Raw genomic sequence first — 230,686 nt, 5'->3', positions numbered from 1 at the left:
AACCATAAGTGCAAGAAAGGACTCGCCGTGAGATTGATGATGCAAAGACTTTCCTCCATAAGAGTCTTTCAGCATAGGTGTTTTAGAAAACCCTTCATCCATCTCATCTATATTAGTTGCGACATTGTAAAAACTTTCGGCTCGTAGGAAAAAGCCGTCTTTATACCTTTTAAACGATTTTGAAAGCAATAGGTATTCAAATAAATCAGAATGCGTTTTTCGTGTTTGGAAATTAAAGTTTTTGGACCCACCCTCTGCGTTAAATCCCATTGCTACAGCAATTGCTTCTAAAAGAGTTGATTTACCCGAGCCATTTTCACCAACAAGAATCGTGACCTCTTTGGAAAAATCTATTTCATAAAGCTCTCGTACCGCAGGTATAGAGAATAGATAAGCGTCAAAAGAGAAGATTTTTTCTCGTTTGAGTTTTACTTTTTGTAAATACGGTAATGCATCCATTCGTTATTTTCCTAACGTTGAAACTATTTAAGTAATTCTCTATTTCTTTATTAAATGAGTACAGTGAAACTTGCCACTTCAAACACCTAAGAACGTTTAGTAGATTTCCTAAATGAAGTGGTTAAAACCGCTTAACTAATCTTTAGATACAACAACATCATTTAATAATTTTGGCGTCATCACCAAGGGATCTATATACCTATAAAATAGACTTTGTGCCTGTTGACGAACTTTTGGTTCATTATCTTGAAAGCCGTAAAATTTGAGCATTGCCATAAGTTGCTGATGAGTTAATTTTGTCGTTAATACACCTGATTCAATACATTTCAAAAAAGGCATTAAACTTTTCCCTGCACCTGCTATAGCAGCTTGCCTATGTAACTCACAAGCATTAATTGATGGTAATTCAGGCTTGTCATTTATAGCTTCTGCTACCAAGGCTTGCCAATGCATGGAGTTTTTATCACCATTTTCGACGGCCTGTTTAAAATACTTCCTGGCTTGGTCAAAATTTTCATTTTGATAGGCGTTAACCCCTAAAAATTGGTTTGCCGCCCAAAAACCTTGTTGAGCAGATGCCGCTATTAACTTTTGAATTTCCTGCTCTTCAGGATTAATTGCTGATCGTTTATCCTGTTTGAGAGTTAATGCCATAGCCAAATTAAACTGCGCTATTGAATTCTCTTGCTTAACCAGTGCCTTTAGAATTTCCTCAGCTTTATCAAAATCTTTTGGTACACCAATCCCTTCTATGTAACCCGTTGCTTGAAGTAATTGTGCTCTTATCTCAGCAGACCCATTTATTTTGTCTAAAGCCTTAAATTCAAACTCACTAAGATATTGCCGCAAAATTTTACTTGTTGGATTATCTGCAGTCGCAAAATTCTCAATTGAATTCAAATAATCATCAGGGGTGTGTGCCGCAATAGAAACGAAGGGTTTTGGTTTGGATGACGAGAAAAATCTTTCATACCAAGGAGCATTGATGTCACACACATTTTGACCTAAATGATTCACCAACATAGGTGCTTGTCTGACATCTTCATCAGTTACTATCAGTAAATTTGGATCTATGATGCCAGAGCACAGGTTTTGTCTGACATTGTCATCAACTAACCAACCCACACTCCAAAATAATAACCCACCAAAATTATCTACGATCATGATATCTTGATCGTCATCAAACAAAGCGCCAGATGTAAAATATCTTAAATTGTGTTTGCGCGCCAAGCACACCAAACTGCTGATAGAACAAATAACTAGCTTTTGTTCTCCTTGCGGAATCATATACATAACGCGATCATCGTTAAGAAAAGCCGTTTTTTCCGACGAACCAAAACGCCAACCATCTGGCTGTAATTGATTTTCATTTAGGTCAAATATGCCATATTCGGCATGCAAAACCAGGGTGTTATTGTTAGAACCCTGAATCAAAGCGAGCTTACCATTTGGCGAATAGGTTATGTAGTCGATAGTCCAAAAACGTTCATTTACAGCATCAATATTGACGGGATCACCATCGGGTAGATGAAATAGCTTTGCCCCCTTTCTTGGCCCACCTACAAATAAGTATTGTGAAGATGGGGTAAACGATAGGAGTTTGACGTTGCTAGCTGAATCAAGCTTAAACGTATTGAGTAAATTGCGATTTGCCAGCGACCAAAGCCTAACTTGACCATCTTCGGTGCCCGCAGCTATAAACTTACCATCTGGACTTACGGCTACTTTAGTGTAGGGTATGGTTTCAGGATCTGAAGACGTTAACAGTGCTATATTTTCCCCATCAATAGTATAAACGCCACCTTTGGTCGCTACCGCCATCACAACTTTGTCCGTGTTAGCTTTTGCAATATCAATTACTTCTGGAATATGCTCAATAGTAGAAAGTTTTTTATCACCAATGATGGGAACCTCAATTATTTCACCGTTATTTACGATAAATCGCACATTGTTTTTGTCGTCGGTAAAATACCCATCAAGAATTTTAAATTGCGAACGCATATGAGTTGGCAAGGTAAACAATGATTTAGATTCAAAAGGTTGAATGAGTCTTTCAGGCACTGATGTTTTTACCGGTAACCCCATAACACCAATGGAACCTTCATTTAATGCCAGTACAGCTGACCTATTATGATTGAATTGTAAGCTTTTAATAAATCCATTCACCATACCATTCAGTGGTGCTTTATGGACCAGATTATCGTAACCCTTTATGTCCCACACCATAACATTACCGTCACTGCCGTGTGATATAAGCTTGTCTTGAGCATTGGTGAGAATTAGCTTGTTCAGGCCCTGTCCGTTATGGGCTTGAATTTTAAGTAAAGGCTTATCATTGGACATTTTACTGTAAAGCCGAATGACGCCATTTTCAGACCCAATCAACACAGATTCATTACTTCCGGTATGACTCAACAGCGCTGGGACGTTGCCATCAGCAAAATCAACCTGCCAATGTTTAACCTTATTACCTGAGGTAAATTCATAAAAATGTAGCTCTTTGTCCTTGGATACAATGCCGGCCAAACCGCCCCTATCGTTAGCTTCTAATCCCAAAAAATTATAAATATCATCGACAGAAGTTTCTAATTTCCTTTCGCCACTGGGCAAATCAACATAGGCTATTTTATAAGCGTATTCGCTATATTCGTTACCCAAGCGTTCATGAATCATTAAGCCCTTGCCTGAAGGTGGTAAAGAAAAAGTGCTTATTGAAGAAGCATCTCCACCCAATGTAAGAAGATCCTTTTTTTCAACCACATCACGAATTCTTAGGGACTGTTTTGATCCATACTCTTTTAAGATGGGCAACACTGCAATATTTGTCGACCAAGGAACCCAAGCAACGTCCATACTACTAAATTTAGGGTTTGATAAGCGGTCAACTAATTTACCCGTTGCCAGCTCCCAAACTTGATATGAGCTCCAACCTCGAATTAACAAATATTGCCCGTTGTCGGAAAAGGAAGTCGTTAGAATTGTTTGCCCTATTGATGGCGTTTTAAAAATAACTTTACGTGCATCTAAATCTAAGATGTAAGTAACACCTTCGTCATCAAATAGACCTAACCAATTTCTCGTCGGGTGCCAGGTGACGCCCCGAATTTTCGCGCTTAATCCATGAGTAATGCGTTCAATTATTTTAAAATCGTTAAGATCAACTATCAGTATGTCGCCTTGTACGTCGAGCTCTACCATGGCGAGTTTGGTCCGTCCATGGCTTAGCGCAACATTCCCAATGAGTCTATCAGGACTATTTAATTGCATCGCATCCGGCATGCTATGCAAGGTTTTAACAAGTTCATCTTGAGACTTATTTGTTACTGGATCGAGTATTCCTTCTCTTGTGGCCACAACGCCAAACCTAAGCGCTCTATCGTATTGCCCTTTATCTTCATCATTGCCACTATCTACAGCAGCATTTTGTAACTCAGCCATTTGGCCAAAAAACTGAGCCTTATCACCATTAAACAAGCGAGTTTGGTAAGCCAAAATCACGGCATAAATCATTAGCACGGAAAATACTAATAAAGCCCAACCTATTAATTGTTTAGTTTTTCTGCGCTGTTCGCGTCGCCATAAATCGTCAAAGTCAATTTTTAACAGGCCAGCAGCCAAGCGCGTACAAGCCCTGCTTTTACCATCTTTCAGTAAATCAATGGCGAGTGGCTCAATGGGCATAATGCCCTCTTCTTCTTCATAAGCACGTAAGCTTGGTGGAAAACACTCGCTATTGGGGTCCGTAGAGTTGGGTTCACCAGAAACAATTATTGCGAAAATATTGTCTGCTCTACCGGTTTCTCTAAAGTGCCTAATTTCAGCATCCACCCACTCAGATTTTGCTGAATTAGGAGAACAAATGACTATTAAATTTTCTGAATTTATTAAGGCTTCTTTAAGTGCTGATGCAAGATCCGATGACGCTGACATTTCATCATCATCGCGGAAAAATTTGCCTAATCGTCTATTGCTTTGGATTTGAATAAGAGCGCCAGCAGGCACTCGGTATGACTCAAGCCAACTATGAATTTTTGCAGCCCAACGTTTATCCTTTTGCGAATAACTGATAAAAGCTTTATATTTCTTCTGCGGGTTTTCCATAATCAGTACTTCATTCCAATTAAAACGGTTGAGCTTATTTTAAAGTGTTAACCAATGGCTAATTACTCTCTAGCCTTCAAATAGCTGAATGTCGGCAAATTCTATTCGCCAACAGGCGGCTCCCAAAGTTCTACTTTGTTTCCTTCAGGGTCCATAAACCAACCGAATTTTCCGAATTCAGATTCGTCGGTTTCGTCTAATACATTGCAGCCTTCTGCGCGCAGCGCGCTCAATAATTGATTCAGATCCGCAACTCGATAGTTCACCATAAAAGAGGATTCACTAGGTGCAAAGTTCTCACCTTTACCAACCATCCACGCGGTTGAGCCAGCGTAGGGCTTGCCTTCACTATCAACCCATTTAAAGAATGTTCCACCCCAAACTTGTACATCAATGCCAAGATGCGTTTTATACCAATTTTGCAATACTTCGGGCGCTTTAGCTTTAATAAAAACGCCTCCTATTCCAGTTACTCTGGTCATGCCTTATTTCCTTATGTAATTAACTTTGGTTGAGGTTTGTTCAGGTAAACTTCACTTTCCATGTTGTTAACTTCAAATATTTGACGAGGAACTGTTGATAAACAAACGACCAACTTTTAAATTTACACGCTTAATTCAGATTTACAACTACCTAAAGTTTAATTTATGGACAATTTTATCCGTCATTTTAATGCTTACTAAATCACTTGTTACCAATTAGCGTAATCAACCCCTTAGCGAGTGTATGACGCCAGGCCAAATGAGAATGCCCACCTTTATATTCGTAATATTCAACTTTGTAGCCTTTAAGCTGAAGAATGTCCTTCAAGCGACGATTTGTTCCTACTGCGGCCAAACCAAGATCATACAAGCCAACATCGAGATAAAACTGGATATTTTGAGTTGGAGCATCTTTATAACCAGGAATTAAAACACCTTCAAATTCCGGATAAATAGGCCAATTCGACTTGTCAGACTTGGTGTAATAAAAGGAACCAGATTGAGAAAGCACGGAACCGATAAGTTCTGAGTGACGTAGCGCAGTGTATGCAGCGGTAAACCCTGCTCGGCTTGGCCCTGAAAGCACAATATGTTTATTGTCAGATGAAACGTTGAAATTACTTTTTGCCCATGGCAAAACCTCAAGGGCGATAAAATCTGCCATTCTATCATCAATCAGATCTTTTGAGCGATTACCTTGATTGTGAACAAACACTGCAATAGTGGGTGTAATTTTATCCTCATTGATCAGGTTATCTAAAATAGTTGGTAATGGCGTCCAACCTCGCCAAGCTGGAGCTTGTTCTGCATCTGCTGAAAAGTTTTGTCCATCCAATTGAATAACTAAGTTATGGGCATGCGCTGGGTTATAGTTAGCGGGCAAATACACTTCAAGCTTGCGCTTTTCATCCATGTATTCACTCTCGATGATGACCTCCTTAATAATCCCTTTGGCCACATTCTTATGATTAACGATATAGTTAGATAAAGGTGCTTGTGGCCCTATTACCGTTCCATCGTAAATATGCGCCATATCGGTTTGGTATAGTTGTTCCGTTCCTTCCACTTTTTTGCGTTTAAATTCATTTACGCCATAAGTGAAAAAGGCATCAGTTGGAATTTTTTGGACACAAAAATAAATGTCAGTGTTACCTATTTGTTTGAACCTCAAGCCATAAAAGTCAGGACCACCTGATTGCATAATGTAGTCGGTATCCTCACTCCCCTTGGCAAAATACGTCACGGTGGCTGTATTAGGAGCATCACTACTGACCTCGATAAGGTGTTTTTGATCAAGTGTGTTGTAAAATCTTAGTGCTGCATTGGGATCGTTTTGATGGTCCTGCCAAAGTTTATATAGGATCTGTGTTGGATACTCTGTTTTTGCGATTTTAATTTGCTCGGGAGTTGCGGCTTTGGCACTGAAATAAGTAAAACTTAGCGCTAAGAAGAATAAAATAACGATTTGCTTCATTTATAAGACTCGCCTTTTTTTAATTGATACAACATAGTTTCACATTTCTCGAAGTGATTTGATAATGCGAACGTTATCAAAAGGTGCTTGAGTGGTACTTGGCGACAGCCATATTGCTTGTATGCCAATTGCTAGCGCTGGAACAATATCTTTTTCATAGCTATCCCCCACCATGAAAACGCATTCGGGTGTAACATTGAGTTTATCTAATATGCTTCGCAAGAATTCCGGTGAACCTTTTGAGATGCCTAGATTAGCCTTACAAAAGTAGCCGCTAATAAAGCGGTCTAAGCCTACGCGTTCAAACGCTGCTTTGATGTCAGACTCTGATGATTCAGCCGCGCCAGTAGCAATATAAATTTTGTCATCTGACGACAAGCGTTGCAGTAACTCTTTTGCACCCTCTACCGCTTGAACTGTTTCCCAATCGCACATCTTTCCTTTGCCGTTTGGGAAATCAACCATTAGGGTGTCCCCCCAATCAAAAAGATAAACTTTCATTTCGTATTACATTCCTTTGTAACGCATCAAACCTATAGTATTTACAGGTTAAAGTTCTTAGCATTTATCCATTTTAACTACGTCAACGGGTATTTGTAACCATTGTTCGTATTGTTCAAATACGTGTGCAGTGTAAGGCTGTTGATAATGCAACGTCAGTGCATTTTCATCTTGCCACTGTTCATATAAAAAGAGTTTACCCTCTTCACTATTTTCATGTAGTTCGAACTGAATACATCCCGGCTCATCTCTGGTTTGATCAAGAATACCTAAAATAGCTTGTTTAGCATTTTCGAAGAATTGTTTTTTCGGCGTTATCGTTGCAAATACAAACATAAAAGTCCTTTGAATTATTTTAATCATCAATTACAACGACCGGTCAATGAGCTAATTTATTGTAAAAAACTAATTGAAAATCTATTCGCTGATTACAAATTTATATAGCGCGGCACTTTAGACTTTAACAAACGCACGAGTTCTAGTTGCATGCGCTCGTAGTTATCTGGAATCGAACCATATAATAATCATTGCGCCCCGATGCTGTCATTCGCCCCGCCACCAAACGAAGGTTTACTGGGTTTATTATTGTCATCATCATCTTGGCTTTTGATAAGTAGCCAAATTCCAATTGCGCCTAACAATGGAATTAACCAGACAAGTAATATTTGCAGTATTTTTTGTATTTGTTCTAAATCATCCCTTCGTATTAAAAGGACACTGACATAGAGATTTAATATGGTGAAAAAACCAATTACGACCCAATAAATCAACATCAATCAACTTCCTTGATTTGTCTACAGCACTATTACATAGGAACAAGTACTTAACTTTTTGGCGTTAATTTTCCAAATTCCCTATGGAAGCCCTAATTAAAGGCTCCCATCCATCATCGTTTCCTTAATCCACTTTTGAATAGGAAGTTCTGGCGAAATTTTCAATGACACCATATCTATTCGTTTGAGAAGCAGTTTATATGAGTTTTCTGAGGGTACAATTATAAATTAGTAGCGGTATGAAATACCGCAATGCATTGTCCCTTGGCTTAAAACACTAATTTAAGCGGAGCTGGCCGCTCTTACCAATTTTCGTCTTTAGGCTTTTGGTATGTAAACTTTCTACTTTTTAAGCATCCTACTAATTCTCTCCCAGGACCGTTTAGCATTTTCGATATCCTTTTGTGTTGGCATTGGAATTGGATTTTCTGGGTCCTCAAATTTTTTACGCATCAAAGTAAACTCCTCCAAGCCCAGATACATAGGGTCTAAATCGTTATAAATCCGCCCAATCTCGTGTTGCAACTCAAAATTACTGCTAAGCAATTCTTTCAGCATTGGAGTGTACAATTTCCTATCTTTGATCTCAGTAAGGAGACCTAGAACTCTAGATAAGTTCTCAATAGCCGTCAAATTACGGGCAACTTGTTCCAACATCCGTACTGCAATTTCCTTCTCCAAACTACCTCCTTGTTATGCAACATTAGTCCAGTCTCTGCCTGACGTAGGTGACGGCAAAGGCTTGTTATCAGTTTTGTAGAGGGCTATTGTATCTTCTATAACTAAGCAAAGTTCGTCAAAAACCTTTCTCTGATCATCTCCATGACAACCAGCAAGCATTCGTCCGGGACTAGAACCCACATAGCAATTGTCATCTTCTGACCATTCGACAATTTTTATATATCTATCCGAATCTTTCATTTTTTTGACTCCTCGATAGCGCGCTTATGCTCAAACTAACTAGTTAACATTACAGCATTCTTACCAGAGTTTGTGGACACTCTTTATGATGTACAGAGAATTTTTAATGCTCTTAAGCCCAACTCTATGCGTCATTTACTAAATTTGCTCCGCAAAACGGACAATAATTTATTGAAATCACGCTGTGGTAAGTGACTTGCCCTACGTAGTCAGCCTCTCCCAATTTCACTTCTTCTTCCACCGCATAATGAATACCGTGTATTTGCCATATATTAAGAGGTTCATCATTGGCTTTAACACAGTGAATTATGCGATCAAATTTAGGGAACTCATTCTCAACGCAAGTATGTTCGCGATCATATTCACTGTCGCTTGCTTCACCTAATTCAACTAAATCCATAAGTTCTATTCGCTCATTTATTCAAAATAAATTATAAACAGATAGTAGCCATATTATTGTGGCCTATCTGAGGAGGTCTGAAAATCCGTAAAATCCTCTTTTAATCTATTGAGTTGACTTTCCTATGCGGCTTCGTTTTCATAATGTATTTTCGTGGATTCTTAATTTCCACCACTTTTCCTCTTATGGACTCTAGAGGTAGCGTTCCCCAGTAGCGACTATCATTACTTTGGTTTCGGTTATCTCCTAACAGAAAATAGTGATTTTTTGGAATAACTACAGGTCCATAATCCATTTTTATTTTATCAAACTCATAAGGTTCATCTAAGTTTTGTCCATCTATCAAGATTACTCCATTTTTAATTTCTATAGTTTCCTCAACCCAATAATTCTTTTAGCTTGAAATAAATTGTTACTGGGAACTATATGGCCAACGATACCAAACCTCTGAATACGGTTGGTATCATAATAGTCTTCTTCAATTTTGATCTTGCCTCCAGACATAATCGTAGGTTCCATCGAAAATGTAGGCACTTCATACCAATCAAAACAACCACTAATAAGAAGTATTAAAAAAAGTATACTGGATTTCTTCATAATAACCTTGTTAGCCCCTCAAACGAGTGTGGAATGTAATAATTCATTTAGCTTGTCCATTTCGGCAATTCTTTGTGTTTTAGGGGAAGATCAGACAGAGAAATAAGAGCAATTAGTATTTTTTTCATTTGAATACATCCATTTAATCTTGTGGAAAGGGTTTAACGCCGCAAACGCCGATGGCGAAACCAATGCAGAGCGGATGTTTTGGCATCCGAGTGATTTGCCTTGTTTTACGCTTCCTGATATTGTGACAACATTATACGCATAACTTATACGCATTAACTGTTAGGAGCAAGCCATAATGCCTCAGCTTTATGATTTAAAAGCCCCCAAGAAACCAACAAACTTGAGTATAAACAGTGATTTACTAACTAAAGCTCGGAAAAATAAAATCAACCTTTCCGCAACTCTCGAACGCGCATTGGTCCATCAACTACGCCAAACTGAGCGCGAAAATTGGAAAAACGAAAACCGAGATGCCATTGAGGCGTTAAATGAGTTAACAGAAAAACATGGCCTTTTCTCTGACTCTTTCCGTGAGTTCTAATGAGTCAGTTTACGGTTTACTTAAACAAAGATAAGGCTACAAAGAAAACTTACCCTTATTTTTTGAATGTACAAAACGATTTACTCGACGAACTCAATTCAAGAGTTGTAATACCTTTTTCCTCACCAGGTTCAATAAAGCATAGAGATGCAAAAAAACTCTGCCCGATAATACAAATCAAGGGAAAAGATTATGTCCTTTTAACCCATCAAATAACAACTGTACCAGAATCATTTTTATCCTCAAAAGTAGATAATGTTAATGCTTTCAGATTTGAAGTAATTTCAGCAATCGATCTATTATTTACCGGCATATAACACCACAATAATGAGTTAGCAGAGTATGGTGTGACATTTGCGAATGCAAGTGGCATGGCATGCACTTATAATCTCCATTAATTGATTTGGTACCATAGTCGCTTGTTAGGTTGTATGCTTACTTAGCCCTATGAACTTGCCAAGTTGAATACCAAATAACCAGACAATAATTAAAACGACTATCTGAAAGATGATTAAGAAAAATCCTCCATATAGATAGCTTAAATACAAATCGCCATCGATAACTCCTGATATCAAGAATGAAAGCATCCACGTGGTATTTATAATCAATGCAATAACAGCTCTGGGATTCGGAAACATGCCTTTGAACAATAATAGAAAATATACAAAAAAGATTGCGGGAGTAGTAACGTTAGAAATGTAAATTAATTCGGTTCCCATTTTTCGTAACCTAATGCTTCAATAATGTCCTGCCCTGATAATCTCGATTAATTGACTTAACACCATAGTCACTTGTTATGTTCTGGCATTCAAAAACTCCTGTAAAAATGGCTCAATTACTTCATCAATCTTTTTTAACTCTTTTTTGGGGATGTGATTGAAGCTCTGTGTTTGAGAGACTCTACCTAAAACTGCCAATTCTCTGAGAAATTCCTTCGCTATTTCCTGCCTAGTAAACCCCCTAGACAATATATTTATATCTAATAGTGCGGCGTGTCCAAAAACAGGTCTGTCGAATCGTGACTTATTAAAATGAGTAGAGCTAAGGACTATTTTATTCACATTTCGATACCAGTGCTCAGGCACGAGCCCCAGAATATATTTTACGTCCTTAATGCTGAGTGAGTGATAAGGCTCGGTATTTAACTTAGCTTTAATTACTTTCAAGTTAACCCCTGAAGAACATAACGCTTCAACAATTATTTAGCAGGGTAAAGCAAGCGGGCATTTTGCGCGTCCTTGCGACAAAAGAGAGCGAATTTGACCCGTTTATTAGAAGCCATTTTTTGCATATGCTCTATCCCAGATTTCTTCAATGTACTCTTTGTTGCCATATTTCCTTATCTGTTTCGCAGACATGCTGGGAGTTAGACTATGAAACCATTCAACACCCTTGGTCGCCACTTCGGATGCTATTGTTTGGAGAATGCAACTTGGATCTTCTTCTCCATAATTTATATTCGCCGTATCGTAATGCCCCAAGTTACAGCTTCGGTATTTGTATACAATTTTCTTTTTAAACACCCCCCTTTGAAAGTTATCCAATTTCAAAGGATTTGCTTTGAATGGATACAAAGCAGGATGATCAACAAATTCAGTTATTTCTCTTTCTTCCAAATCAGGCAGAAATTCTTGCCGGACAACTAATAGATACTTGACCTGCTGAGTGATGTTAGACCATTTATCTTTAACTCTTAACAAGGCTAGACAATTGCCATTTTCTCTCAAATAAATGTGATCACCCTTCATTTGAAATCCGATTGCCGCTAATGGCTCAAATAACAGGTCTTGTACAAGCTCACGGTATTCTACAATATTCATATTGGCTTCTAACGCCTGCATTTACGGCAGTTTGTAGGTGTTAAAATCTGCGAAAATTGAACGAAGCGAAAAGCAGATTTTAAAAAGTGCAAAATGTCCGAAGGAGCGACAGCGAATGATAAAATTCCCTTGTTAGGGGCCATACGCTGTCTTCCTTCTAATGATAGGGACCACATATGATTTTGAGCTTGGCTCTTCGGAAGGGTGCCCAGTAAAGCTAATATGATAATCCAGCCTTAAATTACCAACTGTATCACAGATATCCCTAATGCTTTTTTCACCAGAAGCTGTCAAATCATGAACCATGAAGGAATCAGTAGAACAGATACAGTCAGGTGAAACTGCGACATCTTTAAACATCCATGGCTCCTCATTTGGAAAAGTTAGGTAGCACCTAATATCTTTCAAATAAGCCGTCAAAGAAAAGGATTCGGTTGACTCGATCAAAAGGTGACTCCTTAGGCGAATCGAAACTTTTCCATTCTTTTTCCGGTATTGCCTTACAGTGGTATCAGATAAACTAAGCATTCGATAAAGAGCCCCTAACAGCTTATTAGCAAACATCTTGCATATACACAAAGCAACTGCAAGTTCATCGCCAATATCCTTTTAGCCTAAATCATTGTTATACATCATTTAATTTTGCGTGGTCAACTTTAGTTTAGGTTTATTAGGGCTCGATTTCGCGAGTCTGTATTTAGCGGGTTTTCCCTCTAGGTAAACTAATTACTCTTAACTATCTGATTTCAATGAATAATAGCTTGAGTATATAGTGAGTAAAAAGTCTGCTTTTTTGTTTTATAGCGAGCCTATAATCGAAAGCTATTAAAACTTTTAAATCGACTATTATTGGTTATTAAAAATATCGGATTAATTGCGGGGAAAAATATTAACCTAGCTGAATATTAAGGAATAAAAGTAAAATAAGAGAGAGCAAATAAAACTAAGCTCACGGTGGAATGATACTGACCTGTGAGCCCATTTTAATAGTTTGATACTAGAACAAACTATTTCATTTCGTTAATTTCTACGCCAATTAAGCAAGTCTCGTCCTCACCGTCTTCGCAACGCACAACCTTTGCTTTTGCTTCAAGAGATGGGATCTGATCATTGTTTGATTCAATGGTAATATCTAACAATGCGCCGAGTTCTACTGTAGGTAGATCTAATTCCAAAGACATGCCTGTCGCACTAATATCGCGGCACACTGCCGACAAACTAGACACCGAAGGTTGATCTAACAATTTTACTTCACAAGGCGAGTTAACCATCATGCGATAAAAATTGCGTTTATCATCATACCCTAACATCGAGTTACCTCTTTATTTTTATATTCGCGTTAAACTTTATAGAGACATGCTCCTACTCTGTCAACTGCAATTTGTTAACAAAATTGAAACATTTCATCGTTAATTACACAAACTACTAATATTCTTCGAGTTTATTTTTTATTCTTTTCAATGATATTGGAAATTTGGTGCCTAATTGCTGGGCAAATAGGGACACCTTATATTCTTCAAGCATTTCCCGCGCTTCGTGCAATATTACGTTTGAAGCGCTGACTTTGCTTAAAGCTTTCTCCTTATCGAGTATAGCACTTTCTGCCTTATCTACCTCAAGTTGATTTAATCTATCACGACTTGGATCAACTTTTAGCTTTTCGGCCCTTTGTTTTAGCGCTTGTAGATATCGATTCCAGTCGTTTAACCGGCCTTGACAAAAATCCAAGACAAAGCCCTTATACACTAACTTTTCTACGTTATCTTTTATGTGCGCAATGCTATTAATCAGGTTTAAAGGAATATTGCCTTTACACAAAGATTGAATTTTATGCGCAGTTGACAGCCCGTCTTCAATGCCCGTTGCCACTTCTAAGGCTTTGTCGTTCAAATGCATTCGACAATGTTCTCGCATTTGCTCATATACTTGCTTAGTTCTAGCCTGATCCAACGGTTGAATTTCTTCGCATAACAAATATAAAGCCGCCAGGATTATATCGTCGATAAGCACTGATACATGGCCGAAGGGCGTGTAATATAAGCTAAGCTTGGTTTTGTTTGGCAATTTTTGTTGTAAGAACTTCACAGGCGATGGAATGTTGTTTTTTATCAGGTGTAAAACACCTTCTTTATGGGACTCTTGCGCAGCTCTTTCGCTGTCGAACAAGACTAAATCGACACTTTTATTGTTAACCTTTAACGCTGGATAACCTGTGATTTCAAAGCCCGCTTGCTTTCGTTTGTACACTGCCGGAATATCTTTAATGCTCCAGTCAGTTAAGCTACTTTGTTCTATGTTGTCAGTAGCTGCCACTTTTTCTAAGGTATGTTTGAGTTTATGTTGAAATTGTTTTTTCAATTCAACAAGGGATTTTGCAGAGCCCAAAATCTTGCCTTTTTCATCAATTGCAGCAAAGTTAAAGCGCAAATGAGAAGGCAATTGCGTGCTATCAAAGTCCTCCCCTGTTACCTTGGTGCCTGTCATCCTAAATAATTTTAGTGCTAAAGCGTCCACTAAGGCGACATCTTGCCCATTTTTATCTTTAGGGGAAATTTCACCCGCACAAGCATCGGCAAAATTTGGGGCAGGCACAAAACTGCGGCGTAAGGCTTTTGGTAGAGTTTTAATGTACTGCACAATCAACTCATGACGCATGCCCGGCACTAGCCAATCAAATCCTACATCTTTTACTTGATTGAGAATGGTAACAGGTACATGCAAGCACACACCGTCTATCGCTTCATTTGGTTCAAAATGATACGACAGTTTTAAAGTCAATCCATCTTGATGCCATACGTTTGGATAAGCACCTTCGGTGATTTCCTCGGCGGATTTTTTGAGTAAACTTTCATAAGAAAAATGCAATAACTCTGGTGACTTTTGTGATTTTATTCGCCACCACTTTTTAAAAGTTGCTTCATTTACAACGTCATGAGGAATGATATTGTCATAGAATTGACAAAGGGTTTCTTCGTCAACCAAGATATCTCGCCGGCGTGCTTTCTTTTCGAGTAATTCAACCGCTTCAATTTGTGCTTGGTTATGGGTTAAGAAGGCATATTTAAGTTTGGTATGACCGTAAACCAAGCCTTCTCGAATCATCAACTCTCTAGAAATCACCGGATCTATTTTGGAATATTCCACAAGTCGACGATTAACAATGGGTAACCCTAATAGAGTAACGGTTAAATAGGCTTTGGTCGCCCCTGCATCTTTACTCCAATGGGGTTCTGAATAAGACTTTTTGCTCAGGTGTTCACTGATAGACTCTAACCATGCCACATCAATTTTAGCCACTTGGCGGGCATACAATTTAGAAGTTTCCACTAATTCTGTGGCCATTAACCATTTAGGCTGCTGTTTAAATACACCAGAACCGGGGAAAATCATGAAGTTGGTATTGCGACAACCTAAATATTGTTTGTTTTTGTCTTTCATACCAATCTGCGAGAGCAAGCCTACAGCCACACTGCGATGCACAGCTTCATAATCAGCCGGTTGCTGATTTAATCTTAAATTAACCGCCACCAGAGTTTGCTTGATTTGGCTAACAATGTCTTGCCATTCTCGCATGCGCTGATAATGGATAAAGTTTTGTTTACACCATTTTCTTACTTGGTTGTTACTGGTGGTTTTTTGTTGTTCTTTAAACCCTAACCACAGATTTTGTAGACTGGATAAATCTGAATCTTTGTCGACAAATTGCGCGTGGGCTAGATCCGCCTTTTGTTGTTTATCCGTTGGGCGTTCTCTAGGGTCTTGTACGCTCAAGCCCGCAGCGATTATTGCGATTTCAGACACCGCATCGTATTTTTCAGATTCAATAAGCATACGTGCATAGCGCGGATCTAAGGGTAATTTCGCCATCCGCTGACCTATGGCCGTTAATTGTAATTGCCGTCCTTTGTGTGCCACAGCATTAAGTTCTTCGAGTAATTTAATGCCATCGTTTATTTGTCGTTGATCCGGTGGCTGAACAAACGGAAAGCGCTCAATTTCACCTAAACCTAAGGATAACATTTGCAGGATAACGCTTGATAAGTGAGTGCGTAAAATTTCAGGATCAGTGAATGCAGGTCTAGCGTTAAAATCGTCCTCAGAATACAGACGTATGGCAATACCATTAGATTGACGTCCACAACGACCAGAGCGCTGGTTAGCAGAGGCTTGTGAAATTGCTTCAATGGGTAAGCGTTGAATTTTACTTCTTGCACTGTATCTGGAAATTCTTGCTTCACCGGTATCTATAACATATTTGATACCAGGCACTGTTAAGGATGTTTCAGCCACATTGGTAGATAAAATAATATGTCGCTGGTTATGAGGTGCAAAAATACGCTGTTGTTCAGCGCTCGAAAGTCTGGCGTATAACGGCAATATCTGGGTGTTTCTATATTGACGTTTTCTAAGTGCGTCTTCTGTATCTCTGATATCACGTTCACCGGATAGAAATATCAAAATATCGCCCAGAGGTTCACGCATTAACTCATCAACGGCCTTAATGATCATGCTTTGTTGATCATTGTCGTCTTCTTCCACAGGATCATGGTAGCGAATTTCAACGGGATAAGTTCGACCGCTTACCTCGATAATAGGGGCATTGTTAAAGTGCTTCGCAAATCGCTCAGGATCTATGGTTGCTGAAGTAATAATCACTTTAAGATCAGGGCGTTTCGGCAATAAACGTTTTAAATAACCAATAAGAAAATCAATGTTTAAGCTTCTTTCATGGGCCTCATCTATGATGATGGTGTCATAAGCGTTTAGAAATCGATCTTGTTGAATTTCAGCAAGTAAGATCCCGTCGGTCATCAATTTAATGTAGGAGTTATCCCCGACTTGATCATTAAATCTAACTTTATACCCGACTTTTTCACCCAATTGCGTGTTTAACTCATCCGCAATGCGATCGGCAACGCTTCGTGCGGCTAGACGCCTTGGTTGGGTGTGCCCGATGTAGCCAGTGGTTCCCCGCCCTAACTCTAAACACATCTTTGGAATTTGAGTTGTTTTACCAGAGCCAGTTTCCCCTGCAATGATCACCACTTGATTGTCTTGAATCAGTTTTTGAATTTCTTCTCGGCGATTTGACACAGGAAGATCCGGATATTCTATATCCGGAATCAATTCTTGCTTGTTAGTAACTTTTGATTGGCTTTCTTGAATATCTAGCAGTAGTTTTTCAAGTGCCTCTTGTTCAATGTTTTTTTGCTGGCTTAGGGTTTGAAATCGTTTTTGAAACTTAAATCTATCTTTTACTCGGCATTTTTCTAATGCCTTTTTAATATTAAAATCTATCATTTATAAATGGCTACTACTCGTTTACCTTGCCCATCTATACTGGCTCTGTACATACCTGAAGTGTTAAATGGCATTGCCACATTTCCTTTAGCATCAAGCGCGATTATACCACCATCGCCGCCTACTGCTTTTAATTCTACGTTGATTACTTGGTTAGCCGCATCTTGTAGCGATAAATGTTGATATTTCATGCGCGCACAAATGTCAGACGCTACGTTATAGCGGATAAAAAATTCACCATGACCAGTAGCTGAAACACCACAAGAAGCGTTATCTGCAAAAGTTCCTGCTCCTATGATTGGAGAATCGCCCACTCGACCATAACGCTTAGCTGTCATGCCCCCTGTAGATGTACCTGCGACTATATTTCCTTGGGCATCCAATACAACAGCACCTACAGTGCCAAAGCGCATATCTGCACCCAATTTATCAACACCTATACTGGAAAGTTTATCTATGCGTTGCTTGGCTTTTTGCAAGGCGTCGAAACGACGCTGCGTATCAAACATTGTGTTATCTATTTTAGCTAATCCGTGCTCATGGGCAAAGGATTCAGCACCTTGTCCTGACAGCATCACATGAACAGATTTTTCCATCACTAAACGCGCAGCTAAAATGGGATTTTGAATGGTTTTCACGCCAGCAACAGCGCCGGCTTGACGCTCCTTTCCGTGCATTATGGAAGCATCTAGCTCATGTTCACCTTCATAGGTATACACAGCGCCAACGCCAGCGTTAAACAGAGGTGAGTTTTCTAAAATAGTAATGGTTGCAACTACTGCATCCAATCCTTCACCCTTGTCTTTTAACACCGCATAGCCTGCATCTAACGCCTGATTAAGTTTAGCGTAATAAGCGGCTTCAACTTCTTTGGTCATTTTATCTGGCGAAATAGTGCCAGCCCCGCCATGTAAAACTATGGCAATGGGTTGATTAGAATAAGCATTAAAACATACGAATAGAGCGGTAACGCAAATCGCGATTGAACGAAAAATAGCCTTCATAATACCCCCTAGTGAGAAAGGCTATACACTAAGGGGTTTTTGAATTAATGTCTATTGTCTTACACAAGTATAAGCTTTATCTTCTCGCCGCTATGGTTTGCCACTTACTAAGTTCAAGTTGCGGCACTGTGGACGACAATACATTGTGTTTGAAAGCGTCGAAGTCATCATATTCAAATTCAGTGTTCCCCTTGAGCTCATTGTACACTAATCTCAATTGCCGCATTGAGAAGAAAGGCGTAACTATGCTGCCATACCGGCCATTATCAAGGGAATCTGAGGTATAAAAGTCTTGTGTTTCTAACATGGTAATACCCTCATATAATAACTGCTTCTTTTTTCCTGAGAAATTATATTACTCTGAAAATCGTCTCGTTTATTATTCTAAAGTAGCATTAAAAATATAAAAATAATTACTATTTTTTCATTGCATTTTTCGATCTCAGGCCAGTTATCGCTTAGGCTAGGCTGTCAAAAGATTGACACTTTTTGCATATTTCAAATTGATATATAAATAACTTTTTATATTCCTTTGTAGGTTTATTAAAAAACTTACTAAATCGACAATTTAAGGGCTGGTAGAATGTGATCTATCATTTGAACTTAAAGGTCCGAAACGTTAGACTCCAAGCTGTTGAAATATAACGAGTCGCCATATGTCGCAAACTATTCTTTGGCATGATTACGAAACTTGGGGTACAAATCCTCAGTTGGATTTCCCCGCACAATTTGCTGCCATTAGGACAGATCTTAATTTAGAGGTTATTGGTAAACCCAGTAATTTCTTCTGCCAAATTCCAAATGATTACCTTCCCCACCCTGAAGCCTGCTTAGTAACGGGTATTACGCCGCAATTGAGCTTACAAAAAGGCTACATTGAAATGCAGTTTGCACAAAAAATTTATCAGGAAATGACAGTACCCAATACCTGTGTAGCCGGCTACAACAGTTTAAAATTTGATGATGAAGTCACTCGACATCTGTTATACCGCAATTTCTATCCTGTCTACGATAGAGAATACGCCCAAGGAAATTCTAGATGGGACATTATCGATCTAGTTAGAGCAGCCTATGCGTTAAGACCGGAAGGTATTGAATGGTGCTATTACGACGACGGCAAACCTTGTTTTAAACTTGACCAATTGAGTGTGGCAAATAACATTACCCATGCTAATGCACATGACGCACTTAGCGACGTTTATGCCACCATAGGAATGGCCAAAATTATTAAAGAGGTTCAACCCAAACTTTACGACTATTATTGGCAATGTCGGGACAAACATCAGGTCGCTTCCCATATCAATTTAGGCAGTTTTAAAAGTTTGGTATATATATCTGGATTTACCTCAGCAAATCAAGGTTGCTGTAGCATAATTTTGCCAATCGCTCAGCATCCAAGTAATCAAAATTCGGTCATTTGTGTTGACTTAACCAAACCTATAGATGGCTTGCTACCGTGCAATGCCGAGCAACTACAAGACTTGTTGTATAATTCACAAAGCAACAATCGACCTGGGGTTAACCTGGTTAAAATAAACCAGTGCCCTTTTGTTGCTCCTATGAATGTTTTATCTTCTACAAGAGCAGAAGAACTCGGCATTGATTTGAGTTTGTGTGAGTCAAGGAGACAGCAATTGGTGAATAATCCACAAGTGATGGAATTTCTCATGAGTTTCTTTGCCAATAAAGACTATACATCTGAAGACAGCAATGTGGATGCAATGCTTTATTCTAGAGGATTTCCATCCCCTGCCGATAAATTATGGATGATGAAAGTTAGACAGGCCGACCCAATGGAATTGGGTGCTTTAAGTGCACAAACAGATTCGTCATTAAATAAAAGACAATTATTTAAGTATCAAGGACGAAACTTTCCGTCGTCTTTTGATGACCAAATGCAACAACAGTGGCAACACTATCGTGTTGACAGGCTACAAAACGGAGATGGCTGCCTCTCTTTGCAAGCTTATGGTGAGAGAATTTATGAGTTGGCGCAGCAAAATAGCTCGAACGAAAGACATCTGGCTATTTTGAAACAACTGGAAAACTATTTAGCAACGATTTAACGCTGATAGGAGATGATGTGAAAGGCATAACATTTAGCACAATTAATGATAACAAAGAACTTCAGGCGACAGTTGATCCTTTGTTATGTGATGCTGATCTCTCCCCTACTATGTTCATTGATTTCATCAAGTCGTCTGAATTTTCAGATTTTAAAGTTCGCGCCCTTGAACTAGATGATCTCATCAATGCAATTTCAAATGCAAAAGATGAAGGTAATCTAGATACGATTAAAGGAGTCATTGGCGAGTTTAATACCACACCATACACAATTACCGTAGCTGAAGATAAAATGTCGGCTAAATTAGCGCTGACAAAACCACAGAGCGGTAATCTTCCTAGTGTAGACAAACTGGTTGACGCTTTTCATAACCAAGGCGTGAAACGCGGTATAAGTAAAAAATCTATTCTCCAATTATTAAATAAAGTCGCCGAAGATAAACCTGGCGTAGAGCATGCTGCCAATGTAGCCATGGGTCTGCCTCCTAGGCACGGCAAAAACTCTCGACTTTTTCCATTAGTACCTAATGCTATCGATCGGGTGTTACAACCTCAGTTTAAGCAGGGCGATAAAGTCGATATGCGCAACCTTGGTGAAATTATCTGTGTACAAGCAGGACAACCGATAGCTAAACGCTTACCACCGAGTAAAGGCCGAAACGGTTTTAATATTCACGGTGATATTGTGAAGCCCGATGAAGGTAAATGGATCGATATAAAACTAGGTCCCAATACCCAATTAGACGAACAAAATGAAAATTTAATTATTGCGGCAGTTTCTGGACAGCCGAAATTCATCGATGAGCAAATGTCTATTGATGATACCTTTGTTACCAAAGGGGTGAATGTAAAAACTGGCAATATCAATTTTGATGGCGCGGTAATCGTCAATGGTGACGTCACTGAGCAAATGCAAATCATATCTAAAGGTGATATTACCATTAATGGTTTTGTTGAATCAGCGCTTATTCGCGCTGGCGGTGACATTATCATTACACAAGGTGCTACCGGGAAAATGGATATTACTGACTGCCAAATCTATGCTAACGGCAGTGTTTTTATTCAACATGGCCAAGGTTTAGACATTATTGCCGGCAAAGACATTAACGTTGGACGTCAATTAGCCTATTCTCGAGTGAAATGCCAAGGCAAAATAACCGTTGGCAATCCAGATCATCCAAACGGTAGTTTATTTGCTTCAAAAATTAATGCATATAGTACCATTCGCGCAGGCATCGTAGGTGCGGTTTCAGGTTCAGCACTAGAAATCGATTTTAGCGAAGGATTTAACCGTTTACATGACCGCTTAGAATCTGTGCATGAATTACATACTGAATTGCGCAAAACCAATGCTGATCATGTTATTCACGCAAGTGCAATTCGCCCTAAAGTGATTCCAGTAAAATTATGGGATCGCATGAAGCTACTTGAAGACGCGCTCGAAAAAGAAAAAGAGCTTTTAGAGTGGTTAGATAAAATGGAAACAGAACTCAGAGAAAAGTTAGCGCAATACGAAACAGATGCTCGAGTACTTGCCTTTCAAGAACTTTATCCTGGGGTATTTGTTAAGCTGAATAAGAAAAATTGGAAAGCCGAAAAAGAATACTTAAAATCTCGGATCTTTTTGAAGAATGGAAAGTGGGAATACGAACCTATTATTTAGATTCGAATTCCCAATCCAAATCAAGTTACAGCATTTCTAGTGCTAATGCAGTGCCCTCACCGCCACCAATACAAAGCGCAGCAACACCTTTTTTCTTACCTTGTTGTTTCAAGGCATGTAATAAGGTAACAACAATACGCGCACCAGATGCACCTATTGGATGACCTAAAGCACAAGCGCCACCTTTGATGTTGACCTTAGCAGGATCTAATCCTAATTTTTTAATACCCAGCATGGTAACCATAGCAAAGGCTTCATTGATTTCGAATAAATCAACGTCATCTACTGACCAACCAGCTTTAGACAGCGCTTTTTCTATTGCGCCTACTGGCGCTACGGTGAAATCTTCAGGTTTTATAGCATTGGTCGCATGACTTACAATGCGTGCCATGGGCGTTAAACCTTTTTCTTTAGCTTTCGATTCAGACATAACAAGAAGCGCAGCAGCACCATCGGAAATAGAGCTAGAATTAGCGGCAGTTACTGTACCGTCTTTTTTAAACGCTGGTCGTAACTGAGGAATTTTATCAACGCGCGCACTGCCGGGGCCTTCATCGGTGTCTACCACGACGTCACCTTTTCTTGAAGATACAGTAACAGGGACAATTTCATCAGCAAATGCGCCACTATCAATAGCTGCTTGTGCCTTGGTCAACGAACTTATAGCAAATTCATCCATATCTTCTCTGGTCAGGCTTTCACCGTCAGCCGTAGCTTGAGCAAAACATCCCATAGCTTGACCGTCATAAGCGTTTTCCAGCCCATCGAGCATCATATGGTCAAACATCTGTCCATGCCCCATACGATAACCAGCTCTGGCTTTCGGTAACAAATAAGGTGCACCAGACATACTTTCCATACCACCGGCAATTACAGCTTCAGCGCTTCCAGCTTTAATTAAATCATGAGCAAGCATAATGGCTTTCATACCACTTCCACAGACTTTATTGATGGTCGTTGCCCCAACAGCAAGCGGTAAACCTGCACCTAAGGTTGCTTGACGCGCTGGCGCTTGTTTTAAACCAGCTGGCAGTACGCAGCCCATAATGACTTCATCAATACTGTCTTGTAAGTTGTCTGATAATACAGCTGATATTGCGGTTGCCCCCAATTCCGGTGAAGGAACGCTAGACAAACCTCCCATAAAACCGCCCATTGGAGTTCGTTTAGCCGCTACGATAACTACTGAATCACTCATGGTATTTCTTCCTATTCTTTATGCTTTTTGCAGTCTCACTATAAACCAACCTTATCACACAAGTATCTATACTTTAGTGGTATCAGTTGACAGATGTAAAAAAATTTACAAATATTTCACACATAACGTTTACGTTAACTTGACTTTACGTAAACGTAAAGAGCATTATTATCACATTGCAGTATAGATTGTAACTAGAGTGAATAAATGAAGATAGAAAAAGAACAATTCAGTATTGGTGAAATATCTAAACTTTTTGATTTAACCACCCGTTCTATCCGCTTTTATGAGGAGCAAGGCCTCATAGAGCCCAAAAGAAACGGGCAAACTCGTATCTATACTAACAAAGATAAAGTTCGTCTTAAGTTAATTCTACGAGGTAAACGATTAGGGTTTTCTTTGGCGGAAATTCGTAAATTATTTGAATTGTACGATACTAATCACAATTCAGCCGAACAACTTAAAACCATGCTTCAGCTTACTGAACATAAACGCGCGATACTGCAACAACAGCTAGATGATATTCAAATGTTAATGAATGAACTGGATGAAGTTGAAACACGCTGTCGTGAAGAGTTGAATGACATAACAAGAGGTACAAAATGATTCGAGCGTCCTACCCTAGTTTAAATTTTGGTTTAGGCGAAGAAGTCGACATGTTAAGAGAACATGTCAACAGTTTTGCCACTAATGAGATCGCCCCACTGGCAGAACAAGCCGATCACGATAATCAGTTCCCAAACCACCTTTGGCGCAAATTTGGCGACATGGGGCTGTTAGGCGTAACCGTTAGTGAAGAATTCGGTGGCTCTGATATGGGATATCTTGCTCACACAGTAGCCATGGAGGAAATTAGTCGAGCAAGTGCTGGTATTGGCTTAAGTTATGGCGCACACAGTAACCTATGTGTTAATCAATTATTCAAAAACGGGACCCAAGCACAAAAGCTACAATATTTGCCAAAGCTAGTGTCTGGTGAACATATAGGCGCCCTTGCTATGAGTGAGCCTAATGCTGGATCTGATGTGGTAAGCATGAAATTACGCGCCGAACAAAAAGGCGATAAATTTGTGCTTAACGGAAACAAGATGTGGATCACCAATGGACCAGATGCCAACGTTTTTATTATTTATGCGAAAACCGATGTAAACGCAGGTTCTAAAGGCATTACCGCTTTTATTGTAGAAAAAGAGTTTTCGGGATTCAGCCAAGCACAAAAACTGGATAAATTGGGTATGCGCTCCTCAAACACTTGTGAACTAGTGTTTGAAAACTGCGAAGTACCCGCTGAAAACGTGTTGGGAGAAGTTGGCGGCGGAGTCAAAGTACTAATGAGCGGCTTAGATTACGAACGATTAGTATTGTCAGGCGGTCCCTTAGGCATTATGCAGGCCTGTATGGATATTGTAGTTCCCTACATTCATGATCGCAGCCAGTTTGGCAAATCTATCGGCGAATTCCAGCTAGTTCAAGGCAAGATAGCCGATATGTATACCCAAATGAATGCCGCTCGCGCTTATGTTTATACAGTAGCTAAATCTTGTGATCGTGGAGAAACCACTCGTAAAGATGCTGCTGGGGCAATTCTTTATTCAGCCGAATTAGCCACCAAGATGGCTTTAGATGCTATCCAACTACTCGGTGGAAATGGATACATCAATGAGTATCCAACCGGCCGCTTGCTTAGAGACGCCAAGCTTTATGAAATCGGCGCTGGAACATCTGAGATTCGTCGCATGCTAATCGGTCGCGAATTATTCAATGAATCAATTTAACACAACATTCAATAGGTAATTTTGTGAGCGAAATTGTAACTAAAATTAATTCTCAAAGCGCCGAATTCAAAGAAAATCAAGCGCATATGCAAGCGCAAGTAGATGATCTCTATCAGGTCGTTGAAAAGATTTTACTAGGTGGCGGCGAGAAATATAACCAACGGCATCAAGAACGGGGCAAATTATTAGCCCGAGATCGTATTAATGTTTTGCTTGATGACGAATCGGCCTTTTTAGAAATTGGTCAATTAGCAGCCTGGGAAGTATATGAAGATGTTGTGCCTTGTGCCGGTGTGGTTGCTGGTATAGGTCAGGTGTCTGGGATTACCTGCATGATAGTCGCAAATGACGCGACAGTGAAAGGTGGCACCTATTATCCTCTAACGGTTAAAAAGCATTTGCGTGCACAAGCCATCGCTGAGCAGAATCATTTGCCATGTATCTATTTAGTTGATTCTGGTGGTGCTAACCTGCCGCGTCAAGATGAGGTTTTTCCAGATAAAGAACATTTTGGTCGCATATTCTTTAATCAAGCCAATATGTCATCAAAAAACATCCCGCAAATAGCCGTCGTTATGGGCAGTTGTACCGCAGGTGGTGCTTATGTGCCGGCTATGGCTGATGAATCTATTATTGTAAAAAACCAAGGCACTATATTTTTAGGTGGTCCGCCTCTTGTACAAGCGGCTACTGGGGAAGTGGTTAGCGCTGAGGAATTAGGTGGCGGTGACGTGCATTGTCGAACGTCAGGTGTAGTTGATCACTTGGCAAACAATGATCATCATGCATTGGAAATTGCCCGTCGTTCTGTAGCACAATTAAATCGTCAAACAACATTATCTGTTGTTAGGCGTGAATCACAACCTCCAAAATATCCTATTGACGATATTTACGGCGTAATCCCTAAAGACGGCAAAACGCCTTACGATGTTAGAGAAGTCATCGCAAGAGTCGTCGATAATAGTGAATTTGATGAATTCAAAGCCCTCTATGGCAGCACATTAGTCTGTGGTTTTGCCCATATTGATGGATTCCCTGTGGGTATCTTAGCGAATAACGGCATTTTATTTTCAGAATCTGCGCAAAAAGGCGCGCATTTTATTGAGCTATGTTGCCAACGTAAGATCCCGTTAATATTTTTGCAAAATATTACTGGTTTCATGGTAGGCAAACAATATGAAGCCGGTGGGATCGCTAAACATGGCGCAAAAATGGTAACAGCGGTAGCTTGTGCGAAAGTACCCAAAATAACAATTCTTATCGGAGGTAGCTTTGGCGCTGGCAATTATGGCATGTGCGGTAGAGCTTATGACCCCAGGTTCTTATTTATGTGGCCAAATGCCCGGATTTCCGTGATGGGCGGCGAACAAGCTGCAGGTGTACTAGCGCAAATCAAAAAATCCCAAGCAGAGAGAGCTGGTGAACAATTTACACCTGAACAGGAACAACAAATCAAGCAACCTGTCATAGACACCTACGAACAACAAGGTCATCCCTATTACGCTTCTGCACGACTATGGGACGATGGGGTAATTGATCCTAAAGACACAAGAAAAGTGCTTGCACTCTCATTAGCTGCGGCACTCAACGCACCAATAGAAGATACCCAGTTTGGTATCTTCCGTATGTAAGGAAGTTAAGCATGCAAAATATTGAATTTTCGATAGATAAAAAAGGCATTGCTAAGGTGATTTTAAATCGTCCTGAAATGCATAACGCATTTGACGACGTTACGATAAACGAGCTTATTGAAGCATTTAGTAGCCTAGATCAAAATCCAGATGTTCGAGTACTTATATTATCTGCCAAAGGAAAATCCTTCAGTGCAGGCGCAGACATAAACTGGATGAAACGCATGGCTAGCTATTCGGTAGAAGAAAACCAATCAGACGCCATGCAACTTTCTGTAATGTTAAATAAACTCTACAATCTCAATATCCCGACGATTGCCCGAGTACAGGGCGCCGCTTTTGGCGGTGCTGTAGGTCTGGTCGCCTGTTGTGATATTGCTGTCGGCAGCAAACTCAGTAAATTTTGTTTCAGCGAAGTCAAATTAGGCTTAATCCCTGCAACCATTTCTCCCTATGTAATTGATGCCATAGGGGCTAGAGAAGCCAAACGCTTGTTTATGACCGCTGAAGTCATTAGTAGCAGAAGAGCTAGACGCTTAGGTCTATTAAGTGAAACAGTGAGCGAAGATGAGTTAGATTCAACCATTGATAGCATTATTACTCACATCTTAAAAAATGGGCCTAAGGCTGTTGCAGCTGCAAAAAAACTGGTGTTAGATTTGGCAAATTCGCCTATCAATGAAGAGCTTATGTCAGCGACCAGTCAAAAAATCGCAGATATAAGGGTATCTGAAGAAGGACAACAAGGTCTGAGTGCGTTTTTAAATAAAAGCAAACCTAGCTGGATTGGCGCCCTATGATAAACACCTTATTAATTGCTAATCGTGGCGAAATAGCCTGCCGCGTTATTCGAACAGCAAAGCAACTAGGCATCAAAACAATTGCGGTCTATTCAGACGCAGATAAACACGCGTTGCACGTCAAAATGGCAGATGAAGCGATTCATCTTGGGCCTGCGCCTGCCACCGAAAGCTATTTGAAAGCAGAGTACATAATACAAAAAGCCAAAGAATCTGGTGTAGATGCCATTCATCCTGGCTATGGATTTTTATCTGAAAATGCCCATTTTGCTAAGCTCTGTGCTGACAATAATATCATTTTTGTTGGCCCTAGCGAAGATTCTATTATTGCAATGGGTTCTAAATCAGCAGCAAAACGCATCATGCAAGATGCAGGCGTGCCCCTAGTGCCAGGTTATCATGGAGATAACCAAGATGCTGACTTTTTGCATCAGCAAGCCCAAGACATTGGATATCCAGTGTTGTTAAAAGCGGCAGCTGGCGGCGGTGGCAAAGGCATGCGATTAGTTTGGCAAGACGATGAGTTTTTCGATGCGCTAGAAGCGGCTAAACGAGAAGCTAAAAACAGTTTTGGCGACGATTTGATGCTCGTTGAAAAATATCTAACTGAACCTCGCCATATTGAAATACAAGTATTTTGTGACAGTCATGGCAATGGCGTTTATTTATTTGAACGCGATTGTTCAGTCCAACGTCGTCATCAAAAAATCATAGAAGAAGCCCCTGCCCCCAATTTTCCTGAACAGCAAAGAAAAGCCATGGGGGAAGCCGCGCTGCGAGCTGCTAGTGCCATCAATTATACCGGTGCAGGTACCATTGAGTTCCTCTATGATAAAGACGGTAGTTTTTACTTCATGGAAATGAATACTAGGTTACAAGTAGAACACCCAGTGACTGAAATGATAACCGGTGAAGATTTGGTTGCTTGGCAGCTTATGATCGCCGATGGTCAGCCTCTACCTAAAGCTCAAGATGAGTTATCTATCTCTGGTCACGCCTTTGAAGCGCGCATTTATGCTGAAGATCCTGAGCATGATTTTTTACCTAGTACAGGTCTGCTCAAACACCTTAAAACGCCTACCACAACCAAACAGGTTCGTGTTGACACAGGTGTTGTTCAAGGCGATGAAGTCAGTATGTTTTACGATCCCATGATCGCAAAACTCATTGTACATGCTGATGACAGAGAAACCGCACTTAAACAACTGGTCAATGCCCTTGCCGCTTACGAAATCGCGGGGGTAAAAACGAACATTCCGTATTTAATCCAAGTTGCAAAATCTCAGCCCTTCAGCCAGGCACAATTAACGACAGATTTTATTTCTCGTCATGAATCCTTGCTTCAATCAACGGCTGAGTTAGATGTTCAGTATGTGATTGCGGCAGGTTTGGTAGCGTTAAATAAAAACGTGCAAAAACCTGAATCCTTGACTAGCAATCCTTTCGCGAAATATGCCGGTTATAGATTAAATCACTGCAAAAAGACCCCAATATCACTGTTGATTAAAGATAATCAAGTTGATCTGGTATTTGAACATCTCAACCAAGGGGCTTTTAAAGTTCAACTAAACCAAGAATCTTATGCAGTAAAGGTTGACATGCTTGCAGATAGCATGAATATCACACTAGGTACTGCAACCAAACGACTTGGCTTTTATTTTGATGCAACTACCGGATTAATTAGTCTATTTACCTATGACGGCACCTTGAGTTTTACGCTGCCGCAAAACGTCTTAAATCACGCCGAGGATAACGAACTCGTCAGCAATATACTAGCGCCTATGAATGGCACTATAGTGGATATTCTAGTATCCCCAGGTGACAGCGTAGAAAGCGGACAAACCTTGGCCATCATAGAAGCTATGAAAATGGAGCAAAGTTTGAAAGCCAGTGCTGATGCCAAAGTAGTGAATTGCTATTTTTCTGCCGGTGATAGAGTCGATGGTGGTGCTACTTTAATAGAGTTAGAGAGTCTAGATGATTAATAGAGCTGATTTACCTGAATTTGTAGAAATCGTTGAAGTAGGCCCAAGAGATGGCCTACAAAACGAAAAAAGTCTAGTCAGTGTTGAAGACAAAGTCGCCTTAGTCGATCAGTTATCTGCCACAGGGCTTAGCAAAATTGAAGTAGGTAGCTTTGTTTCGCCTAAGTGGGTACCTCAAATGGCCAATAGTGATCAGGTCCTCGCTCAAATAAAACGACACCAAAACATTTGCTATAGTGCCTTAACACCAAATTTAAGAGGCTTTGAAGATGCTGTTGATGCCAATGTGGACGAGGTTGCTGTTTTTGGTGCAGCATCTGAGAGTTTTACCCAAAAAAACATTAATTGCTCCATTGCAGAAAGCTTAGAACGCTTCTCACCGATTTTTACTGAGGCTAAAAAACGCAATATACCTGTTAGAGGCTATGTGAGTTGTGTCTTAGGCTGTCCTTATGAAGGGCAAATTTCACATCAGTCAGTGATTGATGTCTGCGACAGTCTGTTGAACATGGGTTGCTACCAAATATCCCTAGGCGATACCATAGGTGTGGGAACACCACTTGCGACCCAAGCTTTATTATCAGCGGTATTAAGTCGCTTCCCAAAAGAAAAAATTGCGATGCATTTTCATGACACATACGGACAGGCATTAGCCAATGTCTTAGCCAGTTTACAACAAGGTATAGCTTGTTTTGACGCTTCTGTTGCAGGTCTTGGGGGATGTCCATACGCCAAAGGTGCTTCAGGAAATTTAGCCACAGAAGATCTGATCTACATGTTAAACAACATGCAAATAAATACTGGGGTAGACTTAGATTTATTAATTGCAGCAGGTCAAGACATTAGCCAAAAATTACAAAGGTTGAATAATTCGAAAGTTGGCCAAGCCTGTTCTTCATAGCGCCTACCTGACAAGAACAGTGGTTATTTTTCATTTTTTAACCAAAAACTTAACACAAAACCGACCGCAAGTAGCGCCGTCATCAATGCTAGTGTTGTGCTTAACGCGTGAGTTGAAACCACTGAATAGAGCGCGCCTAGCACCAAAATGACAGCGCCAACAACGGTGTTTGCGCCTGCTACAAATTCAGTTCTGTTTTGCCCTTTTGCAATATCGACCACATAGACTTTTCTACCAGTGCGAATACCGTTATGGCCTATAGAAAGCACAAAATATAAAGCGATAATAAAATAATGATTAGCTAACAAAGCTTGTTCTGCAAACATACCGAACAACAGCACAGCGTTAGAGAGTAAGCAGATAACAGCGCCAATTTGCATGCTCAATTTAGCATTATTGTCAGATAAACTTCCCCAAAGATAGGAAGAAACAAAACCAGCTGCTGACTGGGTAATAATTAAATAAGCAAGAATATTGACCAGATCACCATCAAAAGCTAATACAAAAATTGGCGCTAGAAGCGCAGAATGGGCCAACAGACTTCTCACTAAGACAAACTGAGTGAAATTTTCAGACCAGAGTATTTTGATCTTATTTTCTTGAGTATCTACCTTGGTAGTTAACTTAGTTAGCACTATAGTAGCTGTTAATTGGCAAAATACCGCGATTCCGCCGACGATCAACACAGAGTTAGCGTCTTTCGTCATGCTTCCGTACATGGAAAGTAAGGCAACAGCGACAGAGATAGCACTGGAAATGGTACCTGCACTACCCAGTAACTTTCCTCTATTTCCTTTATCAATATGCACGCCTTGGATGTCTTTCATAATGAGTGACGTAAGTGCTCTAGCAAATGAAAAACAAGTTAGACTGAGTAACATTAATACGCCGGCCCAAATGGCATCTTGCACGAATATCACAGAGAGCATGCCTAAGCTGGAAAAAAATTGAAGATACATTCCCAGAATCCAGTATTTTTGTCGCTCTTCTACTTTGGACAGTAACTTTGAATAACCTATTTGTGGCAACAAGGCGCCAGCTTCTCTTAGTGGTACTAATAATTGCACCATCCAACTAGGTGCACCCACAGCACTTAATATGGTAGTTAAGGTTGTTTTGGGCGACAGCAGTAGATCAGCCGATTTTGAAGTAATAAGTGAAATGCCAATGCGATGAGATTTTTTAACGTTCAAAGTGGTATGTCTTTTGTTTTTTTTATCCTACGCGTATATACAGTATTAAGTTTGATTTTTTTGTTTTCATTACAGATGTTTAATAAGTTTTCACGGAAAGCTGGTAATCGTGGTTCTGTTTAGATAGTCTAACAATTACAGTCACTTTTGCGTGTAATACATAGCCATATGAATAATAGATATATTAGTAATTTAACGCGTGATACTTATGCCCTAGTACTTGCTGGTGGACGAGGCTCCCGACTTCATGAACTCACTAATTGGCGTGCAAAGCCTGCGCTCTATTTTGGTGGCAAATTTAGAATTATTGATTTCCCTTTATCAAACTGTATTAACAGCGGCATTCGAAACATTGGGGTGCTTACTCAATATAAAAGCCACTCATTGATACGCCATATTGTGCGCGGTTGGGGACATTTCAAAAAAGAACTGGGAGAATCTGTAGAGATCCTGCCAGCGTCCCAGCGTTTTTCAGAAGACTGGTATCAAGGTACAGCTGACGCGGTTTACCAAAATATTGATATTATTCGAGATGAATTACCTAAATACGTAATGATTTTATCTGGCGACCATATTTATAAAATGGACTATGGTCCAATGCTCGCAAGGCATGTGGAATCTGGAGCAAAGATGACAGTATCTTGTATGTCAGTACCTATAGAACAAGCAAGAGGTGCCTTTGGCGTATTAACAGTTGATCAGGACAATCGAGTAACGGATTTTGTCGAAAAACCTGATGATCCTCACCCACTGCATGACGACCCCAACTATTGTTTAGCATCCATGGGTAATTATGTGTTCGATACTGAATTTCTGTTCGAACAATTAAGACAAGACGCAACTCAACCAAGTTCAGCCCATGATTTTGGTAAAGATATTATTCCTCGCATCATTAATAATTTTGATGTATTCGCCTTTGATTTTAGAAAAAGTGCCAAAAATGACGCTTATTGGCGAGATGTTGGTACCTTGGATAGCTTCTGGGAAGCCAATATGGAGTTGGTTGCCCCGGTTCCTGAACTAAATCTATATGATAAAACCTGGCCAATATGGACTTATCAAGAGCAACTTCCGCCAGCAAAATTTGTTTGGGAAGAACATGACAGACGCGGTGAAGCATTGAATTCCGTGGTATCAGGCGGTTGCATAGTGTCTGGGGCAACCTTAAGACGCAGCATTTGTTTTAGTAACGTGAAAGTTAAATCTTACAGTCTGGTTGAAGAAACTGTTGTCTTACCTAGCGTTAAAATAGGTGAAAGATGTCAGATTAAAAAAGCCATTATCGATAGAGGCTGTCAGATTCCCGATGGCATGGTGATTGGGCATGATCACGATCAAGACAGAAGTCGAGGATTTAGAGTTTCTAGCGGTGGTGTTGTATTAATCACCCAAGAAATGATTGAAGCACTGCCAAAAGAGTAAAACCATTCTTGCCTAAGGCGATATCGCTATATCGCCTTAGATAATCTCCCATGATTTTAATGTTGAATTGATGCAGTCTGCAATTTTAAGCGGCTGTTCTAGAGGAAACATGTGTCCCCCATAGTTCAAAGGTAAATGCTCCATAGTGGGATTGCCCTTTAAAAATGGCGTACGCAACTTATCCACACAGACTTGGGTATATTTGCCGGTTACCAGTTTTGCCGGCACTTTTAATTTTCCATAATAGTTGTTCAGATTATCTGGAATTGTCCTAAAAATTTGACATTCAATGTTCGGATCAAAGGTGAGTCGTTTAATCGGCGGCGCTTCATGAATGACTGCATCAATATAATCATGAATACAGTCTTTATCCATATTCTGAAACAAAGCTCTAGATGAGAAGTATTCATATAAATTTGCTTCTATTGGCCACTCGCGTTTTCGATTTGCGGTTTTCCCAGCCGGTGTGATTTTATTAATAAATGGGCTTCTTTTTGCCATCCGAAATAAATATTTGGAAAATCCAGTTACCAGCGGAGGATCGAGCAATATGATGCTAGAAAATAATTCCGGCTTTTGGCAACTTGCAATGTAGGTAATAACCGCGCCAAAACTATGGCCTACGCCTATGACAGGTTGATTACTAGATGCCTGTATGAAATTGATCAATTCATCGACTTGATTCTGCCAGTGGTTATTAGGTGGAAACCTTGGATCATGTGCAAATTTATCGATGGCAATAATGTCGATTTGATCGTCTATTTGGCTAAATAGCTTTTTATAACTTGCAGCTGGAAAGCCATTCGCATGAGCAAAATGTAGTGTAAGTTTTGGCTTCATTTACTTCTTAATCTAATAAACTCTATGGGTGAGCATTTGTACCAACGCTTAAATGCTCGTCTAAAATTAGCAACATCGGAATATCCTAAAAGCTGCCCTACTTCCTGTACTGAATACTGATACGATAGCAATAACTGTTTTGATTTACTTGCTTGAAAATTATTGACCAAAGCACTGAAACTAGTCTGTTCTTTTAACAATTCTCTATGCAGAGTTCGCGAGCTAGTATTTAATAAGTGCGCAATTTCATTCAAAGATGGAATACTCGCACCTGACGATTGAGAAATTAAATGCCAAACTTTTTGTGTTGTTAGTGCCGTCTCTAGATACGCGCGTTTTTCAAATTCACATAGTTCAATTGCCTGTAAAAAGCGTTCAGATTTGATTTTCCGCGTATTAGAACGGCGTGAACTTATGTGAATATTCATCGCACAGAATGTTTGTTCGAAGTATAAATCAACACCTTTATAAAGCTTATCATTCTGATTTTTTGACGTTTTTTCAAAATCAAAAGCGATATATTTAATACTAAGCTCAGGGAACTTCTCTGTAAGTGTATGAAGATGCCTAATCAACATGCTAACGACGACTTGAATTACCAATTGATGGAAATCTTGCTGCCAATAAAAGTCATCAATAAGTAACCTATATTCGTTAGTTCTTTTAACTAAGGTTATTTCTATGCCTAGTAGTTTCACCGTCAAATACTGGCTTATGACATATAACCCTTGTTCTATTGACTGACAATGTTGCAAAGCATTATCGAAACCCTCATGTTCTGCGTTTAGCACTTTCTGTGTCAGTAATTGACCTAGTTCTGACAAAGGCATTTCATTAATAAGCGTTAGTAGTTGCTGTCTAGCCTTCACATCATCGAAAAGTGCACTATCTGTTGGGTAAACATCTTCTAATGTCCGACTACCAAAAGCACTTTTAGCACCAGTATGGCGCTCAAGTAACTCTATCAAGTGTGAAACCTTTACCACAGGAATATGTGATCTTGCCAATCTATTAACCTAAATAATGAACAACGAAAATTTGCTCTACTAGCAGACTAGATACAGTAGAGCTTTTTTAATTGTTTGGCAATAAATGACCCATATCCCCTTTTTATTACATCGCTTTTTGTTTTGCTTCAGAATTTGCCCAGTCTTGACGTATTTTTAAACTTGACCAGTAAAAGGTAAGAATAGAAAGTAAATACGGCACCGTTAATAACATCAAAGAAAATCGCAATGCTTCACTGCTGCCCATGCTTTCCGTGAAATAATCACTGGCCAAGCCTACGAAAGTTGGTCCGCCACCTAACGCAATAATATTTAGCACAAAGAAGAATAAGGCTGTCGACATAGCGCGGGCATTTACTGGCGCTAGGGTTTGTGCAATTGCAAAACAAGGTCCTAAATACATGCCACTAGTGAATAGCAGTATGGTTAATAGTGCTAATGTGATCCATGGGTTTGCCACGTAAAGCGAAGCGACAAAACAAGGTACACCTATAAGCATCGATATCGTTGGTAACCAAGCGTAACCACGTTTATCTTTTTTACCCCATTTATCAGCAATAACACCACCTAACCAAACGCCCAAAGCATAAGCGGTACCATTAATAATTCCGAAAGTAATGAGCAGGGTTTGAACCGGCATATCAGTATGAATGCGCACGAAGAAGTCGATAATCCAGGCGCCTATTGCATAGTTACCAAAAGAGCCGAACGAAATACCTAGACACATTCCCCACCAGGTAGGAATTCGAAGTAAAGTGGATACAGCTGTCGTAAACTTCATTTGCGCCGGACCGTTGCCAACACTTGTGCGTACGGTTTCTTTTACCGTAAATTTGACCAATAACGCTAACAATACGCCGGGTATACCCACCGCTATCATGACAGAACGCCAATCAGCACTTCCCCCTTGCAAGAAAAACGCTGCAGCCAAATAAGCTGCCATGATCCCAAAAGGAATACCTAAAGAATAAATGCCAAGTGCTTTTGCGCGTTCATGAGGCGCGAATAAATCGGATAACATGGAATGTGAAGGAGGACTACCGCCAGCTTCTCCAATACCAACACCAACGCGAGCCAAAGCTAGTTGGAAAAAGTTAGTTGCAACCCCTGATAAGGCTGTAAATCCGCTCCATAGCGCCAGTGAGACACTGACAATATTTACCCGACTATATCTGTCTGCTAACCAAGCAATTGGAATCCCGACGATAGTGTAAAGCAAAGCAAATGCAAAGCCTTTCAACCAACCTAACTGTGCATCTGACAAACCTAAGTCTGCTTGTATAAAGGGAGATAGAATCCCGATGATTTGTCGATCAATAAAATTAAAGGCATACACTAAGGTCAGTATAAACAACACATAATTTCGGTAAGCACCCGACGGTGTTTCACCTTGGCTAATGGTTTCTGTTGCTGATTGACTCATGCATTATCTCCGATCACTTCTCGTCAATATTATTTATTAGACAGTCTAACTTTGCTGCTTACACAGCCATCCATAAGCTTAAGGTAATGTACATTGTTAATATTGTTCCACTTTATGTGAATTATTTGTAAATATCATGGGAAATTATAGTTTCTACACACTACTGGTGAGTTGTCTCGCAGCTTTAAATATTTTACATTCCATTCTCATCGGACCAGAAATTTAAGTAGAAGCATAATGACCATAGACCAACTTTTTGCTGTAATTGATGCAGCCCCAAATAAGCACTCAGTAGAAATATCGGTGTCCAAAGATTGGTCACAAGGTCGCACTGTATATGGTGGCATAAGTGCTGCTCTGCTCTATTATGCTTGTAAATTGAATGTTGATTCTGCAAGGGTGCTCAGATCACTTACCACGAATTTTGTGGGGCCGTTATTGTCGGAACAAAACTTTACTATTACAGTGGAAGTTCTTCGTGAAGGAAAAAATGTATCTCAACTTCAGGCTCGCGCTATTCAAGAACAAAAAGTGGCCGTCGTGGTTCAAGCTTGTTTTGGTGAACAACGACAGTCAAAGATTGAAGTAAAGAATGAAGAAGTTCATAACTTACCCTTGCCGGAGAAATCTAATTTTATCCCGCAGATACCCAAAATAACGCCAAAATTCCTGCGCCATTTTGACTTATCCATAGAAAAAGGAGGAATTCCCTTCACAGGCAAAAAACAAGCGCAATATTATGGTTGGATGCGTTATAAAACTGCGCCGGCCGAAATCACTGATGCACACATCGTGGGGATTATAGATGCTTGGCCGCCAACGCTACTACAAATGTTAAAATGGCCGTCTCCCGCCAGTACCGTGAGTTGGAATTTGGAATTTATTCACCCTCATCGCCCTATCGGGCCTACGGATTGGTTTGCTTATAAAGCAGAAACACGACAAGCAGCGGGCGGTTATGGACACACCGAAGCCACCATTTGGGATAAAGACGGCGAAGTGATTGCCTTGTCGCGACAAACGGTAGCTGTATTTGACTGAACGTTCTCTAATGATCAACAAATAAATGCACAGTTTTTTCTGTTTCTGTACGTACTTTGTTGATAACACTGTCTATTTCTTCGGATGAAATATTCAAACTGGTGTAAAGAAATTCAGGTACAAAGAGCTCCAAATCATATAGATCTGGATAGGTAATAATCATCGAAAGCGTATAAGCCAGTTGCAATATTTGAATCTCTTGGGTTACGGCAGGCGATTCATCATGGTGTTGCATTGCGACTGTGCTAACGATGGAATCTGGCAATAACCATTTTTGTAACAATGAGGCAGAAATTTCCGCATAGCCAAAGCCTAACAGCTCCTGCTGCACTGTTTTAGGAAATTTTGTCGCGTTAAAACGTCCACAGTCACGCGCTAGAGTTGGATTAATGCGTAATACAGCAAGTTCACCAATATTATGAAACAACCCTGCCATGAAAAGTCTGGAGCCATCTTTTTCATGACATATTTTGGCTATTTCTCGACAGAACAATGCGCAGCTTAATGACTGAAACCAGTATTTTTTTACATCGATATATTTGTAATGTTCTTTGGTTAGTGAGTCTGACACCGCAAATGCTAAAGCAAATTCGTAAACTGAATTAACCCCAATGATTTGAATTGCTTTTTCCAGATCTTCAATCTTTCGCGAAAATCGATAAACAGCTGAATTTGCGAGTTTCAGTACATGAGCGGCTAACCCAGGATCTGAAGACACGACCCTAGCAATATCACGCATCTGCGCTGAGCCAGAGTCTGAAAGATGTTTTATCTTAGTTGCCGTTTCAGGAACCGCAAATAATTTTGATGCTCTGTTAGCATATTCAATTGCGTTCATAAGAACTTCGCCACTCCAATCCTTTTTTGTCAGCGCGATTTCAATAGCGCACTGAAGCGTTTTTCTAATTCATCATTTGTATCTTGCTTACCCTGCTCTCGCTTTTTTATCAATGCAGTCACTAAACGATTCGCAGGTACTGAAATATCAAACTTTGCCGCCTCATCCACCACTTTTCCGTTGATGAAATCAATCTCGGTTTTTTTCCCGTTTTTAAGATCCCAATACATGGATGTTCTAACTTTGGGGTCTATTGCTAGCATCTTTTGCGCAACAATATTAAATAACCAATTGGGCAAGCGTAATACCTTTGGTATCCATTTATTCGGCAAATTTGTAACTTTCGGTAGTTTTATTTTCTGTTTTTCGGTAATTTTTAGTAATTCATCCATCATTAACGCAATGATGAGTCGATATTTCTTGTTCTCCAACATGGCTTTTACTGGCATATCGACCAGTGCATTCATGGCATTGCCTAAATTTAATTGCAGTTTCGCCCATTGTAGAGCTGTCATATTATGGCTGATATCAACCGGTAACAAATCACAATCAAGTTGTCTTGCCAGCCAAATCACAGTATTTTCCATCGGCGCGGTAATTTCTAAGGTCATGTGCCCTTCTGAGCCTCTGAAAAAATCCCCAGGCGAATCAGAAACAACGTTAAACGGGATCATCGCGCGGATCACCTGATTTTGTGGAAACGCATTTTTGATAATTTTATGATTACCCACCCCATTTTGGCAGCAAATAATAATAGTGCTTTCATCCACTAATTGACTTAATTCATCGATTACTGTGGTTAAGGCGGTGCATTTAACCGTCAACCAAACAACATCCGCTTTTTCAACTGTGGTTTTCTGTTCAATCGACGTCATAAAATGAGGTAATTGAGGTACTGTATAATGATGTCCGGAATAGTCAGCAATTTTAAAATTGTGTTGTAGCTTAGAAAACAGTTCCTCTCTACCATACAGGGTCACTTGCTGTTTTGCTTTAATTAAACAAGCCCCTAGATAAGACCCTATTAGACCTGCGCCAAATACAATGTGATGAGCATCATGTTGTGGTATCTTTGGCATTTACCCTGAACTCCAGTAATTAAAAGGCGAAAAAGATTAATGGCTGACCAAAAGCAAATTGTATTTATTGGGTATGTTTGGCCAGAATCTCAAACCACAGCCGCAGGTCAAAACATTCTCAGCTATCTCAAGACATTTCTGGAAGATAACTGGGTCGTACATTTCTTTTGCGCCGCAGCAACAAGTCAATATTCTGATAACCTACTTAAACTTGGTATAAAAATTCAACAAGTTGAATTAAATAATGACAGTTTCAATAGTTTAATCAAGCAGATTTCACCACAAGTTGTCATCTTTGATCGTTTTCTAACAGAAGAACAATTTGGCTGGCGAGTTGCCCAACACAGTCCGCAAACAGTAAGAGTATTAGACTGTGAAGATTTGCATTTCCTACGCACTGGACGTAAAGATGCATTAAAAGACCTTCCCTTGCCCCGTTTTCAAACCAGTGACTTTGTGCTTTCACCGGCACATAAAAAATATCTATTAAATGACAAATGTTACCGAGAAATCGCCAGTATTTTGCGTTGTGATCTGAGCATTGTATTGTCGAGCTTCGAACGACAATTGTTAATTTCCGAATTTAATGTGCCAGATACCCAAATCAGTCATATACCCTTCATACGGGATATCAAAATAGCACCTTCGAGGGAGTTTTCTGAGCGCCAGCACTTAATATCTATTGGTAGTCTGTTGCATGAACCCAATGTGATTTCGACAGAAATCTTAATTGATTTGGTAATGCCTGTGATACGTAAACAAATCCCAGATGTAGAGTTGCATATTGTTGGGCGCTATGCTCCCCACAGAATTACCCAGCGTTTAAATGCCAAAAAAGGCATTTTGTTAAAAGACTATGTTGAAGATCATTTAGCTGAAATTTCGCAACATAGATTATTAGTCAGCCCACTGACCTTTGGGGCTGGAATTAAAGGTAAAATTATTGATAGTTTCGCCACCAACACGCCTTCAATTACCACGCCTATTGGCTCTGAAGGAATCGAAGTAAAACCTTGGCCGGGTGCAGTGGTAGATAATATTGATGCTTTTTGCCAAGCCATTATAGATCTTTACACAGACGAAGATGCGTGGAATAAAGCGGCAAGTGATTGTCTACAAGCCAAAACTGATAGTGGTGTGAACTTACAGCAAAACAAAATAAAATTACTTAATGACATCAAATACATTCAAGAGAATTTACAACAGCATCGCAGGCAACACTTCTTGCAGGCTTTATTAACCCATCAGAATTCTTATGCGTCTAAATATATGGGTCAGTGGATAACCGCTAAAAACAAACTTAAAGATTTGATGTCAGACGCTGAATGATTTGGTTTACCCCATTGCGCCGGCTTTCACTGAAATAATGCGCAAGGCCAATCTCTTGTAGAAACTGCACATAGTCTGACGGAGTAGAAAATTCGCCACTCTTGCTGATTAACAAGGTTAAAATCCCGCGAATGACTTTGCTGTCGGAATATGCTTGCCATCCCTGAATAATATCTTGCTTTAACCAAACCTTAGCTTCACAGCCAGAAATGTAATATGTATCTTGTCGATCATTTTCTTCAAGTATAGGTAACAGCTTGCTCATCAAGAGTAAACTTCTATGTTTTGCAGACCAGTCATTTGCTTTGTTAATCGCCTGAATATGCTCAGAAACACCCTGGCTATCGATGGCTACTTGCTCTCGATGTTGCTCTAACTCTTTGTCTTGATTATTTGTAAAGATAGTCTGTAATGCTATTTGTAACTTCTGCAAATCATCCTTGTTACTGTAACAAGCCAATGAAACTCGCAAGCAACCAGAAATACCAAGAGACGCAATCAAAGGCATGGCGCAATGTTGACCATAGCGTATAGCGACATTTTGTTGCCACAGACTAATTGCGATTTGATAGTTGTCTGCGTCTTCAAAATAAAAACTCAGCACGCCTACTGTTTGTTGTTCTATGTTTCCGAGCAATCGAATGTTAGGAAACTGACTTAGCATAGTCACCAACTCAATGTTTAATTGATGTTCATGAGATGCGATGCTTTGCATATTTGCCTGCAAAAACTCAACCGCAGATTTAAACGCCAAAATGCCGGTGATATTGGCGGTTCCTGCTTCAAACTTGGTCGGCGGCGGCATGGGGACATAATGCTGATAACTGACCTGAGAAACCATCTCTCCGCCAAGTTTGCTTGGTTTTAGCTGTTCCAACATAGCAAATTTTCCAAACAGAACGCCCACCCCTGTCGGGCCATACATTTTATGCGCACTAAAAACATAAAAATCGCAATTCAAATCGGAAACGTCCACCGACATATGCGCCACAGCTTGAGTACCGTCGATAACGCTAATGGCGTTAATAGAATGGGCTAGCGCACAGATATCTTTTACTGGAAATATATTGCCTAAAACGTTCGACACATGGGCACAGGCAACAAGGCATACATCTGGGGTGAAATACGATTGCCATTGGTCAAATGTACTAGCCGTAAATTCACCATTTGCTGTTAAAGGCAAAATTTTAATGGTGAGTTCCAATTCATTTGCTAATTGTTGCCACGGCAGCAGATTAGCGTGGTGCTCGGAAGCGCAAATTAATATGGTATCGCCATTTAGCATTTGTCGGTTTATGCCTCTGGCTACTAGGTTAATACTTTCAGTAGCGCCACTGGTAAATACAATTTCATTTTCATTGGCATTGATAAATGTAGCTAAGGTTCTACGAGTATCTTCTAGTTGCGCGGTTGCTTTATTTGCTAGGGCATAGTCGGCCCTGCCGACAGTGGCATATTCGTTAGATTGAAATTGCGTTTGAAATTCAATTACCGAAGCTAACTTTTGTGTAGTCGCTGCGTTATCGAGATAGCAAACAGATGAATTTTGTGAAAAAAATGGAAATTGAGATCGCACGACAGTTTTCAAACTTTTGGTATGTTGTCATTATACGTTGTCATTTTTTTCAAACAATTGCTTTTTAAGCACTGTCAGTAGAGCGCTAAATTGATACAATACTGGAAAAGATAATAAGTAAAATACAACAAATGAAAGTAATCTCCTTTAATATCAATGGCATTCGTGCTCGTTTACATCAACTACAAGCCATCATTGATAAACATGATCCTGACGTCATCGGGTTACAAGAAATCAAAGTGCATAATGATATGTTTCCGGTAGAAGATGTGGAAAAGCTTGGTTATAAAGTGTATTTCCATGGGCAAAAAGGACACTATGGTGTTGCTTATCTATGCAAAGAAACACCTAATAATGTGCAGTTAGGCTTTCCTACAGATACCGAAGAACATCAAAAACGCATGATTATTATTGACTACCCCACTCCAAACGGTAGCAGTATTCGTATGCTTAATGGATATTTCCCGCAAGGTGAAAGCCGCAAACATGAAACAAAATTTCCTTATAAAGCGCAGTTCTATGCGGATTTACAAAACTATTTAGAAAATGATTGCGACCCAGAACAACCGCTTCTCATTATGGGCGATTTCAACATTTCCCATACTGATCTGGATATTGGCATTGGCGAAGAAAACAAAAAACGCTGGTTAAGAACAGGCAAATGTAGCTTTTTACCTGAAGAAAGAGAATGGTTGAATAAGATTATGGATTGGGGATTGATCGACTCCTATCGGCAACTACATCCTTCGGTAGAAGACAAGTACAGCTGGTTTGACTATCGTTCGAAAGGCTTTAATGACAATCGAGGGCTTCGTATTGACTTGATTCTCACAACGCCATCGTTAAAAGATGCAATAGTGGAATCTGACATTGATTATGAATTACGCGGTATAGAAAAACCTTCTGATCATGCGCCTGTTTGGACAACATTTAAGGGTATTTAATTGAGCACTTTGCAAACAATAGCGCTCATTTTAGCCATTCTTATATTGGTCTTTGTTATTTCAAAAACCGACTTAAATGCTTTGGTATCAAGTAAACGCCTGCAACACAGAGTGTTTGGTACATCTACAGCGTTATTTGTACTTTGGCTATTTAAAGTCAGTATCCACGAAGGCCTAGTAATGCACTTTCTAGGCATTACTGCTTTTACTCTGATTCTAGGTTTTAGATGGGCGATAATTTCAGGCATTGCAGTGTTATTGTTAAGCACCGTTTTTGGATACGATAGCTTTGCAAAATTCGGTGTTAATGCACTATTGGGCGTAGTCGTGCCTGTTGCTCTAAGCTATGTATTTTATATGTTTAGTTTCCATAAATTACCAAAACATATATTTATCTATCTGTTTATTTGTGCTTTTTTTCCAGGGGCGTTAAGTATCGGATTGAAAATGGCCTTGATGAGTGGATATTACTTAGCTGAGGGTAGCTATACTTGGAACACTATAATGTATAACTACGCGCAAATGACGATTTTGCTTATGTTCCAAGAAGCTTTTTTTAACGGCATGATGATGACTTGTCTTATCGTGTATAAACCCGATTGGGTTTATACCTATAGCGATAAATTTTATTTAGACGGTAAGTAAATTACCGTCTTATTTCACTTGTAACATATCAAAAATATCAGCAAGTTCCGTTTTTCCCTCTCGAATTTCTTCTTTAGTCAACCCCGATAATTCATGTGGAAACACCAACCACTCATTACTTTCATGCACGAAATAATCAGGAATGATGCTAGTTTTATTGTTGGCAGGCTTATACCAAGGCGTAGCAATTCTTATATCTTTAGGCGCATTTAAACGCATGAGTACATGAATTTGATTGATCAGCGCCTCAATGGAACGACCTGAATCGAACACATCATCGACAATCAACAATTTATCGATAGCATTGGCATTTTCAACTAAATAATGAAGGCCATGTACCCGAATTTCTTTCGATTGTTGGTTTATTCCATAATACGAAGACGTTCGTACCGCAATGTGGTCGGTAGGCGTATTTTTATATTCAAAATATTCTTGAACAGCGATACCTATAGGCGCACCACCTCGCCAAATACCAATAATAAAATCAGGCCGATAACCGTCTTTGAACACTTTATCAGCTAGGACAAACGAATCACGCAAAAGTGAACTTGCATCAATATAGAACTTGTTCACAAACACCTCTTAACAAATAAATTAACAATATTGTAGCACTATTCAGCCGCCAGACCATTCGCTGGACGAATTTGTGCTGCTTTTCGCGCGGGATAAATCGAAGCGAGCGCACAAAGTATCATAGTCAGCAAAACTATGGATACGCATTGAATTAGACGAACATCTATAGGTAAACCTTGCCCGTTTTCTCCAAACGCCAATCCTGAATTAAACGCGTCTAACAATGGGTTTAGCCCAAAAACGCCGAGTATACCTAAAGCTGATCCTAAAAGCGCCCCTATTGCACCATTGAACACACCATTGAGTAAAAAAATCTGCATAATTTGATTTGGTAGCATGCCTTGGGTTTGTAAAATCGCAATGTCCTTGGTTTTTTCTGCAACTACCATGACCAAGGCAGACACAACGTTAAAGCCAGCGACTAGAATGACCAATCCTAACATCAAGGTCATCATATTTTTTTCCATTTTAACCGCATCAAACAATGCACCTTGTCGAGCCCGCCAAGTTTGTACTTGTGAATATTCTTGCTGCAGATATTCAGTGATAGTTTGATAGTCAAAAGCATCCTTAAGGTATAGTCGTGTATGCACTGCATCTTGTGGCTTTTGGCGAATTAGCCGTGCCGCATCCCGATAATCTACAATGACGACCTTGTCATCCATTTCGGACACCACATTAAATATACCACTGACCTGAAACAACCGCTGACTTGGTATACGTCCAAGCGGCGAATAAACACTTGCTTGGGGGCTAACCAATCGCAATTTATCGCCTATTGAAACGCCTAGTTGATTGGATAAAGCACTGCTGATTATTACATTATAAGAATTTGCGGTAAGGCTGGCATAGCGCCCTGCTACCATTTTTTGAGCAATAATTGAAAAAGGAGCATCAGTTTGCCCATCAACCCCTTGCATTATGACACCTTTGAGTTCATTTCTTGACTGCACTACCACTTCGTTTTCGATGTATGGAGCGGTAGCAATTAAGTTATCTTGGAACTCTGGAGAAATATTGACATCAGAACTATTCACTACAATGTGCGGTAAGATGCCGAGAATACGTGATTTTAATTGCCCTTCTAGGCCGTTCATTACCGACAATACTATGATCAAGGCCGCTATACCTAAGGCGATACCTGCGATGGAAAAGCGATTGATAAAAGCAACAAAGCTTTTTGAACTCCCAGATTTTGTATATCTTAACGCGATATACTGAGGTAACAACATGAATTACTTATCCATTTTTTAGACTAATACGTAAAGTTTACTATCATTTTCAGGTTAATGTATGAGAAAATTCACCCAGTGATTTACAATAGGAAATAATTTTGCATTCACTTGCCGACAAACAAGCACAATTTGCCTCGTTTTTTTTAATTCAACATCCGCTTCCCATTAATTTGATTCCAGTGGAAAAATCCACTGTTGACGTTGATATGCAAAGCTTCGAACGCGATATGCCTTATGCATTTAGAATAGCATCAGAAATGTCAGAGATAGAGTCAAGAGCCCTTAAGCCTTTTCGTAATATGGGTGAAAAATTTGAAGAACTGGTGGATTATCTACAATTACAAGCAAAAAAGATGGACTTAATGATGTCCTATATTTTGCAACAGCAAGATGATGAAAATTATCGCCTTTGTGCGCAAAAATTTGGCGGCGGCGGTATTTCAGTTATTTCAGATACCCCAGTGGAACAAGGTCAACCCGTCATTATCAAGATGTTTCTAGAAGAGGAATACGCGGCTGTTTTTACCTATGCTGAAGCGATTAATTGCGAAAAATCCGAGAATGACACTTACGTCACAGATTATTATTTCACTCACATTCGCGAAATTGATCAAGAATTATTAGTAAGAGCATCATTACATCTACAGACTAAACAGTTACGCAAAAACAAAGCCTCAAAAGCGGAATAACAAATAATAAATGAGTTTATTTAGTCCTCGATTACCTATCATCAATGAAACAAAAACTGCTGATTCTATTTATTGGACTCAGCTTGGTGGAAGCAGTAAAGCGCTAGCGATAGCAAATGCAGCCAAACAACACAAAGGCTCAATTCTGGTCATAACAAATGACAGTAGCCAAGCATATCAACTAGAAAAAGAAATCCGTTTTTTTTGCAAACAAAGTAAAACCGATGTTCATTTGTTTCCAGATTGGGAAACCCTAGCCTATGATGCATTTAGTCCCCATCAAGACATTGTTTCGAAACGTTTAGAAACCCTATATTTACTGTCTAAAAATCACCCTAGCATTTTTCTACTACCTGTAAATACAGTGTTGCAACGACTCGCGCCATTAGACTATGTCGGCAAGCATTTATTGTATTTAAATGTCGGCGAAAAGCTTATCCCTACTGAGTTTAGAAGAACCTTAGAGAACTCAGGTTATTTACATGTCAATCAGGTTATGGGTCATAGTGAGTTTAGCATTCGAGGTTCCATCATCGATTTATTTCCTATGGGCAGCGACCACCCTTTTAGGATAGATCTGTTCGACGATGAAATAGACTCAATTCATGTATTTGACCCCTCTAGCCAACGTAGTTTAGAAAAAATACAGCAGGTTAGATTACTGCCTGCAAGAGAATTCCCCACTGATAAAGAGTCCATTAGCGAATTTAGAATCAGGTTTTTAGATAAATTCCCAAACGCCCACAATAGCGACCAAGAATCGATTCTTTATCAAGCTAGTCGCGGCACCATGCCAGGCGGTATTGAGTATTACCTTCCGTTATTTTTTGAAAAAACCGCGACATTATTTGATTATTTACACCAAGACAGCTTGGTCATCTTTAGTGATAATCTAGAGCAGGTTGCGGAAAAATATTGGCTTGATGTTCAAAAACGCTACCAGCAATATCAATTTAATTTAGCGCGTCCTTTATTGCCGCCAGAAGATCTTTTCATCAATAAAGACGAGTTATTTAGTTCGTTAAAAAACACGTCTCGCATTCAAATCACAGATAAACAAGGCCGAGAATCTAAAGGCTATGCAGATTTTGCCTGCCAAACGGTTGAGAATATTGGCATAAATCTCACCGCTTCTAACCCTTATCAAGGAATTCAAGCGCGTGTAAAACAAGCGCTTTCGGAAAAGTCTTCTGTGTTATTTGTTGCAGAATCTACCGGTCACAAAGAGGCCTTGTTAGACATTCTATCTAAGGCATCGATAAAAGCGTCAAGTATTGAATTAAAGAATCTGGATCAACTGGAAGCTAAATCAATATCAATCGCGGTTGGCAGCGTTGAGGATAGCTTTGAATGTAAACTCAAACACAGCCCATTGTTGCTAGTCACGGAAAAACAGCTACTGGGTCATAAAGTTGCAAAACGAAGAAGCGCTAGAAAATCTAAGCAAGTTGATGAAAGTGCCATAATTCGTAACTTAGCCGAGCTAAGTGAAGGTTCACCTGTGGTGCATATTGAACACGGCGTCGGTCGCTTTTTGGGTATGCAAACCTTAGATGTTGCTGGGGTAACCACAGAATTTTTAACCATAGAATATGCCAAACAAGCCAAGCTATATGTTCCAGTGTCTTCATTGCACTTAATTAGTCGCTATAGTGGTGGTGATGTGGAGCATGCCCCCTTACATAATTTAGGCAATGACACTTGGAGCAAAGCGAAGAAAAAAGCGGCTGAGAAAGTACGAGACGTAGCGGCGCAACTGTTAGACATTTACGCTAAGCGTGCAGCCAAGCCTGGTTTTGCCTATCCCTTGGAATGGCAAGATTATCTAAATTTTAAAAATAGTTTCCCTTACCAAGAAACCGAAGATCAAGAACGCGCTATCAACGCAGTGATTCAAGATATGGGGACTGATAATGCCATGGATAGATTGGTCTGTGGTGACGTAGGTTTTGGTAAAACTGAAGTTGCTATGCGAGCGGCTTATATTGCAGCATCTTGTGGTAAACAGGTTGCTATCTTAGTACCTACTACGCTTCTTGCTCAACAACATTTTGATAACTTTAAAGACAGATTTTCGCAGTTTCCCTTTAAAATCGAAGTGATATCAAGGTTTATCAGCGCTAAAAAGCAAAAAGAGATAGTACAATCCCTCGCTGAGGGTAAAACAGACATTGTTGTAGGCACCCATAAACTGCTACAAAAAGACGTTAAATTTGCCGACTTAGGCCTAGTTATTATCGACGAAGAACATAGGTTTGGTGTTAGGCAAAAAGAACAATTTAAAGCCTTAAGATCAGATGTCGACATCTTAACCTTAACCGCTACCCCAATTCCTCGCACATTGAATATGGCCATGAGTGGCATGCGTGATCTGTCGATTATCGCCACACCGCCAGCCAAACGTCTTTCGATTAAAACCTTTGTTATTCAACGCAATAAAGAGGTGATCCGAGAAGCCATAATGCGGGAGATTTTACGCGGAGGACAAGTTTACTTCTTACACAATGAAGTCAAAACCATAGAAAAAACAGCCGCCGAAATCGAAGAAATTGTACCAGAAGCCCGTGTCGCAATTGGTCATGGCCAAATGCGTGAACGAGAACTGGAAAGTGTCATGAATGATTTTTATCATCAAAGATACAATGTGTTAGTTTGTTCAACCATAATTGAAACGGGTATAGATATCCCTACTGCAAATACTATAATTATGGACCGCGCTGACCATCTGGGACTAGCGCAAATGCACCAATTGAGAGGACGAGTTGGTCGTTCTCATCACCAAGCCTATGCCTATTTGCTTACTCCACATCCCAAACGCATGACAAAAGATGCCACCAAGCGATTAGAAGCAATCTCTTCATTGGAAGGTTTGGGCGCTGGTTTTGCCCTAGCTACCCATGATCTAGAAATTCGTGGTGCTGGAGAGCTTTTAGGTGACGAACAATCCGGACAAATCAATGCAATCGGGTTTTCCTTATACATGGATATGCTAGAAAAAGCCGTAGAAGCGTTAAAACAAGGGAAAGAACCTAGTTTAGCGGACACCCTAGTTGAACAGACAGAAATTGAATTACGTATTCCCGCATTGTTGCCAGAGGATTATATTGGGGATGTTAATATCCGATTGTCTATTTATAAGAAACTAGCAAGTTGTCAAAATCAAGATGACATCGATGAGTTGCAAATTGAATTAATTGACAGATTTGGACTTTTACCAGATGCTGCTAAAAACTTGATTAAAGTGACTTGTTTTAAACTTAGAGCAGGCAGTTTGGGTATAAAAAGAATAGAGTTTACCGAAATTGGTGGCGTTTTTGAATTTACGCAAAATACCACTGTAGACCCGGGGTATTTAATTCATCTAATTCAAAAGCATCCTTCACACTATAAATTTGAAGGCCCAGAAAAGCTACGCGTAACCAAGAAGAGCACATCAAGTGATGAAAGAGTTGCATCGGTTGAGGACTTGTTGAGTAAATTTGAAAAGGAATCAAATGGAAAATAAACTTTTTGCAGTGCGTTTGTTTACCCTGGTAATTAGCGCCGTTTTTTACATTTCCTCTACTGGATTTAATTTAGCATCCGCGCAGCAAGATGAAGAATGGTGGTTTGACGTTGAGATCGCAATATTCAAACGTAGCCAAACATCTAATTTAAATGAAGACTTTAGTGCTGGCAATTTTGATTTCCAACAAAATATTGCGACCGATTTACTTAGTTTACCCATATTACGTAATTTAAACCCGTTGCACGGCATTTATCTCGCTGTTCCTAGTTGTAATCCTAGCACTGAACCTGACACTCTTGTTGATGTGGAAGAATTAACCTTATTATCTCCACAACACAACGTACAACAAGCGTTAGATGACGCAGATACAATGACATTTGATAGACCTATTGATGAGATAGATTCAGCGGAACCAGAAACTACAGAAACAGCGAACATCCAAAATGAGACAGAGACAGAATTAGAACCCAAACAAAACTTAGCGTTATTTTCAATTCCCGAAGCTATTACCGATGACATATCCATAGGTTGTGTAGATGACTATGCAGTACAGGGTTTTGAATCAGTGCCTACCCGTGTCTTCAACAATCTCGCCTATGTCGTTGGACAAAACCTAACGGTTGGTGAGTCAGATTTACACATGCAGAAATACGTGGATCGCGTTTTTAAACAGCCCGATGTTAAACCTTTACTTTACACCATATGGCGACAACAGGTGGTGTTTGGAGAAGATAATGCAGATTTTATAAAGGTGTTTGCTGGCAATAAACTTAATTTATCTCCAGCAGATGAGGTTGCCACAGAAGTTGATGAAACTTTTTTAGAGGCTGAAGAGCAAAGCATAAGCACAGTTCTAAATGACATTGCTCAATCTTTGGAAAACGCGCCTGAAATCGATTGGTTAAGTCTAGAGGCTAAACAAGAGGATTTATCAACCGAGCAACAAGTGTATTTCAATGATTTTGAATTGTCCGGATTGTTTAAAGTCTATCTAGAGTACGTGGGTAGTATTCCCTATTTGAATATTACGGCTGAATTTAAACATTACAAAGTGGATATTGACAGTCAAGGTCAAGCCTATCTAGAAGTCTATCCGTTCAAACAGCGCCGCCGTATCATTAGCCGTCAAATACATTATTTTGATCATCCTGCGTTTGGAATTGTTGTTAGATTAAACCGATATACCCCACCTGTTAACCAAGTTGAAGGTTTGTCTGAATAATGAAAATTTACACTAAGCAAGGCGACGCCGGTCAAACCTCTGTTTACACCTCCCAAATACTGAAGGTAGACAAAGACCATGTCTTACTAGACACCTACGGCAGTTTTGATGAACTCAATGCAAATGTAGGCTTAGCGATTGCTCAACTAGTCACCGATGACAATAAGCATAAAATATTGGTTGAAACTTTAACCTTTATTCAAAATAGTATTTTTAACATTGGGTTTGCCTTATCTGACGAAGATAAATTAACCCAAGACATGATTGAAAGGCTCGAGTTTTGGATAGACGAAATGTCACAGCAACTAGCCCCCCTGACCTCTTTTATATTACCTGGAGGCTCTATAACGGCTGCCCAATTGCATGTATGTAGGACCATTGCTCGCAGAGCTGAAAGGCATTTAGTCAGTTTAAAAAAAAACCATTCGATAAATCCATTGGCACTAGCTTTCACCAACCGATTAAGTGATTACTTTTTTGTTGCTGCAAGGTTTGTCAACATGCAACAAAATAAACCAGACATAAAGGTAGCTACATGAAGGCACTTAAATGGATAAGCATAAGTATTCTGTTGTTAATCGTGCTGGCATTTACAACAGTGTATATGGGTTTGTGGTTAAGCCTACCCGATTTAGATAATGATTTAACAGCAACTCACATAGAAAAAGATGTGCGAATCTTAAGAGATGATTTAGGCACTGTCACCATAGAAGCTGAATCTATAAATGATGCAGCATTTGCTCTAGGATTCGCTCACGGCCAGGATAGATTATTTCAAATTGATTTATTAAGACGCAATGCCGCTGGTGAACTTTCAGAAATTATCGGTCAACGCGCAATTGAGCAAGACAAAAAACATAGGTTTCATCAATTTAGAAAACGTGCGTTTAACATTTTTAATGCTTTTTCAGCGTCTGAAAAGTCTTTGTTAGTGGCCTATGCTAATGGCGTTAATGCCGCCGCAGCTCAATATTCAGTTAAGCCTTTCGAATATTGGTTAACCTCTTCTGAATTTTCCCCTTGGCGACCTGAAGATTCGTTGTTGGTTTCATATTCTATGTATTTAGATTTGCAGCAAGGTCAAATCAATCGTGATTTTAACTTTACTGGTATCAGCCAATTAACCTCTCCTCACTTATTGGCGTTTTTTACTCAACCTAGTACTTATCAGGCGACAATGGATTTTAGTATTGAAAGGCTTTCAAGCACTCCTGAAATACCCATGCCGCCTCCATCTGAGGATAGCGTAACTTATTTGCCTTATGTCCCTGAAGAAGAGCCTGCTGATATTGGCAGTAATAATTGGGCAGTTAGCGGAAACCTTACTTCCAATGGGCAAGGTGCTTTGTTAAGTAACGATATGCACTTGGGGCTAAACGTGCCAGCGTTATGGTATAAAACACAGTTGAAGTATACGCAACAAGGTCAGGATATTCGCATTACAGGGGTTAGTCTGCCGGGTACACCTGGTGTTATTGTTGGCGCAACAGATAAGATTGCTTGGGGATTTACTAATTCAAACGTTGATAACGTGGATTGGGTAGCCTTGACTGATGACGACGCTATCAGAACTGAAATCGAAGCTATCTATGTTGCTGGGCAAAATCCCGTGCAATATGAAATAAAAATGAGCGATTTTGGTCCTGTGCGTTACATCGATAACAAACCTTTTGCATTAAAATGGGTGGCACATACTGATTACGCTGTAAATATGGGGTTTAGCCAGCTTCCGTTAGCCGCTAATGTGTATGAAGCATTAGAAACTGCAAAGTTGATTCGAATTCCTGTGCAAAACATGGTAATTGCTGATCACTTAGGAAATGTTGCATGGCAATTGACTGGGGCTATTACAGCTCGCACAACGCCATCCAAGGTTGCTATACCCTCTTCTGAATATAGTGCGTTATGGGATCGCAATGAAAACTCACCCGCGAATGTGATTAACCCAGCGCATGGCAGAGTCTGGTCAGCAAATGCCAGAGTAGTAAGTACCAAAGATTTGCCTCGATATGGGGATGGTGGTTACGCGCTAGGCGCGAGGCAACAACAAATCGCCGATCAATTAATGCAAGGCAACGGTTTTACTGAACAGGATTTTTATAACCTGCAATTGGATAATCGCGCGTTATTTTTAATGCCTTGGCATAATTTATTGTTACAGACGCTGCAACAAAACCCTCAGTTGTACGAACAAGACATAATAGAATTAGAAAATTGGCAAGCTTGTGCTTGTTCTGATTCGGCTGGATATAGTTTGGTGCGCATTTTTCGCAACCAAGTAATTAATGAAATTATTCAACCTATTCGAAGAAAAGTTGAGCCTTCTGGGATCGAAACCGGTGTTTTAATACGCTCCATAGAGTCTGCCATTTGGCAATTGTTACGAGAGCAACCCATGAACTGGCTAGATGATAAGTACGCTAACTATGATGAGATGCTAAAAGCCGCTTATCTTAAAGGTAAAGACAAATTAATCGACCGTTATTCTACACCAGATAAGCCGTCATTTAGTGATATTACTTGGGGTAAAGTAAACGCTTTAAAAGTTAGACACCCGTTTTCCAGCGCCCTAGGTCCATTAAGCGGTTTGGTTAATATGCCTGAATACCCAGGATTTGGCGATAGTTTTATGCCTGCCGTGCAATCAACTTCTTTTGGTGCTTCTGAAAGATTTATTGTGCAATTAGGCAATTTGGAAGATGCTATATTGACCATACCTGGCGGTCAATCTATGCACCCGTTATCTAAGTATTTTGACAGTAATTTCAGCGGTTATGTGGAGCAGCAATCTGTACCATTGTTACCGAGAACGACTGAACATCAAATTACCTTAAAAGCGCAATAGTTAATTCTGTTGCGCTTGCTGCATAAGCTGTTGCCACTGGCGTTTAGCCTCAGCTTCGGCGTCACCTTGAAAACCATTTTGTTTGAGTTTTTCCGTGGCGTTTGAAATTAGATTATCCCGCTGCTCGACTAAATCCTGACTTTTTCCATGCAAAGATTCAAAAGCTGGATAGTCCAGATAAACCTGTTCTACATCACCAAAGTTAAAAAACGCTTGTTCAAAGTCCCTTTGGTAATTTACTTTCATGCCTTGAAAAGACAAAAAGATGATACCTTGCTCCCCTTCAAGCAATTTTTTCTCTGATTCTAGCAAGTATACTTCGTCAGCGGCTTGCAATAACCTATCTTGCCATTGTTTTAAAAGCATCTGATCATTAGTCTCGGCCGCTGAGGCTAAACCATCTTTTACATCAGTGGCAGAAAGTAACTCAGACAAAGTTAACAATGGCTGTGCAGGTGTTTCCGACGGATTTAGTGTTTCTGGGGAAGACTCTTCAACTTGCTGACTGCAAGCAAAAACAACGAAAAAAGCGCACAATACTATTGTGCGCCTCAGAATACGATTTACAGCTTTAGTCATTTTGAGGTGGAATACTCTCAACTCGACTTTTCAGCTTTTGGCCTGGACGGAAAGTAACCACGCGCCTTGCTTTAATTGGAATGTCCTGACCAGTTTTTGGGTTGCGTCCTGGTCGTTCATTCTTAGTCCTCAAATCGAAGTTTCCAAACCCGGACAATTTCACCTGCTCTCCAGATTCTAAACAAACTTTGATTTCTTCAAAGAACAATTCAACTAAGTCCTTTGCATCCTTTTTATTGATGCCGAGCTTTTCGAACAAGTGTTCGGCCATTTCCGCTTTGGTTAATGCCATGTTGCCTAATCTCTCAATGTTGCACCGAAGTGTCCCTGTAGATGAGTAACAACCTTATCGACTGCCAGTTGGATTTCTTCATCTTCTAGAGTACGTTCACTACTTTGTAACCACAAAGATATTGCGATGCTTTTTTTACCATCCTCAATACCCTTACCTTGGTAGATATCAAATAAGTTTATGTCAACTATCTCTGATATGCCAATTTTTTTGATACTTTTTAATAGTTTACCTATTTCTAGCGATTCGTCTATAGTGAATGCAAGATCTCTTCGATTCATTGGGAATTTTGATACTTTAGTTGCCCATGGAAGTTTTCTCACATTTAACGCACTTTGCGCCACTTCAAACACAAATGTTCGACCATTTAAACCTAAGGTTTTTTCTAGTCTAGGGTGAATAGCGCCGACGAAGCCCACACATTTTCCGTCCACATAAATATCAGCGCTTTGTCCAGGATGTAAGGCGGACCTTTCCGATACTTGGTAATCAACGGATTCGTTGGCATCAGATACGTCAAACAATGCCTCAACAGCAGCTTTTACATCGTAAAAATCAACTGCTCTACTTGCTATAGTCCAGTGTTCTCCCGTCAGATTCCCCGTCATTACCCCTGCAATTACAGGAAATTGCTCAACACCCGACGGTTGAGTTTCATCAGGTATAAACACCAAACCGGTTTCAAATAATTTAATATTGGCTTGTTGTCGATTCTGATTGTATGAAAGCGCCTGCAACAAACCCTGCACAACTGTCATCCGCATTACTGACATATCAGAAGAAATTGGATGGGGTAAATGTAAACCATCAACCTCAGGCAGTAAGGCTTTTTGTATTTTCGGATCTACAAATGAATAGGTAATAGCTTCTTGAAAACCGGTATTTAATAGTACCTGCTTTAATTGCGATAGATTTACCGAAGTCTCAGGTGTATCCAGCATGTTCAAATGGGACAAAGGTGCCTGATTTGGAATATTATTATATCCATAAACACGAGCAACTTCTTCCACTAAATCTTCTTCAATCGCGATATCAAAACGGTAGTTGGGTGCCGTTGCCGTCCAACTTTCACCATCAAACTCACAGCTTAAACCGAGTCTATTCAAAATATCGGTAACCCTATTATCTTCGATGTCATGTCCAAGAATTCTTTTTAATCTTGCTTTTCGAAGACTTACTTTTGCGCGCTGGGGTAAATATTCTGCAGCTACGGCTTCAACAATTTCACCAACTTCTCCACCCACGATATCGACTAACAATGCCGTGGCTCTCTCCATAGCTTCACGTTGCAATGTGAAATCAACGCCACGTTCATAACGATGACTTGCATCTGTATGCAAACCATAAGCTCTGGCTTTACCTAACATAAGGTCAGGGTTGAAAAACGCCGATTCTAAAAAGATATTTTTCGTTTGTTCGGTAACACCAGACTCTAAACCACCAAAAATACCGGCCAGTGCCAAGGGTTTAGCTTCATCAGCTATGACTAAGGTGTCTTGTTGGATTTCAACAGTGGTTTCATCTAACAAGGTAATTTTTTCATTTTCGTTGGCCAAACGAACATGAATATCGCCAGATAGCTTGTCATCATCGAATGCATGCATAGGATGACCGAATTCCATTAGCACATAGTTGGTGACATCCACGATAGGATCTATGCTTCGAATTCCACTTCGACGCAACTTTTCTTTTAACCATAACGGACTAGGCTGGGTTAAATCGACATTTTTAATTGAGCGGCCAATGTAGCGAGCACAAGCTTCTGGCGCATCAAGGTGAATTCTTCGCGACGAGGATGTAGTTGACGCTATGGCATGCACTTCTGGATAGCAAACATCAAGTTGATTTAGCACTCCAATTTCTCTGGCAACACCTCTGATACCTAAACAGTCTGCTCTATTCGGAGTTAAATCAATTTCTATAATTTGATCATCTAACTGCAAATATTCTCTGATATCAGTGCCAATTGGTGCATCCTCAGGTAATTCAAGAATACCCGAGTGGTCTTCACCCATGCCCAATTCTGAAAAACTACATAACATACCAAAAGATGGCTGCCCTCGAAGTTTCGCTTTCTTAATTTTAAAATTACCAGGCAGAACAGCGCCGACTTTGGCTACAGCGACTTTCAGTCCTTGACGACAATTAGGTGCACCACAAACAATATCAAGTAATTCTTCTTCGCCAACATTGACTTTGGTTACTTGCAATTTATCAGCGTCTGGGTGTTGACCGCAGGCTACAACCTCTCCTACAACCACACCTGAAAAATCACCTGCGACAGCCTCAACGCCATCTACTTCTAAACCAGCCATGCTTAACTGTTCACACAATTCATTTGTGTTTAAGGCTGGATTTACCCATTCTCTTAACCAAGATTCACTAAATTTCATTCTTTACTTTCACTTATTTGAATTGCTTGAGGAAACGTACATCATTTTCGAAAAAAGCACGTAAATCGTTAACGCCATATCGCAACATGGTTAATCGTTCAACGCCCATTCCAAAAGCAAAACCTGTGTACTTCTCTGGATCAATATTGACTGCTTTCAACACGTTTGGATGCACCATTCCACAGCCTAATACTTCTAACCATTTACCGTCTTTACCCATCACATCAACTTCTGCAGAGGGCTCAGTAAAAGGAAAATAAGAAGGTCTGAACCTGACTTTCAAGTCTTCTTCAAAAAAGTGATGTAAGAAATCGTGTAAAATACCTTTTAACTCAGCAAAACTCACATCAGTGTCTACCATCAAGCCCTCTACTTGATGAAACATTGGGGTATGCGTTTGGTCGTAATCATTTCGATACACACGGCCTGGCGAAATAATCCGCAAAGGTGGTTTTTCGGTTTCCATGGTACGAATTTGAACACCAGAAGTTTGGGTTCTGAGCATTACATCTGGATTGAAGTAAAAGGTGTCGTGGTCCGCTCGAGCAGGATGGTTTTTAGGGATATTTAACGCATCAAAGTTGTGGAAACCGTCTTCCACTTCAGGACCTGATTTAACCGCAAAGCCTATATCACCGAAAAACTTTTCAATTCTGGCAATGGTGCGGCTAACCGGATGTAAATTACCTGCCTTAATCATTCGACTCGGCAAACTAATATCAATAGCCTCTTGGCTCAATTTTGCATTGAGTTCAGCATCTTTTAATGCTGTGACCTTATCGCCAATTAAACTTTGCACTTGCTGTTTAATTTTATTAATTTCTTGACCGGCTTTAGGGCGCTCTTCTGGCGATAATTGACCTAACCCTTTCATTAGATCAGTAATCTTACCTTTTTTGCCCATAAAAGTTACGCGCACATTGTCTAGTTCTGCAGCTGAATTCGCTTGTTCAACAGCCTCTTGTGCTTCTTTTAAGATTGCTTCGAGCTCCATCATGTCCTCATTTTTGAGCTATAGATTTGTCGATGACTTTCGACTAAGTGTTCCCCTGCTATATTTGCTGGATTTCAGCACTTTGACTGAACGAACTACCCTTTAACAAAAGCCCGTTAGTTTACATGAAAAAGTTGTTGGATTCTAAACAGAAATTGTAGTTTAACTGCGAATAAAGTTGATTTTTTTCGCTAAAACTCAAAATTTTCGAAGTATGTCGGTTAAAAAGGCTTTAAGACGCTTAATTTTAAGTTTTTAGATAAAATCAAGCGCCTATAGGAACGACATAAATTATATGGTGAAATTGCTAAATGCCTACCAAGTATGCTCTTTAGTTATTGGGTTAACTTTTCGTATTCTTGACATTCAGGCGTATTAACTTCTCCGTCGTCTTCCAAAAATTCCGAACAAGTTAAAGCTGATAACGAATCTAAACAGGCAATGGCTGCATCTTCAATTTCCGATGTAAAAGCATTATCAGCCCACTCATAAGTACTTCTGCATTGAGTTTTTATTTGATCTACCATCATTTTAAACATTTCAGGGGGTAAATCTGATTGTTCGATTTCAGGAATTACACATTGTTCAACTTTGTCACAAAGCTTATTGATACTTTCTTGAATGTCTTTGGCATCAATTTTTTGCGATAACGCACATAAAATGACTAAAAATGAAACTATAGCGATTTTTTTCATAGCACTTTCCTTGTGAAATTTTTAATACAATAAAAAGAGCTAGTAGAGTAGTAAAGCGAATCTAGAGTTGCAAGTTAAAAAATAAGCATATGATATGAATTTTTTGATTGTAAGCTAAGTTTTCCATACTTGGTCTTGTTTAGGACTTTTAATGTAACTAAACAGGATTTAAATAAATGAGTAAGTTTACAATATTTGATGCAACAACAGCCCCAGAAAAAGCCAAACCATTGTTGGAAAATTCTATCAAGGCATTTGGCATGATTCCAAATTTACATGGGGTTATGGCAGGTTCTCCTGAGTTATTGGAGGGTTATCAAGTACTCCATGACTTGGCACAAAAAACTGATTTTACCGTTGAACAACTTACTGTAGTTTGGCAATCAATTAACGTTTTTCACAACTGTCACTATTGCGTTCCAGCGCATACCGCTATTGCAACCAGTATGAAAGTGTCAAAAGAGGTTAATGAAGCCCTGCGTAATGAAACCCCCTTACCAACGGATGAATTAAATGTGTTAAGAGAAACCGTGCTTGAATTAGTGGTAAATCGCGGTGTGTTAAGTGATACCCAAAAACAAAGATTTTTAGATGCTGGTTTTAAACCTCGAAATATTTTGGATATTATTTTAATTCTTGGTCAAAAAGTGTTGAGCAATTACGTAAATCACGTAGCTGAGACACCTGTTGATAAACCTTTCCAATCTTTTGCATGGACAAAAGCTTAAAACGAAAAAAGACCGGAAGTTGATTCCGGTCTTTTTTTACGTATAAAAAAAGCGAGCTTCCTGCTCGCTTTTTTCAAAGAGCTTAATCTTTGTTAATAAAATCTAGCTTACGCTAGTGCGCCTTTTGCTGCATCCACTAAAGCAGTGAAAGCTGCTTTGTCGTGTACTGCGATGTCAGCCAATATTTTACGATCGATTTCAACAGAAGCTTTTTTCAAGCCGTTGATGAAACGAGAGTAGCTGATACCATTTTGACGTGCAGCAGCATTAATACGAGCAATCCATAATTGACGGAATTGACGTTTACGCTGACGACGGTCACGGTATGCATATTGACCAGCTTTTGTTACCGCTTGTACCGCTACGCGATACACACGACTACGTGCGCCGTAGTAACCTTTAGCCTGTTTTAATACTTTCTTATGACGTGCGCGGGCGATTGTACCGCGTTTTACTCTAGCCATTCTTTAGTCTCCTCAAGTTACTTATACGTAGGGCAACATACGTTGGATAAGAGCTGTATCACTAGTGTGAACTAACTTCTTACCACGTAAATGACGTTTACGCTTAGAACTCTTCTTGGTCAAAATGTGACGCAAGTGAGACTGTTTGCTCTTAAAGCGACCAGAGCCAGTCTTACGGAAGCGCTTAAGTGCTCCGCTGTTTGTTTTCATTTTAGGCATTGCTAAAACTCCGCATTTATTAAATTAAAACTGATAGTTGCAGACCAATCAGTTATGACATTATGCAGCAAGGTGACATTGAGTTGTGCAGACTCTTTGTACTTTAAAAAACCTTAACTACTTCTTACTTGGGGCGAGCACCATGATCATTTGGCGACCTTCCACTCTATTAGGGAAAGACTCCACAGTAGCAACGTCTTGCAAATCGTCTTTAACACGTGTTAGCAAGTCGATACCTATATCTTGATGCGCCATTTCACGTCCGCGGAAGCGAATTGTGACTTTGGCTTTATCACCACCTTCTAGAAAGCGACGCAGGTTGCGCAGTTTTACCTGGTAATCGCCTTCATCAGTGCCAGGGCGAAATTTAATCTCCTTGACCTGAATTTGCTTTTGTTTTTTCTTTTGCTCTTTCTGAGCCTTGCTCTTTTCAAACAAGAACTTCCCGTAGTCCATCACCTTACATACGGGCGGATTAGCATTAGGACTGACTTCTACTAAGTCAACGCCGGCTTCAACAGCTGATTCCAGTGCTTCTTCGATGGATACAACACCAACTTGTTCTCCATCTGCCTTTATTAAACGTACTTCTTTAACAGTAATTTCTTCGTTAATTCGAGCTTTATCGCTCTGAGCTTTAGTAGCGCCGCTTTTAATATGCTAATCCTCCAAGATTATTAAAAAAACAATGTAATTTCGCCGAATTTACAATATTCGTAAATTACAATGGGCGGTATTATACCGATTCTTTCAATTCATGCTATTGAATTTTTTTAGAATTTATATCTTCTGACACAAAATTAATAAATTCTTCTACTTTCATGACGCCTAAGTCAACCCCTTTTCGGGTTCTAACCGCTACTTGACCGGCCTCTTTCTCTTTGTCACCCACGACTAAAAGATAAGGCACTTTCTTCAATGTATGTTCACGAATCTTAAACCCAATCTTCTCATTTCGAACATCAGATTTAACACGAATGCCTTTACTTTTCAGTTGCTTATTAACATCAGCCACATAATCGGCTTGGCTATCGGTTATGTTAGCGATGACCACCTGTGTCGGTGCTAACCACGTTGGGAAAGCTCCCGCAAACTCTTCAGTTAAAATCCCAATGAAGCGTTCTAGTGAACCTAGTACAGCCCGGTGGATCATTACCGGCACTTTTCTTTCTCCATCTTCGTCCACATAGGTCGATCCCAATCGGTTGGGCATAGAGAAATCAAGTTGAACCGTTCCACATTGCCATGCACGGTCTAAGCAGTCGTACAAAGTAAACTCAATTTTAGGACCATAGAATGCGCCCTCACCCGGCTGATATTCAAATTCGATATCATTTGCTTTAAGTGCATCAGCCAATGCTTTTTCTGATTTATCCCAGACTTCGTCTGAGCCAACACGTTTTTCTGGACGGGTCGATAATTTAACCGCAATTTTTTCAAAGCCAAAAGTGCCATAAGTATCGTAAATCATCTTTATACATTTACTCACTTCGCTTAACACTTGAGACTCAGTACAGAAAACGTGGGCATCGTCTTGGGTAAACCCTCGCACTCGCATCAAACCATGTAATGACCCAGATGGCTCGTTTCGGTGACAACAACCAAACTCAGCCATTCTCAGCGGTAGATCCCGATATGATTTCAAACCCTGATTAAAAATTTGTACGTGACCTGGACAGTTCATAGGTTTGATTGCATATTCGCGCTTCTCAGATTCTGTGGTAAACATGTTTTCAGCATATTTGTCCCAGTGGCCTGACTTTTCCCACAAACTTCTATCCATCATCAATGGGCCTTTTACTTCATCATAGTCATATTCATGTAATTTATGACGAATAAAACGCTCCAACTCGGTATAGATTGTCCAGCCATCATTGTGCCAAAACACCATTCCAGGCGCTTCTTCTTGCCAATGAAATAAATCTAAAGTTTTACCAATTTTTCTGTGATCGCGTTTTTCAGCTTCTTCTAAGCGATTTAGATAAGCTTTTAATTGCTTTTTGTCTGCCCATGCAGTGCCGTAAATACGCTGCAACATTTTATTATTGCTGTCACCGCGCCAGTAAGCGCCTGCAACTTTCATTAATTTAAAATGTTGGCAAAATCGCATGTTTGGTACGTGTGGACCACGACACATGTCGATATATTCTTCATGATGATAAAGACCAGGTTTATCAGACTGTTCAATATTTTCATCTAAAATTTGAACTTTGTAATCTTCTCCACGATCGACAAAAGTTTCTCTAGCTTCTGCCCAACTGACTACTTTTTTCACCACATCATAATTGGTTTTAGCGAGTTCAAGCATTCGCTTTTCAATTTTATCCAGCTCTTCTTGGTTTAATGGTTCGTCTAAATCGACGTCATAATAAAAACCATTTTCGATCACCGGCCCTATTGCCATTTTGACCGACGGATATAGCTGTTTTATCGCATGACCAATAAGGTGAGCACAGCTGTGACGAATGATTTCAAGCCCTTCATCATCACGGGATGTAATGATTTGCAATTGTGCGTCATTGTGAATGAGGTCGACAGCATCGACAAGTTCACCGTTAACCTTTCCTGCAATGGTTGCTTTGGCTAAACCAGGGCCAATATCATTAGCAACATCTAGAACAGAAACGGGATTTTCGAAAGAGCGTTGACTTCCGTCAGGGAGAGTAATTACAGGCATAATTTTCCTTTTCAGTGGTGACGCCTACCATGCGCCACTTGATATATTGTAAAGTGTTATATGTAATGGTAAATAAACCGCGCAAAATTATAACGACAGGACAAGCCCAGTTGCAAATAAAACCTTCGTTATAGTGAACTTTGTTATTATCTAAAATCGTAATATCGGCGTTGGTCTCAAATGCTCCAACATTCTGTTGCGAAAACTCTCTTAAATTGAGGTTGAAAAACTTGCTTAGTATTGAATTTAGATTTTTACAGGTCAATCGATGAACAAATGGCAGGGATTTTTTGCATCTTTTATATCTTTGGTATTTTTATCTGCTTGTAATCAGCATCAAAAAATTGAGGGCGATTTGACGGATTTACATCGTCGTCTAGAAAGTTTTGTCGAATTTGAAACCCCTATTCCTTCATCACCTATTTCATTAAATGCGCCAGACAAAGTCGATATGCGAATTTCGGTGGACGAGATCCAAATAAATTTGCGGGAGTTTTATGCGCTAGACCAATGCGAGTTAACGAAAACCGTTGCTCAAAGAAACACGGCTTTGGGCAAAATGCAGCTCCCTTCTATTCGTTTCGCCTACGAAAAGACCATTTTAATCCAGTTGAAAAATTGTTTAGCCCAACTTGATGATAATCAAGTGATAGGTGACAAACTATCCGCTTGGTTGGAAATTAAACAACAAAATCTAGGCTATAACTGGGCAAACATGTTGACCCAAAGTAATGAAACCTATAATGCGTTTTCCATTGCGGGAGATTTCATTTCAGCGGCACCAGCAGACAACTTTAATCAAACTAAAATGGCGCTTAAAGCACTTCTTGAATCGTTAGAACAAGATGCCATCGATTTGCTAACGCTTGAAGAGCATTTAAAAGCATTGGACAACAGCAGGTTATTAGCGCGCATTTGGCGAACTCAACAACTGTTAAACAAACGTTTAGATGCAATGAATCCTATACTGATTGCCTTCAAACAAAAAAATACTTGTAGAAATGCGTCGGAAAAAGAAGATGTGACTATTATGCGCAATATATTTACAATGTTTTTTGCTGAAAAAATTCAGCCCCTCGCTAGTGAATTAAATCGATATCATTATCAACTTAGTCCTATCTTAGAACAACTCATTGACTCAACATATTTACCCGACAACTTTACACATTATGTGCATAAGAAAATAGTTATTGATTATCAGAGCTATAAGCAAAGCATGTCCACCCATGTGACTCATTGGCAAGAAATTTTTGCCACATGCGACTAGAACCTGTTTATCTTTATTCGTTATTTAACTTTTGGGGTATTTCTACCCGAGACAACCCTGTTTGTTTACAGTATGATTTGTTTATGGAGCCGCCTTTATTACCATTTTTGTTAAATTATGATTGATTACAGTATTCCCGAATTAGATGTAAAAAATAAAGTCTCTGATACCGAATGGCAAACCAGAGTTGAATTAGCCGCAGCCTATCGTTTAATGGTGATGCACGGATGGGATGATTTAATTCACACCCATATCTCAGCACGCATTCCTGGTACAGAAGCCTTGTTGATAAACGCTTTCGGATTGACATTTGAAGAAGTAACAGCGTCGAATCTAGTAAAAATAGACATAGAGGGCAATATTTTAGATCCCGATTGTCCGTTTAACATTAATCCTGCTGGCTTTACTATTCACAGTGCGGTGCATAAAGCCAGACATGATGATCAATGCGCGTTGCACTTGCATCATCCTGATGCCATCGCTATCGCGAGTTTACCCCAAGGATTACAACCCTACTCTCAATATTCAGCCTTTGCTCTTGCAAGTATGGCTTATCACAGTTACGAAGGTTTGGCGGTAAACCATGATGAAATCAAGCGGCTTCAAGATGATTTAGGCACCGCTAATTTTATGTTATTACGCAATCATGGCGCGCTAACCATGGGTAAAACTATTGGTGACGCTTTCATGCATATGTACGATCTAATTATGGCTTGCATGGTTCAAGTAAAATTAATGGGTTCGAACGAAGACATTATTAAAGTTGACCAATCCATTATTGATGGAATAAAGGCTCAAGCAGATATAGTACATACAGGACAAACTGGAGGACAAAAAACCTGGCCAGCCATGATGCGAAGAGTTAAAAGAGTCTACCCAAACTTCGACCAGTAAAAAGAACATAATATGAAAATAAAACAAGTTGAAATATTTGATATTCATTGCCCTGAGCGCCCGCCTTGGAATCCTATCTTTGTGCGTATCACCACTGACGAAGGCATCACTGGTGTCGGCGAAGCCGGTTTAGCCTATGATTGGGGTCACAGTGCAGCAGCGGCCATGATTAAAGAAATCGCAGAGGCGGTTTTAATTGATTTTGATCCTTTCAAAACCGAACTCCTTTGGTCTCGAATGCTTAGAGAGAGTTTTTGGGGCTTAGGTGGCGGGCCTGTTTTATATGCAGCAATGAGCGCTATAGATACGGCATTATGGGACATTAAAGGCAAGGCCTTAAATGTGCCTGTCTACCAATTACTAGGTGGTAAAACCAACGATAATTTACGCACCTATGCAAGTCAATTACAGTTTGATTGGGATGAAGATTGCACCAAAATGCTAACCCCATCTGATTACGCAAAGGCTGCTGAAAAAGCATTAGCTCAGGGCTATGATGCGGTAAAAGTGGATCCTATTGTGTATGACGAAAATGGCGATTCCAGTTTTGATAGAACTAAATTATTTACCCCTAAACAAATGAAACTCTTTGGAGACCGACTAAGAGCCATTCGAGATGCAGTGGGTAACGAGGTAGATATCATATTCGAAGCTCACTCTTTGATGGGCTGTGCATCTGCTATCCAGATGGGCAAAGTCATTGAAGAGGTTAACTGTATGATGTTTGAAGAGCCAGTTAACTATTTAAATTCAGCTGTGCATAAAAAAGTCGCAGAAAATGTAAAAGTACCTATTGCTGGTGGTGAAAGACTCTATCACCGATGGGATGCTAGACCTTATTTTGAAGATCAAAGTATCGATGTTTACCAACCAGATGTGGGTCTTTCAGGTGGCTTTACCGAAACTAAAAAGGTTTGCGACTATGCTGACATTTATGATATTCGCATTCAAGCCCATGTTTGTGGTGGTCCAGTAGCTACAGCGGCCTCGTTACAATTAGAAGCAGCAATTCCTAATTTTCTCATTCATGAACACCATACATATGCAATAAAAGCGTGGAATAGAGAATTATGTGTTCAAGATTATCAACCTGAAAATGGTATCTTTAAGGTGCCTGACTTACCAGGTATAGGTATTGAGCTAAACGATAAAGTCGTTAAACGCTCGCCGAATGTCACGGTAAAATAGACAGTTGAAAGTACTTAAAAGAAGCGAAAGGTACTGTTTATCAGTACCTTTTTTATTTATTCGGTGACAGTGTGGTTAAGCTATAACGTTCTAGGGCATTGGAATACATTAGCTTGTTGACATCCAAACCAAGTGAAACAAGGGCTCTGAACACCATATCCCAGTAGTCTTGATATGAATATGAAAAGAGAACCAACGGGAAATTACTCGCAAAAAGTACTTGCTCTTGACTTAACTCAGAAAGCGCATAATCGCAATACTGCTTTATGCTATCTTCACTAAATGCTCTATTTGTCATTTCAAATCCGGACACTTTTACAGCTAGCGCTTTAAATTGTGTTAATTGTTTGAAATTAGCTTGCCAACGTTTGAAGGGCAAGGTCCCGGCAGATGGCGGGAAGCCAAGATGATTAAGCACAATTTGAAGCTCACCAACCTGCTCTAAAATACCAAGCGTCCAGCGACACAGTTCCTGGTCTGCAAGGTCAATTTGAAGTTCAAACAACAACTTCATTTTGCTTAAATACTTAAGATTTTTTATTACATTTTGAGAATCTTTCGCTGCCATTGGTGATTCAATAATATGTCGACCACCACGAAAACTTTTTCGGCTGATTCCTTGGGTAATATTATCAATAAAGTCATCAGGATGTTCCGCGAGGTTCAACACTTGCATGCTCGCCATAGAAATAGTTGCTGATGATTCCCATCGTTCAATTTCCCGCCATCCCTGATTGTTATCATAGCCCGCTTCAATATGTACATATCCAGCTAATTCAAATTGACTATCTAGTTGAATATTCGATTCATTAAAATCGTTAAAAATGATATTTTTATCTGGCCAAAATGGTGGATTATGAGGTTGTAACCAATGATAGTCTCCTTTATTAAGGTCAAAGAAATGTAAATGAGGATCGATTATTTTTTGCATCATATTATCGAGCAGTATATCCGCCATCCAAGACTTGTAAGCTACCGGTTATGAATCCAGATTTTTCGGACGCTAAAAACAGCGCGTATTCAGCCACTTCTTCTGGTTGCCCTATTCTTCCCACAGGTTGGCATTGAGCTTCTTCTGCATGAATTTTTTCAGGATCGGCACCTGAACGTTGGCAATAGTTATTTATCGCATTCTGATACAGAGGCGTGTCTATTGTGCCGGGGCAAATTGCATTTGCAGTGATACCAAATGACGCATAATCTAATGCTGTCGTTTTAGCCATTGACGCTAACGCATGTTTAGTGAGGTTATAAGCAAATGAGTTGGGCTTACCTACCAACGCCTGCTCAGATGCAATATAGATCACACGGCCAAAATTAGCGTTTTTCATATATGGGAGTACGCTCTGAGTGGCGGAAAACGCGCCTTTAACATTTAGATTAAATAAGTCGACTAAATCTTGCTCACTAGTATTTTCAATGCTTGCTGAATAGTGTTTTCCTGCATTGCAGACAAGGGTATCAACGACTGTATCTTGATAAATTGCTTCAATTTCTTTTCTAACCTGAATGTGGTCAGTTACATCACAGTCTATCCACTGACCAATTTCCCCTTGATTGCAGTCTAGATTAAACACTTTATAACCACTTCGTTCGAATAGTGAACAAATAGCAAGCCCAATACCAGAGCTGCCTCCCGTGACTATTACTGCTCTTCTCATGCGTTTTCCTCAAGAGATTTTACTAAGTACTGAATTTAACCTAGTCTAACCATTATTAGCAAAATAAAAATAATTAATTGTTATTTAAAAACATCTGGTCGATAACCTTAAATAACAAAAGTAATCATTTTTAAACCTTTTAAGGATTTTTGAGCAAATCGTGAGAAAACTGATTTTATTATTAAGTTTAAGTTTGCTGATTAGTTGTCATCCATCGAAAAAAACTGAACCTCTTACCATGATCATGGGGACTTGGTATGGTTTTTATCCTGTCTACTACGCCATGGAAAAAGGCTTAGATAAAAAACACGGCATAAGATTAAAAGTCTTAGAGCCAACTAATATGCCAGATTACCGCAGAAGTTACTTACAATCTCAGGTAGACATAGCCGCTTCTTCTATGCTCGAGTTTACCAATGCGGTCGCCTTAACAAATATGCAGCTCACACCTATCGTAATTACTGACTATTCCAACGGTGGCGATGTGGTGATCGCGGATAAAAAATTTCAAACACCAGAACAACTTAAAGGTGCAAGAGTTGCCGTTCCGTCAAATGGAATCGGTGAATATGTACTTTCTTTGATGTTTGATTCCCCCGTACCTACCCAATTAATAAAACAAATTTCTATCTCCGAAACCCACTGTGAGCAAGCCTTTAAAGATGGTGGCATTGATGCCTGTGTAACATACCCACCAATTTCTACGAGGCTTCTAGCCAATCCAAAGGTACATAAATTATTTGATACGCAAAACCATCCAGACCAAATTTTCGATATAATTTATGCCAAACCCCATATTTCTGAACAAACCAAAGTTCAATTTAGAAATTTTTGGTTTGACGCCGTCGACCTGATGGAACAAAACACCGACGAGTTTTATCGTTTTGTCGCCAGTGTTGCTGACGTGGATGAAGAAAGCGTCAGAACATCAATGAAAAGCATTAAAATGTTAAATCGTCAGCAACATGGTGAATTATTAGAACAACGAGAATTGCTAAACAATACCTTGGTAAAATCTTGTCGCATTGCAACTGATAGAAACTGCCAGCAATTTCAACAAACCTTTGTGGATTTGTAATATGCGAATAGGTTTAGTGGCAAAACTTTTGATACCGCTGGGAGTCTGCTTTGCGGTTATCACTTATTTTATGACTAACGCTTTATTAGAGCTGTATTACAAAGAATTATTTGAGAATACCAAACAGAATTCTTTGAACATTGCTAGCCAAGCGGCAATGCAAGTTGATGAAGGAAGTAGTTTAGAGCGCCTTAAACGTATAGTCACTGTTATTGGATTAAATGATAATATTCTAAAAGTAGTGATTCTGAATCCCGAAACAGATGAGGTTGTAGCTTCCAGCCAATACAGATTAGCAAAGCAAAACTACGCATATTTGCCAGCGCCAATGCAAGAGGCATATCTTGCCGCAAAATTCGGAGATAACTACTCTTTCACCCAAGAAATAAATAACACATTCGCTCTATCTTACCCTGTGACCACCATCTCCGATGATTATCAGAAAGAACTTAAATTTGTTTTGGTTTTGTACTTTGACACCTATTTAATAGATAAGCGTTATCTTGCCTATAAGCAAGAAGCTATTATTATTGCCTTCTGTTTCTTTTTAATTATCAGTCTATTTACTTACTTACTCATCAGTAAGTTTGTTCGTACACCTTTGGACGTTATCGAAAGAACCATTCAGCAGCAAGCAGACAACAACACCTATCAAAATATTCATCTAAAATCAGGTGATGAGTTCGAACATATCGCAAACGAATTCAACCGATTAAGAAATATTGAAAAACGTAGTTTGATCAATGCTAGAGAGGCTCGGGAAGCGGCGGAAGATCTAGCCACTAAAAAGTCGCAATTTCTGGCCAATATGAGTCATGAACTACGCACACCATTAAATGGGTTGTTAGGGTTGGCACAATTGAGTTTAAACGCCAAGAACAATGCTGAACGCAAACGTTTCTTGCAACAAATGAATAGTACCAGTCAATTGGTACTTTCGGTGATAAATGATGTTTTGGATTTTTCCAAACTCACCGAACAACGTTTAAAACTGAGTGAATCTCATGCCCCTGTCAGTAATTTGATATTAGATGTTTGCTCAATAATGCAAGTCTTAGCCGATCGGAAGTCAATTGAATTTAGAGTAAGCATTCAACCCCAAGTGCCCTTTGCTGTCACAATTGACAAATTACGTGTCCAGCAAATTCTAATTAATTTGCTTAACAATGCTGTCAAATTTACCCAGCGTGGATTTATCCATTTAAATGTCGATTTTAATCTAAACTCTAAACAACAAGGAGAACTTCTTTTAAGTGTTAAAGACAGCGGTATAGGCATACCTCCAGACAAAATCGATATTTTGTTCGATCCCTTTGAACAAGCAGATCCAGCCACATCGAAAGACTATGGCGGTACTGGGTTAGGCTTGTCAATTTCTAAACAACTGGTTGAATTAATGCAAGGGAATATTCAGGTCACTTCAAATGTTGGAGAAGGAAGCGAATTTTTTGTATCTATCCCTTGCCAATTCACTTCATTGACCGAACAAGTTGATAACACACTTGGTGCTACTAAGATCCCTCAAATTGTCTGTGATTTAGAGTTAAATCCTCGTATTACCTATATTTTAGATTTACTCAATAGACAATCTTCTGGTGATACAACAAAGGTTATTGCATTACAAAAAATCGACGATACCTTTAAATTCCCGCCATTTTTATTAAATGAAAAAGCCTTTTTCGACAGTTTATTGCTTAGTTTATCGAATAATTCGACAGAAACTATTCAACAGAAGGCAGAAAATAGGAAGCCCGCGAAAATTCTCTTAGTTGAAGATATCGAGATAAATGCAACCGTCGCCATTAACATGTTGAAAAACTTTGGTCATAGAGTTGTTCATGCATTAAATGGAGAAGAAGCCATAGAAGCATTTAAAAAACATGAGTTTGATATGATTCTAATGGATATCAACATGCCAGTTATGGATGGTTTTAAAGCAACAGAAATTATACGCCAGATGGACAATGATATTATTATTGTTGGATTAAGCGCGAATGTAATGTCAGAAGAAGTCCATAAAGGCTTATCCAAAGGGATGAACGCCTATTTGCATAAGCCTATCGTTCTGCAGGAATTAAAAACTTGTATCAACGAATTATTAGGGACTAAAACCTCTCAATAAGAAAACAGTTTGATCATTGATTTTAGCCTATTTCATGGGACTTTTTACTATGGGTTATGCTAACATCTGCGCACCTTTCTGGGAGAGATGGTGAAATTGAGATGAAAAAAGATGTCTTAGAATTCCTATCAACTGTAGACAATGCTCGTAGAAAAGCCGACGCAGAGGTTTTACTGACTTTATTAGAGGAGGCTTCTGGTTACTCTCCGTATATGCATGGCAGTATGATTGGTTTTGGTCAATATCACTATCAATACGATAGTGGCCACCAAGGGGATTTTTTTGTCACGGGTTTTTCCCCCAGAAAACAAAATCTAGCGGTTTATATAATGCCTGGGTTTACTCAATACCAAGAGCTGCTTGATAAATTAGGCAAACATAAGCTTGGTAAATCTTGTCTATATATAAACAAATTGGATGATATTGATTTATCGATTTTAAAATCATTAGTAACCTTGTCTGTCCAAGACATGCAAAAGAAATATGAATGCAAAGCTCACCCGTAAGTTGGTTTAGTACTGTCCGTATAAACCATGAAACAGAAAAACCTAACGCAAAAATGTTATTTCATATAGCTAAAAAATGTGATGGGTTTGAGGTCATTTGAAGGATCCATCGTGGTATTCTTTGCTTATAAATACACACAACATTGTCGTAGAAGTTTATACAAAACTGCTAAGGAAAATTGAATGAAAGAAAAGTCAGATATTGGATTAGTTGGTCTAGCTGTTATGGGGGAAAACCTCATATTAAACATGGAATCTAAAGGATTTACAGTTACAGCATTCAATCGCAGTTATTCAAAAGTTGAAAAGTTTATAAATGGTCGCGCGAAAGGTAAAAACATCCGTGGCGCTGACAGCGTAGAAAACTTGGTTAAATCATTGGAAACGCCCCGCAAAATTATGCTGATGGTAAAAGCTGGCGCAGCCGTTGATGACTTTATAGAACAACTCATTCCATATCTTGAGCCGGGTGACATCGTAATCGATGGCGGTAACACCCACTTCCCTGATTCAAACCGCCGAACTGAATACCTCGAAAGTAAAGGTTTCTTGTACATAGGTACTGGCGTATCAGGCGGTGAAGAAGGCGCACTTACTGGACCTTCAATTATGCCAGGCGGATCTAAGAAGGCTTGGCCGTTAGTTAAAGATATCTTTCAAGCTATATCAGCCAAAGTCATTGACGAAAATACTAAGCAAGAAGTACCGTGTTGCGATTGGGTTGGAGATGCTGGCGCAGGCCATTTTGTCAAAATGGTACATAACGGCATCGAATATGGCGATATGCAACTTATTTGCGAAGCATACCAATTAATGAAAGTTGTTTTAGGATTAAGCACTGACGAAATCCAAAAAGTCTTTGCTCATTGGAACACCACAGAATTAGATAGCTATTTAATTGATATCACCAAAGACATTTTTGCTTACAGAGATGAAAACGGCGAACCTTTAGTTGAGTATATTTTAGATACTGCGGGACAAAAAGGTACTGGAAAATGGACAGGTGTCACCGCCCTTGATTTAGGCGTTCCTTTAACTCTAATTGCCGATTCAGTATTTGCCCGTTGTATTTCTGCTAAGAAAGAACAACGTGTTGCCGCTTCTAAAGTGGTTTCAGGACCAGAGGTTTCATTCAGTGGTGACAAAGAAGCCTTTATTGAACAACTTAGACAAGCTGTACTAGCAGCAAAAATCGTGTCTTACGCTCAAGGCTATATGTTAATGCATGAAGCCGCGAAAGAATTCGGTTGGGCCCTAAATTACGGTGGTATAGCGCTAATGTGGCGTGGTGGTTGTATTATCCGCTCTGCATTCCTAGGCAAAATTAAAGAAGCCTATGACCAAGAACCCGAATTACAAAACTTATTACTGTCTCCTTATTTTAAAGACACAGTAGAGTCAGCCCAAACAGGCTGGCGAAGAGTGATAGTCACTGCGGTTGAAAATGGAATTGCAGTACCTTGTTTAAGCTCTGCCCTAACCTACTTTGACGGTTTTAGAACAGCTCGTTTACCAGCGAACCTATTGCAAGCTCAACGAGATTTCTTTGGTGCTCACACCTATGAAAGAATCGACAAGCCAAGAGGCGAGTTTTTCCACACTAACTGGACTGGCCGCGGTGGTGATACAGCATCTACCACCTACGATGTGTAATTACGTCTGATATATCCCTTCAATGGTTAAGTAGGAATTACATGCTTTGTAATTCCTACTCACTCAAACCCTATCTTATTCAAAGATCACCTTAAACTCCTATTAAAATAATTTATATTTTTCATACAGTTAGCATACGATACTGTAACCTTTAAACTGGCACACATCTCGCTTCTCCTATTTGTATAATTTATTTTTTATCAGGTAAGGAGAAATCATGACGACTTTATCAAACAAACGCGTAGCCATTTTAGCCACCGACGGATTCGAACAAAGTGAACTTGAATCACCTAAAAAGCATCTACAAGCGTCTGGTGCTCAGGTTGATGTTATTTCACTTGAAAGTGGCACCATTAAAGGTTGGGATGGCGACAACTGGGGGAGCGATGTTAAGGTTGATATTCGATTGCAACATGCGAATGCAGATAACTATGATGCCCTAGTTTTGCCTGGAGGCTTAATCAATCCTGACACTTTGCGTACCAATGACAAGGCAATTGCCTTTGTTAAAGCATTTTTCAAAGATAACAGTAAACCAGTAGCTGCCATTTGTCATGGTCCATGGTTATTGGCCGAAGCGGGTGTAATTGAATCTAAGCAAATCACCTCGTTCCCAAGCATTAGAACCGATGTGGAAAACGCAGGCGCTTTTTGGAAAGACAAAGAAGTGGTGCAAGACGGCCAAATTATTACCAGTCGAAATCCAGGCGATTTAGACGCCTTTAACTCTACAATCGCAAAAGCCCTAGCGGCCTAATACAAATTTATTATTTGCATAGTGAAGTTGGTCGGAAAGTGAATGCTTTTCGGCCTTTTTTATGGCCTTGGGGAGATAAATGGTGCGTCTACCCTGACTCGAACAGGGGACCTCTACCATGTCAAGGTAGCGCTCTAACCAACTGAGCTATAGACGCATGCTGTGAAAGCGCGTGAATATTACCAAGTTAACTTTTTTTCGCAAGTATTTTTGTAATATTTATCGCTTCAAACGGATCGGTTGTACAAATTCTGCCACATTGTCGCTTTGAATTTGATGAAAGAAGGATTCAGCCAAACGATCAGACTCAGAAATGACCGTTTTCCAATACTTAATTCTGTCTTCTGCGGTTAATTTTTTAAAGTCATCTCGGTCCGTTATTTTGCCATAAGGTAATTTTGCAACAAATTCAGCCGAAGGTGCCAAAAGCACAACATTGTCGTAGCTAGTTGCATGGCATTGTCGAGACTTAATATTCTTATCAAACCAGCCTGGCACTGGTGTGGGGTAAAAATGGGGATACAGAACCAGACCCGGCGTATTGATCTTTAAGTCAAAATGATAATCAATTATCCCACCGTCTCGGAACATACCTGGTGCAACACCGGGAATGTTTTCTACACCTTCAATGACCATTGGAATAGAACCAGATGCCATAAGCGACATATGTAAATTATCTTTGGTCAATTGGGCATATTCGGTAGAAAACTCAGCTTCATCAACAAAAGACAAAGGCTGCGTACCGGTTTGAAATATTACCCTAGAAAAACTTTTCTTCAAAAACTGGCGTCCACGCATATTTCGAAAGGCTGCTAAAAGCAAACCTGAACCTTGCTGCAAGCGAGGCTCTTTTGCCACTAATCCATGACAGCGCGCAGCAATAATATGAACTGATTTGCGAGGATTACTTAGAATTTCTTGAACACTGTCGTCATTCACCATATGGCGTAAAACCTCAACGCCTTTTTGGGTGATTTCTCTGGCGTTTGGTTTGGGTGAATATACAGTTGTACTGTAACGCTCTGCTAATCGACTTATCGCGGCACCGGGATCGTTTTGTGCAAAGCAGGCTGTTCTAAATGCCCCTACCGAAGAGCCAATGATATCAATGTGCTGTTCAGAATGATCTAAAAACTCATTAAAAATGACTTTATCAAGTCCCGAGAGCACAAACCATTTCGGTCCTCCAGAAGCACCCAAAAAAGCGGTAAACATCTGCGGGGTTATCCCCTCTTTTTTTATCGTTTTAAGCGCACTTGGCCCAGCGAAAATATCTAAAGCTTGCATCTAACTTCCTTTTTTACCCATTATTGCAAAGAATTCGCATAAAAGGGTAATAAGATTTATCTATCTGCTAACATAATCGTCAATAGGCTGTATAATTGACTATATGTTCAACAACAGGTATTTAATTAGATTATCATATACTTAGTTGTTTGAAAGCATTCAATACACAAGGTTATCCACAGAAATTGTGGATAAACAAAAGTGTGGATTTCGCAATTTAGTTTTAATTACAGATAAGGTGTGAAAGTGTCAAAACAAACATTACAGGTACTAGGTGAAACATTCGCTATACACACATTAGAGCCAGAAAACGACATTCCCGCTAAGGTATTACAATGTGACGTGTATTTTATTGGTAAAACCTATGATGAATTATCATTAGTGGTACCTCAATCTGTGACCATAGATGCGTTAGAAACTGATTTTGATTGGCGGGTTCTTGAAGTGCTCGGCCCACTAAACTTGACAATGGTAGGTATAATGGCCGAAATCGGCGGTGTATTAGCAAAAGCAAAAATCAGTATATTTGTGGTCAGCACCTTTGAAACCGACTATTTTTTAGTCAAAGAAAATGATTTAGAAAATGCTATTTCCTCGCTTATAAAAGCGGGTTACAAAATACAAAAATAAAATAATAAGAGAGAACACATGACAATAATGTACGGCATCCCCAATTGTGACACAGTGAAAAAAGCCAGAAAATGGCTTACTGAACACAATATTGAATATCGGTTTCACGATTATAAAAAACAGGAGGTTGATACCAAGGTGCTAATGCAGGCTATTTCGGCATTTGGAAGCGATACTGTGGTAAATAAACGTGGTACCACATATCGCCAATTGGATGATCAGGTTAAAGCAAACATAAATGACAAATCTGCTATAGAAATACTCACAAAGCATCCCTCTATGATAAAACGTCCAATCTTAGTGCATAATGATACCTTGTTAATTGGCTTTAAAGTCGAGGAATATGAGCAGGTGTTTACGGGTGCGTAATTTAATTAAACTCACTCAAAATCTAATCCAACGGCCTTCTGTAACGCCCGAAGATGCGGGTTGCCAAGACCTTTTTAAAGAGATTTTGCAACCCCTTGAATTTACGTGTGAAACCATGGTGTTTGAAGATACCACTAACCTCTGGGCTCGCCGTGGTACACAAAGCCCTGTATTTTGTTTTGCTGGCCATACAGATGTTGTACCCACAGGCCCAGTTGATCAGTGGCAATATGCACCATTTGATGCGGTTGAGGCGGATGGATTTATTCATGGCAGAGGCGCTGCGGATATGAAAGGCTCTCTGGCAGCGATGCTTTGCGCGACCGAGAGGTTTGTTAATCAATATCCAAATCATAAAGGATCGATTGCATTTTTAATCACCAGCGACGAAGAAGGCCCATTTATTAACGGTACGACTAGGGTGATTGATACCTTAGAAGTGCGTAATGAAAAAATTACCTATTGTATTGTAGGCGAGCCCTCCTCTACGTTAAAAACAGGCGATACCATCAAAAATGGCCGACGCGGATCATTAACGGGTATTTTGAAAGTCAAGGGCATACAAGGTCACGTCGCCTACCCACATTTGGTAAAAAATCCCATTCATTTATTTGCACCGGCTTTAACTGAACTGGCAAATACTATTTGGGATAAAGGGAATGAGTTTTTCCCGCCAACCAGTTTTCAGGTGTCGAATTTAAATGCAGGTACAGGTGCTACTAATGTGGTGCCAGGTGAAATTCATGGGAATTTTAACTTTCGTTTTTCTACCGAAGTAACCGCTGAAGAATTGCAGCGTCGAGTCATTCATATTTTGGATAATCATGGACTAGACTACGAATTAGATTGGATAGTCAATGGACAACCTTTTATTACCTCCACTGGCGCACTAGTGGATGCATGTCGAGATGGTATCAAACAAGTGACCGGTATTGACACTAATCTTTCCACTGCGGGAGGAACTTCTGATGGTCGATTTATTGCCCCTACAGGAGCGCAAGTCGTCGAGCTAGGCCCAGAAAATAATACGATTCATAAAATTGATGAAAAAGTTAGTGTCGATAACTTAACATCATTAGAAGCTATATATTTTGACATTTTAAAACGTCTTCTGGTAGATGAATAATGCTGACTAATGAGCAAATAATGGGAATTGATGAAGCGCATTTATCCCCTATAGGCGAGCATCGTTTGCAACTTGAAGTTACTCAGGCGTTTCAAGCAATGCGGGAAGAAGCTTCGGCTGCAGGCGTTGATCTTCAGATTTGCTCTAGTTTTAGAAGTTTTGAGCGTCAGCTTTCTATATGGAATCGAAAGTGGCAAGGGCAACTCCCGTTAAATACTTTGGATGGCAAAGTGCTAGATGCAGCTTCCCTCAATGACGAAGAGAAAACCCATGCTATTATGCTTTGGTCAGCACTGCCAGGTGCTAGCCGACATCATTGGGGTACAGATTTTGACGTCTACGATAAAGCTAGCGTTGAGCGTCATCAACATGATTTTCAATTGATTCCTGAAGAATATATTGGGCAAGGACCTTGTGCCCAATTGTCAAATTGGCTTAATGAAAATGCTAATTCTTTCGGGTTTTATTTTCCCTATGCAAAATACAAAGGTGGCGTTGCTGCAGAACCTTGGCACATGTCTTATAAGCCAATAGCGCAAAAAATTATAGATACTTTTGACGTTGATTGTTTAGCTCGCCAACTGAATAAATCAGACATTTTAGGCAAAACATTCGTGATCAACAACCTAGACTACCTAGTACAAAGATATACCTACAATAAGGGGGAAACATGTCAATAGGTTGGATTCTGGTCGTAATATTGTTAGTGATAGGCGTGATAGTGGGTAATATTTTGCTACTCAAAGATTCGGCAAAATTTAAATTACCCAAGGATTTCAAAAAACGGCCAGATAGCGAATATGATGGCGATGACGACGACAATAGAGGCTTTTAGACCTCTATTCACTCGCTATTTTTATTTAGGCGACTTTTACAGCCGTTCCGCTAATACTCACCATTAACATGCTTCCGTTTTGACCGACGACTTCGTAATCTAGGTCAACACCAACAATGGCATTCGCCCCAAGCATTTGCGCTTCTCGCTCAATTTCAGCGAATGCGACTCTTCGAGCCTTGGTTAACTCTTCTTCATAAGCTCCTGAGCGCCCGCCAACAATATCTCGGATGGATGCGAATAAATCTTTAAATACATTCGCGCCCATTATAGCTTCGCCAATAACAACGCCATAATAGTGCTCAATTTTTTTCCCTTCTATGGAATTTGTAGTGGTTATAATCATTACTCTATGTCCTTTAATTGCGATTGAATCTGCGCTATCAGCGCTTGGCTACGTTTTTGTAATTCATTTTTTGAATAGGCTTGCATTGGAGCAAATCCCCACACAGGTTTTGGCCAAGCGACATCATCAGTGTAGCGTGCAACATGATGAATATGCAATTGCTTCACCATATTGCCTATACTGGCAATGTTCATTTTATCTGGAGTAAAAACCGCTTGCATCGCCAAACTTAATTGATTGGACTCACTGCACACTTGAATATAGGTAGCATAAGGTAAGTCTGACAGCTCTGTGACATCATTGATTCTTGGTACCAGCAAACACCATGGATACTGACAATCTAGTATTAAGCGTACTTGTGAAATTTCAAAATCACAGACTAATTCACTGTCTTTGGCTAATTGCGGATCTAATTCAAAGCTCATAAGGTTTTACCGTTAAAATTGCGCGCTGTCCAATAGGTACATTCGCATTAGGAAAAACGATTGCTTCATCATCAACTTGCGCCACAAATTCTTTGCCACTTTCAGTTGCTATGACCTCACCTTTTTTAAAAGAAGTAAAATTAGGTGCGGCATCGTCAAAACACAATCTAAAATCGTCCTGTCCTTTATTGATCACCTGATTAACAGTAAATATTTGTAATGGGCATTTTTCAAACGGCGTAACTTCAACCTCTTGTTGCTGAATTAATTTTCTCAGCATATTGTCTACTTTGACGAATTTCTGCATATCATTTTCGCCGAAAGGTTTCACTTTGCCTAACTCAACGGTAAATGCCTCTGCGTTGTGATGATAAGAAGAATAGTAGCTAAAGGTGGTGGTCGGTGATTGAGATAACAATATAGTATTAACATCACAATCGGATAAAAATGCTAATTGTTTTTTATTATATGGCTTGCCATGAAGATAAGGATACACCGCAAATTTTTCATTTATTGACGGGCGAATAGCGGTATGTAAATCATAGTGAAAACGTTTATCAGGATTTCCATTTGCAAAAAAGTCGTTTAACTGCTGCATCAATACCTTGGCTCGCTTACCTTCTAAGGTATCACTTGTTAAATCTGGATTGAATAATCGATTTAGATTCTCCTCAACAAAGCGTTTTGCAATAAGCATTGAAGGCAGATTACCAAAAATGAACAACACTCGATGTTTTGTTGTTATACGCTGCGCATGCAAATCGGAGACAATTTGCTCACAAATTTCGATGGGTGCTGTTTCATTTCCATGAATACCGCATGACAACACTATAGATTTTGTATTTTCGTTGGTGTCCGAAGGCTCGAAACATATGATGCCTTCCTCTGAACTATGAACAAGGAGGTTACTTAGTTGATATGAAAATGGTGTCCATTTATCTCTATTATCGAGGGAATATTGCAAGAAACTCTGATTATCTAACAGCACTTTTTATCTGAGGATTAATTTAACTTATCCCTATACTAGCATGCTTAGCCAGCGTTTAGCACATTTGGATCCTTATAGATCACAGTTGCAAAATTTCCTTCTTTCAATTGTTCGATAAATTTAGGTAATGGTACCGCTTGAGAAAATAGGAAACCCTGCCCTTTGGAAATTCCCATAGATTTCAGTATGGCGAGTTGTTGCAGATCTTCAATCCCTTCGGCATAGGTTTCGCAACCTTTGGCATCACATATAATTTTGGTTGCTTGAATAATGGCTGAGTTTACGGGTGATTGTGTCAATCCAAAAACAAAAGCCTTATCGATTTTGATAGCATCCAAATCAAGATCTCTTACAAATGATAAATTTGAATAACCTTTTCCAAAATCATCCATAGATAACGAAATTCCTAGACTTTTTATTTCATCTAGCTGACGTTTGACCAACAAAGAATGGGTAAGCATTACGTCTTCTGTAAGTTCAATTTCAACTAAACTTGGTGACACTGCATATTCATCAATTAACTTTCTTAACGCAGGCAATAACCTAGGATCATAAAGCTGAGTAGGCGATAAATTAACAGAAATTGGCACATTAAAATCTGCTTGTTGAAGCTTGGATAAACTTTGGAAAGCACTTTCTAGCGTCCAATAGCCTAATTCATTCATCATATTGTAGGATTCAGCGGCCTTAAGCAAAGTACCAGGGAAAACAACACCGTCTAACGGGTGATTCCAGCGTAATAGACATTCTCCGCCGATAATTTCATATGAATTAAGATCAACCTTAGGCTGAAAATAAAGCTCAAGCTCTTCGTTATTTAAAGCGCGGGTCAAATCCGCCTTTAATGCAAGGCCTTTTCCGTGATCCTGATTAATATCATCTGAAAGTAAGGTAAAGTTTACGTGTTGATTAGATTTAGACTTGCGTAACGCACTTTCCGCAAGAGAAATAACACTGTTGACACAACTGGTTTCTTTTTTCCGAATCGCTGCACCCACGTTAAAATCAGCAATGAACGCGGTATTATTTACCATCAGTGGCGCTTTAAAATGGGAAATTAGACGAGCATGCTCGTTACGAATAGATTTGTCGGTAACAGCATCGGTAAATACAATACCAAAGATGTCACCACTTAATCGGCCAACCGCTTTTGCATTAGTGAAAATAGCACCAATTCGATTGACTATTTGCAGTAAAATTTCATCTCCAGCTTTGTGATCAAAGGCTGCAGAAACATCAGAAAAGCGCATAACATCAAGAAACATTAAACTAAATCGGCCTTCCTTTTTGGCGATTTGTTCAATAATCTCAATGAAATGATACCGGTTAGGGATCTCATTTAAATGCTTATGTTTACTCGTAATCATAAAGTCCACTAGTTTATGTTAAGCAGGCGGCTTCTTCCCAGAATCCTGTTATTATTCTGCGTATATAATCTTTATCGTATTGTTTATGAAATACTTTACAAAAAAGCCGGTAAAAACCGGCTTATTTGATGATAGTAGAAAAGAAAATTATTGCACGTTGCAGGAACTCAATTTCCAAATTTTTTCTACATAGTCCGCAATTGAACGGTCTGACGTGAACTTGCCCATTTTGGCGGTATTGAGAATTGCCATTTTTGCCCAAGTCGAATTATCCCTATAAGCCAGGTCTAATTTTTTATTGGCATCACTGTAGGACGCAAAATCAGCTAACACTAAATATGGGTCACCACCATCAAGTAAACTGTGTTTTAAGGTTGATAACTCGCCAGGATTACCTGGGGTAAAATAATCTGTATCTAGCCAGTCCAAAATTGCCTTAATTTCTGCGTTTCCGTAGTAGTAATCGTATGGGTTATACCCTTTCGCTTGTAACGCATTTACTTCATCAACATTTAAGCCAAAAATAAAGATATTATCATCCCCGACTTCTTCAGCAATTTCTATGTTAGCCCCATCCAGTGTTCCTATAGTAATAGCACCATTTAAAGCCAGCTTCATATTTCCTGTACCCGATGCTTCTTTGCCTGCTGTACTGATTTGTTGGGAAACATCTGCGGCGGGAATCATTTTCTCCGCTAGAGAGACGCGGTAGTTAGGTAAAAACACCACCTTGATCTTATGATTAACCCTATTGTCATTATTAATCTTATCCGCAATCTTATTGATCGCATAGATAATGGTTTTAGCCAATTTATAGCCAGGAGCCGCCTTGGCACCGAAGATAAATACTCTAGGATGCATATCGTAATCAGGGTTTTCTAATAGTCGACGGTATAAGGCTAAAATATGCAATAAATTTAGATGTTGTCTTTTGTATTCATGCAGGCGTTTTATTTGAATATCAAATATCGCTTTTGAATCGACTTTAATATTGGTTAATTTGTATATTTCTTCTGCCAGTAAATCTTTGTTTTTCTGTTTTACTGCCATAAATTGTTTTTGAAAGGTTTTATTAGTCGCAAATGCTGACAACTCATCTAACTTTTTCAGGTTTAACACCCAGTCGCTGCCAATCTTGCTATCGACTAAGTCTGACAACAATGGATTACATGCTTTTAACCAGCGACGAGGGGTTATTCCGTTGGTAACATTGGTCAATTTACCCGGATATAACTGGTCAAATTCTGGAAACAGCTGCGATTTAACTAACTTGGAATGTATTTCAGCCACGCCATTGACGGCGAATGAACCAATGACGCTTAAGTTACCCATGCGCACCATTTTTCCATTATTTTCTTCTATTATCGAAAGCTTGGATTTTATTTGATTATTCCCCGGCCATTGCTTTTCAACTTCCTGTAAGAATCTGTGGTTGATCTCATAAATGATTTCAATGTGACGCGGCAACACTTTTTCCAGCATACGCACTGGCCATTTTTCTAACGCCTCTGGTAATAAAGTGTGATTGGTGTAGGCAAAGGTTTTGGTACAAATGCCCCAAGCCGTATCCCAATCAAGTTCTGCTCTATCCACTAATATTCGCATCAATTCAGGAATTGCGATCGCAGGGTGAGTATCATTTAACTGAATTACTACTTGGTCTGAAAATCTTGACCAGTCGTCACCATGGACCCGCTTATATCTGCGTATGATGTCTTTTAGAGAACAAGAGCTAAAGAAATATTGCTGAATTAATCTTAGTTCCTTACCTGCTTCTGTCTCATCATTTGGATAAAGGACTTTGGAAATTGTTTCAGCTTGTACATTTTCGCGCTGTGCATCCACATAACCGCCAGCGTTAAATACGTCCCAGTTAAAATACCCTGAAGATTGACTTTGCCACAAACGTAAAACGTTGACCGTATTACCGCCATAGCCTACGACAGGAATATCCCAAGGAACCCCTTTGACTATTGAGCCTGGATGCCATTCTTTCTGGATTTTTCCATTTGCACCGTATTTAGTTTCTACATATCCATACAACGAAATTTGCTGAATAGACTCTGGGCGACAAATTTCCCATGGATTACCATAATCGCGCCAACTATCAGGTCGTTCAATTTGATAGCCATTTTTAATTTCTTGTCTAAATAGACCATGCTCATAATGAATACCATAACCAATCGCTGGATATTCCATAGTCGCGAGTGAATCGATAAAACAGGCCGCTAGTCGCCCTAACCCGCCATTTCCTAATGCCATATCCGGTTCTTCTTCAAGAACATCGGTAAGTTCCATACCTAATTCTTTTAACGCACTTTTAGCCGTATTAAACAAATCGAAATTGTGCATATTGTTGGACAATAATCGTCCCATCAAGAATTCAGCGGAAAAGTAATGCACCGCGCGAGTGTCATTTAAATAATGTGTACGCTGGGTTTTACGCAGCCGCTCGAGCACTAGCTCTTGGATAGCAGCACTCGTCGCTTTCCACCAGGCATGTTTGTCTGCTTTATTTTCATCCGTGCCTAACGAGCAATGTAGATGTCGGACGATAGCATTTTTAACATCGTCCTTAGTCAAGGTTTCAGTTTCAACCTCAACAGATTTAGTTTTTGATGTTGCTTTACTAGATTTTGTAGTACGAGGCGCCATGATTTTCCCTCTTATGCTGTAATTAACTCACTTAATGAAAGTTTATTACAGCAAAAGAGGTAATACTACTTTGACTTAGGCGTTACATACGTATGTTTGTTAATATTCAGTTAATTTTTAAGATGCTTTTATTATATCCTTATTTCAAATGTCATATATTTACTTTATATTTACATTTAATACACCTTTTGATCACTTCTACCCGATAGTTGAGGTAACTAAAGATTGCGCTTCTTCTATAAGGGCATCTAAATGCTTGTCATCAACAAAGCTTTCAGCGTAAATTTTATAAACATCTTCGGTACCAGAAGGACGCGCTGCGAACCATCCGTTTTCGGTAGATACTTTCACACCGCCAATTGCCGCATTATTACCAGGTGCATGTGTTTGAATATTAGTAATCGCATCACCTGCAATGGATGAGGCATCAACGTCCGAAGCTTTTAACTTCGACAATCGCTGTTTTTGTTCTAATGTAGCTGCCACGTCAATGCGTTTGTACACAGGTACGCCAAAAGCATCCGTTAATTCTTTGTAATGTAAGCCAGGGTCTTTTTCGGTTGTTGCTGTGATCTCGGCGGCTAAAAGACTCATGATAAATCCGTCTTTGTCTGTTGCCCAGGTTTGACCATCTTGCTGTAAGAATATACCGCCAGCGGATTCCTCACCCGCAAAACCAATAGATTGTTCCGACAATCCACCGACAAACCATTTAAATCCAACAGGCATTTCTAATAATGGCCGTCCTAGACGATTTACTACTCGATCAATCATACTGCTGGATACTAGGGTTTTACCCACACCTATACTGTCCGACCACTGAGGACGATGAGTGTAAAGGTAGTTAATTGCCACTGCTAAATAATGATTTGGATTTAACAAACCGGAAGATGCCGTCACAATGCCATGACGATCAAAGTCAGGATCATTTCCAAAAGCTACATCAAACTGTTCTTTTAGTTTTATCAACCCGGTCATAGCAAAGGGTGATGAACAATCCATACGGATTTTTCCATCTCGGTCACAATGCATAAATGCAAATCGTTGATCGAGCTCTCGGTTTACAACATCAATATCAATCTTGTATTTGTCAGCAATAATGTCCCAATAAGCTAGACCAGAACCACCTAAAGGATCAGTGCCTAACTTCAACTTTGCATTAGAAATTGCTTGCATATCCACAACGTCAATCAGCGCATCAACATAATCTTGTGCAAAGTCAGTTTCAGTCAAATATCCTGATGATTTAGCGGATAGAATACTTTGTCTTTTAATTGTACCTTTGTTAATCAGAATTTCATTGGCTCTGTTTTGAATTTGGCTAGTTGCTTTTGTATCAGCTGGACCACCATGCGTTTGGTTGTATTTAAAGCCACCGTCAGTTGGCGGATTGTGAGAAGGGGTTATCACAATACCATCAGCAAAACCTGACGTTCGACCTCTGTTGTAACGAATAATACGCTGAGAAATAACCGGGGTAGGTGTAAATCCCTCGTCCGATTGAATAACCACATGCATTTCATTTGCAGTTAACACTTCAATTGCAGTCAATAGCGCAGGTTCAGATAAGGCATGGGTATCTTTGCCAATAAAAATAGGACCATCTATTCCCTGTTCAATGCGATACTCTGCCAACGCTTGGCAGATCGCGGCAATATGCCCATCGTTAAATGAAGAAGATGAAGAACAGCCTCTATGACCCGAAGTACCAAAAGATACTTGTTGTTGAGCTATCTCTGGATCAGGAGAAAGACTGTAATAATCAGTGACTAATTTGGCGACATTGATCAAAGATGATTGCTGAGGCAACTTTCCAGCGTTTGGGTGTTGAGACATGAAAACTCCGTTTAATAAAAATGACTTAAAAAGTCTACGACATACTTAGGTATTCAGATTGATAATTGCATGTTTTATTTAATCATCTAATATGCAAGATTGAAAGCAAACTATAAAACTCTACTACCATGCGCCATGACATAAAACAATGCATAGAACAAGTCAGTAGGCTTGTTAAAGGAAAGGAATCACAAATAGAGTTAAGCCTCATTTGTATTATTTCAAATGGGCATCTATTGCTCGAAGATTTGCCGGGTATGGGAAAAACCACGCTTTCTCATGCCTTAGCCAAAATCTTTGGGCTAGAGTATGCACGTATTCAGTTTACTTCAGACTTACTGCCTGCAGATATGTTAGGCGTTAATATCTTTAATCAAAAAGATAATTCGTTTGAGTTTCATCCTGGCCCAGTGTTCAACCAATTAATTTTGGCTGATGAAATTAATCGGGCAAGCCCCAAAACCCAATCAGCACTTTTAGAAGCCATGGCGGAAAGGCAAGTTACTATTGACGGTGTAACTCACACCCTACCGTCTCCATTTTTTGTTATTGCTTCTCAAAACCCGTTGCATCAATCTGGGACTCATCCTCTTCCAGAGTCTCAACTTGACAGATTTCAAATGCAACTATCCTTAGGCTATCCGAATGCTGAAGCTGAAAAAGCCATGCTAATGAATAACAGCTCGGTAGATGAAATTGATACTGTTATGAGCGTTGACGAATTACAAGAAATGCAACGTAAAGTGTCTCAGGTGATGATGAGTGATTCAGTGGTAAATTATTTACTCGCTTTGGTTAATCACACAAGAACCAGCAACGATTTCCCCAATGCACTCTCACCCAGAGCGAGCAAAGCCCTATTCAGTGCAGCTCAAGCAGCAGCCTTTGTCAATCGCAGAGACTTCGTAACGCCTGAAGATATCCAATTTATATTACCCTCTGTCGCCGAACATAGACTTCGTGGTCAGTTATTAAATTCCACAGGCTCTAGTTATAGCGAACACTTATTACAGCAAGTTGATCCACTGGCAGCATGATTTACAAGCTAAAAAAGAGGTATTGGACTTGGCATTATAACTACATTATTCAGCGTGCAGCAGCCAAGCAAAATAAAGGCTTTAATATTCACAATACCTTTGTATTACCAAGTAGCTTCGGATGGGCAACTATTGCGGTAGGTATATGTTTATTTATTTTAGGCACTAACTATCAAAATAACATTGTTTTAAGTATGTGTTACCTGCTGATGGCCTTAGTTTTACTGTCTTTATTTCATAGTTATTTTTATTTTACGCAGCATAAACTGCGCTTTTTACCGGTTCAACCTGACTTTGCCAACCGTCGCCTGCACTTAGAATTTGAACTGGATAGCATGCAAAGATATGAGTTCGGTCAACTTGATATTAGTTTAGGTAAGCTACACAACAAAATAAATGTCACTGCCAGTGGCGAAAAATCTCAACATATCTCTATTCAACTACCACAGTTAAAACGCGGGATACACGCTCTACCCGGCGTTTGTGTGCAAGCAACTTATGGATTAGGTTTATTTAAATGCTGGAGTTATCTTGTTTACCCTGACAAGCTGATCGTGTATCCCAGTGTAATTAAACATCCGCCTAAACTTCACAAAATGGCCAGTGATAGTGGTGGTGCAAGTTCTTCTGATTCTCAAATGGTAGTTTCTGATAATTTACAAGGGATCCGTAGTTACCAAAAAACAGATCCATTGCATCATGTCTCATGGAAACATGTGGCCAAAGGGCAAGGCATGCTAAGTAAAGACTTTACTGAAAATGCGGGCGTTTCTGGCTGGTTATTTTTGGCAGACTACCAACATTTGGATACAGAAAAAGCGCTCAGTATTTTATGCTTCCAAGTACAGCAATTACATCGTGATAAAGTAAAATTCGGCATAGATTTAGGCACTACTAAGGTACTCCCAAACCTGGGTGATAAACATCAATTAGAATGCTTATCCTTGCTGGCGAGCTTTAATCAGTCACCTTCTACGACTAGCTTTTTGGGTTGATCATTATGGTGACAATTTTAAGCCAAAAAGCTCTTAAACTTCCCTCAATATTATCCGCTATATTATTTACCATGGTGTTGGCACCGTTGTATGAACCTATGATGGGCTGGGTTTGGGTGTTATTTGTTTGCGCTAATTTAATTTGTTTGGCCAGAGCCTTCAAACCTATTCCTGCGTTAAAAAATAGAACCTTAAATGTATTTGCACTTTTTTGTCTTGTACTTTTAATTACCTTTGCAGGTGAATATGGCTTATTGAGCACTATGGTAAACCTGCTAGTTGTGGCCTGTAGTCTAAAATTCTTAATGCTTAAAACCACTGCTGATTTTCATCTAGTGCTTATTGTACAAATCTTTTTAATCGCCTCAGGTTTTATCTTCCATCAGGGATTAGGTTTTGCACTTTATTACAGCATCGCAGTATTTTTGGTTTTTTATATCGCCTTCTTGCTTAACATGGGGAATCAAACGAGTACTGACGCAGCTAAACAAACCGCAAAACAATTGGCTCAAGCAATTCCCATCGCAGCATTAGTATTTATTATTGCGCCGCGTTTTCCGCCGTTTTGGGAAACCCCTGTCGAAAAGAAAAACGAGACTGGATTAAGTGAGAAAATAACCCCCGGCGATATTGCTAATTTAGCAAGGTCCACTGACCTTGTATTTAGAGCTGAATTTACCGGTGATATCCCTGAGCCTGGTGATAGATATTGGCGGGCTATTATTCTGGACTATTTTGATGGACAATCTTGGTCCGTTGGTCCACAGCAAAGCGTGCAAGTCCAACAACAAAGTGTCAATTATTTTGGGGATTTCTGGCGATATTTAGTCATTGCCGAACCAAATCAAACTAGATGGCTGTACTCTCTAGACATTCCGCTTGTAACCGATGTTATGAGTCAACAAGAAATTAACCAAACTGACAACTACCAACTGTTTACATCGACACCTGCGAAAAACAATAGTTTATATATTGTGAATTCCTACTATCAAATGCCCCTGGATAGACAAAAAGTACAACATAATTTTGAGCGATACTTGCAATTGCCTTCCTCTGGTAACCCTGAGACCAAAAAATATATTGAGTCTTTAGCCTTAGATTCTCTGAGTAATTTTGAAAAAATGCATAAAATTGCTGAGATATTCACGCCAGAAAGCTTTAAATACACCTTAAAGCCACCTTTAATGCAAAATGAACCCGTGGACCAGTTTCTGTTTTCGTACCGTAGAGGTTTTTGTTCACATTATGCTTCTGCATTAACCTACATGCTTAGACTAGCCGGCGTTCCGTCACGAATCGTCACTGGTTATCAAGGGGGATTAGAACAAGCAACGTCAATTTTAACCGTAAGACAGTACGACGCTCACGCCTGGGTTGAAGCATGGCAGGAAGATATTGGTTGGGTCCGCATCGACCCTACCGCTATGGTAGCGCCAGATAGAATGACAACTGGCTTGTTATCCGCAATATCAGAAGAAGATAATGAATTAGTGGAAGGCAATAGTTTCTTAAGAGGCATGGCGAGTTTACCGGGATTAAAACATTTGAGCGATTTTATTGTAATGGCTAATCATAATTGGTCGCAAATGGTCTTAGGCTATGACCAAGAAAATCAACGAGATCTTATTGAACGTATCTTCGGTGAAGTTAATACCAAGAATCTAATCACATTTTTGCTCGTGAGTTTCGCTATTATCGTGGCCATAGTGGCGTTCTTTTTTGCTCCTTGGCGACGTTGGTTTAAAACCGAAAAAGTAACGCCCCAAGTGATTTTATTTGAAATCTTACGTAATCGAGGGTTCAACAAGCAGACCCAAGAAACCATGAAAGACTTTTTCGTTCGAATTAGCGATAAATGCACAGAAGATGAAAAACAGGTATTGTTTACTTTTGCTGATGTTTATTATGAATTTGAATATGCCGATGTGGCTCTACAAGCGCCTAATCAAAAACGCCTTGATGAAGCATTGGAAGAATGCATCAAAATTATTAAACCTAAATAAAGATACTTTTGTTAAGCATAATAAAAAAAACCCAGCATTTGCTGGGTTTTTTCATTTCGTTTTGAAAGCGTTACTTACTTTTTAGCAGCTGCTTTACGTGCTTTTGCTTCTTCAATAACTTTATCAGCAACGTTTTGTGGACATGCACTGTAGTGAGCAAATTCCATTGAGAACTGACCACGGCCTGAAGTAATTGTACGTAAGTGACCGATATAACCAAACATTTCTGAAAGTGGTACATCTGCTTTAATACGAACACCAGTTGCGCCGGCTTCTTGGTCTTTAATCATACCACGACGACGGTTAAGGTCACCGATTACGTCACCAACGTTGTCTTCTGGAGAGAACACGTCAACTTTCATGATTGGCTCAAGAAGTTGTGGACCCGCTTTTGGCATTGATTGACGGAAAGCGCCTTTAGCAGCGATTTCAAACGCGATTGCTGATGAGTCAACTGCGTGGAATCCACCGTCGTACAATTCAACTTCAACGTCAAGTACAGGGTAACCAGCAAGAGGACCCTCTTCCATCATACCCTTAAATCCTTTCTCGATAGCCGGGAAGAATTCTTTAGGAACGTTACCACCAACAACAGTAGAAACGAATTTGAAGCCAGAGTTTTGCTCTCCAGGACGGATACGATAATCGATTTTACCGAACTGACCAGAACCACCAGACTGTTTCTTATGAGTGTAGCTATCTTCTACTGGAGTAGTAATAGTTTCACGGTAAGCAACCTGAGGTTGACCAACTTCAAGCTCAACACCATAAGTACGCTTCAAAATGTCTACTTTGATGTCTAAGTGTAATTCACCCATACCTTTAAGGATGGTTTCACCTGAATCTTCATCAGTTTCAACTTGGAAAGATGGATCTTCTGCTACTAGTTTACCAATAGCGATAGACATCTTCTCGTTAGCACCTTTATCTTTAGGCTTAACAGCAATAGAGATTACTGGCTCTGGGAAGATCATTGGTTCTAGCGTACAAGGGTTCTTTGGATCACATAATGTGTGACCAGTTTGAACATTCTTCATACCTACAACTGCAATGATGTCACCTGCTTGTGCAGATGTTAATTCTGTACGGTCATTTGCGTGCATTTCCACCATACGACCAATACGCTCAGTTTTACCAGTTGCGCTGTTTAAGATGGTGTCACCTTTGTTTAATTTACCAGAGTAAATTCGGATAAAGGTCAAAGCACCAAAACGGTCATCCATGATTTTAAATGCTAATGCACGGAATGGCTCGTCAACAGATACTGTCGCTACTTCACCAGTAGGTTCACCGGTTTCTTCATCAGTAAGTTCTTGTGGATCAACTTCTGTAGGTGAAGGCAAGTAATCAACAACAGCGTCAAGTACTAACTGAATACCTTTGTTTTTAAACGCAGATCCACAGAAAGTTGGGAAGAACGCTAGGTCACGAGTACCTTTACGGATACAACGCTTAAGGTCTTCAATAGAAGGTTCTTCACCGTCCATATAAGCCATCATAAGGTCGTCGTCTTGCTCCACTGCAGTTTCTACAAGCATTTCACGGTATTCAGCTGCTTTTTCAACTAAATCAGCTGGGATATCAACTACTTCGTAGTTTTCTGGTAAACCAGAATCATCCCATACATAAGCTTTTTGCTCTAATACGTCTACAACACCTTTGAAGTCGTCTTCGATACCAATTGGTAAGGTCATTACCAATGGGTTAGCAGCAAGTACTTTTTTCACTTGACCAACTACACGGTAAAAATCTGCACCCATACGGTCTAGTTTGTTTACGAAGATAATACGTGCAACTTCTGATTCGTTAGCGTAACGCCAGTTTGTTTCAGATTGAGGTTCAACACCACCTGAACCACAGAATACACCCACACCACCGTCAAGTACTTTCAATGAACGGTATACTTCAACTGTGAAGTCAACGTGTCCAGGAGTATCGATGATGTTCATTCTGTGATCTTTCCAGAAACAAGTAGTCGCAGCAGACTGAATGGTAATACCACGCTCCGCTTCTTGTTCCATGAAGTCTGTAGTTGATTCACCATCGTGTACCTCACCGGTTTTATGGATTTTACCGGTAAGTTTCAAAATTCGTTCTGTCGTGGTCGTTTTACCCGCGTCTACGTGGGCAAAAATACCTATATTTCTGTATTGCGATAAGTCTGACATATTTCCACTTTCGTTGGTTCTAAAAAATTGCTGGCGGATTATATAGATAATTGAGTGAAATTACACCATCTTTGCCGTGTTTTTTTTGGATTTTCCCCAGTTTTACTCAATAAAGTGAAGATTCTGGGTTTCTTCGAGCTGAAAAAGGCTTGGGTTTAATATAATCACGCAGGTGACTTCATCTCTGTCGTGATACAAATGTTTGCATCCTATGTACACAGAAGCAATTCTAACCAGCCTTGCTTTTAGGGCTATTAATTGCTCTTGAACAGTGTCGAATCGCTTTTTCATGGGTAATTTCAAGTTAAAGATAGCCCCTGTAGCTTTGCGCTTTTCAAGCCAATCCCCCATCAATTGTGCCACTTTATCTGGCTTTTCAATCATATCGCAAACTAACCAGTCTACATGGCCCTCTTTCGGTTGGTATTTAAAACCATCCACCTGATAGTGTTCAACCAAACCTGAGTCCATTAAGGCTTGATCGATCATGCCATTGTCGATAGCTTCTACTTTAATCCCTCTTTTTACCAACTGATAGGTCCAGCCTCCTGGACAAGCGCCTAGATCAACTGCTGTCATACCCGCACTGAAAAGTTGGGATTGTTGATCTGGTGTAAAAAAGTGCTTAATTGCTTCTTCAAGTTTCAAGGTTGAGCGTGAAGGAGCTTCATGAGGAAACTTCAGTCGCATTATACCCATAAAGTCGTTATTTCTATCCTCAGGGTCTGAAACACAAAGAACCGCTTGTCCACTGTGTTCAAAAAACAAGTGTAAAAAGGGTAAGCTTTCATCTCGTGATTGACTTAACACCTTATTTTTGCGTAACGTGACACGAAGCGGTACGACAAATTTTTTGCAAAAACGAGCGATTTGTTTGCCGTCTTCTGTATCTGCATATTCAACTAATACATCCCCAAACAATTTCTGTTTTGAATCAGCGAGAGCCTCGCAAATAACACTAATGCGATCAGAGGCTCCATCAAAGGAAAGTTCTTGTTGAATGAGTAATTTTTGGCGTGCAAAGATTAAATTTTCATAGGCCGGAAAACGCCCTTTGTTTTGTTGAGAAAACTCTATAAAACCTGTTTGACGTCCAAACCTTGCGAATCCATAGCCATTTAACTGGGCGAGCTTGTATTCTATTTCACAGGCTAGATCAGCTTCGTATCCTTGTCGACAATACAAAAGATATTTAAACATTTGTTATCTTCTTTTTTGTACCTACTTTGACTGCTAGCGTTATCCAAGCAAATAACCAAATGGTGCCACCAATAGGGGTTAAGAAGGCAAACCCTTTAATGCCAGTCATCGCCAGAGCATATAAGCTACCACTAAATAATAAAATACCAGTAACAAAAGCCCATCCAATGAAATTAAAAGAGAACTCTAATTTCTCTGCTAAAAACGGCAGAATCAACAATACCAGGGTATGGAACATTTGATATTTGATGCCAGTATCAATAATACCAAGGGCATAAGCATCCAAAATATGTTTTAACCCATGGGCGGCAAATGCACCTATGGCAACACACAAAAAACCTGAAAGTGCGGCTATCTGCACCCAAGTAAATTTATTCATTCGACTCATCCTCTACTTGGTCGAGCATCCAATCACGAAAAACTTGGATTTTACTTTTATCAGCATCAGCTTCGCGACACACCAGATAATAGCTGTGTTTACTTTCAAGTTTTTCCGGAAACGGGCAAATAAGCCGTCCACTTTCAATTTCTGGCTTAGCTAACACAGTATCAGAAAGTGCAATTCCCTGCCCCATAGCAGCAGCTTGCAACACCATCATGCTGTGACTGAAAATCGGCCCCTGATTTACATTTACGCCTTTAACGTTGAACTTGTTAAGCCAATTTTTCCAATGGCTGCGCGCACTGTCATGTAAAAGTCTATGGTGAGATAAATCGTCTAAGGAATTTAGTGGATTATCCATGTGCAATAACATAGGAGAGCACATAGGTGTTATATATTCCGGCAGTAATTTTGTGGCATGTAAATCAGGCCATTTACCTTTACCGTAATACACTGCTATATCAACAGAGTCATCTAAAAATCCATCATCCAAATCCACCGCTTTTAAACGCACATCAATGTCGGTATATAACTGTGAAAATTGATAAATCTTGGGAACTAACCATTGACTGGCGAAGCTTGGCGGTGTTGCTACTGTAATCGCCCCTTTTGCGCCCATTGCCAACAGGCGTTCGGTAGCCTCTTGAATTTGAACAAAGATTTCTCTTAAATCATGAAAATAAGCTTGTCCTTCTTCGGTCAATAACAAGGCTCTGTTTTTTCGATGAAACAATTTAGTCGATAAAAAACTTTCCAACGACTTAATTTGATGACTTACCGCGGCTTGGGTCACAAACAGCTCTTCAGCCGCTTTAGTAAAACTCAAATGCCGAGCTGAAGACTCGAAGGCTTTAAGGGCGTTAAGTGGTGGTAATCGTTTTAACATTGAAATTCAATCATCCAATGTCTGGCGTTTGTTGCTGACGCAAAGTCAACTCGTATAAAACCTCGATTGGATGTTTAGGTCTAAAACCTGCCAACCGCTTAACCTGACTACGACAAGAATACCCCGTCACTAATACTTGCACCGGATTAGCTTGGTCTATTTTGGATTGCCAACTCAAATTGTAAATACCCAGCGAATTGTCCAAATGTTCAGCTTCATGACCATAGGTTCCCGCCATTCCACAACAGCCTACAGAAGCCACATTCATGACCAATCCACTGTTAGCAAAAACCTTTTGCCATGTTCCTTCTGTTTTAGGTAAGGCTGTCTTTTCGGTACAATGGGCAAACAGGGTAAACTCGGTATCACTTTCTAGGGTTTGAGTAATATTTTGTTGCGAGAGCCATTCAAGCAAATTTAATACAAGGTATTGTCCTTTCTTATCGGCCAAAATCTTACTGTATTCGTCCCGATAACAAAGCACTAACGACGTATCTAAACCAAACATTGGAATATCTAACGCCGCTATTTTTGATAAAAATTGATCTGTTTTTTGCGCCGTTTTTTCAAAGGCATGTAAAAAGCCCTTCACATGTTGCGGTTTACCATTAGGTGAAAATGGTAATAACACCGGCTTCACGCCAATCAGGCTCAAGTATTTTATTGTTTTTTCAACCAGTTCAGCTTCATAAAAGCTAGTAAAGGGATCTTGAACAATAAGCACATAGTCCTTTTTCTCAGCATCAGAAAGCGCTGCCAGTTGTTCGTAGTCATAGTCACATGCTAATTGCTTAATTCGATGTTTCAAGGTGGGGACTGATAACGCTGGTGTATCAACATAACCAATATTGTGCTTCAAAAAGCCTTTAACTAGACTGGTATCTGTCATCCAGTTGGCAAACTTGGGAATTTTCGCCATAAAAGGCGCGAGACTTTCCACATGCGCCACAAAATAGTCTTTTATGGGGCGTCTATATTTACTGTGATAAATAGACAAAAACTTAGCTCTAAAATCCGGAACATCAACGTTTATGGGGCATTGACTAGTACAGGATTTACACGCTAAGCATCCATTCATTGCTTCATAAACTTCATAAGAAAAGTCGTCTTTATCAATTTTTGCGCCGAAAATTTGCGGGCTAAACTGCCTGAAATTCACATCGGTAATAGGTTCATCCGCTTTTTGCAATTGATACAACCATTCTCTAATTAAGCCCGCTCGTCCTTTGGGACTGTGGCGACGATCCTTGGTAATTTTACTAGACGGGCACATAGGAGAATTAACGTCATAGTTGAAACATAGACCATTGCCATTACAACTCATTGCTGGCAAGAATTCATCCTTAACGTTTATAGGGATTTGTCGATCAAAACTAGCACGTTTGGTATCTGCTACTTTCACTAACTGATGCGATGAATCGAAAGGCACACATATCTTACCGGGATTCATCTTATTTAGAGGGTCAAATGCAGCTTTTATTTTACAAATTTCTTGGTACAACTCTTGGCCAAAAAATTCAGGCGCGTATTCGCTGCGATAGCCTTTACCATGTTCGCCCCACATTAGGCCACCATATTTAGCGACTAAACTAACCACCTTATCGGAAATTGTATTCACTAAAGCTTCTTGCTCAGGGTCACATAAATCAAGCGCAGGTCGTACATGTAATACACCTGCGTCAACATGACCAAACATACCATAGGTAAGCTTATATTCGTCTAATAACGCCCTGAATTCCATGATAAAGTCGGCGAGATTTTCAGGAGGTACTGCGGTATCTTCAGCAAAGGCGATAGGCTTTTTCGGGCCGTCAGCTTTACCAAGAAGACCCACGGCTTTCTTGCGCATACCGTAAATTTTTAGAATATCATTCTTATCAAAGGTAATTTGATAACCAATAACACCGTTTAGATTGTTTTCAATTTCGTTATCCAAACGCTGTGCAAGCTCGCGAATTTTTTGTTCAATTTCATCCTTATTTTCGCTGTTGTACTCCACCATGTTTAACCCATCCATGGTTTTGTTTTCAACGTCTTGAATCAAATCTGAAACACTGTGCCAAACAATGTCTTGGCGAGCTAAATTTAAAACTTTACTATCAACCGTTTCTACTGAAGTCGCATTGGCCGCAATCATAGAGGGAGCATGACGTAAGGCACTTTCAAAATTATTGTATTTTATATTTACCAAGGCCGTGCAAGTAGGTATAGGTGTTATGTTTAGCTTTGCTTCAGCAATAAAACCTAGGGAACCCTCAGCACCCGCGATTAACCTACCGATATCAATAGTTTTTGTTCGCTCATCATAGGCATGTTCTAGATCGTAACCGGTCAGAAAACGATTTAATTTTGGAAATTTAGCCAATATTTGCTCACGTTTGCCAACACAGGTTTCAATGACCTGTTTAAAGATATTACCTAGAGTATTGTCTTTTTTGGCAATGAGCTGCGCTTCATTTACGTCCACCTTTTCTGATTTGTATAGGGTGCCGTCTGCGAATACTTGGGTCACAGATAGCAGATGATCAGATGTTTTTCCGTAAACTAAAGACCCCTGACCAGAAGCATCAGTACTTATCATGCCGCCAATTGTCGCTCTATTACTGGTAGACAAATCTGGCGAAAAGAAAAAACCATAAGGACGTAGAAAATCGTTTAGAGCATCTTTCACTACACCGGATTGTACTTTTACCCAGCGTTCTTCGACATTTATCTCCAAAATGCTCCGCATGTGACGAGAAGTATCCACAACAATACCCGGCGTTAGGGATTGCCCGTTAGTGCCTGTACCGCCACCTCTGGCACTAAAGGTTACCTGAGGGTGCTGTTGAGAAGTTTCAGCGACAATAATAAGGTCGTCAATACTTTTTGGGTGTAGTACAGCCTGAGGAATTTGTTGGTAAATCGAGTTATCGGTAGCCACCGCCATTCGACTACCGTAACTCATTTCAATATCCCCTTTGAACTGTGAGTTTTGTAACGCATGGAGATAATCTTTTACATGAGGTGCAATGGTATTTTCAGGCGATAATCGTGGTAGTACAGCCAAAATAGTATTCCGATCAGGTAGCGTTGGTGACAATAATCGCAATGGTCTTCATTTCTGACACAATTTTCAAGTGGAATTACAGATTTTACAGAAAAAGCTTATTCGAGGAGTACAGGTTTTGTAACACTTTTTTAATTGTAAGAATAAATTGAGCCAATATACTGTTATTCATTAATAACGGAGGCTGCTATGAAAACCATTCGAACCACCATTGGTATTTTGCTTATTATTGCCAGTGTTGTATTTGCAATAATTCCAGGTTCAATTTTTATCACAATTGCGGGTTTAGTGCTGTTGGCAATGGATTATCCTCGCGCACGAGGCCTGTTAAAATGGTCACAAAAACGCGCAAGTAAATTATCGATTTTGCTAGATGCTTGGCTACGTAATCGCAAGCATAGTAGGTATTAGTTGAAAAGGGACTGAGAATACCTCAGTCCCTTTTCTTCACATTAGATTACCCGTGTTTCTCAGCTAAATATAACCAAGTTTCAACCACTGTATCTGGGTTTAAAGACACACTGTCAATACCTTGTTCCACTAACCAAGCAGCAAAATCTTCGTGATCTGATGGTCCTTGACCACAAATACCAACATATTTACCGCGTTTTTTAGCCGCACTAATGGCCATGGATAGAAGGGCCTTAACGGCATCGTTTCTTTCATCAAACAGATGCGCTATTAAACCTGAATCTCTATCAAGACCGAGGGTAAGTTGAGTTAAGTCGTTAGAGCCAATAGAGAAGCCATCGAAGATGTCTAAGAACTGGTCTGCAAGTAACGCATTAGATGGCAATTCGCACATCATGATTACGCGTAACCCATTATCACCACGTTTAAGCCCTTGTTCTTCAAGCAATTCTATTACCTGACGACCTTCTTCCAAGGTTCTAACAAATGGAATCATAATTTCAACGTTAGTTAGACCCATGACGTTTCTAACACGCTTAATAGCTTCACATTCTAAGGCGAAACAGTCTCGAAAATCTTCCGAAATGTAACGAGATGCACCTCTAAAACCTAACATTGGGTTTTCTTCATCCGGCTCATATTGATAACCACCAACCAGGTTAAAATACTCGTTCGATTTGAAGTCTGACATCCGCACAATGACTTTCTTAGGTGCAAATGCAGCACCAATAGAAGCTATACCTTCAACCAGTTTTTCAACATAGAATTCAACCGGTGAAGCATATCCGGCGATAATCTCACTAATTTCAGTTTGCAAATCTTCTGGTTGAGAAGAGAAGTTTAACAATGCCTTAGGATGCACACCTATCATTCGATTGATGATAAATTCTAATCGAGCAAGACCAACACCTTCATGTGGTAATCTCGCAAAATCAAACGCTCTGTCAGGGTTACCCACGTTCATCATGACTTTAAGCGGTAAATCAGGCATAGAATCGATAGGCGAAGTTGTGACTTCATAGTCAATAACTTCGTTATAGATATAGCCCGTATCACCTTCGGCACAAGAGGCTGTGATTTGATCACCGGTTTGAATAATACTGGTAGCGTCTCCACAGCCTACCACTGCTGGAATTCCCATTTCTCTGGCAATAATAGCAGCGTGACAGGTTCTTCCACCTCTGTTGGTAACAATAGCAGAGGCTTTTTTCATGATAGGTTCCCAATCTGGGTCAGTCATGTCAGTGACCAGTACATCGCCCTGTTGTATTTTGTCCATCTCTTCGATGCTAGCCAGAACTTTTGCTGTACCAGCACCGATTTTATGACCGATAGCGCGCCCTTCACAAATGATTTTGGCGGCACCTTTTAAGTGGAAACGCTCAATGATTTGCATATTTTCGCGGCTACGAACAGTTTCTGGACGAGCTTGTACAATATAAAGTTTGTTATCAATGCCGTCTTTGGCCCATTCAATATCCATTGGACGTTTGTAATGTTTCGCGATGATAACGGCTTGCTTGGCAAGCTCCATCACTTCATCATCTGTGATAGAGAAGGTTAAACTATCGGCTTTATCAACATCGACAATTTCAACTTGTTTGCCATGAGACAAATCGTCTGAGTAAATCATCTGAGTGAGTTTGCTGCCTAAGTTTCTTCTTAATACCGCAGGCTTGCCTTGCTCCAAGGTAGGCTTATGTACATAAAACTCATCCGGGTTAACAGCACCCTGCACCACCATTTCACCCAAACCAAAAGAGCTGGTAATAAACACAACATCTTCAAATCCTGATTCTGTATCAATACTGAACATAACCCCAGAAGCTGCTTTATCACTGCGCACCATACGCTGTATACCTGCAGATAGTGCTACACCTTTGTGATCATAGCCTTGATGCACACGATACGAAATAGCACGGTCATTAAACAGAGATGCAAATACATGTTTAATTGCGACTAAAACTGAGTCATAACCTTTTACGTTTAAAAATGTTTCTTGTTGCCCAGCGAAAGATGCATCAGGCATATCTTCTGCAGTTGCTGAAGAACGCACTGCAAATGAAGCTTGATCCCCAACTTCGCCGCACAAGGTTTCAAACGCCTTTTTAATTTCTTGCTCCAATTCGGCTTGGAAAGGCGTGTCTAGAATCCATTGACGAATTTGTTTACCCGCCGCAGCAAGTGCATTCACGTCGTCAACGTCTAACGCATCTAAACATTCATAGATTTTGGCTTCTACACCACTTTTTTCGAGAAATTCATTAAAAGCATATGCTGTCGTTGCAAATCCTCCTGGCACTTGCACACCTGCATTTGACAGATTTGATATCATCTCACCAAGAGATGCGTTTTTACCACCCACGCGATTTACATCGTCCATGCCCAATTCTTGATACCAAAGAACATATTCCTGCACTTTAAAGCCCCCAGCAAACTAACAAAATTTTTGTGTGTACTTTCTGAAATTTTTCACCAACAATTACAGATGTTTTTAAGATGCATTTTTAAACGCACAGCTGGATTTTAAATTGGCTTACAAACGAAAGTAAAATTTAATTTTTTTCGTAATTAAATTACAACAATGTTAAGGAGATGTTGTGAGAACTGCTTTTTACATATCTGATGGGACAGCAATAACTTCAGAGGTATTTGGTCATGCATTACTGTCATTATTTCCAGTAGATTTTGAACATGTAACCATTCCATTTGTTGAAACAGAACAACATGCAAAAAAAGTTTTAGACCAGATTAAAGTAGCTTTTGAGGAAAGTGGAGAGCGTCCACTGGTTTTTTATACCATGGTAAACATTGATATTGGTCGAATAATAAGCAGATCAGTTGGGATCAACTATAATTTTCTCGATCAATTTGTACCGCCGCTTGAAAAAGCCATCGGTATTCATGCGATGCCGAAAAAACATCGCACTCACAGCATGCATGAACAAACCTATGACATACGTATAGAAGCAGTGAATTACGCCCTTGCTAATGACGATGGAAGCAATCTCAAAGATTATAATGAAGCAGATATTATCCTTGTGGGAGTCTCTCGTTCAGGGAAAACACCAACAAGCTTATATTTGGCGTTACAGTTTGGTGTTAAGGCCGCCAATTACCCCTTTACCGAAGAAGATATGGGGGATATTTTAAAACTTCCACCTCATTTAAAACGTTTTAAAAACAAACTTTTCGGTCTTACCATTGGCGCAGATCGATTGCATCAAATTCGCTCTGAGCGCCGAGCAAACTCTAGGTATGCATCAATGCAACAATGTCGCATGGAACTGCGAGAAGTCGAAAACCTGTATCGAAAAGAGAAAATTCCATTCCTTAACAGTACACGATATTCAGTAGAAGAGATTTCGGCAAAAATAATGGCTGAAACTGGGATTAAACGGCGCCGTTATTAGAAGCTGCTTATTTCGTTTTAGGTTTGCCGCCTGTGACTTTATCGGCTCGACCTTCATCTTTCGCTTTTTGCGCACGAAGTTTGCGGACCTCTTTGGGGTCTGCAATTAACGGGCGATAAATTTCTATTCGATCACCATCAGAAAGCTCACTGTCAAGTTTGCAAGCTTTTGACCAAATACCGACTTTGTATTCGTTTAAATCAATGTCTGGATATAAATTTAAAATGCCAGATTGTTTAATAGCAGACTCAACTTGCGCATCCTCTGGTACAGTCAAAGCTATCAAAGACTGTTTTTCAGGCAAGCCATACGCGACTTCAATGGAAATATAATCAGACACTATTTGTACACCTGTTTAGCGCGTTCAGTAAAAGCCTGAACCATATTATTGGCCAAAGACGTAAATATTTTACCAAAGGCCATCTCTGCCAGTTTATTTTTGAAAGTAAAATCTAAATGAAGTGCCACTTTACAAGCATCATCAGCCAGCGAAGTAAATGTCCAGCCGCCACTTAATGATTTAAAGGGACCATCAGCCAACGACATATGAATTGCTTTATTCGGTTCTAATTGGTTATGAGTAGTGAGCTCTTTTTCTATTCCAGCTTTACTTAATAACATTCGTGCTTTCATATGAGATTGCGTCTGTTCCAGCACTGTACTTCTTTTACAGCCTGGTAAAAATTCTTGATAAGCGGCTACGTCATTAACCAAGTCGAACATCTGCTGCGCACTGTACCCCACAAGCGCACTTTTATTTATTTTTGGCATTATCTCTTTAATTTATTATAAACATCATCATATAGTACGCAGCATTCTAATCATTCGATCGATTTACCACAACTCAAGAATGCGGATTTATTAACGTTGTTTGTTGCTAACTAGAATAAAACAAACAACTTTTTATCAGCAATATTCGCAGGTATACTTACGCGCATGAAAAAGAATAAACAATCAAACTCAAATACTATTGCGCTCAACAAGAAAGCGCGCCATGAATATGAACTTATAGATAAGTTCGAAGCAGGTATTCAACTCGATGGCTGGGAAGTAAAAAGTATTCGTGCGGGAAAAGCGAATATTACTGACGCTTACGTGTTCCTAAAAGATGGTGAAGCCTTTGTCACTAACATAAATATTACCCCGCTTAATCAAGCCTCTACTCATGTTATTTGTACGCCAACGCGGCAACGAAAGCTATTATTAAACCGACGTGAACTTGATCAATTGGTCGGAGGCTTGGATAGACAAGGTTTGACCATAGTCGCCACCGCCATGTATTGGAAAAAGAGCTGGGTTAAACTAGAAATCTGTTTAGCCAAAGGTAAGCAAGCCCATGATAAACGTGACACTATCAAAGATAGAGACTGGGCACGCCAAAAAGAACGTATTATGAAACATGGCTAGATGATAAAGCAGAACCTGATTCCCCATCAGATTCTGCTGAGTCTGCACGTTAAAACTGATAAGAAACATTCACTCCAAAGTTTCGTCCGGTTGCAGGTAACTTTTCACCCACCGCTACGCTTTGTCCTGATACCCTATTCACTCCCCCTAAATGATCAATATAGGCTTTATCCAATAAATTATGAATCGACAGAGTTAATTGCCACTGAGAATTAATGAACCACTGGGCGCTGGTATCTATAACCGAATAGCCTGGGGTGATGCTTTCGTTTTGCAGTTCTGCGACATATTTTTGTTCTGAAACCAATTTTGCACTTAGGTTGGCCGCAAATTCACCTTGCTGCCATTGTACTTGAACCTGCCCACTTAGGGGGGCTAAACGATAAAGATCATCTTCCACCGGCGTGGTTTGCTTACCTCGCGCATATTGTAAACCAGCATGCAAACTCAGAGCTCTATTGACTTGATATGACACACTTGCATCAACGCCTTTGATAGTCGCGTCTATATTTTGCCACTGTAAAGGAATTGCCTGATTGTTCATCGTAGCAATATTTATTGCTGCATTATTGGTAGTTGGTAAGCCTATTATGTAATCTTGAATGCGGTTATAGAATAAGTTTAGCAACAGGTTTGTATTTTTTTGTTGATACACAAACCCTAGGTCCATTCCTTTTAGGCTCTCTTTTTGTAAGTCCAGATTACCAAGATAGTTTCGCCCATCTGCTAAACCGGCGGAAATACCCAATGGGAACCAAGTAAAGTGTTGCTGATAGCTAGGAGCTCGTTGTTTAAAACCGGCACTAATTACAACATCTAGATGCGCAAAGATTGGTATCGAAGCTTTTGCCACAACATCGTATAGACTGTGAGTAATGTTTTTGTCTGCTAAATTGAATTCACTGGCCAGAGACGCCACATTCGGATTCATCATTACCATATTGGAGTTGATAGCATCAGCATGCATATTCACTTTCGAAATTCTCACTCCTGCACTGTAATTTATCTGTTTTACTTTATTCTCATTTGCGACTTCCAAAAATACACTCTGTCTATCTCTTTTGACATTGTTGAAATTGAGCAGAAAGAAAGCATCATTTATTGGATTTTCAATTAAAGAATCGTGAGTTTGATGCTGGACAGATAAACCAGCTTTAAAGACGTGACCAGCGTTATTATATTCAGTATCAAAAGTCAGGCCATTTGCACTGCTATCAACAGTATTAAGCCTAGACATGGCAGGCATTGGGGGATTTCTCAACTGATAATTATCCATCACATGAGCATTTTGATTACCAAAAAGTTTAGTGCTAAATACAAGCTGATCGCTATGCTGGTAGCTATGTTGCAATCTATACCAAAGTGAATCAATAAAGATAATATCCATCGCTAATGCAGGTGTACCAGACTCATTAGTGTTGCGTTGGCCGATTAAAAGATCTAGCTGATGATTTTGTTGTTTATATCCTGCTTTTAGTTTAACTCCAGTTCTCTCATAAAAAGTGTTGGGAATAATCCTATCATCAGACGCTTTTAGATTATTACTTTGTTGACTATCAGCGGATACAGCTAGATAAGTATCGTTATTTTTAATATCTGCATTAAATGACACTAAACTCCCCTGATTGCTATAAGCAGATAGATGTAAATTGCCATTACTGACCCATTTACCAGAAGAAAATCCTACATTAAAATCGTTAATTTCTAATGCGCCGCCTAAAGCTTCTGCCCCAGCACTTACTGGTGCAATCCCTTGATATAAGGTCACCTGTAAATTTGCATCACTGATGATGTGCGACATAGGGCTATCCATTGCATTGGGACCAGCGCCAATGATTTCGGCACCATCGATATTCATCAAAACCCTGTCACCGAATAACCCTCGGTACTGTACTATGCCTGTTACACCGCCATTTCCGTTAATAGAAACACCAGGTAATTTAGATAATTGTTCGCGAAAATCTGCTGAAACTTGTTCACTAAGATCAAGTTGTTTATCCACCGCAAGGGATGATATTTGTCCTTTTACAGTGATTCTTTCGACAAGTTGTTCATTTGTTTGTTGTGCATTAGCCGTGTTTAGCGCAACACTCACGCAGCATGCAACCCATGCCATTTGCATTCTTGTTTTCATTAATATGTCCTCTAGTTAAAAATATGTGTATGTATTTGCTAGAGAAATATAGGAGGAGCTCGGGTTGCTGGTGTTGTGAAGTAATGTGAAGTTGGACTAAACCAAGGTAATACAAACCGCTTGGCAACATATACAGCAAAAATGGAGGCTAGATTAATACCATTAGGTGTAATGGAAAAGCAATGATCATAAACGGTTGCATTGGCACAAGCGCGCTGATCGGCTTTTAGTGGATTTCCTGATTCATCAGTATCCAAGAGATCAGATGAGGTAATTTCGACTATTTGGCCGGTATTAAAATAGACATCACTGTCTATCCATTTAACACTGGTTCCTGTACAAATGAGTAAGGCGTTTTCAACCTGAAGGCTTTGCTGTTGAAAATGCATAAAAGCAGAAACACCATTTAATGTGCCCTGCAATGCTAAACAACAAAGTAACAGATAATGAAAAACTCTCATGCCTAACCAAATAATTATCAACCGGGCATAGCCTACTCAAATTTCTTTGCGTTGCCTATTGATTTCTCAAATAAAATACCCACTTTTGATATTAATCAACTAAGGCTAATCTGTACTTCATAATTGCTTATGATATACTACGCCGATATCTCGGGGCTGCTCTGGATTCGACAGGATTCATTGATGCTGGAGGTGCATGCAGAGGTGCGGTTTGCCTCTTTAAAAAGCCGCAAAAAAATAGTCGCAAACGACGAAAACTACGCTTTAGCAGCTTAATAACCTGCTAGAAGCCTTCTCGCCCTAGCTTCCGCCTGTAAGACGGGGATCACGAGGAGTCAAACCCAAACAGGATCGTGTGGATGCTCCCGCCTGAGAGTTGAAACACTAAACTTAATTCAGGATAGTCTTATTATCGCGTGTCTGTCCGCAGTGGTAAGGTGAATCTAAAGACTGACTAAGCATGTAGTACCAAAAGTTGACGCTTTCTGGACGCGGGTTCAACTCCCGCCAGCTCCACCAATTAAACGAATAAAGACGCTCAAGGGCGTCTTTTTTTGTGGGAAATTGTTATGTGCTTTTTAATGCTACTTTTACTTAATTGGTTAATTAATCATCGTCTGATTTCTTTACAATTGCTTCCTACTCCGCGTCACGCCCCTTCTAACCAATTGTTTTTACTGCAATTAAATTTTGGTTCAATATTTGCTTAGGGCCAAGCAGGCAGTTGTATCTATATAAAAACAACATACATAGATGCCTAGTTTTATTTTTAAATACTTAAAGGACTACAAATGAAAAAGCTGTTTTTATCTTCTTTACTTGTACTTGCTACAGCGAGCGCAAATGCAGGTGTAATCTCTGTACAATCTAGTTTTTCAGACGTTAGTGATTGGCAGTTGAATGGCACTGCGGCACAAAATGGAAATCGCTTAGCTCTTACCTCAACCACGTGGCAAAGTGGCACCGCATTTTTAACAGACGCGGTAAATCTAAGTAATGACGTGTCTTTTAGTGCATTTTTTCAATTCGAAATCACTAATCCAACTGGTACATTTGACAGAGGCACGGACACTCTACAAGGCGCTGACGGCATAGCTTTCGTTGTTCAAACAAATAGTAACGATGTTGGTAGTTCAGGTGGTGGAATTGGCTATGCAGGTGTTCAAAACAGCGTTATCGTCGAATTTGATACTTGGAACAATGGAGCTTCAGACAATAACAGCGGTAATCACGTTGGTATCAACTTAAATGGAAGTACTTCTTCTGTAGCCTTGGCGCCAGAGGCTGACCCTTTTAACGTTGGTGGTATTTGGTCTGCTTGGATTGACTACGATGGCGTTAATGATTTACTTGAAGTTCGTTGGTCTGACACAGGTACCCGTAGCGCATTGGCAGGCTTATCTTATAATGTAGATTTAACAGGTGTTTTGAACAACACTAATGCATTTTTCGGTTTCACTTCAGGAACAGGAACTGCTGGCGGCTTACACGAAATTTTAGCTTACGAATTCCGCGATGACTTTTCACCGGTAGTTCAAGAAGCGAGTGCTCCAGCTACCCTAGGTATGTTGCTTTTAGGTGGTTTAGCCTTAATGCGTCAGCGTTGCAAATAAGCGCTAATTTAAATAAAAAAACCGTTCAATTGAACGGTTTTTTTATGCTTATAATTTTAGTTTACTGACTTTTCGGCCTGGTCCAAGTTAAAATATTGAGCTTCAAATTCAGCTTGCTCAAGAGGACGACTAAAATAATACCCTTGTAGTAACAGGTTACCCTGTAACATAAGCCATTCGACTTGAGCTTGGGTCTCCACCCCTTCGGCCACGGTAACTAGATCAAGATTTTTTGCCAGTTGTATAATGGATCTTACCAGCTTCTCATCTTGAGGGTCATGATTAATATCATTAATAAAAGAACGATCGATTTTGAGCTTATCAACATCCAAATCTTTTAAATGACTTAATGAACTGAAACCTGTACCAAAATCATCGAGAGAAAAACTGATTCCCATTTTCTTCAAGCGTTCAATCTTACGAATCGTATCTTCTTTATTATCCAAAGCAACGCTTTCTGTTATCTCAAATTCTAAATTTTCACCTTTAACACTGTGTTTATTCATAATACGAGATACGGTTTCAATAAAATCTAATCTTGCTAATTGCTTATTACTGATATTTACCGCAATTTTAAATTTGGAAGGCAGTAATTTGCGCTTTTTCAAATCGGCTAAATACTTACAAACACTGTCTAATATACGTTCGCCTACTTCTACTATCAGTGCGCTTTCTTCTAAGAATGGAATAAACTCTGCAGGACTAATAGTTTTGCCTTCTTTTCGCCAGCGCATTAAGGCTTCTGCACTAACTAATTGGTGGGTTTCTGAGTCGACTAAAGGCTGCAATACAAAGTAAAACTCATCTCGGAACATGGCTTTCATGATATCGCGTTCAAGCTTTAACAACTCAGCTGCTTGTGTCGCCATTTCATTTTTAAACAGTGTTACACGGTTACGCCCCGCCTTTTTCGACTCATACATCGCAGTATCTGCATATTGCAAAATCTCGTCTGCTGTAGAATGCCCTTTTCTAAATACGATGACACCGATTGAGGCGGTCAATGCATAGCTGTGCAAGCCTATATCGATTTCTTTATTTATACAGGCTCTTAATCGCTCTCCGAGCACTTCTGCACCGTTGGTAGCGGTATGGAGATTGTCTGATACATTATCTTCAATACATAAGAACTCGTCTGCACCAAGGCGTGCCATAAGATCAGAAAAGGAAAATTCTTTTTGTAGCCTTCTTGCCAATTTAACTATTAACTGGTCGCCAACGCTGTGGCTCAACGTATCATTGATACGCTTAAATTGGTCTAAATCAGCAATGGCAGCTATACCGTACATGCCATTTGATGTGACAACATCAGTGGGGCGGCTTAACACTTCATATACTTTGTTTCGATTTGGCAATGAAGTCAGCGGATCATAATAGGCCAAAGACTCTATTTTTTCTTCCGCCTTCACACGTTTGGTAACGTCAGTGGCAGTCACTAATATGCTGTGCTTTTCAGGGGTTTTAAATTTAACCAGTGTCATTTCAACATAACAGTCTACATTATTTGCATTTTTTATCTGCATGGTGCTGCTTTGTTGATTTTGTTTGCAACTGAAAAACTCTTCGATAAGTGCCATAAAGTTTGGATCTATGGTCTTAATAACGTCGTTAGCGGAGCGACCTTTTAGTTCGTAAATAGAGAAGCCATAAAATGCAGCTGTGGCTTTGTTGGCAAATACGAATTCTAAATTTTTGTCCAAAGAGAAAATAATTGCAGGAGCTGTATCAAGAATTAATCTAAATCGTTGCGAGCGTTCGGTCAAAAGTACCTGACTGGTTGAGATACGCGACAACATATCATTTGCCGAATTTACGATTAAACTAAACTCATCTTTTTCGTGCTTTTTAATGTGGTTGATTTGTTGGGTCGCAATAGACTTAGTATTCACATTTTGAAAACGTCTCGCCAAACGCATTAATGGCGCCGCCAGCATGTAGTGATATACAACACTTAACGCAATGGTCAATAAGATATAACCACCAGAGGCTATTACAAATGCACGAACGGCTCGGTCGTAAACGCCAGACAAGGCTACATGGTTATCAATTGTATAAACCAAGTTGCCATACACAGTGTTATCAGGTTGGATACTGTTATCTCTTTTAAGGACAATGCTGGAGCGAGTTTTCCCCTCTGTCACAAGAGATAAAATAGGGTTATACGAGGATTCTACGCTTTCGGAATCTCGTACCATACGTTCTTCACTGCGATTGAATTCAGCCAGTAAATCGCCGTTATCGTCAATGATAGAAACATCATGGAAAAAATTAAAGAAGGATAATCCGTCAACAACGTTTTGCGCTTGTTCTTGGTCAATCAGCCATACGGCGTTCACAGCACCGCTTTGTGCTGATTCTAAAATATGCTCAATGCTCTTTTTGACTTCAGCTTGTCGTTGCTTAAAATCAAACAAGGTTTGTACGAAAGCCATCATAAGACCGAGAAAAATTAAAAGTACGAGGCTACGTACCCCTAATTTAAATGATAACTTTTGACTTAACTTCATATAAACCGTGCGTTTTACAATGTAAAATCATCATAAGGTGTATTATTACCTTTTGCAATTTTTTAACTTAGATAAAGGGGTTTCGAGTATTTCTTAAGCAATCAATCTAGTATTCACTAAGGTTTATCGCTTATTGCGAAGAATCTTTACTCTTTCAGTAAGTTTGTATCGGCGAAAGAAAAGTATTATTGATAATTAAGTTTTATAATTTCCCATTGATCAACTTTCTGATACCTTATCGTAACTAATAAATAATTGCTTATTATGGATTTATCCGGCGTATTTAGGGTTAATTCCAAAAAGCTTCGAACAAAAATAAATGATTTAGTGGATTTTTATAATGGCGGACAATAAAGATAAAGATTTTGCCCCTATCAATGTTGATGTAAACGATAGAATAACAACCAGTTCTCAAAGAAGGCCGACACAAACGACTATAGTTAAAAGTAATAACTGGTTGGTTTCATCATTAATATTCGTAAGCGTCGTCGCGGTCGCTGGATGTGTTTATTTGTTTATTCAATTGCAAAATGCAAATCAAACCATCAATAGCAATATAGAGCGATTATCGTCGTTAGAAAGCCGTTTATCAGCCACCGGTGAAGAGATGGGAGAGTCCACGGTTGCGTTGCAGGTAAAGGTTGGTGAATTATCAGAAAAAGCCAACGAACTCTGGGAGCAGATGGACAAGCTTTGGGCCAGCGCATGGCGCCGCAATCAGCAAGAAATTAAAGAGTTATCTAACTCTGTTGGTAACTTCAAAGGAGATATTAATAAGTTAGTCTCTGTCTTGGACAATAAAACTAAAAATTTGGAAACCCAAGCGCAACAACTTGCTGGCAGAATATCGACTTTAAATGCTACCGTGAATGAACAAGCAAATAGTATGTTAGCCGCATCAGTAGAAAGAGAATCTTTATCCGAAAACGATACCGCAAACGCTTCCAAAGTCCGTGATATTAATGAAAAGCTTATTTTGCTAGAACAACGCAATACCAACCTACTTCGACAAATCAATGAATTGGAAACTAAGTTAGAAGAATTAATTAAACGCTCAGTTTAATTCAAGACCAATATTCTCAAGTAATAAAAAAGGCGCTTCAATTGAAGCGCCTCTTTTTAATCTAACCCATCGAATTAACGACGTAGACCTAGCTTTTTGATCAGATCTTGATAACGGCTAAGATCTTTACGCTTTAAATAATCAAGCATTTTTCTGCGCTGAGAAACCATTCTCAACAAACCACGACGTGAATGGTGGTCTTTTTTATGCTCTGAAAAGTGGCCTTGAAGTTTGTTGATGTTGTGAGTCAACAAAGCTACTTGTACTTCAGGTGAACCTGTGTCACCTTCGCCTCTAGCGTGTTCAGCAATAATTGCTGCTGTTTCTTGTGTATTTAGTGACATATATACCTCGTTAGTTTACACGTTAAAATGTGCCGATCACTAATTCAGCGACATTTGAAGAGCGCGCATTATAATGTGCACAGTAAAAATTACAAGTTATTTTGTTTAATTGTAGACCACAACCCTACTAGGCTGTAATTGTTGCTGCGCATTAACTTCTGCAACCCCTAAAAATTGCTGATTAACTTTATTGTAGACTCTTAATTTAGCGCCTTGAATAAAGTCTGGCCCTAATGGCAGTTGCATTCCGTGATTAAATTTTTCAGCAGCCTCTGCATCTAATTCGATTTTATCCAATGAACCCACTTGTATATCCATGGGTAACAAAAGTGCATCAAGCTCGCTAAAATTGCCCTCTTCTTTATTCGATTGCATGTTTGTTAGGTCATCAACCGACAACATTTTCGATGCTTGAAACGGCGTCACACTGGTTCTTCTTAATTCAGCCACGTGAGCGCCGCAACCTAACAGCTCTCCAAGGTCATCTACTATGGTTCGAATATAAGTACCTTTTGAACAACTGATTTTCATGGTGAGTTTATCATCTTGCCAAGAGAGCACTTGAATATCGAATACTGTGATTTTGCGTGTAGGCCTAGGAACGTCGATTCCCTTGCGCGCATAATAATAAAGAGGTTTGCCCTGATACTTTAACGCTGAATAAATCGACGGCGTCTGCAGAATCTCACCTCTAAAGGTCTCAATCCCCTTATCTATCTGCTTGCGTGTAATGCCCTGGGTAGTTGCTGTAGCGACAATTTCGCCATCAGCATCAGAGGTATCTGTTCTTACCCCTAAATGAGCTACTACTTCATAGGTTTTGTCTGCATCTAATAGAAACTGTGAGAATTTAGTTGCTTCGCCTAAACCCACAGGTAGCATGCCAGTGGCAAGTGGATCTAATGCGCCTGTATGCCCAGCTTTTTGTGCATTAAAAAGGCGTTTAACTTGCTGCACAACGTTATTCGATGATTGCCCCTTTTGTTTATTAATCAGGAGCACACCATTAACTGGTCTGCCTTTTCTTTTTCTGGCCATTTAATCGTCTGAGTTTCTATTTTTATCTGATGCAATTGCCTTATCCACTAAGGCACTAATTCGCGCACCTTCCAGCATAGACGTGTCCCACATAAAATGCAGAGCTGGCGTGCTGCGCATTCGAATACGTTTGGCCAGCAAGCCACGTATAAAACTGGCGGATTCTTTTAATGTGTTAAAATCGGCTTTATTTTTTTCTTCATCATCCAAGAAAAAACTAATAAAGACTTTAGCATGACTTAAGTCTTTTGATACTTCGACTTCAGATAGCGTTATCATTCCGACCTCTGGATGACGGTGCTTAAATTCATGTTGCAGTATCAATGCGATTTCTTTATGTAACTGCTGACTGACTCTGTCAGTTCTTGAAAATTCTCTAGCCACAAAAGTGCCTCTTAATGTTTAAAATTTTTCCGTTAAGACAAAAATGGAGGCCTGATGCCTCCATTTCAAGCTTTGGAATAAATGTTAAATTTCGCGTTTAACTTCTACTATTTCGTAAACTTCGATTTGGTCACCGACTTTTACATCGTTATAATTTTTAACGCCAATACCACATTCAAACCCTTTCTTAACTTCTTGAACATCGTCTTTAAAGCGGCGAAGTGATTCTAGCTCACCTTCATAAATAACCACGTTTTCACGAAGAACACGAATTGGGTTACTGCGTTTAATGGTTCCTTCAGTGACCATACAACCAGCGATAGCGCCCAATTTCGGTGATTTAAATACATCTCTTACTTCCGCTAATCCGATGATTTCCTGTTTAAACTCAGGTGCAAGCATACCGCTCATGGCTTGCTTAACTTCATCAATTAACTCATAAATGATGCTGTAGTAGCGCAAATCAATTTCTTCAGCTTCAATTGTTCTTCTCGCTGCTGCATCCGCACGTACGTTAAAGCCGATGATAATGGCACTTGACGCTGCCGCTAAGGAGGCGTCAGTTTCTGTAATACCACCTACGCCACTACCAACGATATTGACTTTTACTTCGCTGGTCGACAACTTGACCAAACTATCCGCGATGGCTTCTATTGAACCTTGAACATCGGCTTTAAGCACTATGTTTAAATCACTAACTTCACCGCTTTCCATGTTAGCAAACATGTTTTCAAGTTTAGCTTTTTGTTGTTTAGCTAGTTTAAGTTCTCGCTTCTTAGAGTGACGTTTAGCCGCAACTTCTTTTGCTTTACGCTCATCTTTTACAACAAGTGCATCTTCACCAGCATTTGGTACACCAGATAAACCAAGTATTTCTACCGGCGTTGAAGGCCCAGCTGATTTAACTTCATTCCCGTTTTCATCGCGCATCGCACGTACACGGCCATATTCTTCACCACAAAGGAGAATTTGCCCTGGCTTTAACTCACCTTCTTGTACCAAGATAGAGGCTACTGGTCCTCGACCTTTGTCCAAACGAGACTCGATAACAATGCCTTTTGCTGGACCATCTTTTACCGCTTTAAGTTCAAGTACTTCAGCATGTAAAGAGATAGCTTCAAGCAATTCATCAATACCTAACCCTGTTTTGGCTGAAACATTTACAAATTGGTGTTCACCGCCCCACTCTTCCGGAATGACTTCTAACTGAGATAATTCAGTTTTCACTCTTTCAGGATCGGCAGTTTCTTTGTCCATTTTGTTAACTGCAACAATGATTGGCACATTGGCTGCTCTAGCGTGTTGGATCGCTTCTTTGGTTTGTGGCATGACACCATCGTCCGCTGCGACTACAACGACAACAATATCAGTTGCTGTCGCACCCCGTGCACGCATTGCGGTAAACGCGGCGTGTCCTGGTGTATCTAGAAAAGCAATTCTACCATTCTCTGTCTCAACACTATATGCACCAATATGCTGAGTAATACCGCCGGCTTCGCCATCGGCAACTTTAGCGCGTCGAATATAATCTAGTAGCGATGTTTTACCATGGTCAACGTGACCCATAATGGTGACTACAGGTGCTCTAGTTTCGCCTTCGCCTTTACCTAGATCTGCGATTAATTCATCTTCTAGTGCGTTTTCATTCACTAGTTCATATTTATGTCCCATCTCTTCTATAACTAAAGAAGCTGTCTCTTGGTCCAGTACTTGGTTGATAGTTGCCATTTCACCCATTTTCATCATGGTTTTAATGACTTCTGTCCCTTTAACTGCCATACGACTTGCTAATTCACCCACAGTGATGGTTTCACCCAGCTTAACAACACGCTCTACAGGCGCAGCTGGCTTATTAAAACCTTGCTTCAAGTGCTCTCCGGCATTTTTCTTTGATTTTTTGCGACGACGGCTACTACGCTCGATTTCCATATCTTCGCGATCTTCTTCTTCCTGAGCATAGCGATTTGAGTACATGTGCACTTCTTCCGCTTCTTCGCGCTTACGTCGTTCTTCTTCTTCTTTCCAGCGGCGTTCGTTTTCTTCTGCGAGTTTTTTCGCATTTTCAGCCGCTTTTTTGGCTTCTTCTTCAAGCTTTTTCTGAGCTTCTTCTTCTTGCTGCTGCTTGAGGCGCTCTTCTTCTGCACGCGCTTTTTCTAACTCAGCCTTTTCTTCTTCAGTTAGGCTAGATTCAGATTGTTTGCGCTCTTCAGCTTCTTTTTTAGCCTTTTCTGCTTGCGCTTTACGTTCAGCTTCTTTTGCCTTGCGCTGCTCTTCTGCTTGACGCGCTTTTTCTTCAGCAATGCGTTTAGCTTCTGCTTCAGCTTTCTGTTCCGCTTCACGTCTAGCTCGAGCCTCTTCTTCTTTACGTTTAGCTTCTTCTTCCGCTAAGCGTTGCTCTTCAATATCTGTACGTTTCACGTAAGTGCGCTTTTTACGCACTTCAACTTTTACAGCACGTGACTTTCCTAAACTGATGGTACTGGTTGTCTTGCGTTGCAAGGTCATTTTTTTCGGCGCTTGAGCACCTTCTCCACCATGTTGCTTATTCAGAAAATCTAGCAGCTTCTGTTTTTCATCTTCTGTGACAGATTCGCCCAATTTCTTGGGCATACCAGCGTCGTTAAACTGTTGTAACAGTCTATCAACAGAGGTCCCGATGCTGTCGGCGAGTTTTTCTATTGTTACTTCTGACATACTATATTTGACTCCTTGACCTAAGCTTCGTTAAACCAAACAATGTTTCGAGCGGCCATAATTAGTTCACCGGCCTTTTCTTCGGTCAGTTCTTCAATATCACTGATATCGTCAGTGCCCTGTTCAGCTAATGCTTCAAGATTAGTGATACCTCGGCTAGATAAAACATATGCTAAATGTCTATCCATACCTTCAAGATCTAACAATTCTTGCTCTGGCTCAGCACTTTCTAACGATTCTTCATTGGCTAACGCTTTAGTTGTTAAAGCTGCTTTTGCTCTATTTCTAAGCTCTTCTACAATATCTTCGTCTAAACCTTCGATATCTAACAACTCAGCTACAGGCACATAGGCGATTTCTTCTAAGGTTGAAAAACCTTCGTCCACCAAAACACCGGCAAAATCTTCATCAATATCTAAGTGCATGGTAAATAATTCGAGCACTTTGGCGTTTTCTTCTTGGTGTTTATTATTCATATCATCAACAGTCATCACGTTTAGTTCCCAGCCTGTTAATTGGCTTGCTAAACGCACGTTTTGACCGCTACGACCTATAGCTTGCGCTAGGTTATCACTTTCAACTGCAACATCCATGGTATGAGTATCTTCATCTACTACAATGGAGGCTACTTCTGCTGGCGCCATCGCGTTTACGACGAAAGTCGCTGGGTTTTCATCCCATAACACTATGTCTACTCGCTCACCACCTAATTCGCTCGATACAGCCTGTACACGCGAACCACGCATGCCCACACAAGCACCTACTGGATCAAGGCGTTTGTCGTTGGTTTTTACAGCAATTTTTGCCCGTGCACCTGGATCCCTTGCGGCAGATTTAATTTCTAACGTCTCTTCGGCAATTTCAGGTACTTCTAAGCGGAATAATTCAACTAACATATCCGGATGTGTTCGGCTAATAAATAGCTGTGCACCTCGAGCTTCTGGACGAATCACATAAAGCAATCCGCGCACTCTATCGCCTGGTCTAAAGGTTTCACGCGGCAACATATCGTCTCGAAAAATAACACCTTCAGCATTATTCCCTAAATCGATAATTATATTGTCACGATTCACTTTCTTAACTGTACCTGTAACCAATTCACCGACTTTATCTTCATATTCAGCGATCATTTGTGCGCGTTCTGCTTCTCGCACTTTTTGTACGATAACCTGTTTAGCCGTCTGTGTTGTGATTCGGTCGAATTGAATAGATTCAATTTGCTCTTCTACATAATCCCCTAGCGCAATATCAGGATCATCAACCTGTGCAGCAGATAAGGTAATTTCTGCATAAGGGTTTTCTTGCGGCTGATCATCTTCAATTACTAACCAACGTCTAAAAGTGTCAAAATCACCAGTATCACGGTCAATTTCAATTCTTACTTCGATATCACCATGATTCTTTTTCTTGGTTGCACTTGCTAACGCATACTCAAGGGCTTCAAAAATTTTTTCTCTTGGAACTTGTTTTTCGTTAGAAACTGCTTCAGCAACTAATAAAATCTCTTTGTTCATTTTATCCTCATTACCCTTTCGGCAATCTAATTATAATTCATTGAAGTTTGGCACCAAGTTAGCTTTTCCAACGTTTGCGTATGCAAGGGTAAAGCTTTCTTTATCCACCAAAATGGTAAAATCGTTCTCGTTTGCTGCCTGCAGCATGCCTTTAAAGTTACGTCGTCCTTGTTGTGGCATATTTAATTTAACGCTTATTTCTTGGCCAACCACATTTTGAAAGTGGGCTGGTTTGAATAAAGGACGATCCATACCAGGAGATGAAACTTCAAGGTTATATTCTGTTGAAATTGGATCTTCGACATCTAATACAGCACTCACTTGATGACTCACATCAGCGCAATCATCCACATCGATACCATTTTCATGATCAATGTACACGCGCAAAGTACTGTGCTTTCCTGCCCTTACAAATTCAACGCCCACTAATTCAAAGCCTAGAGCTTCTACCGCGGGTGATAACATAGTAGTTAAGCGATTCTCTAATTGAGACAAAGCTAACGACCTCCAAATTTAAATATAAAAAAAGGGCATTAAGCCCATCACGCAGTGCCGTATTTAGCTAAATCGACACCAATAAAAAAGCCCCGAACCAGCGGAGCCTCTAAAAAATACTTTCACCATTATTCAACACTTTAATGGTGGACATTAGCTATTATTACAACAGAAATGCCGCATGGTCTATGACTATGAAAAAACAGGGAGTCACAAAATGAAACCGGATTATACCTCCATAACCATTGATGCGCAAATTTTAATACAAGAACCACTAAAGAAATGAATAAGATAAGTCGATTCTGTAGTATTATTAAACTAAAACCAATATAGGGCTTTTAAAAGGATTACGCAGTTGGCCATACATGCTTTTATTCTCACGCGGCACACTTTAGATTTAAATAGACGAAGTAAAACTTCTATTGGTCATTTTATTGATCTACTAGATGCATGCGGCTATTCGGCTAAAATTGGCACAATTCAACCTTCTAACCAAACCATAGCGAAAACGGATTTTTGTTTTATTGATGCAGAGTTTTGTAATCATAATGTGTTATTAAATCTGCCGTTAGTGAGGCAATACCCAAAGTTAAAAAAAGTCATTTTTAATGTGGACGAAAAAGATCAAGATTTCCAATACGCTGCTTTGAAATTAGGTTTGAGTGGCGTGCTGATAAAAGATGAATCTCTTGATTTAACCGTAAAAGGGTTACAACAGTTAAAGCAGGATAACAAATGGTTCAGCCGAAAATTATTGACCCGTTTTATCAACGATACTTTACAAAATTCACCGAACCTAGCCAGCACTAAAATGGTTGCGGAACCATTATTAACTAAACGTGAATTGGCTATAACAGAGCGCATTGCCGATGGTGCTCAAAATCAAGAGATTGCAGACAACTTACATATCAGTGTAAATACAGTAAAGACGCATATTTACAGTATATTTAGAAAAACGGAATGTCGAAACAGAGTGGAATTAATAAAGTGGTATAACGAGCGCATTAGCTAATGATACCACTTAGTTATTACAGATAAATTAAGCCTGCTAGGCTTCTCTAGCGCGCCAAACACCTTTATTTATGCCTTCCAATATTAGTTCGGAAACGGCTTTTTCAATGCTTTGTTTAACACACTCAAACATTGGCTCATTGGTGGTGTATCCAGCTTCGGCTTCAAGTAAACGCCTAAAAGACACATATCTAAATAAGCCAGCTCTCACTTCTTGGCTAAGTACTTTTTTACTTGTGGAAACTGAAACCAACACTTGCCCTGTACGAACATCAACAGCGCGCATGTAAATCGAAATCTGATCTTCTCGGAATAATTCGCTAGCGCCGACTCCAAAGTACTCGGCCCCCATACCACCCGTTCGAATATTAGTATCATAACTAATAATACCACCTTCAAGGATGATTCGAGCAGTGGTCAATGGAGGTAATTCGGGTAAATTATTCTCTTCGTTTGCGGCTCTAACAATTTTTCGTTCCGTTAATATATTTTGTAAACCTTCACGTTCTACCGGTAAAAACCAATCAGTTTGACTCAAAGTTTGCACAAGGATTGAGGTTGCGCCCTGTGTTACCGCGGTGGAGAAAGAACTGGCACCTGAAGACGGTTTATATTGTCCCGTTTGGTCACGAAACGAATAAACGGACACCGGAATCTGTCCCACAGGAGAAGGTAAGGATTTTAATTCACTTAACGTATCACTGATTTCAATGACATTTGCTTGTTCTTGATAGGGTGGTATGGTATTCGTTATTGATTGACAACCTGTTAATGTGATGGCCCCTATTACTGCTAAGAAACTTCTCATTATGCCAACCCTTAACCAAATCTCGGAATTTCAACAATTGTCACTTCGCCGCTAACAAGATTGGTTATATTGACAATTATACTGTCTGGATTTGACGTAATTAATTCGACTTGAAAATCACCGCTGGTAAAGATACTGTCTTGGTCGAAAATACTGTCTATTGGGTTGCCATTTTCATCAACTTCTTGCTCACCAAAAGCTAAATCAGTAATTTCTCGAACAATTCGGTTGATGTAAGCACGCTCAAGAGATTCTTGCAGTCTCTCATCATATGAACGCTCAGTTAATGGCGCTGAATGCCGATTTTGTGAATTCGCTTTATTGAGTAAAAATGACCCATTTAACGGGTTTCCCCCGAAACTAGGATTAATGGGTGTATATACCAGTTCTGTGGCGGTAGCCGTTGATGCTAAAAAGCACCCTATCACTCCCGCTGCTATTTTAAATTTTTTCATTACCATTCATCCCCTGCAAGATCTGGACTACGTTGTTCAAATTGTGAATTCGCTACTGCATCTAACACTAATATTATTGCTTGTTGCACCTTTTCATTCATAGGTGTTTGTCTGCGCCCCATATAAGTCCTATACACCAACTTATCGTCATAGAGCACTGAGAGCATAGTCCCTGCTTGAGGCACTATAACTTCCTTGACTATTAAGTTTTTTCCTGACGCGTCGGGTACTTCTCGCCAATACTGGCTCAATTGACTTGCAAATTCATGCCCTTGCCGACTGATAGTGTTATCCAAGAGTAATCCGCCTAACTCTATTTCTTTCGCTTGTAAGAAACTAGATTGAAGCAATAGGAAACTTAAAAGAAGAATTAACTTATGTGTTGTTTTTGACATTGTAAAAAAAGCCGAGAACAAAAGGTTCTCGGCATTATCGTCTTTATTACATTTGTGTCACAGTAGCGACATTGTAATCGCCGATTTGTGTCACACTGATAGTGCCACCTGTACCAGTCATACTGCCGACTACAAGGTTGTCATTACCTGTTTGTGTAATACTAAGAGTATTGCTGTCACCAGTTAACATGAACTGACTACCATCTTCAGCAGTGACCCAGTTAGACGCACCTTCCTGCATGATAGTTACCAAATTATCATCACCATTTACTAGTAAATCAATAAGGTTGAGCTCACCAGACTGAGAAGTTTCAATCACGTTATATGACGTATTGTCAGAACTAGCTAACTCAACAGAAGCATCGTTCATTGAACCTTCTTGTGTCATCATAATTTCGTTGCCATCAGCATAAGCTGCAACATCACCGATTCCAGCTTGTGCTAGGGCTAGGTTTTCATCACCATCTTGTTCAATTTCAACGATGTTGCCGATACCGTCAAAGTTAACCGCGCTAGCTTCGTTTGCATCACCAGTTTGCGTGATATCGAAAACATTAAGCATGCCAATAACACCAGCATAAGCGTAGTTACCATCACCAACCTGATTGATTTCAAATTCATTGGCCAAACCATCAATGGTTTCAACTGTTGCTTCGTTCAGATCGCCAATTTGATCAACGTTTACTTCATTTGCGTCACCGATAAAAACACCAGTAGAGATGCTGTTGTCATCACCATCTTGTTCAAAACTAAGTTCGTTACCTGTACCTTCTAACGCCCATGAGAAACGGTTATAGTCACCATCTTGGTCGATTTCTAATTCGTTTTCATCACCGTAAATTTCTGTGATGTCTGCAATGTTCCAGAAACCATCCTGAACAACTTCTACACTGTTAGCATCACCAATCAATGCGTCAATATATTGCTCGTGCCATTCTCCAACTTGGTCTACCACAACGGTGTTTTCGTTACCCATCATGGCATTATTTGCCCAATGACCACCATCACCTTGGAAAACTGTTAAGGTGTTGTCACTACCAATGATGGTATCGATAGATCTGTTGGTAATCCCAAACAAACCACCGTCACCTAATTGTACTAGGTCAACTAAGTTGCCATCACCTTCGATCCAGATATCACCGGTGCTATCGTAACTAAACTGGTCTGCCGTTACTACGTTAGCGTCGCCGATGATATTAACTAATAAAACGTTACCTTCTAATGATTGAAGGGCCACTACGTCGTTGCCATCACCCACGATGTCAACAATCATAGTATTTAAATCGCCTTCCTGAGTTAAGATTGAGGAGTTTCCAAGTTCGTTACCTTCAGGTGCGCTTTGGGTTAAAGTAATGCTATTACCAACTGCCGTTGCAATTAAATCTGCCGCAGAATCGAAAACTACATCCTTGCCTTCAGGAAGTTCATTCGCTACTGAAAGGCTAGCAGCTGCTGCAAGTAAAATAGCACTAGCAACTTTTGTTTTTCTCATTTTCACAGTTTTCTCCATATGATTATCAACCCACTATTATTCTTGATATTGTGTAATGTTGATGACCATTTCATTCCCTATTTGCTGAACAATAAAAGATTGCTCTCCAAGTTGATTTACATTAGCAACGTTATCAAACCCGTCCTGAATAATTTCAAAGCTGTTATTATTGTTTTCCTGTAACAAATTGACAATATTACCAGCACCGAGCTGAGTAATATCAGCAGTATTATTACTGCCTGCTTGAATTACATTAGAAAGATTAGATGCGTTACCGGTTTGGATTATGTTGGTTGTATTGTTAAGTCCAAACTGACCTATATTAATGATCGACTGAGATTCACCATATACAATCACTTGAGGACTGAGACTTAATGAAAGAGGAGATTCCACCAAATCGTCTGTTGATTTCAGATCAGAGGTTTGTGCATACAAATTATTGTTGTGTAAACAGCACAACACCACAAAGGCAAACATACCCTTGATACGAAAGAATTTCGTATTTGTTCCACTGTTAATATACTGCATGACGTCCTTGACCTTTAACTAACAAGACAACTCTATAACACCCTTTTCCGTGGGTTTAATCTATCACCTTTAAGTTGTATTTATATTGTTAACAAAAACATTAAACCTCTATTATTCAGAATCTTACATAATTTTAGTAGCACTTTGGTACTAGATTTTTATCATCTTAAACTAAAGATTAAACGTTTCATCTTACTTCAAATTCTAAAAACAGCACTTTAGGACCAGTTAACATTAAACTTATCACGTTTTCATAGTAATAAAGTTGCATTTTCTTTCTTGGGGGTAGCGATTTTTTTCATATTGCATATATGCTGAGATTGTTGGTTATTGGAAAAGACTGAAAGAGAAGATTCCGTAAAACTTCACTATGTTGAATAAAACTATGGAATCTTAAAATGAAAGCAAAGTTATCTGCTCTAACTTTAGCAATGCTTCCAGCGTTGGCTGTAGGAACAGCAAATGCTGCACAAGCTGAGCTATTTGATGATACTGTTATTGTCAAATACAAGGAAAACGTCTCTAAGGTTGAGAGGATGCGTGCGCGCTCTTCTGTTGGTGCAACTATCAGCGATAAAAACAGAGACGAAATAGACGACAGATTTTCTAATCTGCTAGATGGCCGTCTTGCAAACCTAAAACTACGCGGTAAGTCGGTTAAAGAAGCACTTGAAGTTCTAAGAAAAAATCCCGCTGTTGAATATGCAGAACCTAATTATGTGTGGCGTAAAGCTGTAGTACCAAATGATCCGGGATTTGGCGATCTTTGGGGATTAAACAACACTGGCCAGAATGGCGGAACTGTTGATGCTGACATCGATGCCCCTGAAGCTTGGGAAATTACCACTGGTGATAGCGATGTTATCGTAGCTGTCATTGACTCCGGTGTTGACTACAATCACGAAGACTTAGCTGACAACATGTGGCAAAACCCTGGGGAAATCCCTGGAAACGGCATCGACGACGATGGTAACGGTTATATTGATGATATTTACGGTATCGATACAGTAAACGGCGACGTTGACCCAATGGACGATGATTCTCACGGTTCTCACGTAGCAGGTACTATAGGTGCAGTTGGTAACAACGGTATAGGTGTTGTTGGTGTAAACCACGATGTTTCTATTGCGGCTTGTAAATTCCTAAGTGCTGCTGGTACTGGCTCTACAGCTGGTGCTATCGAATGTATAGACTATTTCACCGACCTTAAAGTTAACCGTGGTGTAAATGTTAAAGCTACCAACAACAGTTGGGGGGGTGGTGGTTACAGTGAAGCATTATTAGACTCTATTAATGCAGCTGGTGAAGCCGGAATTTTATTCTTAGTGGCAGCGGGTAACTCAGGTCAAGATAATGATGCCTCTGATAACTGGCCCTCAAACTACGAAACTACAACTAACAGCTTGTTAGCAGTGGCCAGTATTAATAGAAATGATGGCGATAGTACCTATTCTTATGGTTTAACCACGGTTGACATGGCTGCACCAGGCTCAGCGATCATTTCAACTGTACCAGGTAATCAGTACGCTTCGTTTTCTGGAACATCAATGGCCACGCCTCATGTAACAGGTGCAGCTGCGTTAGTATGGTCGATTAATCCTGATTTAACGCCTTCTGAAATGAAAGAGTTGTTAATGTCGACTGGTGACGACAATGCTTGGGCAACAGGTCGTACAGTGTCTGGCAAGCGCTTGAATGTCTACAATGCACTTGAAGAAGCTGATCCAACTCCAAGCTTCAAACTAACAGTAACGCCTGGATTCGTTGAAATCAGCGCTGGCGATACCTTTGTGTTTGACATAGAAGTGGGCGCTATTGCAGGCTACGACGAAGAAGTAACTCTTGAGCTTGCTGATGCAAGCGGCTTAGCTTCTTTAAGTAGCACCACAGCAATGCCAGGTGATATTGTTAGTCTAACTGTTACCACAACTGAAGAAACCCCATATGGTGATTATTCATTTGAAATAACTGGTACCAGTGGCGATATAGTTAAATCAAAAACTGCTAGCGTATATGTTTTACCTGCAGATTTAGCGACATTCCCATATGACTACTTAGGAGACCCAGTACCTACCCTTCCAAACGAAGAAGATCCGGATAATGTAGGTGTTGACGTTGTTATCAACATTCCAGATCCTATTACGGTATTTGGTGTAGAAGCTTCTGTAGATATTACTCACACTTATAGTGGTGACTTGGTATTAACATTAACATCTCCAATGGGCACAGCCGTAACTTTACGTGCTAACCAAGGTGGTGGTACTGACGATATCGTTGAATCATATCTAACAGATGCATTCAATGGTGAAGTTGCTACGGGTGACTGGGTATTAAATGTATTAGACGTTTACAACGGTGATAACGGTACTATTAATACTTGGGGACTAGCAATTACAGGTATTGGCGATGTTGCCCCAGCGGCACCAATGGCTGACTTCTCATTTGAAGACGATGGTTTATCTGTGGCCTTCACTAACGAAAGTACAGACGTGAACAATGACCTTGAAAGCTACTCTTGGGACTTTGGTGATGGCACTACTTCTACTGAAGAAAATCCAACCCACATCTTCCCTGCTACAGGTAGTTATGAGGTAACCTTAACTGCAACAGATGCTGAAGGTCAAACTGACAGCACTACACAAACAGTTTCAGTTTCAAGTTCTGTGATTGAGGTTGAAGTAGATCGCGCGATGTTATCTAGATTTGGTAGCCTTCGTGTCGACCTTTCTTACTCTGGTTCTGGTGCTGATACTGTAATGGTTTACCGCAACGGTGAATTGTTAGGTGAAGTTGAAAACACTGGTAAATACAGAGATAGAGAACGTCGTGCATCTGGAACATCTTTCACTTATATAGTGTGTGATGTAACAACAGCATGTTCAGACCCAGTAACTGTAAGCTTCTAAGCTAACAGATACAATCAATAAAAAATAAAATAGAGCCGATAGCGGCTCTATTTTTTTGTCTGGAATATATTCGATTTAAAAATTTACGACAATTTAACCCTTGGTAGAACCGCCCTCATTGAAACCCATTTTTTTTAATTTGAATTATCGTATTTTTAATGATGCCAAGGGCGGAAGATTCCCACTCGCCTTGACTGCCAGGTAATTGGCCATAACGCTTTAAGAGTTTTTCAGTCATTTTTAGCATCTGCTTTAAATAAACTTTGGAATTCAAATGCGTTGCCTCAATTTCATCAAATGCCTCTTCTGCCACGTAGACACCTGTTTTTAAACCCGGATAGGCAACAGCATCATGGTGCCATTGCTGCATATTATTATACGCGGGTGCTATTACAGCCTGCTTTAATTGATCATAGAAGTCTTCAGGGTCTTTACAGTCAGTGTTTTGTTCAGATTTACCTTGCATATTCGTAACTTGGTCGATTTTATGTTGTGATGATAACTAGACTAGAATAAAAACTATTTGAAAGCCAATCACCGGAAGCTGACTTAACATTATTGGACGTAAAAAACAAAACCCCAAAAGCATAAGCGTTTGGGGTTTTAATTTTGGTTGCGGGAGCAGGATTTGAACCTACGACCTTCGGGTTATGAGCCCGACGAGCTACCAGACTGCTCCATCCCGCGTCTGAAACTTGTAACGACCTGTGCGTCGAAGAGGTGCGTATTATACATAGGCGATTATATCTGGCAAGAGCTAAAACACATTTTTTTTATATTTATATTCTAACTGCTGTTTTAATCTACAATTACTTTCAATAACGCCCTATTTACTTAGCATACAGCTCCATTTTTTCAGCTAATTTGAAATCAAGTTCACTTATTCCGTTTACATCATGTGTGACTAAATCAACTGTCACACTGTTGTAAACATTCGACCATTCAGGGTGATGTTTTAGTTTTTCTGCCCAAATAGCCACCTGCGACATCCAACCAAATGCCCAAATAAAACTTTTAAACTTAAAATTTTTATGCAGCTTCCCATCTTTAATGATCCATGCAACTTCTTGGCTCTCATTCAATTCAGCCAGCTTCTCAATAATATCAGCTTCGGTTAATCGTTCTATCATTCTCACTCCAAATAAAAAACCCCTTACCTAAAAGTATGGGGTTTATTCGTTCAAACTAACTATTTAGTTTAGAATTCTACAGCAAGCCTTACATATAGCTGTCTACCACGAGGGTCGTGAACTTTAGAATCAAAACCAGCATTAGTGAATACCTGAGGAGGTTCTTCATCAGTTAGGTTAATGCCGCCTAAGGTCAATAGATAATTGGCTTCAGTTTCCAGCAATGCACCTAAATCAATATTAAACTGCGCATCGTAAGTAACATGACTATCGATTTCTTTCAGTCCAGAAGCTGCGCAACCAGGTACAGTATCCGTTGGATCTGCACAGTTTTGATCATCATCATAAGCACTCACATAGCGAGCAAAGATATTTGCGCTGTAAGCATCCATTGACCAGCGCAAGCCTAGGTTAGCTCTAAGCTCTGGTGATGAAGTACCAATGTTGGTGAAGTTACGACGTCCAGCACCATCAATTATGCCAGCCTGAGGATCATCAAGATCATACTTAGTAATGTAAGTAGCATTTATGCTAGGCACAAATACCCCGACTTCAGTATCAATAAGGTAGCTACTGACAAAGTCTATACCGGATGTTTCCAAAGAACTCGCATTCACATAAGTGTTATTGACTTGCACCAATGGTCCATTTAGTGGGTCGCCAGCACGTATAATACGGGTAGTATCTTGAGGATCTAACGCCAAAATTGCTTGCGCACTTTCTTGAATGATTAGGTCTTCAAACTCGAAGCTCCAATAATCAACTTCAATAGATAGCTCATCAACTGGCTCTATAGAGAACCCAACATTGTATGCGAATGATTCTTCTGGGGTGAGATCTTCGTTACCCGTCGTTCTTACTGCAGCAAACGCATCTGCACCAATTAATGGATCTCTAAGTTGTTGTAGCGTAGTTGCACCACCAAACTGCATGTAAACTGAAGGTGCTCTGAAAGAAGTTGAAACAGAGCCACGAACAGAGAAGTTATCAGATGCTCGGTAATTAAACGCCAATTTAGGATCTAAGGTATCACCAACTGAACCGCCGTAATCTTCATAACGCAAAGCAACTTGGATATCTAAGTCTTCAGTAACTGGCACGGCAAGTTCTGCAAACGCAGCTACCACATCTATGCTGTCTTTAAAGTCTGAGTTACCAATTACGAAGGTAAATGAATCTTGATTAGACAATGCATCATAATCTTGGGCTAGCTTTTCTTCTCTGTATTGCATACCAACAGCCAGTGCAGAGGTACCACCTTCCATATCAAACAGGTCAAACGAAGCAAAGCCTTCAAATACTTGCAAATCAGCATTGGAATCTATGCGCTGTAGGCCATTGAAAGAATCAATCACATTTTGTGAATTAGGTGCGGTAGTAAAACTGGTAGCAAATGGATTGAAGTATTCACAAGCTCCCTCACCAGGTGTTCCACTGATTGGATCACAACCTTGTCCGCCTAAGCCATTAAGAGCAAGAATAAATTCAGATTCAATAACATCTTCAAGACTAAACAAGAAGTCATTGGTCGCTGTTGTATAGCTGATTTCCCAGAAACCATTATCCATTTCACCCTGTAAAGCAGTATTGAATCTAAAAGTATCAGATTCGGTGTTTGCCGGATCAGGCTCATAACCATTACCTTCAGCACGTCCGAAGAAAGTCACTGGGGCGCCAAATGGATTGTTAGGGTGAGACGCTGGAACCACTGGACCAGTCAAAATTGGGAAACTGGGTGCACCACCACGCTCCGCTCTATTGCGCGCAAAGCTGAATTCAGATGTCCAAGTTAAATCATCTGATAATTCATAAACAGATTTGAAATAAGCACTAACTCTGGTTTCTTCTGGCACATAAGAATAACCAGGTCCAAAATCGTAACGACACAAACCAATGTCAATTGCTCCAAGCGGCATTATAACATCTCGAATACCACCAAACTGTTCACAACCTGTGGGATCAATGACTGGAGCTGATGCAGGTAAGCCTGGCACACCAAAAAACGAACCTGGGTTACCTAGAGCTGATGAATCATCAATGGGACGGCTTAATCTACGATCACGAATAAATAATGGCGAACGATTGGTATAGCTTACCGCCCCCATAATATTGCCCTTATCGAAGTTAGCCCCCCAAAGACCTTGAAGGATATATTCTTTGTTATCCCCATGTGCGCCATCTTGATAATCAGCAGAAATCTTTACACCTTCGTAGTTTCTTTTGGTAATAAAGTTCACTACACCCGCCACGGCATCCGAACCGTAGAGCGCGGATGCACCATCTTTGATGATTTCCATGCGGTCAATGGCAATCATAGGCACTAAGGAGCTGGTATCAACAAAGTTTAAACCAGCATTGTTTTGTTGAGCATTTACCACTTGACGACGATTGTTTAACAGTATCAAGGTAGATGAAACGCCCAAACCACGTAAGTTGATGTTAGATGTCCCTGCCGTCGCATTTTGGGTAAATGCATCTGGTGTATTCTCTGCACCGGTGTTAATTGTCAGTGTTTGAGTAATATCTGCAATATTCTTCGCACCAATGGCATTGATTGCAATACTATCTACCACTGCCAAGGGAGACGGCGACTCGTAGTTTTCACTACGTCTAACGTAACTTCCCGTGACTAAAATTAATTCAACATCTTCTGCCTTGCTCTCTTCTTCTTGAGCATATACAGTAGAAGACAAACTCATAAATTGCGTTGCAATGAACGCCGCGAGAGCGGTCTTTTTTGCAGTAAACTTCATTGAGGATCCCCTAATAGGTAGCATGTCATTATTTTTTACAAATGCGTTTATGATATTAGGTAAATAGACCTCATATGTAAATATATTGTTATTTATATGTAATGATTAGTTTACCTTTTGGTCCGACCAGTCAACATTTTTATGACAGCATTACTGCACTAATAACATTAAAAACTCACCTATCATGGCTGGTGTCTCAGAACATTGGACTTCGACTTGTGTGTCAAAGCAATACAAGATTCCTGAAGACTTCTGTTGCTTTTCTTTTAAACTAAAATGATATTTAATGCCTTTCCCCTCTCTAACAGGTTCTAGAAATCTCAGGTTGTTTACCCCGTAATTAATCACTGTTTGAGTGGTTTCATCCACTTGTACCAACTGGGCAAAATGTTGTGGTAGTAAGGACACGGTTAAAAATCCGTGGGCAATTGTAGTTTTAAACGGGCTCTCTTTTTCGCATCTAGCTTTATCTAAATGAATCCATTGATAATCGCCTGTTGCCTCGGCGAAAGCATTTATTTGTGCTTGTGCGATTACAATCCAATCTTGTGACGTAAAACTATCGCCGATATTCACTTGCGTAATGTTCATATTAATCCTACCTTTATTAGTATTGTGTATAGTATATACTTTATACTATTAATTATGTTTATTAACTTTATTCGTTATAATAGACGAATATAGATATTCTGAATAAATAAATAGGGAGATTTAATGAATCTGCACCGTATCGATTTAAACCTATTTGCTGTATTTGATGCGATATATACCGCAGGAAGTTTAACCAAAGCAGCTGATGTCCTTTGCATTACACAACCAGCCGTAAGTAACTCGTTAGCCAGACTACGTGACATGTTAAACGATCCTCTTTTTGTCCGAACGGGCCACTCAATGACACCCACTCCTGTTGCTCAAAATATAATTGGTCCAGCAAGGGAGGCATTAGGCCTGCTGCGCAAAAGTGTGCAAGAAAGCCATGTGTTTGACCCTGCTACCTCTGCAAAATGTTTTAATTTTGCTAGCCGAGATTTGCTTGAGGTCATAATAATGCCTCGATTAATGTCCAGTGTGCAGAATCGTGCACCCAATGTTACCCTGACCAATTATGAAATTAGCAGAACTCAAGTTGTATCTGCTATGGCAAGCGGTAATCTGGACTTTTTCGCCGATGCAAGTACCTTTACCGACCCTCACTTAAAAAAACATAGGCTCGCGACTGACCGCTTTGTTGCTCTAGCTCGCAAAAACCACCCGCTTCTGCAAAATGGTTTAAGTCTTGATACCTTCTTAAAAGTTGGCCACATCAACGTTTCTCACCGTCAATCGGGCCTAGGTCCCATTGATATCGCTTTAGATAAAATCAACAAGAAACGTAAAATCGCTATGCGTGGACAACATTTTCTTACGGTTCCGAGCACCCTAGTTAAAACCGACCTTATCGCTTGTATCCCCTATCATTTAGCAAAACACTATGATTTAGCAATGTACGAACTTCCGTTTGATATTCCGCCCATAGAGTACTATTTGTACTGGCATATAAGTGCAGACCTCGATAGTGCCCATAAGTGGATGCATGACCAAATTATGGAAGTAGCTCACAACTATAAAACAAACTAAACGCCCTAGCCTGTTACGCTAACAAAGCTATCTATTTTACTAGCAACCTCATTTAAACGGCGATGATGTAACCAATGGTCATCGTCGTCGAATATCTCAATTTGCAGATTATCGATCCACTGTTCCATGCCATTTAACACTTCATGAACAAAGGCAGTATCTTTCATTCCCCACAACACCATGGTCGGCACTTTAATATAGACTCGTGGAATCTTAATCGCTCTTTCAACATTGGATTGAGACTGGCTCGGCATATTTTTGTAATACGAAAATGCGTTTTCCATACTTTTTTTATGCTGCCATTGTTTAACAAAACTTTGTTGTTGTTGTTTGGATAAATGATTAAAACATTTTCCGTAAAAGCCTTTTAACATCTGATGCTGGTTTTTACTTGTTGCATCAAATCCATTATCAGACACTAACGTTGAAATATATGAACTCGCCTGTTGTTGCCTTTCGTTGGAAAGCATTTCTCTGGTAAAACAACTTGGATGAGCTGCGTTTAATATCGTCAGGCTGGCAATATTTGTTGCATAAAAAGCTGCTAAAGGCCATGCTAAAACACCTCCCCAATCATGAGCAATAACATGTATTGGCTTCTGCGCACAACAAGTCTCTATAAACTCATTCAATACATTAACTAAATTTTCAATCGTATAGTTTTTTGCTTCTCCTAAACCAGGAGAAAAGTTGTAACCAGGTAAATCTGGTGCATACAGATTATATTTATCGGCAAAATAATTTAGATAAAATTCCCAACTCCAACTGGTTTCAGGAAAGCCATGTAAAAATAACAGAGACCTATCTTTGTGCTTAGATTCTACAGATAAATAGTTAATTGTGGTTGAGGAAAGCGTAGCGCTCTTTGACTGAATCAAGGGAAATCATCCAAAAAAGGGACAACTTAACAAGTTGCCCCTTCACTCTTGGTTAGTAAGATAAACCAAATAGGCTTTCATCCATGCCCATTAGATTTTCAGAGCCAGTAGCGATTGCAGAAACCAAAGAACGGGTTCTAGTTAACATGCGGTCGAAATAGAATTTGGCTGTATGTAGTTTCGCTTGATAAAACTCAGTTTCACTAGTGCCAGCATCCAGTTTTTGCTGTGCAGTTACTGCGGTTTGTAACCAGAAATACCCAACCACAACGTAACCTGCGTACATTAGATAATCAACCGATGCAGCGCCTAATTCTTCGGGCTTGTTTTTCGCAATTTCAGCAATATCACGACTCATTTGTACCCACTCATCCACATGAGAATCAATGGCATTAGTCCATGCACTGAATTGGCTGAGGTTGCGAATAGATTTACAGTAAGTCTTAATCTCAGTGGCAAACACTTTGAGTAACTCACCATTTGAGCCAATAACTTTACGGCCTAACAAATCTATCGCCTGAATACCGGTTGTACCTTCATACATGGTACAAATTCGGGTATCTCTGGCAAGTTGCTCCATGCCCCACTCTTTTATGTAACCATGGCCACCATATACTTGCATGCCGTAACTGGTAGCCTCTTGTGCTGACTCTGTTAGAAACGCTTTCACTATAGGCGTCAACAAGGCTAACTTAGCTTCGGCCTCTTTTTTAACATTTTCGTCTTGTGCATAAAGGGTTAGATCTACTAACTTCATACAGTAGGTACTCATTGCACGATTACCTTCTGCCAAGGATTTTTGCGTTAATAGCATACGGCGTACATCTGGATGCACAATGATTGGATCAGCTGGACCATCAGGGTTTTTAATTCCGCTTACCGAACGAAACTGTACTCTGTCTTTGGCATAAGCTAACGCCCCTTGAAAAGCAGCTTCAGTGGCTGATAAACCTTCCATACCAGTACCAATTCTCGCCATATTCATGAAGGTAAACATGCAGTTTAATCCACGATTAGGTTGGCCAATTAGGTAACCCGTAGCGCCATCAAAATTCATAACACAGGTTGCGCTACCTTTAATTCCCATTTTGTGTTCAATAGAGCCACACTTAACTAAGTTTCTGTCGGTGATATTACCCGATGCATCAACGTTAAATTTAGGCACAATAAACAATGAAATACCCTTAGTCCCCTTGGGCGCATCAGGTAATCTTGCCAGTACAATATGAATAATATTGTCTGACATATCATGTTCACCAGCACTGATAAAGATCTTTGTGCCTGTCAATTTGTAGGTGCCATCTTCTGCAGGTTCAGCTTTACATTTAAGCATGCCAAGATCAGAACCACAGTGCGGTTCAGTTAAGCACATAGTGCCTGTCCATGAACCTTCTACTAACTTATCTAAAAATAAAGATTGCTGCTCAGGTGTACCATGCGCTTTCAATGTTTCCATACACCCTTGGCTTAAACCTGGGTACATTGCCCAACTATGGTTTGCGCCAGCAAAATATTCTGCCATGGTGGTCGCCAATGAATAAGGTAAGCCTTGCCCACCAAATTCAACCGGATGAGCCATAGATGGCCAACCGTTCTCAACATATTGGTGATAAGCTTCTTTAAATCCTGTTGGAGTTGTTACTTCACCATCATTGTAAGTACAACCCTCATCGTCACCTGTTTGATTAATTGGCGCTAATACGTTTTCAGCAAATTTAGCGGCTTCACTATAAATCGCTCTAACTAGATCATCACTGGCGTCTTCGAAGCCTAGCGCTTGATAATGTTCTTCAAATCCAAGTAGTTCTTGGGTAACAAACAAAGTATCTCTTTGCGGTGCTTTATAATTTTGCATGAAAACCTCTTATTTTAGTTGACCGTTATAACCACTGAAAGACGAGCCTTCAGTTGCCAATCTTTCAAGTAACGCACTAGGTGTAAACCAATGTTCACCATAGTCACCTAGGGTATCTTTATAGTGCTTTAATCGTTCTACAATAGTTGCTAAACCTATTTCGTCTGCGTATTGCATTGGACCGCCACGATATACGGGGAATCCATAGCCATATACATAAATCACATCAATGTCGCTAGATTTGCTGGCTATGCCTTCGTCCAATATTTCAGCGCCTTCATTAATAAGCGGATAAATACATCTTTCTAGAATTTCTTGGTCGCTTATTTGACGTTGTTGAATACCAAGCGCTTTCGCTTTTTCTTTTGCAATTTCGATGACTTCTGGGTCTGGCACAGGAACTCGACTATTTGCTTCATATAGATAAACACCTTTTCCTACCTTCAAACCAACTCTACCTTGCTCGACAAGGGCATCTGCAACAATACAGTAGCTTGGATCGTGTTGAATAAAAGCTTGTCTAGATTGACGCACAAAATAACCTATGTCTAATCCTGCCATATCCCCCATAGTGAAAGGTCCCATGGGCATACCAAAATCATAAATGACTTTATCAATTTGCTCAGGTGTTGCACCTTCTAGTAATAATCGATTTGCTTCACGCGCGTATACTTCAATCATTCGGTTGCCGACAAAACCAAAGCAAACCCCCACAAGTACACCAACTTTTTTAATCTTTTTAGCAAGTTGCATGGAGGTTACTATTACGTCGTCAGCAGTTTTATCTGCACGCACAATTTCAAGCAATTTCATCACATTTGCGGGTGAGAAAAAGTGCAATCCAATCACATCTTCCGGCCTACTTGTGGATTCAGCTATTTCATTTACATCTAACGTAGAAGTATTTGAAGCTAATATAGCGCCAGGTTTACACACCTTGTCTAACTGACTGAAAACTTGTTTTTTCACTTCCATTTTTTCAAAAACAGCTTCGATAACCAGATCAACATCAGCTAAATCTTCATAAGATGTTGTACCCGAAAGTAAATTCATACGAGTTTCCACATCTTGTTCACTCAATTTACCTTTACGTGCCGAATTTTGATAATTTTTATGAATAACCGACAACCCTTTATCCAAGGCTTCTTGTTTCAATTCTAACATGGTGACCGGAATGCCAGCGTTTGCGAAGTTCATGGCGATACCTCCGCCCATGGTACCTGCCCCAATAATCCCGACTTTAGCAATTTTTCTAGAAGCAACGGATTTATCTATACCCGCTATATGTGAAGCTTTTCTTTCTGCGAAAAAGAAGTGTTGTTGTGCTCTGGCTTGGGGAGTTTGCATACAACTCATGAATAACTTAGCTTCTTGTTCCAAGCCTTTTTCAAACGGCAAAGTGAATGCTGCTTTAACCGCTTCTACACATTTTACTGGTGCAAAGAAGCCTCTTGTGCTTTTTGCTACCTGTTGTGAATATTGTGCAAATAAAGATTCTGTGTCAGCATCCATTTGTAAATCAACATCACAAACCTTCTTGGTAGGTTGATCTTTAATTGACTGAATAAAAGCAGTCACCTCTGTCATAGCATCGTCACTATGCTCTATAATTAAATCGAACAAACCATCTAGGACTTCAACTGGTGTCGGCTTTCCTGTCACGATGACATCTAACGCTAATTTAGCTGAAACTAGCCTTGGTAATCTTTGTGTTCCCCCTGCACCAGGCAAGATGCCTAAATGTACCTCAGGCAAACCTACTTTGTTGCCTTTAAACGTAACGCGGTAATGACAAGCTAATGCTAATTCTAAACCGCCACCAAAGGCGCCACCATTAACTAAGGCTACCACTGGTTTTTTGCAATTTTCAATTTTATCCAAGACTTCAGGCAACATGGGAGATAGATCTCCACCCGAAAATTCAGATATATCAGCACCAGCACTAAACAAGGCAAATTGGCTTGTAATTAATATGGAGTCTACCTGATCATCTGTTTCAGCTTGTTCCACTGCGTCAATTAACCCTACTCTCACACTTTTTGATAGTGCATTAACAGGTGCATTATGCATCGTTATTACAGCTGTGTTTGAAGTGACCTTTATTGAAACGGCAGAATTTATTTCACTCATATTTTTACCCATATCTGTTTTGATAATGAGATGTTAATAAACACAAATGAATAATCCCAATTTATTGGTTTGATATTTTAAAATAAAATAAATGTATATTTGTGCTAGACGTTTTGCCCTGTGCTATCCAGCTTGGAAATAAAAAAATTTTATCCTCTAAATAATATTGTTTTCTTTTAAACATTATGTTTAATATGTAAATTATTTGTTACTTTTTTGGTTTTCATGGCAATACTTAAAACTCCCGAAGAGCGATTTCAACAGTTACCTGGTTACAGTTTTCAACCGCATTATTGCCAAGTTGATACCATAAATGATGTCCCTTTGCATATGCACTATGTTGATTTTGGCGACGCAAATGCTCCTGTTGTGTTGTTAATACATGGTGAACCTACCTGGAGCTATTCATTCAGGAATATAATTACTCAAATTGCAGATATTGGATTGAGAGTTATAGCGCCTGATTTAATTGGTTTCGGTAAATCTGATAAATTGACAGACCCGCAAGATTATAGTTTGAATAGTCATTTTATTTGGCTAAAAGCACTTTTAAAAAGTCTAAATTTACAAAATATAATGCTTTTTTGCCAAGACACAGGTGGACTTTTGGGAATGCGGCTAGTCGCTGATGATATCAATAACTTTAATACAGTTATTGCGGTTAATACCATGCTGCCTATTGCTGAATTACCCATCAATTCAACAACAGAATCATCACAAGAAGAAAAATTTAATATCGCAAGTCAAATTCAGCAAGGCTGCAAGAACTTGCTCATAGATGAAATTTTACAAGGTTATGATGCCCCATTCCCCAATCAAGATTTTGTGGTTGGTCCTAAAGCTATGAAAAATATGCTTTTTAATGGTAATAATGCTATTGAACTAACTATTAACAACAATGCATGGAATGTGCTAAAAAGTTTTAATAAACCCTTCATTACGGTTTTTAGCGATGAAGACTTAATGTCTATCGGCATTCATGATCATATTAAAGAACACATCCCTGGATGCAAAAACCAACAACACTATTCTTTTTTTAATACTGGACATTTCATCCAAGAAGATGCGCCTGAAAAGCTGATAGCTATCGTCATTAGGGCTTTTGCCTCATTACAGCTAGAACAACAGAGCTAACATTAAAAGGTACTAACCTACATACCTAAGTATCGTTATTCTATCTTCACAAGATCTTTTTAACCTCTAACATGAGCCTCGATATTACTAACTGAGAGGCTAATTATCATGTTGAAAAAAATAATTGCGACATCAATCTTTGGAGCGGCGTGCATCGCATCAGCGCCAGCAAATGCTAACTTAGAAGACGCACTGGCAAATATCTGTGAAATCGTTGCTACAGATGATAAAGGTGAGCTACGTAAGAAAATGAAAAACGTCCAATCCAATTACAATATTCGCTTAAAAGATTATTACAGCGGAATCACTTGTAGTGGAAATTCACTTATCAAACTGGCGATCTTAAATAATTCAGTTGAAGCGGGCACATTGTTGGTTAAAAAGATGCCAAAAAAGCTTTTGGCGGAACCTGAACACGACGGTTCAGCATTAACCGCTTGGATTAATGAAAAAGGCCTTCAAGATGCACCTCTTGTTAAGGTACTTCAAGAACGCCTTTAATAATGATTTATCAACCCTGTTGATTAACGATTCAACATGGTAGGCAGAGGCAACTTTGCCATTTTGGTGACCCCTCCCCGGGGTCACTTTTTTATGGAATTAATACGACTTTTCCTTTCACTTGCCGTCCAGCCACGTACTGCAGAGCATCTACGGCTTCGGATAATTTAAACGCCTTATCGATGTGCACCTTGACTTTACCTTCTAGGTACCATTTGACCAGTTCGTGCATGTTTTCAACAAAATCTTGAGGTTGATGTTGAACAAATGAGCCCCAAAAAACGCCCACCACAGAATAGCCTTTTACCAACGCCAAATTAACCGGGAACTTAGGGATTTCGCCGCCTGCAAAGCCTATGACGAGCAATCGACCGGCCCAAGCCATAATTCTGCTACAAGCATGGAAAGTATCGCCTCCGACACACTCATATACGACGTCAACACCTTTACCGTTCGTCATTGCTTTAACGGTGTCTTTTAAATCACATTCAGAGTAATTTATTGTCTCATCAGCACCTTGTTGACGGGCAACTTCACACTTTTCATCGGTAGAACAACACGCAATTACTTTTGCCCCCATAGCTTTACCAATTTGAATAGCTGCTAAGCCAGTACCGCCCGCTGCGCCAGTCACTAAAAGGGTTTCCCCTGGCTTAATCTGAGCTCTTTGTTTAAGCGCATGATGAGCTGTGGCATGGGCAGTGGCTAACGCTGAAGCTTCCTCTAGGGGAATGCCTTCTGGCAAAGGCATCACTTGATTAGCTGGAATGACGACTTCTTCCGCATAACCGCCAAGACGACAAATCCCAATAACTTTTTGACCGACTTTTACATGTTTAACGTTTTCGCCAACAGATAAAACTTCACCGGCAATTTCACTGCCCGGCACAAAAGGAAAATCAGGTTTTATTTGATAGAGTCCTTGAACAAGTAGTCCGTCTGGAAAGTTAACACCCGCGGAAGCAACCTTTACGACTACTTGATTTGCATTAGCTACAGGATTAGGAAAATCTTCATAAGCTAAATTTTCTATCGCAGAAAATTCATGACATACAATCGCTTTCATTTATTCACCTTTATTTTTTACGCTTGCTTCTTGGATTAAAGTACGCCCCAATTGCATCATGTGCACTTGATCTGGTCCATCTGCAAGTCTGATAGTTCTTGCATATGCATACATCGCGGAAAGCTCTGTATCTTGCGATGTGCCTAATGCACCGTGCATTTGAATAGACTCATCAATAACTTCACATGCCATTCTTGGCGCTACTATTTTAATTGCTGCTATTAAGTTTTTCGCAATTTTATTGCCATATTTATCCATTTGGTCTGCCGCTTTCAATGTTAACAAACGCGCCTGTTCTATACGACAATACATAGTAGCAATACTCTCTCTAACAGACTGCTGTTTGGCAAGAGGTTGACCAAAGGCAATTCTGCTTTCTACTCGTTCACAAGCCATGTCTAGCGCTCTTTGGGCACATCCAATCAATCGCATACAATGATGAATTCTACCCGGACCTAATCGACCTTGCGCAATTTCGAATCCTTTACCTTCCCCAAGTATAAGATTTTCAGCTGGGACACGCACATTTTCAAACAGTACTTCAGCATGTCCAATTGGTTCGTCTAAATATCCCATTGCCCCCATTGGCCGAACTACAGTTACTCCGTCTGTGTCAATGGGAACAAGTATCTGAGACTGTTGTTGATGTCTTGGCGCGGCAACATCTGTTTTTCCCATTACGATAAGGATTTTACAATTTTCGTTCATGGCGCCACTGGTATACCATTTTCGCCCATTAATTATATAGTGGTCGCCGTCTCGTGTAATTGAGGTTTCAATATTGGTAGCATCAGAGGATGCGACTTCTGGTTCGGTCATGGCAAAGGCAGAACGAATTTTCCCAGCTAATAGAGGCTCTAACCACTGTTTCTTTTGATCATCACTGCCATATTTTGCCAACACTTCCATATTTCCAGTATCAGGAGCGCTACAATTAAACACTTCCGCAGACCACAATACCCGTCCCATTTGTTCACACAAACTGGCATATTCTAAATTAGTTAATCCAGCGCCATAAGGTCCATATTCTTCAGGTAAAAACAGGTTCCATAAGCCCTGCTCTTGCGCTTTTTGTTTAAGTTGATGCATCAACTCTGGGGTTTGCCACATATTGTCTGACGATTTAAGAAGCTTGTGATATTTATCCTCATTTGGATATATATATTGCTGCATAAAACTCTGTAATTTATCCAACATATCTAAGGTTCGTTGGCTATGATTAAAATCCATAGAAAGACTCCGGTTCTGACTTAGCTATAAGTTATTTTTTCCATTAGAGACAAGGGTTCTAAATGAGGGATACTATTAAAACTGCTCATTTGAAATCCTTCTTTATTGAAATAAAAATGATGTAAGCTGCTATTTTTGATCTGCAAATTAAAATTCACCGCTTGTGACGGCGTTAAATCGAAAAGTTGTTGGAGAAACACCGCGATTGCGCCCCCTGAGCTCACAACCAACACTTTTTTCTCCGTCCCAACAGCTATTTTTTTACTCGCTTGTTTAACTCTGCTTTGAAAATCTTCCCATGTTTCGGGCAAGTTTTCGTTTATACGGTTTTCCGACCAAGCTACCATTGCTGCTTTGAGCACTCGGTACCATTGTTTACGGCTAGAATCTTTTGCTGGGGTTAGTTCAGGATGCTGCTTTAAAAAAGCATTTATCACGTCTTCGAAAGCAAATTCGTTCCATTGGTGATTAATTTCAACATTTTTAAATGCCCCTGTGATGCCTGTTAACGTTTCCTTGTGGCGTTGCATATCGCCGCAAATCAATTTATCAAAGGTGATTTCACGCTCTTTAAAATATTGACCCAATAGTTGTGACTGCTCGTGACCTAAAGGACTCAGTTGATCATAATTTCCAGACCCGTATGAGGCTTGCGCATGTCTGACTAAAAATAATTCTGCCATCTATCTCTTTTCATCTTTATATTGTTAATAAGATGTTATGAGCAAATGAAGTATTTTAGTAATTTATTGTGGTGATGAACTTTCATTAATCTACAAAATGCCAATCAGTTAACCGAGATCAATATTTCCCCTCTAAATTGTTTGCATAATAGCCTCAGAATTTTTGCGAGTTACTAGAGTTTCCACTTACTATGCAATATACAAACACCCTAGCATTAGATGAGTTTTTCGACCGAAAAGTGTTGACCAAATACAATACTGCCGGACCTAGATACACCTCTTATCCAACGGCAATTGCTTTTCATGAAGATATCAAGGATGAGCAAATAAAAACTGCAAATAAACGTTTGATTGACAGCAAAAATCATCAAAATATGTCGTTGTATGTACATATTCCTTTTTGCCATCAGCTTTGTTATTACTGCGGGTGTAATAAAATAGTCACTCGTCATCAAGATAAAGCTGACAAATACTTAACTTATCTTGAAAAAGAAGTTGATTTGGTTGCACCACTATACAGTGCTGGGATAGTAACAGAATTACATTTAGGAGGAGGAACGCCAAATTTCCTCACCCAAACGCAATTAGCGCGTCTAATTGACATGCTAAAAACTAAGTTTCACTTTGACACTGACGCTCAATTAAGCATTGAAATTGACCCTCGCACGGTCGATGAAGAATATCTTACTTCAGCTTATAAGCTAGGATTTCGTCGCTTAAGTATCGGCGTTCAAGACACTGACGTTGAAGTGCAAAAAGCGATTAATCGCGTGCAAAGTACACAACACATAGCTTCATTAATTAAGTCAGCAAGGCACTTGGGTTACCAATCAATTAACCTTGACTTAATCTACGGTTTACCCCATCAAACTCAAACGACCTTTGCTAAAACTTTAGCCGAAGTAGAGAAAATGAATCCTGATAGGGTTTCGTTATTTTCCTACGCTCATCTACCCAAGATGTTTGCTGCTCAGCGCAAAATAAAAGATGACTGGTTACCAAATGCCGACGCAAAATTTTCGCTGTTTCGTCAGGCAATTCAATTTATGACCAATATTGGTTATGACTTTGTTGGAATGGATCATTTCGCTCGCCCTGAAGATAAGCTAAGTATCGCTCAACGTGAAAAATCCTTGTATCGAAACTTCCAAGGATATACAACAGGTGTTGCAAATAGTTGCATCGGTTTAGGCGCGTCTTCAATTAGCAGTATTGAAAATATCTATCTGCAAAATGCAAAAGATTTAAAAGACTATTATCAGCTGTTAGATCAAGGAAAACGTCCTTTAGTTAAAGGCATTCAACTTTCACGAGATGATGAAATTCGACGAGATTTAATACACCAATTAATGTGTAATTTTGAATTAGACATTAGACACTTTGAATTAAAACACCAAATAAATTTCACTGAATATTTTGAGCAAAGCCTAGCGTCATTAGATACCTTTATTGACGATGGCCTTATCAGTCTTAATCAAGATAAAATTCTAATTCATCAACGCGGACGATTGATTGTGAGGAACATTTGTATGAGTTTCGACCAGTATTTGTCCCAGCCTATGCATCAAATGCGCTATAGCAGGGTGATATAAAAAAGCGAACAATTGAATTGTTCGCTTTATAAGTTTCTTATCTAAATAGGCGAGCCTGGTGGCATTGTTTTAGGTGTTACAAGCTTAGGAATTTCACCTGTCCGCCAGTAATTATTGATGTGAAAGTTAAGCACCTTTGCCTTCTTATTTCGACTATCTTTATCCAGTTTTTGCGCGTATTCCATCAAAGCAGCTTCAATATCTAATTTAACTTCTGGAGCTAGGGTGTCATCTTTAAGCGTTGTGAAAACTTGCTGTAATGCAATCAAACCTACGCGTCCAGCTAGACCATCTTCAGTTGCATCAGAAATCAAGTCGTCAAACAATTGTTCCAATAAGTCAGCCACTGCGGGTATTTTTTTGTTTACTTGATGTTGATAAGACAGTCTGTTCAATCGCTCCGCAGTAAGCAAATTCTTTAAGCTATACGCACTGGCTGATTCCGCTAATGCATATGGATCAAATGCTATCCCCATGCGAGTAGCCGCACTTTCTCTGGTTCTATCACTTCCATAGGCTTTTGGTGGAATTAATGCTGCAATTTGCTCGGGTAACTCAAGAAACTCTGCACTTGCTGACCTTAACATTTGTGTAATAGCTTGTTTTTGAACATTGGGGGCCACAAAGCTCACAACAGGCAGTTCAGGTGTAGCCGTTTTTACAGAGTACTCATAGTCTAAGCCACCAATTTGTTTTACCACAGCATCTAGTTGATATCGATGAGAATAATACAAAGGCACTAACCTTTCCTGTAAATCTGACCATGGGGCATCCATGGGAAGACTATCGATCCCAAATTTATCCAAAGCAAAGGCTCGAACTTCAAGCATTCTTTCAAACTCAATTATAGGATCTTTTCCATTATCCCATAAATGCCCTTGCGCTGAAGGACGGTGCGCCATTCTGGCATCTGGATCTGATTTGTACCTATAAGTCTTTTGTGCATCCGCTACCATATCCGTTAACATCTGGTGCTCATTTTGCTCCGCAAAGTCTTGATAGCCATAAGCAATGGTATATTTATCCCATTCTCCAATGCCATCGTCATAGGCATTTGCCAGTACAATTTCTCCGTTTTCCAAGGTAATCATTGGATGCGGATAATCCATTACTGATGCCCTATTGTTTTCGCTAGCGGCAAAGTTATGCGCCAAGCCCAATGTGTGCCCTACTTCATGTGCTGATAGCTGTTTTATACGGTTAAGGGCTAATTGCATTTGTGGCGTAATCTGTGTCTTACCATCTTTAAATGGACTAGTTAATCCCAAGGCGATTAATAAATCTTGTCGAACTCTCAAAGAACCAAGTGTTACATGACCTTTTAAAATTTCACCGGTTCTTGGATCAAACACAGAATAACCATATGACCATCCTCGGGTGGCTCTGTGTACCCATTGTATGATGTTATATCTAACATCCATGGGATCAGCACCTTCTGGTAATTTTTTAACTTGAAACGCATTTTTAAATCCGGCCGCTTCAAATGCTTGATTCCACCAAGATGCACCCTCTTCAAGCGCTGAATAAACAGGTTCTGGGATACCAGGATCTAAGTAGTACACTATCGGCTCTTTGGCCTCGCTTAATGCTTGATCTGGATATTTTTTTTCTAATCGATGACGACGAATCATCTTTTGCTCAAGTTCTTCATCTATGGCAACCGAGTAGTCAAAAAAGCTATGTTTGAAGTAACCTGAGTAGGGATGAAATTCTCGCGGCTTGTAGTTATCATCCGGAAGCTGAATAAATGAATGATGTTTGTGAACGGTAACGCTTTGTGCATCCGGCGTCACTTGTCTGATGTATTCACCTTCTGGCTGACCTCTGAATGTCACCACAGCTTCTAGTTCAGTGTTCAGCGGGAAGGCTTTTGATTTAGGTAAATACACTGCACTGCGAGCTGTATCTACACTGAAGTTTCCCTGCCCCGTCGCTTTTAAACGTTGCTGAACACCATGAATATCACTAAACAAAAAAGCAGTATAATCAAAAATGATGTAGCCGTCGGCTTCTGATTCAATTACAAACCCAGCAATAATAGAATCCGCAAATGCCTCATCAATACTTTGAATTTCAGCCTGATTATTTGAAGATGATTGATATTGGGTATTTAATTGTTTGAGCATGATTTTGTTGCCGTAGCGCTCAAATACCGCCAATCTAGTGTCACCCAATTGTCCTCGGTCTAAACCAATATCGTTAGAGCCTACACCACGAGGTAAACTGCTTTGAAAAATAAAAGGCTGGTCCAACATAGATTCTTTTAGTTGGATAAAAATCTTATCGCTTTGCTTTTCATATCGAAAATCGATAAACCCTTTCTGCAATTCAGCTATAGATTTAGGGCTAGTGAATAACACTATGAATATACTGAGTATTACCAACAAGTGTTTGTTAAAAACCAAAAGTCATCTCCTTCTCGCGTTTACTTGATCTGTATCAGTACAGTTTTTTAATAATATCTTAAGATTAATCTCGCTTATGTACATCTAATTTTTCGGGATTAAACGTGGCTACAGTCAAAGTGTCAGATGATAATGTGATTTCGTATCCAATGAAACAAAACACTTTATTATCTCTATTGGTTGACAATGAAACCGATGTCACCATTGGGGATAAACCTATTTTTGGGATTAGTGTAACCATTGATCAAAAGCTTCTTGAAAATAAAAATAGGTTGCTATCATCAGGCACTATTATTGGTTGGGTAAATTATATCGGTATTAACAAATTTGCTTGTGTCACAATTGACAATCATTATGTTGATCCTAGCGATTATTTCATTATCGAAGAAAACACAATTAAACTCGCTCGCCCTGCGATAATTTTGTCAATTGACGCTGATATGTCCAAAAGTAAACATTTATTTGAACTAAAATTTGATTAATTTGGCGGTATGCCAATGATAAAGAAAAACTGCACGGATTGAGGACACATCAACCCGTGCAGGAAACTTTAGCTAGCAGAAATCCATATCCGCGATCACCAAAGCACACACAACATCGGTATAAAAGAATCAAAAGATTCAACTAACTGGAGTTAGCTTACTTTTGTACTGCAAATTGATTGCCAACTTTAATTATTCTATATTATTCATATATTTAAGTAATAATTAATGATTATTTAGTTAATATTTTGATTTAATTTGCACTGTTATTGCTCGGGTTGCACCAATAAAAACATAAAAAACCGCACAGGCAATTGACCGGTACGGTTTTTTAACTATAAAGCAAGTGTTAGAACACGTAGTTCACACTAGCTCTAACAATAGTGCTATCTTCTGAAGCGCCTCTGATACCAACGCCAGCATCTAACTCGTTATCATATCGACTGATTTCGGCCTTTATCGCGATATTCGAATCAAAGTCGTACCTCGCGCCTACCGTAGTGACCGAGTATTCTTCCATAAAGGGCATTTGAATAGCGGTAAGGGTGCCCGCAACTACTGGCTGATATTCTGCAGGGAATGCAGCCACACTTTCTAGAAATTTGATATCAGCATTACCGTCACGAGTTTCATAGGTAAAATGAGGTGTCCATTTACCTGAACGAATACCCGCGGTGATATACCAGGCTTTGTCTTCTGGTGAAAAAGAATCTTCAATATCAATTGATGTAATTTCACCTGAAACAAACCAATCAAAATTGTCATATTCAAATCCAGCGCCTAAAAACACGCCTCTATCGTCATTCATGCGAAGTTCTTCAGCCAGTTCCGGCGAAAGTGCTGCAAACTGATCAAGAGAAGCATCAAGTTGTGGTAAATGGAAGTTATTGTCACCTTGTCCATAAACAAAACGCATTTTGAAACTTTCATAAGTAGCTTCAAAGCTGGCTGTAATAACGTTGCTACCGTCACTGCTTCCACCACTAACTTCTTCTTTGAAGTTGCCTAAACTTGCCTGAAACATCAGTTCCCAATCACCGACAAAACTAGAATAGTCGTAACGAACACCATCTAAGTTATTAAAGGGTACGTCATATACTGTACTAGGCGCTGAAATCCAATGATAGCTATAACCTACATCTAAAGAAGAAGAATAGCGGAAAATAGGTAATCTAAAACGGCCAGCTAAAATGCTTTGTTCAGAATCTATATCATATTTGATATAGGCCCATTCAAAATCTGCGCTGTAGCCATTATTACCTTTTGAAACGATTTGTGCTGTTGCCGACATTTTATCATTTATTTGACCAGACAATTGCACTGCAAACAGGCTTTGCTCACTAAAATCTGCTTTATCTGAATATCCCAATGCCTCTGATTCTTCACTTGAAATGCCAGCAGTAAAGTTTGCAAAACCGTTTATTCTAACTGAATTTGCTTCTGCCACTGGGGAAAGGCTCAGCGCAATAAGTGATAATGGAAATAGTAATTTATTTTTCATCATGACCACCTCTATAAGTCTATTGCTTTTACTGCATCAGTAAGTGAAGAAGAATCCACATAACCGATAACACTTGGATTTTTAGATACCAACTCTATTACTTCAGCATCGTTCATAACTTCTTTAGGTGGAATTCCTTTCCCAGTAAATACCAACTTTGACCAGTAAGCAGATACCTGACTGGTGTTCCTACCTAAAATAGTTTCATCAAATTCATGCCTCAACGCATTATCAGGTGATTGATTTACTGGAATAGACTCTGTACCGCTAGCAAACTTTTTTTCTTTCCCTAAAAAAATACGTTGAACCGTTTTTTCATCTAAAGGGTCAGAATTTGCTGGATTAACGATAACAGTAAGCTTTGCAAATGCGCTCCCGCTGAGCAATAAGCACAGCAAGCACAGCGTTGCACCTAGCAACTGTTTATACATGAGTTGTACCTTATTAATTGAAAATTGAGCAAATGGAAAACGCTGTGAATAAAGGCGTCCGTTCAGTCTTGATATCGACCTAACAGGTCTAACCTTTAATTTTTGTTATACTTTTGGCTATTTTATTAAAAGTGATAAGGATAGTTTATGGATCGAGTTACAAAAAAAAAACTGCTCGGACATTCGAAGCAGTTTTTTTGTTCTTACTTGAGATTTGCTTAACTTCTATTGCCAAACAATTTTATCTTTAAATTTGCTGTGAATAACGTCACTAAATCTTTCTTCGATCACATGACGTTTTACTTTAAGTGTTGGTGTTAACAGGTCGTTTTCAATTGACCATTCTTGCAAGAATACAATAATTCGGTCGAGTCTTTGATGGCTTTCTAAACCAGCATTCACTTGTTCTAATGTCGCTTGCAACAGTTGTGAAATTTCTTCCTTAGATTTGGTTTGCGCCTCGGCTGATAGCACTAATAGCGCAATAGGTTGTGGTAAGTTAGTCCCAGTCACACAGACTTGTTCTACCACTGAGTTTTCCATAATTTTGGCTTCAATTGGCGCAGGCGTTACGTACTTACCTTTCTCTGTTTTAAAGATGTCTTTTAAACGACCAGTAATTCGTACATAACCGTCGCTATCTATTTCACCTTTATCGCCGGTTCTTAAGTAGCCATCATTTGTGAAAACGCCGCTGGTTTTTTCTTGGTCCTTGTAATAGCCAATCATATTACATGGAGATTTAACCTGAATTTCTCCATCTTCGGCTATTCGAATGTCGACACCCTCGTAGGCTTTGCCTATGCAACCAATTTTATCCAATCTGAAAGGAACACTAGAAGTACCGTACGCTGAGTTTTCGGTCATGCCCCAACCTTCAGATATATTGATTCCAATTTTACTAAACCATTTGATAATAGCAGGCGCTAAAGGCGCTGAACCAGAAGCCCAGAGCCGAGCATCATTAAGGCCCAATTCTTCACGAATTTTTGCAGCTACCTTCTTACCCACAAAGGGTATTTTTAATAAAACATTTAGCTTTTTCTGGGAAACTTTTACCAAAACTCCCATTTGAAATTTGGTCCATAACCTTGGTACGGAAATAAATAAGGTGGGACGGCAATGTTTGACATCTCTGGCAAAAGTTTCTAATGATTCAACAAAATGCAGTGTCATACTGGAATAGAAACTGGCTAATTCTACCAATACGCGTTCAGTAATATGCGCTAAAGGTAGATAACTCATGGCCCTATCTGCATCAGATATAGTCAATGTGTTCAATGAGTTTTGCGCCGCCCAGCAAATAGTTGCATATGTGTGCACGACGCCTTTAGGCTGGCCTGTACTGCCTGACGTATAAATGATCGTCATAATCGCGTTCATATCAGGCACAGGGTTTTCTTCTAAAGGTGCAACGTCAATAAAGTCATGCCACTTGTGATCGGCACTGTAGCCTTCGTATGGAAAACCTACAGTAGTGACTTTTTCTAATTCACATTGATTGATGGAATCGTAATTGTCTAACTTTCCTACAAATAATAAAGGGCATTCAGCGTGCTCTAATACGTATTCAATCGTATCTTTACCGGCGGTTGCAAAAATAGGTACTGAAATGTGACCTGCCATCATAATAGCAAGGTCAGTGATCACCCATTCGGCAGTATTTTTAGCCAACACCGCGATACGCGTTCCGGGATGATATTCATAGGTTTTTAACCGGGCAGCTAATTTACGCACAGCGGTAGCAGTTTCAGCCCATGTATAGGTTTGTGATTTGCCATCTACAGGTTGAGTCATATAGTGTTGGTCCGGCTTTTCTTGCTCCCAACGATATAACATGGATAAGGGTGAATGGATTGTCTGATTATCCAACTGATGAGTACTTTCTGACGACATAAGCAACCTGAATCAATTATTTTATTTACATATTAGTTACATACGCATAATGTCGCAGGATCGATTGAATAACACAACCGCTTTTTGCTTAGGAGACTCTCAGAATTTTGTATAGAGAACAATAACCAAAATAAATACTGGTCATACTTGTTACCAGTAAGCCTATAATTCTAGCCTATGTACGTTTGATTCTTGCACGTCAAACCATTGTTTATTAATTAATAATTTAGCCTCAGCAGCATCCACCGCTTTTGAAAAAATGAAACCTTGTAAAAAGCCACAGCCAGAACGAGCAAAATATGCCAGTTGCTCTTGGGTTTCTACTCCTTCGGCTATGGTTTGAATATCCATTGCTCTGCTCATTTGAAGTGTAGAGCTCACTATAGATTGAGTACTACGATCTGAGTCAATATCATCAACAAACGACTTGTCTATTTTTAAAATATCGATTGGAAAATCTTTTAAATACTTTAGCGAAGAATAACCAGTACCAAAATCGTCCAACGCAATTAAGAAACCTTTATTTTGGATCTCCTGCATATAACGAGTCACTTTTCTAGGCTCATCAATAAGGACACTTTCGGTAATTTCAAAACGTAAACTAGACACGGGCAAATTATGTTTTCGTAACATTCCACAGATGGTTTCAAGCTGAGGTCGCCCATTGAAGATCAATGGTGATAAATTTATTGCTACATACCCCCTAAACCCGCTCAAATACCAATTTGCCATATCATTAATCGTAGCTTCTATGGCATCCATGGTAATATCGACGATACATCCTGTTTTTTCTGCGATAGGGATAAATTGTGCTGGAGAAACTTCTGTTTCGCCGTCTCGCCAACGTAGAAGTAATTCGAAACCTGCTGTGTAACCAGTACTTGCATCAATAATTGGCTGATAATGGTTAATAAACTCTTTTTGATTCGTTGCGACCCTAATTTTATTGCGCATAACAACATCCCAATGCACTTGTTCATTCATCGCATGATTAAAAAAACTGTGTTGTCGATTATTTACCGCTTTAGCATCGTACATTGCAATATCAGCATTGCGTAATAGATTTTCTGCATTATCCGCATCTTCAGGGTACATTGCGGCGCCAATACATGCAGAGACGGATACTGTGGTATTTCCCAAAGAAATAGGCTGAGATATCAGATCACAAAGCTCCTGCATGATTCTAGAAATCTGTTGATTGTCGGCTACCTCATCAAGCACCACGACAAACTCATCTCCTCCCAACCTGGCAACGCTATCTTGTTCCCTAAAAGTGTTCTTAATTCGATTGGCAATTTCTATTAGCAACTTATCGCCGGCTTGATGGCCAAATGAATCATTAACAGGTTTAAACCCGTCTAAATCGATGAAAAGAGCATAAACTTTTGTTTGGTGGCGTCGCGCAAATTGTATTGAATGACGCATTCTTTCTATTAATAAGGATCTATTTATCAACCCAGTGAGAACGTCATAATTTGCTAACTTTTGTAATTCAGATTGGGCTTGAATTTGTTGGGTAATATCAGTCCCAATTACCAAAAAGTAATCCGGAGACTGACTGTTTTTATGCATCGAAATTGCACTGATATCAACTAAAAATGTCAGTTGCCTTTGATTGACATTTAATCTTACTTCGTCTTTCCAATGCTCTCCTAATTGGAGCTCTTTCATCCTTTTGATTAATAAGCGGTATTCATTGTGATAGTTATTAATAATCTGATTCAACGCTAAATCGTTCTTTTTACGACCTGATATACCAAAGGCTTTGATCATAGTGGGATTAGCAACCACAGGTGAATAATTGCGATCAAAGATAATGACCCAATCTCGCGTTGATTTAAATGCATTACCAAATAGTTTTAACCGCTCTTGAGCTGCCACAGATTGGGTAAGATTTGAATATGTTCCTTTTATAGAAAGCGCTTTATTGTTGTTTTCACTGTCAATTAGACTACCAATATCTCGGTACCACAAAATCTCGCCTTCTCGATCCACGAATCTATAGGTGATGTCAAAGTGATCAATTTTCTTATCTAAAAAAGCATTCCAATGATTTATGTAGTCTTCAACATCATCTTTGTAGATACGCGCAATATAATCTTCAAATACTATCGAAGCGTTTTCAGTGCCAGTGAATTCCTGTTTTATTCGCTCTCCGACCAGTAAATTTGACTCACTCGACCATTCCCAAATGTGTGAATTCGTGGCTTCCAATGCATCATTTAGACGCTTATTGTATAGACTTACTTGTTTATTCGCTTGGGTTAACGCCAGTTCCATAGCACTTTTTCTATGCAAATAAAATGCTAATAAACTTAAAAATGTTAACACATAAAGCACTATTGCTATTGGGGTTAACATAGGGTGATAACTAACGTTTACAAAAAGCACTGCAGGCTCAGATTGATTTCGAGACTTATTGGCGTTGTAAACTTCAATTTTATATTTGCCCGCAGGTAGCGTGGGAATTGTAATTTTGTTGTTAGCAACAACGGGATAATTAATCACGTTCTTGTCATTAATTATCCGATATCCAAATCTCGGTGTGTAAGTGGTATTAAAAGATGGAATAGAGAAGCTGATGCTAAGACCAAAATCATCGTAGTTTAGATTTATAGTCGTTCCTGTAAGATCCGTAAGCGGCGAAATTAATTCTCTACTGGCTAAGCTGACCGAAGTAATAATTGGTTGATGTGGAGTTCGATCTGCTTCTTCGCTCAATTTATCTGGGGAAAAGATAGTAAATCCAGAGTTACCTCCATAAGCAATATCACCACTAGACAGCACAGTGTAAGCCCCTTGATTAAATTCTACAGAAGATAGGCCGTGGGCATAGTGAAATGAATTAACACTCGAAGAAGTTGGAGATAATCGATGTATACCTGAATGTGAAGAAAACCAAAGGTTGCCATCGTGATCTACATGTAAGCCATATAAAATATTGTCTGCTAAAATATTTGAATCATTGTAATGGTTGCGTTCTTTAAACGATTGGCTATCGAGTTCAAACAAGCCTACTCCCAAATAAGACAGCCAAATCCTTTCTGTTCCATCTCTTACAAACGCATTTGGGAGAGAATAAAAATCAACTAGGTTTGAGTGGATCTGATGCAATACCTTCCAACTTAAATCATCGATATTAATCCCGATTAATTTGCCATAGCTAGCCACTAGCATCATATTTGTTATGGCATCATATCCAACCATATCAGCAACTTCTGGCGTCGGAAATTCTGGCGCAATTGTAGAAAAATTGATGACCTTTTTATTTTTTAAATCTATGTAAAAAAGGTCAGATTCTGGATTTACCGACCACAAATTCCCTACGCCATCGAACCTTATAGCATGAGGAAACCCATCTAAGGTTTGTTTTATTTCTTGGCTGTATTTTTCCGCAATATCAACAAAAACAGTCTCTTGGGTATCGAACAGTCGCACGCCTGTACCTGTAGATAACCATAGATATCGTTGATCAAAAGTTTCGATTAGCTGGATGTCTGATTCAGAAAAATCAGTGAACCTACTCGGGCTTTGATTAAATATTTGTATTTTGCCTGAATCTAAATCGTACTTATTTAAGCCGTTAACTGTACCCACCCACAAAGTATTTTCAGTGGTTTGATTTAACGACCAAACAGAATTATTACTCAGATTATTTTCTGAACTATGAATCGCTGATTTAAATACATTCTTAAACAGCAAGCTAACTGGCGACCAGAGAAAAGCCCCACTTTTGTCCGTTGCAAGCCAAACATTATCATTAGCGTCGAAAACAAGACGTTTTATAGCCGGATTTGAAATTACTTCAACATTCTTTTTGGGTTCAAGTAGGAACACGAGTTCTTGTTTAGTTTGGTTATAATTTAACAAGCCAATTTCGGACCCGATGTAAATCTGACCGGCGGCGTTCTTTTTAACATCCCAAATATTGAGGTCGCTATTTACCACTAATTTCGGTGGTAGTTGCCAATTTGATTTAATGTGTTTGATCAAACTACCGTAATTGTACTTATACAACCCTTTTACGGTACCAATCCAAAGATAATCAGGTTCAATCCGATTTAAAAACTTAACATCGGCACTATGATCGTTAATTGCGAGACTCTCAAAAATAACTTTACTCGAATCGAGTATTTCATCATAGGCTAGCAATCCATTAGTTGTGCCAATCAGCAATAGTCCGTTTTCGTAATAAAGCGCTCTAATGCTATGCATGTTTTCAACTTGGGTATCAGTGAGCCTAAATACCATGGTTGCTTCAAAAGTCTTAGCATCGAGGCGGTATATTTCTTCATTCATAGCAACCAAAATATTGCCATTTTCTTGAATCAACATGGCATCAGAAAACTGCTTAAAATCCACCTCTAGGCGTAATGGAACATCTAAAATTGAACGTGCGGTATTTTTATTTAGATCGAAAACAACTATTCCGCGCTTTCCTGTTGATAAAATAAGCGTTGAAGGGTCTGGTTGTAGAATGAAATATATTGGGTTATTGCGTAACAAACCGTCGATATCTCTTATTATATCGACTTTTTGACCATCATAACGATTTAGACCTTCATCGGTTCCCAACCAAAGAAATCCAATATCGTCAACATGCATGTCATAAACAGAGTCTTGGTTTAATCCAATGGATGTGTCTACAACATGTAATCTGGGATCAATAATCAGAGGCGATGTATTTTCGAGAGCTAGTGATGGACGAAAACATGCAAAAACAAAACAAAAGAAAATGAGATTGATACTACTGCGCATAAGAACCACTCGACATTTGCTCGATCCTTAAGCCGAAAATACTAAGCTGATACTACTTAAGTTTTAAACTATAAGCAACTCAGCTTAACAACAGCCACAATTACGTTTGGTTTTATCCATTTTACCTACGCCTGGATTGAAGGTATTTGTAGGATCTAATGTTTGATAAAACTGCTGTAATTCTGTTTCTGCAGAATACAAATGCCCAACATTATGTTCAGCTGGATATTTCGCACCACGATTATCTAATAGCTTTAGCATTTCTTGTTTAACTAACTTGGCATCAGCCGAAGCCTTCAAGATATAATCTTGATGAAAAACATAACAAAAGAAATGCCCATAATAGAGCTTCTTTTCTATCATAGCATCAATGTCTGGGGGCAGATGTTCAAACCAATCTTGTTCACTGCGTTTTAGCGCAATATCGAGCGCTAAAATATCGCCACAGCGTTTTTTATTCAGTAATTGAAATCGCAAAGCCGCACCGGCGGCTGCAAATCTATTTAATACCGCACCTTGTGCTTCGGCAGCATCACATTCGAAGTAGTCACCATTGGAAGAATCAGCAAAAAAGTTAACTAAAAATTCTGAGGTAGGCGCAATAGCATCATCGCTTACCTTTAAAATTAAATGATGTTCATATTTATCTTTATATTTAAGTAGTCTTGGCGGTAGGTGCTGAGGCAATAAGCGACTAAGCATCTGCATACTTTTGTCACTTAAATCATTAGGCAACCAATGTATATCATTCAATGCACTATCTATACGCGATTTTAATGCAAACAATTTAGGTAGTCTTTGAGTGCCTAAATACTTTACGCTCAAGAAAGTATCTTTACCGTATTTTTCAGACACTTCAAAAATGTCTTTATGCATGTATTCAGCAACATCAGGTAAAGAGTGTAAATCAGACAACATGGACCGTCTTAATTGGGTTAATTCAGCGGGATCATTGGTGCCAATGTAGAATGTTTTTTCTGCTTGAGGCTTTTTATGAGAATCAACTCTTACTGCAAAAATAGCTAGCTTACCAGCACATCCGCTAGCTTCAAACAATCTATCAGGGTTGGCATTGTATCGGCTGGGAGTATCCGAGGTAATATCTCTTATTCTTGCAGTGTATTGGGTATCACAACTCAAGCGGGAACCTTGATCATTTGAAGCGCTGTCAAAATTTCCAATGCTTAAGTTTTGAATAATAGCATCTGGGTCATCGCCTAAATCAAGTCCTAAATGATTTGATAGCAATAACTGACCTTGGTCATTTATTTGCGCGAACAAGGCGCATTCGGTGTAAGCCGGACCTCTTTTTACTAGAGCCCCTCCAGAATTGTTAGCTATTCCACCAATAACAGAGGCGCCAAGACAACTAGAACCTATTACAGAGTGTGGTGTACGACCTATATCCGCTAGCATGGATTCAAGTTTATGCAAAGTCGCACCAGGATGACAAACAACTTGATATCCTTCATTAATCAAATATACATCATTTAGCGCCAATGTATTTATTACCACAACAGGACGATCGTAATCATTATTGTTAGGCGTTGACCCTTCAGTGAGTCCAGTATTGGCGGCCTGCATTATGATAATACAATCATAAGCCACACAACATTTTATCGCCTGCCAAAGTGATGATAGATTCTTAGGAAACAAAACAGCTAAAGCACTGCCCTCACCTGAACGCCAACCTTTTCGATAATGCTTATTGTCTTTAGGATCCGCCGAGACATTATCTACACCAAGAATAGTTTCCAACTTTTCTAAAATTTCAGCTGTATCGTCATATTTCCATTCGCCTAAACGAACTCCGCTATCAAGACATTTATCGTAAGGACTAGAGGGAGATTTAACTGAAATTTGCGGCGCTGACACGCTCATTGGGCTCTCCAATTGGTAGATGACAATTTGTTATAACTTTTAATTTTACACAACGATAACATATATTTATGGCACTCAAAACCAAAATAATAATGGCCAGATAGGAACTAACGCCTAGACTGAGGTCTTATAGTCCAACCGAATGTTTACTGTTATACCTACCATAAATTACTTAGTGTTTTTCTTTTTCTTGCATAATCGGAGAATAATATGATTCGCGCAGATGATATTCTGCTATTTGTTCAAGTAGTTGAAACGGGTTCTTTTTCAAAAGTAGCAGATATGCTTCAGCTAACGAATTCAGTGGTAAGTAAGCGTATAGGTCGATTAGAAGATACTCTGAATGTGCAACTTTTATATCGAACGACTAGGAAGCTGAGTTTAACTGACGCTGGTAAAGCTTTATATTCAAAGGCGCTGATAGCAAAAACTGCAATGCAAGATGCAACCGACGTAGTTTGCGCCTATTCAAACGAAGTCAAAGGTACTATAAAAATTACAATGCCAGTCATAACTGCTCAGTTAGTATTAGGCCAATCTATTGCTGAATTTTGTAATGAATATCCAGACATAAAAATTGATTTGCAAGTCACTAATAGAGTTGTTGATTTAGTTGACGAAGGTTTTGATATAGCCATTCGCACCGCCCATTTGGAAGATTCCAGTTTAATTGCGCGCAAATTAGTGGAATCGAAATGGATTGTCTGCGCAAGCCCAAAATATTTAAAGAAACATGGGACGCCTTTGCATCCTAATGAATTACATGAGCATGAATGTTTACAATATAAATATGATTCGTCAGGTGTAGACCATTGGCAATTCAATATTAACGGTGTTGAACAACAACTAATGATTAAAGGAAGATTTATTAGCAATAATTTAATTGCAGTAAAAGAAGCGGCATTAGCGGATCTGGGGATTTGTTTTTTGCCTCAAGCATTGGCGCACGATGATGTTGAACGTAGGAGACTCATTCCAATTTTAAATCGTTACACCAATAAATCTATGGGAATTTATGCCGTTTATCCTAGAACTCGCCAACCAGATCATAAGATAAAGTTGCTTATCGATCATTTCAAAGCATCATTTGGCAAAAAGCAGCAATACTTTATTTAGTATTGCTGCTTTTAATTAACTGCTTAAGTTTATTTGCGATTAGAAAGCATACTTCGCAGAAAACTGCAGATAAATAGAATCGAAGCTTAAAATACCTTCATCGTCTACTGAGAACTGACCTAATTCAGCCCCTACATTCAAGCTTTTTGTAACGTCAGTGATAAGGTTAATAGCACCGTGTGAACGTTTACGACCTAACACGTCTGTTTCAGCCTGACCATAATAAGCTGTTGAACGAGTACTTTCATTCCAGAAGTGTCTATATGCCACTGTAAACGCAGTGGTTTGTTCCACTTCCACTTGATCATCAGCGTTAGTTACAATATCAGGTGTCATAGCTGCCGCTACATAACGACCAGGCTCACCTAATTGTAAAGAAAATCTGAAGTCATCTTTACCCACTGTTTTGATTTTACCGGCAATAGAGGCTGCAATCGCAGTTTCATCCAAACCACCTTGGTCAACTTTTCGTATTAATGCACCGAAAGAAACCGTACCCCAGTCTTTGGTCAAATTATAACGAGCAACAAAATCTGGAATAGTTTCATCAGGGTCTGCTTGACTTCCTGACAAACCTACCGCACCACTTGGGCGTCCAACATCACCGTCACCATTAGTTTCTGGGTTTTCTATGGCAAACTGCCAAGGTCCATTAGTGTAACGAATTTGGGTTTGACGAATGAAAACTTCACCTACGTGTGGACCACCAAAGTCCAAGGCTTCAGGCAATGAATGCAAAGGCATGAAAGTAGACCAGTTTTGCCCGACCATCCAATTTTTATAACCAAAATAGAAATGACGTAATCTAGGATTATTTGAGTTACTTACTACTTCGTTCGCATTGCCGTTGTCGCCGTAGAAGTCAATTTCAACTACCCCGTATACGTCCCCTTTTGTAACTTTAAAGTTAACGCGCGACTCGCGAATGTTAAAACCTGTATGAGAAGTATCCAATGGTCCACCACCTGGAATATTGGCTAACCAATAGTCCTGATACTGAACATCACCACTAACATGACGAACATCAACCTTCGCATAACCTCCCATTACGACGGATAACTCTTCCCCGTCCACAGGAACTTTAACCAACTCAACGCCCGCATTCGCAAGGCCTGATGACAACATTAACGAAGAAGAAATTAGTGTAGCTAGTGCTAGTTTATTTTTGTTTAATTTCATAGATTACCCTTAAGTGTCCAAATGTGCAGATGAGAATTTAAATCTAAAGGGTTAACCTAATGTTAAAAACATTTAAAAAGATATAGTGTTTTTCCAAAAATCACATAATTAAATTGGGATTCTGCCAGTTTTTACGACTTGATTTCGTTTTTGGTAATTTGGCGCTAGCTCAAATAAATCGCCATTTACACCGACCATTTGAGTTTCAACTCCGACCCGTTTTGCTATGGCCGCATTAGCCGTCATATGCAGAGATTCGCCGTGTGTCGGTATCACAGACTTTGGTCTTACCCACTGATACATCTGGGCTAAATCCTCTGAATTCGGGTGTCCAGAGGCATGAATTCTGTACTCACAGTTTTCACTTTGATACACAGTTACGTCTTGATTTTTGAGTTTTTCGACCAATTTGAGAATGGGTTTTTCGTTACCTGGGATTACAATGCTACTGAAGATAACGGTATCTCCTTTTTCAAGATCACAATCTCTATGGGTTCCATCAGCCATTCTACTAAGCGCAGCTTTTGATTCGCCTTGACTTCCAGTGGCAATAATAAGTACTTCACGGGCGGGTAAATACCCAATGTGGCGTTTAGGGATGGGATGATAATCGTCGGGCCAGTTATCAGTAGCTCTGGCAATACTTATCATATTATCGAGAGATTGACCGAATAAGCATACGTACCGGCCTGTTTCACGCGCAATTTTAAACAAGGTTAATAAACGCGCTATATTACTTGCAAAACAAGTTACAATTACCCGTCCATTGGCTTTTTGAATCAGTTGATGTAACCCGTATTCACATTCTTTTTCTGACACCGAGAAGCCCGCTCGATTAGCGTTTGTGGAGTCACAAACCATGGATAAGATATTTTCTTTCGACAGCGCTTTAAATCTTGAAGGTTTAAACTTGTTCCCTATTACAGGTTGCATGTCAATTTTCCAGTCTGCTGTATGAAAGACACTGCCTAAAGAGGTGGTAATCAAAAGTGCTTGAGGTTCTGGAATTGAATGTGTAATAGAAAGCCATCGAAGGGTAAAAGGCCCTATATCTAGGATATCACCAGTTCGCACTTCAACAATTGGTAACTCATAAAATAAATCCGCACGGTAGAATTTACGGCGGATGACTTCGGCGGTAAACCTTGTTGTATAAATTGGACAATTATCAAGTTGAGGCCATATGTGCATTAAGGCTCCAAGATGATCCTCATGGGCATGGGTAATCACTATGCCGCATAAAGCATCTTTGTTTTCAATAATAAAGGACGCATCAGGTACAACTACATCATGTCTTTTGACTGAGAAATCATTATCTTTTTCAGGGTCCAATGGCACATTAAAGGTGGCCCCGCAATCAACCATAAGCCAATTTTTTGCATGGCCATATAAATTTAAATTCATTCCAATCTCCCCTGTTCCGCCAAGGGGAAGAAACCAAAAATTATCGAAAGCGGGAGATAAGGTACTCATAGGCTTTAGTGTATTGAGATTGATAGAAAATACAATGCGGTAAATCAATTAATTATTTTTAATCAAAGGGTTATTTTGGTTATCAATGTACTTAAACTCGGTAGCAGTCTATACTGGTCTCTGTTAATTTTGCTCACTTACCCACAGTTTGAAACATTTTTAAATGACGCCGAATAGAATTATTACACTCGATATTATGCGCACGCTTGCCATTGTTCTGATGGTGATTTTCCATTTTATTTACGACCTCAAATTTTTTCATTTTATTTCGTCAGATATTCCTGATGGCAGTGGCTGGCAGCAATTTAGATGGCTGATTATTTCTTTATTCTTTCTATGTTTGGGAGCTTCTTTAACTTTGGCTTATAAGCAGCGGTTTAGGCCCAAGAAATTTTTTGTGCGCGTATTGCAAATTGCCGGCGCTGCTGGCGTAATTTCCATTGGCTCTTACCTTTTCATTCCTAAAAATTGGATTTTTTTTGGTGTGTTACACTTTTTAGCGGTATCGTCTCTAATTGGCATTTTGTTTATTCATCACCCCAAAATTTCCATAGGTCTAGGTGCTCTTTTTTTAATAACCGGCGCTTTACAAATAGTGCCTACACGTTGGCCGTTCCACTTGCTATTCGATAATCTACCTAGCTATACCAATGATTATGTCGCTTTTGTCCCTTGGTTCGGTATGGTGTTGTTGGGCATAGGTCTAGCCCATGCGAACTGGTTTCTTAAAGATCCCGCAAAAAATTTGATTAGCTATGAAAAAAAATGGTGGGTATGGCCGGGTAAGCATAGCCTTTCTATTTATTTACTTCACCAGCCTTTGTTGATGGGCGCTTTATACTTGGTTACATTGCTTGGCAACTAGCATTTGCCCCGTTAGCCAACAGCCACTTTCCAGCAATATCTTGCCCATTTATTACGATATTTTTTAACCACAAGCGCTTATTATTCAATTCGTATTCCGCTGTAAAGCTTTTCAATTCAGACTGCGGAGAATGACTATTAATCATTTCTACTAACTGCAGATCAAACCACATTGGATATAACCTGACCAGATTATTCTGTTTTTCATAGGCGGTGGTTAGCTGCTTTTCAAAAGAAAACAATGTTTTGTTTACGCGTCTTAAAATTTTACTAGGCGTTGTCCTTGATTTTGATAAATAAATCAATTCAGCCGCGGCTTTGTTGTAAGTAATACTGCCAAAACCTATGCCTACACATTGGTACAAAAATGTGCCTAATGCATTATGCTGCATTTGATCCAAGGGCATAGAAATCAAAAACGCATCAGATTTTAATTTGGCCAAAGAATCTGTACTGACGTGATGTTGAGGCTTAACTTCTACGCCTTCTATACCCTTGGCTACTGAGCTTGAATTAGATTCCGTATCCAAGTCTTGTTCAAACTCTTGAGGTACTTTAGGCAAGCTCACTTGAGCCAAGCTTAATTTTGGCTCTGCTTGCGCCTGAATGCTGATGTCTTGTTCCTTATCTTCTATCGCCTCTATAGGGAAGCTCAAAAGATCTATTATCAATAAGGCTAGCAAAACTCCGCTACTTGCATACCACCAAACACTTTTCATATTTAGAGCAATTATTGCAACGCATTAATCGCAGCAAGTTGCCGCTTGCTGGCAACCTCGCGTAATGCGGCTTGATGTTTTAAAAGTGTTGCGCGTTTATCGGAGTGTAAAACACCTTCTTCATTCCCCATATGTGAGTCTTGCTTAGTTGAATTCGCAACTAGCGCAGTCACTTGCTCTTCAAGCACTGGTTTTTCTTCTTCCAAGGCTTGATTTTGTGTTTTCGTGAATTCAGTTTTTTGTTGATCAAGGTTAGCTATACTGGTTTGAAGTTGCAGATTTTCTGACTCTAATTGTTCAATTCTCAGTTCTAGACTTCGTAACTCTTTTGTCAGCTGAATATTACTATCACTGTCTTTACCCATGGTTTGCTGACTGTCCGCATGTTGCCATGGAAGTCCAAATGATTTTATGCTCAGGTAACAGGCCCCTATTACAACTACAATAAAAAAGGTTATTTTTGCTAGCATAAGTCGATTCCTCACTATTGAGATTTTGCTAATTTAACTGCCACTAAAGCACGCAAAACTGCCGCTGTTGGCAAGCCCACAACTGTGGTCATAAACGCCATGGAAAATTGAGACGTCAACTGAGAAATAATGTCATTAACATTTTCTGGTGCTAAGGGTTTTTCAGATAAATATCCTATACCTAAACTAATCCCTAGCAGAGTAAAGGTCAGCGCAATAGTTGATATCCCATTAGCCGCTTGCAATGCAATTTCGGCCCAATAAGCTTGCCCATTAACGGGTGCGATTTCATACATTTTCTTTAGTGCTAAAGTCGCCAGACAAACCAGAGCAATAAATAGAAAACTAAAGGTTTTTCCAAAATGTCGATTTAAACTATCAAGCATGTCGGCGACCGACATATCCAGAAAAAAACTCAAAGCGGCACCAAGGATGACTAAAGCCCCTCCCATCCAGTACAACAGGGATAAACCCAAGCGCCAACTTGATTGATTTAACACCATCAGTTTCATTTTCTGAATCCAGGTTTAGCGTTGATTACTGATTGAGTATCCATACCAACCTGTTTCATCCAATGGGCTAATGGTTGTGCGGATTGCTCGGCGCTTGAATGCATTAAAAAAGTTAAATCAAACTGTAAAAATGCACTTTTCACTAAATCACTTTGACTTTTAGTCAGTCTATCGTCACGGATAACCATGCGTTCCATATCAATCAGATGTCGCTGGGACATCAGTATTTGCTGTCGTTTTTGATCGGGACTATCGGCATCTGACAACATTGTATGTAAGAACTTAGCCCTTTCTCTTTCGAGATTTTTTAGGCTTAACAAGTTATTGTCAGCTTGTGCACTGGTAGAAAAAACGCTCACAACGGCGATTAGAGCAAAGGTATTAAAGAATTTCATTTGCTTATTCCTTATAAAAACAGACTAACGGAAGTTGCTGGCGTCGTAGTGCTTTCAATCTTGCTACCGGACGCATCTTCATCTTCAATATTGATGGCATATTCAAGCGCTTGAGCGTCAAGGGCCACAAGACGAGACATATAACTTAACATTAAGGCTTCTTGGTCTAACAAAGACTGCTCAGAAGCGACTTGCATCAGCAATTGACGTACGTATTCTTCAGTTGATACTTCGATACCATTTACCATTGGCGACATGTTCGCTTTATGTGATTGAATAGCTTCTTTTAACTTATTAATTTTTGCTAAATTCTTGGTAAATTCATCCGCATATGGCGTAGTTTGGGTAAGGCCTTGTTCTGACATTGCCGCATCGACTTTCGCCATCACTTTTTCCATGCGCTCTCTGGCCGCTTCTTGCTGTTGTTTAACCTGATATAGTGCGCTTGATTGTTGTCGGTTTTGTTGTTGATAGAGCTTTTCAAGTACAGCTTGATAAAGATCTATTTTCTGACTGAGAGATTTTTGTCTGAGTAGCTGCCCTTCTTGCATGTTATCAAGAAAATCTGACTTCACTTTTACCAGATTAACTTTCTCATCGATCATCTCGTTGTCTTTTGCTTCTTGCACAATTGCTTGCAGTGCTTTTATTTTTTCGCCTTGAGACACCAAGGCTGATTCGATATGGCTTAATTTGCTTGCCATAGGCGATAAATTAAAATCTTGCTGAATGCGTTTTTCAATTAAATTGACCGGTAACTCAATTAACTGCTCAACTTCAACGGGTTGCCATTCATTCGCTTGGGCATTCAAACCTATTAGTACAGTAGCAATTAACAAATATGATTTTTTTAGAGTAGGTATTTGCATGATTTTCTCCTATTGACTCAACCAGCGCTGTTGTCGATCAAGCTCTTTGCGTAATAAGGGGTTTATATTCAATCGCGCAAGTTGGTATTGAGACAAATGTTCATATTCAAGTAAAGCTGTTGCTGAATCTAAAAAAGAAGTGAAGTCAGGATATACAAGGTCTTGCATAGGAAATTTACGTTTAAATTCTGTCAATGCAGATTTAGCTAAGGATACTTCGCCAGACTTAATATAAGAAGTCACAGCCAGCGCTTGTAACTGCATCGCAGTATGATTGTCTGGATGGTTTGCAGAAAATTGCTGATTACCAAGACAAGCTTCTGCATTATTAGCTAATGCTAAAAACTGGCTTGCATGGCCGTTGGACTGTGCTTCCCGTTTAAAAACTTGCTCGACACAATTTTGATCAAGACGTGAACTAGAAGGTTCTAACGCAGCAACTTGCGGCTCCGTCATAGAACAGGCGCTTAACATTACAATAGCAATAAAAATTAATGGCAATTTCATAGGTAACCCAATGTTGATGTACTCAATTTAGGTTATGAAACAGTTTGCTGGATTTTTTAGTGAATCAGTCGTTGAGTAAGAAAAAAAGCGGAAATATTTTGTTTTTTAGACCAACTTTTAATGATGTCTGGGGATATTGAAGGGCTTTCTAGACCCGACAAATAGTCAGTTAGACTTTGCTGATCCGCTTTATCTAATTTGCTTGTTGATAAAAAAAGTAAGTACTCTCGAGACATATTTTGCTTATTCGGCAAGGGAATCGTCCAGAGGTTTGTTTTTTGTTCTTCCAATACCAACACCTTGTTAGCATCTGAAATTAAAAATACCGATTGAATATGTTCTGGCAATAAAATCTGCATCCTGCATAAACCATGGAGATTAATAGCAGGCAATATATTTGACTCAAACAGTTCAAACGGATGTGTAATTTCTTGGGTCTCAATGCAACCGTTTAAACCGACTCTGGTTTCGATAAACAAGGTCTCTGTGTTAGGTATTAAGATGAACCACAAAGCCAATAGCAACATTAGGCTGCCAGCAATAAACTTAGCTAAGATAGACGCTTTATTTACAGACTGGCTTTCAATGATATTACCAGTGAAAACCTGATTACTCTCGGTGGTAGTTAAGGTGCTATTTACCGATAGCCCAAGACGTTGTAGAAAATTACTAAGCTCTTGTAACTCATTGACGGGTGTTAATACCAATGAAGTATCTGGCAGTGGCGCTCTATAGTTGTCTGTTGGAATAAAAAAACAAATCGAGTTGGCTGTGGAATTTAATCCTGAAAGCGCCAATTGAGCCCGAATTATTTTCTGCTGTAAAAACTCAATCCTTTCTACCTTATTTGTTAAAGGATCAACGCGTCCAGACGCAATAATTATGGTATCGCTATCTTTTGGTTCGCCCTCTGCCAGCCGTGAAATAGAAGCTAATAGATGCCCGATAACAAAGGCTAATTGCCATGATTCTCCGTGATCGATATTTTGACTTATAATGACGTGAAAATTCTGTCCATCAACCATGCGTTGGATCACGCCAGTTGTACGCTGAACAAAGTGTTCATAAGAATCTGAAATGGAGGCTTTATCAGCACTACCTTTTATGGTTACAACAGAAGATTGAGACTCAGGTAAATTCAGTATTTTTTCAATTTTCACCAAGCCTTGGGTTGTTGCAACATACAAATGATATGACTGTATAAGCCTTACTCCCTATCTAATATAGATCTCGCATTCAGCATCACCTAAGGCTGAAAAAATAGCATCATGACTGGATATTTTTGCTTCAAATACACCTTGTCTATTTTTAGTCAGATGTAATGGCATGGCCAACTCTTGATAGAAACAGTGTAAACTTGCCTCTGAAGCAACTTTATCATCTGATCTGTGTAACGCCAATGTAACAGTAACGTCTTGCTTAACTGAGTTTTCGTTTACTGATAAAGCTAGTTGAAAATCTGAGGTTTTGCGCTCAAATATTTGGGTACTTGAACTAGCTGCTACTTGTTTAGGACTGTAAAAACGGCATATTTTTTCGACAATGCTTTTGTAAATTCGACGGTAATTTACATTGCTATTGATCATTGTTTGCACGTTAGCAGATGCACTTGGCATTCTTGACACCGCATATTGAGCAATTTCCGAATAGCTTAGTTTATCTGACACTTTGTCTGCATTACTTATTTGCTTGAGCAAATCTTCACTATGGATTATCTCTGACATCGCAAAAAAGTACGCCTGCTGGGCCTTATTCATTCAAAATACCTCTGGTAATACTCACTTTCTATTATGCAACGGTCAGCAAGGTATTTTGTTTCCAGCGTATAGTTATCACCATTAAAGGCCTGTAATTTAGCTAAAATTTTTCTTAAAGAAATATTCAATATGTTTAGCATTTGCAGTGTAGACATATAGTCATCTATGCTTGCCAAAGTTGAAACTGTAAATCCTTTGCGGTTGTTCTTCTTTAGTGCACTCTGCGCTTGTTCAAAAATATCGGGACATAGACTTTCGGGATTTTCTTCCAATGACGCAACTTGTGTGGAGCCCGCTTCTGACACTTTTTGTTCGATTGTCTCTAACCAAATGCTATATGTGCCCAAGGCTTTGACTACCTTGTTTGGAAAATGCACTTTTATCAGTTGCAAACAGGCCAAAGCGTTTTGGCTATTGAGTTTCATCATCGCCTGAATGAAATTCACTTGCTGCTGATAATTTTCCATTTCATCTAACAATGAGAGACGAGTTTCTCTTGAGCTATTATTACGGACCGCCTGAATTAATTTTGTTTGTGTGGGGGCAAAACTCCACAATGAGCATAGCGCTAGAAACAAGTCCTCACTTAATCTCGTCTCAGTATTGATTAATTCCACTTTGGCCCACTGGGCTTGACTGAGCACTTTTACATTGTTTAATGCGGAAGATAACCTATGCGTGCTTTCTTCCCTTTGATTAAGCATAGCGAAGATGTTTTCACTTATTTTTTCGTCAGCCTCTAACGCATCTAATGACTCTGCTGAAAAGTCTGCTTCTTTGGCTTGAAAGTAAGCACACAATTGCCCATAGAAATTCGATAATTTCGTTAATCCCTCAATATCTTTTGCTTTTTTCCATAAATCACAAAATATCAGGTTCACTTCTCTAGGTTCGATATTTTGAATTTGTTGCTCAAAGAAATATAGTTTTTGTTGCGCACGCGCTGGCGGCAATAGCGCCTCTAATGCCTGATATAAATGTTTTTGTATATGACCTGCACATGAGCGAATAGCGTTGAGCCCTTTCCCCCATAATATTTGTTGGATTTCATCCATAATTTGCGGGGCAAGATTAATCATGAATTCGGTTAAGGCCGCTAAAATATTGATTCTTGACCAAGAAAGCGTAAATTCATGCTGATGAATAACAATTTGCAAGGCATTTGGCAGAGTTTCAGAGGATGCTTGATTTAGAACATTGAGCTGATTGTCCTCAAACCAAGATTTTGCAGTTTCAGAATGAACGGCTTCTTCTATCCAGAAAAAATTGTAAATTGCTGCGTTCTCACGGGTATTGACTACGCGCCACAACAAATGCGCGAGTTCCCATGAAAGACTATTGTAATGGCGAGCGATTAAATGACGACTGAGCAATTCGACATTTCGAGCGGTAAATTTATGCTGTTGTCTATGATTTGCTAAGGTCACATCTTGCAAAAGCAATATTTCATCAGTAAAAGCGGACGATGTTGCTACGAGGGACATAATCAGTCTTCCTGCATTAGCCGCGTTTGGTGTTGAAAATGACTACTTTGTTTTATTTGGGTATAACTGTCAGCCGTGAGAGTAATAATTTCCCCATCAAATTCCAATTGCATTGGCAAGATTACAGGCATTTTTCCAAGTAAGGGTTGCCCTTCGACATTAACATTAGCATCACCAATGGGAGCAACACTAGCGTAGGGCAACAGCTCAATGCGACAAATAGCGACATTGTTGCCATATTTTTTGCGCTCTGTAGACAAACTAAGTGCTTTTGAATCTTTGTCCATACAGAGCACTAAAGGAATTTTCGTTACCCAATATTCCATTCGTGCGGCGTGCATATAATCCGGCCATAATTGAGCAAGCTCTCTTATTCCTTGGTTTTCATGCATATTCTTTTCTAAACTCAAATGCAGCGCATCCGCTTGATTATAAAGTTGCACATTGAGTACAACACCTGCAATTTGCGAATCGGCGCCAAATAATAGCTTGTCGGTATCCTGAATACAGTATGAGCTTTCTAACTTTTTGCCATTTACATATGTGCCATTGGTACTTCCTAAGTCCTCAAGCCAGAACCCTTTTTCATCTCTATAAATAAGTGTTTGTCGACCAATGCGGGATAGCCCCTTATGCTCTATTGCAACGACACCTACAAAATCCTTTGTTAGCGTATCGTTTTCTCTTCCTATCATTAATTTTTCTTCGCAACCAAGGCTGATTTGCTCTGGAAGATTGTTATGTCGAATATGCAAACGAGAATATTGATAGCTAGCTTGGCCATTGATTCTGTTTATAAGCTTCGTAATTGCCTTAAGTTGTTTCTTGAAATGCTTGTCTTCTCTTATACTTGACTCTGCTTGATAAGCCTGACGAAGTGCCTTGTAAATACTATCGTTGCGAAAATTACTCATTGCTTTAGCAATCTTATTACGCACCCACTGTTCTCTATCTGTGAGTTGTTTGCTTGATGATTCTTCTTTTTCGATTTCTCGAATAAGCTTATTTGCTAGAGGTGCACTAGCATTGATGTTTAACGCCTTGCTAATAAAGAGTTTGGCCGTGTGTAGATCCCCAGCATCGTAAAAAATCTTAGCTTGTTTTTCTAGTTGCTGAGATTCGCGGTTGATTTGTTGCCAAAAATTTAATTGACTCTTCCAATGATCACTTACTTTAAATATGTTTTTACTGGCTTTTTTATAAGTCGCCAACCATTCTTCAACATATTTTTTTTCCGCCAGATACTCCAATCGGTTATGAAAGAAATAACGGTGAAGGCTTAAGTAAATCAACACCAAACCTACTATAGCCACCAAACCCAAAGTCACCATAGATGGTGTATAAGGATTACCTATACGACTAATAGTAAGACGAGCGTCTTCACGCTCAAAAGACATATCAACATCGATATTTTGCAACTCCCAGAAACGCACAAGCTCGTTATAAAGATGTGTCACTGTCATGTCGCTGTAAACTGAATAATGTGTTTCGACCACTGGCATAATGGAAGATAACGCATAGTTCTGATTTAATGTTTTAATCAACTTAACCTGATTTTCTTGGCTCAGAGATAACAAAAAGGTAGTGACTGGGACTAATTCTTCGACACTAAATCCTTTTAATGCTAATTCAATTTGGACAGAATGCTGTAAGTTTTCAATATTGATTGTTGCTTGCTGTCCAAGTGCACTGGCTATGACGTTTGTTTGCCAATTAGCGACCTGATCCGATTCCAATACAATATTAAAAATTTCCGTTTGGGAATAAGGATCGTAAGCGGTAATAAATGCAGTTTTATTTTCGGACAAGGGAACAGAATAGAACAATACCAAATCAACCAAAGGATATCTTGAAATTAACCTTGAAAGCACCTGAATATCGCTATCACAGGGCTGATCACTGCATATAGAATCAATCTTGCTAGCAACTTGTACGTTATGTAGCTTTTTGTTCAATTGCTTAACTAAGATTGTTTCTATGTCTTGTTGAGCCTGTATTGCGTGTTGCTCCGAGTTAACAGACGGTAGTAACAACAATGTACGCCCATAGGCTGACGTCGTCAGCGCGCACATTAAGCAAAGAAGTAATACAGAAAAATAATTATTCAGAAACTTCAACAAGTCTAAATCCTGTATCGATTGATTTGGCCCGCTTTTGCAGACGATTAAACTGATCCTGGATTATAACATCATATGATTGCATCCATGAACCTCCAGCGACTAGAGCTTGATGACAGGCCGGTGAACCATATTGATTTTCAGGACAATCTGAAAGCCATTCTCTAACATTGCCGAACACATGCATAAGGTTTGATTTATCTGCCGCTAAGTAATTTACCGGCATTGGTTGTCCTTGAAAATTGACACTTGTAATTGCCTTGCAACCTCGACAGTGCATACTCAACATACCATTTGTGATATCTATTTTCGCCTGCGAACTAATTTGCAACCATTGGATTTTACTGGGTAAGGCAAATTTTGTATTTAGTTGGGCATTTAAAAATGGAATAAACTCTTCTTGAATGGAATACCAGCTAACTTGAACTGCTGGGTAGTCATCATTATTTAAATTTTGTTTTTTCAACGAGGTCGAAATAACTTTATTATCTCTGCACTTACCTGCCCTAATGCATGCATTATAAAGTTGATTAGAAACTTCATGTTGCATTACCCATATTGGCGACTTATTGGTGTTTATTTTTACCAAGGTTATTTGTACTTGGGTGTTTTGGCTATCGGTAAAGCTCAGGTATCGAATATTTGCATCTAGCTTTTCTACCGAGGTGTGAGTTGCCCTTTGCTCTAGGCTATTTGTATTGTCAATTACTTGCTTTACCTCTGCTTGGGGTTGATGAGTAATCTCCGTTGGCTTTTCTGACGTAGGGAAAGTAAAAATTGTCCAACCAATATAGAGAATACTCATTACTACCAAGAAAATCCCTAGCAAAAACCATCTTGGCCAAGCCTTTGTTTTAATTTTGAATTTTTCTTCAAGCAAGGCTTCTATGCTTTGTTTTGACTGTCCGGACAGATGGCAACCAGTCTTTACCAATTCTTCCCATTGGGGTTGCTCAAGTTGTGTACTTTTTTGCTCTAATAAATAAAGGCGCTGACAATAAACTAAGTAGTCACTCAATTTAGGATCTTGGCCTAATTTCGCTACCACATCCTCTATTACCTTGGACAAATATTCTCGAGAATACTTTTCAATATTTACCTGAGTAGAATATTCAAGAGCAGGCAAAATCTGCTGTTCATTACAGTACCCCTTTAGCAAAATCAGATTTTCTATCTGTTTCGCTAACTGATGATAATCATCTGACAGCCACTCTTCTTGGACAAATCGTTGAGTTAAGTTTTGCTCAAATTTTTCAGGTAGTTTTTCCAGCATCTGCAAACAGAGATCTACGCTTTCTGGACGGTCTTGAGGGTTTTCGGCAGTTAATGAAGAAATGAATGAAGCAAAACCTTGTTGCTGATCTCTTGGCAATTTGTTAACCAAGTCTATCAACACTTTGCCTGCGGAATAAATATCGGTGGCTGGGGTTAATTGAGCGCTACCATTTATTAACTCGGGACTTGAATACGCCGGCGTAAATGCAGTATTTCGCTCTGCTTGCACTGAATATTTGCGCGCGCCATGGATAAATTCAGCGGTTTCGAAATCTGTCAACACCAACTGATTTTGCGCATTGATGAGTAGATTTTGAGGTTTAATATCCTTATGTAAGATTCCTTGTTCATGCAATATTTTTAGCGTTGAAAAGATTTGTCTCATCCAGTCGACTAAACATTGCCAATCTAATGAATACTGTTGAGCTAAAAGGCCATATAACGCCTGTGGATACCATTGGTAGACTAAGTACTGACATCCATTTGGCAGCATGTCATTGTCCAAAACATGAATTAAGTGCTGATGTTTGCCTAAACTTTGTAAAATATCGCGCTCTTTTTTTAATAAACTATTATAAGACGGCTCCCACGCTTGTTTTATGGCAAAGGAATTCCCTGCCTGGTCAACGGCATGCCAAACAAGAAACGCATTATTTTTGCTAATGAGCGCTATTGAGCGATAACTCTTATGTTTAAATTCCAAAGGAAACTTACACTTTTATCGACTAAAAATTGACGACTAATGGATATATAGAAATTATTAGCAATAAACGTGCAAAAATGTAGAGACTACCAAACAAAATCATAATGGGATTTTTCTGCTGCTTTCACAGCTGTTTTTCTTACCGAGAATTCATCCTTAGTTGTAAACGAGCTTTGATGACGGACTGGCCTTAGGCTGTTATGAAGCCGCAACTTAATAAGCTCAGTGCGTAGCTCCGTATAATTGCTTGGTGCACTTGCATGGTTTGAATTCTCAATTATCGCTGTCGATTTAGATGTGTCATGTTCCAACTGATCGTTTTTTGATGATAGCTGTTGACTGAACATCAAAACCAAAGCTAACACAAAGGCGCAAACTAGAATAAAAATATTACTGCAACGATTGATTAAGAATAATTTGGTGGGGTAAACCTTAATGACCTGCACTTCGACTCCCTACCGCAGTTAACCAATCTTGATTCATACTGGTTATTTGAATACTTTTTTGACCAAACACTTTCTGCAATGCCAAGGCCTCTTCAATATTTACATTTGGGGCAATGGCTAACACAATTGGGGATTCCGTCGAGATTTGTGCAGGAATAGTTGGCTCCAAAGCCTGGTTATAAAAAGTACCTTCATAGTAAAATAGAAAAAATGCCCGTTCCTGAGCAGTATCCGAAGTTAATTCTTGGTTTTGCGCTTCTAGTTGAAGTCGATTGGCGTTAATTTTAGGCGCTAAATTTTCCGACTCTAACGACGAAGATTGGGGCAAGGAAACTGATACTAGGGCCACTATCATCAAAGAGAAAAAAGCCATAGACAAACCTAAAGCTACCTCTGTCATTGCATTTGCACTAGTGTCTTGCATAAATAAAAACTTATTCAAATACTCTTACTTTAGCTATGCAACGGTTAGCAATAAATTTTCAATTGTTTTAAAAAGTGGCTCATATCAGTCAATGAAATGTGTGTTATCTCTAATTTCCCTGTCAATAAATTGTATTAAGGGATCCGCCACTGCATAAGAAGGCTTTTGATTGGTTTCGATGACTATTTCGTTTAGCCCTGAGGTTAATTGATATTCTTGTAAATGAAGTTGTGATTGGTTGGGAGTAATTTCATCTGGATTATTCGTATACAAACCTATGGAAACTTCGTCATTAAACGCTACCTCAGTTTCGTCACCATTGCCTGAGGCATAAAATTTAGCCACCGAGATTTCCAAAGTCGTTTTATAAATGCCATCTTTCTCAGATAACACTGCACTTTTCAGACTAAAATCATGAATTGCAATTTTATTAAATGCGTCATCGATAAAATCTAAATCTTCATTGGTACTTTGCTTTTTCAATAGGCTGATAAAATCCTCGATAGTCGCAAACTTACCACTGGTGAGATTATACTCTTCAATCAACTGCTTTAACGCCCCATTAAACCCTTGAATCCCTATTCGTTCGGCAATAGCCATCAACAATATGCCGCCTTTATTATAGTGAATGTAGGCTCTATTGAAGGATTCGGATAATGGTGGTTCTAACCTATTTTCTAAGGTTCGGCCAGATAAATAGCTGTTCAACTCGTGCTTTAATACTTTACGTAACATAAGCGCTCCGTATTTTTGACGCATCAAGTTAAGTGCGGCATATTGGGAAAGAGACTCCACTAAAATATCTCCTCCAGCAACATTGGCAACCATCAACTGATGCCCAAACCATTGGTGTGCTATTTCGTGAGCGGTTAAATAATACGCGTAATTAATTTCGGTCTCATCTCTTAAATCAGCTACGAAGCCTAAGCTTTCAGAATATGGCACTGTATTGGGAAAACTTTGAGCGAACTCTCGATAACTAGGAAACTCAATTATCCGCATCTGTCGATATTGGTATTTTCCAAACGCTTGGCTAAAAGCATCCAGCGCGTCTTGAGTTGCCTCTATCATGGTAGCAACATTCCATTCGTGTTTTGGATGATAATAAACAGCAATTTCAACACCATTATGCATTGTAGATTTAACCTTTAAATCCGCAGACAGAATGCTATAGAAGTTCATCATGGGTTTGTCCATTTCATAAATGAAATGGTTGCGGCCATTTTCAGTCCAGTATTTTTTCAAATATCCTGGCGCTATTGCGATTTGAGATTCATGGGTAGATAGACGTGCTTTAAATTTAATCGCATTGATCGAGTCGCCTAAAATGTTTTGTTGCGGTTCATCAGGGGTATCATCCCTCGGCATAAGACCAAATTCAGCTCGTTCAAAGTTGTCTGTTAGATAAAAACTTTGTTTAACACCAAAGGTAGGTAGCAAAGAACGGTTGTCAATGAATGTGCCATTGGTAACCAAGCTAGCATCTTCATCTTTATCTTTAAAGCCAAAATGCTGGCGAGCTAGGGAAATGGTTAAATCGAGTGTTGCGCCGGGAGCCAAAGGCATATCAAACGTAAACCAAGCAGTGTTTAATGCTTGTTCATCCATTACTACACGCCCTTGCTCGGTAGTAAATTTAATATCATAAGAATGTGCAGGTAAATTGACTAAAAATCTTTCTATATTGACTGGACTATCGTTTACTAGAGTAAGTTTAGCCACAGTTTCCAATTTTCTCGATTGTGGAAATATGGCTACATTTAAATCAACCTCTGAAACCTGGGGAACAACAAGATCTTCCATTGCACTGTACTGAGTTTCGTATAAAGCTTTTAGCTCCTTTAATCTGTCACTGGAGATAAACTGGTTAGTCACCTTGGTGTTGTAGTGAATTAATGTGCCTGAAATAACAAAGGCAACTGTTGCAAATAATGCCAATGCTCGCCCTGAAGAACCTAGCCGATTTCCTGCATACCGGAAACGTTCAGATAAGGTGGTGTAATAACCTCTTCGCCAAAGAGCAAAACTGAATGCTGATAATATTAAACTTAAAGCTCCCCAATACAGCATATAGGCATTTTGGGTCTGCATATACCAACCGTATCGATTCATATCTGAAAACTCTAATACAGGTGCACTAGCAAAGTTGAACATATTGTGTTCAATTCCGATTTCAGCAAAAACCAAGGATACGAAGATGTAAGACACAAAAATCAGCATTCCGATATATTTGTTTGGCGATAGCACCTGAATAAAAAAAGACAAAATCGTCAAATACACATATGGCAGACCATAAAAATACACCAGACTTATAAAATATTGGCTAATATCTAAATCAAAATATGTATGAATCAACTGGTTATAAATAGTAATAGAAACGCCAAAAGCAAAAATGATTAGCTGGATAACAATCACTGAAATTAGTTTTGATAACCAAAATATGGGGTTTTCTACAGGCATAGCTTCAATCACTTCGGACATATTCAGCAACCTCTCCCGCCAAACAGTTTCTGCCGTGTAGAAAGTAATTATTATCAACATTAATAGGCCATAGGAGCTCTGAATGAGTTCTACCATGAATTGTGTCAGCGGCATTTTTGATGAACCGTAAGGTCCGGGCTCGAAAAGCAAACTCACCAGCATCATGAAGGTACAAAATCCCAGCAGAACAATAAAAGAGGGGGATTTAATTATTTGCCGAATTTCGAATTCAGTTCGAACTTTAAATTGCTCAATTGCACTATATTCTTGATATTTGGCACCGATATTATACAACTCTGCTACCTGGGGAGGTCCTGATAAGCTAGGGATCTTATTAGGACTAGATGCGCTAAGTTTTAACGGTTTGCGAAAATCTATCAAAGTTAACATGCTAAGAATAGCAATGGCTAGCCAAATGATGCGGTTGAGTACTATCTCAGTTTCAAATCCGATTATTTGAGAGTTGCGCATGCTAGGTGTCCAATACCTAGTGACATCTAAATAGGCGTTTATCCCAAAAGGATCTATCAGGGCCATGAAAAATCGAGTTTCCTGCCCAGTAAACATAACTTCACTGATTATGTATAAGATCAATAAGCCTAAGGCACTTAAATAAACGGCTAATATGCTCTTAAACAGACGAGCGGCTGCGTAAAAAAGACATGAAAATAACAACATCGAAGGTACAGTGAATACCAGAAATGGCTGTATATAATGCCAAATATTGAACGGACCCAATTTATCCGATACTAGCCAAGGCATTAAACTGCCTAGCATTAACCCTAAAGGCACCATGGCAAAAACGGTCAAAACCATAGCATAGCCACCTAAAAAGCGGCCAAAATGGTAACGAAAATGATCGATTGGTTTGGTATAAATAATTTCATTCATACCACTCACCTTCTCTCTCAATGCAGTACTGCCGATAAAATTCACCACCAAAAACATGCCAAAAACAGAAAATATTAGAAGCGCTTGGTTTATCGCATAAGGGCTATTAGCATTTAAATTGGTAGTAGCGCCAATATGCACTTGATCCAATGTGATGGACAAAAACGGTAGCAAGAAGAATATGAGCGAAGTGACAACAAAAGAAGGCTGGTGCAGATAATACCGCCATTCAAATTTGAACATTCTCCACAACATGTAAAATTTCCTTAATTCACTAGCGTTAAAGGTGATGCTAGCCTTATAACTTAAGCCGGTACAGTATCTAACGGCGTTACAGCTTGTTTAAGCGAGTTAAAATACACATCTTGCAAACTGGCAGGTGCAGATTCAAAGCCTTCGGGAACCGTATCCGAGACCACGTGTATAACGGTACGACCGGCGAAAAGACGTTTTGAAATCACATTATATTCTTGCTCATAAGACTCTATTTCATGACGAGAAATGGTTTTTCGCCAAATGCGATCTTCAAGCGCCTGAGTAACTTTCACTGGGTTGCCTTGCAATAGAATTCTACCGTTGCCTAATACCGCCATGTCTTCGCAAAGCTCGGATACATCTTCAACAATGTGGGTGGATAAAATAATGACTTTATTACTGCCTAAACTTACTAATAAGTTATGGAATCTATTTCGCTCTTCAGGATCTAGCCCAGCGGTTGGTTCATCTACAATTAACAAATCAGGGTCACCTAATAACGCTTGAGCAATCCCAAAGCGCTGTCGCATGCCGCCAGAAAAGCTACTGACCGCTTTTTTTCTGACTTCATATAAATTGGTGTGAGCAAGTAAACCTTCAACCGTTTCTTTACGGATATTTTTGTCTACTAACCCTTTTAAAACCGCTAGATGATCAAGCAACTCATAGGCACTGATTTTTGGATAAACACCAAATTCTTGAGGCAAATAACCTAAGCGCTGACGAATGTCTTCTGGTTGAGCTAACACATCTATACCATCGAAAGTGACATTACCGCTATCAGGCACCAATAAGGTGGATAAAATTCGCATGAGTGTAGACTTGCCTGCTCCATTTGGGCCAAGTAAACCAAACAGTCCTTTATTGATGTTTAAAGAAACATCATCTAACGCTAACACCTGATTGTCGTAGATTTTTGAGATAGACTCAATTTGCAACATGATATGACACTAATATAGTTTTCAAATTCTTCATCTAAGTTACCAAGAGATTGAAAAATATAATAGTCTGTAGATTAAATTTTCAAAATTCCCTTTGTTACTAAATGTGAATTTTAGGCTTAGAATTGGTCCATTTCACCACGTAGACTGGTTGCCATTTGTTTTTGGCGCTGACTAAAACTCAAAGTATCTGAACTTAATAAGTAGTGTAATTTGGCTAATGCAGCCTCTGGCGTAATATCTTTTCCTGAAATCACACCCGTTTGGGCTAATAACTTTCCGGTTGCGTAGCCTTGCATATCAACCTTACCACGCAAGCACTGGGTACAATTCACAATCAATATCTGGTCATCGTAAGCTTGTTTTAAAGTAGCTAACAAAGTCTCTTGTTGTGGCGCGTTCCCCACACCGTAAGTCATTAAAATAAGTGCTTTTACAGGCTGTTGTAGAATATTTTTTAAGACTTGAGGGCTAATTCCAGGATATAAGCTAACCAAGCCTACCGGCTGGCTTTTTATATCGCTTACCTTTAACTCCTGATTACTTTGGGTTTGTTTAAAAACGTAGTCCGTTTCTATTTTTATTCCCGCTGTTAATAATGGCGGGTAATTAGGTGAATCAAATGCCATAAACCCATCAGCATCCACTTTACGTGCTCTGTTGCCTCGATACAGGTAATTATTAAAAAACAGCGTCACTTCCGGAATTGGATAATTAGCGGCAATATAAAGCGCATTTAGCAAATTGGTTTGACCATCGGAGCGAAGTTCAGCTAATGGTATTTGGGAACCAGTCACAATCACAGGTTTATCTAAATTCTCAAACATAAAAGATAGCGCAGAAGCCGTATACGCCATAGTATCTGTGCCATGCAATATGATAAATCCATCATATTGGTCATACACTTGTTTGATATCTTGCGCTATGGTTTGCCAGTCAGCCGGCACCATATCGCTAGAATCTAACAAGTTACTATATTCGTGAATTGTGAACTTTGGCATTTCCGAACGATGGAATTCAGGTAACTTGGCCAAGGTTTCAGTTAAAAACCCTGGCACTGGTGCGAATCCTTTTTCGGAGGCTCGCATTCCTATAGTTCCGCCAGTGTATGCCACATAGATATGTTTATTTGCGGACATGGCGATTACTTACATAAGCTGAGATAAATGGCTTAACAGCAAGGGTTCAATTGCTGTTAACTGACGTTCATCTTCAGCATTTAACGGGCCTTGATGTAACCAATACATCCAAGCAACTGAAGCGGTTAAATTTTCTGCGCCTTCCAGTTTATTTGCCATTATTTGCAACTGAACATCTTTTTGAATTTCGATCGGTGCTGACTCTACAGCATTCAATAATACCACTACAGCTTGAAGTAATTGGGCCCTTTGCAAGTTGTCAAATAACGCCGACGTCGGCAAAGATTTATCTAAAATTGCACTCAAAAGTGCAGGTTTAGCCTTGTTATTGTCGTCAGCTTTCCACTCATGTAAACAGCTCAACAACTCGTTAAATATTGATTGCGATTGGGCCTGTTGTTGCGCTTCAAGAGATTGCTTTAAGGATTTGATGAGCGATTCTTTATGTTTTTCATACTGCGATAAAATAGATTTTGAGACATCTATCCCGCCAAATTCGTGATCAATTACTTGTTGTAATATTGCTCGAAGTGTAGCGGCATCATCTACGTTTTTGGCTTCTTCTCCCAGACTTTGCAACTGGTTAATCGCAATATCTAAAGCTTCTCTAGCTTGTTGTTCAGCCTCATTTTTAGCCTGATGTAAACGCGAAAAAATTGCGTCATTATGAGTTCGGAACTCGTTCCATAATGACTGATCTGCTTGCTTACCAGCAAATCCAATTAGCTTCCAGTTTGCTTGTAACTCCTTAGCTTTCTCAACAGCCTGGTTAGCATCATCTTCACTTAATAAATCTTTTGCTTTACTCACTAAGGCTGATTTTTGCTTGTGATTGTCAGCATAAAATTCATTTAACCTTTCATTTAAAGGTGTAGTGGTTTCTTTAAACGCTTTGTTTAACGACTTTTTCTGCTGAACATCTAGCTCTTTAATTTCTCTAAATTGGCGGCTTAACGAATGCAGTTGTTTTGCCATTTGGTTAAGGTCTTCTTGCTCTCCTAACGCGGCTAAACTATCAATAATTTGTTGCGCCTTTTGCCCATTTTCTACGCGTAATTTTTCCTGCTCAGCATAAAATGCTCGGCAAGGAGCAAAAGCAATTTCTAACTTTTCATTAAATGCTTTATTAAGCTTATCGTCTTCTTCAGTATCCAAGCGACCAAGTGAATTCCATTCTTTTCTCAGCAACTTAATTTGTTGTGCCAAGTCCAGTGGGTTCAAGGTTTCTTGTTTACTTAGGTTTTCAGCTTGCTCTAACAGTTCGGGCTTTTTAGGAGTCGCGATATAGGACTGCCAATCCTTAAGTTCTGAAACTTGAGAAGCTAAATCATCATATTTTTTTTGCAAACTTCGTTTTGGTGATTCAATACTTGAAAATAAACTTGCACCGTGATTAAAAGTGGCAATACCAGCCTTAAATTTGCCTTGATCAATTAAGCTAGCCGCCACATTAAGTTTGCTATGACATTTTTTTTCAACCTGCTGTTGTTGTTGCTTCTCTTGCTGAAAAAATGCATTTATTTGGCGACTTAGTTGCTTCCATTTGGCTAGTAACTCTGGGGCATATTCTTGGTCTTGGATAAAGCCTTTTTTGGCTAACCCAAATTCTTCAGATAACACCTCTTTTGATAAATTGTGATTGGAAAATTCTAGCCAAACATTTTCTAAGGTATCAATAATCGCAACCAGTCGATTATTATTTCGAATGGACTTTTCTATGCTATCCAAAGAGGACAAAGTACTCTTTATTCGCTGGCTAATCGACTTTTGTAATTGCTGATGGGCTGGTGTTTGCTGTTCTGCATTCTCTAGCACTTGGGCTAACTGACTATTAGCGTCTTGCAATGCATTAGTAAGCAATTCCTTTTGCACATCTATTTGCTCTAAGGACGTAGCATTTATCAAATGGCTTACTTGTGTCTCAATGTCCAGTACTTGCTGATTAACTAGTGAAAGTTCATTAGTAAGTGCTTTAAGCTTTACTTGTTGCTCAAACGCAGGTTCCAAGTTGGCTAACTTATTGGTTATCTTTTGCTTCAATTGCAAAAATTTACCACCAAACTCCGCTGCTTCTTTTTCATCTAAGTAGGAAAACTGTAATTTTGCTGCTTCAAATGCCTCAAAATATTGGTTAGATTTTTGTTTGATATAAGCGAAATCGTTACTATCTAAAAGCGCTAATAATTGAGAATTAATTAAGGTGATATCTCGTTTAAGTTGCACCGGAATAAGTGCCTGTTCTGCGAACTGTGCAAGACGATTATCAATCTCTTGCTCGACTTCAGTATTTGCGGCCTGTTTACGTAAACGTTTTAAGGATTTTTCATCGTTAAATTGTTCGATAATCATGATTTGCTGAGACGGACTAGCGCTCTCCCGATAATAACGAAAAATTTCGCTCTGGGAGCCATGCGCTAGCAAAGCGCTGAAATAAAGCGCCGAATTAGATGCTAATCTACTACTGTCTCTCAATAACTTTTGAATGATATCTAAATGCTTAGCTTGCAGAATGAAGTCTTGAAACAATGCGTCACTTACCAATGAAGGATCTTCCAACATAGATATTGTAGTAGTTTTAGCTCTACTTTTTAACGTTGCATCCAAGGTGGTTTCATAGGTTTTTAACCACAATGAATATTGCCCCAACTTTTCCAAGGCCGCTAATTGTACTTTTGAATCTGCATCATTAAAGGCTAATTCATGTAACCAAGCCTTATTTTTATTATCGACTTCCGACGCTTGCTGTATCGCTTGAATGCGCTTTGATGGATTTTTATGTTTATAGTTTGCGGTAAATAACTGCTTAAATATCATCTTGTCCAAACTTTGCTATCGAAGACTGATTTGTCGTCTGATGTTGTAATTCTTGTTTCATTTGTTGACGTGATTTTTGAATAATTTCGCCATTCTCGCCAACCGTCATATGTTCACCAGACTGTTCAACCTTTCCTTGATATAGCATGACAGCCTGCATAGCATATTCTTTTTGTTCTTCGGTCAATTTCATACCGTTTTCCCACTTACCTGTCTCTACCGCACTACGAAGTTTTAAGTAGATTTCTGGTGTCATGGTTGCTAGTAATTGTTCAAGTTGCAAACCTTCTCTCCAATCAAGATTATTTTCTTTTCGTCAAGGTTATTCTCACCCGATTTACCGCGTACCATAAAAAGGCTATTGCGGTTACACCGACAGCAGCATTATACATCATAAGACCAGTTTCAGTATCTGGAAAATCACCTAAAAACACAAAATATGCGCCAATAATAAATAACAGGATAGCCAACATTGATTGGTTTTGTAGGCTTTGTAGTTGTTTAAACTTGGCCAAACTGGCTTTGCGTTGAATATCTTCTGGCGACGCATTTTCAAAATTAAGATGGCAGTTTGGACACTCTTTTGCCTTATCAGACATTGGTTTATTACACGAAGGACAAGTTGTAATTGCCACGCATTACCTCCAATTACATTTCTAAATAAAAAAAAGGTTAAGCCTCTGCTTAACCCTTTTATGTGAAAGTTGTGACTGTTATTTGCTTACTTTTTCCCAGTATTCATTAACGGTCTTTTTCATTTCCTTATGTAACACTACGATACCAAATAAGTTAGGTAATGTCATAAGGACTATGGCTACTGCAGAAATTGCCCAAACCAAGGTAGTATCAGAAACCGCCGCCCAATAGAAACCTGCACAGTAAATGACTCGATATGGCATGACTGAACGTGGCCCTAACAAATAGGTCATGGCTCTATCACCATAATATGACCAAGCAATAGCAGTAGAAAATGCGAATAGCAAGATGCCAATGGGCACTATATACTCACCATATTGCCCAAAATATCCTTGACCAAAAGCTTTAGCAGTTAGTCTTGCAGAGTGAATCAATGAGTTACCCTGAACAAGAATATTTTCCCGCGCAATATCACCCTCTTGAATTTTAAGTACCCCGGTAAATGGGTCTTCAACTGATCCGGTAAAATACTGCACATTTTCTGCGATTGAACGCGAGTTAATCAAAGTAAATCCACCAGTTTGAGCTACGCCATTTACCACTTGGATTTCGCCACTGAACTTAGTCACAGCATCCGCATCAATATTGTTTAGATAGGCATGTAATTTCTGTACATCTTCAGCATTAGTTTCTACAAATTCACCGGATAAGAAGACCATATCAGATCTTTCAAACACATTTTCATGTTTTTGATTCCACACGCCTGAAGATAGAATGACAAGGCCGGTGATTGTACAAATAATAATAGTATCGATAAAAGGTTCTAGAATAGACACCATACCTTCAGAAACCGGTTCTTTTGTTTTTGCTGCAGCGTGAGCGATAGGCGCAGAACCTTGCCCAGCTTCGTTAGAAAACAAGCCTCTATTAACCCCTCGGTTAAATGCATAAGCGAAGGTGGCTCCAAGGAATCCGCCCGCAGCGGCTGATCCGGTAAAGGCATCAGAGATCACAGAAACGAAGGCAGGACCTATGTTTTCAATGTTTGCAAAAATTACCGCTAGTGCACCTATGATGTAAATAACAGCCATAAAAGGCACGATTTTGGAGGTCACTTTGGCAATACGATGAATACCACCTAAAATAACTAAGCCTAGTAGCACCGCTAATACGCCACCGACAATATGTGAATTAACACCAAAAGATTCGTTCATGGTAGCTGCCACACTGTTACTTTGTGGCAGGTTGCCTGTACCAAACGAACTAATCACGGTAGCGATAGCGAATATTACCGCTAACCATTTCATGTTGAGGCGCTTATCCATATAGTACATAGGGCCACCAGCCATAGTACCATCAGAGGTTTTTTCACGATATTTGTGAGACAAGGTTACTTCCACGAACTTGGTAGTCATACCGAAAAATGCTGTTGCCCACATCCAGAAAAGCGCTGCAGGTCCGCCAAGAAAAATAGCAAATGCGACCCCAGCAATATTTCCCGTTCCTACGGTGCCTGAAAGCGCTGTTGCCAAAGATTGAAAGTGCGTGGTATCCCCTGGGTCATCTGCTTTATCAAACTTGCCACTAACTACTTGCCATGCATGTTTAAAATAGCGAATTTGTGGGAATTTTAAGTAAATGGTAAAAAATATGCCCACGCCCAGCAACACGTATGGGAACCATGGAGCACTACCTAAGTACCCATCCAACATGTTAAAAAAGTCGAGTAAAACATCCATAAGAGAAGTTCCTTTAATTATTGTTATTTTATCTAAGTTTGTCGGCTACAGCTCTTATAGCGACTAATAAATCTTCACCTAACTGCATACACCTGATTGGAGACCAGCCTAATACAGGATCAGGTAAATTGGCATTATCTTTAAATGGCATTTCTAAGGTATAAGAAAGGCATTCAAATTTTTCACCTACAGCATTTGTCGCTATGGTTAAGTTTGCCTCGCCTGGTGCATCCTTTTCGTACCCAAAAGTGTCTTGAAACTCAGGCGTAGTCGCTAACAAAGTAGATTTAAACAGGTTTTCAAGGTTTTGTATACGTTCTGAGTAACTTGGATTCCCTTCAGAGCCAGCAACAAAGTTGTAAGGCAACGCCTCATCCCCATGAATATCAAGGAAAAGGTCAACTCCTGTGTGCTGCATTTTTTGCATTACATAATAAACTTCAGGGCTAAATTCTTCACTGGGTGTTTGCCATTCTCGATTAAGGTTTCTTCCAGCCGCATTGGTTCGTAGATGTCCTCGATATGCCCCGTCTGGATTCATATTGGGTACTAAGTAAAAAACAGCGTCTTGTAGCAGTTCTCTTGCTACGCCATCTTGAGCATCTAATAATCGCGAAATTAAACCTTCCATTAACCATTCGGCCATGGTTTCACCAGGGTGTTGACGTGCGATCACCCATATTTTTTGCTTCGCTGTAGATTCATCGCCAGCAACAAGCATATTGAGCTCACGTCCATCAATGGTTAAGCCCAATAATTCATGTCGACAATTATCAGATGTTTGCGCCGAGCCAATAAGGTCTAGATGGCGTTCATAGCTGTATGGTGCAAAATAGGCGAAGTAGACGCTTTCACACTCTGGGGTAAATGAGAATGTGAGATTGTCACCATCAAATTCAGTATCAACACGAAACCAAGTGGATCTGTCATAGCTAACAGCAACCTTATAATCTTTCCATCCATCTGGATATGCGGAAGCCGCTAAGTCCAGTATTTTAAAGCTATGTTCTTCAAATGCCTTTGAGTGCATTTTAAAATGAAACCATTGATAAAAATCAGATTGATTATCTTTTTTGATGCGTAATTGGATATTTGAAGCCGCATCTGCCGTAATGACTTCAATATTCCCGCTATCGAATTGGCTATTTATAGTAATTGTCATTGTTATGCCTACATCGAAATGGATTTTAGAATATTAGCAGACAAAGAAATATTGGAAAACTGAAAATTAAAAAGGCCGCTCTTCAACGAAAGGAGCGACCAAGGTTGGAACTGTTATTTAATTAAGCTTTTGGCAATACTGGAATTTCAAGTTCAGCCATATCACGTAAAACACGAAGTACCTGACAGCTGTAACCAAACTCATTGTCATACCATAAATAAATAGTCGCTCTATTACCTGACACTATGGTTGCTTGAGAGTCGACTATGCCAGCGGCAGAAGTACCTACAAGATCAGTAGATACAATTTCTTTAGATGCAGTAAAGTCTATTTGATGTTGTAGCGGAGAGAATAATGATGTTTTTTGCAAGTATTCGTTAATTCCCTCTTTGGTTACTTCATTTTCCAAGTTTAGATTGAGAATTGCCATAGACACATTGGGCGTTGGCACTCGAATCGCATTACCTGTTAGTTTTCCTTCAAGCTTTGGATAGGCTTTTGCTACTGCTTTGGCCGCACCAGTTTCAGTGATTACCATGTTCAATGGTGCTGCACGCCCTCGGCGATCTGCTTTATGGAAGTTATCAATAAGATTTTGGTCATTGGTAAAAGCATGCACAGTTTCAACATGACCGTTAACAATGCCGTATTCTGAATCTAACGCCTTTAAGGTTGGCGTAATTGCGTTTGTTGTACAACTTGCGGCAGAAAGTACTGTGTCTTGAGGTTCAATATCGCCGTGATTAACACCATACACAATATTCTTGATATCACCTTTACCTGGTGCAGTTAACAACACTTTTGCAGCGCCTTTTGAGGTTAGGTGCTGAGATAAACCATCGCGATCGCGCCAAACACCAGTATTATCGCAGATCAAAGCGTCTTCTATACCGTATTTGGTGTAATCGACTTCACTTGGATGATTGGCATAAATAACCTGAATGTAACTACCGTTTGCTTTAATTGCATTACGCTCTTTATCAATGGTAATACTGCCTAAAAATGGACCATGTACAGAATCTCGACGCAACAAAGATGCTCTCTTTTCTAAATCACCTTCTTTACCACCCCGAACCACTATAGCTCTTAGACGTAGTTTATTAGCCTTACCTTGACGCTCGATCAGTAAGCGCGCCATTAAACGCCCTATTCGGCCAAAACCATACAAAACCACATCTCTTGGTTTTTGTTCATCCTGTTTACTTAGCACTGAAGACAATTGTTCTTTTACATAGTCTTCAAGAGATACCGAAGCAGAATCGACTTTTGTAAGGTAATCATAAGCAAGCTTGCCTATATCGACTTCGCAAGGAGAAAGAGACAATTTTTCGACAATTTCTAATACTGGCCAGCTATCTCTTAATTTAAGTTTACTGCCTTCAAACAAACGAACTTTTCTATGCGATTTAATCACGTCAATGGCATTAGCATTTAATAAACTTCTGCCGTACAAGCTTATTTCTACCGCATTGTTACGATACAAACGTCCGATAATTGGTAGCATACGCTCAGCGTATTCCTGACGCTCTTGCCAACTATTTTGTAATTCCTGTTCAAACTGCTGATTCATTTCCTTTACCCATTTGTGTATTAAGAGGTTGCTATCTAAGGTGTTGCTGGGGCGCATTCTAAAGAAAGTTTTTAAATTAGCCAAATTGTTGAAATATTACAGTATGAGTTTCACAACAACCAAGAAGCTAAAAATCCTTCCTAAATATCCGTAAATTAAGAACAATGTAAATTTTTAATTAATCAAAGACCAAAAAAAAGGCATTTTTCAATGCCTTTTTAGAGATTTTATGTAATAAATTTACATCTAATAATTTGGTCTTATATACTTTTTATATTCTTAGTTTTGCTCTGAAAAAGTTAAAGACACTGAATTAACGCAATAGCGTTTCCCCGTTGGTGCTGGACCATCATCAAATACATGACCTAAATGTGCATCACATTGCTTGCATAGAATTTCGATGCGGGACATTCCGTGACTATTATCTTGCTCATATTTAACATTGTTATCAGAAGTCTGCTGATAAAACGATGGCCATCCGCAGCCAGCATCAAATTTACTTTCTGAGGAAAACAATTTGGCGCCGCAACATTTACAAAAATATTCGCCGGTCTTTTCATTGTGCAAAAATTCGCCTGTAAATGGGAGCTCTGTACCTTTGAGACGAGTAACGCGGTATTCTTCTTCTGTCAGTTTTTCTTTATAGTTATCAGAATCATTTGCCATCAGATTTCTCCACTATTTGTGCTTGGTTTATGATGATTAGGGGAACGATACTTTCATAAAGTAAACGTCTTTATCTGAACATTACAGTATAAAAACGTTTATCTCTTAGATATTTGTATTCTCGAAAACCTGTTTAAGAGTTCAGTTTTAACAATAATTTGAAACTGCGGGCAGGCATTTCAAAGCTACTACTTATGCTTTGATTTTGCATTTCATTCAGGTGCTCTTTACTGGTATCTAATACGCATGACCAGTTTTTACTCTCTTGCAAAGGCGGTAAACTATATTCCTTGGCAGTAACAGCACTATTGAAACAAAATAACCATTCTTGCTTGTCGACCGATGCATTACCGACCAGATGAAGAGCAAAACAATGGTGTTCATGGTTTACCCAATCAATATCTGTTTTATGACTACCATCTCTTCGATACCAGTCTGCGAATTTCACATTAATATTGTTGGCAAATTGATCATCATCAAAATGCATTATTTGTAGCAAGGGATATTGTTTCCTCAACGCGATTACGTATCTACAGTAGTCAAGAAACGCATGTTCTCTTGGCTTTAGATCCCAATGCAGATAATTCATGCTGTTATCTTGGCAGTAAGCGTTATTATTTCCACGCTGCGTCTTACTTAATTCATCGCCACCTAAAAGATGAACGCTGCCCTGACTCAACACCAGAGTGGCGAATAGATTACGCTTTTGTTGAAATCGGACATCCAATATTGCTTTATCGTCGGTATCTCCTTCAATACCATAATTGGCTGATAAATTATGGTTATGTCCGTCTCTATTATTTTCTAAGTTAGCATCATTATGTTTATGCTCATAAGACACCAAATCATGCAAGGTAAAACCATCATGATAAGTCACATTATTGATACTGGCCAACATTGGACGTTTGGTTTTTTTGAATATATCTCGGCTTCCCATCAAGCGAGTCGCAAAGTCTCCTTTTAGTCCCTTGTCCCCTCGCCAAAAGCCTCTGACAGTGTCTCTAAACTTATCATTTACTTCATGCCAAGTCGCAGGGAATTGCCCTAACTGATAACCGCCAGGGCCAATATCCCAAGGTTCAGCTATCAACATGACTTTATTTAGTAAAGGATCTTGTTGGATGATTTTGAAAAAGGTAGCGTTGTTACGAAAATCAAACACTTCTCTTCCAAGCGTCGCAGCTAAGTCAAACCTAAATCCAGCAACTCCCATGGTATTGACCCAATATCGCATGGCATCAATAATCAAATTCATCATGTAGGTATCAGACACTTTAATTGTATTACCGCAACCACTGTAATTATCAAAACTTGGGGTATCTGATTCATCCTGATGCTCAATCAAATAAGCATGATCACAACAAAGCCCCTTGAAGCTTAAAACAGGGCCATCTGCACCAGCTTCGGCTGTATGGTTAAATACCACGTCTAATATGACTTCTATGCCTGCTTGTTTGAAACTGGAAATCATTTCATAACATTCTTTGACAGCATCCTTTATGGCATATCTGGGTTCTGGCGCAAAAAAGTTAATCGGGTTGTATCCCCAATAGTTAGTCAGCTTTTTATTAAACAAAAAAGGTTCAGGCATAAAAGCCATAATCGGCAAAAACTGGATAGTGGTCACACCCATTTGTTGCAAGTGTTTAATTATTGCGGGATGACAAGCGCCTAGATAGGTACCTCTTAAGTCTTCTGGTACTTCTGGATGTAACTTTGAAAGCCCTTTCACATGGGCTTCATAAACAACGCGTTGACTGTAGATGGACTGACTGCTTGGTTCGGGAACTGAACAAGTCACAGGCTTTGCATTTATCTTTAAGGGATCAATAATGATGGCTTTAGGCACCATTTGACTGCTGTCGCCTTCATATAAACTAGGCTCCCAATGCAGTGGTCTATTTAATTGCTTAGCATAGGGGTCTATTAAGAGCTTTTCTTTGCTGCAACCGATATTATGTTTATGTGGCTTTGGTGTAACTCTAATACCGTAGAGATCACCCTCTTTAACATTGGTAATTTCACCAAACCACTTAGATTGAATACGTTGAGTTAAGGCAACTTGGGCAATTTCATTTTCGTCAGGATCAAATAAACAAATAAACACCTGTGCCGCATCTGGACAGTAAATAGAAAAATTACAACCTCTGGCTGTAAGGGTAGCACCCAGCGGATGGAGATGTCCTTTAACAAGCTGATGCTGCGTCGACGTCTGCTTTTGCATATTGTTAATCCAAAGTAAACATCACCGTCGCTAGAGGCGGAATGTCAATTTCAATACTAAATGGTTGTTCTTGCCATGGATTATCAATGCTGTGGACCTGCTGTTGAACGGGATAACTACTACCACCAAATTCAGAACGATCTGAATTGAAAACCAGACTATACCGGCCTTTTTCAGGAACCCCAAAGCGCATGTATTGTCGAGGCACCGGCGTAAAGTTACAAATCACCACTACTGGCACTTTGCCGGAGTTATCAAAGCGTAAGAAAGCAATTATGGCTTGTTCGGAATTATGCAAATCTAACCACCTAAAACCTCTATGTTCATGATCTAACTGGTGAAGTGCGCCCAATTGACGATAGACCTGATTAAGAGCCTTAAACATCGATTGAACGCCTTGATGATTATGATCTTGAAGTGTTGCCCAATCTAATTGACCATCGTGATTCCATTCTTGGAATTGCGCTATTTCACAGCCCATAAAATGCAATTTTTTACCTGGATGTGCAAACATAAAACTAAAATAAGCACGCAAGTTAGCAAATTTTTGCCAAGGATCCCCAGGCATCTTTTGCAACATACTGCCCTTTCCATGAACTACTTCGTCGTGAGAAATGGGCAATACAAAATTTTCATCATAGGCATACACCATACTGAAGGTGAGATCTGAATGGTGATACGAACGGTAAGCTGGATCTTTTGAAATATAAGTTAAAGTGTCATGCATCCAGCCCATATTCCATTTAAACCCAAACCCTAAGCCGCCTTGAGATACTGGTCGAGACACGCCAGGATAAGAAGTAGATTCTTCCGCTATGGTCATTGCATTAGGAAATTTTTTGTAGACTTCAGTATTCATCCATTGCAATAAACTAATGGCTTCATAATTATGATTTCCGCCATCAACATTTGGGATCCACTCGTTTTCCTTGCGGGAATAGTCCAAATATAACATAGAAGCAACGGCGTCTACGCGGATCCCATCAATATGAAATTTATCAAACCAGTACAAGGCATTGGCAACTAAAAACTGACGTACGGATTGTTTGCCGAAATCATATATGCAGGAATTCCAGTCTGGATGCCAACCTTTTCTTGGATCTTCATATTCATAAACGTGTGAACCATCGAATTTTGCTAATCCATGATCATCTTCAGGAAAATGTGCTGGAACCCAATCTATGATGACACCTATGCCAGCTTTATGACATTGATCGACAAAAAATTTAAAATCGTCAGGTTCGCCAAAACGACTAGTGGGGGCAAATAAACCAACCGGTTGATAACCCCAAGAACCGTCAAATGGATATTCAGATACTGGCATAACTTCGATATGGGTATACCCCATTTCGGAGACATACCCAATCAAATCGGAAGCAAGGTCTCTATAGCTTAGATAGCGACGTTCAGGATCCCAGGGGCGCTTCCATGATCCCAAATGCACCTCGTAAACACTCATAGGAGAATGATAATGGTCGACACCCGTTCTAGTCTGCCATTCTTGGTCTTGCCACTGATAATCTTCGTGATCATAAACCACTGATACATGGGATGGATATTGATGATGGTAAAAACCAAGAGGATCCATTTTATCTGGGAGTTCATTGTTATTCGCATCTTTAAGCGCGAATTTATATTCATCCCCTGCTCTAACGCCTGGCACAAACAAGACCCAAAAACCCATATTGGTTTTTTGCATTTGATGGGTAGTTTTGTCCCAGTAATTAAAATTACCGATCACAGAAACTGAACTTGCATTAGGTGCAAATACTGCAAACCTTACACCTTTGACACCTGAATCAGACGTAATTAATTGAGCACCCGCTTGTCGATACAAGTTGTCGGGTAAATGGTCAATAAAATGCACCGCGTGATAAGCTTCATCCTTAAATTGATATGGGTCTATAAAGCTAAATTCACCATTATCACTAGTTGCCTCTATACGGTAAGGGAAGTGAAAACTGTTAAGGGCACAAATTCCCTCGAAAATACCATTTCCCTTTGCATCCAAGGTTAAAAAAGATTTTCCTTTGGTATTGGATAAGCTAATTTTTGTTGCCGAAGGCACAAAAACGCGGATAGTCACTTGGTCCATTTCAATATGATGTCCTAGTACACTAAAAGGATTATCACAGCGTCTTTCACTCAGTTTTTGTGCTATATGCATTAATACTCCAACAAATCTTTATTTACTTGCTTGTCTACGCTTTTGGGTCAATTCGCTTGCAAGATGCTGAATCTCTGGTTGAGAAAAAATATCTTCGAGATTTTTTGATAATTTTCTACGCCAATTCGGATACTCGTTAAAGGTGCCCGGTATATTGACAGGCTTATCCATTTGTAACCAATCTTCTAACTGTAAACTAAGCAGCGCGCTAGAGCCAGATGCCATGTGGGTTTGCATACCAAAATTTAATTCTTTAGTCATTCCCACATAATTTACATCGCGACTAATATAATCAGGGATACTACCGTGACCATGTAAACTGTCCAGTATTTGTTGTTTCATTTCGTGACGATCATCATACAATTCTGCCAGCACTTCGTCGTCCGGATACACACCAACTTCTTTTCCCAAAACAAAATCATCGCAATGCCAAAAGCCGCTAAGTGTTGGCATATCATGGGTGGTTAAAGTCGCCATGGACTGTACTGGATAATGCGACGGTGAATAGAAACCACCATCTTCCGCCTGTTCAAAGAAGAATACTCGGTAAGAATACACGCCGTTAGCGGCTAATTTATCACGAATTGCATCAGGTACTGTGCCTAAATCCTCTCCTATTACCAAGGCCTTATTGCGTTGGCTTTCTAAGGCCAAAATTGCTAATAAATCGTCTACTGGATAATTAACATATACCCCTTTATCTGCAGTGTCACTATTATGTACCCACCATAAACGTAATAATGCCATTACATGGTCAATGCGTAATGCGCCAGAGGCTTGCATGTTGGCCGAAAACAATTCAATAATTGGCCCATAAGCTTGTTGATAAAGCACATCGGGATCCATGGGGGGAAGGCCCCACTTTTGTCCCAACGGACCAAGAATATCAGGTGGTGCGCCAACACTTACTTGAGTACAGTATAAATCTTTATTACCCCATATCTCAGCGCTTCCATCGCTAACACCTACCGCGAGATCTCTATACAAACCAACTAACATACCCGCATCTTCTGCAACTTTACTGGCCAAACAAAATTGTTCAAACGCTTGCCATTGCAAAAACTTGTAAAATAACACCTGATGTTCAGCTTTTTTAGCAAATCGTTTTACCGCGCTAGACTGAGCATTTTTAAGGTTTTCAGGAAACACTGGCCAGCCCCAATGCGGTTTACCTTGTTGTTTCAAATCCATCTGTAAGGCTTCAAAAACGGCGAGGTTATGTAAGCTATCACCACCTTCTTGAACAAACTTATCAAACGCCTTTTTATATTTAGTGTTTTTAACTAAATACTTTTGGGAGAAACAATCAAACACACATTCTAAGGCTGGTAGCTTTGCCTCAGCAACGCCAGCATAGTCGACAAATTCCGTTGCGCGTAGATGAGATAATTTAGCGCTATAGTCATTTTGCTGCATGAAATCATGCACTTTGACATCGTCAAAGCCAGGCACCTTCTCAACATCTATATATAAATAATTCAACCAACGCCGAGAACTGGGGCCGTATGGACTGCAAGCGTCAGGATTGGCAGGATATAGCGCGTGAATAGGGTTTAAACCGATAAAATCGGCGCCTCTTTCAGCACTTTCTTTTACCAGCGTAATTAAATCAGAAAAGTCCCCAATTCCCCAATTGCGTTGACTTTTCAAACAGTATAATTGGACACTTAGGCCCCATAACTTTCGCCCTTTTTTGATTTCAGGGGGAATATAACAAGTTGCAGGGGCAAGAATGAGCTTTGATTCGGTAAGCTTTTTACGGCCCAAATGAAGTTCAAGTTGGTGATATCCCAATGGCAAGATTTGCTCTATTGAAACTAAATATTGCTGATATTCAATGCCGTCTATTTCAGTGGTTGCTACCAGCTCATGATCAACGGGCACAAATTTCACATTCAGCTTGTCGTTTTTTTCGGTGATAATTTTAAAATTGTGCGCTTTCGCTGCGTTATCAATGGAAACTCGTACAGAAAAGCTTAAAAGCTTTTCTTTTCTTAACACATAGACAGGATTTAGCTGTGTTAACCATTCAGTTTCTGCTTCAGCTATCAGTTGAGCTGAAATACTTTCAGGTGTTGTCAGGTCGTATCCCATAGCTTGCAGAATTCTTAATTGATTCTCGCGTGCAATTTTGGCGGGTTTTCCCCAAGCGTCTACAAATTCGGAGCCAAGGCCTTTATGTTCCACCAATTTTTGCAAATAGTCGGTCATTTGTTATTCCTAACTTAAATGGTTATATCATTCGTCATTTACAATTTTGTAACGCTGCATTATTCACCAAGACCGCCAAATTCCCAATTGAATACGTTTGCAATTAACATGACATTATCAATTTTGTAATTTAACAACAATTTTAATCTATGTTTTGCATTTCAGTTAATAATTGTGCATAATTTTCGTAATTAATTTTCACAATATAATACAAGTGAGGAGCCACAATGGCAATTAAAGTAGGCATTAACGGATTTGGACGCATTGGACGCTTGGTGCTTCGCGCCGCGACCGAACGTAATGACATCGAAGTAGTCGCAATTAATGACTTATTAGACGTAGATTATATTGCATATATGTTAAAGTACGATTCGACTCACGGTCCATTTAACGGTAGTGTTGAAGTTGTAGACGGTAATCTCGTAGTCAACGGTAAAACTGTTCGTGTGACAAGCGAGCGAGACCCTGCAGCACTTGCTTGGGACAGTGTTGGTGTAAAAGTAGTTGTGGAATCAACTGGGTTGTTTTTAACCGAAGAAACGGCTAACAAACACTTAGAAGCTGGCGCAGAGAAAGTGGTTATGTCAGCGCCATCTAAAGATCACACGCCAATGTTCGTAATGGGTGTTAACCACGACGAATATGCCGGTCAAGCAATAGTTTCTAATGCTTCATGTACCACTAACTGTCTTGCGCCTCTAGCTAAGGTCATTCATGATAATTTCGGCATTAAAGACGGCTTAATGACGACTGTTCATGCGACCACTGCTACTCAAAAAACGGTTGATGGACCTTCTCACAAAGATTGGAGAGGCGGTCGTGGTGCCCTTCAGAACATCATCCCTTCATCTACTGGAGCCGCTAAAGCAGTAGGAAAAGTTATCCCCTCTTTACAAGGTAAATTAACTGGCATGGCGTTTCGAGTACCTACAGCCGATGTATCAGTTGTAGATTTAACAGTAAATCTTGAAAAACCTGCATCTTATGAAGAAATTTGCAGCACCATCAAACAAGCGTCAGAAACTAGTCTAGCGGGCATTTTGGCCTACACAGAAGATCAAGTTGTTTCCCAAGACTTTATTGGTGACAAGCGCTCTTCAATTTTTGATGCTGGCGCAGGTATTGCGTTAACTGACACTTTCGTAAAACTAGTTTCTTGGTATGATAATGAAATGGGATATTCGAATCGAGTCTTAGACTTGATTGCTCATATCAGCGAGTAATTCTTAATTTTGGAAAAAACGGCTGATTAGCCGTTTTTTTATGCGCTTATGAAAAACACAACAACAAGTATCAAACAGGCAACAGGTAAATACGGGGACGTTATCGTTGTCGAAAACGAACAATGTATAGCGGTAGTCTCGTTATTTGGCGGTCACTTATTGTCTTTTACTCCAAAGTCCTCAGGTAAAGATCTGCTATGGCTAAGCGAGCAAGCGATTTTTGATCAAGCGACACCGATTAGAGGTGGAGTGCCTGTTTGTTGGCCTTGGTTTGCCAATATGCACGAAGATTCATCAGCGCCTGCGCACGGATTCGTAAGAAACCAACATTGGCAAGTCGTTGAAGTGTCAGAAAATAAACAAGAGAATAAAATTGTTTCTTCTATCTTAGTGCTGTCCCCCAAAGATACTGCTAACAAGTATTTGCCCGAAGGCGTAAACTTAACTCTTAGCTTTACATTTTCTGACAGCTGCGACATTTTATTGTGCACAAAAAACCATAGTGATCAGACTATCGAGTTAACCCAAGCTCTGCATACTTATTTTCACGTCGACAATGTTGAGGACGTTATAATACACGGGATTACGAGCAACTATTTCGATAAACCTACAGGTGAATATGAGGTTACTACTAGTTCACCCTACATGATTAAGGGAGAAGTTGATCGTATACATACCGCTGAAACTGACGTCTCAGGCGAACAGCAAGTGGTTATTGAGACAAAAGCACTTGGCAACCGACAAATTAAGCAAAAAGGCCATGACAGTTTAGTAGTATGGAATCCAGGCTTAGACAGAGCATCCTCAATGAAAGACATATCTACTCAAGGATTTATACAAATGCTTTGTGTTGAAGCTGCTAATACAACGCCAGTGAAGTTAGCAGTTGGTGAAACAACAAGCTTGTCACAAAGCTTCTCAACACAAACGATATAAAAAAAGGGCTATCGCCCTTTTTCTACAGTTAAATAGTAAAGACTTTATATATTCACTGCTTCTTGCGCTAGTTTAGTCAATATGTGCCATTCTTTGTTTTCAATGGCTTCAGACGGCGCAACCCAAGATCCGCCTACACATTTAACATTTTTCAGTGCAAGGTACTCTTTGTAGTTATCGGGCCCAATTCCACCGGTAGGACAAAAAACAGTATTCGGGAAAGGTCCGCCAATAGATTTAAGTGTCTTTACACCGCCGGCAGCTTCTGCAGGGAAGAATTTCAAATGGTCATAGCCAGCGTCATTAGCTTTCATCAAATCTGAAATATTTGAGATTCCAGGAATTAGCGGGATACTTCCCTCTCTGCCCGCTTGCAATAAGTCAGCAGTCAACCCTGGGCTAATCGCGAATTTGGCGCCAACATCGGTGACGGCTTTTAGTTGGTCACGATTTGTGACAGTACCAGCTCCGATAAATGCTTCTGGAATTTCCTTCGCTATTAATTCAATAATGTCCATTGCAGCGGCTGTACGAAGTGTAACTTCTAGCACATTAATGCCACCTTTCATCAGGGCTTCTGCAATCGGTAATGCATCATCAAGATTATCGATTACCAGCACTGGGACCACAGGGCCTTGGCTAAAAATATCTGCTGAGCTGTGTTTCCAGTTATTCATTATTTTGTACTCTGTGATTGTTGTTGTGTTAAATAAGCTAACGCACCTAAAAGACCGTGGTCAGGTTCGTCGATGATAAAGGTCGGAATGTCTTTAACGTAATGGTTAAACATTCCTTTATTTTCAAAATAAGCTCTAAATTCGCTATTCAAGAAGAATTTACCCAGCTTGCCAATAATACCGCCACCTACAAATACGCCACCTGTAGTGCATAAATTCAGGGCAAGATTGCCCGCAAATGCGCCCATAATGCGACAAAACTGTTGTAAGGTTTGATAAGCTGTTTCATCAGCATTATTTAAAGCTGCAGTGGTAATATCAGCGGGGTCGGTAAACACAGGTTTTATGCCTTTATGGCCACAAAACGCGTTGTAAATATTGACGATTCCTCGTCCTGACATGACTTCTTCAGCAGAAGCTCTACCATGTAAACTTTTTAAGTAATGCCAAATAATGATGTCATTTTCATCATTTGGCGAAAAATCCACATGTCCGCCTTCGCCATCTAGGGTTTGCCACCCTGTTGAGGTATAAGTAAGGTGTTCTACACCTAACCCTGTCCCCGGACCGAAAACGGCGATATTTCCTTTGTCTATAGCAGTACCCTGACCCACTTGAATCACTTGGTCATCTTTAAGCCAAGGTAAAGAGAAGGCAACTGCGGTGAAGTCATTAATAACATACATTTCAGACAAGCCTAAAGAAGCTTGCAATGTCGTCTTAGAAAAGACCCAGCTATGATTGGTCATTTTCACCACGTCATGATTCACTGGGCAAGCTATAGCAATACACCCAGCTGAAAACTTAACGACGTTGACATCCTGTTTAAACTGATTAATGGCCTCTTCAATGGTAGAGAAGTCATTACAAAGATATTTTTTAACCGATGTAATGTCGCCGGATTCAACCAAGGCTAATCGTATATTCGTGCCACCAACATCTGCGATAAAGTTATGTTCCACTGCATCCACCTACGCGTTTACTCTTGACCGATGAATAATGAACAAGCACCTTCTTCAGCACCTGTCATGGTTGAGCGCATACCAGCAAATAGTTCACGGCCCATACCTTTGTGACTTTCTGACAAATCTACGTTAGCTTGTTCTCTAACTGCTAATTCTTGCTCACTCACGTGTAAGGTAATTTCATTTGTCTCGGTATTAATCTCAATTAAATCGCCATTTTGAACTTTTCCGATCAATCCACCTTTAACAGCTTCTGGAGTCAAATGAATAGCGGCTGGCACTTTACCAGACGCGCCAGACATTCGGCCGTCAGTAACCAAAGCTACCTTGTAGCCTCTATCTTGAAGTACACCTAAAGGCGGCGTAAGCCTATGCAACTCAGGCATACCTATGGCAGCAGGTCCTTGGAACCTCACCACCACAATGCAGTCTTTATTCAAATCACCGGACTTAAATGCATCATCTAAAGCGTATTGATTTTCAAACACCACAGCTGGCGCTTTGATATGACAAACAGGTTGCTTTAATGCAGAAGTTTTTATTACAGCTCTACCAAGATTCCCCGAAAGTACCGATAAGCCACCGTCGGGTTTAAATGGCGTGTCAATATCAGAAAATACATTGGTATCAAAACTTTCTTGTGGGCCATCTTCCCAAAAAAGCTCACCATCTTTTAATTTAGGCTCTTTTGTATACTGCTCTAGACCTTTTCCACAAATAGTGGTGACATCATTGTGCAACAAGCCTTTATCCAATAATTTCTTGAATAATAACGACATGCCGCCAGCAGCGGTAAAATGATTAATATCCGCAGAACCATTTGGGTAAATACGAGTAATTAGTGGCGTTGCACTTGATATATCAGAAAAATCATCCCAATTGACTATTAAACCAGCCGCTCTAGCGACAGCGACAAGGTGCATAGTGTGATTGGTAGAACCACCCGTGGCTAATAGAGCCACTATGCCATTAACCATGGCTTTAGCATCAACGATATGACCGATAGGCGTATAATTAGTGCCTAAATCCGTCAAGCGCGTCACTTGCTTGGCAGCAGCTTTGGTCAATGCATCCCGTAGCTCAGTACCTGGATTAACGAAAGAAGCGCCCGGTAAGTGCAGTCCCATCATCTCGACTACTAGCTGATTACTATTGGCTGTCCCGTAAAAAGTACAGGTACCAGCAGAATGATAAGATTGTGACTCGGCTTCTAACAAGGCATCACGACCTACTTTACCTTCAGCAAAGGCTTGACGCACGCGCGCTTTTTCTTTATTTGGTAGACCTGAAGGCATGGGACCAGCGGGTACAAAAACTGTAGGTAGATGTCCAAAGCTTAAGCTTCCTAGCAACAATCCGGGGACGATCTTATCGCAAATGCCCAACATCAAAGCCCCGTCAAACATATTATGGCTAAGTCCAATGGCTGTACCCATTGCAATATTGTCGCGGCTCATCAAAGACAATTCCATGCCTGGATTACCTTGAGTAACACCATCACACATGGCAGGAACACCGCCGGCAAATTGTGCTACGCTACCCACTTCTGCTACCGCGTCTTTAAGCACTTGGGGGTAACTTTCATAAGGCTGATGTGCGCTTAGCATATCGTTATATGAAGAGATAATAGCTATATTGGCTTTTATCATACTGCGTAAATCAGACTTTTCTTGCTTGCCACATGCAGCAAAACCATGCGCTAGGTTTCCGCAGGATAGCTCACCTCGGTGAGGTCCATCTATTCGTGCTTTCTCAATCTTTTTTAGGTAAGCAGCGCGAGTGTGTGTGCTACGCTCAATGATACGTTGAGTAACTTCTTGGATAATGGAATTCATATCTAGGGGGCCCACATTAAATGTAAATCAGCATTTTCTGCCACCGCCAAGATAGGTTTTTCCATTGGCGTGGCATTTTTCAATGCATCGGTAAGTACGGCTCTTTTTTCATCACCAGTAATGTGTAAATAAATAGAATTCGCACTAATAATACTGGCAAGTGTCAACGACATTCTTTGATGTGGCGCTGTTGTTGGTTGGGTTGCGATGACTGCATTGTTATTGGATAAATCCAAGCCTTCGGCTAACTCTTTACTGCAAGGAAATAGACTCGCGGTATGCCCATCAGCGCCCATTCCCAAGATGATGATATCAATAGGTAACACAGAAGATAACCTTTGATTAATCTCATTTACTGCATCTACTGCATTTTCAGCATTGGTTTTTATCGACACATAATTAGCTTGAGAAGCTGCCCATTGTAAGAGGTTTTGTTTCACCAATGTTTGATTACTGGCATCAGAACTGTCATCTACCCAGCGTTCATCAACCAGTAAAACAGTCACTTTTGACCAATCCAGTGTTTCATCTTTTGACAATATTTGAAACAGGGGTTTAGGTGTTGAACCTCCGCTTACTGCGATAGAAGCGCGCCCATTAGTGGCAATTGCAGCTTTAAGTTTAGCTACAATTTCGCTGGCAAATTCACTGTTTAACGTATTTGCGTTATTAAAAGTATGTTCTATCAACGGCATCTTTATTTCTTTTTCTTTAATTTAGCTTCATACCATGTACGGCCTTCTCTAGCGAGAAGTCCAATAGAGGAAACAGGTCCCCACGTACCGGCTTGATAAGGCTCAGGATCTTCATTTTCTTTTGCCCAAGCGTCTATAATAGAATCTACCCATTGCCATGCATGTTCAACTTCATCACGACGTACAAATAACGCCTGATTACCTATCATTACTTCTAACAACAGCTTTTCATAGGCATCGGCAATTCTTTCATCAGCGAATTCTTCAGAAAAACTCAAATCCAGTTTTGATTTTTGCAGATTCATGGAGCCAGAACTTGTTAGTCCCGGTACTTTATTCATAACCGTTATTTCAACACCTTCTTCAGGTTGCAAACGGATCACCAATTTATTCGCTGGCAGATTTTGGAAACTATCACCAAACAAATTATGCGGCTGACGCTTAAAGTTGATAACAATTTCACTGTATTTAGTCGGAAGTCGTTTACCCGTTCTTAAATAAAACGGCACACCGGCCCAACGCCAGTTATCAATATCGACTTTAATGGCGACAAAGGTTTCTGTTTTACTTTTCTGGTTAGCATCTGGCTCATCTAAATACCCAGGTACTTCTTTACCTGCTACAAAGCCCGAAATGTATTGGCCCCTGACAGTTTTTTCAGAAATATTTGATGTATTGATAGGACGAAGTGCCTTTAGTACTTTTAACTTTTCATCTCGAATGCTATCAGCATCCAAAGTCGCAGGCGGTTCCATTGCAACAAGTGAAAGAATCTGAAGTAAATGGTTTTGCACCATGTCACGCATTTGCCCTGCATCGTCAAAATAGCCCCAACGACCTTCTATACCAACAGATTCTGCAACACTTATTTGTATGTGGTCGATACAATTATGATCCCAGTTGGTAGCAAAAATAGAGTTTGCAAAACGCAAAGCAATCAAATTTAAAACCGTTTCTTTACCAAGGTAGTGATCGATACGGTAGATTTGTTTTTCTTTAAAAAATTCAGCTACTTGATCATTAATTACTTTAGAAGAATCTAAGTCATGGCCAATGGGCTTTTCAAGCACAACACGCACGCTATCATCAATCAAACTAGCGCTATCCATGCCTTTGCAGATGTCACCAAAGATTGAGGGAGGAGTCGCGAAATAACACACCATAACTCTTGATGCGTCGACATGTTCACCAAGTTTCTTATAATCACTCGGTTTTTTCATATCAATTTGTTCATAATCTAAGCGTTTGCTAAATTTTGACCAAGTTTCTTCGCACAAGGGTTCGCCAGAGAACTTTTCGATGTTCTCTTTTACTATTTCTACATATTGCTTTTGAGTGTGTTTTTGTCTTGCCACACCGTGAATCTTGGTGCCTTCATGCAGAAAGCCAGCTTTCTCTAGCTGATATAAAGAAGGTAACAACTTGCGTCTTGCTAAGTCGCCCATAGTACCGAATAAAACAAAATCGATGGGTTCGTATTTGGTTTCGGATGACATTTTTATGCCTCAGAAAATGTGAAAAATTTTGTATGCGTAGTTAACTACAAATGTAGTAAAATTACAAATATTTTATCAATTAGATTGATATAGATTAGTTAACCCTTTGCATGAATACGTTTACAAGAACAGCTAGAAATAAGCTAATAAAACTCTTTACTTATTGTTTTTTAAGAATTAATGAAGGTTCTATTAAATTATCAGAATAGCCAATAAAATTGCTTCTACTGAAGGCTCTACTAAAATTTTTTTTGTATAAAAGTTACAACTATAATGACAAACATCTAAACAAACAGTAATATTGCTTCAAAATCTAACCAAATTCTGTAGATAGCGACCATAATATGAATATTTTAGAAAAAATTTCGCTAGATATGGCTGAGTTCAGTAAGTCTGAAAAGAAAGTCGCTGAAGTTATTCTCGCCAATCCTCAAGTAGCTATACATTCAAGTATTGCAGCGCTAGCAAAGATGTCGAATGTAAGCGAACCTACGGTCAATCGATTTTGCCGCCGATTAGACACTAAGGGATATCCCGACTTTAAATTGCACTTAGCACAAAGTTTAGCTAACGGAACTCCCTACGTGAACCGACACGTAGATGAATTTGATGGCCCATCCGAATACACCAATAAGATTTTTGAATCAACCATGGCGGCATTGGAAGTAGCCCGACAATCGGTGGATATAGCGATGGTTAATCGCGTGGTTGACTTACTCACCCAAGCTAAAAAGATATCTTTTTTTGGCTTAGGTGCTTCTGCTTCAGTTTGCCACGACGCTGTAAACAAGTTTTTTAGATTTAATGTTCCTGTCGTGCACTTTGATGACATTTTGATGCAACGTATGAGCTGTATGAATAGCCGAGAGGGTGAAGTTGTTATTTTTATCTCTCATACCGGACGCACAAAAAGCCTAGTAGATGTGGCTAATATCGCTCGCGAAAACGACGCCACTGTTATAGGCATAACTACAGAAGGCAGTCCGTTGTCAAAAGCTTGTAATTATGTTCTGTCACTATCAGTACCAGAAGATACAGATTTATACATGCCAATGGCGTCGAGAATAGCCCAACTGACTCTTATTGATGTTTTAGCAACGGGCTTTACTTTGCGTAGAGGAAATAAGTTTAGAGAAAATCTAAAACGTGTAAAAGATACCTTGCGAAACTCTCGCTTCAATCGCCAAGAAAATAACTAACAGATTATTGAGAACAGAATATGACTCGTCGAACTAAGATACTTGCTACATTAGGTCCTGCTACTGACACACCTGAAATGATTGAAGGCATTTTAAAAGCTGGCGCTAATGTCGTCAGAATGAACTTTTCGCACGGACAAGCTGAAGATCATATAGAACGTGCCCAACGTGTAAGAAATGCGGCTAAGAAACTAGGGATTTATGTTGCAATATTAGGCGATTTGCAAGGTCCTAAAATTCGTGTTTCTAGATTTAAAAACGGTCCTGTTAAACTAGCCATAGGTCAAGCCTTTATTCTAGACGCAGAATTGGGTAAAGAAGACGGTGACGAAACAGCTGTTGGCATCGATTATAAGGCCTTGCCTGATGATGTAGAGAGTGGCGATATATTGTTACTCGATGACGGCCGAATTCAATTAAAAGTGACGCATGTAGAGGGCAGAAAAGTTCACACCGAAGTCACTGTAGGTGGGAAGCTTAGTAATAATAAAGGAATAAATCGCCAAGGTGGCGGATTATCTGCCGCTGCACTGACTGATAAAGACAAAGAAGATATTAAAACTGCAGCAAAAATGGAAGTGGATTACTTAGCGGTTTCCTTCCCTCGTTCAGGCGCTGATTTAGACTACGCAAGAAAGTTAGCTGTAGAAGCAGGTTGTCACGCTAAAATCTGCGCTAAAGTTGAACGAGCAGAAACAGTTGCTAGCGATGAAGCCATAGATGACATTATTTTCGCTTCCGATGCAGTTATGGTCGCCCGAGGTGACTTAGGGGTGGAAATTGGCGATGCTGAATTAGTTGGTGTGCAAAAGAAATTAATTGCTCGTTCACGTCAGCTCAACAAAGTTGTAATTACCGCCACCCAGATGATGGAATCCATGATTTCTAGCCCAATGCCAACTCGTGCGGAAGTAATGGATGTTGCAAATGCTGTTCTTGATGGTACAGATGCTGTTATGTTGTCAGCTGAAACTGCCGCAGGCGAATTTCCAATAGAAACCGTTGCAGCTATGGCAAGAGTGTGTGAAGGCGCTGAAACCCATAGAAGTGTGAGAATTAGTAAACACCGTTTAGAAGATACATTTAATGATGTTAGCGAAGCCATTGCGCTATCAGCTGTTTATGCTGCCAATCACTTACCAGATATTAAAGCCATCGTTGGTTTGACTGAAAGTGGACAAACACCTAAGTTAATGTCCCGAATTACCTCTGCCCTGCCTATTTTTGCTTTATCACGTCATACCAAAACACTTAACAGCATGGCATTGTATCGTGGGGTCATTCCTCTCTATTTTGATTCAACTGTAAGTGCTCCCGGTGAAATGACCAGAGACGTGATGCTGACACTGAAAGAGAGTGGCTTACTTAAACCGGGTGACCAGTTTATATTGACCTATGGGGATAAAATGGAAACCATAGGTGCTACAAACGCTTGCAAAGTTGTAGTGATTGCAGACTAGTAACTCGTCATTAAGAAGGTGTACGAAGCCGCTTAGATTGATTAAGCGGCTTTTTTAATCCCAAAAGCTACAGAATTCATCAATATCTTTGGGCGGCTTAGGTATAGCTTTAATTGGGCTTGTCCCCAAATACAAAAATCCAACTATTTCATCTTCGTCTTTACATTCCAGTGCTTTTTTCACCACATCGTCTTGGGCATAACTACCGGTTCGCCAAATGCCTTGAAACCCCTGTGCAACAGCTGCCAATTGCATAGCATGTAAGACGCAAGCCGTAGATGAGACCTGCTCTGCCCAAGGTACGCTGTCATGTTCTTTGTAGTTACAAATCCCAACAATTACCATAGGTGCCCTAAGAGGTAATTGTAAGGCTCGATCCACTTTGGCAGCATCCACACCATTTTCAATAGCCGCTTGCTCAAAGATTTCTCCGAGTTTATTTAACCCTTCGCCTGTACAGACTATAAAACGCCAAGGAGATAAAGATTTGTGGTCCGGCGCACGTAAACCTGCTTGCAAAATATTGGTAAGAGAGTCGCCCTCGGGAGCTGGTGCTTGAAGCCTTGGTTGAGAGCTTCTATTGAGTAACAGTTTTAATGCATCCATAAAAAATTTCCACCAAATCTATGATTTATGCAATGGACCATAATTCTATCATGTAACCATTAGAACTAAAGTGACTGCGCTTATATACAGATAGCCTAATAATACTCGATTCGTCTTGTAAAATTATATGACGCGTTTAACTAAATCAACTAGTAGAAAACAAAAAAGTAAATTAACTAATCAGCGTATGCGATCTTTATTGATGCTATATGCTGAAAAAGATCATAAATGTATAGCTAAACTTCTTAGCCAATGGATTGAGCGAAAAAGTCCTCCAACCAAGCGTTAAAAGCGTTAAAAAACGTAAAAATCTCAGTATGTAACAACTTTTTACAATTAGGCGCTTTGGTTTATCTTTTGAATTAGATAGTATGAAAGTAATAGAAACTGCAAGGTAACTTAAATGTCAGAAAAAAGTAGCATTACCAAATCGATATTTGTAGGTGCATGGACTGCCCTCAACTTTAGCCGTCGATTGGTTTTAAACATTCTCTTCATCATCATTTTAATCGCAATCATTATTGCCATTAGTTCAGGCGATAGTGACAAAATCACCGTTAATCCTTCTAGTGCATTGGTGTTAGACCTAAATGGCGATTTAGTGGTCCAGAAAAAATATGTTGACCCCGTAGAAACTTTTGTACAAGAAGCAGCAGGTCAACAGCAAGATAACCCTGAAATTCTGGTCCGCGATCTTGTCAAAGTGATTAAAAATGCTAAAGATGACAATCGCATTAAGGTCATGATATTAAGATTACAAGGCCTTGGTGGTGGAGGCTTAGATAAACTTCGTTTAGTTGCCGATGCCATAGAGGATTTTAAAACGTCGGGTAAACCTGTGTATGCAATCAACGATTTTTACAGTCGTAATCAATATTACCTTGCTGCACATGCTGACAATGTTTATGTACACCCAATGGGCGGACTTCTAATGGAAGGTTATGCCTACTACGGGAACTACTTCAAAGACGGGTTAGACAAAATTAAAGCAACTACCCATGTATTTAAAGTGGGTAAATTTAAATCTGCAGTAGAGCCATATACCCGTAATGACATGTCCCCTGAAGCCAAAGAAGCAAATAGCGCATGGTTAAATGAGCTTTGGGATCAATACAAAACTGACGTTGCCGCAGCCCGCGGTTTTTCAGTGGACAATTTTGACGAGACATTCGAGCAAGTGTTAGCGAAGTTCCGTGAAGCAAAGGGTGATTTTGCAGAATATGCGTTAAATAATAAATGGGTAGATGGTTTAAGATCTCGGGAAGAGTTTAGATCCGAAATGACAGCCCTTTTAGGTGAAGGCGAAGACGATAAGCCTTACAATGCGGTTAGCTTTAAAGCTTATTTAGACTTAATCACCCCAGCAATTCCGCTGCCTGATACAAAAGGTGACAAAGTTGCAATCGTGGTTGCTAAAGGTTCAATTCTTGATGGTACTCAAAAGCCAGGAACTATTGGTGGCGATTCAACTGCAGCCTTGCTAAAACAAGCAAGAGAAGACGAAAACGTTAAAGCTGTAGTGCTTCAAGTTGATTCTGGCGGCGGTAGTGCTTTTGCTTCTGAAGTGATTCGTAAAGAAATTGACCTGATTAAAGAATCAGGTAAGCCTGTCATTGCTTCCATGGCAACATATGCTGCATCTGGCGGATATTGGATATCAGTGAGTGCCGATTATATAGTGTCAGAACCTAGCACTATCACTGGTTCAATTGGTATTTTCGGTATGTTCACAACATTCGAAAATTCATTTAACTATATTGGGATTAACTCTGACGGGGTAAGCACCAATGAGTTAAATGGTATAGCTGCTGATAGACCCCTTGCACCTGGTTATGGCGAACTCATTCAAATGAATATTGAGCGAGGATACGACCGCTTTATTACATTAGTTGCCACTGAGCGCAATATGACCAAAGAAGCTGTAGACCAAATTGCTCAAGGTCGAGTCTGGATCGGTACACAAGCACTAGAATTAGGACTTGTTGATGAACTAGGTGACTTAGAGTTTGCGGTAAATAAAGCGGCTGAACTTGCTGGTATCACTGATTTTGAAACCAAGTACATAGAGCCTAAAATGTCAGAAAAAGACATGCTGCTACAGAAATTATTTAAAGCAAGCACTGATGTGTTAGGTGAGAGCAACATAGGCATAACTCTAAGTCCAGTCATGCAAATGGCATTCGATATTGAAAAAGACTTAAAAGAAATGACAAAATTAAATGACCCTATGGCCAGCTATGTGCTTTGTTTAGAATGTAAGATACAATAAATCAAATTCTAGTTAACACCTATAAGGGGAGACTAATGTCTCCCCTTCTTTTTACCAGATGCAAAATAAAGAACTCTTTCTACAAGCTTCCCATTGGTTAAACTATTGGTACGAGAAACTGGCGAACACAGATTTTGCCAATATGCCGATACCAAAGCTTACGTTAGATCAACGAGGTGCTATTGCGGGTTCTGCTCGGTTGCAAAAGCATCATATAAAACTTAACCCAAAACTCTATACTCATAACCAGCATTATTTTGAACAACAAGTGATCCCACATGAGTTAGCACATTTAGTCGCATTTTATCATTACGGAAGAGTAAAACCTCACGGCCATGAGTGGCAAAACATCATGCAAAGCTGCTTTAAGCGCCCTGCCGATGTTACCCACAAGTTGGATCTAAAAAAAGCGGGAATAAAACGATTTACATATGCCTGTGAATGTCGTGAAGTAGAATTCACCGCTGTCCGTCATAACAAAGTAAAACGACACCAACAAAGCTACATATGCAGAGACTGTAGAAGTCCATTGGTTAACGTTGATTAAAAAAGAGAATTAGTAAATGCTTTATCTAATTGCTTAAACGCGGAGTTAAGTAATTGAGCGAGTTCTTTAAACTTTGGCGTTTTCGGAATTCTATCTAGATTACAGCCTTGCTGTTTCATCTTTTGATAAATGTCTAAATACCAAGTCTTAATGCCCGGAGGCAGTGGTTGATTTGATCTATGTCCAAGCCAAAACAGCCCTTGTATAGGCAAAGAAAAGAAAAAAATTCCAATGGCTAGGGCTTGTGGCAAATGTTGCATGCCTAAATAATGGAGTTGTAAAGCGACTGTAAGTACAGCTATAGGAGGCATCACTTGAATACCAAACTTGGTAGCCGCTACAATTCTACTATCAGGAAAAAGGCTATACAGTTGCTTTTGTACGGGCCACAGATCCATATAACGTTTGCCGTCTTTAAGTAAGCTAGAACTTAATTGAATCATCAACTGATAAACCATTTACCTTAACTCTGTTAAAGCTTAGCATAGTTATTTATCGAATCGACCCTTTTCTCGATATATTTTTGTTAAAAAGTATTAATCTAAATACAATTCTTTTTAAACACTTTTTCAGTCTGCGATGTAAAAATGTGTAATAAACATAGGTTGTGTGAGTTTTAATAGAAACATCAGGTCTATGCTATTCGTATTATTAGCTAAATTATATTGACTGGTTCTATTGATTTCATGACCTTTGACCGTATATTTAGATGAATGTTAATTATTGGAGATGTAAATGGCAGACACAAGACATGTGCCGCTTCTTATTTTAGGTTCTGGCCCTGCAGGTTACAGCGCCGCCGTATATGCAGCGAGAGCTAACTTAAATCCAGTCCTGATTACTGGCATTCAACAAGGTGGACAGTTAACCACTACAACAGATGTTGAAAATTGGCCTGGTGATCCTGAAGGACTCACAGGACCAGACTTAATGGTTCGCATGCAAAAACACGCTGAAAAATTTGATACTGAAATCATTTTTGATCACATTAATGAAACAGACTTAAAAAACCGCCCCTTTACGTTAAAAGGTGATAGTGGCACTTACACCTGCGATGCTTTGATAATTGCCACAGGCGCATCTGCAAAGTATTTAGGGTTAGAAAGCGAACAAGCTTTCATGGGCAAAGGTGTTAGCGCCTGTGCAACCTGCGACGGTTTTTTCTATCGCAATCAAAAAGTTGCAGTAGTGGGCGGCGGAAATACCGCTGTTGAAGAAGCATTATATTTATCCAACATAGCATCTGAAGTACACGTTATTCATAGACGTGATAGTTTCAGAAGTGAAAAAATTCTTGCTCAGCGCTTGCTAGATAAAGCAGAAAACGGCAATGTAGTACTACACCTAAATAAAACCCTTGAACAAGTTAAAGGGGATGATATGGGTGTCACAAACATAGAGATTAAAGATACTGATTCTGGCGACATCAGCTCAATAGATGTAATGGGCTTATTTATCGCTATCGGTCACAGTCCTAATACGTCAATATTTGACGGCCAACTCGAAATGAAAGATGGTTATATAGTGGTGAATAGCGGTCTAAACGGGAATGCAACCCAGACTAGCGTACCCGGCGTTTTTGCCGCAGGAGATGTATGCGACCATGTTTACCGACAAGCTATTACGTCTGCAGGAACAGGTTGTATGGCTGCGCTAGATGCAGAAAAGTACTTGGACTCAATGGAATAACGCTAATCTACTGACAAAGGTGTAAAAGTCTAAACATGATAGAGCTTTTTAAGCTTGACCATAGCTTAAGTTTTCCAGCTCATCAACTCGCCCTTGATGAGCCTAATGGATTGCTAGCATTTGGTGGTGATTTAAGTCCAGAAAGATTATTACACGCATACAATAATGGGATTTTCCCTTGGTACAGTCTAGGGGAACCCATTCTTTGGTGGACACCAAACCCTAGAGGTGTCCTGTTAGTGGATGATTTCTCCCCTTCCCGTAGCCTGCGAAAGTCGGTAAGAAAGTATCAGTATACAGCAACCATGGATTATGCATTTGAGCGCGTCATTGATGCTTGCGCGCAGGTTCCTAGGGATGTTGAGACCCTTTCTAATCCAAACAATACTTGGATTACCGAAGAAATGCTGCACGCTTATATCGACTTACATTATATGGGACATGCGCATTCTGTAGAAGTATGGAATGGCGATGGTGATCTAGTTGGTGGGCTTTATGGCATTGGCTTAAACAGTATTTTCTGCGGGGAGTCCATGTTTCATATTCAAACTGATGCCAGCAAAGCAGCGCTTTGGGCGCTAGTTGCACATATGAAAGCACAAAATTTACCATTAATTGATTGTCAAATGACTAATCCTCATTTAGCCTCATTAGGGTGTAAAACAATTCCCCGGGACGAATTTTTACCTGTGCTTAAAAGCCTGGTGAATAAGAGCGTCGAAAATGATGTTTGGACAAGACGAGAATTAGATTTGAAATGAAATTTGGCATCACTCAAAAGTTTACTTGCAGTTATCTTCCTGAAGAGGAAGAGCAACTTTTAGTGTGCATGCTTCCGTCTGAAGCCTTAAAAACGGCCTATCCAGAACTGGTCAACCTAGGCTTTCGCCGTTCAGGTGAACAACTATACAGACCTCATTGTGGAAATTGCAAAGCCTGTGAATCGCTGCGAATCATGTGTAATGAGTTCAGTTTTAGCAAATCACAAAAACGAGTGCAAAGTAAAAACAAATCATTAACTGTCAGTATGCGTTTTGATGAACGGGATGATTATTATCCTCTTTATGAAGCCTATATCGAGGCCAATCATAAGGACGGAAGTATGTATCCGGCAAATTATGAACAATATTCGAGTTTTATCCGCTGCCAATGGCAAAAGCCACTTTTTGTTGAAGCTCGAGATGAGCATCAACTAGTCGCTGTCGCTGTCACTGACAAATTAAAAGATGGTTTATCCGCCCTTTATACTTTTTATCATCCAGACTACAGCCATAGATCATTGGGAAGCTTTATGATCTTAGAACAGATTAAGGCCACCTTATCCTTAGGATTGGATTATTTATATTTGGGTTATCAAATTGATGACTGCAAAAAGATGAACTACAAACAAAAATTTCGCCCACATCAGCGATTTATCAATAATCAATGGGTAATCTACAGATAAATATTAGGAAATACTTTACTAATGAGTAAAGTTTCTGTATGGTTCGCGCGGCTATATTTTCATTAAACGTTGGGGTAACTGCTTTAAATGGCGAAAGAAGATTGTATTGAAATGGAAGGGACAGTGTTAGATACACTGCCTAATACTATGTTCAGAGTAGAACTTGAGAACGGTCACGTGGTCACCGCTCATATCTCTGGCAAAATGCGCAAAAACTACATTAGAATTTTAACAGGCGATAAAGTGACTGTTGAAATGACGCCTTACGATTTGAGTAAAGGTCGAATCATTTATCGTGCGCGTTAATAAAATCGTCTCGACGTAAAAAAACCGCCTAAAAGGCGGTTTTTTGTTTTTAGTACTCAAGCAAAGCCTGTATTAGGATTTTTCCTGCTCTTTTCTTGCCTCAATGGGAGTGTATTCAAAAGAAAGTTTATCTTTCTTAAGGTCTACTTTCACTTCTCCACCTTTGGTTAATTGACCAAACAATAACTCAGAGGCTAATTCTTTCTTCAACTGCTCCTGAATTAAACGAGACATAGGACGAGCTCCCATAGCCTTGTCGTATCCTTTCTCTGCTAACCAAGCCCTAGCCTTATCAGATACTTCAAGTGATACAGATTTCGTGTCAAGTTGCGCTTGTAATTCAATAATGAATTTATCAACAACCTGTAAAATGACATCTTTGTTAAGATGATTAAACCAAACGATAGCATCTAAACGGTTTCTAAATTCTGGCGTAAAGGTTTTATTAATTTCAGCCAATGCGTCGTGACTACCGTCTTGCTGTTTGAAACCAATAGATTTACGCACTGTAGCTTGAACACCAGCATTAGTGGTCATTACCAAGACAACATTTCTGAAGTCAACCTTGCGGCCATTGTTATCAGTTAATGTCCCATGGTCCATTACCTGTAACAAAATGTTGTAGATATCGCTGTGGGCTTTCTCAATTTCGTCTAATAACACCACTGAATATGGATGCTTAATCACAGCGTCAGTTAATAAACCACCTTGATCATAACCCACATATCCTGGAGGAGCGCCAATTAGACGACTGACCGAATGACGCTCCATATATTCAGACATATCGAACCTAACGAGTTCTACACCCATTAATTTAGCTAATTGCTGTGTGACTTCTGTTTTACCAACCCCAGTTGGACCAGCAAACAAGAAACTACCAATAGGCTTACCTTCGTTACCTAAACCAGAGCGAGACAACTGAATCGACTCGTTTAGCTTATCAATTGCTTCATCTTGACCAAAGACCACCATTTTCAGGTTACGTCCAAGATTCTTTAAGATATCTTTATCCGACGCAGAAACTGACTTTTCTGGAATCCTTGCAATTTTTGATACGATTTGCTCAATATCAGAAACACCAATTGTTTTTTTACGTTTGGATTCTGGCAACAGACGCTGTCTCGCACCAGCTTCGTCTATTACATCTATGGCCTTGTCAGGTAATTGACGCTCATTGATGTATTTAGCTGACAATTCTGCCGCAGCTGCTATAGCTTTCTGGGTAAATCTGACGCTATGGTGTTCTTCATAACGGGATTTTAATCCCATCAAAATTTTCGTTGTATCATCGACACTAGGTTCAATGACATCAATTTTTTGGAATCGTCTTGCTAGGGCACGATCTTTCTCGAAAATACCTTGGTATTCTTGATAAGTCGTTGAACCTATGCAGCGTAACTCCCCACTACTCAATTTTGGTTTGAGTAAGTTAGAGGCATCCATAACGCCGCCAGATGCAGCACCTGCGCCTATAATAGTATGAATTTCATCGATAAACATAATGGCGTGTTTATCTTGCGTCAGCTCTTTTAAAATGCCTTTCAGACGTTTTTCAAAGTCGCCTCGATATTTAGTTCCAGCTAACAAACTTCCTAGATCTAACGAGTAGATAGTGCTCTCAGAGATAACTTCGGGTACATCTTGATTCACAATGCGATAGGCTAGGCCTTCAGCAATTGCCGTTTTACCAACACCCGCTTCTCCAACTAACAACGGATTATTTTTACGACGTCTACATAATATTTGAATACATCGTTCAACTTCACCATCGCGACCGATTAAAGGATCAATTTTGCCTTCTTTCACGGCAAAATTTAGGTTGGTGGCATATTTTGACAGCATTGACTGATTTTCATCACCTTCTGCACTTTCTTCATGCAGCTCATCGTGACCACCATCATCTGCGTCGTCGTTTTTAGTCACACCGTGTGAAATAAAATTCACCACATCTAAGCGGGTAACATCGGCTTTTTTCAATATGTAAACCGCTTGAGACTCTTGTTCACTGAAAATGGCCACCAAAACGTTGGCACCAGTAACTTCACCTTTTCCTGAAGACTGTACGTGAAAAACAGCACGCTGAAGGACGCGTTGAAAACCTAATGTGGGTTGAGTTTCCCGTTCCACATCATCTTCTTCTGACAATAGAGGCGTAGTTTCATTGACGAATTCTGTTAGTTCTGTTCTTAACGTTTCAACCTTAGCACCACAAGCCTTGAGGGCTTCGCTTGCTGCTGGATTATCCAGTAGCATTAGCAATAAATGCTCAACAGTCATAAATTCATGCTTGTGCTGACGCGCATAAACAAATGCTTCATTTAAGGTCTGTTCTAAATCTTTATTTAGCATAAAATCCCCTTATTGCGCCGGTTCCATTGTACACATTAGCGGATGCTGATGTTTACGAGAATATTGGTTAACCTGCATTACTTTGGTTTCTGCTATCTCTGCAGTATATATGCCACAAACCGCTTTTCCGTGATAATGGACTGTTAACATGAGTTGATTTGCTTTCTCAGCATCCATTGAAAAGAAGGTCATCAACACTTCGATAACAAAGTCCATCGGTGTGTAGTCGTCGTTATTCAGTATTACTTTATACATCGGCGGCGGCTGAGTTTTCTGCTGCTGTTTTTCCAGCAGTTTGTCGCCATCAGTGCTTAATATATTGTCTTTGCTCATAGTTTATATTACGGCTATCTCTAATTAACGCAATCTATTTTACTTAGTAAACTGGTAGTATCTTTGTTTTATTTACTTGACAAATCGACCATACCCTACCAACATTACTCTGGCGTGATGCTTTTTAGGTGTGAGTCACTTTAGTCAACACTAGTAAGGAATGATTTTGTAGTACTTCGTAGTATACATAGTGGAGACAAGATCAAAAGTTTTCAAGGAATATGATTAGGAAGTTGTAGCATGGCAGTTGGAAAAGTAAAGTGGTTTAATAATGCGAAGGGATTTGGCTTTATTGTTCCGGAAGATGGTGGCGAAGATATCTTTGCACATTACTCCACTATAAATATGGACGGCTATCGTTCACTTAAAGCTGGACAGACGGTAACGTTTGAAGTCGAGCAAGGACCGAAAGGTCTTCATGCTGAAAATATAGATTTGGTACAAGACGAGGAACAATCCCGTTAGTTTCCTACAAACATAATCTTAGGTTCAGTTATGTTAAAAAAGCAGACGCTTCGTCTGCTTTTTTAATGTTCAAATTTTATCCCCAGTGGATTCCTAGCAAAAAATGCAATGGGTATACTATGTATTGCTTAGAACCTGTTTATCTTTGTTCATTATTTATGGAAAATTGTTATCAGACAGATACTATTATTTAATAAGCCTTATATGGTGCTTTCTCAGTTTACCGACAATGACAATCGCACCACATTAAAAGATTTCATAGATATTCCAAATATTTACCCTGCAGGTCGTCTAGACCAAGACAGCGAAGGTTTATTAGTTTTGACCAATGATGGTAAATTGGCGCATCAATTAACTAACCCAAAAAAGAAAACTAGCAAAACATATTGGGTTCAAGTTGAGGGAGAGCCCTCAAATGATGCTATAAATGCACTAAAAAAGGGAGTTGAGCTAAAAGATGGTATGACGCTACCTGCAAAAGTAAAGATAATACCCGAACCAAATCAACTCTGGCCACGAGTCCCACCAATACGTGAACGGCGCCATATTCCAACCACATGGCTAGCGATTACTATAATCGAAGGACGTAATAGACAAGTGAGAAGAATGACAGCACACATTGGTCACCCTACCCTGCGACTCATTCGCTATCGTGTAGGAAGCTGGACCATAGATGGCATTGCAAATGGTGAGTATATTTTACTCTAATTTACTCCCCTTTGTTATACCCACCCAAGGCAATATCTGATATACTCCGCGCTCATTTTTTAACTGGATAATTTTGCGCTCAACTTTCTATGACATTGCCATTAACTGCTACAAATAAATCGCCACAAGACACCAAAGTCATTATTGGTATGTCTGGTGGTGTAGATTCATCTGTTTCAGCCTTACTATTGCAACAGCAAGGCTATCAGGTCGAAGGCTTGTTTATGAAAAACTGGGAAGAAGACGACAATGACGAATATTGCGCTGCGGCGGAAGATCTTGCTGATGCGCAAAATGTTGCGGACAAGCTTGGCATAAAACTACACAGAATAAACTTTGCCGCAGAATACTGGGACAATGTGTTTGAATACTTTTTAGAAGAGTATAAAGCAGGTAGAACACCTAATCCTGACATCATGTGTAACAAAGAAATCAAGTTTAAAGCGTTTTTAGAATATGCAGCGGAAGACTTGGGAGCAGATTACATTGCTACTGGCCACTATGTGCAGAAACGTTTTACTGATGGCAAGTGGCAAATGATTAGAGGCTTAGATAACAACAAAGATCAAAGTTACTTTCTTTACACCCTAAGCCACGAACAAGTTGAAAAAACCCTATTCCCAGTTGGGCATTTAGAAAAGCCCGAAGTACGCCGTATAGCGGAAGAGCATGATTTAATTACCCATAATAAAAAAGACAGTACAGGTATCTGTTTTATTGGGGAACGCAAATTTAAAGACTTTTTATCTCAATACTTACCTGCTCAACCTGGTGTGATTGAAACCGTAGATGGACAAGCCATTGGTAAACATGATGGCCTGATGTATCACACACTAGGCCAACGCAAAGGATTACTCATCGGCGGTACCAAAGATTATGGCGATGAACCTTGGTATGTTGTGGGTAAAGACGTAGAACGAAATGTATTGATTGTCGCTCAAGGGGCAAATCATCCTGCTTTATTCTCCAGAGGGTTAATTGCGTCACAATTGCATTGGGTTGACCGCTTACCTTTAACCGAAACCATTAGAGCTACGGTGAAAACACGCTATCGTCAACAAGATATAGATTGTCAAATTGTGCCTTTAAAAGAAGATAAAGTGAAAGTTATTTTCGATACCCCACAAAAAGCTGTAACGCCTGGACAGTCAGCAGTATTTTACGCAGATCAAGTTTGTCTTGGTGGCGGCATTATCGATGCCTATCAGCAAGGGGACAGTTTTGTTACTGCAACAACATCAAAAAATAATCTTGAGTCACAAAACGCCTGATGATAACCAAACAAATCGAAACACAAATTGCATTAGCGGGTGTATGTCAAGCGGCAGCACTGGTCAAGTCTATATCAAGATTAGGAAATGCTGATGAAGCCGCTTTTGAAGCTTCTTTATCAAGTATATTAGTGACTTCCCCTGAAAATACGCAACAAGTGTACGGCAAACTTTCAAATTTACGCATCGGTTTCACCACATTGGTCGCCCAATTAGATAATTCAAGTGTACAAAAGGACGCTGAAATTACTCGTTACGTTGCGTCAATTTTGAGTTTAGAGCGCAAACTGGCAAAAAATCCAAAGGTGATGGATGAGCTCGCCCAACGGGTGTCACATGTGCAGCGACAACTTGCCCATGTAGAATTTGAACATCAACAAATATTGACCTCACTGGCCAGCATTTACAGTGATTTAGTGAGCCCCTTGGCCCCTAAAATTCAAGTGGCAGGAAATCATCAATATCTAAGTTTGGAAGTTAATCAAAAAAAGGTCCGTACCCTACTGCTTGCAGGTGTACGGTCAGCGGTGTTGTGGCGCCAATTAGGTGGTCAACGACGACAAATATTGTTTTCACGAAAAAAAATAGTATTGGCGGCAAAACAAGCCCTGAGACTAATGAGTTAATGAGCAGGATTTACGATGAATTTATCTAGTTTAACGGCGCTGTCTCCAGTAGATGGTCGATATGGCAGCAAAACGAGCGACTTGCGCGAATTTTTTAGTGAGTTTGGTTTAATCAAGTATAGAGTTGAAGTTGAAGTAAGATGGCTTCAGGCCCTTGCTGCCCTTGATGCTATCAATGAAGTACCAGCGTTAAGTGAGCAAGCTAATAAACTTTTAAATAACATAGTTGCTGACTTTAACGAAGTTGATGCTCAACGTATTAAAGATATTGAAAGTACAACCAATCATGACGTAAAAGCGGTTGAGTACTTTTTAAAAGAAAAAGTGGAAGCGCTGGATGAATTAGCACAAGTATCTGAGTTTATTCACTTTGCTTGTACCTCTGAAGATATTAATAACTTATCCCACGCGTTAATGCTAACCAATGGTCTACAGCAAGTTTTAGTGCCACAATGCCAAGCCATTATTGATGCCATAGCTAAACTAGCAAAACAATACCGTGATATCCCTATGATGTCTCGTACTCACGGTCAACCGGCTTCTCCATCGACAATGGGTAAGGAAATGGCGAATGTTGCGGTACGATTGCACAAGCAACTCAAGCAAATTAAATCAGTGGAAATATTAGGCAAAATCAATGGCGCTGTTGGTAACTACAATGCTCATTTAAGTGCTTATCCAGATGTAGATTGGCATGAGTTTTCAGCACAATTTGTCAGCTCTTTAGGATTAACTCACAACCCTTTCACAACACAAATTGAGCCTCACGATTATATCGCAGAATTGTATGATGCCATTGCTCGTTTCAATACTATTATTATCGATTTTGACCGTGATGTTTGGGGATATATTGCATTAGGTCATTTCAAGCAGAAAACAATCGCCGGGGAAATTGGTTCTTCAACCATGCCGCACAAAGTAAACCCTATTGATTTTGAAAACTCTGAAGGCAACTTAGGTATTGCGAACGCGATTCTTTCGCACCTAAGTGCAAAACTGCCGGTAAGTCGCTGGCAGCGAGATTTAACAGATTCTACTGTACTTAGAAACCTTGGCGTTGGTTTAGGTTACTCGTTAATCGCCTATCAGGCGACCTTAAAAGGTATTAGCAAGTTAGAAGTGAATGAGCAAAGCTTAGCCAATGAGCTAGATGCAAATTGGGAACTTTTAGCTGAACCTATACAAACGGTAATGCGTCGCTATGGCATAGAAAAGCCCTATGAAAAGCTTAAAGAGCTTACTCGTGGTAAAAAAGTCAATGCTCAGGCGATCGGTGAATTCATCGATAACCTAGAAATGCCAGAACCAGCTAAAAACAGCTTAAAGTCTCTGAGCCCGGCCAGCTACATTGGTGATGCAATCAGGCTAGTAGATCAGTTGGAAGACCAGCTTAAATAAGCCAAAATAGTCGCCATATGAAAGGTCAAGGAAGACAAACATATGGCGTTTTCTCGTTTTACCCTAGAATCAAAACAGACATTTTCGCAACAACAAGTACTTAGCAAAGTAACCTTGGTTATGATTGCTATTATTGTGCTTCAATCAATAAAATATTTATTTTCGGCACAATTGCACTGGCATTTGATCAATACCCTGTTCCACTTAATTCTATTCACTATTTGCTATTTTTTACTGTCCCATCGTAAAGAGAATATCGGCAGGTTTTTACTTTTTACGGCGTTTTCCAGTTATATCTCAGTAGCTTGCTTGATTTGGCAAACTAACATGGGGCTTCACTATTTCCTGCTGGTTGCACTATGTGTGCTAAGTGCTATTACGCCTGCAGCAAGTAGAGTTGGATTTCGTTTTTTAGTGATAACGCTTTTGCTGCCTTATTGCTGTTTTGTCATTTTTTATCTAAACGACTCCATAAATTCAGGTGTGCTAGCCGTTAATAACCTGATATTGATGTTAGCTTGCTTAAGTTGTGCCATGGTTATTAGAACAAAAATGAACATTCTTTGGCAAAAGGTAACCGGTGAGAACCAACAACAATCTAATTTGATAGACAAGTTGTTACCAAAAGAATTTTTACCTATGTTGAGTTCCACCAGTAAACAGTCTCCAGTGCTAGAGAGTCGTTTTTGTACCGTGATTAGCCTCGACTTTATAAACTCCACAATGAAGTTTAAAGCCATGGGAGAACAAAATGCTTATATGAAACTGCATCATTTGTTTAGTGAATTAGATGCAATAATACAAAACTCAAACGCTTATAGAGTTAAAACCAATGGTGACCAACTACTTTGTGTCGTCGGTCTAACTGATATTGTCAATAATCCCAGAAAAATCGCAAATAATGCGCTGTCTCTATCTAAAGCCTTGACGCTAAAGTGCAAAAATAACAAACATATACCAAAGCTGAATGCACGCTGCGGAATCGCCACAGGTATAGTGTATGCGAACTTTACATCCAGCGAACAACCTAGTTTCGATATCTGGGGAGAAACTGTTGTAAGAGCTGCTCGGCTAGAAAGCTTAGCTCATGAAAATGAAATAATAATGGATGAATTTACGGAAAAGTTATGTCCCCAACATATTTCGCGTTCAGAAAAACAACGTTCAGAACTCAAAGGTCTTGGGGACTGTAATTATTATAAAATACTGCAACCAACTGCTTTATGAGGTTGCACCTTATTGAATATTCAATGGCGCAAATGATTTAACTAACTCATCAATTGCCTTCATTTGCGTAAGATAGGCGCTGAGTTTATCCAAAGGTAAGGCACATGGACCATCACATTTGGCCTGTTCAGGATCAGGGTGCGCTTCGATAAATAATCCCGCAATACCCAATGCCATGCCGCTTCGAGCAAGCTCAGCAGCCTGTCTACGACGACCATCAGCGGAATCACTGCGACCACCGGGTTTTTGTAACGCATGAGTAGCATCAAAAATTACCGGTGCCATGGATTTCATCTCATCCATACCCAACATATCGACGACTAGATTGTTATAACCGAAGCAACTTCCCCGCTCACAAAGCATAATTTTATTATTGCCGGCTTCGTCGAACTTTTTAATGATGTGCGCCATTTCATGGGGAGCCAAGAACTGTGGCTTTTTAACATTAATACAGGCGTTAGTTTTCCCCATAGCGACGACTAAATCCGTCTGTCTAGCCAAAAATGCTGGTAGTTGTATTACATCAACCACTTCAGACACAGGTTGTGCCTGATAAGGTTCATGTACATCGGTAATGCATGGAATATTAAAGGTTTTTTTGATCTCTTCGAAGATCTTTAACCCCTCGTCCATGCCTGGACCTCGATAAGAGTACATACTTGAGCGGTTGGCTTTGTCAAAAGATGCTTTAAAAATATAAGGAATCTTGAGTTTTTGCGTCGCCTCTACGTAGGTTTCCGCAATCCTCATTGCCAAGTCTCTTGATTCAAGCACGTTCATGCCGCCGAATAATACAAAAGGTGCCTGATTGCTAACCTCAATGTCACCCACATTCACCTGATTAATTACATTCATTTTGCTACCTACTTATTAAAAAAGGCTAGATTTTGAAATGGCAATACTAGCGGTTACTCCTAACCAAGCAATTGCGCTTAACAAACCCACTATTCGCATTGCATTGTTACGTGCCCATTTCAAGGCAAATGAAATAGAAAGAACATATAGCAAGAAACCGATAATTTTTGAAATCAACCAATTCAATTCGTAAGCTTGGCTTCCCATGGTGAACCAAATTGCAACCGCAGTGATTAATACTATGGTGTACAAAATATGCGGGGTGATTTTTAACCATTTCTTTTTAGCTAAAGGCGCATCCATCATGGTTGCGACAAAGGCAATCAAAAATAAAACAAATGTGAGTGTGATTGAAGTTTGATGCAAATGCTTAAGCATAATGTACATATAACTATCCTTATTGTGTAAATTGTCCGCCGGTTATGCGCGGTAAACCGTTTAAATCTAGTTTCGTTTGAATCGATGTAAATCCCAATGAATTGAATATACGCTGTAATTCCTCAGCTTGTTCAAATCCATGTTCTAGCAGCAACCAACCATCTTTACTCAGAAAGTCACGGCTTTTCTCTATAATAAGCGTCAAATCAGCATAACCATTATTTGCTGATACTAATGCGCTCATTGGCTCAAACCTTAAATCGCCCTGCTCTAAATACGCACTATCGGATTCCACATAGGGTGGATTAGACACTATCAAATCAAATTTTTCCTGGTTTACAGAATCAAACCAATGACTCTGAAAAAAAGCAACATTTAGCTGATTATGCTGAGCATTTTTCTTCGCTAAGCTAACCGCTTCTGCAATTTTGTCTATGCCGCTTACGTCCCATTGAGGTCTTTCACTCTTTAACGATAACGCAATTGCACCTGTCCCGGTTCCTAAATCTATCACCCTTGCTGTCGCCGGCAATGGCAATTCTAGCGCCCATTCCACTAGGGTTTCGGTATCAGGACGAGGAATTAAGGTAGAGGTATCCGTATAAAGAGATAAATTCCAGAATCCAGTTTCACCTGTTATATAAGCTACAGGTTTTCCGTCGACTCGCTGCAAAATACAAGATTCATAATGCAGCCTGTCGTTTTCATCAAGTCTGCTATATACTTTAGTTATCAAGTCTGTAGACGACAATTGCGTCACATGTTTGAGCAATAATTTAGCTTCAAATCGCGCGTCATCTAATGGAAAGCCTGCCTCTTCGAGGCGTTTGACTCCCCATTCAATTGCTTGTTGATTACTCAGCATCAGTTAAGGTTTTTTAAAACATTTAGCAAAACTTGCCTCTATCTGTTTTCTTCAGATAAGGCAGCTAACATGTCAGCTTGATGTTCTTGACGAATAGGATCGACAAGGGCTGATAATTGCCCTTCGATAACATCGTCTAGCTTATATAACGTCAAATTGATTCTGTGGTCAGTAACACGTCCTTGCGGAAAATTGTACGTTCTAATGCGCTCGCTACGGTCTCCACTACCTACCAAAGATTTGCGTGTACTAGCTTCTTCGGCCGAACGTTTATCTTGCTCCATTTGGTTTAATCTCGCCTGCAAGACAGACATAGCTTTGGCTCGGTTTTTGTGCTGACTTCGTTCGTCTTGACACTCTACCACCATACCTGAAGGAATGTGGGTAATACGGATTGCAGAGTCAGTTTTGTTTACGTGCTGACCACCTGCTCCTGAAGCTCTAAAGGTATCCACCCGTAAATCCGCAGGATTAATCTCTATGGCCTCAGATTCTGGAATCTCGGGTAATACCGCAACTGTGCAAGCTGAAGTGTGAATACGACCTTGGGATTCTGTTTCAGGCACCCGTTGTACTCTATGTCCACCAGATTCAAATTTTAAAATGCCATAAGCGCCATCACCGGAAACATTTGCTATGATTTCTTTATAGCCACCATGTTCACCTTCATTGGCACTCATGACTTCCATACGCCAGCCTTTTGATTCAGCATAACGACTGTACATTCTGAATAAATCACCAGCAAAAATAGCAGCTTCATCACCGCCAGCCCCGGCTCTAATTTCTAAAAAGCAACTGTTGTCATCATTGGGATCTTTTGGCAACAATAAAATTTGTAACGATGTTTCCAACTCTTCTATGCGTTGTTTTGCGGCCTTAAATTCTTCTTGCGCCATTTCTCGCATTTCTTCGTCGTCTTCTTTGAGCATTTCACTGGCTGATTCAAGGTCTTCATTTGCTTGATTGAACTCACCAAATTGTTTAACCACTTCTTCTAATTGCGAAAACTCTTTAGATAAGGCGCGGAATTTTTCTTGGTTGCCAATGACATCAGGATCGCCCAATAAAGCTTGAACCTCTTCAAAGCGTTCGACTAGGGTTTGGAGTTTAAGTATAACCGATTCTTTCATGTAACTTTTTTCGTCTTGTTGTGTTCGTCCACTTGATTTTGTTGGATACCAAGTGACGCTATTTATTGTTACTTTCTGATATTAAGGTAGATTTTAACACGTCTAACAATGCTTGGTCGCCATTTTTTATTCCTGTTTGGAAAGCTTTCGTGGGTCCATGCATCAATTGTTTCGATAACTTGTTCGCCAATTCATTTAAAACGTCTTCAGCATTCGCTCCCTTTTCAAGGGCTTGTAGACTTTTTTCGACCAATTTTTGTTTAATATCTTCTGATTGACCTCTATAACTTCGAATTAAATCAACCTGCTCAGCTTGTTCAAGCCATTGACTGAATTCAATGCTCTTTTGCGTAATAATTTCACTTGCTTGCTTGGCGGCTTGCTCTCTGTTGGCAAGGTTTTGTTCAATGATATCTTGTAAATCGTCAACCGTGTACAAATAGGCATCATCCAGATCGGCAACTTCATTTTCTATGTCTCGTGGTACCGCAAGATCAATTAACAGCATAGGTTTATGACGACGTTGTTTTAAAGCTGTGCTAACCATTCCAGTACCAATCAAAGGTAAAGAACTAGCAGTTGAGCTTATAACAACGTCAGCCTCAGCTAGGTGTGCAGGTACTTGAGATATACTAATCGCCTTGCCATCTAACTTATCCGCAAGGTCGCTAGCTCGCTCTAGCGTTCTGTTAGCCACTGTAATGGTTTTCGCATTCGCATCTTTTAAGTGACGCCCCACTAATTCGATGGTTTCGCCAGCACCGACTAACAATATATTACTTTTGCTGATGGCAGAAAAAATCTGTTTTGCCAATTGAACAGCCGCAAAGGCCACTGACACAGCATTTGCACCAATTTCTGTTTCTGAGCGTACTTGTTTCGCCACGGCAAAAGTAGTTTGAAATAACTTTTCAAACTGAGGGCCCACAGTCCCTACGCGCTTGGCTTCGTTATAGGCTTGTTTTACCTGTCCCAGTATTTGAGGCTCTCCTAAAATAAGAGAATCCAAGCCAGTAGCGACTCGCATTAAATGCTGAACACTTTGCACGTGACCATAATGATAAATATGTTCGGACAGGTTTTTAACATCTAGTTGGTGAAATTTTGCCAACCAGTCAACCAATTGCGCTGCATCTTCCATCTCGCCTGCTACATATACTTCTGTTCGATTGCAGGTTGATAAAATGACGATCTCATTAGATTTTGAAGAAAACTCAGAGAGGGCTTGTATCAACTTATCGGGCGTAAAGGCAACTTTTTCTCGCAAGGCAACAGGTGCAGAGGTATGATTTACGCCAATGGATAAAAACGACATGAAGTTGATATTTTTACTCTGATTGAAAGACGACGCATTGTAGTAAAATCCCAGACATATTAAAAGATAATAGCTACATTGTTGAACAACTTAATCAATAAAATGTCTTTGTATACCTGTGATATGCTGTAAATTCCCGCTGAAATACATTTTTTTAGAAGTTTGATTTTCATTTATGACAAAATTTGGCACTAAATTTATTCTGCTCTTTATGGGCATTCTCATCTTAGTAGGCTGTGCTAGCAAGCCAGATGTATCCCAGTCTTTAAGCGTAAATACCCTTAATGAATTACCTTCAAATTGGCATGTAAAAGGCAAAATAGCGGTAATAACGCCTGACGAAAGAAAAAGTGGTTATCTATCCTGGCATCAGATTGATAGTCAATTTGATATGTTGCTATCAACGGTAGTAGGGTCAACCATAGCAAAAATGCAGTATGACGGTCGCGAAGCTAACATTGAGGTAGATGATCAAAAATGGCAAGATAGCTCACCTGACTTTCTAATACAACAAGTGACGGGATGGGCCATACCCGTTAGTAGTTTGCCCGTTTGGTTGGCTGGGCAATACCAACCAAAAGACGCCACTAGTTTTTATCCAAACGGATTATTGGAAACCTTAACCCCAAGCTGTGTCGGTTGTGAAGTTTGGCAAATCAGCTATAAGAAATATGCAGATTTTAAGGTTAAGTCGCAAATGCAAAAAACCCTTCCAAGTTTGATAAATTTAGAACACCAAGCCAATGGAACACGTTTAATTATTCGAATAGACGATTGGACTTTTATCCAATGAGTGAATTTACCTGGTTAGCATCGCCTGCCAAACTTAATCTTTTTCTACACATCAACGGACGTTTTGAAAACGGTTATCATGATCTACAGACTTATTTTCAATTATTAGCTTCAGGCGATCAGGTTGGGATTAAGATTGACGACTCAAACCAAGTTTGCATGGCGGAGTCACTACCGGATGTAAAGGATGAAGATAATCTCGTCATTAAGGCGGCAAAAGCGCTTCTACCTTACAAGTCAAATTCCTTAGGTGCGCAGTTTAAAATCAAAAAAAACTTACCGATGGGGGGAGGTATTGGCGGAGGTTCTTCTAACGCAGCAACAGTATTATTAGCATTAAACAAATTGTGGCAACTGAATTTGCCCAATTCCCAAATGATGGAAATCGGTAAATGCATAGGTGCTGACGTTCCCGTATTTGTGAATGGGAAAAGCGGTTTTGCCGAAGGCATTGGGGAAAAAATTACACCGTTAGACTACCCTCAAAAGTGGTATTTGGTGGCAAACCCAAAAGTGCACATGAGTACACAAACTGTTTTTACCCACCCCGACTTACCACGAAATACGAAAAAAATAACGCCTGACGCGTTTAATTTCGAATCTACATCAAATGATTGTCAATCTTTGGTCTGTAAACTGCAACCTAAGGTTGCAAAATTATTACACTGGTTGGTAAACTACGCACCGTCGAGAATGACAGGTACAGGTGCTAGTGTTTTTGCTATATTTGATAGTGAAGATGATGCCAATGATGTACTTCGACAGTTACCTACAGAATTTACCGGCTTTGTCAGTAGAGGAGTAAGTGCCTCTCCCCTGCTTCAGCAACTCGGTTTAGCTTAGGTAAGGTCAAGCCGCCCAAATTTTTAGCTAAGTGTTGTTTGCAGTAAGTGTTAATTTGCGAACCACCCAATACTTTTGCACCGAGGAATATCTTGTGCCAGATATGAAGCTATTCGCAGGAAACGCCGTTCCTGAACTTGCTCAGAAAGTTGCCGACCGTCTCTATACTAAATTAGGAAACGCCAGTGTTGGGCGTTTTAGTGATGGAGAAATCTCCGTTGAAATTCATGAAAACGTCCGTGGTTCGGACGTTTTTATTATTCAGTCTACATGTGCGCCTACAAATGATAATTTGATGGAATTAATTGTGATGATAGATGCTTTCCGACGCGCTTCCGCGGGTCGAATTACAGCTGTCATTCCATATTTCGGATATGCCAGACAAGACAGACGTGTGCGCAGTGCGCGTGTACCTATTACTGCCCGCGTCGTTGCAGATTTCTTGTCCAGCGTTGGTGTAGACCGCGTACTCACAGTCGATCTACATGCAGAGCAAATTCAAGGCTTCTTCGACGTACCTGTTGACAATGCCTTTGGTACGCCAATTTTATTGGACGATATGTTCAAGCGCGACTTTACAGATCCAGTAGTAGTTTCTCCTGATATCGGTGGTGTTGTGCGTGCTAGAGCAACCGCTAAGTTGTTAAATGATTCAGACCTCGCCATCATTGACAAACGTCGTCCTAAAGCTAACGTCGCTCAGGTAATGAACATCATAGGTGATGTTAAAGATAGAGACTGCATCATTGTAGATGACATGATTGATACTGGTGGTACTTTGGCTAAAGCTGCTGAAGCATTAAAACAACATGGTGCTAAAAGAGTGTATGCTTATGCTACACACGCGATCTTTTCAGGAAATGCAGCTAAAAATCTAGAGGAATCTGTGATTGATGAAATTATAGTGACTGATAGTATTCCGTTTAGCCCTGCAATTAAAAAGTTAGACAAAGTAAAACTCCTCACTTTATCAGATATGCTAGCCGAAACTATTCGTCGCATTAGCAACGAAGAGTCTATTTCGGCTATGTTTGAATATTAAGAGTAAGTATTTAACTTAAATATATGAACTTTTATTAAAACCGTACTCACTTATGTGGTACGGTTTTTTTATTATTATTTGCTGACGAGGTTTTCAAATGAAAAATGCATGGTTTTTACTGATTCTGGTTATGGGCGTATATGGCTGTGATAGTACAGAAGTAAACTCAACCTCAAATGTTGAAGCTACAAAAACCAGCTCTGAATCAATTTCGGCTGAAACGCAAGATAAAGGGAGTACAGATATGTTTGAGCTTGAAGGTAAGATTGAATACAAGGATATTGAAGGTGGCTTTTATGCTTTTATTGGTAAAGACGGCAGCAAATTTACCCCCTTTAATTTAGATGCACAATTTCGCCAGAATGGTCTTGTCGTCCGCATAAAAGCAGAAGTAATGGAAGATATGATGACAACTACTCAATTTGGCAAGCTAATCAAAATTCACGACATTAGCATTGTAGATAGTTCAAGGGTCACTCCCGTAAAAGACCCAAAGACCATTAACTACAATAAATAATCATGGTTTTATTTGTAGATTCTGGCTTCCAGTGATAGAATGCGCCGCCGCTTTGTTAAGGCGGTGTTTTTTATTCTTAATTCTGATTGATTTGGTCGCAAAATCAATCAACACACATTTGGAGACAACTAATGTCTGATGCAATTTTTAATTTGGACGCAAGCGTCCGTAATGACTTAGGGAAAGGTGCGAGCCGCCGCCTACGTCATGAAGGCAAAGTGCCTGCGATCCTTTATGGTGGTAACGAAGAACCTCAAGCAATTACGCTAGAGCACAATAAAGTTATTCAAGCGCAAGAATTTGAAGCATTCTATTCTCACGTTCTTACTTTGAACGTTGACGGAAAGAAAGTTGAAGCGCTTGTAAAAGATATGCAACGTCACCCTTATAAGCCAAAAGTAACGCACATTGACTTTCAACGCGTTATTGCTGGTGAAAAACTTCACACTAACATCCCAGTTCACTTCTTAAACGAAGAGAAAGCGAAAGGTGTAAAAGTTGACGGTGGTCACGTTGAACATCACATGAACGAAATTGAAATCACCTGTTTACCAAAAGATCTACCTGAGTTCATCGAAGTTGACCTAATCAACGTTGAACTTGGTCAAACTTTACACTTAACAGATATTACACTTCCAAAAGGTGTTGAATCTGTTGAGCTTGCAAAGGGCGATGATCACGATCTTGCTGTTGTAACAATTAAAGCTGCTAAAGGCCCTTCTGCTTCTGAAGCTGAAGAAGGCAGCGATGAAGAGGGTACTGAGGAATAATCGTCAGTGTCAGCTTTGCAGTTGATTGTGGGCCTGGGTAATCCAGGCCCCGAATACAAAGAGACTCGCCATAATGCCGGCGCTATCTTGGTAGAAAACTTAGCCTCGCGTTTTAATGTGACATTAAAATACGAGGCTAAGTTTTTTGGTTTTACTGGTCGCTTAATAATACAAGGTCAAGAAGTCAGGTTACTCATTCCCACAACCTATATGAATAAGAGTGGTCAAGCTGTCGGCGCAATGTGCCGCTTCTATAAAATACCGACCGACAACATTTTAGTGGCTTATGACGAACTAGACTTTGAGCCAGGAATCGCCAAATTCAAAATCGGCGGTAGTTCAAGCCAAAATGGCATTAAAGACACTGTTCGCGCTCTGGCAAACAATCGAGATTTTTTACGTTTACGCATAGGTATCGGGCATCCAGGGCACAAGTCTAAAGTCACTGGGCATGTATTGAGTAAAGCACCAGCGCAAGAACACGAAAAAATACTCGCAGCCATAGATGAAGCTATTAGGTGCATAGAAATACTTATTAGCAACGGCTTGACTGAAGCGCAACAAAGATTACATTCGTTTAAAGCATAAGATAGGAACATAAAATGGGATTTAAATGTGGCATTGTCGGTTTACCAAATGTTGGCAAATCAACGCTTTTTAATGCGTTAACTAAAGCTGGAATTGAAGCAGCTAACTTCCCATTTTGTACCATAGAACCTAATACTGGTGTAGTACCAGTGCCCGACCTACGCTTAGATAAATTGGCGGAAATTGTTAAACCACAGCGGGTTATTCCTACCACTATGGAATTTGTGGATATTGCAGGGTTAGTAGCTGGCGCTTCAAAAGGTGAAGGTTTGGGTAATAAATTCTTGGCTAACATCCGTGAAACTGATGCTATTGGCCACGTGGTGCGTTGTTTTGAAGATGATAATATCGTACACGTTGCGGGTAAAGTAAACCCTGCCGAAGACATTGATGTTATCAATACTGAACTAGCATTGGCTGATTTAGAAACCACCGAAAAAGCATTACTTCGTGTGGGTAAAAGAGCCAAAGGTGGTGATGCTGACGCTAAATTTGAATTAAAAGTGTTAGAGAAATTACTGCCTCATCTAAATGAAGGCGGATTATTAAGAGCATTAGAGCTTAGTAAAGAAGAGCATGCTGCTATTAGCTATATGAACTTCCTTACACTTAAGCCAACTATGTATGTTGCTAATGTAAACGAAGATGGGTTTGAGAATAACCCATACCTTGATCAGGTGAAAGCCATCGCCGAAAAAGAAAATGCCGTTGTGGTGAGCGTTTGTGCCGCAATCGAATCAGATATTGCTGAACTTGATGATGAAGACAAGGCAGATTTTATGGCTGAACTGGGCTTAGAAGAGCCAGGATTAAATCGCGTCATTCGCGCTGGTTATGAACTTCTAAATCTACAAACCTATTTCACCGCAGGTGTAAAAGAAGTAAGAGCATGGACCTACCCTGCGGGTTCTACCGCCCCCCAAGCAGCTGGAAAGATCCATACTGACTTTGAAAAAGGCTTTATTCGTGCCGAAGTTATCGGATATGACAATTATATCGAAAATAACGGCGAACAAGGTGCAAAAGATGCTGGGAAATGGCGTTTAGAAGGCAAAGAATATATAGTTAAAGACGGTGACGTAATTCATTTCAGATTTAATGTTTAATTTATTATTGTCCAGTTTTTGTTTAATTAATCAGCATTAAAGTGGGTATTTTAACCCACTTTTTTGTTTTTAAAGCCTTAACCTTTTATTTCCAGTTGTTCAGTAATTATTCATTCGCTCATAAAGGTGAAAAAAACGGTTGACGCGCTAGTCTCATATCAGCATAATACGCGCCACTCCGAAAACGGAACGGCTACGTAGCTCAGCTGGTTAGAGCACATCACTCATAATGATGGGGTCGCAGGTTCGAGTCCCGCCGTAGCCACCAAAGTTCTTATTCGGGCTTCATGCGGAAGTGGTGGAATTGGTAGACACGCTGGATTTAGGTTCCAGTGCTTCACGGCGTGAGAGTTCAAGTCTCTCCTTCCGCACCAAAAGTTGGGGTATAGCCAAGTTGGTAAGGCAGCGGGTTTTGATCCCGCCATTCGTAGGTTCGAGTCCTGCTACCCCAGCCACTTTTGGTCTTAAAATAAGATAATCATTGTTCATTCAACTGGGGTATAGCCAAGTTGGTAAGGCAGCGGGTTTTGATCCCGCCATTCGTAGGTTCGAGTCCTGCTACCCCAGCCATCTGTTTTTTCTATGTCACCTAGATCATCTCTACCTTAATGATTTTTATTGTGGTATTTTAAATTTAACTCCCAATAATAAAAATTAATTCAAAAAGGACGCTCTCTTGATAGATGAAGTTGTAGGATTTGTTAATGATATTTTATGGCGTGAAGAGCAAATCCTTATCTATATTTTGCTGGTTTGCGGTATCTGGTTCACCCTTAGGTTAAAATTCATTCAATTGCTTGATTTTAAGCATATGTTTGGATTGTTAAAGAACAGTCAACAAGACAGTAAAGCGGGTATTTCCTCATTTCAGGCCTTATGCACTAGTTTATCTGCCCGAGTCGGTACAGGTAATCTCGCAGGCGTTGCAGTTGCTATTTCATTAGGTGGCGCTGGCGCCATATTTTGGATGTGGGTAATTGCGTTTTTAGGCATGGCGACAGGCTATGCGGAAAGTCTTCTCGGTCAAACCTATAAGATTAAAGACGCTAACGGTCAATTTAGAGGTGGACCAGCCTATTACATCAAACAAGGACTTAAAAGCTCTTGGTTTGCAATCTTGTTTGCCCTGTGTTTATTTTTTGGCTATGGATTTGTATTTAGCGCTGTTCAAGCTAATACCATAACGGATGCCATTCAAAACAGTTATGGCATAGACACACTGTATTCAGGCATTGTTATTGTTTCAATTGCCGGTGTAATTGTATTAGGCGGTTTACGCGCTATTGCCCGATTTGCTGAGTACGTCGTGCCTTTCATGGCGATTGCCTATGTATCTGTGGCGTTAATCATTACAGTTATCAACATACAGCTACTTCCCTCAGTGCTTTATGACATAGTCACTTCGGCATTCGGTCTTCAAGAAGCTGGCGCTGGAGCTTTTGCTGCCGCATTAAAGAACGGTATTCAACGCGGGCTTTACTCTAACGAAGCCGGTTCTGGTAGTGTGCCTCAAGCCGCTGCTAGTGCCGCCCCTACTCCTAATCATCCGGCTTCACAGGGCTATATTCAAATGTTAGGCGTATTCATTGATACCATGGTGCTTTGTACTGCCACTGCATTTATTATTTTATTAGGTACCGACACATCTGTTGGTCAAATGCAAGGCATTCAATTAACCCAATTAGCAATGGAAAATCATATTGGTGGCGTAGGCGCTGACTTTGTTGCTGCCGCAATATTGTTTTTTGCATTTACTTCAGTGGTAGCGAATTATGCTTATGGTGAGAGTAATCTGCATTTATTCAAGCTCGACCATAAGGTTGGTAGAAGTCTCTTTACCGCTGGTTACTTGGGAATGATTTTGTGGGGTTCTATGGCTGCCCTGCCTACCGTATGGGCTATGGCAGATATGGCGTTGGGGTTGATGACAGTAGTCAACGTAATTGCACTTTTCCTACTTACACCAACAATAGTCGCAGTAACTAAAGACTATAATCACAAGCGTAAAGCGCAAATTGATATTACCTTTGACCAAAGCGACTGCGAAATTCAAGGTGAGTTAGAAGAAACCATTTGGCAAGGCAAAAAATAAACTTTTTGCCTTATCCCCTGTTTCTTACAAAAGAAAATATTTAATCATTGCCGCTATAATTAAGATAAACACTAGCGGCATAAACCATTTTGATAACTTTGCCAAACTCTCGTTTGACATACGTACCCCTGATTTATCAATTAAAGGCACCATGATAATCAGGGCCAAAAATAAAACACCCAAAATAACAAATAAATTCATTCTTGTTTCCTAAAACTACTCTTTAAGGGAAGCTAAACCCATAGCGTATTTAAGCACACCTACTTTTAACAGACCTGCACTATCAGCCACTTTAAGTCCCAGATTTCGCATGACTTTTATTGGAGTAATATTATTACTAAAGGTTGCATAAATTAGATCCATAGCACTCATCATCAGCAAATTTTGAGGTTTTCTATTTCTCTGATAGCGGCTATATAAGCTAGATACATCCGATACGCCATACTTTTCGAGATAGTTCAAAAAGCAACTGACATCTTTAAAGCCTAAATTTACGCCCTGTCCTGCCAATGGATTTATAGTATGTGCAGCATCCCCCAACAATAGCGCTTTTCCAGAATAATATTGATTAGCATGACTGCGGATCAATGGAAAATATGCTTTATCTAAAATATCAAAATCACCAAGCTGCTTGGGAAAAGCTTGCTTTATCGCTGTCATTAACTCGGCATTTGACGCTGATTTAATGAAGTCTGTAGTTGATTGATCTGCATACCAAACTAAACTGGCAAACTTCTCATGCATGGGCAAAAAGGCCAAGGGGCCAGTGGGGGTAAATTGTTGCCAAGTTACTGGGTCAAAAGACTGGTGCATTTTAACTGAAATGACGTTAGCGTTTTGCCCATAGCGCCATCCTGTAACACCTATACCAGCCGCTTTTCTTACTTGTGAATTGGCGCCGTCTGCA

Annotated in this window: 202 protein-coding genes, 6 tRNA genes and 1 other RNA gene (2 of these 209 only partly in view); 80 read left to right on the top strand and 129 right to left on the bottom strand. The window is 39.7% G+C overall.

Features of this window, described 5'->3' with window-relative positions; all coding sequences use genetic code 11:
- The 12 genes from ACNKW3_RS11320 to ACNKW3_RS11265 form a co-directional block, all read right to left on the bottom strand.
- On the bottom strand, positions 1–459 hold the 5' portion of the coding sequence (locus ACNKW3_RS11320; protein WP_427399406.1) for an AAA family ATPase. 300 nt of this gene lie to the left of the window's left edge; only the first 459 of its 759 coding nucleotides appear in the window; its start codon is at positions 457–459; its stop codon lies off the left edge, out of view.
- A gap of 135 nt (positions 460–594) precedes the next feature.
- Positions 595–4,560, bottom strand: coding sequence for a TIR domain-containing protein (locus ACNKW3_RS11315; protein ID WP_427399405.1), 3,966 nt, complete (start codon positions 4,558–4,560; stop codon positions 595–597).
- Between the two features lie 101 nt (positions 4,561–4,661).
- Positions 4,662–5,042: a VOC family protein gene (locus ACNKW3_RS11310; RefSeq protein WP_427399404.1), complete on the bottom strand. Its 381-nt coding sequence runs from the start codon at positions 5,040–5,042 to the stop codon at positions 4,662–4,664.
- Positions 5,043–5,244: 202 nt separating this feature from the next.
- On the bottom strand, positions 5,245–6,516 hold the full coding sequence (locus ACNKW3_RS11305) for an alpha/beta hydrolase (protein ID WP_427399403.1): 1,272 nt from the start codon (positions 6,514–6,516) through the stop codon (positions 5,245–5,247).
- 39 nt (positions 6,517–6,555) lie between these two features.
- A complete protein-coding gene (locus ACNKW3_RS11300; RefSeq protein WP_427399402.1) occupies positions 6,556–7,017 on the bottom strand; it encodes an HAD family hydrolase in 462 nt (153 codons plus the stop codon).
- Between the two features lie 57 nt (positions 7,018–7,074).
- Entirely contained in the window at positions 7,075–7,353 is a 279-nt protein-coding gene (locus ACNKW3_RS11295; protein ID WP_427399401.1) for a putative quinol monooxygenase, read from the bottom strand.
- Between the two features lie 188 nt (positions 7,354–7,541).
- Positions 7,542–7,790, bottom strand: coding sequence for a hypothetical protein (locus ACNKW3_RS11290; RefSeq protein WP_427399400.1), 249 nt, complete (start codon positions 7,788–7,790; stop codon positions 7,542–7,544).
- Positions 7,791–8,132: 342 nt separating this feature from the next.
- A complete protein-coding gene (locus tag ACNKW3_RS11285) occupies positions 8,133–8,447 on the bottom strand; it encodes a hypothetical protein (protein WP_427399399.1) in 315 nt (104 codons plus the stop codon).
- 36 nt (positions 8,448–8,483) lie between these two features.
- Positions 8,484–8,711, bottom strand: coding sequence for a hypothetical protein (locus ACNKW3_RS11280; protein WP_427399398.1), 228 nt, complete (start codon positions 8,709–8,711; stop codon positions 8,484–8,486).
- A gap of 124 nt (positions 8,712–8,835) precedes the next feature.
- Positions 8,836–9,111: a hypothetical protein gene (locus ACNKW3_RS11275; RefSeq protein WP_427399397.1), complete on the bottom strand. Its 276-nt coding sequence runs from the start codon at positions 9,109–9,111 to the stop codon at positions 8,836–8,838.
- 100 nt (positions 9,112–9,211) lie between these two features.
- Positions 9,212–9,475 (bottom strand): signal peptidase I, encoded by a 264-nt coding sequence (gene lepB / locus ACNKW3_RS11270; protein WP_427399415.1) that lies wholly within the window; start codon positions 9,473–9,475, stop codon positions 9,212–9,214.
- A 2-nt stretch (positions 9,476–9,477) separates the two neighbouring features.
- A complete protein-coding gene (locus tag ACNKW3_RS11265; RefSeq protein ID WP_427399396.1) occupies positions 9,478–9,708 on the bottom strand; it encodes a S26 family signal peptidase in 231 nt (76 codons plus the stop codon).
- Between the two features lie 304 nt (positions 9,709–10,012).
- Here ACNKW3_RS11265 and ACNKW3_RS11260 point away from each other — a divergent pair, with 304 nt between their 5' ends.
- Positions 10,013–10,258, top strand: coding sequence for a type II toxin-antitoxin system CcdA family antitoxin (locus tag ACNKW3_RS11260; RefSeq protein ID WP_427399395.1), 246 nt, complete (start codon positions 10,013–10,015; stop codon positions 10,256–10,258).
- Entirely contained in the window at positions 10,258–10,575 is a 318-nt protein-coding gene (locus ACNKW3_RS11255; RefSeq protein ID WP_427399394.1) for a CcdB family protein, read from the top strand. Before ACNKW3_RS11260 ends, ACNKW3_RS11255 begins: the two co-directional genes overlap by 1 nt.
- Positions 10,576–11,052: 477 nt before the next feature.
- Here the strand turns inward: ACNKW3_RS11255 and ACNKW3_RS11250 are convergent, their stop codons facing one another.
- From ACNKW3_RS11250 to ACNKW3_RS11225, 6 genes are all read right to left on the bottom strand, one after another.
- The gene (locus ACNKW3_RS11250) at positions 11,053–11,424 is read right to left on the bottom strand and encodes a hypothetical protein (RefSeq protein WP_427399393.1); all 372 of its coding nucleotides are present in this window, start codon (positions 11,422–11,424) and stop codon (positions 11,053–11,055) included.
- 105 nt (positions 11,425–11,529) lie between these two features.
- Complete coding sequence (locus ACNKW3_RS11245) at positions 11,530–12,078, bottom strand: hypothetical protein (RefSeq protein ID WP_427399392.1); 549 nt, start codon at positions 12,076–12,078, stop codon at positions 11,530–11,532.
- Between the two features lie 1,007 nt (positions 12,079–13,085).
- Positions 13,086–13,388: a PilZ domain-containing protein gene (locus ACNKW3_RS11240; protein ID WP_427399391.1), complete on the bottom strand. Its 303-nt coding sequence runs from the start codon at positions 13,386–13,388 to the stop codon at positions 13,086–13,088.
- A gap of 115 nt (positions 13,389–13,503) precedes the next feature.
- Positions 13,504–17,379, bottom strand: a complete 3,876-nt coding sequence (gene hrpA, locus ACNKW3_RS11235) for an ATP-dependent RNA helicase HrpA (protein ID WP_427399390.1) — start codon at positions 17,377–17,379, stop codon at positions 13,504–13,506.
- Positions 17,376–18,383 carry an isoaspartyl peptidase/L-asparaginase family protein gene (locus ACNKW3_RS11230; RefSeq protein WP_427399389.1) on the bottom strand — a complete coding sequence of 336 codons (1,008 nt, stop codon included), beginning with the start codon at positions 18,381–18,383 and terminating at the stop codon, positions 17,376–17,378. The genes hrpA and ACNKW3_RS11230 overlap by 4 nt, the downstream gene beginning before the upstream one ends.
- A gap of 76 nt (positions 18,384–18,459) precedes the next feature.
- Positions 18,460–18,690 (bottom strand): hypothetical protein, encoded by a 231-nt coding sequence (locus tag ACNKW3_RS11225; RefSeq protein WP_427399388.1) that lies wholly within the window; start codon positions 18,688–18,690, stop codon positions 18,460–18,462.
- 349 nt (positions 18,691–19,039) lie between these two features.
- Here ACNKW3_RS11225 and sbcB point away from each other — a divergent pair, with 349 nt between their 5' ends.
- Positions 19,040–20,449: an exodeoxyribonuclease I gene (gene sbcB, locus ACNKW3_RS11220; protein WP_427399387.1), complete on the top strand. Its 1,410-nt coding sequence runs from the start codon at positions 19,040–19,042 to the stop codon at positions 20,447–20,449.
- A 17-nt stretch (positions 20,450–20,466) separates the two neighbouring features.
- On the top strand, positions 20,467–22,110 hold the full coding sequence (locus ACNKW3_RS11215; RefSeq protein ID WP_427399386.1) for a DUF342 domain-containing protein: 1,644 nt from the start codon (positions 20,467–20,469) through the stop codon (positions 22,108–22,110).
- A gap of 25 nt (positions 22,111–22,135) precedes the next feature.
- Here the strand turns inward: ACNKW3_RS11215 and ACNKW3_RS11210 are convergent, their stop codons facing one another.
- Positions 22,136–23,308, bottom strand: coding sequence for a thiolase family protein (locus tag ACNKW3_RS11210; protein ID WP_427399385.1), 1,173 nt, complete (start codon positions 23,306–23,308; stop codon positions 22,136–22,138).
- 207 nt (positions 23,309–23,515) lie between these two features.
- On the opposite strand from ACNKW3_RS11210, the gene ACNKW3_RS11205 reads away from it, so the two are divergent.
- From ACNKW3_RS11205 to ACNKW3_RS11180, 6 genes are read left to right on the top strand one after another with little or no spacing between them, the layout of a single operon-like run.
- Positions 23,516–23,914 (top strand): MerR family transcriptional regulator, encoded by a 399-nt coding sequence (locus ACNKW3_RS11205; RefSeq protein WP_427399384.1) that lies wholly within the window; start codon positions 23,516–23,518, stop codon positions 23,912–23,914.
- Entirely contained in the window at positions 23,911–25,083 is a 1,173-nt protein-coding gene (locus ACNKW3_RS11200; RefSeq protein ID WP_427399383.1) for an isovaleryl-CoA dehydrogenase, read from the top strand. The genes ACNKW3_RS11205 and ACNKW3_RS11200 overlap by 4 nt, the downstream gene beginning before the upstream one ends.
- A 23-nt stretch (positions 25,084–25,106) precedes the next feature.
- A complete protein-coding gene (locus ACNKW3_RS11195) occupies positions 25,107–26,714 on the top strand; it encodes a carboxyl transferase domain-containing protein (RefSeq protein WP_427399382.1) in 1,608 nt (535 codons plus the stop codon).
- An 11-nt stretch (positions 26,715–26,725) separates the two neighbouring features.
- Positions 26,726–27,514 (top strand): enoyl-CoA hydratase/isomerase family protein, encoded by a 789-nt coding sequence (locus ACNKW3_RS11190; RefSeq protein WP_427399381.1) that lies wholly within the window; start codon positions 26,726–26,728, stop codon positions 27,512–27,514.
- Positions 27,511–29,499, top strand: a complete 1,989-nt coding sequence (locus ACNKW3_RS11185) for an acetyl-CoA carboxylase biotin carboxylase subunit (RefSeq protein WP_427399380.1) — start codon at positions 27,511–27,513, stop codon at positions 29,497–29,499. The genes ACNKW3_RS11190 and ACNKW3_RS11185 overlap by 4 nt, the downstream gene beginning before the upstream one ends.
- A complete protein-coding gene (locus tag ACNKW3_RS11180; protein ID WP_427399379.1) occupies positions 29,492–30,400 on the top strand; it encodes a hydroxymethylglutaryl-CoA lyase in 909 nt (302 codons plus the stop codon). The genes ACNKW3_RS11185 and ACNKW3_RS11180 overlap by 8 nt, the downstream gene beginning before the upstream one ends.
- A 23-nt stretch (positions 30,401–30,423) precedes the next feature.
- On the opposite strand, the gene ACNKW3_RS11175 is transcribed toward ACNKW3_RS11180, so the two are convergent.
- Positions 30,424–31,593 carry an MFS transporter permease gene (locus ACNKW3_RS11175; RefSeq protein WP_427399378.1) on the bottom strand — a complete coding sequence of 390 codons (1,170 nt, stop codon included), beginning with the start codon at positions 31,591–31,593 and terminating at the stop codon, positions 30,424–30,426.
- Positions 31,594–31,761: 168 nt separating this feature from the next.
- Between ACNKW3_RS11175 and glgC the strand changes: the two genes are divergently transcribed.
- Positions 31,762–33,015: a glucose-1-phosphate adenylyltransferase gene (gene glgC / locus ACNKW3_RS11170; RefSeq protein WP_427399377.1), complete on the top strand. Its 1,254-nt coding sequence runs from the start codon at positions 31,762–31,764 to the stop codon at positions 33,013–33,015.
- A gap of 36 nt (positions 33,016–33,051) precedes the next feature.
- Here the strand turns inward: glgC and ACNKW3_RS11165 are convergent, their stop codons facing one another.
- The 3 genes from ACNKW3_RS11165 to ACNKW3_RS11155 all read right to left on the bottom strand — a co-directional run bounded on the left by ACNKW3_RS11165 (position 33,052) and on the right by ACNKW3_RS11155 (position 36,285).
- The gene (locus ACNKW3_RS11165; RefSeq protein WP_427399376.1) at positions 33,052–33,855 is read right to left on the bottom strand and encodes an alpha/beta fold hydrolase; all 804 of its coding nucleotides are present in this window, start codon (positions 33,853–33,855) and stop codon (positions 33,052–33,054) included.
- A complete protein-coding gene (locus ACNKW3_RS11160; protein WP_427399375.1) occupies positions 33,852–34,862 on the bottom strand; it encodes a helix-turn-helix transcriptional regulator in 1,011 nt (336 codons plus the stop codon). Before ACNKW3_RS11160 ends, ACNKW3_RS11165 begins: the two co-directional genes overlap by 4 nt.
- Before the next feature lie 106 nt (positions 34,863–34,968).
- A complete protein-coding gene (locus ACNKW3_RS11155) occupies positions 34,969–36,285 on the bottom strand; it encodes a spinster family MFS transporter (RefSeq protein ID WP_427399374.1) in 1,317 nt (438 codons plus the stop codon).
- A 237-nt stretch (positions 36,286–36,522) separates the two neighbouring features.
- Between ACNKW3_RS11155 and ACNKW3_RS11150 the strand changes: the two genes are divergently transcribed.
- Complete coding sequence (locus ACNKW3_RS11150; protein WP_427399373.1) at positions 36,523–37,326, top strand: acyl-CoA thioesterase; 804 nt, start codon at positions 36,523–36,525, stop codon at positions 37,324–37,326.
- 7 nt (positions 37,327–37,333) lie between these two features.
- Here the strand turns inward: ACNKW3_RS11150 and ACNKW3_RS11145 are convergent, their stop codons facing one another.
- Positions 37,334–38,164, bottom strand: coding sequence for an HDOD domain-containing protein (locus tag ACNKW3_RS11145; RefSeq protein WP_427399372.1), 831 nt, complete (start codon positions 38,162–38,164; stop codon positions 37,334–37,336).
- A gap of 29 nt (positions 38,165–38,193) precedes the next feature.
- Positions 38,194–39,243 (bottom strand): 2-dehydropantoate 2-reductase, encoded by a 1,050-nt coding sequence (locus tag ACNKW3_RS11140; protein WP_427399371.1) that lies wholly within the window; start codon positions 39,241–39,243, stop codon positions 38,194–38,196.
- 39 nt (positions 39,244–39,282) lie between these two features.
- Between ACNKW3_RS11140 and ACNKW3_RS11135 the strand changes: the two genes are divergently transcribed.
- Complete coding sequence (locus ACNKW3_RS11135) at positions 39,283–40,572, top strand: glycosyltransferase (RefSeq protein ID WP_427399370.1); 1,290 nt, start codon at positions 39,283–39,285, stop codon at positions 40,570–40,572.
- Here the strand turns inward: ACNKW3_RS11135 and ACNKW3_RS11130 are convergent.
- On the bottom strand, positions 40,544–42,148 hold the full coding sequence (locus tag ACNKW3_RS11130) for an aminotransferase class V-fold PLP-dependent enzyme (protein ID WP_427399369.1): 1,605 nt from the start codon (positions 42,146–42,148) through the stop codon (positions 40,544–40,546). The two genes, ACNKW3_RS11135 and ACNKW3_RS11130, sit on opposite strands and share 29 nt — an antisense overlap.
- Before the next feature lie 131 nt (positions 42,149–42,279).
- Between ACNKW3_RS11130 and xthA the strand changes: the two genes are divergently transcribed.
- Together xthA and ACNKW3_RS11120 are read left to right on the top strand one after the other, a co-directional pair.
- Positions 42,280–43,092, top strand: coding sequence for an exodeoxyribonuclease III (gene xthA / locus ACNKW3_RS11125; protein ID WP_427399368.1), 813 nt, complete (start codon positions 42,280–42,282; stop codon positions 43,090–43,092).
- Positions 43,093–43,737: an energy-coupling factor ABC transporter permease gene (locus tag ACNKW3_RS11120; protein WP_427399367.1), complete on the top strand. Its 645-nt coding sequence runs from the start codon at positions 43,093–43,095 to the stop codon at positions 43,735–43,737.
- A 9-nt stretch (positions 43,738–43,746) separates the two neighbouring features.
- Here ACNKW3_RS11120 and ACNKW3_RS11115 read toward each other — a convergent pair whose 3' ends face one another.
- Both ACNKW3_RS11115 and ACNKW3_RS11110 read right to left on the bottom strand, forming a co-directional pair.
- Entirely contained in the window at positions 43,747–44,310 is a 564-nt protein-coding gene (locus ACNKW3_RS11115; protein ID WP_427399366.1) for a phosphoribosyltransferase, read from the bottom strand.
- Between the two features lie 38 nt (positions 44,311–44,348).
- Entirely contained in the window at positions 44,349–45,542 is a 1,194-nt protein-coding gene (locus ACNKW3_RS11110; protein ID WP_427399365.1) for a lipoprotein-releasing ABC transporter permease subunit, read from the bottom strand.
- 101 nt (positions 45,543–45,643) lie between these two features.
- Between ACNKW3_RS11110 and ACNKW3_RS11105 the strand changes: the two genes are divergently transcribed.
- Genes ACNKW3_RS11105 through ACNKW3_RS11085 form a run of 5 tightly spaced genes read left to right on the top strand, consistent with a single transcriptional unit; the run spans position 45,644 to position 53,809 of the window.
- Positions 45,644–46,234 carry a PilZ domain-containing protein gene (locus ACNKW3_RS11105; RefSeq protein WP_427399364.1) on the top strand — a complete coding sequence of 197 codons (591 nt, stop codon included), beginning with the start codon at positions 45,644–45,646 and terminating at the stop codon, positions 46,232–46,234.
- Between the two features lie 10 nt (positions 46,235–46,244).
- The gene (gene mfd, locus ACNKW3_RS11100) at positions 46,245–49,739 is read left to right on the top strand and encodes a transcription-repair coupling factor (RefSeq protein WP_427399363.1); all 3,495 of its coding nucleotides are present in this window, start codon (positions 46,245–46,247) and stop codon (positions 49,737–49,739) included.
- The gene (locus ACNKW3_RS11095) at positions 49,729–50,964 is read left to right on the top strand and encodes a CsiV family protein (RefSeq protein WP_427399362.1); all 1,236 of its coding nucleotides are present in this window, start codon (positions 49,729–49,731) and stop codon (positions 50,962–50,964) included. The genes mfd and ACNKW3_RS11095 overlap by 11 nt, the downstream gene beginning before the upstream one ends.
- Complete coding sequence (locus tag ACNKW3_RS11090; RefSeq protein ID WP_427399361.1) at positions 50,964–51,503, top strand: cob(I)yrinic acid a,c-diamide adenosyltransferase; 540 nt, start codon at positions 50,964–50,966, stop codon at positions 51,501–51,503. The genes ACNKW3_RS11095 and ACNKW3_RS11090 overlap by 1 nt, the downstream gene beginning before the upstream one ends.
- The gene (locus ACNKW3_RS11085) at positions 51,500–53,809 is read left to right on the top strand and encodes a penicillin acylase family protein (RefSeq protein ID WP_427399360.1); all 2,310 of its coding nucleotides are present in this window, start codon (positions 51,500–51,502) and stop codon (positions 53,807–53,809) included. The genes ACNKW3_RS11090 and ACNKW3_RS11085 overlap by 4 nt, the downstream gene beginning before the upstream one ends.
- Here ACNKW3_RS11085 and ACNKW3_RS11080 read toward each other — a convergent pair whose 3' ends face one another.
- The 5 genes from ACNKW3_RS11080 to ACNKW3_RS11060 all read right to left on the bottom strand — a co-directional run bounded on the left by ACNKW3_RS11080 (position 53,810) and on the right by ACNKW3_RS11060 (position 58,762).
- Positions 53,810–54,388 (bottom strand): hypothetical protein, encoded by a 579-nt coding sequence (locus ACNKW3_RS11080; RefSeq protein WP_427399359.1) that lies wholly within the window; start codon positions 54,386–54,388, stop codon positions 53,810–53,812.
- Positions 54,381–54,680, bottom strand: coding sequence for an integration host factor subunit alpha (locus ACNKW3_RS11075; protein WP_427399358.1), 300 nt, complete (start codon positions 54,678–54,680; stop codon positions 54,381–54,383). The genes ACNKW3_RS11080 and ACNKW3_RS11075 overlap by 8 nt, the downstream gene beginning before the upstream one ends.
- Positions 54,681–54,685: 5 nt before the next feature.
- Positions 54,686–57,073 (bottom strand): phenylalanine--tRNA ligase subunit beta, encoded by a 2,388-nt coding sequence (gene pheT / locus ACNKW3_RS11070; protein WP_427399357.1) that lies wholly within the window; start codon positions 57,071–57,073, stop codon positions 54,686–54,688.
- A 13-nt stretch (positions 57,074–57,086) separates the two neighbouring features.
- The gene (gene pheS / locus ACNKW3_RS11065; RefSeq protein ID WP_427399356.1) at positions 57,087–58,070 is read right to left on the bottom strand and encodes a phenylalanine--tRNA ligase subunit alpha; all 984 of its coding nucleotides are present in this window, start codon (positions 58,068–58,070) and stop codon (positions 57,087–57,089) included.
- A gap of 332 nt (positions 58,071–58,402) precedes the next feature.
- Positions 58,403–58,762 carry a hypothetical protein gene (locus tag ACNKW3_RS11060; protein WP_427399355.1) on the bottom strand — a complete coding sequence of 120 codons (360 nt, stop codon included), beginning with the start codon at positions 58,760–58,762 and terminating at the stop codon, positions 58,403–58,405.
- Between the two features lie 176 nt (positions 58,763–58,938).
- Here ACNKW3_RS11060 and ACNKW3_RS11055 point away from each other — a divergent pair, with 176 nt between their 5' ends.
- Positions 58,939–59,490 (top strand): carboxymuconolactone decarboxylase family protein, encoded by a 552-nt coding sequence (locus tag ACNKW3_RS11055; protein ID WP_427399354.1) that lies wholly within the window; start codon positions 58,939–58,941, stop codon positions 59,488–59,490.
- A 107-nt stretch (positions 59,491–59,597) separates the two neighbouring features.
- Here ACNKW3_RS11055 and rplT read toward each other — a convergent pair whose 3' ends face one another.
- The 4 genes from rplT to thrS all read right to left on the bottom strand — a co-directional run bounded on the left by rplT (position 59,598) and on the right by thrS (position 62,850).
- Positions 59,598–59,954 (bottom strand): 50S ribosomal protein L20, encoded by a 357-nt coding sequence (gene rplT / locus ACNKW3_RS11050; protein ID WP_427399353.1) that lies wholly within the window; start codon positions 59,952–59,954, stop codon positions 59,598–59,600.
- Positions 59,955–59,975: 21 nt separating this feature from the next.
- Positions 59,976–60,173 (bottom strand): 50S ribosomal protein L35, encoded by a 198-nt coding sequence (gene rpmI, locus ACNKW3_RS11045; RefSeq protein WP_427399352.1) that lies wholly within the window; start codon positions 60,171–60,173, stop codon positions 59,976–59,978.
- 117 nt (positions 60,174–60,290) lie between these two features.
- Positions 60,291–60,830, bottom strand: coding sequence for a translation initiation factor IF-3 (infC, locus tag ACNKW3_RS11040; protein WP_427399414.1), 540 nt, complete (start codon positions 60,828–60,830; stop codon positions 60,291–60,293).
- Between the two features lie 103 nt (positions 60,831–60,933).
- Positions 60,934–62,850, bottom strand: coding sequence for a threonine--tRNA ligase (gene thrS, locus ACNKW3_RS11035; RefSeq protein ID WP_427399351.1), 1,917 nt, complete (start codon positions 62,848–62,850; stop codon positions 60,934–60,936).
- A gap of 268 nt (positions 62,851–63,118) precedes the next feature.
- On the opposite strand from thrS, the gene ACNKW3_RS11030 reads away from it, so the two are divergent.
- The 3 genes from ACNKW3_RS11030 (at position 63,119) to ACNKW3_RS11020 (ending at position 66,199) form a co-directional block, all read left to right on the top strand.
- Positions 63,119–64,117, top strand: coding sequence for a DUF3080 family protein (locus ACNKW3_RS11030; protein ID WP_427399350.1), 999 nt, complete (start codon positions 63,119–63,121; stop codon positions 64,115–64,117).
- Positions 64,118–64,234: 117 nt separating this feature from the next.
- The gene (locus ACNKW3_RS11025; RefSeq protein ID WP_427399349.1) at positions 64,235–65,011 is read left to right on the top strand and encodes a class II aldolase/adducin family protein; all 777 of its coding nucleotides are present in this window, start codon (positions 64,235–64,237) and stop codon (positions 65,009–65,011) included.
- 12 nt (positions 65,012–65,023) lie between these two features.
- Entirely contained in the window at positions 65,024–66,199 is a 1,176-nt protein-coding gene (locus ACNKW3_RS11020; protein WP_427399348.1) for a mandelate racemase/muconate lactonizing enzyme family protein, read from the top strand.
- 52 nt (positions 66,200–66,251) lie between these two features.
- Here the strand turns inward: ACNKW3_RS11020 and ACNKW3_RS11015 are convergent, their stop codons facing one another.
- Positions 66,252–67,133, bottom strand: a complete 882-nt coding sequence (locus ACNKW3_RS11015; protein ID WP_427399347.1) for an amidohydrolase family protein — start codon at positions 67,131–67,133, stop codon at positions 66,252–66,254.
- 1 nt (position 67,134) lies between these two features.
- Positions 67,135–67,860: an SDR family NAD(P)-dependent oxidoreductase gene (locus ACNKW3_RS11010; RefSeq protein WP_427399346.1), complete on the bottom strand. Its 726-nt coding sequence runs from the start codon at positions 67,858–67,860 to the stop codon at positions 67,135–67,137.
- Between the two features lie 160 nt (positions 67,861–68,020).
- Between ACNKW3_RS11010 and ACNKW3_RS11005 the strand changes: the two genes are divergently transcribed.
- The 5 genes from ACNKW3_RS11005 (at position 68,021) to ACNKW3_RS10985 (ending at position 73,976) form a co-directional block, all read left to right on the top strand.
- Entirely contained in the window at positions 68,021–68,938 is a 918-nt protein-coding gene (locus tag ACNKW3_RS11005) for an ABC transporter substrate-binding protein (RefSeq protein ID WP_427399345.1), read from the top strand.
- Position 68,939: 1 nt separating this feature from the next.
- A complete protein-coding gene (locus ACNKW3_RS11000; protein WP_427399344.1) occupies positions 68,940–71,060 on the top strand; it encodes an ATP-binding protein in 2,121 nt (706 codons plus the stop codon).
- A gap of 101 nt (positions 71,061–71,161) precedes the next feature.
- Positions 71,162–71,566, top strand: coding sequence for a DUF1801 domain-containing protein (locus tag ACNKW3_RS10995; RefSeq protein ID WP_427399343.1), 405 nt, complete (start codon positions 71,162–71,164; stop codon positions 71,564–71,566).
- Between the two features lie 183 nt (positions 71,567–71,749).
- The gene (gnd, locus tag ACNKW3_RS10990; RefSeq protein ID WP_427399342.1) at positions 71,750–73,219 is read left to right on the top strand and encodes a decarboxylating NADP(+)-dependent phosphogluconate dehydrogenase; all 1,470 of its coding nucleotides are present in this window, start codon (positions 71,750–71,752) and stop codon (positions 73,217–73,219) included.
- A 217-nt stretch (positions 73,220–73,436) separates the two neighbouring features.
- Positions 73,437–73,976, top strand: coding sequence for a type 1 glutamine amidotransferase domain-containing protein (locus tag ACNKW3_RS10985; protein ID WP_427399341.1), 540 nt, complete (start codon positions 73,437–73,439; stop codon positions 73,974–73,976).
- Between the two features lie 80 nt (positions 73,977–74,056).
- Here ACNKW3_RS10985 and ACNKW3_RS10980 read toward each other — a convergent pair.
- Both ACNKW3_RS10980 and ACNKW3_RS10975 read right to left on the bottom strand, forming a co-directional pair.
- A tRNA-Val gene (locus tag ACNKW3_RS10980) sits at positions 74,057–74,133 on the bottom strand.
- 62 nt (positions 74,134–74,195) lie between these two features.
- Entirely contained in the window at positions 74,196–75,263 is a 1,068-nt protein-coding gene (locus ACNKW3_RS10975; protein ID WP_427399340.1) for a patatin-like phospholipase family protein, read from the bottom strand.
- Positions 75,264–75,509: 246 nt separating this feature from the next.
- Here ACNKW3_RS10975 and ACNKW3_RS10970 point away from each other — a divergent pair, with 246 nt between their 5' ends.
- The 5 genes from ACNKW3_RS10970 to ACNKW3_RS10950 are packed head-to-tail and all read left to right on the top strand — an operon-like array spanning position 75,510 to position 78,223.
- Entirely contained in the window at positions 75,510–75,893 is a 384-nt protein-coding gene (locus tag ACNKW3_RS10970) for an ACT domain-containing protein (protein WP_427399339.1), read from the top strand.
- 18 nt (positions 75,894–75,911) lie between these two features.
- Positions 75,912–76,262, top strand: a complete 351-nt coding sequence (locus ACNKW3_RS10965) for an ArsC family reductase (RefSeq protein WP_427399338.1) — start codon at positions 75,912–75,914, stop codon at positions 76,260–76,262.
- On the top strand, positions 76,255–77,388 hold the full coding sequence (gene dapE, locus ACNKW3_RS10960; RefSeq protein WP_427399337.1) for a succinyl-diaminopimelate desuccinylase: 1,134 nt from the start codon (positions 76,255–76,257) through the stop codon (positions 77,386–77,388). Before ACNKW3_RS10965 ends, dapE begins: the two co-directional genes overlap by 8 nt.
- Positions 77,388–78,068: a M15 family metallopeptidase gene (locus tag ACNKW3_RS10955; RefSeq protein ID WP_427399336.1), complete on the top strand. Its 681-nt coding sequence runs from the start codon at positions 77,388–77,390 to the stop codon at positions 78,066–78,068. The genes dapE and ACNKW3_RS10955 overlap by 1 nt, the downstream gene beginning before the upstream one ends.
- Complete coding sequence (locus ACNKW3_RS10950; protein WP_427399335.1) at positions 78,059–78,223, top strand: DUF2897 family protein; 165 nt, start codon at positions 78,059–78,061, stop codon at positions 78,221–78,223. Before ACNKW3_RS10955 ends, ACNKW3_RS10950 begins: the two co-directional genes overlap by 10 nt.
- 25 nt (positions 78,224–78,248) lie before the next feature.
- Here ACNKW3_RS10950 and ACNKW3_RS10945 read toward each other — a convergent pair whose 3' ends face one another.
- The 6 genes from ACNKW3_RS10945 to pgm form a co-directional block, all read right to left on the bottom strand.
- Positions 78,249–78,569 carry a heavy metal-binding domain-containing protein gene (locus ACNKW3_RS10945; protein WP_427399334.1) on the bottom strand — a complete coding sequence of 107 codons (321 nt, stop codon included), beginning with the start codon at positions 78,567–78,569 and terminating at the stop codon, positions 78,249–78,251.
- Entirely contained in the window at positions 78,569–78,994 is a 426-nt protein-coding gene (locus ACNKW3_RS10940; protein WP_427399333.1) for an HIT domain-containing protein, read from the bottom strand. The genes ACNKW3_RS10945 and ACNKW3_RS10940 overlap by 1 nt, the downstream gene beginning before the upstream one ends.
- On the bottom strand, positions 78,984–79,982 hold the full coding sequence (gene astE, locus ACNKW3_RS10935; protein ID WP_427399332.1) for a succinylglutamate desuccinylase: 999 nt from the start codon (positions 79,980–79,982) through the stop codon (positions 78,984–78,986). The genes ACNKW3_RS10940 and astE overlap by 11 nt, the downstream gene beginning before the upstream one ends.
- A 44-nt stretch (positions 79,983–80,026) precedes the next feature.
- Entirely contained in the window at positions 80,027–81,349 is a 1,323-nt protein-coding gene (locus tag ACNKW3_RS10930; RefSeq protein ID WP_427399331.1) for a putative bifunctional diguanylate cyclase/phosphodiesterase, read from the bottom strand.
- A 147-nt stretch (positions 81,350–81,496) separates the two neighbouring features.
- Complete coding sequence (locus ACNKW3_RS10925) at positions 81,497–84,004, bottom strand: glycogen/starch/alpha-glucan phosphorylase (protein WP_427399330.1); 2,508 nt, start codon at positions 84,002–84,004, stop codon at positions 81,497–81,499.
- A 198-nt stretch (positions 84,005–84,202) separates the two neighbouring features.
- Positions 84,203–85,840 (bottom strand): phosphoglucomutase (alpha-D-glucose-1,6-bisphosphate-dependent), encoded by a 1,638-nt coding sequence (pgm, locus tag ACNKW3_RS10920; protein WP_427399329.1) that lies wholly within the window; start codon positions 85,838–85,840, stop codon positions 84,203–84,205.
- A gap of 128 nt (positions 85,841–85,968) precedes the next feature.
- Here pgm and ACNKW3_RS10915 point away from each other — a divergent pair, with 128 nt between their 5' ends.
- Genes ACNKW3_RS10915 through ACNKW3_RS10905 form a run of 3 tightly spaced genes read left to right on the top strand, consistent with a single transcriptional unit; the run spans position 85,969 to position 89,875 of the window.
- Positions 85,969–86,877, top strand: a complete 909-nt coding sequence (locus ACNKW3_RS10915; protein WP_427399328.1) for an AAA family ATPase — start codon at positions 85,969–85,971, stop codon at positions 86,875–86,877.
- Positions 86,874–87,872 (top strand): DUF58 domain-containing protein, encoded by a 999-nt coding sequence (locus ACNKW3_RS10910; RefSeq protein WP_427399327.1) that lies wholly within the window; start codon positions 86,874–86,876, stop codon positions 87,870–87,872. The genes ACNKW3_RS10915 and ACNKW3_RS10910 overlap by 4 nt, the downstream gene beginning before the upstream one ends.
- 5 nt (positions 87,873–87,877) lie before the next feature.
- Positions 87,878–89,875 carry a transglutaminaseTgpA domain-containing protein gene (locus tag ACNKW3_RS10905; RefSeq protein ID WP_427399326.1) on the top strand — a complete coding sequence of 666 codons (1,998 nt, stop codon included), beginning with the start codon at positions 87,878–87,880 and terminating at the stop codon, positions 89,873–89,875.
- 74 nt (positions 89,876–89,949) lie between these two features.
- On the opposite strand, the gene fusA is transcribed toward ACNKW3_RS10905, so the two are convergent.
- The 5 genes from fusA to ydiJ form a co-directional block, all read right to left on the bottom strand.
- Entirely contained in the window at positions 89,950–92,043 is a 2,094-nt protein-coding gene (gene fusA / locus ACNKW3_RS10900) for an elongation factor G (RefSeq protein ID WP_427399325.1), read from the bottom strand.
- Positions 92,044–92,145: 102 nt separating this feature from the next.
- On the bottom strand, positions 92,146–93,243 hold the full coding sequence (gene rlmM, locus ACNKW3_RS10895) for a 23S rRNA (cytidine(2498)-2'-O)-methyltransferase RlmM (protein ID WP_427399324.1): 1,098 nt from the start codon (positions 93,241–93,243) through the stop codon (positions 92,146–92,148).
- On the bottom strand, positions 93,236–93,622 hold the full coding sequence (locus ACNKW3_RS10890; RefSeq protein ID WP_427399323.1) for a DUF423 domain-containing protein: 387 nt from the start codon (positions 93,620–93,622) through the stop codon (positions 93,236–93,238). Before ACNKW3_RS10890 ends, rlmM begins: the two co-directional genes overlap by 8 nt.
- Complete coding sequence (locus tag ACNKW3_RS10885) at positions 93,615–94,511, bottom strand: transcriptional regulator GcvA (protein ID WP_427399322.1); 897 nt, start codon at positions 94,509–94,511, stop codon at positions 93,615–93,617. The genes ACNKW3_RS10890 and ACNKW3_RS10885 overlap by 8 nt, the downstream gene beginning before the upstream one ends.
- 10 nt (positions 94,512–94,521) lie before the next feature.
- Complete coding sequence (gene ydiJ / locus ACNKW3_RS10880) at positions 94,522–97,560, bottom strand: D-2-hydroxyglutarate dehydrogenase YdiJ (protein ID WP_427399321.1); 3,039 nt, start codon at positions 97,558–97,560, stop codon at positions 94,522–94,524.
- A gap of 189 nt (positions 97,561–97,749) precedes the next feature.
- Here ydiJ and ACNKW3_RS10875 point away from each other — a divergent pair, with 189 nt between their 5' ends.
- A complete protein-coding gene (locus tag ACNKW3_RS10875) occupies positions 97,750–97,971 on the top strand; it encodes a tellurium resistance protein TerC (protein ID WP_427399320.1) in 222 nt (73 codons plus the stop codon).
- Between the two features lie 46 nt (positions 97,972–98,017).
- On the opposite strand, the gene ppsA is transcribed toward ACNKW3_RS10875, so the two are convergent.
- Positions 98,018–100,390 (bottom strand): phosphoenolpyruvate synthase, encoded by a 2,373-nt coding sequence (gene ppsA / locus ACNKW3_RS10870; protein ID WP_427399319.1) that lies wholly within the window; start codon positions 100,388–100,390, stop codon positions 98,018–98,020.
- 181 nt (positions 100,391–100,571) lie between these two features.
- On the opposite strand from ppsA, the gene ppsR reads away from it, so the two are divergent.
- Positions 100,572–101,384, top strand: a complete 813-nt coding sequence (ppsR, locus tag ACNKW3_RS10865) for a posphoenolpyruvate synthetase regulatory kinase/phosphorylase PpsR (protein ID WP_427399318.1) — start codon at positions 100,572–100,574, stop codon at positions 101,382–101,384.
- Positions 101,385–101,391: 7 nt separating this feature from the next.
- Here the strand turns inward: ppsR and ACNKW3_RS10860 are convergent, their stop codons facing one another.
- Positions 101,392–101,724 (bottom strand): RnfH family protein, encoded by a 333-nt coding sequence (locus ACNKW3_RS10860; RefSeq protein WP_427399317.1) that lies wholly within the window; start codon positions 101,722–101,724, stop codon positions 101,392–101,394.
- Entirely contained in the window at positions 101,724–102,155 is a 432-nt protein-coding gene (locus ACNKW3_RS10855; RefSeq protein ID WP_427399316.1) for a type II toxin-antitoxin system RatA family toxin, read from the bottom strand. Before ACNKW3_RS10855 ends, ACNKW3_RS10860 begins: the two co-directional genes overlap by 1 nt.
- Before the next feature lie 165 nt (positions 102,156–102,320).
- Here ACNKW3_RS10855 and smpB point away from each other — a divergent pair, with 165 nt between their 5' ends.
- Complete coding sequence (gene smpB / locus ACNKW3_RS10850; RefSeq protein WP_427399315.1) at positions 102,321–102,791, top strand: SsrA-binding protein SmpB; 471 nt, start codon at positions 102,321–102,323, stop codon at positions 102,789–102,791.
- 49 nt (positions 102,792–102,840) lie between these two features.
- Here the strand turns inward: smpB and ACNKW3_RS10845 are convergent, their stop codons facing one another.
- Both ACNKW3_RS10845 and ACNKW3_RS10840 read right to left on the bottom strand, forming a co-directional pair.
- The gene (locus ACNKW3_RS10845; RefSeq protein ID WP_427399314.1) at positions 102,841–104,925 is read right to left on the bottom strand and encodes a TonB-dependent receptor plug domain-containing protein; all 2,085 of its coding nucleotides are present in this window, start codon (positions 104,923–104,925) and stop codon (positions 102,841–102,843) included.
- A 38-nt stretch (positions 104,926–104,963) separates the two neighbouring features.
- Positions 104,964–105,386, bottom strand: a complete 423-nt coding sequence (locus ACNKW3_RS10840) for a hypothetical protein (protein ID WP_427399313.1) — start codon at positions 105,384–105,386, stop codon at positions 104,964–104,966.
- A 152-nt stretch (positions 105,387–105,538) separates the two neighbouring features.
- Here ACNKW3_RS10840 and ssrA point away from each other — a divergent pair.
- Positions 105,539–105,905: a transfer-messenger RNA gene (gene ssrA, locus ACNKW3_RS10835) on the top strand.
- A 272-nt stretch (positions 105,906–106,177) separates the two neighbouring features.
- Positions 106,178–106,999 carry an L-type lectin-domain containing protein gene (locus tag ACNKW3_RS10830; RefSeq protein WP_427399312.1) on the top strand — a complete coding sequence of 274 codons (822 nt, stop codon included), beginning with the start codon at positions 106,178–106,180 and terminating at the stop codon, positions 106,997–106,999.
- A 56-nt stretch (positions 107,000–107,055) separates the two neighbouring features.
- Here the strand turns inward: ACNKW3_RS10830 and ACNKW3_RS10825 are convergent, their stop codons facing one another.
- Positions 107,056–109,431, bottom strand: a complete 2,376-nt coding sequence (locus ACNKW3_RS10825; RefSeq protein ID WP_427399311.1) for an EAL domain-containing protein — start codon at positions 109,429–109,431, stop codon at positions 107,056–107,058.
- Between the two features lie 415 nt (positions 109,432–109,846).
- Between ACNKW3_RS10825 and ACNKW3_RS10820 the strand changes: the two genes are divergently transcribed.
- The gene (locus ACNKW3_RS10820; RefSeq protein ID WP_427399310.1) at positions 109,847–110,569 is read left to right on the top strand and encodes a hypothetical protein; all 723 of its coding nucleotides are present in this window, start codon (positions 109,847–109,849) and stop codon (positions 110,567–110,569) included.
- 74 nt (positions 110,570–110,643) lie between these two features.
- Here ACNKW3_RS10820 and rpsO read toward each other — a convergent pair whose 3' ends face one another.
- The 6 genes from rpsO to rimP form a co-directional block, all read right to left on the bottom strand.
- Entirely contained in the window at positions 110,644–110,913 is a 270-nt protein-coding gene (rpsO, locus tag ACNKW3_RS10815; protein ID WP_427399309.1) for a 30S ribosomal protein S15, read from the bottom strand.
- A gap of 105 nt (positions 110,914–111,018) precedes the next feature.
- Positions 111,019–111,951, bottom strand: a complete 933-nt coding sequence (gene truB, locus ACNKW3_RS10810) for a tRNA pseudouridine(55) synthase TruB (protein ID WP_427399308.1) — start codon at positions 111,949–111,951, stop codon at positions 111,019–111,021.
- Positions 111,952–112,335 (bottom strand): 30S ribosome-binding factor RbfA, encoded by a 384-nt coding sequence (gene rbfA / locus ACNKW3_RS10805; protein WP_427399307.1) that lies wholly within the window; start codon positions 112,333–112,335, stop codon positions 111,952–111,954. It abuts the gene before it with no gap.
- Positions 112,336–112,419: 84 nt separating this feature from the next.
- Positions 112,420–115,029 carry a translation initiation factor IF-2 gene (infB, locus tag ACNKW3_RS10800; protein ID WP_427399306.1) on the bottom strand — a complete coding sequence of 870 codons (2,610 nt, stop codon included), beginning with the start codon at positions 115,027–115,029 and terminating at the stop codon, positions 112,420–112,422.
- Between the two features lie 20 nt (positions 115,030–115,049).
- Positions 115,050–116,543 (bottom strand): transcription termination factor NusA, encoded by a 1,494-nt coding sequence (gene nusA / locus ACNKW3_RS10795; RefSeq protein ID WP_427399305.1) that lies wholly within the window; start codon positions 116,541–116,543, stop codon positions 115,050–115,052.
- A gap of 30 nt (positions 116,544–116,573) precedes the next feature.
- Positions 116,574–117,038 carry a ribosome maturation factor RimP gene (rimP, locus tag ACNKW3_RS10790; protein WP_427399304.1) on the bottom strand — a complete coding sequence of 155 codons (465 nt, stop codon included), beginning with the start codon at positions 117,036–117,038 and terminating at the stop codon, positions 116,574–116,576.
- Positions 117,039–117,393: 355 nt separating this feature from the next.
- On the opposite strand from rimP, the gene ACNKW3_RS10785 reads away from it, so the two are divergent.
- Positions 117,394–118,050 (top strand): response regulator transcription factor, encoded by a 657-nt coding sequence (locus ACNKW3_RS10785; protein WP_427399303.1) that lies wholly within the window; start codon positions 117,394–117,396, stop codon positions 118,048–118,050.
- A gap of 36 nt (positions 118,051–118,086) precedes the next feature.
- Here the strand turns inward: ACNKW3_RS10785 and ACNKW3_RS10780 are convergent, their stop codons facing one another.
- Genes ACNKW3_RS10780 through ACNKW3_RS10760 form a run of 5 tightly spaced genes read right to left on the bottom strand, consistent with a single transcriptional unit; the run spans position 118,087 to position 121,727 of the window.
- Positions 118,087–118,857: a CsgG/HfaB family protein gene (locus ACNKW3_RS10780; protein ID WP_427399302.1), complete on the bottom strand. Its 771-nt coding sequence runs from the start codon at positions 118,855–118,857 to the stop codon at positions 118,087–118,089.
- 11 nt (positions 118,858–118,868) lie between these two features.
- Positions 118,869–119,312 carry a curli assembly protein CsgF gene (locus tag ACNKW3_RS10775; RefSeq protein ID WP_427399301.1) on the bottom strand — a complete coding sequence of 148 codons (444 nt, stop codon included), beginning with the start codon at positions 119,310–119,312 and terminating at the stop codon, positions 118,869–118,871.
- Positions 119,312–119,707 (bottom strand): CsgE family curli-type amyloid fiber assembly protein, encoded by a 396-nt coding sequence (locus ACNKW3_RS10770; protein WP_427399300.1) that lies wholly within the window; start codon positions 119,705–119,707, stop codon positions 119,312–119,314. The genes ACNKW3_RS10775 and ACNKW3_RS10770 overlap by 1 nt, the downstream gene beginning before the upstream one ends.
- A 46-nt stretch (positions 119,708–119,753) precedes the next feature.
- Positions 119,754–121,199: a curlin gene (locus ACNKW3_RS10765; RefSeq protein ID WP_427399299.1), complete on the bottom strand. Its 1,446-nt coding sequence runs from the start codon at positions 121,197–121,199 to the stop codon at positions 119,754–119,756.
- Positions 121,200–121,235: 36 nt separating this feature from the next.
- The gene (locus tag ACNKW3_RS10760) at positions 121,236–121,727 is read right to left on the bottom strand and encodes a curlin subunit CsgB (RefSeq protein ID WP_427399298.1); all 492 of its coding nucleotides are present in this window, start codon (positions 121,725–121,727) and stop codon (positions 121,236–121,238) included.
- Between the two features lie 398 nt (positions 121,728–122,125).
- On the opposite strand from ACNKW3_RS10760, the gene ACNKW3_RS10755 reads away from it, so the two are divergent.
- On the top strand, positions 122,126–124,633 hold the full coding sequence (locus tag ACNKW3_RS10755; RefSeq protein ID WP_427399297.1) for a S8 family serine peptidase: 2,508 nt from the start codon (positions 122,126–122,128) through the stop codon (positions 124,631–124,633).
- Between the two features lie 115 nt (positions 124,634–124,748).
- Here the strand turns inward: ACNKW3_RS10755 and ACNKW3_RS10750 are convergent, their stop codons facing one another.
- The 5 genes from ACNKW3_RS10750 to ACNKW3_RS10730 all read right to left on the bottom strand — a co-directional run bounded on the left by ACNKW3_RS10750 (position 124,749) and on the right by ACNKW3_RS10730 (position 129,107).
- The gene (locus ACNKW3_RS10750; RefSeq protein ID WP_427399296.1) at positions 124,749–125,099 is read right to left on the bottom strand and encodes a hypothetical protein; all 351 of its coding nucleotides are present in this window, start codon (positions 125,097–125,099) and stop codon (positions 124,749–124,751) included.
- A 144-nt stretch (positions 125,100–125,243) separates the two neighbouring features.
- A tRNA-Met gene (locus ACNKW3_RS10745) sits at positions 125,244–125,320 on the bottom strand.
- Positions 125,321–125,463: 143 nt separating this feature from the next.
- On the bottom strand, positions 125,464–125,763 hold the full coding sequence (locus ACNKW3_RS10740) for a 4a-hydroxytetrahydrobiopterin dehydratase (protein ID WP_427399295.1): 300 nt from the start codon (positions 125,761–125,763) through the stop codon (positions 125,464–125,466).
- 68 nt (positions 125,764–125,831) lie between these two features.
- The gene (locus ACNKW3_RS10735; RefSeq protein ID WP_427399294.1) at positions 125,832–128,516 is read right to left on the bottom strand and encodes a TonB-dependent receptor plug domain-containing protein; all 2,685 of its coding nucleotides are present in this window, start codon (positions 128,514–128,516) and stop codon (positions 125,832–125,834) included.
- Between the two features lie 150 nt (positions 128,517–128,666).
- Entirely contained in the window at positions 128,667–129,107 is a 441-nt protein-coding gene (locus ACNKW3_RS10730) for a MaoC/PaaZ C-terminal domain-containing protein (RefSeq protein WP_427399293.1), read from the bottom strand.
- A 123-nt stretch (positions 129,108–129,230) separates the two neighbouring features.
- Between ACNKW3_RS10730 and ACNKW3_RS10725 the strand changes: the two genes are divergently transcribed.
- Entirely contained in the window at positions 129,231–130,133 is a 903-nt protein-coding gene (locus ACNKW3_RS10725) for a LysR family transcriptional regulator (RefSeq protein WP_427399292.1), read from the top strand.
- Positions 130,134–130,138: 5 nt separating this feature from the next.
- Here the strand turns inward: ACNKW3_RS10725 and ACNKW3_RS10720 are convergent, their stop codons facing one another.
- From ACNKW3_RS10720 to ACNKW3_RS10710, 3 genes are read right to left on the bottom strand one after another with little or no spacing between them, the layout of a single operon-like run.
- Positions 130,139–131,011, bottom strand: coding sequence for an alpha/beta fold hydrolase (locus ACNKW3_RS10720; RefSeq protein WP_427399291.1), 873 nt, complete (start codon positions 131,009–131,011; stop codon positions 130,139–130,141).
- A 52-nt stretch (positions 131,012–131,063) separates the two neighbouring features.
- Complete coding sequence (locus ACNKW3_RS10715; protein WP_427399290.1) at positions 131,064–132,866, bottom strand: acyl-CoA dehydrogenase C-terminal domain-containing protein; 1,803 nt, start codon at positions 132,864–132,866, stop codon at positions 131,064–131,066.
- 9 nt (positions 132,867–132,875) lie between these two features.
- Positions 132,876–134,996, bottom strand: a complete 2,121-nt coding sequence (locus ACNKW3_RS10710; RefSeq protein ID WP_427399289.1) for a 3-hydroxyacyl-CoA dehydrogenase NAD-binding domain-containing protein — start codon at positions 134,994–134,996, stop codon at positions 132,876–132,878.
- Positions 134,997–135,221: 225 nt separating this feature from the next.
- Here ACNKW3_RS10710 and ACNKW3_RS10705 point away from each other — a divergent pair, with 225 nt between their 5' ends.
- Both ACNKW3_RS10705 and ACNKW3_RS10700 read left to right on the top strand, forming a co-directional pair.
- Positions 135,222–136,130, top strand: coding sequence for a haloalkane dehalogenase (locus ACNKW3_RS10705; RefSeq protein WP_427399288.1), 909 nt, complete (start codon positions 135,222–135,224; stop codon positions 136,128–136,130).
- Between the two features lie 111 nt (positions 136,131–136,241).
- Entirely contained in the window at positions 136,242–136,631 is a 390-nt protein-coding gene (locus ACNKW3_RS10700; protein WP_427399413.1) for a DUF3718 domain-containing protein, read from the top strand.
- Between the two features lie 91 nt (positions 136,632–136,722).
- Here ACNKW3_RS10700 and ACNKW3_RS10695 read toward each other — a convergent pair whose 3' ends face one another.
- From ACNKW3_RS10695 to ACNKW3_RS10685, 3 genes are read right to left on the bottom strand one after another with little or no spacing between them, the layout of a single operon-like run.
- Positions 136,723–137,697: an NADPH:quinone oxidoreductase family protein gene (locus ACNKW3_RS10695; protein WP_427399287.1), complete on the bottom strand. Its 975-nt coding sequence runs from the start codon at positions 137,695–137,697 to the stop codon at positions 136,723–136,725.
- Complete coding sequence (locus ACNKW3_RS10690) at positions 137,698–138,927, bottom strand: acyl-CoA dehydrogenase family protein (RefSeq protein WP_427399286.1); 1,230 nt, start codon at positions 138,925–138,927, stop codon at positions 137,698–137,700.
- Between the two features lie 20 nt (positions 138,928–138,947).
- Positions 138,948–139,610, bottom strand: a complete 663-nt coding sequence (locus tag ACNKW3_RS10685) for a histidine phosphatase family protein (protein ID WP_427399285.1) — start codon at positions 139,608–139,610, stop codon at positions 138,948–138,950.
- 191 nt (positions 139,611–139,801) lie between these two features.
- On the opposite strand from ACNKW3_RS10685, the gene hemN reads away from it, so the two are divergent.
- Entirely contained in the window at positions 139,802–141,202 is a 1,401-nt protein-coding gene (hemN, locus tag ACNKW3_RS10680) for an oxygen-independent coproporphyrinogen III oxidase (protein ID WP_427399284.1), read from the top strand.
- 41 nt (positions 141,203–141,243) lie between these two features.
- On the opposite strand, the gene ACNKW3_RS10675 is transcribed toward hemN, so the two are convergent.
- Positions 141,244–143,607: a zinc-dependent metalloprotease gene (locus tag ACNKW3_RS10675; RefSeq protein WP_427399283.1), complete on the bottom strand. Its 2,364-nt coding sequence runs from the start codon at positions 143,605–143,607 to the stop codon at positions 141,244–141,246.
- Positions 143,608–143,711: 104 nt separating this feature from the next.
- On the opposite strand from ACNKW3_RS10675, the gene ACNKW3_RS10670 reads away from it, so the two are divergent.
- On the top strand, positions 143,712–144,089 hold the full coding sequence (locus tag ACNKW3_RS10670) for a hypothetical protein (RefSeq protein WP_427399282.1): 378 nt from the start codon (positions 143,712–143,714) through the stop codon (positions 144,087–144,089).
- Positions 144,090–144,438: 349 nt separating this feature from the next.
- Here ACNKW3_RS10670 and ACNKW3_RS10665 read toward each other — a convergent pair whose 3' ends face one another.
- The 5 genes from ACNKW3_RS10665 to dld form a co-directional block, all read right to left on the bottom strand.
- Positions 144,439–145,593: a topoisomerase IV gene (locus ACNKW3_RS10665; protein ID WP_427399281.1), complete on the bottom strand. Its 1,155-nt coding sequence runs from the start codon at positions 145,591–145,593 to the stop codon at positions 144,439–144,441.
- A gap of 8 nt (positions 145,594–145,601) precedes the next feature.
- A complete protein-coding gene (locus ACNKW3_RS10660) occupies positions 145,602–146,021 on the bottom strand; it encodes a phosphate ABC transporter substrate-binding protein (RefSeq protein WP_427399280.1) in 420 nt (139 codons plus the stop codon).
- Positions 146,022–146,246: 225 nt separating this feature from the next.
- Positions 146,247–147,917, bottom strand: coding sequence for an AMP-binding protein (locus tag ACNKW3_RS10655; RefSeq protein WP_427399279.1), 1,671 nt, complete (start codon positions 147,915–147,917; stop codon positions 146,247–146,249).
- Between the two features lie 162 nt (positions 147,918–148,079).
- A complete protein-coding gene (locus tag ACNKW3_RS10650) occupies positions 148,080–152,675 on the bottom strand; it encodes an EAL domain-containing protein (protein ID WP_427399278.1) in 4,596 nt (1,531 codons plus the stop codon).
- An 84-nt stretch (positions 152,676–152,759) separates the two neighbouring features.
- A complete protein-coding gene (gene dld / locus ACNKW3_RS10645; RefSeq protein WP_427399277.1) occupies positions 152,760–154,556 on the bottom strand; it encodes a D-lactate dehydrogenase in 1,797 nt (598 codons plus the stop codon).
- Positions 154,557–154,766: 210 nt separating this feature from the next.
- Between dld and ACNKW3_RS10640 the strand changes: the two genes are divergently transcribed.
- Positions 154,767–155,672, top strand: coding sequence for a LysR family transcriptional regulator (locus ACNKW3_RS10640; protein WP_427399276.1), 906 nt, complete (start codon positions 154,767–154,769; stop codon positions 155,670–155,672).
- Between the two features lie 39 nt (positions 155,673–155,711).
- Here ACNKW3_RS10640 and ACNKW3_RS10635 read toward each other — a convergent pair whose 3' ends face one another.
- Positions 155,712–156,851, bottom strand: coding sequence for a DcaP family trimeric outer membrane transporter (locus ACNKW3_RS10635; protein WP_427399275.1), 1,140 nt, complete (start codon positions 156,849–156,851; stop codon positions 155,712–155,714).
- 108 nt (positions 156,852–156,959) lie between these two features.
- The gene (locus ACNKW3_RS10630; protein ID WP_427399274.1) at positions 156,960–158,255 is read right to left on the bottom strand and encodes a ribonuclease J; all 1,296 of its coding nucleotides are present in this window, start codon (positions 158,253–158,255) and stop codon (positions 156,960–156,962) included.
- A gap of 232 nt (positions 158,256–158,487) precedes the next feature.
- On the opposite strand from ACNKW3_RS10630, the gene ACNKW3_RS10625 reads away from it, so the two are divergent.
- A complete protein-coding gene (locus ACNKW3_RS10625) occupies positions 158,488–159,189 on the top strand; it encodes a heparan-alpha-glucosaminide N-acetyltransferase (RefSeq protein ID WP_427399273.1) in 702 nt (233 codons plus the stop codon).
- Here the strand turns inward: ACNKW3_RS10625 and ACNKW3_RS10620 are convergent.
- The 25 genes from ACNKW3_RS10620 to malQ all read right to left on the bottom strand — a co-directional run bounded on the left by ACNKW3_RS10620 (position 159,170) and on the right by malQ (position 191,762).
- Complete coding sequence (locus ACNKW3_RS10620; RefSeq protein WP_427399272.1) at positions 159,170–159,907, bottom strand: hypothetical protein; 738 nt, start codon at positions 159,905–159,907, stop codon at positions 159,170–159,172. The two genes, ACNKW3_RS10625 and ACNKW3_RS10620, sit on opposite strands and share 20 nt — an antisense overlap.
- 11 nt (positions 159,908–159,918) lie before the next feature.
- Positions 159,919–160,377, bottom strand: coding sequence for a hypothetical protein (locus ACNKW3_RS10615; RefSeq protein ID WP_427399271.1), 459 nt, complete (start codon positions 160,375–160,377; stop codon positions 159,919–159,921).
- A 14-nt stretch (positions 160,378–160,391) separates the two neighbouring features.
- Positions 160,392–160,889 (bottom strand): hypothetical protein, encoded by a 498-nt coding sequence (locus ACNKW3_RS10610; RefSeq protein WP_427399270.1) that lies wholly within the window; start codon positions 160,887–160,889, stop codon positions 160,392–160,394.
- Positions 160,886–161,284, bottom strand: coding sequence for a hypothetical protein (locus ACNKW3_RS10605; protein ID WP_427399269.1), 399 nt, complete (start codon positions 161,282–161,284; stop codon positions 160,886–160,888). Before ACNKW3_RS10605 ends, ACNKW3_RS10610 begins: the two co-directional genes overlap by 4 nt.
- Positions 161,285–161,295: 11 nt before the next feature.
- Complete coding sequence (locus ACNKW3_RS10600) at positions 161,296–162,153, bottom strand: hypothetical protein (RefSeq protein WP_427399268.1); 858 nt, start codon at positions 162,151–162,153, stop codon at positions 161,296–161,298.
- Between the two features lie 9 nt (positions 162,154–162,162).
- A complete protein-coding gene (locus ACNKW3_RS10595) occupies positions 162,163–162,660 on the bottom strand; it encodes a hypothetical protein (protein ID WP_427399267.1) in 498 nt (165 codons plus the stop codon).
- A 56-nt stretch (positions 162,661–162,716) separates the two neighbouring features.
- Complete coding sequence (locus ACNKW3_RS10590) at positions 162,717–163,820, bottom strand: hypothetical protein (RefSeq protein WP_427399266.1); 1,104 nt, start codon at positions 163,818–163,820, stop codon at positions 162,717–162,719.
- A 54-nt stretch (positions 163,821–163,874) separates the two neighbouring features.
- On the bottom strand, positions 163,875–164,417 hold the full coding sequence (locus tag ACNKW3_RS10585) for a hypothetical protein (RefSeq protein ID WP_427399265.1): 543 nt from the start codon (positions 164,415–164,417) through the stop codon (positions 163,875–163,877).
- Positions 164,414–165,901: a hypothetical protein gene (locus ACNKW3_RS10580; protein ID WP_427399264.1), complete on the bottom strand. Its 1,488-nt coding sequence runs from the start codon at positions 165,899–165,901 to the stop codon at positions 164,414–164,416. The genes ACNKW3_RS10585 and ACNKW3_RS10580 overlap by 4 nt, the downstream gene beginning before the upstream one ends.
- A gap of 2 nt (positions 165,902–165,903) precedes the next feature.
- Positions 165,904–168,021, bottom strand: a complete 2,118-nt coding sequence (locus ACNKW3_RS10575) for an FHA domain-containing protein (protein ID WP_427399263.1) — start codon at positions 168,019–168,021, stop codon at positions 165,904–165,906.
- Positions 168,002–169,996 carry a protein kinase domain-containing protein gene (locus tag ACNKW3_RS10570; RefSeq protein ID WP_427399262.1) on the bottom strand — a complete coding sequence of 665 codons (1,995 nt, stop codon included), beginning with the start codon at positions 169,994–169,996 and terminating at the stop codon, positions 168,002–168,004. Before ACNKW3_RS10570 ends, ACNKW3_RS10575 begins: the two co-directional genes overlap by 20 nt.
- A gap of 432 nt (positions 169,997–170,428) precedes the next feature.
- Entirely contained in the window at positions 170,429–170,866 is a 438-nt protein-coding gene (locus ACNKW3_RS10565; protein ID WP_427399261.1) for a hypothetical protein, read from the bottom strand.
- An 84-nt stretch (positions 170,867–170,950) separates the two neighbouring features.
- On the bottom strand, positions 170,951–174,493 hold the full coding sequence (locus tag ACNKW3_RS10560; RefSeq protein ID WP_427399260.1) for an ABC transporter permease/M1 family aminopeptidase: 3,543 nt from the start codon (positions 174,491–174,493) through the stop codon (positions 170,951–170,953).
- Between the two features lie 50 nt (positions 174,494–174,543).
- Positions 174,544–175,434, bottom strand: coding sequence for an ABC transporter ATP-binding protein (locus tag ACNKW3_RS10555; RefSeq protein ID WP_427399259.1), 891 nt, complete (start codon positions 175,432–175,434; stop codon positions 174,544–174,546).
- Between the two features lie 119 nt (positions 175,435–175,553).
- A complete protein-coding gene (ansA, locus tag ACNKW3_RS10550) occupies positions 175,554–176,573 on the bottom strand; it encodes an asparaginase (protein ID WP_427399258.1) in 1,020 nt (339 codons plus the stop codon).
- A gap of 9 nt (positions 176,574–176,582) precedes the next feature.
- Positions 176,583–179,387, bottom strand: a complete 2,805-nt coding sequence (locus ACNKW3_RS10545; RefSeq protein WP_427399257.1) for a DUF349 domain-containing protein — start codon at positions 179,385–179,387, stop codon at positions 176,583–176,585.
- Entirely contained in the window at positions 179,377–179,670 is a 294-nt protein-coding gene (locus tag ACNKW3_RS10540) for a YeaC family protein (RefSeq protein ID WP_427399256.1), read from the bottom strand. The genes ACNKW3_RS10545 and ACNKW3_RS10540 overlap by 11 nt, the downstream gene beginning before the upstream one ends.
- A gap of 19 nt (positions 179,671–179,689) precedes the next feature.
- Positions 179,690–180,022 (bottom strand): hypothetical protein, encoded by a 333-nt coding sequence (locus ACNKW3_RS10535; RefSeq protein WP_427399255.1) that lies wholly within the window; start codon positions 180,020–180,022, stop codon positions 179,690–179,692.
- Between the two features lie 78 nt (positions 180,023–180,100).
- Complete coding sequence (locus ACNKW3_RS10530; protein WP_427399254.1) at positions 180,101–181,762, bottom strand: alanine/glycine:cation symporter family protein; 1,662 nt, start codon at positions 181,760–181,762, stop codon at positions 180,101–180,103.
- A 28-nt stretch (positions 181,763–181,790) separates the two neighbouring features.
- Complete coding sequence (locus tag ACNKW3_RS10525) at positions 181,791–182,918, bottom strand: M14 family metallopeptidase (RefSeq protein ID WP_427399412.1); 1,128 nt, start codon at positions 182,916–182,918, stop codon at positions 181,791–181,793.
- Between the two features lie 127 nt (positions 182,919–183,045).
- Positions 183,046–184,494 (bottom strand): glyceraldehyde-3-phosphate dehydrogenase, encoded by a 1,449-nt coding sequence (locus ACNKW3_RS10520; RefSeq protein ID WP_427399253.1) that lies wholly within the window; start codon positions 184,492–184,494, stop codon positions 183,046–183,048.
- Positions 184,495–184,773: 279 nt separating this feature from the next.
- The gene (gene msrB / locus ACNKW3_RS10515; protein WP_427399252.1) at positions 184,774–185,160 is read right to left on the bottom strand and encodes a peptide-methionine (R)-S-oxide reductase MsrB; all 387 of its coding nucleotides are present in this window, start codon (positions 185,158–185,160) and stop codon (positions 184,774–184,776) included.
- 133 nt (positions 185,161–185,293) lie between these two features.
- The gene (gene glgX / locus ACNKW3_RS10510) at positions 185,294–187,384 is read right to left on the bottom strand and encodes a glycogen debranching protein GlgX (protein WP_427399251.1); all 2,091 of its coding nucleotides are present in this window, start codon (positions 187,382–187,384) and stop codon (positions 185,294–185,296) included.
- A gap of 4 nt (positions 187,385–187,388) precedes the next feature.
- Positions 187,389–189,551 (bottom strand): 1,4-alpha-glucan branching protein GlgB, encoded by a 2,163-nt coding sequence (gene glgB / locus ACNKW3_RS10505; protein WP_427399250.1) that lies wholly within the window; start codon positions 189,549–189,551, stop codon positions 187,389–187,391.
- A gap of 18 nt (positions 189,552–189,569) precedes the next feature.
- Positions 189,570–191,762: a 4-alpha-glucanotransferase gene (gene malQ / locus ACNKW3_RS10500; RefSeq protein WP_427399249.1), complete on the bottom strand. Its 2,193-nt coding sequence runs from the start codon at positions 191,760–191,762 to the stop codon at positions 189,570–189,572.
- Positions 191,763–191,989: 227 nt separating this feature from the next.
- Here malQ and gap point away from each other — a divergent pair, with 227 nt between their 5' ends.
- Both gap and ACNKW3_RS10490 read left to right on the top strand, forming a co-directional pair.
- On the top strand, positions 191,990–192,985 hold the full coding sequence (gap, locus tag ACNKW3_RS10495; RefSeq protein WP_427399248.1) for a type I glyceraldehyde-3-phosphate dehydrogenase: 996 nt from the start codon (positions 191,990–191,992) through the stop codon (positions 192,983–192,985).
- Between the two features lie 48 nt (positions 192,986–193,033).
- A complete protein-coding gene (locus ACNKW3_RS10490; protein ID WP_427399247.1) occupies positions 193,034–193,921 on the top strand; it encodes a D-hexose-6-phosphate mutarotase in 888 nt (295 codons plus the stop codon).
- Between the two features lie 44 nt (positions 193,922–193,965).
- Here the strand turns inward: ACNKW3_RS10490 and ACNKW3_RS10485 are convergent, their stop codons facing one another.
- Genes ACNKW3_RS10485 through zwf form a run of 5 tightly spaced genes read right to left on the bottom strand, consistent with a single transcriptional unit; the run spans position 193,966 to position 199,589 of the window.
- Positions 193,966–194,598 carry a bifunctional 4-hydroxy-2-oxoglutarate aldolase/2-dehydro-3-deoxy-phosphogluconate aldolase gene (locus ACNKW3_RS10485; RefSeq protein WP_427399246.1) on the bottom strand — a complete coding sequence of 211 codons (633 nt, stop codon included), beginning with the start codon at positions 194,596–194,598 and terminating at the stop codon, positions 193,966–193,968.
- Positions 194,598–195,560, bottom strand: a complete 963-nt coding sequence (glk, locus tag ACNKW3_RS10480) for a glucokinase (protein ID WP_427399245.1) — start codon at positions 195,558–195,560, stop codon at positions 194,598–194,600. The genes ACNKW3_RS10485 and glk overlap by 1 nt, the downstream gene beginning before the upstream one ends.
- Positions 195,561–195,577: 17 nt before the next feature.
- Positions 195,578–197,398: a phosphogluconate dehydratase gene (edd, locus tag ACNKW3_RS10475; RefSeq protein WP_427399244.1), complete on the bottom strand. Its 1,821-nt coding sequence runs from the start codon at positions 197,396–197,398 to the stop codon at positions 195,578–195,580.
- Between the two features lie 2 nt (positions 197,399–197,400).
- The gene (pgl, locus tag ACNKW3_RS10470; RefSeq protein ID WP_427399243.1) at positions 197,401–198,093 is read right to left on the bottom strand and encodes a 6-phosphogluconolactonase; all 693 of its coding nucleotides are present in this window, start codon (positions 198,091–198,093) and stop codon (positions 197,401–197,403) included.
- A gap of 2 nt (positions 198,094–198,095) precedes the next feature.
- Positions 198,096–199,589 (bottom strand): glucose-6-phosphate dehydrogenase, encoded by a 1,494-nt coding sequence (gene zwf / locus ACNKW3_RS10465; protein ID WP_427399242.1) that lies wholly within the window; start codon positions 199,587–199,589, stop codon positions 198,096–198,098.
- Between the two features lie 344 nt (positions 199,590–199,933).
- Between zwf and ACNKW3_RS10460 the strand changes: the two genes are divergently transcribed.
- Positions 199,934–200,788 carry a MurR/RpiR family transcriptional regulator gene (locus tag ACNKW3_RS10460; protein WP_427399241.1) on the top strand — a complete coding sequence of 285 codons (855 nt, stop codon included), beginning with the start codon at positions 199,934–199,936 and terminating at the stop codon, positions 200,786–200,788.
- A gap of 20 nt (positions 200,789–200,808) precedes the next feature.
- A complete protein-coding gene (pyk, locus tag ACNKW3_RS10455) occupies positions 200,809–202,248 on the top strand; it encodes a pyruvate kinase (protein ID WP_427399240.1) in 1,440 nt (479 codons plus the stop codon).
- 54 nt (positions 202,249–202,302) lie between these two features.
- Here pyk and ACNKW3_RS10450 read toward each other — a convergent pair whose 3' ends face one another.
- Positions 202,303–202,854, bottom strand: a complete 552-nt coding sequence (locus ACNKW3_RS10450; RefSeq protein WP_427399239.1) for an NAD(P)H nitroreductase — start codon at positions 202,852–202,854, stop codon at positions 202,303–202,305.
- Positions 202,855–203,257: 403 nt separating this feature from the next.
- Here ACNKW3_RS10450 and sppA point away from each other — a divergent pair, with 403 nt between their 5' ends.
- Together sppA and ACNKW3_RS10440 are read left to right on the top strand one after the other, a co-directional pair.
- Positions 203,258–205,123: a signal peptide peptidase SppA gene (gene sppA / locus ACNKW3_RS10445; protein WP_427399238.1), complete on the top strand. Its 1,866-nt coding sequence runs from the start codon at positions 203,258–203,260 to the stop codon at positions 205,121–205,123.
- Positions 205,124–205,181: 58 nt separating this feature from the next.
- Positions 205,182–205,670, top strand: a complete 489-nt coding sequence (locus ACNKW3_RS10440) for a SprT-like domain-containing protein (protein WP_427399237.1) — start codon at positions 205,182–205,184, stop codon at positions 205,668–205,670.
- Here ACNKW3_RS10440 and yfbV read toward each other — a convergent pair.
- Positions 205,667–206,128, bottom strand: a complete 462-nt coding sequence (gene yfbV, locus ACNKW3_RS10435) for a terminus macrodomain insulation protein YfbV (RefSeq protein ID WP_427399236.1) — start codon at positions 206,126–206,128, stop codon at positions 205,667–205,669. The two genes, ACNKW3_RS10440 and yfbV, sit on opposite strands and share 4 nt — an antisense overlap.
- Before the next feature lie 277 nt (positions 206,129–206,405).
- On the opposite strand from yfbV, the gene trxB reads away from it, so the two are divergent.
- From trxB to infA, 4 genes are all read left to right on the top strand, one after another.
- Positions 206,406–207,359 carry a thioredoxin-disulfide reductase gene (gene trxB, locus ACNKW3_RS10430; RefSeq protein ID WP_427399235.1) on the top strand — a complete coding sequence of 318 codons (954 nt, stop codon included), beginning with the start codon at positions 206,406–206,408 and terminating at the stop codon, positions 207,357–207,359.
- A gap of 35 nt (positions 207,360–207,394) precedes the next feature.
- Positions 207,395–208,120, top strand: a complete 726-nt coding sequence (gene aat, locus ACNKW3_RS10425; RefSeq protein WP_427399234.1) for a leucyl/phenylalanyl-tRNA--protein transferase — start codon at positions 207,395–207,397, stop codon at positions 208,118–208,120.
- Complete coding sequence (locus tag ACNKW3_RS10420; protein ID WP_427399233.1) at positions 208,117–208,803, top strand: arginyltransferase; 687 nt, start codon at positions 208,117–208,119, stop codon at positions 208,801–208,803. The genes aat and ACNKW3_RS10420 overlap by 4 nt, the downstream gene beginning before the upstream one ends.
- 87 nt (positions 208,804–208,890) lie before the next feature.
- Positions 208,891–209,109: a translation initiation factor IF-1 gene (infA, locus tag ACNKW3_RS10415; RefSeq protein WP_006010397.1), complete on the top strand. Its 219-nt coding sequence runs from the start codon at positions 208,891–208,893 to the stop codon at positions 209,107–209,109.
- A 72-nt stretch (positions 209,110–209,181) separates the two neighbouring features.
- Here the strand turns inward: infA and clpA are convergent, their stop codons facing one another.
- Both clpA and clpS read right to left on the bottom strand, forming a co-directional pair.
- Positions 209,182–211,458 carry an ATP-dependent Clp protease ATP-binding subunit ClpA gene (gene clpA, locus ACNKW3_RS10410; RefSeq protein ID WP_427399232.1) on the bottom strand — a complete coding sequence of 759 codons (2,277 nt, stop codon included), beginning with the start codon at positions 211,456–211,458 and terminating at the stop codon, positions 209,182–209,184.
- Between the two features lie 9 nt (positions 211,459–211,467).
- Positions 211,468–211,791 carry an ATP-dependent Clp protease adapter ClpS gene (gene clpS, locus ACNKW3_RS10405; protein WP_427399231.1) on the bottom strand — a complete coding sequence of 108 codons (324 nt, stop codon included), beginning with the start codon at positions 211,789–211,791 and terminating at the stop codon, positions 211,468–211,470.
- Between the two features lie 240 nt (positions 211,792–212,031).
- Here clpS and cspD point away from each other — a divergent pair, with 240 nt between their 5' ends.
- From cspD to ACNKW3_RS10375, 6 genes are all read left to right on the top strand, one after another.
- Positions 212,032–212,256, top strand: coding sequence for a cold shock domain-containing protein CspD (gene cspD / locus ACNKW3_RS10400; RefSeq protein ID WP_427399230.1), 225 nt, complete (start codon positions 212,032–212,034; stop codon positions 212,254–212,256).
- A gap of 135 nt (positions 212,257–212,391) precedes the next feature.
- On the top strand, positions 212,392–212,964 hold the full coding sequence (locus ACNKW3_RS10395; protein ID WP_427399411.1) for a pseudouridine synthase: 573 nt from the start codon (positions 212,392–212,394) through the stop codon (positions 212,962–212,964).
- Between the two features lie 89 nt (positions 212,965–213,053).
- Positions 213,054–214,235 (top strand): tRNA 2-thiouridine(34) synthase MnmA, encoded by a 1,182-nt coding sequence (mnmA, locus tag ACNKW3_RS10390; RefSeq protein WP_427399229.1) that lies wholly within the window; start codon positions 213,054–213,056, stop codon positions 214,233–214,235.
- Positions 214,235–214,861, top strand: a complete 627-nt coding sequence (gene hflD, locus ACNKW3_RS10385) for a high frequency lysogenization protein HflD (protein ID WP_427399228.1) — start codon at positions 214,235–214,237, stop codon at positions 214,859–214,861. Before mnmA ends, hflD begins: the two co-directional genes overlap by 1 nt.
- A gap of 15 nt (positions 214,862–214,876) precedes the next feature.
- The gene (gene purB / locus ACNKW3_RS10380) at positions 214,877–216,259 is read left to right on the top strand and encodes an adenylosuccinate lyase (protein ID WP_427399227.1); all 1,383 of its coding nucleotides are present in this window, start codon (positions 214,877–214,879) and stop codon (positions 216,257–216,259) included.
- 42 nt (positions 216,260–216,301) lie between these two features.
- Positions 216,302–217,486, top strand: coding sequence for an adenylate/guanylate cyclase domain-containing protein (locus ACNKW3_RS10375; RefSeq protein WP_427399226.1), 1,185 nt, complete (start codon positions 216,302–216,304; stop codon positions 217,484–217,486).
- Positions 217,487–217,495: 9 nt separating this feature from the next.
- Here ACNKW3_RS10375 and kdsA read toward each other — a convergent pair whose 3' ends face one another.
- Genes kdsA through hemA form a run of 5 tightly spaced genes read right to left on the bottom strand, consistent with a single transcriptional unit; the run spans position 217,496 to position 222,029 of the window.
- Positions 217,496–218,341, bottom strand: a complete 846-nt coding sequence (gene kdsA, locus ACNKW3_RS10370) for a 3-deoxy-8-phosphooctulonate synthase (protein ID WP_427399225.1) — start codon at positions 218,339–218,341, stop codon at positions 217,496–217,498.
- Between the two features lie 15 nt (positions 218,342–218,356).
- Positions 218,357–218,728 carry a SirB2 family protein gene (locus ACNKW3_RS10365; protein ID WP_427399224.1) on the bottom strand — a complete coding sequence of 124 codons (372 nt, stop codon included), beginning with the start codon at positions 218,726–218,728 and terminating at the stop codon, positions 218,357–218,359.
- A 10-nt stretch (positions 218,729–218,738) separates the two neighbouring features.
- A complete protein-coding gene (gene prmC / locus ACNKW3_RS10360) occupies positions 218,739–219,584 on the bottom strand; it encodes a peptide chain release factor N(5)-glutamine methyltransferase (protein ID WP_427399223.1) in 846 nt (281 codons plus the stop codon).
- 38 nt (positions 219,585–219,622) lie between these two features.
- Positions 219,623–220,714 (bottom strand): peptide chain release factor 1, encoded by a 1,092-nt coding sequence (prfA, locus tag ACNKW3_RS10355; RefSeq protein WP_427399222.1) that lies wholly within the window; start codon positions 220,712–220,714, stop codon positions 219,623–219,625.
- Positions 220,715–220,772: 58 nt separating this feature from the next.
- Positions 220,773–222,029 (bottom strand): glutamyl-tRNA reductase, encoded by a 1,257-nt coding sequence (gene hemA / locus ACNKW3_RS10350; RefSeq protein ID WP_427399221.1) that lies wholly within the window; start codon positions 222,027–222,029, stop codon positions 220,773–220,775.
- A gap of 175 nt (positions 222,030–222,204) precedes the next feature.
- On the opposite strand from hemA, the gene lolB reads away from it, so the two are divergent.
- From lolB to ACNKW3_RS10290, 12 genes are all read left to right on the top strand, one after another.
- Positions 222,205–222,822: a lipoprotein insertase outer membrane protein LolB gene (gene lolB, locus ACNKW3_RS10345; protein WP_427399220.1), complete on the top strand. Its 618-nt coding sequence runs from the start codon at positions 222,205–222,207 to the stop codon at positions 222,820–222,822.
- Positions 222,819–223,664, top strand: a complete 846-nt coding sequence (gene ispE / locus ACNKW3_RS10340) for a 4-(cytidine 5'-diphospho)-2-C-methyl-D-erythritol kinase (RefSeq protein ID WP_427399219.1) — start codon at positions 222,819–222,821, stop codon at positions 223,662–223,664. Before lolB ends, ispE begins: the two co-directional genes overlap by 4 nt.
- 94 nt (positions 223,665–223,758) lie before the next feature.
- A complete protein-coding gene (locus ACNKW3_RS10335; protein ID WP_427399218.1) occupies positions 223,759–224,706 on the top strand; it encodes a ribose-phosphate pyrophosphokinase in 948 nt (315 codons plus the stop codon).
- A gap of 97 nt (positions 224,707–224,803) precedes the next feature.
- On the top strand, positions 224,804–225,223 hold the full coding sequence (locus ACNKW3_RS10330) for a hypothetical protein (RefSeq protein WP_427399217.1): 420 nt from the start codon (positions 224,804–224,806) through the stop codon (positions 225,221–225,223).
- Positions 225,224–225,354: 131 nt separating this feature from the next.
- Positions 225,355–225,993 carry a 50S ribosomal protein L25/general stress protein Ctc gene (locus ACNKW3_RS10325; RefSeq protein ID WP_427399216.1) on the top strand — a complete coding sequence of 213 codons (639 nt, stop codon included), beginning with the start codon at positions 225,355–225,357 and terminating at the stop codon, positions 225,991–225,993.
- 6 nt (positions 225,994–225,999) lie between these two features.
- A complete protein-coding gene (gene pth / locus ACNKW3_RS10320; RefSeq protein ID WP_427399215.1) occupies positions 226,000–226,581 on the top strand; it encodes an aminoacyl-tRNA hydrolase in 582 nt (193 codons plus the stop codon).
- 14 nt (positions 226,582–226,595) lie between these two features.
- A complete protein-coding gene (gene ychF / locus ACNKW3_RS10315) occupies positions 226,596–227,687 on the top strand; it encodes a redox-regulated ATPase YchF (RefSeq protein WP_427399214.1) in 1,092 nt (363 codons plus the stop codon).
- A gap of 191 nt (positions 227,688–227,878) precedes the next feature.
- A tRNA-Met gene (locus ACNKW3_RS10310) sits at positions 227,879–227,955 on the top strand.
- 21 nt (positions 227,956–227,976) lie between these two features.
- A tRNA-Leu gene (locus tag ACNKW3_RS10305) sits at positions 227,977–228,061 on the top strand.
- Positions 228,062–228,066: 5 nt separating this feature from the next.
- Positions 228,067–228,142, top strand: a tRNA-Gln gene (locus ACNKW3_RS10300).
- Between the two features lie 39 nt (positions 228,143–228,181).
- Positions 228,182–228,257, top strand: a tRNA-Gln gene (locus tag ACNKW3_RS10295).
- A gap of 106 nt (positions 228,258–228,363) precedes the next feature.
- Complete coding sequence (locus ACNKW3_RS10290; RefSeq protein WP_427399213.1) at positions 228,364–229,779, top strand: alanine/glycine:cation symporter family protein; 1,416 nt, start codon at positions 228,364–228,366, stop codon at positions 229,777–229,779.
- A gap of 24 nt (positions 229,780–229,803) precedes the next feature.
- On the opposite strand, the gene ACNKW3_RS10285 is transcribed toward ACNKW3_RS10290, so the two are convergent.
- Both ACNKW3_RS10285 and ACNKW3_RS10280 read right to left on the bottom strand, forming a co-directional pair.
- On the bottom strand, positions 229,804–229,980 hold the full coding sequence (locus ACNKW3_RS10285; RefSeq protein WP_427399212.1) for a hypothetical protein: 177 nt from the start codon (positions 229,978–229,980) through the stop codon (positions 229,804–229,806).
- A 15-nt stretch (positions 229,981–229,995) separates the two neighbouring features.
- Positions 229,996–230,686 carry the 3' portion of an FAD-dependent oxidoreductase gene (locus ACNKW3_RS10280; RefSeq protein ID WP_427399211.1) on the bottom strand. Its footprint extends 482 nt past the window's final position, so only the last 691 of its 1,173 coding nucleotides appear in the window; its start codon lies off the right edge, out of view — the gene reads right to left on this strand; its stop codon occupies positions 229,996–229,998.

Origin of the sequence: Glaciecola sp. 1036, from assembly GCF_050306235.1 — a bacterium.
In the GTDB taxonomy this organism is placed as follows: domain Bacteria; phylum Pseudomonadota; class Gammaproteobacteria; order Enterobacterales; family Alteromonadaceae; genus Glaciecola.
Note: the sequence above shows the minus strand (reverse complement) of the source record. Positions and strands in the feature narration are given on the sequence as shown.

Excerpts from the sequence above, each read along its gene's own strand:
- ACNKW3_RS10610 (WP_427399270.1), bottom strand. The coding sequence starts at position 160,889 with ATGAAACTGATGGTGTTAAATCAATCAAGTTGGCGCTTGGGTTTATCC.
- ACNKW3_RS10520 (WP_427399253.1), bottom strand. The coding sequence starts at position 184,494 with ATGAATCAGCAGTTTGAACAGGAATTACAAAATAGTTGGCAAGAGCGT.
- ACNKW3_RS10580 (WP_427399264.1), bottom strand. The coding sequence starts at position 165,901 with ATGTCCCTCGTAGCAACATCGTCCGCTTTTACTGATGAAATATTGCTT.
- mfd (WP_427399363.1), top strand. The coding sequence starts at position 46,245 with ATGAGTTTATTTAGTCCTCGATTACCTATCATCAATGAAACAAAAACT.
- ACNKW3_RS10995 (WP_427399343.1), top strand. The coding sequence starts at position 71,162 with ATGAAAAAAGATGTCTTAGAATTCCTATCAACTGTAGACAATGCTCGT.
- ACNKW3_RS11265 (WP_427399396.1), bottom strand. The coding sequence starts at position 9,708 with ATGAAGAAATCCAGTATACTTTTTTTAATACTTCTTATTAGTGGTTGT.
- ACNKW3_RS10655 (WP_427399279.1), bottom strand. The coding sequence starts at position 147,917 with ATGTCGTCAGAAAGTACTCATCAGTTGGATAATCAGACAATCCATTCA.
- ACNKW3_RS10555 (WP_427399259.1), bottom strand. The coding sequence starts at position 175,434 with ATGTTGCAAATTGAGTCTATCTCAAAAATCTACGACAATCAGGTGTTA.
- sppA (WP_427399238.1), top strand. The coding sequence starts at position 203,258 with ATGTCAGAAAAAAGTAGCATTACCAAATCGATATTTGTAGGTGCATGG.
- ACNKW3_RS10450 (WP_427399239.1), bottom strand. The coding sequence starts at position 202,854 with ATGGATGCATTAAAACTGTTACTCAATAGAAGCTCTCAACCAAGGCTT.
- ACNKW3_RS10600 (WP_427399268.1), bottom strand. The coding sequence starts at position 162,153 with ATGCAAATACCTACTCTAAAAAAATCATATTTGTTAATTGCTACTGTA.
- pyk (WP_427399240.1), top strand. The coding sequence starts at position 200,809 with ATGACTCGTCGAACTAAGATACTTGCTACATTAGGTCCTGCTACTGAC.
- ACNKW3_RS10985 (WP_427399341.1), top strand. The coding sequence starts at position 73,437 with ATGACGACTTTATCAAACAAACGCGTAGCCATTTTAGCCACCGACGGA.
- ychF (WP_427399214.1), top strand. The coding sequence starts at position 226,596 with ATGGGATTTAAATGTGGCATTGTCGGTTTACCAAATGTTGGCAAATCA.
- ACNKW3_RS10695 (WP_427399287.1), bottom strand. The coding sequence starts at position 137,697 with ATGAAAGCGATTGTATGTCATGAATTTTCTGCGATAGAAAATTTAGCT.
- ACNKW3_RS10585 (WP_427399265.1), bottom strand. The coding sequence starts at position 164,417 with ATGAATAAGGCCCAGCAGGCGTACTTTTTTGCGATGTCAGAGATAATC.
- prmC (WP_427399223.1), bottom strand. The coding sequence starts at position 219,584 with ATGCTGAGTAATCAACAAGCAATTGAATGGGGAGTCAAACGCCTCGAA.
- ACNKW3_RS10615 (WP_427399271.1), bottom strand. The coding sequence starts at position 160,377 with ATGCTAGCAAAAATAACCTTTTTTATTGTAGTTGTAATAGGGGCCTGT.
- ACNKW3_RS10660 (WP_427399280.1), bottom strand. The coding sequence starts at position 146,021 with ATGTATAAACAGTTGCTAGGTGCAACGCTGTGCTTGCTGTGCTTATTG.
- ACNKW3_RS10915 (WP_427399328.1), top strand. The coding sequence starts at position 85,969 with ATGCGCCATGACATAAAACAATGCATAGAACAAGTCAGTAGGCTTGTT.
- ACNKW3_RS10560 (WP_427399260.1), bottom strand. The coding sequence starts at position 174,493 with ATGTTGTGGAGAATGTTCAAATTTGAATGGCGGTATTATCTGCACCAG.
- ACNKW3_RS10750 (WP_427399296.1), bottom strand. The coding sequence starts at position 125,099 with ATGCAAGGTAAATCTGAACAAAACACTGACTGTAAAGACCCTGAAGAC.
- smpB (WP_427399315.1), top strand. The coding sequence starts at position 102,321 with ATGAAAAAGAATAAACAATCAAACTCAAATACTATTGCGCTCAACAAG.
- thrS (WP_427399351.1), bottom strand. The coding sequence starts at position 62,850 with ATGCCTGTAATTACTCTCCCTGACGGAAGTCAACGCTCTTTCGAAAAT.
- aat (WP_427399234.1), top strand. The coding sequence starts at position 207,395 with ATGATAGAGCTTTTTAAGCTTGACCATAGCTTAAGTTTTCCAGCTCAT.
- prfA (WP_427399222.1), bottom strand. The coding sequence starts at position 220,714 with ATGAAAGAATCGGTTATACTTAAACTCCAAACCCTAGTCGAACGCTTT.
- clpS (WP_427399231.1), bottom strand. The coding sequence starts at position 211,791 with ATGAGCAAAGACAATATATTAAGCACTGATGGCGACAAACTGCTGGAA.
- ACNKW3_RS10755 (WP_427399297.1), top strand. The coding sequence starts at position 122,126 with ATGAAAGCAAAGTTATCTGCTCTAACTTTAGCAATGCTTCCAGCGTTG.
- ACNKW3_RS10490 (WP_427399247.1), top strand. The coding sequence starts at position 193,034 with ATGAAAAACACAACAACAAGTATCAAACAGGCAACAGGTAAATACGGG.
- ACNKW3_RS10565 (WP_427399261.1), bottom strand. The coding sequence starts at position 170,866 with ATGCAAGACACTAGTGCAAATGCAATGACAGAGGTAGCTTTAGGTTTG.
- ACNKW3_RS11205 (WP_427399384.1), top strand. The coding sequence starts at position 23,516 with ATGAAGATAGAAAAAGAACAATTCAGTATTGGTGAAATATCTAAACTT.
- truB (WP_427399308.1), bottom strand. The coding sequence starts at position 111,951 with ATGGCCAGAAAAAGAAAAGGCAGACCAGTTAATGGTGTGCTCCTGATT.
- rpmI (WP_427399352.1), bottom strand. The coding sequence starts at position 60,173 with ATGCCTAAAATGAAAACAAACAGCGGAGCACTTAAGCGCTTCCGTAAG.
- ACNKW3_RS10910 (WP_427399327.1), top strand. The coding sequence starts at position 86,874 with ATGATTTACAAGCTAAAAAAGAGGTATTGGACTTGGCATTATAACTAC.
- ACNKW3_RS11200 (WP_427399383.1), top strand. The coding sequence starts at position 23,911 with ATGATTCGAGCGTCCTACCCTAGTTTAAATTTTGGTTTAGGCGAAGAA.
- ACNKW3_RS11230 (WP_427399389.1), bottom strand. The coding sequence starts at position 18,383 with ATGAAGGCTATTTTTCGTTCAATCGCGATTTGCGTTACCGCTCTATTC.
- ACNKW3_RS11020 (WP_427399348.1), top strand. The coding sequence starts at position 65,024 with ATGAAAATAAAACAAGTTGAAATATTTGATATTCATTGCCCTGAGCGC.
- ACNKW3_RS10885 (WP_427399322.1), bottom strand. The coding sequence starts at position 94,511 with ATGTTAAAACGATTACCACCACTTAACGCCCTTAAAGCCTTCGAGTCT.
- ACNKW3_RS10855 (WP_427399316.1), bottom strand. The coding sequence starts at position 102,155 with ATGCCAAAAATAAATAAAAGTGCGCTTGTGGGGTACAGTGCGCAGCAG.
- glgB (WP_427399250.1), bottom strand. The coding sequence starts at position 189,551 with ATGCATATAGCACAAAAACTGAGTGAAAGACGCTGTGATAATCCTTTT.
- pgl (WP_427399243.1), bottom strand. The coding sequence starts at position 198,093 with ATGCCGTTGATAGAACATACTTTTAATAACGCAAATACGTTAAACAGT.
- glgC (WP_427399377.1), top strand. The coding sequence starts at position 31,762 with ATGAATAATAGATATATTAGTAATTTAACGCGTGATACTTATGCCCTA.
- ACNKW3_RS10635 (WP_427399275.1), bottom strand. The coding sequence starts at position 156,851 with ATGAAATTAAACAAAAATAAACTAGCACTAGCTACACTAATTTCTTCT.
- ACNKW3_RS10485 (WP_427399246.1), bottom strand. The coding sequence starts at position 194,598 with ATGAATAACTGGAAACACAGCTCAGCAGATATTTTTAGCCAAGGCCCT.
- hrpA (WP_427399390.1), bottom strand. The coding sequence starts at position 17,379 with ATGATAGATTTTAATATTAAAAAGGCATTAGAAAAATGCCGAGTAAAA.
- sbcB (WP_427399387.1), top strand. The coding sequence starts at position 19,040 with ATGTCGCAAACTATTCTTTGGCATGATTACGAAACTTGGGGTACAAAT.
- ACNKW3_RS10665 (WP_427399281.1), bottom strand. The coding sequence starts at position 145,593 with ATGATGAAAAATAAATTACTATTTCCATTATCACTTATTGCGCTGAGC.
- ACNKW3_RS10925 (WP_427399330.1), bottom strand. The coding sequence starts at position 84,004 with ATGGCGCCTCGTACTACAAAATCTAGTAAAGCAACATCAAAAACTAAA.
- ACNKW3_RS10650 (WP_427399278.1), bottom strand. The coding sequence starts at position 152,675 with ATGCGCAGTAGTATCAATCTCATTTTCTTTTGTTTTGTTTTTGCATGT.
- ACNKW3_RS10765 (WP_427399299.1), bottom strand. The coding sequence starts at position 121,199 with ATGAGAAAAACAAAAGTTGCTAGTGCTATTTTACTTGCAGCAGCTGCT.
- hemA (WP_427399221.1), bottom strand. The coding sequence starts at position 222,029 with ATGTCGTTTTTATCCATTGGCGTAAATCATACCTCTGCACCTGTTGCC.
- fusA (WP_427399325.1), bottom strand. The coding sequence starts at position 92,043 with ATGTCAGACTTATCGCAATACAGAAATATAGGTATTTTTGCCCACGTA.
- glgX (WP_427399251.1), bottom strand. The coding sequence starts at position 187,384 with ATGCAAAAGCAGACGTCGACGCAGCATCAGCTTGTTAAAGGACATCTC.
- ACNKW3_RS10830 (WP_427399312.1), top strand. The coding sequence starts at position 106,178 with ATGAAAAAGCTGTTTTTATCTTCTTTACTTGTACTTGCTACAGCGAGC.
- ACNKW3_RS11295 (WP_427399401.1), bottom strand. The coding sequence starts at position 7,353 with ATGTTTGTATTTGCAACGATAACGCCGAAAAAACAATTCTTCGAAAAT.
- ACNKW3_RS11140 (WP_427399371.1), bottom strand. The coding sequence starts at position 39,243 with ATGCCAAAGATACCACAACATGATGCTCATCACATTGTATTTGGCGCA.
- ACNKW3_RS10955 (WP_427399336.1), top strand. The coding sequence starts at position 77,388 with ATGCTGACTAATGAGCAAATAATGGGAATTGATGAAGCGCATTTATCC.
- ACNKW3_RS10685 (WP_427399285.1), bottom strand. The coding sequence starts at position 139,610 with ATGGCAGAATTATTTTTAGTCAGACATGCGCAAGCCTCATACGGGTCT.
- ACNKW3_RS10945 (WP_427399334.1), bottom strand. The coding sequence starts at position 78,569 with ATGATTATAACCACTACAAATTCCATAGAAGGGAAAAAAATTGAGCAC.
- ACNKW3_RS11030 (WP_427399350.1), top strand. The coding sequence starts at position 63,119 with ATGAACAAATGGCAGGGATTTTTTGCATCTTTTATATCTTTGGTATTT.
- ACNKW3_RS11245 (WP_427399392.1), bottom strand. The coding sequence starts at position 12,078 with ATGAATATTGTAGAATACCGTGAGCTTGTACAAGACCTGTTATTTGAG.
- ACNKW3_RS10715 (WP_427399290.1), bottom strand. The coding sequence starts at position 132,866 with ATGCAAAATTATAAAGCACCGCAAAGAGATACTTTGTTTGTTACCCAA.
- hemN (WP_427399284.1), top strand. The coding sequence starts at position 139,802 with ATGCAATATACAAACACCCTAGCATTAGATGAGTTTTTCGACCGAAAA.
- ACNKW3_RS10730 (WP_427399293.1), bottom strand. The coding sequence starts at position 129,107 with ATGAACATTACGCAAGTGAATATCGGCGATAGTTTTACGTCACAAGAT.
- ACNKW3_RS11080 (WP_427399359.1), bottom strand. The coding sequence starts at position 54,388 with ATGACTAAAGCTGTAAATCGTATTCTGAGGCGCACAATAGTATTGTGC.
- rpsO (WP_427399309.1), bottom strand. The coding sequence starts at position 110,913 with ATGTCACTAAATACACAAGAAACAGCAGCAATTATTGCTGAACACGCT.
- ACNKW3_RS10775 (WP_427399301.1), bottom strand. The coding sequence starts at position 119,312 with ATGAAAAAATTTAAAATAGCAGCGGGAGTGATAGGGTGCTTTTTAGCA.
- ACNKW3_RS10890 (WP_427399323.1), bottom strand. The coding sequence starts at position 93,622 with ATGAATAAATTTACTTGGGTGCAGATAGCCGCACTTTCAGGTTTTTTG.
- ACNKW3_RS11155 (WP_427399374.1), bottom strand. The coding sequence starts at position 36,285 with ATGAGTCAATCAGCAACAGAAACCATTAGCCAAGGTGAAACACCGTCG.
- purB (WP_427399227.1), top strand. The coding sequence starts at position 214,877 with ATGAATTTATCTAGTTTAACGGCGCTGTCTCCAGTAGATGGTCGATAT.
- ACNKW3_RS10530 (WP_427399254.1), bottom strand. The coding sequence starts at position 181,762 with ATGGATGTTTTACTCGACTTTTTTAACATGTTGGATGGGTACTTAGGT.
- ACNKW3_RS11090 (WP_427399361.1), top strand. The coding sequence starts at position 50,964 with ATGAAAATTTACACTAAGCAAGGCGACGCCGGTCAAACCTCTGTTTAC.
- ACNKW3_RS11150 (WP_427399373.1), top strand. The coding sequence starts at position 36,523 with ATGACCATAGACCAACTTTTTGCTGTAATTGATGCAGCCCCAAATAAG.
- nusA (WP_427399305.1), bottom strand. The coding sequence starts at position 116,543 with ATGAACAAAGAGATTTTATTAGTTGCTGAAGCAGTTTCTAACGAAAAA.
- ACNKW3_RS10325 (WP_427399216.1), top strand. The coding sequence starts at position 225,355 with ATGTCTGATGCAATTTTTAATTTGGACGCAAGCGTCCGTAATGACTTA.
- ACNKW3_RS10905 (WP_427399326.1), top strand. The coding sequence starts at position 87,878 with ATGGTGACAATTTTAAGCCAAAAAGCTCTTAAACTTCCCTCAATATTA.
- ACNKW3_RS10440 (WP_427399237.1), top strand. The coding sequence starts at position 205,182 with ATGCAAAATAAAGAACTCTTTCTACAAGCTTCCCATTGGTTAAACTAT.
- ispE (WP_427399219.1), top strand. The coding sequence starts at position 222,819 with ATGAGTGAATTTACCTGGTTAGCATCGCCTGCCAAACTTAATCTTTTT.
- ACNKW3_RS11260 (WP_427399395.1), top strand. The coding sequence starts at position 10,013 with ATGCCTCAGCTTTATGATTTAAAAGCCCCCAAGAAACCAACAAACTTG.
- ACNKW3_RS11290 (WP_427399400.1), bottom strand. The coding sequence starts at position 7,790 with ATGTTGATTTATTGGGTCGTAATTGGTTTTTTCACCATATTAAATCTC.
- ACNKW3_RS11285 (WP_427399399.1), bottom strand. The coding sequence starts at position 8,447 with ATGTTGGAACAAGTTGCCCGTAATTTGACGGCTATTGAGAACTTATCT.
- ACNKW3_RS11190 (WP_427399381.1), top strand. The coding sequence starts at position 26,726 with ATGCAAAATATTGAATTTTCGATAGATAAAAAAGGCATTGCTAAGGTG.
- zwf (WP_427399242.1), bottom strand. The coding sequence starts at position 199,589 with ATGTCATCCGAAACCAAATACGAACCCATCGATTTTGTTTTATTCGGT.
- ACNKW3_RS10975 (WP_427399340.1), bottom strand. The coding sequence starts at position 75,263 with ATGCAAGCTTTAGATATTTTCGCTGGGCCAAGTGCGCTTAAAACGATA.
- ACNKW3_RS11015 (WP_427399347.1), bottom strand. The coding sequence starts at position 67,133 with ATGATGCAAAAAATAATCGATCCTCATTTACATTTCTTTGACCTTAAT.
- ACNKW3_RS11025 (WP_427399349.1), top strand. The coding sequence starts at position 64,235 with ATGATTGATTACAGTATTCCCGAATTAGATGTAAAAAATAAAGTCTCT.
- ACNKW3_RS10285 (WP_427399212.1), bottom strand. The coding sequence starts at position 229,980 with ATGAATTTATTTGTTATTTTGGGTGTTTTATTTTTGGCCCTGATTATC.
- ACNKW3_RS10365 (WP_427399224.1), bottom strand. The coding sequence starts at position 218,728 with ATGTACATTATGCTTAAGCATTTGCATCAAACTTCAATCACACTCACA.
- ACNKW3_RS11275 (WP_427399397.1), bottom strand. The coding sequence starts at position 9,111 with ATGGATTTAGTTGAATTAGGTGAAGCAAGCGACAGTGAATATGATCGC.
- ACNKW3_RS11095 (WP_427399362.1), top strand. The coding sequence starts at position 49,729 with ATGGAAAATAAACTTTTTGCAGTGCGTTTGTTTACCCTGGTAATTAGC.
- pheS (WP_427399356.1), bottom strand. The coding sequence starts at position 58,070 with ATGATGGAGCTCGAAGCAATCTTAAAAGAAGCACAAGAGGCTGTTGAA.
- ACNKW3_RS10605 (WP_427399269.1), bottom strand. The coding sequence starts at position 161,284 with ATGAAATTCTTTAATACCTTTGCTCTAATCGCCGTTGTGAGCGTTTTT.
- ACNKW3_RS11240 (WP_427399391.1), bottom strand. The coding sequence starts at position 13,388 with ATGTTAGGGTATGATGATAAACGCAATTTTTATCGCATGATGGTTAAC.
- ACNKW3_RS10690 (WP_427399286.1), bottom strand. The coding sequence starts at position 138,927 with ATGGATTTTAATCATAGCCAACGAACCTTAGATATGTTGGATAAATTA.
- ACNKW3_RS10965 (WP_427399338.1), top strand. The coding sequence starts at position 75,912 with ATGACAATAATGTACGGCATCCCCAATTGTGACACAGTGAAAAAAGCC.
- ACNKW3_RS11210 (WP_427399385.1), bottom strand. The coding sequence starts at position 23,308 with ATGAGTGATTCAGTAGTTATCGTAGCGGCTAAACGAACTCCAATGGGC.
- trxB (WP_427399235.1), top strand. The coding sequence starts at position 206,406 with ATGGCAGACACAAGACATGTGCCGCTTCTTATTTTAGGTTCTGGCCCT.
- ACNKW3_RS10735 (WP_427399294.1), bottom strand. The coding sequence starts at position 128,516 with ATGAAGTTTACTGCAAAAAAGACCGCTCTCGCGGCGTTCATTGCAACG.
- ACNKW3_RS10940 (WP_427399333.1), bottom strand. The coding sequence starts at position 78,994 with ATGAGCTTTGAATTAGATCCGCAATTAGCCAAAGACAGTGAATTAGTC.
- ACNKW3_RS10820 (WP_427399310.1), top strand. The coding sequence starts at position 109,847 with ATGGCGGACAATAAAGATAAAGATTTTGCCCCTATCAATGTTGATGTA.
- ACNKW3_RS11310 (WP_427399404.1), bottom strand. The coding sequence starts at position 5,042 with ATGACCAGAGTAACTGGAATAGGAGGCGTTTTTATTAAAGCTAAAGCG.
- ACNKW3_RS10595 (WP_427399267.1), bottom strand. The coding sequence starts at position 162,660 with ATGAAATTGCCATTAATTTTTATTGCTATTGTAATGTTAAGCGCCTGT.
- edd (WP_427399244.1), bottom strand. The coding sequence starts at position 197,398 with ATGAATTCCATTATCCAAGAAGTTACTCAACGTATCATTGAGCGTAGC.
- ACNKW3_RS10845 (WP_427399314.1), bottom strand. The coding sequence starts at position 104,925 with ATGAAAACAAGAATGCAAATGGCATGGGTTGCATGCTGCGTGAGTGTT.
- ACNKW3_RS11060 (WP_427399355.1), bottom strand. The coding sequence starts at position 58,762 with ATGAAAAAAATCGCTATAGTTTCATTTTTAGTCATTTTATGTGCGTTA.
- ACNKW3_RS10725 (WP_427399292.1), top strand. The coding sequence starts at position 129,231 with ATGAATCTGCACCGTATCGATTTAAACCTATTTGCTGTATTTGATGCG.
- ACNKW3_RS11145 (WP_427399372.1), bottom strand. The coding sequence starts at position 38,164 with ATGAACGCAATTGAATATGCTAACAGAGCATCAAAATTATTTGCGGTT.
- ACNKW3_RS10740 (WP_427399295.1), bottom strand. The coding sequence starts at position 125,763 with ATGATAGAACGATTAACCGAAGCTGATATTATTGAGAAGCTGGCTGAA.
- rplT (WP_427399353.1), bottom strand. The coding sequence starts at position 59,954 with ATGGCTAGAGTAAAACGCGGTACAATCGCCCGCGCACGTCATAAGAAA.
- clpA (WP_427399232.1), bottom strand. The coding sequence starts at position 211,458 with ATGCTAAATAAAGATTTAGAACAGACCTTAAATGAAGCATTTGTTTAT.
- ACNKW3_RS10875 (WP_427399320.1), top strand. The coding sequence starts at position 97,750 with ATGAAAACCATTCGAACCACCATTGGTATTTTGCTTATTATTGCCAGT.
- ACNKW3_RS10705 (WP_427399288.1), top strand. The coding sequence starts at position 135,222 with ATGGCAATACTTAAAACTCCCGAAGAGCGATTTCAACAGTTACCTGGT.
- infB (WP_427399306.1), bottom strand. The coding sequence starts at position 115,029 with ATGTCAGAAGTAACAATAGAAAAACTCGCCGACAGCATCGGGACCTCT.
- rlmM (WP_427399324.1), bottom strand. The coding sequence starts at position 93,243 with ATGTTTAAATATCTTTTGTATTGTCGACAAGGATACGAAGCTGATCTA.
- ACNKW3_RS10760 (WP_427399298.1), bottom strand. The coding sequence starts at position 121,727 with ATGCAGTATATTAACAGTGGAACAAATACGAAATTCTTTCGTATCAAG.
- lolB (WP_427399220.1), top strand. The coding sequence starts at position 222,205 with ATGACAAAATTTGGCACTAAATTTATTCTGCTCTTTATGGGCATTCTC.
- ACNKW3_RS10640 (WP_427399276.1), top strand. The coding sequence starts at position 154,767 with ATGATTCGCGCAGATGATATTCTGCTATTTGTTCAAGTAGTTGAAACG.
- ACNKW3_RS11165 (WP_427399376.1), bottom strand. The coding sequence starts at position 33,855 with ATGAAGCCAAAACTTACACTACATTTTGCTCATGCGAATGGCTTTCCA.
- ACNKW3_RS10950 (WP_427399335.1), top strand. The coding sequence starts at position 78,059 with ATGTCAATAGGTTGGATTCTGGTCGTAATATTGTTAGTGATAGGCGTG.
- ACNKW3_RS11280 (WP_427399398.1), bottom strand. The coding sequence starts at position 8,711 with ATGAAAGATTCGGATAGATATATAAAAATTGTCGAATGGTCAGAAGAT.
- ACNKW3_RS11110 (WP_427399365.1), bottom strand. The coding sequence starts at position 45,542 with ATGTTGTTACCTCAGTATATCGCGTTAAGATATACAAAATCTGGGAGT.
- ACNKW3_RS11135 (WP_427399370.1), top strand. The coding sequence starts at position 39,283 with ATGGCTGACCAAAAGCAAATTGTATTTATTGGGTATGTTTGGCCAGAA.
- ACNKW3_RS11300 (WP_427399402.1), bottom strand. The coding sequence starts at position 7,017 with ATGAAAGTTTATCTTTTTGATTGGGGGGACACCCTAATGGTTGATTTC.
- ACNKW3_RS10770 (WP_427399300.1), bottom strand. The coding sequence starts at position 119,707 with ATGTCAAAAACAACACATAAGTTAATTCTTCTTTTAAGTTTCCTATTG.
- ansA (WP_427399258.1), bottom strand. The coding sequence starts at position 176,573 with ATGTCCGCAAATAAACATATCTATGTGGCATACACTGGCGGAACTATA.
- gap (WP_427399248.1), top strand. The coding sequence starts at position 191,990 with ATGGCAATTAAAGTAGGCATTAACGGATTTGGACGCATTGGACGCTTG.
- ACNKW3_RS10620 (WP_427399272.1), bottom strand. The coding sequence starts at position 159,907 with ATGAAAAGTGTTTGGTGGTATGCAAGTAGCGGAGTTTTGCTAGCCTTA.
- ACNKW3_RS11085 (WP_427399360.1), top strand. The coding sequence starts at position 51,500 with ATGAAGGCACTTAAATGGATAAGCATAAGTATTCTGTTGTTAATCGTG.
- cspD (WP_427399230.1), top strand. The coding sequence starts at position 212,032 with ATGGCAGTTGGAAAAGTAAAGTGGTTTAATAATGCGAAGGGATTTGGC.
- dld (WP_427399277.1), bottom strand. The coding sequence starts at position 154,556 with ATGAGCGTGTCAGCGCCGCAAATTTCAGTTAAATCTCCCTCTAGTCCT.
- xthA (WP_427399368.1), top strand. The coding sequence starts at position 42,280 with ATGAAAGTAATCTCCTTTAATATCAATGGCATTCGTGCTCGTTTACAT.
- ACNKW3_RS11315 (WP_427399405.1), bottom strand. The coding sequence starts at position 4,560 with ATGGAAAACCCGCAGAAGAAATATAAAGCTTTTATCAGTTATTCGCAA.
- ACNKW3_RS11055 (WP_427399354.1), top strand. The coding sequence starts at position 58,939 with ATGAGTAAGTTTACAATATTTGATGCAACAACAGCCCCAGAAAAAGCC.
- ACNKW3_RS11075 (WP_427399358.1), bottom strand. The coding sequence starts at position 54,680 with ATGGCATTAACCAAAGCGGAAATGGCCGAACACTTGTTCGAAAAGCTC.
- ACNKW3_RS10710 (WP_427399289.1), bottom strand. The coding sequence starts at position 134,996 with ATGAGTGAAATAAATTCTGCCGTTTCAATAAAGGTCACTTCAAACACA.
- ACNKW3_RS10825 (WP_427399311.1), bottom strand. The coding sequence starts at position 109,431 with ATGGCTTTCGTACAAACCTTGTTTGATTTTAAGCAACGACAAGCTGAA.
- ACNKW3_RS11185 (WP_427399380.1), top strand. The coding sequence starts at position 27,511 with ATGATAAACACCTTATTAATTGCTAATCGTGGCGAAATAGCCTGCCGC.
- ACNKW3_RS10780 (WP_427399302.1), bottom strand. The coding sequence starts at position 118,857 with ATGAGAAGTTTCTTAGCAGTAATAGGGGCCATCACATTAACAGGTTGT.
- pgm (WP_427399329.1), bottom strand. The coding sequence starts at position 85,840 with ATGTCTCAACACCCAAACGCTGGAAAGTTGCCTCAGCAATCATCTTTG.
- ACNKW3_RS11225 (WP_427399388.1), bottom strand. The coding sequence starts at position 18,690 with ATGTTAGAAACACAAGACTTTTATACCTCAGATTCCCTTGATAATGGC.
- gnd (WP_427399342.1), top strand. The coding sequence starts at position 71,750 with ATGAAAGAAAAGTCAGATATTGGATTAGTTGGTCTAGCTGTTATGGGG.
- kdsA (WP_427399225.1), bottom strand. The coding sequence starts at position 218,341 with ATGAATGTAATTAATCAGGTGAATGTGGGTGACATTGAGGTTAGCAAT.
- ACNKW3_RS11000 (WP_427399344.1), top strand. The coding sequence starts at position 68,940 with ATGCGAATAGGTTTAGTGGCAAAACTTTTGATACCGCTGGGAGTCTGC.
- ACNKW3_RS10330 (WP_427399217.1), top strand. The coding sequence starts at position 224,804 with ATGAAAAATGCATGGTTTTTACTGATTCTGGTTATGGGCGTATATGGC.
- ACNKW3_RS10930 (WP_427399331.1), bottom strand. The coding sequence starts at position 81,349 with ATGATTACGAGTAAACATAAGCATTTAAATGAGATCCCTAACCGGTAT.
- ACNKW3_RS10630 (WP_427399274.1), bottom strand. The coding sequence starts at position 158,255 with ATGAATTTAAATTTATATGGCCATGCAAAAAATTGGCTTATGGTTGAT.
- ACNKW3_RS11305 (WP_427399403.1), bottom strand. The coding sequence starts at position 6,516 with ATGAAGCAAATCGTTATTTTATTCTTCTTAGCGCTAAGTTTTACTTAT.
- ACNKW3_RS10840 (WP_427399313.1), bottom strand. The coding sequence starts at position 105,386 with ATGAGAGTTTTTCATTATCTGTTACTTTGTTGTTTAGCATTGCAGGGC.
- msrB (WP_427399252.1), bottom strand. The coding sequence starts at position 185,160 with ATGGCAAATGATTCTGATAACTATAAAGAAAAACTGACAGAAGAAGAA.
- ACNKW3_RS11180 (WP_427399379.1), top strand. The coding sequence starts at position 29,492 with ATGATTAATAGAGCTGATTTACCTGAATTTGTAGAAATCGTTGAAGTA.
- ACNKW3_RS10545 (WP_427399257.1), bottom strand. The coding sequence starts at position 179,387 with ATGATATTTAAGCAGTTATTTACCGCAAACTATAAACATAAAAATCCA.
- ACNKW3_RS11255 (WP_427399394.1), top strand. The coding sequence starts at position 10,258 with ATGAGTCAGTTTACGGTTTACTTAAACAAAGATAAGGCTACAAAGAAA.
- yfbV (WP_427399236.1), bottom strand. The coding sequence starts at position 206,128 with ATGGTTTATCAGTTGATGATTCAATTAAGTTCTAGCTTACTTAAAGAC.
- mnmA (WP_427399229.1), top strand. The coding sequence starts at position 213,054 with ATGACATTGCCATTAACTGCTACAAATAAATCGCCACAAGACACCAAA.
- ACNKW3_RS10460 (WP_427399241.1), top strand. The coding sequence starts at position 199,934 with ATGAATATTTTAGAAAAAATTTCGCTAGATATGGCTGAGTTCAGTAAG.
- ACNKW3_RS10420 (WP_427399233.1), top strand. The coding sequence starts at position 208,117 with ATGAAATTTGGCATCACTCAAAAGTTTACTTGCAGTTATCTTCCTGAA.
- malQ (WP_427399249.1), bottom strand. The coding sequence starts at position 191,762 with ATGACCGACTATTTGCAAAAATTGGTGGAACATAAAGGCCTTGGCTCC.
- infA (WP_006010397.1), top strand. The coding sequence starts at position 208,891 with ATGGCGAAAGAAGATTGTATTGAAATGGAAGGGACAGTGTTAGATACA.
- pheT (WP_427399357.1), bottom strand. The coding sequence starts at position 57,073 with ATGAAATTTAGTGAATCTTGGTTAAGAGAATGGGTAAATCCAGCCTTA.
- ACNKW3_RS10625 (WP_427399273.1), top strand. The coding sequence starts at position 158,488 with ATGACGCCGAATAGAATTATTACACTCGATATTATGCGCACGCTTGCC.
- ACNKW3_RS10375 (WP_427399226.1), top strand. The coding sequence starts at position 216,302 with ATGGCGTTTTCTCGTTTTACCCTAGAATCAAAACAGACATTTTCGCAA.
- ACNKW3_RS11010 (WP_427399346.1), bottom strand. The coding sequence starts at position 67,860 with ATGAGAAGAGCAGTAATAGTCACGGGAGGCAGCTCTGGTATTGGGCTT.
- hflD (WP_427399228.1), top strand. The coding sequence starts at position 214,235 with ATGATAACCAAACAAATCGAAACACAAATTGCATTAGCGGGTGTATGT.